We start from the raw sequence: 161,515 nt of genomic DNA, 5'->3' as shown, positions 1-161,515 counted from the left end.
ACCAACTCCTCCACGTCATGCTCGTTTTCGTTCACGCCACCTCGCCTCAACTGCACGACCCACGACCGGTGCCGCGGTACCCACGCAGTATCCCCGAACACCGGCCGCGCACCCGGCAGCGACCGCGCCGCGCGCACGCCCCTCACCCACCACCACCGACGAGGCCGCCGGCACGACGTGCACGCCCAGCCCCCACCCTGCGCCAGTCCGCGGCGCCGGTCCGGCCACCGCATCTGTCATCAAAGCTGTTGCCGCGCAACATATTCAGGTGAAAACCGGAATCCGTACAGCCATGCTTGCGCGGCGGGCCCGGCGCGAGACGAGTAGGCATCGCATCCTCTCCCAATTTCAAGACTGTCTTGAAACTGTCGTATCGACGATATAGGCTCGGCCCCACTCCTTCAAGACAGTCTTGAAGATCGCGGGGTTTCCCCCTTCACTTCCCCCAGGAGCCGTCATGAACCATCCGGCACCCATCGCCCTCCAGGCCACACCCGCCACCGGCACCGCCCGCGCCCGCGGAGTGCTCCGCAAGGGCGAAAAACCCTACCTGCATTACGAATTCGGCGCTGACCACACCGGCACCATGGCCCTGACGCTGACCACCGCGCCCGCCAGCAACGACCAACCCGTGCGCATCAGCCTCGACGACACCGTGCTCACCGAACCCACCCCCGCACGCTCCTGTGCCTGCCCCGAGACCGCTGAAACGGTCCTCGACGGCGTGCACGTGCGCCACCTCGACCTCATCGCCTGCGCCGGACCCCGCACCTACGCCTGGAACACCCACGGAACCCTCACCACCGGCAACCTCGCCGCCTACGCCCGCGAATGGGAACAACGAGTCACCGACAACGACCACGGCGTCGACACCGCCGCCGTGCTGCACACCATCACCGGCACCCTCGTCGACCGCTACCGCGTCCACATCACCTACCTGCGCCACGACCCCGGCCTCGGCCTCGTCTTCGAACTGTCCACCGGCGACGAACGAGTCATCGCCACCATTGACGCCCACACCTGACAACCAGCCCACCAAACCCCCTGCCGCACACCAACACTCCCCGAACAGGAACACCCTGATGAACGACCGCGCCCTCACCACCCTGTCCGCCCTCACCGACACCGACACCGACACCGACACCGACACCCTGCCCCCCTGAGCCCGAGTCGTCATCACACTCGCCGTCCTCGCCTTCCTCGCCTTCCTCTTCCGCTGACACCCCACCGACACCAACCAGCCCGGACACACCACCCGGGCTCCCCCGGCCTTCCGGACCACCACAGATCGGAGAACCACCATGGCCGACCCTTGCACCGATGAGGCCGTGAACCTCGAAATCGTGGCCCGGATGCCGTGGCTGGCCGAGCCGGAATCGATGTGGTCCATCACCGGCACCTACGGCCGCGGCGCTGGCACCTTCCACGACTGCCTGGCCATGGTGGCGCCCTTCGACACCACCGACGGGCACCGGGCCTTCGTCCTGATCCACCCCGACGAGCACGCCGATCCGGACTGCCCGGGCCGGCTCATCGCACCCAATCAGATCTCTCACGCTCGCCGCCTGCTGCTCGTCGACGCCGACGACCCGCGAACAGCCCACTTCGCCGACGAGCAACACCTGCTCGACCACACCCGCGACCGACCCGCGCGCTGACCAGCCACACCGGCCGGAGCACACCCGACCTCTCGGACTAGCAAACCCATTGCCACACACCATGTCCCAACATCGAACACCGTCAGGAAGAAGACCCCGATGAACCGTCCTCACGCGTTCACCCTCACCCTCGCCCCCGTACGCCCCTGCACCATCGACACCACCGCGCTGGCCGCGTGGGCAGCCACCGAGGTGCCCTACTACCAGATCCTCGACCCCGACCCCGATTCCCTCGACGACGATCTGCCCGGACTCCTCCACGACGCCATCGCGCGCGGTGTGTTCATCCACGACCCCGCGCTCGACATGGAACTGCACACCGACCTCTTTGACGATCCCGGCTACATCATCACCGTGCGCAACCACCACGACCCCGCACCCCGGACCGGGATCAGCAGCCAGCACACACCCCTGATCCCCGCCGACGCGCAGCTGTCCCTCGCCGACGCCATCGGCCACTACCTGCGCCACATCCGCGACACCACCAACACCCTGCTCGGCCACCCCACCGAGCCCGAGCCCGAGGCCCCGCTCGTGACCGTGGATCCCGACGCGCCTCTGCCCCCGCTCACAGCCCTCGAACGCGGCGACGTGCCCCTCGAGACCGAATTCGGCAACCACCCCACCATCAGCCTGCTCCTCGAACAGCACGACGCCTTCGACGACTACTTCGAATGGGCCAGCGAACGCATCGAAGTCCTCACCGCAGTGACCACCGCCCTGACCAGCCACCGCGACACCCTCACCCCCGCCACACCCGAACACACCGAACTCGACACCCTGCTCACCGAACTCACCACCCTCACCGCCGACCTCGACGTGAACGACGAGGACGCCACCATCGACGCCATCGACCAAGCCCGCGCACGACTCGAACGCCACCTCCACCACGCCATCACCGCCGCCCGCCGATAACCCCCGCGCGACCCCGTGGCCGCCCCCCCGGGCGGCCACGGCCACGCCACCACCGCCGAACCGGACACCTGCCGAGTCGCGCTGGAACACAACCACATCCACCGGCACCCACACACCCGGTCGGCATCACCACCACAGCCAGCCCCACCCGATGCCACCCTCACCCCACCAGGCCCCCACCCGCGAAGGAGCAGATTCCCGTGACCCACGGCGCCGAGATCAACTTCCGACCCCCCACCAGCCGCCGAGACATGATCAGAAACGCGATCATCGGCGCCCGCCACCAGCACAAAGACCGCTTCACCGCCGTCGACAGATACCTCTCCGACCCCCGAGACCACGAAGTCACCGTCGAACGCATCGACAGCGACAGCGAGCTGTGGCGCGACACCGCCACCGGCCGACACTGGACCCTCACCCCCCACAACCAACTCCAACCCGCCCTCGAACCGACAGACATGGGCGAACGACTCCAGGACCGGACCGAAGCACACGACAACGAACTGCCCGACGAGCCCGTCGACGACGCACTCACCGCAGCCACCACCGGCCACCACCACACCGACAACGACAACGACAACACCTACAACCCCCACCGCGCGCAACTCGCCCAATGGCACGACGACCAACTCGACGCCGCCGACCACGACCCCAACCCCTTCGACGGCACCTACTCCGAAATCTGACACCACGCCTTTTCTTCGCGCCACCGAACGCCGAAACCACCTGCCCCGCACGGAGCCCGACCCACCAGGGGACCGAACGAGGCATACACGGCCTGCCGTCACGAATACCTTGGGGCACAACATGTCCAACACATCAAGTTCGCACAGCCACAGAGGGGACACCGAGACCATGAACGAGATCGAACCGCTACAGCAGGTAGAAGTACTGACCGACCCGGCGCGAGTCTGGATCATCGCGCGCGAGGAATACGCAGACCGCGAACCGATCGCGGTAGTACAAGGCACCAAAGACGACGCCGAACGCTACACCGACCACTACAACGCCACCCACCCCTGGCACACACCCAGCGACAAAGCCCACGTCTGGACCGACACCGAACTCATCACACCAACAACCCAGTAATAACAACCCCTCCCACACCGAAACCCCGCCGGCACAGCACGGCACGATCAACCCCACGGCCCCGCGCGAGGTTCGTTCACCGCGGTGGACCGTGACGCGGATCGCGTCACGCCGAGCACTACACACCCGCTCTCCGCGTCACCGGCCAAGGCGCGCGCCCACCAACCCACAGCACCTCGGTGCCCGGCGGCGCGGCGTAGGCCGGTTACACCAGCGAATCCTGTTGTGCGCGCGGCCCGTAGTGGATCTCGAAGATGTTCTGCTCCTCATCCACCGAGACCGAATGGCTCTCGACATAGTCGCGCCAGCCATCGGGCCAGCGCGTGGTCACCGCCGACCAGCGCAGTCCTTCGAGCGGGACTCCCTCCAGGTCAACCTCACGCAGATCGGCGCCGATGAAATCGTTCAACATCCGCTCGAAACCGGCCAGGTCTGCGGCGATCGCGGCCAACGCCTGGGTGACACGGCCGATGGGATCAGACGCCGAAGCGAGATCCGCCTGCTCACCTGCCATGAACTCCAGCACGTATACGCGCATGGTAGCGATCCACTGCGCACCGAACGCACCGGCACCGCGAGTGTCATCAACCCACCTCATAATGGCGTCGACCCCACGGGAAACGCTGCCAGCCGGAACACGGTGCGAAGGCGTGGACAAAGCTTCCGCGAGGGCCCCAAGGATCTGGTCTCTGCTCGGTCCGGTGTCGGTGTCGGTGTCGGTGTCGAACCATCTCGCGATGGCTTCGGCCGTACGGGGATCGGGACCATTTCGGTCCTCGGCACCGACGTCGTGCTGCTCGTCCTCGGCGGCCTCGGGTGACTGATTCTCGGGCTCGCCAGTGAGAGCCACATCGACAGTCCATCCCTCGTCGTCGCGGGCTGGCAGCACGAAAGTGAAGTCGCCACTGCGGATCTCGGTCGGGCGCGGCAACGCTTGAGCCTGCGGGAAGAGTGCGTTGAACTCGTCGTGGAACTCCTCCAACCGCCGATCGCGCAGCGCGCGTGACACCTGCAGATCGAGCTGGGACCCCTGTTGGTCGAATTCCGTGCTGAGCCGCAGGGCCATTCGCGCCGCCGCACCCAGTTTGTGCGCATATTCGGCGCGGATGCGCAGCCGGTCCGGCACCGGCACGTTCGCCAGATCGTCCACGGCCCGCTGCGCCGACCCCGGGTCGGTGGCCGGTGAGGCGGATTTGGGTGCGTTGGGCAGGATCGCGGCCAGCCCGGCCTCGACATCGAAGCGCGCGCCCACACCATCGAGCAGGCGAGTGTGGCGGTCGGGCAGCTGCACCTCCCGCAGCCCCGCCTCCAAGTCGAGTCGTTCGGCAAGGCCGTGCAGGAAATCGGTGTGCTGCCCGGCCAGCCACCGGCCCATCACCGTGAAGTCATGAGGATTTGTCATCGCGCACCTCCATCCAGCTCAGTTGCCAGGGCACGGCGGGCTTTGCGCAGGTTCGAACGCACAGTCGCCGGATTGAGCCGCAACAGCTCGGCGATCTCGACGCTGCTGTAGCCCTCCATCGTCCACACCATCACCTGACGTTGACGCGGCGGCAGCGCCCGCAGCAGCCGGTAGTAGTGGTTGTTCTCGATCCACTCATCGATGCCGGAGTCCGCGGCCAACACCGCCGAGCGCTCACCGAACTCCGCGATCAAGTCTTCCTCGATCGCCGCCATACGCCGCGCCAGCGCCCGGCTGGCGGTGACCCGCGCCCACGCCATCGGCTTGGTGACCACAGACCACGATCGCCACAGCTTGATCATCACCTCCTGCGTGATCTCCGCGGCATCGGCCGGCCGGGCGCCCTGCAGGACCAGGAACCCGATCAAACGGGGAGCGGACTCGCGATAGAACGCGGCGAAAGCCACCTCCTGCTCGACTACCGAGGGCGAAAGCTGCCCTGGCACACGCACTTCGGCGTCGATCTGGTCAGGTTCGTCCATGTCGTCCCCGATTCCTCGTCGGTGCCGCTATCCCGGGTGGCGGCCCCACCGACACCTGGGTGTGCACGCCACCGGGGCCGTGTTGTGAATCAACGGTGCTGCCGCGCGGCAGAACCCGGGCCAGCTCAACGACCTCCCGGCGGTGCTCGGCCCGCTCGACCGCCCTCCACCGTAGCCGTAGCCACGACGCCAGCACCGCCAACACATTGCCTCCCACACCTGCGGCCACAACAGCCAGCACTGCATCACTCATGCCAGGTAGAGCCACACCGACACCCAAACGTGCACCCACCCCCCCCCCCACAAATTCCGTTTCAGGTGGCGCCCCACGCCCAGCGCAACCCCACTACAACCCAGCCCACCACCCGAGACCCAAGACCGCGCTACACAGCGACCACCACTACCCACCGGCCCCGCGCCGGCCCGATCAGGTGACGCCCCACACCTGGCGCAGATACGTGTTGGCCTGCTCGAGCAACGCACCGACCACGGCACCACTGCCCGGCGCCAACCGGGCACCCGTCGAGGCCAACCGCACCCCCACCTCGGCCAACTCGGTGTCGGTCAGCATCATCCGGCCGGACCCGCCGAGCAGAAACGCCTGCGCGGTGCTCAGCGCCACCCGACCATCGCCATGCACCACCAGCACCGCCCGGCCCGGGGTCTTCTGCCCCGCCAGCAGCAACGCCACCACATGCACCGCCGTCAAACGCGGGACACGCGAAACCACCGTGTTCGCCATGAGCTATCACCGCTTCCCGACTCGAAGTGCGCCACACCATATTCCACCGCCCGCTCCGCCCACCGCCGAGAAAAGCGCACCCCACGTCCCGGCAGGGCATCACCAACACCCGGCCGCGCCCGTGCCGACAACCATCACGAACACCAACCCCACTCCGGGCCGGTCCGACCACACCAGCACGGCAGCGCAGCAAAACTGTTGGGCTACAACATGACTCGTACTCGAAACAACACGCCGCGACGCGACGCCCGGCCCAGCACCCACGAAACAGACTCCGGCGCAACGTCCGCCGCCGACCACAACACCGTCCAGTAGCAAGTAAGCGCGTAACCCACTGCCACACAACAACTTCCATGGAACACCCGGCGCAAGACAGTCACCGCGCCACCCGAAATTTCTGTCCCGATTGCCTCCCCTGCCCCGGATTGCATGTTAGCATCATAACATGCTAACAATCGTTGGCAGCGGGAACACCAGACACCCGCACCCGCCGAAAGGGCAACTGTCATGTTCTGGCGACTCTTCAGCCTGTTCCGTAAGTCGTTTTCGTCGTTCGAGCCAGGTTCCGGTGGCGGCCAACTGCTGACCGAGGCCGACCTGATGGGAACCGAAACTGAGCCTCGCCCACTGCGTTACATGCCCGACTACCCGTGCACGGTCTGCAATGCGTTCCCGTCACAGGGAACCATCCACTTCCGCAACCCGGACACCCACTACGAGCTGTGGGTGTATCGCCTCCAGTGCCCTGCCGGACACCACTGGCAAGTCAAGACCGACGGCGGGTAACCCGCCCGACATAACTCATCGGCCGCCGTCGCCACACAGGTACCCACCGCATTGGCACCACCTGTGCCGGACGGCCAGCCCCGGAACGACCATCGATCGACGCACGATCACCGAAACACGGAGAACTAAATGCCCTGGCTGTTAATCATTTCCGCGATACTGGCGATGATCGCTACCACGCTGCACCTGGCATCGCGTCGGCTGCGAAAACTCCCCAACTCCGATAAGGAAGATCGCAGCGACGCGGGAACCTCCCGCACCCTGAGCATGGGCGCGGGCATTCTCGCGCTGATCCTCCTCGTCCTGTCGTGTGTGACCATCGTGTCCACTCGAAACGTGGGTATTGTCACCAGTTACGGCAAGCCGGTCGGAACCCGCGCCAACGGATTGCAGCCGAAATGGCCGTGGCAGAAAGTCTCCGAACTCAACGGCACAATCCGCACCGACAACCAGATCGGCGGATGGAAGGACGCCCGCTGCGACGGCTCGACGGCAGTGCGGTTGGCGAACAACTCCACCGCGTGCGCTGACAACACCATCCGATGGCGGATCGTCCCGACCGCCGGTGACGCCTTGTTCCGGGATTACCAGAACGACAACAACATTCGCGACTCCCTAGTGACGCGAGAGTTGAACGCCACCCTGAACGCGGTGTTCGCCTCCTACAACCCGCTAGACCCGAAGTCGGTGGGTGGACCGAACCTTACCGAGCTGTCCGAGCAGGTCACCACACGCCTGCGGGACAAGATTCACGACCAAATCGAAGTGCAGAACGTGATCATCTCGATCATTCATTTCGATCAGCAAACCCAGGAGAAGATCAACGCCTTCCAGGCACAGATCGCCAACACCCGGATCGCGGAGGAGTCCCAGCGCACCGCCGACGCACAAGCCGAAGCCAACCGGCGACTGGCGGCGTCGGTGTCGAATGACCCGAACGTACTCGTGGCCCGCTGCCTGGACCTCATCGCATCCAGCAAGCCGATACCGCTCGGATTCCAATGCTGGCCCGGTAGCGGCCTTCCCGTCACAATCCCGGCGCGGTGAACACCTGAGCACAACAGCCCAACACCAAATACCAACTCCTTCAGGAGAACCCGCATGACCGACAACCCCCGCAACAACGTTCCCGAGATCGGCACCCACCCCAGCTTTGCGTTTCCCGCCGAGTACACCCTGCGACGCTCCACCTTCGACGCCCTCACCCAGACCCTCACCGCCCACTTCCCCGACAGCCCCGACACCAACCAACCCAGCCGCACCTACCCCGACTACCGAAACATCGCCACCGAGGACGGTCCCGCAACCTGTTTCGCTATCCGCTGCGCCCATCACTGGGTCGCTTACGCAACCTTCGCCACCGCAGCAGCCATCTTGGCCGACGAGATCCCCACAACCCCCACCCTGGCCGACCTCGACACGGCGATGCTCGAACTCACAGCACGCCAATACCTCTGGATCAACGGCAACAGCAACGTCATCCTCTACTGGCCCACCATCACCGTCGCCCCCCGATAGGTACCCGGCGTCGCGCCCTGTCCAGCCGAGACCTGCGCAGACCAGCATGCCGACAACACATCAGCCACGAACTATTCAATTCCCCAAGAGTTCACAATGACCACCTTCATCGACAACAAAACAGCGGAGACGGAAGATCCAACCTTTGGCCCCATGCGGGGAGCAACGCCGTGACCGACTGGACTCCCAATGAACTCGACCTTCTTCGTCTGCTCAGCCGCGACATAGGGCACTGCATCGCCGACCCCGACCATGGCATCGCACACCTGCGTGACAGCCACGGAAGCGGCGGCGGTAGCGGGTTCGGCTACCGGTACACCCGAACCTCGATCGAGGGACTCTGGCACGAATGGATCCCCATCGCCTGGGCGCCCGCCGGTGATCGCCGAGGGCAGGGACAGCCGATCCACTGGCGTAAGGGGGCACTGCTGCGTTCAGCCTCCATCAGCTATCCCCGGCTACACCGATGGTGCACTGCGCTACCCGCCAATGTGCGCGAACAGGCAATCGCCCACTGGCGCACCGCACCCCACAACACCCGCAACCTGCCCGCACTGGACAACCTCGCCAGCACTCTGCTGCATCACCACCGCCTAAGTGGCCCGACCCAGCCCGCCCTGTTCGACATCGAGGAACACACCTATGCCTGACCGGCCGACAGAACCCCAACCCACCCGCTCGCCCACTGTCTCAAAACCCGAACAACCCCGCACCCTCGCCGCGCTGCCAGCCCAGATCCGTCATTTGCTCGCCCTGGCCCGCCGGGCCGTGCGAAGACCACCCAGGCCGCAGGAGTTCCTCCAGCTCTCCCGTCCTGACGGCACGCCACCGCTGCTGGTGCCGATGCCACCCGGCGGCTATTACACATTCGACACCACTGACCCCGACACCATGTGGCTCATTGTCTTCCACCAAACGGGCCGTGAGTACTCGCGGATCCGCCTTTCCCTCATATCGAAACCGTCAGCAGCACAGCCACTTCCAGTTGACGAGGCGGCGAAATCCAACCCTCCGCAACACACGTGAAATCGCCATCACGACAACACGAGATACAGGACAACACCATGTCCCCAGACCCGGAATACATCCTCACCATCGTCCCCACCCAACAGGGCTACGCGAAGTACCCGAACTGGCGCTTGGGGGGATCAGTCGCCGTGAAGGACAGCGACGATCTGCAACGCCGGAAGGCCGCGGCCGACAAGTGCATCACCACCGGTGACATCTCCTCCTACACCATCAAAAAGTATCGCGACCTCGAAGAACAACAACTCACCGAACGCTTGCGCCAACTCGCCCTTCAAGCTGAAACGACAGCGGACACAAGCTGTCGCCCGTGAGCTTTGAACGACCCACTGAACCGACCCACAACACCCGCCCACCAGCCACCGCACTCCCCTGGGTCCCGGCTACAGCGCCACGGTGAGAGGAACCACTGATGAACATCACCCCAGACCGTCACCGTTCCCTCGACTGGCTCACCGACCCCCTCACCGAAATCGCCTACCTGCGGCGTGCACTCACTCTGATCGGCACCGACTGTCCGGTCTTCACTGGTACATACACCTGCACCGACCCCATCTGGGGGCGCAGCCCGTATGCCCGCTACGCCGCCGACCAGTGGTGCGAACACTGCATCGCGCGCACCGCCCTCACCGGCACCGGGTTCCCCCTCCGTGGCACCAGCGGCGTCGAAGAAATCAACAACAATGACATCATCGACGTCACCCACCCCACCGCCGCACTACTTCCATCGCCCGACTCGCCTTCGCCGCCAACGCCGGAACACGATGTCGAACGGAGCCCTGCCTCCTTGGAAACGCCCATGACCGAACCCGCCACCGTCTACATCGCCGAAGCAATCTGGTTCGGCGAAGACCCGGTCGGCGGACGCAACCGCCTCGCGGTATGCAGTAGCCTCGACGTCGCGCTGCATGCCCTGCGCACCCATCCCATCTACGGCGACCCCAGTCTGAGGGCCACCGAAACAACCAGCGCCCTGGGCACCCTTCCACATACCCGCACCTGGGCAGTACACCGACCCGACGCCGAACCCGACGACGACGGCGTCCTCTGGATCACCGCCGAAGCCATCACCAGCACGAAGATTGCTGCTGAAGAACAGACGTAGGCATCCTTCGGTGCCGAGGCGGCGTTCTCGTCAGCGCACACCGACGATGAACATGCGGGGCCCTCATGCCGGACCCGCACCGATGTCTTCCCCGCCAGTTTCGACCGCACCGACATCGACCGCAAAAGCTGCGGCAGGTTCGGAGAGTCGCACCCCGCTCGCGCCATGACGCGCGCGCGTTTTCCCGGCGCCGAGCACCGCCGCCCTAAGCTCACCGGCGTCGAGCACCTCCTGCACCAACGCACGCTGTTCGGGCGTGGCAGCGAACGCCATTCCTCCTCCAGTTCCGGAGCCATCGAAACCGTTTGAATCTGGCAGGGGCGCAGCATGTTTGGCTATCACCGAGGCAAGGCTGCGGAGACGTCGCGCGTCCCAGACCAGGTTCGGTGTCGGCCGGTCCGCCGTGGCGTCGACGCCGTGGCGGTGGCCGTTTCGGTGCTCGGCCAGCTCGGTCATGACGGTGGCGCGCTGATCGAGTGCCTCAGCGACAGCGCTGATGGCCGCGCGCATCTTGTCAGTGGTGTCGGCTACCACCGCGGTGTCGAGGAGCTCAGCGGCCGACAGCTCGCAACGTTGCAGGATGTGGCGCACGCCGGCAAGGCTCTTGGCCGTGGGGACGAACATGCGATGGGCCTGGGCCAGGTCATAATTCGGGTTCTCGGGCTCCCAGCTGCGCCCGGCGTCGTAGCTGCGTTGAGGACCGTCGAGGCGATGCCGCAACATCATCGTGCTGCGATAGCGGTCGACGTGGTGGAGCCCGTATCGCAGTGCACCGGCCAAGTCCGGCCGGGAGGTGGTCCTCCAGCTCGCGTAGCGGCCAGCCCAGTCATACACCTCGAAGTGGCCGTAGCGGTGCCCGATGTGGAGCTCTCGACCGGCGAACACCAGGGTGTGCGTGCGGGGCGGGCTCTCGACGTAGCTGACGTCGGCGGGGATCTGCACACCGGCGACCTCACGCGTCCCGAGTGCGGTTGTGGGTGTGATGTCCGGGCGATCACCGACGGTGGCGGCGCGGCGATCGAGCTCTCGATCAAGCGGCAGAGGTGTCGGATCGCGGGCCACCTGGTCGAAAGAGGTGATGCCCCAGGGTGTTTCCCGGTAGATGGTGGTCTGCTGGTAGGCGGGCGCGACACCGAGGTCTGGGGTCTCGATCATCACTCGCAGGTGCGGGTCGATGGCCGCCACCGCGGCCGTGCGGAGCAGTTCACACAACGCCGCGGGTTCGGTCCGCATCCAGTCGGCAGTGTCTCGGGACTGAGAGACGTAGAAGTCCACAATCTTGCAGATCGCGAGCGGATGCCAGCGCGCATCGACCAGGGTCGGTGTGTATTCCGGTGTCACGATCGGAGTCCTGGGATCGATCAGGTCGCCGTGATCGGCCGGGTCGGCCGATCGGCGGTTCTGCCTCCACAGCATCGAACCGACCAGCCGTGCCGAACCCGGATCGAGAAGATCGTGTTGTATCGCCGCGTTGATGATCGCGTCGATCTGGGTATTGGTGACCAGAAGCGACGACACCGTGGACTCCTTCCATGTCGAGGACGTCCTTTGAACCATCCTGACTGACCTCGTACCGACCCCGTTTGCGACCCCAAGTGCGCCGGCGATCGCGGCTCCAGGCACTGCCCCGTGAGGCTACGGCCGAGCAGCGTTGCGGTGACCGCGAAGGCACACCGCCCGTGTGCCCGCCGAACCACGAACTGCCCGTACCCATACATCGGTCCGGTTCCGCAGGACACCCAGGATGAGCTGGCTGAACCGTCACGAGTAGGTGGTGAGTCTGCCAGGATGACTACGTGAGCACTGAGTCAGCAACGGTTCTCGCGATCGAGTGGAAGGACTATGGTCCTTTCGTTCAAGGGGCTGCGGTGGTAATCGCGTCTTTCGTCGGAGCGACCATTGCTGGCCATTACTTGACGCGAAATTCTCAGAAGACGCCGTACGAGCATCTTGAAATGCTGGCGAAAGCGCGAGCTGAGTGGCCAGATGACCTTGACGGTCGCGATGCGTTGGATCGGTCCATAGCCCATGCATTGGCGCAGATCAGGGTCATAGAGGGCGATACCGCCTACCCCCTCCCTACCAAGGCGGCACGCGAAGCTGACCAGCGAGTCGCGAGCCAGCGACGCAGCGATGCCTGGCGAGACGTACGTCGGGGGATTGGCCTTGTAGTGTCGATGTCGGCCTGCATGGCCTGGATTTGGTGGACCGAAGCCTCCGATCCAGCGGCACACGTGATGTTCCCTTACGTCGTGGTTGACGGCTGGCTATTCATTGGAGGGCTTTGGTTTTTTGTCACGGGGACTTCTACACTCCTCGGCATGCGCGGCGGTCAGCCTAGCCGGACCGTTCAGAAGGACTCCAGCACATAGCAAGTCTGAGCTGACGGCTCCTCGGGCTCGTCCTTGGATCGGGTTTCCGCTATGTCTGGCCCTACATCGTTTGATCCCGTACGCTTGCAAGCGCTCATCCTCCCTGTGAGGGTTCGCAACGAACTGAACTTCAGATGAGTCTGGGGATCGACAAGTTGCCTCATTGCCCCTTCGAGGGGACATGATCACGAAACCCCCGGAATCTCCGGGGGTTTCGTCGCATCCGGGCAAAGGCGGCTCCTGAACCATGCACACCCACCCAGCTCTACCCGAACGTGGCCTGCGCGGCGATCTCTGCGCGGCGGTAGTCGATGGCTGGCTCCAGGATGATCATCAGGACAACCGAATCCCTGACTCTCCCCGCCATTCAGAGGTGAATCGCATTGAGCGGCGTCATTTTTACTACCCGGAACCGCACTTCGTCCGTGCACGGCAGCGAGCGGGCATATGGGTTGCATCTCGCGATCAAGCTGACTGTCGCGGTACTGGATCTCGACAGTCGCGAAGGCGTTCAGCGCGCCCGGGAGTTTCTTCCGGTGGAGGCGTTTATGCAGTTCCCTGGGGACACCGGGCCCGCCGCCGCCTTCAAGCGCTGGGCGTCGGCCGGCTCCTTCATAGACGACAGCTACTTGACGATCGGCGACACACAGGAGCCGATCGGTGAGGTCGTCCTCAACACCGGGATCGCCGTAGGCAGCGACGCGGTGGCCCTGCTGACCCGTCTCCATGGCTCCGCCGAGGACGGCCTGTATGTCGCCGCTGCCGATCAGCAGTGGCTGGCACACATCATCACCGAAGGTCGACGCGCCAACATCCTGCGACAGGGCAAAGGCTGGGAATCCGTCGTCGCTCACCTATCCGAAGACCCCGGCAGTGACGTCCTGATCACCAGCTCCCACACGGATGTGCCAAGAATCCAGCTCCGCGCCACCGGCGCAGCGCACGAAGAAACCACTGGTGACGAATGGGATCGGATCACGGACGAGTGGAAAGCCCGCCCTGAGACTGAGCGTTGGGATCAGAGCATCGACGCGATCCGAAACGAACGGAACCCCGACGGCCGATGGTGGCTGACCCTGGCACCGGACACCTTCCACAAACCTGCCTACCGGAAGGGACTCTCGATGTTCGACGCTGTGCTCCCGGCGCCTGAACCTGCGACGGCCCCAGGCCTTCGCTGACCGCGTTGATGACCTAGGCCAAGTCCCCGAATCCCGAACTGTGACGTCGGTTGTCCGCCAATCCTGGTGGCGTGGCGCCCCTTACGCCGGTTGCCGCGGCCACGACGACCTCGCGGTCGTCGCGCGTTTCCGGACCGTCCAGTCCCCCACGATGCGTGATGGCGGACTCCTGCCTTCCAAACAAGAGTCCGCCGATCGTCCCTGTGCTCGACCGCATGCCAATGCCGCGAGTCCGGGAGCAGGAAAGGCCCGCCGCGGAGGGCAGCCTCTCCGTACTCCACTAAAGCACGGTAGCCGCGTGTCTCAAAGCGGGGTGAGACACGAAACACTAAACACCGCTCTACCTTTGCCGATACGCGCTTGCTGGGCCGCGTGAGACAGACCGGCGGTAGGTAGCTGTCTCAATGAGACAGTGCAGGCGCGAATCAACGAAACAGCAAACTCGAAAACTCTTGGGACAGAAGTTGTCATCTACCGTCGAGTAACCCTCGATGGTTCCTGGTCCTTTAAGTCGGCAGATGCCACGATATGAAGCGCTTTGCACGTCCCGTGCAGGGCCGGGCCGACATACACAACACCTTCCACTCGCGTGTAGTCCGGTCCGTGACTCGTACACAAACCGACCGCATGCCCCCGATGAGTCCTCGCTCCGAGCGCCTGAGCGATCGGTGCCTGGGCTCGTCTTCGCAGACGCCGTGTCTGCTCGAAGAAGGAGTCCCGTTGTGGACCAGTCCAATACGCCAGGAATCCCCGGCACTGGCGTGCATCTCCCTGCATCGCCTGCCGCGATCTCGACCCCCGTCCCGCGGAATAACCTTGTGCTTCTGGCGACGCTATCGCTGGGGCTGACACTTCCTGCGCTGTTCTTCGCCGGTGTCCTCATCGTCCTCGGCGCGGTGGACCCGAAGCTCGGGGCCGCGATCACTGTGGCTCTGGTAGCCGCAGTCAATGCGGTGGTGCTCAGCTTCTTCAGAGGCCGGACGAACTCTAGGCGGCTGCGAAAGGCGTTGGCCTGTCTCATCTATCCAGAGCGCTTTGACGTGCCGTGACAATGGTGCCGGACGGACCGGAGGCTCGGGTGCCTGTCTTGGAGGCGGGCACCCGGGTCGAGTTCGTGATCCTGCTGAGCAGCATCGCGAAGTGGTCGGGCCGCAACGGCGGGCAGATCGCTCAGCGGTCGGGTCTGCCGCGGGCGACGGCGTACCGGATGATGAAACCAACGAACAAGTCGTGGCCCCGCACGGCGCAAACGGTTCAGCAATTCTGCCGCGGCTGCCTGCTTCCTCCTCCGCAGATAGAACAGATGGTGCGCCTTTGGGCACGGCTCAACGACACCACGGCCACCGACGCGGAAGTCGTTGAGGCCGAGCTGGTCGAGGACGACCCGGACCAGGAGACACCGGCGGCCGCCTCAGACAGAAGCAGTGCTCCTGCGCCTAGCGGGATCGATAATCGCGGCGGATTGGTAATCGGCCAGGTCGCAGGCAACCTCAACATCACTGTCGGCAGCGATGCTGACGGCTCAACGTCCGGCATCTTCATCGGACCGGGCACCGAATCGTTCGATCCAAACCATATTCGGTCTCCGAAGGAGCTCGGCACCCAACTGAAGGCGCTATTCCCGAACAAATCGTATTCTCAGATCGCGGCATTTGTAGGGATCCCTCGTGGCACCCTCGGTAGGTGGTTCTCCGGACACTTTGTGCCACCGGCAGACAGCTCAGATTTCGACAAACTCCTCACATCCGCAGGCTTGCCCAAACGTGCCCGGGAGAAGTGGAAGAAGGCCGCGGCGCTCGTGCGGACTCTTCCGCCGACTGACCCGCCCGATGCGGTCGACCGGATCCGGAATTGGCAACCGTACCCCGGCTTGTCGCCGTTCAGCGAGAATGAGGTCGAGGACTTCTACGGCCGCGAATTCCTGATCTACGAACTCGTCCAGAGGGTCGAAGACAGCCTGGCCGGCACTGATTCTCCCGTTACCCTCGCCTTCGGCGAAGCCGGATCGGGAAAGTCGTCGTTGCTACGTGCCGGGCTGCTTCCACATTTTCCTGGCGCTGTCCTGCTCACCCCTGCCCACGAACCGGCCGTGGCGCTGAGCAGGCGTTTGGACGTGCTAGGCGATGCCCCGACGCAGGTGCTGATCGTCGATCAGTGCGAAGAACTGTGGACTCTGCAACGGCGTCATGAGAGCGCCGGACAAAGAGAACGCTTTTTGGACCGGCTATCAGCGTGGGTCAGCGCACCGGGGCGAGCGGTGGTGATCGCAATACGCAGTGATCACCTCGGCCTCGCTGTCGAAGAACCCTTGCTGCGCAAGGCCGTGGAGCGCTCACAACTGCTGATACCGCCGATGAGCCGCGATCAACTAGCGGAGGTCATTACTGGACCAGCGCAACGTCGCGGCGTCATGGTCGAGCCAGCGGTGACTGACACACTCCTCGACGAGCTGGCTCTGATCGAATCAACCAGCAGGCTATCGCTGCTCTCATATGCGCTGCAGCAGACATGGACAAGGTTGCCCCTCAACCAGCTCGTCCTGACCAGCGAGCACTACGAAGCAGTCGGCGGCATCCAGAGCGAGATAGAACATGCATGCGAGGCCATGTACGCCGAGCTTGCCGTGAGCGGACAACGCGCCGCCCGCAGGATCATGACCGCCGGGATCTTGGTGAGCGAAAGTGCGCCGCCCACCAGGCAACACGTCGCGCGCGGCGATCTGGTGTGGCCCGACATACACGCCGTCGAGGTCAACGTGGTGCTCCACCAGTTGCAGAAGCACCGGCTAGTCACAATCGACAAGCACAACACCGTGATGATCGTCAACGATGTTCTGCTGACCAGTTGGCCACGCTTGCGCGACTGGATCACCGACAGAACTGTGTCGGTCTTGCGCCTCCATCAACTGGCTATTGACGCCAGCACGTGGACCGAGCACGACCGCGATCCGTCCTACCTGATGAGCGACGGACGCACCGACGAGTACGTGCACTGGGCCTCGCACAACGACGCGGGCATCCAGCCGGGCCCCCTGGAACAGCAATTCCTCGACGCCAACGTCACATACCACCGAGCCCAACAGCAGAAAGCCAGAGACCAGCTTCAAAAGCTCCGTCAGTCCCGCCGGCGCCTGCGACGATTCTTAGTCGTCACCGTCGTTCTGCTCATACTGTTGTCCAGTGCGACAGCGTGGGCGGTACACAACCGCACTGTGGCCCTCAACGCTGAGAGGATGGCCGCCTCGCGGCAAGCCGCACTTCAAGCAGAACGAATGCGTGCCCAGGATCCCGCATTGGCCCAACAACTGGCACTGGCCGGGTACCGCATCAGCCCGACCACAGAAGCACGGTCCGCGTTGTTGGACTCGACAGCCATTCCAACGCCGATCCGCACGCCAACTGTGCCCGGACAGATCACCTCCGCAGCCAGCAGTGACGGAACGTTGCTGGCAGTCGCAAACACCGATGGCAACATTCGGCTCTATGGAGCTGACAAACCCGGTCAGCCACCGCTCGCCACCATCCCAGTGCTTTCGGCGACTTCCATCGCTTTCCGTCCCCACACGCGCCAACTCGCAGTCAGCAACAAGAATGGAATTCAGCTCTGGGATGTCACCGACACCGCTCACCCGCGTCAGCTGGCCACGCCGCCAGGCCCAACCACAAAAGCACCCGACCTGGCATGGTCACCCGGGGGCGAGGAATTGGCCGCCGCAGGCGCGGGCGGAGCCCTCCGCTGGACGGTGTCCGCCGACGGGACATCGAGTACCTCCATCTCCACCTTGCCGACCTCGAAAGCAGAGGGCGCGACATTGGCTGCTACCGCGGTCGCCTACAGCCCCGATGGCAGCCTGATCGCCACCGCAAGCCAGGACGCCACGGTCCTGATCTGGGACCGACGCATCGGCAACACCGATCCGGTAGCGCAGGTAACGATGGCGAACCCCAGTTCTACGGTGCAGGACCTGGCATTTGACAACAGTTCGTCCAAACTCGCCGTCGCCACCAAAAACGCAGAGGCCTTCATCCTCGACATCTCCAACAGCGCTGCTCCACGAATCACTCAGCGCGCCAGTGGGTTCAACAGTTACGTCAACTCGGTAGCTTTCAACGGCGATGGCACCATTCTGGCGGCAGGCAGTTCCGACAACACCGTCCGGCTCTTCGATGTCGGCGCCGACGCACCGGCTAGGCAAGTATTGCCCCACGCTTCGATCGTCACGTCCGTCCACTTCGTCGGTGCACAACTCATCACGACCGCAATGGACGGCTTCGTTCGGACCTGGCCGCTGCCCAGCCCCGTCACGTCGACGCTTGGGGCGCGCATTCTCACGCTGTCCGCAAACACCGACGCCACAGCCATGGTCGTAGGCGCGGTTCGCTCCTCCCAAGACTCCACACCAGACGCACTGCAGCAATTCGATATCAGCGACCCTAAGCATCCGCGCAACCGAGGCAAACCCCTGCCATTCGATCCGCCGGATCGGTCCTCCGGTGCAGCCACAATCTCCCCGGACGGACGCACTGCCGCCGCCGGAACCAAATCCGGCCTCTACATTTGGGACATTACCGACCCCACCGCTCCGCGCCGAGAGAGCCCGACCGTCGCTGGGTCCTCTGGCCCGGGTGTTGTAGCGCTTGTATTCACCCCCGACAGCCGCTATATCCTTGCTGGCCGTGGCGGTGACGGGTACGGAATCGCTGTGGTCGACCGCACCGACCCCGATCGACCCAAGGTCGCAGCACACATCGACGCCGGCAATCGCGTACAAATGCTCTCGATCAGCGCAGACGGCAGGTATCTCGCAGTCGGCACGGCCACCGCCGTGCGTTTGTACGACATCTCCAGCGGGCCACAGAACGCCAGGCTCGTCGGCGAGGACACCAGCTTCCAGAGCAACGTCAGCGCCGTCCGTTTCGCCAATGACGATCTGCTTGCCGCAGGGAGCGCGGACAACACCGTACGTCTCTACCGTGCCAGCGGGACCGGACTGCGCGAGCTGGCACACATCGTCGGAGCCACTGGACAGATCCAGTCACTGTCTTTCGATCCCGGTGCCACACAACTAGCCGCGGGCACCGGCGACAGCATCTGGGTCTGGGATGTCAGCAACCCGACCCAACCTGCCACTGCCGCAACGCTGTCGGCGTATGGAGGACGCGTCAACGACGTTGTTTACGGACCTCGCGGATCTAGTCTCATAGCTGGCGGTGACGACTCGACACTGCGTACCTGGAGCACCGACGCCGACGCCGTCGCCGACGACCTCTGCACGCGCCCCGCTGCTCTCATCACCAATGACGAATGGAAACGCTACCTACCTGGTATCGCCAACCGAGCTCTCTGCAGCTGACTATCGCCACCGCGGGCCGACTGGCGTCACGGCGGGAGCCCAGTCTTGGCATGCAGCCAGAACCGTTGCAGGTCCGCGGGGTTCACCGCGGCTTCTGCACTGAAACGGTCGCGGTTACGCACTAGAGGTGGATGCGCTGGTTACAGATGTACGACAGATGCGGCGTGCAGGCATCCGCGGGTGTCGAGGACGATGTTGCACGTGTGTAGCAGCCATGCTGTGCCGCTGTCGTGCTGCTGGAGCAGCACGCCGAGATCGTAGTGGGTTGCCGGGTTGGGCAGCGCTGCGCGTGGGATGGTATGCCCGTCGACGCTCCATTCGCTGATGTGGCGGTCGTGGTATTCGACGGTGGCGTTCCCGTTGCGGAGAAGTCGGGCGATCGGGATCGCTGGTGATTCGCGCATGTCGGCGACTTCTGGTTTGTAGGTAATGCCGAAGAGCAGGATGCGTGCGCCGTTGAGTGGCAATCGTTGGGTGTTGAGGAGTTCTTGGGCACGGTGCACGACGTAGGCGGGCATGTGGTTGTTGATCTCTTGGGCCAGTTCGACCAGCCGCATCGGGTACCCGAGTTCGGTTCTGACGCTGGCGCTGAGGTAGGTGGGATCGACGGGGATGCAGTGCCCGCCGACGCCTGGTCCGGGGGTAAACGGTTGGAAGCCGAATGGTTTGGTGGCCGCGAGTTCGATGACCTTCCAGACGTTAATGCCGAGGTCGTGGCAGATGATGGACAGTTCGTTGACCAGTGCGATGTTGACGTGGCGGTAGGTGTTCTCCAGGAGTTTCGCCATTTCGGCCTCGCGGGGGTTCTGGGCGATGACGAGGTCGTCGACGAAGGTGCAGTAGAACGCCATGGCGTGGGTGCTGCAGGTGCGGGTGACGCCGGCGATGACTTTGGGGGTGTTTCTGAGGCTGTATTTCGGGTTGCCGGGATCGATTCGTTCGGGTGAATAGGCCACGGCGACATCGGTTCCGATCGCCAGACCGGATTCGGCGAGGATCGGGCTGAGGAGCTGTTCGGTGGTGCCTGGATAGGTTGTTGACTCGAGTATCACCAGTGTGCCGGGGTGGAGGTGGTCGCGGACCGTGCGTGCGGCGGCCTCGAGTGCGGTGAGGTCGGGCAGACCTTTGCGCAGTGGTGTGGGGACGCAGAGGACTATCACCTGTGCTTTATCCAGTTCGGCGGGGTCGTCGGTGGCGCGGAAGCCTCGCTCGTGCAGGTTCGTGAGGTCGGCGGGGGTGATCGTGTCGGTAGGTGGGACTCCGCGGTTGATTGCTTCGATGCGGGCGGTGTCGATGTCGAGGCCGATCACGTGATGGCCCGCCAGGGCGGCTTCATGGCATAAGCGCAGCCCCACGTAGCCGACGCCGACGACAACGACGGTGAAGCCGAACTCTGTTGTGCGATCTAGTGTTTGGGATAATTCCATGATTGGTGCCTCGTTTACGCGCGGTGTCTGGACGTGCGCCAGCGACATCCCGGTGTCGGGACGTGCGGGGTTGGGATGCTGGTTGCTCTAGTGGGCGTTGCTGCCAGGCCAGTGCGCGGAGATCTGTGCGCGCAGCAGGACCGGGTCGCCGGTGAAGTGGAACGCGCTCCCACCCCATGCGCGGAAGACTTCGCAGGTATCAGCGCAGTCGTCGATGAGCACGGCGTTGCGTGGTTGGAGCCCGTAGCGGGTCAGGGTCGGCCCGAAGAAGAGTTCAGGAGACTCCTTTTTGAGCGACCCGACCTCGGAGGAGACGATCAGTTCGTCGATGCGTAACTCGCCGGTGAGGACCTTGGGGGCGGCCTGGAGGAAGCAGCCCATATTGTCGCTGGCGACCGCGAGGAACGCGCGTGGACGCAGTTCACACACGATGCTCGACATTGCCGGGTCGATCTGGGCGTTTCGGCAGTCCCGCAACAGCTCTCGCAGGAGATAGTCGTCGCGATAGCGGGCGGGCAACCGCACGTTGAGGGTGGCGATGACCTCGGCGTCGGAGACCAGCCCACGCATCCATTCCTGGACGTAACCCTTTCGGCCGCAGAACAACTCTTCGAGGGCGTCGCGCATCTGAGCGGACAGGGGATGGTTGGTGTTGCCGACGATGCTGTCCCAGAACTGTGCTGTGCTGAGGGTGTTGAACCAGTCCAGGAAGACGAACACATCGAAGTACGGAAGGACGAACTGGTCCGACCGAGGCTGTGTCATGTCGACTCCCGGGTCCGTTGCTGGATCGGTGGTGTTCTGGTGGTGATGTCGTGCAGTAGGCGGGCGAGTCCGCGTAACCCGCCGAGCCAGTAGCTGGTGGCCGCGAACGGGTAAGCGGTGAGTCCGCGCAGGATGGTGTCCCGGTTCGGGTGGGACTCGGACGCGATCTCGAGAGTCTGCAGGCTCGCCAGAACCCGAAGGAGCGGACCGTAGAGTCCGAGTAGAAGTCCGCCGGCGGCCAGGAGCCGGTGCCGAGGTGGCAGCGCGGCTAGCACAATCCACCGCAACGGCAGTCCCAGTGCCCACTTCATGCCGTCGAAGAGCCCTTGGGCGGCGAATCGGGTGCCGCGCCGGTCGGTGAGGTATTCCGGGCCACACAAGGGGCCGCGGACCCAGGTGCTGCGTTGGCGTTGCAGCTCGCGGGCGGTGGCGGGGGCGTCGCCGCATTCCAGTGTCGAGAACGCTTCGATGTGGCCGCCACTGGTGCGGATCGCGACGCCGAGGGCGGCGTCTTCGAGGCCGTAGCGGGGTCGGGGCAGTCCGCCGAGGCGCTGGTAGTAGCGCCTCGAGATCAGCAGGCCGTGGCCGACGGCGTGCTGGTACCAGGCATCGGCGATGGGTGCGGGTATCCATCGGATGCGTCTGCTGCCCGCGAGCAGCCGGAACAATTCGACTTCGAAGGTCCAGCGGGTCTGGAAGAACGCTTCACCAGTAGCCAGCCAGCTCAGCTCGGCCAGGTTGCCGAAGAACACCGCCGACTGCTGGGCGCAGTCAACCTCGTCGGTGGCGTATTCGATGATCTCCGAGCAGGCTACGGGCTGGAGGCGTGAGTCGGCGTTGGCGATATAGAAGTAGTCCACCTCGGTTCGGGCCAAATGATCCAGCGCCCAGCCGAGTTGTTCGCCGTAGGTTCGGTTGAATTCTGGGTAGTGGCGCAGTTCGGCCCGGCCCTCGGCTGTCAACCGTGCCAGCACGGGGTCGGCTCCGAGTGTGTTCCAGGTGTGCGGGGCCGTGGGTGCTTCGATGTGTTCGCGTTCTGTGGTGACTACACACAGCCGCAGTTGCGGGTGCTGATCGAGCAGTTTGCACCAGTGCGCGATGCACGCCAGACCTCGATCCGCTTCGTGGAGCATCGGCACCACGACAACGATAGTCGGGTCGGTGTCGCTGTCGGGGGGAACGTGGGGACGCGCGCGCCGACGCGCCGCCATCGCGGTGAGTGTGGTGATGGTGGTGTGTGCGCTGTAGGTGCTCCAGCCGCCGGCGATCCAGGCGGCGGTGACGGCCAGGTCAGCGAGAAGGTCAGTTCGGGATCGTGTCATGGAAGAACTCCTCAACGGTGCGGACAACGGTGGGCAGATCGCGAGTGCTGTCGACGACGAAGACCGTGCTGGTGCAGCGAGTGAGGACTTGGTTGTAGGCGTCGATGAGGTTGGACAGGAAACCCCGACCGCGCAGACGCTCATCGATGGTGGTCGCGAGCCGGTGGTGGCGTGCGAGCGCGGTGTCGAGGTCGAGGGCGAAGTACACGATGGTGTCGGGGATCGGCTTCTCGCACTCCAGGCCCTCGGCGCTGTTCTCGCCGCTGTTCCAGACCGTGGCGGCGAAGCTGCGGTGCAGTGCGGTGCGGTAGGCGGCGATGGAAACAAAGCATCGGTCCAAGACCACGACCGGCCCGCGGGCATGGTGGGCTTGTTTCCAGCGCAGGTCGTCCATGTCGCGATACATCTGGACGCGGCGGTGTTGGTCGGCAAGGGAATTCGACAGCGCAGCCATCTGCGCCCGCTCCGGTGCGGTGAGAAGTTCGTGATAGTCGGCGATCACCGAAATCGAGGGATTCGCGCGGTGGAGTGCGGCGGCCGCGGAGGACTTGCCGGTGAAGGGCAGACCCTCGAGGGCGACTACGGATGGTTCGGGCATGGTGGGGACTCCACTTCGCTGAGGATTCGCGCAAGTAGCAGGTCGGGGGTGTCGGTCGAGGTGATCAGCAGGCGCGGGCGTAGCAATTGCCCGACGTCGAGGTCGAAATCGGTGGTCGAGAGGTGATCGAAGAGCCGCAGTCGGTCGTTGAGGGCGAGAGTTGTTGCGTTGTAGCAGCCGTAAGGCAGCACAAACTCGCGACCGGCGCCGAAAAGGTCTGTGCGCTCGGCGGTTTCGACCAGTTGGTAGAGCACTTCGTTTTCGGTCAGCGGTGCGCTGGTGGTGGCCGGAGGCCCGTATCGGCCGCCGGGCGGGGTTGGCAGGCGGGTTCCGCGGGCGTCGTAGTCGGCCAAGCGCCGGTGGGTGTAGCCGTGGGCGGCGATGCGCACGCCCTTGCTACGTGCCTGGTCGAGGTCGGCGAGTTGGCCATGGGGTGGGCGGCCCAGTGAGCTGATCGGCACGGCGACGACAACTTCGGCGAAGTGGCTCAGGTCCGCGGAGCCGAGCACCAGGTCATAAAAGGAGCGGTAGTTGTCATCGAAGTAAAGCCGGGTGTGCCGTGCCAGCCCGCGTTCAACGAAGCAGTCGATGATCGCGTGCAGCGCGTCGAGGGTCGAATCGAATCGTGACCACAGTTCGCTGGCGGGGCCCGGCTTCACATCGTGGAGCACCAGGTTGATCACCGCTCCGATGTCATTCAGGTGCGCACCGAGGCGTCGTGTGGAGTCGGCGGTGATCATGGGGCGAGCAATTCTGTGAAGAACTTGCGGTGCGCCACCGCGAGCAGCCGGTTGCGGTCGGTTTGATGATGGTGGGCTGGGTTGGCCTCCACATGCACCGCAGCCGATTTCACCTGCGGGATGACCGGAATCCCGCTGGCCACCAATCGAGCAACCAGGCTGGTCTCGGTAAACCCATAGGCGGCAAAGGATTCCGCGAAACCGCCGAGGTCCTGCGCGGCGGCCGTCGGTACGGCAAAACAGCCACCCAGCACCATGTTCGGCAGGCACCACGGACCCTGCATGCCGCTCCACCGGCGGAAAAAGCCCGTGTCGGCGACCAGACGGAAGCGACGGCCGGCATAGATCCAATCGCTGGCGGTCAGGACCCACGAAGGCTGAAAGCGGCAGGCCCATCGCCAGTCGGTGTGCACGCTGGCGTCGGTGAGGACCCGGTCCAGATCGGCATCAGGGTCGGTGCGCAAGGTGGAAAACAGCCCAGCCACGACGGCCGGACGCGGCCGCAGATCCGCGCCTCCAGCGTCCCACAGCTCGACCGTCCGCAGAACCAGATCCTCGGGCACGAGGACATCGGAATCAACGAAGAGGGTCACATCGAATCCCGTCGATGCGCCCAAGCCGACGTTGCGGGCCACCGATCGGCCACGGTTCTGCGGTAGTCGGATCAGCTGCAGTTCCGGAATCATGCTGAGGGGAAACGGATTTGCGACCGAGCCGTCATCGACAACAACCAGTTGCGTGCGCGGCGCGTGCGGGTGAGCGCGGCGATAGCGGCCCAGCCCGTGCGCCAGGCGCGCAGCGCACTCGATGGCCAGCGCACCGGTCTCGTAGTACGGGACGACACACGACACCGACAGCGGGGGCAGCCTCAGCGCCGTCGCGGTCGGGTCGGTGCCGTAATCGTTGTCGTGATTGAACAACGCTGAGCGCAGTGATCGCCGAGCTGGCGGCAACGAAATCGACTGGCTCGCAATCGGAACGGGCATGGCCTCGGCCGGTTCACTGTCGGCGCTTCCCCGACGTGGGACGTTTTGTGCGTGGGCCGGATCCGTCGCCATTTCCGACGCCTGAATGCCTGTTCCCATCGCAGTCCTCCGAAACCTTGACTGGTGCAACGCAATACAGTCATCGTCGCGCACTTCAGCCGAGACAACCAGCGCACACAAAGTCCGTAGTTTGTTGACCAACCTGCGTAATCGATCAATAGATCGTCGTAACAGCCAGCTCCGCGCCGCGCCCGTGCTCCCCAGCGGCTGATGGTCCGAGGAATCTCGTCGGAGAGCTCCCAATGACCCGGTGCACTCCCCTAACCTGGAAGGACAGCTAGAACGGGGGTGGGCCGGTGGCACGAGGTAGGCGCATCGACACAGCTGGCTCAGGTGGCGAATCACCTCTGCGGCAAGCACGTCGGAAGAAGGGTGCCACCCTCGAAAAGGTCTGCGCGGATTTGGCCGCCCTCAGCGACGACGGCTGTGCTGTGACTCCCAGCATGCTCTCGGAGTGGGAACTCGGAAAACACTCCACCAGCGACAAATACCGGCGCAGGCTCGCTGAGTACTACGCCTGCCCCGCCGAGGAACTGTTCGCCCACCAGGACCGCGCCTTCGGCGAGCCGCGGCTGATGGTCGAATACCGCGCCTTGCACCAAGCCATGCTCGAGGTGGTCACCGGCGCCCAGCGCTACCTGGTCGTGGTCGGCTCCCGATCCCGCGACCGCGGCTACCTCGACGCCATCGAAGCCACCCTTACCGAACACCCCGACCTGGTGCACTACCGCATCCTGTTCGGGCCACCACGACACCGCATACTGCTCGAACACCTGCTGCGCCTGATCGACCTGCGAGACCCAGAGGACCGCAGCCGCGGATTCAAGACTCTGCACATCACCCTGATCGACCACATCACCAATCCGGATCTGCCCGAACGCTTCTTCTGCGCCAACGAACACGCCGCCGTCGTCCCCGTGCCATCACTGAACTCGGCGGAAAATTTCGACTCCGGTGTAGTCCTGGGACAAGTTGCCGGCACCCGCTACATCGACCACGTCCGCCAGCTCTACGCCGCTGGTCGTAGGGTCGAGACACGCACGCAGCTCCAAGCGTTGCTGCCATGAACCCACACCAGCCACGGGGACGGAGGCGCACCATCACCCCAGAGGACGTACGGGCGGCCGCCAAACACGACCACGACTCGGTGCTCGCGCTCACCCGCGCGCTCGTTGCCATCCCCAGCCGCGGCGGCATCGATCCCTACATTCCGATCCTCGAGGCCGTCTCGGACTGGCTTCACGAGCATGGATTGGAGGCGTTGCCGGTGCGCGATGCTCGCGGTCTGGCGCTAGGGCTGGCGTGCGAGATCCGGGGCGGCCGCCCGGGACCGCGATGGGTTCTCAACGCCTGCCTGGATACCGCGGGGTTCGACAACCTCACCGCCTGGACCTACCCGCCCACCGATCCCGTCATCGACGATGGGTGGCTCTACGGACGTGGCAGCTCCGATTCCAAATCCGGCGCCGCGATCTTCTGCCACCTCGCCGCCCGTCTGAACCAGATCCGCGACCAGCTCGCCGGGCGACTGGTGCTGCTGTTCGACGTCGACGAGCACACCGGCCAATTCGGTGGCGCCCGAGCTTACTTCGAACATCCAGAAATACGAGACGACGTCGCCGGGGTCATGATCGGCTACCCAGGACACAGCAAAATAGTCATCGGCGGCCGCGGCGTGCATCGCGTACGGCTCCACGTCCACGGCGTCACCTCCCACGCCGGCGGCAGCACCAGCACGCCCAACGCGATCGATAAGGCCACCGAGCTCATCGCATTGCTGCGCACCGCCGAACTGCCCGCGCCCGCCGACCCGGCGTTCCCGCTGCCCGCCAAACTCACCATCACCGCCATCACCGGCGGCGAGGGTTACTCGCTGACCCCCGGCATCTGCTACGTCAACGTCGATATCCGAACCACTCCTGACGTCGACAACACGGCCGCAGCGCAACTGCTGCGCCGTGCTGTCGCCACCGTCGATAACGCCTGGCCCGCAACGGCACCCACCTACACCGAAGAGGTGACCCAGTGGTCGCCGTTTCGGCTCGACCGGAATGCGCCGCTGGCGGCGGCCTTGTTCGATGCCGCCGAATCCCTGGGCGTGTCGGTCACACCGAAGATCGCTGGACCCAGCAACATCGCCAATTTCCTGGCCGGACTAGGCATCCCGGCCACCGCAGGTTTCGGGGTCAGCTATGAAGCCATGCACGGCATCGATGAACGCATCCGCATCGACACCCTTCCTACCGTGCAAGCGGTCTACCACGCCGCGGTCCTCAACTTGCTGTGCGCCCCTTCCTAGAATGCTGGCTTCAACCCCTACGCGAATCGCTTCCGCCACTAACACAGACCTTTACTTCCGAGTTTTTTACTCGTAAGTTGGGTCCATGGTGACGCCCATACCCGTCCTGTGCGCAGGCGCGAGCTCAACCACGCTTGCACGAACTGAGCCCGGATTGCGAGACGGGTAGCAATGAACAACGACAACAATTCTGGACTTGAGCCGGAGGCCGGTTCCATTGGCGACATCTTGTGGCCGATCGAAAAGATCGCCGCGTATTGGGGCGTTACAGAGAACCGCGCCCGCGCGCTTCTCGCCGACCGCGGCATCAACCGCGTCAGCGGCTGGCCCGCAGACCAGGTGCAGCAGGTCATTCGCCGCCAAGGCACGCGCACCGATCTCGGCAAAAGCAGCGAGTCCACGCCGAGGATTGCCCTGGCACCACATCACATTGCGGCGCTGGATTGTCTGGCCGACGGCCAGCCCTGGACCGCGACGCGCCTAGCGGTCACAATCGATCCCCGGAAGGACAGTGAAGCCGCGATCAAGGCTGGGCGCACGCTCATGTCTGCAACCTGTGATGTGTTGCACCGTCTCAAATATGTCGTCCCATGCGGTGAGGGATGGACCATCACCCCCACCGGCCGCGGCTGCTACAGCCGATACGTCGAGAATTGGCGATAGCGGTCACTGCGGCGGCGGAGCCGGTCAACCGCGTGCCGGGGTTGCGTTCGGCGGCGGGGATCAGGGTTCTGCCCCATTGTCCTTCGCGCCCAGCTCACCGACAGGGATGACGAGTTCGGCGCCGGCGGCCGCCGAGATGGGGTTGCGAGGCTTCGAGCTGGCAAGCACTGCGTCGGCCACGGCATCGACGATGGCGGAGAGCTCGACACGATCGACACGATCGACACGATCGGTGTCTCTATTCTCGTCGACGTAAGTCAAGAACGTATCGATCCTGCTCAGCAACGCTTGCATCGTCGATTCGGCGAGATCCAATGCGATGTCGCGCCCGTCGCGTTTGCTGATCTTCAGAGTCGCCGACCTCGGGCCGGTCTGGTCCAGGTCAATGGTATTGCCGTAGGTGCAGGTCAGGGTCAAAGCGGGCGGGCTGGGATGTAGCAGTAGCGTCGTCAGCTGGTCACGCAACGACCGCGCCTGCACCTCCGACAGATGCGGGTCCGGCCCAGGGATGTCGTCGCCGACGAACAACCCGACCGCGTCAATCTCTGCCGACGGCGATTGCTGAACTCTCATTGAAACGCCGTTGGTGTCGATGACTTCGGTGCCGAAGACCGCGAACCCGCGCTGGGTGTAGCTGATGGGGACCGGATGCGGGTTAACGGCAGTGGACACATGTGCCCGTGTGGGCTCTGCGACTTCTGCGAACAGACTTGTCAGCGCGACGTGGTCGATGGCTGGGTCTGGGAAGAGATGGAGGTGAGTGTTACCTGCAGGCTGTTTCATGGCAATCCGGGTCTGGTCGATGGAGAGCACCTCGTCGACTGCCAAGCCGTTCAGCAGTGTGGTGCTGTGGCCGGTGAAGATGAGTTGGGCGTTGCGGGTGTTGGCCTCGGCGCTGTTGAACAACACCGCGACCTCGGCGAGCAGGGCGGGGTGCAACCTGATGTCGAGATCGTCGACCAGCAGGACGCCACCGGATTGCAGCGCACCGACAATCGGCCCGCACAGCTCGAACCATGCTCGGGTGGCGGGCGATTCGTCATCCACATCGATCGACCGCTCGATGCCGAGCTGGCGGTGGTGGAGTCGAATGCGCCCATCGTGGCCGACATCGACATCGGTCACGCCCAACCCTGCCGCGGTCAGCATCCCGATGACCTGGTCGTGGTAGGGGCTATGAGGCGTGCGGATGAGCAGCTCGGTAGTCCGCATCCCGTGTTCGGGGTCGGGGTCGGGGTTCAGGATCGTCAGTTGCCCGGCGAACCAGTCGGCGAGCAACCGCAGGTGTGGTTCGCCGGCCGCGGCACCGGCGCTGAGGAACAGGGCATTGGATCGGGTGGCCGCGATCAGGTCCTGCACATCGTCGAGGACACCGTGAGTCGGGAACCGGTGGTGATCGGGGCGGTTATAGTCTCGGTCGAACCATATTTCGCGTGCCCCTTCCGGATAGCTGTGTAGCCACTCGGCGGTGACCGCACGGTCGGACAGTCGAAATCCGTAGGTGTAGCGGGTTTGCTCAGGTCCGAGCATCACCTCGACCTCGAACAACGACGGAACTGTGTCGACGCCACCGTGATCGAAGGTGAACGGATGTCTGGGCACATGGCCGGGATGTGCACTCCATACGGTCGCTGACTGCTGCACGGCTTGGCGGGCGAATCGCACGGCGTCGACGAGCGAGGACTTACCAGAACCGGCGTCGCCGAAAATTCCCATGGCAGGCAAGACTTCGATGTCTCGATCGGCAGCGTGCAATTGTGTCGGGCGGGCGTACTCGCCGCCGACATCACCGATCAGCGACAGCATTTGTTCGTCCTGGATGCTGCCGTGGTTGGCAACACGGAAGCGCAGCAACATGATTCACCTCGTCGACGGGAAGCACCGCTGGTCCGGATATCGATGTTCGGCGGCGCAACGTGTGCAGCGACGGTAAGGGCCCAGGTGCGGCCACGGCGTTGCAAACACACCCGGAGTGTGGCCACGAGGCGACGTGCCCGGGCCAAATGGTGGCCAGGCCCAACCGTTCCGGCACACATGCTGGCCGATCAGTCGCCTTCTTGCACCCTGCGGACGAGCCGACACACACGGCACTTGGGATCGTCGGCTGCGGCGATCCCGCCGCTGCGCGAGCCATTCGATATACCACACCAACCGAGCGTGACCATATTGTCGGGCAACGGGATTGAACTCAGGCGGAGATCGAAAGCTGATCACTTTGAGCACCAATAGCTTTCAGTCACGGCGGTGACCGCGACGCAGCACCGTAGTCCCCCTCCACGTTCATTCGACGCAGGCACCTGGCGGGCGTGGTTCTCACACACCAGCCGTGGGTTAGCTCGACTGATGGCCCCGATCCCGGTGTTACGTTCGCGCCGCTCACCACGGCTTTCGGAGGTTAGAAACCATATGACACGACGCAACGGGGCGATTGTGCACGCGGGCGATCCGCATCCGGTGCTGACCGCTGATCGTCTCCGTTCCTGGACAGACCGGCTCGCAGCGGGGTTTCGAACGGTCGGGATCGGACCAGGTGATGTGATAGTCGCCGATCTGCCCAACTCCCCGGCCTTCGTCGTCACCTTGCATGCGGCATGGGCCACGGGGGCTGCGTTCGCGCCGATGAATCCGCTTCTCACCCCACGGGAGAAACGAAATATCATCGACCTCGTTCAGCCGAGGGCGATCTTGACCTCCGCCGAGCTGGCCCCCGACGAAGCTGCGGTGCCATGGCCGGACCCACTGAGCGGACCGCCGGAGATCGGTCGCTCCTGCGTGCGCTCGGTGGTGCCGGGCTCGGCGGCCGACACCAGCGACCGCCTGGTGTTGTTTACCTCCGGCAGTACAGGCAAACCGAAAGCGGTCGCCCTGACCGAAGCCAACGTCAGCGCCGGAATCGACTCTGTCGCAGATCATTTCGCACTGACCGAGGACGACCGGACAGTGGCGATGTTGCCGTGGTCGCATGGGCACGGATTGTTCGCGAGCCTGCTGGCGCCCCTGCACACCGGCGGCACGGTGGTGTTGCCGACCCCTCAGCAGATCCAGCAACCGCATCAGATTATGGCCGCTGCCGAGCCGACCTGGTTGACACTGGTGCCCCCGCAGTTGGAACTCATCACCGGCGCCCTCGAACGCTCGAACGAGACCGTGCCGCGTATGAGGTTCCTGCGCACCGCGAGTTCACCGTTGCCTCGCGCGCTGGCCGAGCGCGCCGAGCGCCTGTTCCGATGCTGTGCTGTCCAAGCCCTCGGTATGACCGAGACCAGCCATCAAGCCGCGGCCGATACACCGACCTGGGATCGGCGTCTGGGCACCGTCGGCGGACCGACCGGCGGCATGCAAGTCCGGTTCAGCGGAGAGGACCTGCTCGGCGGTAGCGAACTGGAAGTGCGCGGGCCCGGGTTGTTCCGCTGCTACCTCGGCGATACGGAAGCGACGGCGGCCGCGATGACCGCCGACGGGTGGTTCCGCACAGGCGATATCGCCACCATCGAAGACAGCCGGATACGACTCGTCACGCGGTTGAGCGAGATAGTGAACCGGGGCGGCTACAAGATCGCTCCCGCCGAAGTCGAAACCGTCTTGAGCCAGCACCCCGATGTCGTCGGCGCGCTGGTCACCGGAATCGACCATCCGACGCTGGGCCAGGAACTCGTCGCGGTCGTCGTGGTACGTGACGGCACAACCGCGGGCTCGCGGGATCTGATCCGGTATTGCCGCCCCAGCCTGGCCGGGCACAAGGTGCCCGGCCAGATCAAACTGGTCCAGGCACTTCCACAGTTGCCCAACGGAAAACCCAGCAGACGCTTAGCCGCGGAACTGTTCAAGGCGACAGCGTGACCGGCCACGCTTGCCAGGTCACCGAGGTGCTGCGCGAGATCTGGGATGACACCCTGGGCTGCGACGTCGGCGACGGCGACACTGTGCAGGCACTAGGCGGCACGTCGCTGCACGCGCTGCAAATCATGGCCCGCATCGAGACCGCTCTGGGCGTCGCGGTGCCGGCTGCGGAGGTGTTCGAGCGCGAATTCGCCGCATTGGCTGACGAGCTCGCGCGAAGCGCGGAATCAATCCGGCAGGAGGAAGACGGCATCGCGGTCCTCGGCCGCGAGATCGCGCCCTTGTCTGCCGCACAGCGAAGACTGTGGATGGCCCATCAAATCGACCCTGGCACTGCTGATTACAACGTCGGATACGCGTTCCGTCTTGCCGGTCCACTTGACGTCGAGATCTTCAATCGTGCCCTCGACCACCTGATCGCCCGCCACCGGCTCCTGCGCGTAGTCATCATCGACGACCACGGTGAGCCCACGCAGCGCGTGCAGCCCGCGCGCCCGGCGCGGCTGGTACCGGAACCGACACCTGCGGCGGCGCTGGAAGCGATTGTCCGGGAGGAGGTTCGACGGCCTTTCGACCTTACACACGGCCCGCTGTGGCGAGCTCGGCTTCTCGCCGCGGCTGACGGCACACACGTCCTCGTGACAACCTTCCATCACGTGGTGACCGATCACCAGACGAGCCAGTTGCTACTCAGTGAGCTCGCCGACCTCTACAACCGTCTGACCTCCGGTGCAGTGGCGCACGAAATCCCTGATGGCCCTGACTATCTCGACTATGCCGCCTGGGAGAACACCCAGGCGCAGGCGGATGTGCAGCGGCACGCCGAGGCGCTCGAGTTCTGGACCGCAGCGCTGGACGGCGCGACGGTCCGGCCGTTCGACCTCTCCCCTGCTGCAGGGCCCGCCGGGGACACCGCCCGCGTGCGAGTCGACATGCGCGCCGACCTCATGGCAGGGCTGGCGGCGCTGGGGGCGCGATGCGAGGCCAGCCTGTTCATGGTGACGCTCGCCGCGTGGGAGGTGTTGTTGTTTCGGATGTCGGGCCAGCGGGCCGGTGCGGTGACCGTTCCGGTGTCCGGGCGGACGCGGCCGGAGTTGCTGAATATGGCAGGCCCGCTTCTCAATCCGTTGCCGTACCCGGCTGAGGTCGACCCCGCGCTGCGGTTCGTCGATCTGGTCGGACGGCTCCGCGACACCGCCTGGGGCGTGGTCTGTCACGACCTGCCCGTCGACGAACTCATCGCGGCCCTGCCCGTGGGCCACGCCGGCGCGGGGCAGAGCCTCGAGGCTGTCAAGTTCACCGTCGAGGACGGCGACCCCCGCACGGCGCTGCACTTCGATGGCCTCGAGGTGACCGCGCTCGACATCGAAACCGGCATCGGCCGTTTCGATTTGGGTGTCGAGATCACTCGCCTCGCCCATCCCGAACGACTGGTGATTACGCTCACCTGGCGGCACGGCCGCTACAGCCATTCCTATGCCACGGGGCTGCTCTACCGCTATCTGGCGCTGTTGTCGGCCGTGGTCGAGCGGCCCGAGCAGCACGTCGCGGAATTCGACGTGATCGGCCCTCTCGAACGGCCCTGGCTGCTCGGTCTCGGCCGCGGCGCTCCCGTGGGCGAGATCGAGCTGGTGCCGCAGCTGGTCTCTTGCCGGGCCCAGGCCACTCCGGATCACCTCGCTGTCATCGATGACCAGCACCGGATCAGCTGTCGCGACGCCGACCAGGTCGCCGGTCGGCTGGCTGGCTGGCTGCGTGAGGTCGGGGTGACCCGTGGAGGCCGTGTAGCTCTGATGCTTCCGCCCTCGGCGTGGTATCCCCTGGCGGTGGCGGGTGTCTGGCGCTGTGCCGCCGCCAGCGTTCCGCTGGATCCATCATGGCCGGAGGACCGACTGCGCTGGGTGCTGGACGACAGCCGCGCCACTGCCCTCGTGCGCCTGGGCGCCGGCCCGCTGTCGTTCTGGGACGGACCGCAGATCAGCATGGACGCCCTGCCGAGCACCTCGGCTGAGGCGCTACCGCTGTCGGGGCTGGACCCCGCCTATGCCATCTACACCTCCGGCACCACCGGCAGACCCAAAGGTGTTGTCGTCGAACATCGGTCACTGGCCAACATCGTCGACTGGCACCGTCGGCGCTTCAGCATCAGCCCGTCTGACCAGGTTTCGCAGATCTTCGCCAACACTTTCGACCCATCGGTATTGGATACCTGGTCCGCGCTCGCCGCGGGCGCCACATTGCATGTGGCCTCCGATGATCACCGCCACGACGCGGCCCTGCTGTGCAGCTGGCTGCGCGAGCAGCACATCACCGTCGCCGCGCTGCCCACCGGGCTGGCTGAGGCACTGCTGGCGCTGCCCGATGCCCACGAGCTGGCGCTGCGCTCGATGCTTGTCGGTGGCGATCGATTGCATTGGAACGCAACCGATTCGGTGAGCTTTGAAGTCGTCAACGTTTACGGGCCGACCGAAGCCACGATCTGGGCCACCAGCGCCACCGTCGAACCCCGCACCGACCACCGTCCGCCACCGATAGGGCGACCGATCGACGCCTTATCGACCTACATCCTCGACGAACGGATGCGGTTGGCCCCCGCCGGCGCGGTCGGTGAGTTGTATATCGCGGGCACCGGGGTGGCACTGGGCTACCAAGGACGGCCCGGGCTCACTGCCGAACGTTTCCTGCCTGACCCCTTCGCGCCTGGGCGCATGTACCGCACCGGGGACCTCGCGCGTTGGCTCCCCGACGGCAGCATCGAATTCCTGGGCCGTGGCGACGACCAAGTCAAGATCCGCGGACACCGCATCGAACTCCAGGAGATCGAAGCGCTGCTGCTCGCGCACCCCGCCGTGTCGCAAGCGGTCGCGACGGTACGCGACCAGCGACTGATCGCTTACGTAGTCGCTGAAGAGGTCTCGGATCTGAGCGGTTACCTGCATGCGCGCCTGCCCTCGTACCTGACACCGGACGCCGTCGTCGGAATCGATGCGGTCCCCTTGACGCCAAACGGCAAGATCGACCGGAAGAGCCTGCCCGAACCTCCGCCCGCTCGCACCGAGTCCGTCGCGCCGCGCACTCCGCTCGAGCATGCGCTGTGCGCGATCTGGTCGGAGTTGCTGCCGGTCGACGAAATCGGTGTGGGAGACAACTTTTTCGAGCTCGGCGGGCATTCCTTGTTGGCCATCCGCGCTGCCGTGGCCGTGCGTGCCCGCCTCGGCTGCGATCTGTCGGTGCACACCCTGCTCGCCAACCCCACCATCGAGGACTTGGCGCGCCGACTCGGGGACGCGCCCGCGCCGGTGATCCAATCCGTTTCCTAGAAAGAGGAGCCTCATGAATGCACCGGCCACCGTTCGCCTGCGCGAGCTGCTCAACGCGCCAGGGATGGTGCTGGCCCCCGGCGTCGGCAATGGCTTCAGCGCTCAAATCGCCAGGGACGTAGGGGCTTCGATGCTGTGGGCGAGCGGGCTATGCGCTGCGGCAAACATCGGGTTGCCCGACATCGGACTGGCCACGATGACCGAAATGGTCCACAGCGCCGCAACTCTGGTCGAGGCGGTCCCCGAAATCCCGATCCTGGCCGATGCCGACAACGGCTACGGGGAATCGGTCAACGTTCGACGCACAGTACGCGCGTTCGAGCAGGCAGGTGTCGCCGGAATCCAACTTGAGGACCAGGTTTCGCCGAAACGGTGCGGATACCTCGAAGGTAAGAAGCTCATCACCAAACACGCGATGCAAGGCAAGCTCAGCGCCGCGCGGGAAGCGTGCTCGGATCCGGATTTCGTGTTGCTCGGCCGCACCGACGCGCGGGCGGTGCATGGGCTCGATGACGCGATAGACCGCGCCGACGCCTATCTCGAGGCCGGTGCGGACCTGATCATCATCGAGGCACCCCGATCGTTGGAGGAGTTGAAGGAAATCAGCCAGCACTTCAGGGACAGGCCCGGCAAGCTGGTGTTCAACCGTGTGGTCAGCGGCCTTCTGCGCTGGCCGGACACCGCCGTCCTCGAAGGTCTGGGCGCCACGTTGCTGCTGGACTCCACGGCGGTCCTGGCCGCCGCCGCCCATGGCACGCAGATGATGCTGCGACACCTGATCGAAGGCGGCGATCCAGCAACGTTCCAGGCGCAGTACAGCTTTCGAGAACTCACCGATCTCACCGGCTTGCCACAGGCCCAGCGGTGGGAACAGCGATTCGACGACTACACCGAGGTCGCGGTAGCCCGGTGACCGAGCAGGCCCTCGCCCCGGCCGTCCCCGCGGCGGTGGCCGACACCGGCCCGCACCGATACCGATTCGTCGCCCTGGGCATCGGTGTAGGAGCCCAGGCCAGCTTCACCGCGTTGGCCCAAGGCCTACCCGCGGTAGGGCCCGGATTGCAGCAGCAGTGGCATCTGAGCCTTCCGCAAACCGGGGCGTTGCTGACCGCAGTGTCGCTCGGCGCGGCGACGAGCATGCTCGGTTGGGGGTTGATCGTCGACTGGATCGGCGAACGCACCGTGCTCACCGCTGGACTCACTGCCGCGGCGGTAGCCACGGCCTGTGCCGCTTTCGCCAGCAGCTATCCCGTGCTGCTGGGTTTGTTGATCTTGGCTGGGGTATGCGGTGGTTGCTGCAGTTCAGCGACCGGACGCGCTGTCATGCGATGGTTCACCCGCGACCAGCGCGGCCTGGCTCTCGGGATCCGCCAGACCGCACCAACTCTCGGTGCCGCCGCGGGTGCGGCGATGCTGCCGCCGGTCGCCGCCGCCTACGGGATGCGAGCGGCATTGCTCGTGCTCGCGGCCGGGATGCTGAGCGGAGCGGCACTGAGCGCGACGGGGTTGCGCACGCCATCGGCCACGACCTCGCCGACGAGTGCCGGCGGGCTCACGGTGCTGACCAACCGGCACATCTGGCGTATCACCGGCGCCGCCATGTGCGCGGTCACCGCACAAACGACCCTCGTGGTCTACTCCGTGGCCTACCTCGTGGGAGAACGGCAGGTAGATCTGCACCACGCGGCCATCGTGCTCACCGTGGGCCAGCTCGCAGGCGCGGCCGCCCGCGTCGGTGCGGGCCGCTGGTCGGATCGGGTGCACTCGCGCACCACACCGATACGGCAGCTGACCCTCGTCACCACCGTGGGGCTGGTGATGCTGGCGATCGCGATGAGCGGACCAGCGATCACGATCTACGCCATAGGCATCGTTGTCTTCGTGACCGCCTCGAGCTCCTACGGCTTGTTCGTCACCAGTGCCGTCGAGATCGCTGGCGCCGAGCGCGCTGGCTCGGCCACCGGCATGCTCAACTCCTTCATGTACGGCGCGGGGGCCATCGTTCCGATCGGCATCGGCATGATCTGCGCCTCGAGCTGGCGCCTGGGACTGCTGGCCCTGGCGGCAATCAGCGGCGTCGGATGGTTGCTGAGCGGGCCGCTACCGGCGAGAGAAAACTGCGGATGGACAGCCACCACAACACCCCGGCACTCCGTTTACCAGGCAAAACGAAACGAGGCTGCCAATATGCGCGATGACTAGACATGGCAAACTTAACTGGCCCCGCCGAAGACGGCGAACCACCCACCCCACCACCTGACCCGCCCCCACCACAACAGCGCCCACCCACGGACAAGACCTGGAAGACCACCGAGTTCGTCCGCGACGGCAACGGCGATGGCTCCGAGCCGACCATCAAGAAATCGAAGTAACCAGCGGTGAGTGAGCAAGGCAAGACCTACTCGGCATTCATCGACAACGAACTGAGAGCCGAGTATCAGCGACGCGCGGCATACGACGCCCGCGCCCAGTCGTTGGTGACCAGCTCGGGTGTGCTGGCGGCCCTGCTCAGCGGAGCCGTAGCAGTGATCAAAACAACCGCAGCTCCGCAGATCTCTTTGCCGGTGACCCTTTCCGTAGGGGCCACGTTGTTGATTCTCATCGCAGCCGCCGGCTGCGGAGCGGTCGCTGGTTGGAACAAGCAATACGTCGTACTCGACGGCCAGGCACTCAAGAAGTTCGGCGCTGATAAGTGGGAAGACCACGAGGTCGACGCTCGCAACGATGTCCTGGACGCAATGTCAGACACGCTGATCAGCCTGCGGAACGGTACAAACTTCAAAGCCGACTGGGCGGCCTACGGCCTGATTGTGCAAGTGGCCGCGATACTTTCGCTGGGAGTGGTCGTCGTGCTCCTTGCAATCTCCTCGCTATAGATTCAGGTGAGCACACGGTTCGTTCGTCCTGTCGCCCACGATGTTTCGCCTCAGCGTTCGACTCACGGCATGTCCGCCAGGCCTTGCTGTTGCCCTGAACAGACATCCAACCGCGCCCCTTGCCACTTGTCGGCGTCAGTGCGGAAAGTCGCCGATGATGCCGTCTTTGGTGGCTTCTCGTAGCAAATCAACACGCGTGCGGACCGGACGGCCCACCTCGGCGTAGCGGCGGCGGATCCGGCTCAGGTAGTCGTTGACCGTGTGCTCGGACATGCCGAGCTTGTGCGCCACCATCGCCGCGGTCTCGCCGTTCGCATAGTGCTCCAGCACCTCTCGTTGCCGCGGCGGCAGATCGATGTCGGTCAATGCCTGGTCGCTGTCGAGGGCCGAGGCCCACGCCATCGTCGGCGCCTGCCTGCCGGAGGCAGCCGCGCGGATCATCGCGGTAGTGCGTTCGACCGGGTCACTCTTCAACGCGACGCCGAGCACACCGGCCCGGGCGGCCGAACGGATCAGGTCGCGCCAATCGCCGGAGGTATACACCACACACGGAATATCCATGTCGCGCAACAACTCCACGTTCCCGCGCGGGGCGGAGCCATCCGCCAGGCGCAGGCCAACAACGGCCAGGTCGAGATCGGTCGCCTGCTCCAATAGCTGCGGCACTGTCTGCGCGATGGCCACGACCGACAGATCGGGTTGATCGGACAGAATCGCGGCCAGGCCGATCGCGGTTGCCTGGTGTTGCTGGACGATGCCGATCCGGCGAACTGTGCCCGCCGCCGCGTGCGGGCTGGGCAGGTCGGTCACGGCTACTCCCGCCATGGTGAGCAGTCGACGGATCGATGATTCTGGTTCATCGGCGGTGCCGGTGAGCGTGGCTTTGAGATCGGCCCACCCGGCGTCGGTGTCGCTACTGTGACCGGTGGCGGAGAGGTGTTCGCCGAGTTGGTTGAACGCGGCGCGCAGCAACTCATCGTGGTCCGCGGGCTCAGGCTGCGGGAGCGGGGGCGTGGTGTCGGTCATTGGGTCTTCTCTCCTCGCTCGGCGACCGGACTGTCGGTCGATCCAGTCGGGGGTCCGTCCGTCGTCCGGATCTCTCGATCGGTGCCGGCGGCGATGAGCTTGTGGCGGATGGCCTGTCGTTTGTTGCGGATCGTGGTCGCGGTGGTGGCCAGTACCGCGGCGATCTCGGGTGCTGTCAGGTCCATTCCCCAGGACATGAATGCCGTCGGATACTCCGTGATCGGGTCGAGCACGGTCGACGCGGCCTTCCAGAACCGTTCGATCATTATGGCGCTGAGCAGAGCTTCGACGCCGTCGTCGATTTCGACGTCGGCGGCGTCGGGGACCAGCTGCACGGGGCCCGCGCCGCGGCGCCAGTAATCCTTGGCCAGGTTGGTCGCAGTCGCTTTCAGGATCGCACCGACGACCGGCGGTGCCATCCCCCGCAGCTTGAGGCCATACTTTTCGATGACAGCCAGAAATGCTTCTTTGGTCCAGTCCTCGGCATGGCGACCATCGCCACCCGCAGCGGCCAGCAGATACCGATATAGGCGCTGGTGGTGTGCGCGGTAAACCACTTCGAGTAGGTCGGCTTGCGCCAGTGTCAACCGACGGCGCGGCTTCTGCTTCCTCACCGACCTGCCGCCCAGCGGACATTCGGTTTCTGCAAGCGCTGCGCTACCGCTTTAGCCATCGGTGTTCCGGTCCGCGCCGCAGCAGTCACCAGACGCTGTGCCACGCTCAAAGTGCTCCGAACAACAGGACGATGCGTCATCGACCTCACCAGATCCTGCCTCTAGTGGATCGGTCACCTCGACGATATGGGCGTAACCGCGACCGAGACGCCGGAATTCAGTAACTACCCGCACATCACGGCCCTGCGCGCCGACGATGATCATGCGGGTGTAGCGGTACTGCTGGCAGCGGTGAATCACCCCGACCACGCCGAGCCACACCGCGCCCGCCGCGCCCAACCACACCACCCACGGCGGCATCTGGGACAGCGCAACAGCTGCCGCCGGTGAGAAAGTCATCATGAGCCCAAAACGCCTGGGGCTCCGACATTGTCATTCTTCGCAGGTCAGAGCTGCGTGGAGCGGTAGTCGGTCGTCGCCGTGCGCCGGTGTCGACCCAGCGGGACACGGTCAGCGTCGCACTGCTCGCTGCTCTGCTGGCGCCGCGCTGCGGTCACCACCTCGCGGCCCGCACGTATCCGGCCGGTGTGAATCTGGGTTCAGCCTAAGTGGTTTGGCGGCAGCGGGAGATTTCTGCCTGCCGACGAAACGGTCCCCGGCCGACACCGGGGACCGCTTACCCTGATTCGCACAGACCCGTTGGCATCAGGCGCGCAGCCGATTAGGAGTTGGCTCGCCGGACAGTGATGACCGCTGTCGCTACACCCGCCGCCGCGACGAAAACCTGAGCCGCAGCTGCCCAATCGGCGAGGAACCCGACAGGGATCGACACGAGCAGGCAGATCGTCACCCCCATGAGGAATGGCTTCCACCACGGGGTTTCAGATGCGGGAGGGGTGCTCTGAGGGGTTTGGGGCTCTATGCTCATAGGAAGCTCCTTCTGTACAGGAGTGAACGATGCTTGGCCCCCTGCCTCAATCAGGGGGCCAAGCTCTTCCGAAACCTCTGAACCTCTGCGGCATTCACCGTCGGCGCCAGTTGCTTCGCATCAGATTATGCAGCGTGTATGAGCGCACCTTTACAAGCTGACGACCCCGGGCGCAGACTTTACAAATGAAAATCGTGGAAATCCGGTTGCGCAGAGCTGGAATCAACTGAAAACGTGGCGACCGGTATTTCTTTTCCTCATCATTTGCCCGACGGTCCGCACCGTGAACTGATGGTCCGACTGCACGGGGTTTACAGCCGGGCCGACGTCCCGCCGCTGCGTCGCCTCGAAGAAGAGCTCAAGGGCTCCGGTATCTCCTATAGTCACACCACGATTCGAGCCGCTCTCAAGGGTGAGCGAATCCCCCGGGGCGGCGGGGTGCTGGTCCATCTCTACGAGCTGCTCTGCACTCGATCCGGGGAGGAAATCGATGACACAGCCCGCGACGAGTTCGACACCCTGATCCGCGCTGCCCTCCGAGAGCAATCCGCGAATGATCGTGGCCGAGCGGTTTCCGCCGCCGAGGTACCTGTCGTGACCGACGCTGTGTTGGACCCCAACTCGGCCGCCGCTGCGTCGACTGCCGAAGTCGCACCTCACTCACAGAGTGCCAACACGTCCGAGCCCACGGCGGTGACGATCACCGAATTCGAACTCTCGGCCCACCAGCAGGAACCTGATGCCGCAGAAGGCGAGTCCATCGACAGCCGTCATCTCGGGTCGGCCGGTGCGGCGGCGCTCACCCCGGTAGTGGCCACAGCCCAGACTCGTAAACAGTTCGCCGAAGCGCTCACCGGGTTGCGGGCGGCCCGAAAGATCAGTCTGCGCGGGTTGGCGCACCTCGTCGGCATGCCAATGGGGACCTTGGCCAGTTGGTTCGGAGGTAGCTCCCTGCCCGGCGAAGAGGTGGGCTTTCGCTGTGTCCTTGGTGAACTCGGCGTAAGGGACCTAGCCCAACAGGAAATCTGGCTTGCCGCGCTCGACCGGGTGCGCGGAATTCCAAGCAGCGCGATGGCCGCCGCCAACGTGCCGCCTTATCGCGGACTCGAGGCGTTCGACACCGACGACGCTGCCTTCTTCTTCGGCCGTGCCGATGTCGTCGAGCAACTCGTGGCCCAGGTGGAATCGCAGTTCCACGCTGACTCGCCCCGGATCGTGTTCGTCGTCGGCGTCTCAGGTGCCGGCAAGTCCAGTGTGCTCAATGCCGGTTTGATACCTCAACTCTCGCAGCGAGGACGGAGGCACATCACGCTGAATGGAGCACCTCTGCCGCAATTGCTGTCCGCCCTCGCCGATCTCCCTGCAACCCCGCGCACGGACGTGGTCATCATCGATCAGTTCGAAGAAGTTTGGACCCTCGGCGGTCACAGCGCTGACCTGCCGCGCCTGTTCGAACTCATCACATCCCCCGGCCAGGACGGCCCCGTCTACGTCATCAGCCTGCGCGCCGACTTCTACGCCCACGCCGTAGCACGACCCGAACTCGAAGGGGTGCTGGAGAAGCCCACCGTCGTCGTCGGCCCGATGACACGCGACGACCTGCGCGCGGCTATCGTCGAACCAGCGCGCGCCGCCGGCATGACCATCGAAGATAGCTTGGTCACCGTTCTGATCAACGAATCCGAAGACGGTGGAGCCGGTGCATTGCCGCTGCTCTCGCACGCGCTGCAACAGACGTGGCAGAACAGCTCACGGGCACATCTATCGCTGTCCGCGTACTTCGAAACCGGCGGAATCGCCCAGGCCATCAATCAAACCGCCGAAGCGGTATATCTCTCGCTGACCGATACCGACAAGCAGCTGGCCCGGCGGGTTTTCCTGCGACTGGTCGTGGTCACCGAACAAGGCTCCGCCCGGCGTCGGGTCGCCACCGAGGAGCTAGACGGCCCCCGTGCCACAGAGACTTTCGGCGTGCTAAAGAAGTTTGCGGCCCACCGCCTCATCACCCTCGGCCAGGGCACCGTGGAGATCACCCACGAAGCCCTGCTGACCGGATGGCCCAGACTTCCCGGATGGATCGAGGACAACCGCGTAGCGCTGCTTGCCCACCACCGCCTCAGCGCGGACGCATCGTCCTGGGCCGACGCAGGGAGATGGCCCGAATACCTTTGGCGCGCAAACCGATTAGCGGCGGCTTGGGAATGGATCATCGCCAACGATGCCCAAGAGTCTCTCAACAGTGTTGAACGCGAGTTCATCGATGAAAGTCAGCGACATGTGTCGCGGGCAAGACGTCGAGAGCGCATCCGCCGCAATGTGCTCGGTGTCGGCGCGGCGGCGCTGATCCCCGCGATCATTGTCGCTGTAGTCAGTTCGATGGCTAACCCGCTGTTCTGGGCTGTCACGGTCCTGGCTGGAATTATCATCTTGGTGGCCGCTCTCGAGTAGGTGACAGCTTAGCCGCGCTGACCTCTTTCAGACCGGGCCAGCGATCCGGTGCCGTTTCAGTATTGAAGAACGCTAGCGGTGAATTGCGCTGCGGCAGTGATGGTGTCGCCATAGGCGACGTGGGCAAACGGCTGACTCCCGCCGACCTGGCAGACCGGATCACCGTGGGTGCACCAGCTGCCGGTCTGCCACGGGCCGGGCAGTCCCGCTTGGCCGACCAGCCGAAGTGGGTCACCGAACAGCAGGACAGTTGAGATTCGAGGGGCGAGATATGTTGGTAGACGCACGGTTCCGGGGATTGCGCCGGCGAGGTCATTGCCGAGTGCAGCGTGGACCACGGCCGCGCCCTGGGAGTATCCGGCGACCACGAACCGCTGCTCGGGGCACGCGGTGGACATCTCGATAAGGTGCCGGACTAGATCTGCGCTGCCCCGGCCGACAGACATAGGGTCGAGCAGCTCAGCTGGGTAGGCCACCGGGTAGGTCGTCACGGGCATCTCTAGTACACCGCGAAGTGCGACTGTCAGTGGATCGCCGATCGCGGCACCGAGATAGCCCGGCTCCCGCGTCCCGCGCGCGACGATGAGTTCGATTCCGTTGGTGCAGGTCGGCTCCGCGACCGCGGCAGGCGTTACGCCGCTCACGCCGAGTGCACCGAGCATCAGCACTGTGAGCAGGGCGCAGGTGGTTCCCCGGATCATCGATCGTGTCGATGGGGCAGCGCGAAATCGGCAGGCGCGCAATGAACTCAGCATGGCTGTCATGCTGTCGGTGCCGTCGCCGCGTGGGCTGACCGTTCGCACGCGCGGTGGAAGATCGCACGCATTGTGCAAGAGCGACCGAGACGCCGGACACAACGATGTCCACACCGCCGAACGCGTAAACCCTACTGCCCCAGCGGCCGTCTTCGTTGTGGACCACCGCCCGTAGCGCCCCATGCCACGATGGCGGTATGGCCGATAACCCGCAAACCCGACTCACCGCCGCGCAGCTCCGCGCCGAGCTGATCCGAGCGATGAGAGCCCAGCCGTCGTCCGCGGAGTCCGATGATCCAGCGAGTAGCCCTGGTGACGCCCAAGCAGATCAGCCACAGCGTGGGGCTACCGACATCCAGAACTGACCTGCCGGCCCGCTCTCCGCGCGACAGCGGCACACCCTCCTTGCTGACCCGAAGCGCGCCCTGCTTACCTCCACTCCACGCCACACCGGGCGTGGGTTATCCGGTGGCACAGGCGATTCGGGCCCGCAGCATGAAGGTGCCCTTGTTCCGGGATGGCCTTCCCCAGGAGCTCGTGAGGGCAGACGGGAAGGGGCCGCCACTGTGGCAGAACGCCGACGTGACTCCGATACTGCGCTGGGCCGGATGGTGGCCGCGACCGTGGCCAACTTGGACGCCCTCAACGATCAATCCGCCGCCAACCTGGCCGAGGTCGGCCTGTACACAGCCACGAAGGCGCTGGCCCGGGGCACCCCGGTCGAAGCGGTCGACTTCTCTGCTCTCGATGACATCCCGTCCTCGGAGGCTCCGATGGTGGCGAATCTGATCCAGACCACTGCCACCTGGACGATGTGGGAGACCCGTCGCGTCGTCTACGCGGTGCACCCGCAGCTGGCCGGTGAATTGGCCGCGGTCAACTGGGACACGTTGCCTGCCGGGATCATTGACCGTTTGCCTCACGACAATCCGCTGACCGTGTTCGCCGAACCGGTCACCTGCACCGCGCCCGGCGGTGGAGACGCTGTCGCGCTCGGATTCCTGCTGACCGGGGTCGACACCGTCAGCAACCGCTACTGCGACGTCCACGACCCCGCCCGAACCCACCTGTACTGGTCGCTGTACCTCGACCAACCCGACACAGTTTCGGTGGTGGCGTTGTCCATGCCCACCACCGCGGGTTCCACCTTGCGTGTGGATGACGTCGCCGCGCGCGCCGCGACCAATATGCGCGTCGCCGATCTCGGCGATCCCGACCGCAAGTTCGGACGTACCCCCGCCCAGATCCAGCAAGCGCTGACCCCGATGATCCCGATCATGAGGTTGGCGGTGGCCTCGACCGTCTACTTGTGCAGTCGTGAACCCGACACCGCTGTAGCGGCCACCGGAATCCGCCGCCGCGTCCGGACCCGCGGAGAAGTGGTGGGCACCCGGCGGCGCGAGAAACCCGCAACCGTGGTCGAAGTCGGTTGGCGCCTCGGGCCTCCACTGCCGTCCCCACGCCGCGTCACGACCGAAACCGGGGAGCACACAACAGCTTCGGAGCAATCCGCGTCTGGCGCGCAGAAGGCACCGCATAGTCGGCGCGCGCACCCGCACCTGTACTGGACCGGGCCCGGCCGCACAATTCCGGTGGTCAAGCGGATCGCCCGTATCGATGTCAACGCCCATCTGGGTGCTCCGAAAGCCGCCACGATCGTGCCGGTGCGCTCGACTCACCCCAGCGCGACCGGGGACCCGACGACCGACATGCATGACGCGCTGGCTGCCGCGTCGGCCCCCCACCAACACAAATCCGCTGTGGCGGGCAGGCCCGTCCCTATGACCTCCGGCGTCGCCACCGACCGGCCCACAGCGGACCTAGAGCAGTCGACGGCGAACCTCGCGGCCGGTGCGGAAGCGAGCTGACAGCGTGTGCGGCCCCACTGCTGGGCTGATGGACAGCGCGGCCAAGTGTCCAACGACGTGTCCCACCGTGCCGACGCTAGACGCGTCGAGTGAGGCCGATCACAACCCGCGATCGCGGTGAACTGGGGACTTCCTCACCGAGGTGTCCAGTTGGGCAGTTGGACACCCGAAACCCATCGAGTAGGACGCCTACAGTCGTTGCCAGGCAACATGTCGGTGGTTGCCTGACTCCCCTCCTGGAACGCATGGCGTGCAGTCGAGACAAGGGGAACATCGGTGGACACGGGCCGGTTGGCGTCGGACCCCCACCACACGGTCGCCTCACCAGGGTGGCCTCGCGGGCCTCGGGTCGTTCAGATCGGGAACGACCCGGGGCACCTCGGCCCTGCGGCAAGCCGACACCGCCGCAGTGCGCGCATAGCTGGATTACAGCCCGGCAACGGCGGCGTAGTCGCTGCCGACCGCTGCTTCCGCCCTGTGCGGCACACATCCCGGCTCAGCACCACCGGCGGTGTCGACGCCTGGTGCGACGATCCGCACGCCGCTGCGCAACGCGACCGCGGCCGCCTCGCTGGGCTGGGCATGCCCGTGCGGTATCGGCTTTCCCGCCTGATCTGAGCTCTGTTGGGACGGTCCGCCGGATTCGATGGCGGGCGCGTCCAGCATGTTCGCCAGCCCCATCTCGACCAATCGCTCTCGCAACCCGGCGCCGAGGCCGAAACGCGATCCGGTGTCGATCCCCTCGGCTTGCGTCCGCAGTACCGCGGCAACGAATTCCGCATCCGTGTCACAGATTGTCGTTTCGAGGTAAGCCCCGTCCAATCGCAGGATTGTCCGGTCGGTGGGGTTGCACCACAGGCCGAAACTCCAGTCCTCGCGCCCGGCCACCACCATCTGGGCGTAGCCACGTGACAACGATGCCCGTCCCATGTCGAGCAGGTCACGGTCGATCCAGCCGACCGGTAAACGCGAACGCGTCTCCATCCCCGACCAACTCCATCCTGTACAACCGCGTGTCCAGAAACGCCCCCGGCGCGAGACGCGCAGCGGGGTGCCTTGTTCCGAACACCAAACCATGGCCGCCCTCGCCCGCGCCGGCACAACGCACACCCGGTGTGACATCAGCTGCCGTTCACGGCGCGTCGAGTGGTGGGTGCAGCAGGCACTTCCCGAACCGTACTGCCGCACAGGAAATCTCGGTACCGACAGTGGCTATCGGCTGCACGCCCAGCTCGTCACCTCCACATCCGGGCGTCCCGAGGTGGCCTACGATCCCCAGGTGATGCGATCAGCATGGATCAAATGGGCTCGAGGTCTCGAACATCAGCGGGACTTGGCTCGTGAGATGCGGGTGTTCACCCAGAGCAGTTCCTATGAGTACGTTCGCTTCGACAACGGCGACAACGCCTCGGATCCGCTGGTCAAGATGTACTGGAAACTCAAAGTCACCCAGCCGTTTCCGGAGCGGTGGAGTGTCCTGATCGGCGACGTTCTCACCAACCTCCGCGCGGCGCTGGACCACACCTTCTGGGCGGCAGCCCTCGCAGCGACCGGTGTGCCGGAGTACCCCCACCGTGTCACCTTCCCGCTCGATAGCGAGGCAAAAAAGTTTCGGGGCAGGAAGGATCTGAAATCTCTGGTGACACCGCAATTCTGGGAGTTGGTAGAGGACGTCCAGCCCTTAAACACCGATCCGCCGCGGCGCGCACCGCTGGAATCGCTGCGATGGCTGTCCAACGTGGACAAACACCGTGCCGTTCACGTTGTCGGGCGGATGGCCTTCGATGCGGGACCTATCATTCTGGATCCTGACGGGAAGTACGAGATCCTGGAGCAGGAACGAGTTACCGGCGAGGTCGCCGATACGTCGGTTGTGGCACGTCTGAAGATGAAGCGGCCGAACAAGCCTGGAAGTCTCAACGTGTACCCGACTTTCCAGTATTCGCCATCGCTGCAGGTCAGCGAGGACCCTGCGGAGTTCGTCCCGCTGCACGTGGCGATGGATGCCATGTCCGAGGCTGTCCTGCACGTACTGGTGGCATCCACGTCCCTTCTCGGAGAACAGCTTCCGGGGGCAGACACTCTAGAGGTCGGTATGGGCCACGAGGCGGTCGCCGCAGAGTACGCCGGAGTAGTCGCGCGATTCCACAGACTGGACGGAACAGTCGATCACGTGGCGCTGCCGAAGGACGAGCTGGAGAAATAGCGTCCTGGCTAGTCCTCTAGTGCGGCGACATCACTCCCCGGATGCTTCTGCAGCCCTGGGTCCGGTGCCAGCAACTGATTTCGGCGAACCGGGAACCGTGAGCGGAGTCGGTGCGTCCTACTGAATAAGGGCTCGCCAACACCGCGGTGGGCCCGGCGCGACGGGCGCCGTCCAATCCCCTGACGCCCGAGTTCGCGCGGACCGACCGGTGCCGCCGGGACCTTCCTCCTCGACGGCGCCGGTCGCCGACGCCACGGACCAGAGAATTGGCTGTTGACCTGGGGATCTTGATACATCAGGCGGGTACAGCGTTTACGTTTCATGATGATGCCAGCCTGGAGCTCCCTGCCGTGGGGCTTCCCCTCGCTATGGTTTGTCCTACCGGTTGGGCTAGGTGGGCTCTGGTTGAGCATCCTCGGCTGTGTGTGGCGCTACCAAGCCCATATCCAGACGCGCATGATCCTGCGCGACGCACCTCATGGCAGTCGCGTCGTGTACATCACCCGTCGCCGAACCGTAGGGTCGGCCTGCATCGTTGACGTAGGTTCGGCGCCGCGTCGGACCCCCCGGGCACCGACCGCACCACCAGCCACTGAAATGCAGGTGATATGAGGGGTCGTCGCTCTCCGTCGGCAGATCGTGCGCAGTTCGAAATCCTCTACAGACGGGAATATCTGTCTGTTCAACGGTATTTGCTCTACGCCGTACGCGGAAGGATCCAGCACGCCGAGGACCTCACCCACGAGGTCTTTTTGCGGGTGTGGCGTACCTACGGTGCGAAAGCCGAGCAGATGAAAACCGCCGAGCTGCAACAGCTGTTGATCACCGCTGCCAAGCACTGTGTGATCGACGCGTGGCGCCGGGACAGCAAGCTGGTCTTTTGGCAGGCATACCTCGACACCGACGTCCCTGTCGATCCTGCGCCGGAGTGCGGTGCCGACCCCCTCGACACCGTCGTCGACGCCGACGTGATGCAGCGGTTCTTCGAGTTGGCGTCGACCAGGCTGACCGACGGCGAGTGGCGAGTTACTTTCTTGGGCTGTGGTATCGGGCATTCGGACGCCGAAATCGCCCACGAACTCGAAACGACGGTGAAAACAGTACGAACGCTTCGGTGGTCCGCACGCAAGAAACTCAAAGCGTGCGCGAGCCGTGACGGGTACGAAATCGTCTTCGGCGACACCGACCAACAGAGTTCGTCGACCCCCGGCATAGGAGAGGTGACGGTATGACCGATAACCGAGACCGACACAACACGGTCGAAGTAGTCACCGCCGGCCAGGCTTTCGAGAACCTGCGCCTGCACATCGCCGAGCACGCCGGTGAGCCAGACGTCGAGGCGGGGTGGGCGCGACTGTGCCAGGCAATGGACGAGGAACGTCCTACCGCCCGGTGGCGCCGCTCAGCGGCCTGGCTGTCATGGATGCGAGTCGCGAAGGTATCGGTGGTGTCGGGATTGATAGCCGCCAGCGTGGTGCTGGCCGCCACAGGCGGGTGGTGGCCTGCTCCGCTCGGTGTACTGATGTTTCTCGTCCTCGCAGACATCTGGCGGCAGCAAGAAGTCCGGTGGGAAGCCGAAGAACACGAGAAAAGGGAGCGCCGGTACCAAAAAGAGCTCGTGATCCGGCGGGCAGCCCGCGCCGCTAGGCGGGACGAACTCGACCAAGCACGACGTGCACGACACGATTTCGAGTTCCTGACAGTTGTCGTCATGCCTGCGGGCTGCCCGGTTGGTCACAGCGAGGGTGCGGCTGCCGACTTCACCGGCATGGATCTCAGCACTGTCGTTCTGTCGAAGCTCAATCTGATCGGTGCCAAGCTGTCGGGAACCATCCTGGACGGAACCAGCTTGCGCGGGGCGAACCTGTACGGGGCAGACCTTTCCGGCGCCGCACTGTTCAGGGCCGATCTGGCACGAGCGGACCTGACCGACGCAATCCTCGTCGGCGCCGATCTGACCGGGGCCGACCTCGGCGGTGCGCGGTTGGCCGGTGCGAACCTCTCCCGCGCCCGCATGACTGGCACGGTGTTGTCCAACGCCGTCCTGCAAGGTGCGAACATCACCGAGGCGGACCTCTCAGGTGCCATCTTGTCCGCTGCGGAATTGTCCGATACGGATTTGTCGGGTGCAGTGCTGGCAGGTGCGTACCTGTGCGGGGCGCACCTGCACAGTGCGAACCTCTCCGAGGCGTCAATGCCGGGAGCGAACCTGCGCAACGCCTATTTGTACCGGGCGAACCTTTCCAGGGCGGACTTGTCTGGGGCGAATTTGACTCACGCCGTACTGACCCACGCGGTACTGATCGACACCGACTTGTCCGGTGCGGATCTGTCGGCTCCGAGCGACCTACAGGACGTCACCTGGTCAGAAAAGACACTGTGGGGCAGGTATCGCAGCGAGGTGCAACGAAAGTCGATCCCGATCGGGCGCGGTCGCTACAAACTGAACCCGCAGGGCGGTACCACCCGCGACACCGTCCTGATGCCGAGTGTTCCGGTGTGACGCAGAGACGGCTATCGGCGGGGCCGACGACGACGAGACATGAGGGCGAGTTCGCGCCGTCAGACCGCTCGTGTAGTTCGGTGGTGGGCTCCGCTAATTGCCTGTGTTGTCTACGATTTCAGCGGTCGCGGCGTTCGTCTTGACCGAGTTGATTCCTTTTACCGCACCGGCTTTGGAGGCGTAGCCTTGGCTGGCGCATATCACTTCGCCGTTAGCGGCTACGAGGTGGAACCGGGTCTGTCCAGCCTTGTCGGTGAACAGCTCGAATTTGGCGGCCATCGCGTGTGCACCTTCCCTGACTCGAACTAGAAGCCTTGGACAACTACAGACTAGCCAAAAACACTCATTGTGGATGCATAGGCCGTCCACAGTCACGGAGATTTTCTTCGTAATCCTGGCTTCAGAGCTGGTAGACAGTCCGTGCGCCAGCGTGTCACACACCCGGGCGAACACGTTCAAAAGGACTTGCTGGAGGTACGCTGTGTGTTGTGTCAATTCCGGCACCGATGCTCGCCACCGCTGGTCCACCACCAGAGGATGACCAGCTGTGGGCGCGGGAAATGAAGTGGGACGGCGCGCGTGCGATCATTGCTCTAAGCGGATCGTCCTGCACGATTTATAGTCGCAACAAGCGCCAGCTTACAGCGTCGTTTCCCGAACTGGTGACAGCGCTTTCGGACTTGGCAGACGGACGTGAACTCTTGCTCGACGGTGAGATAGTGGCGCCTGACTCAGATGGTGTGCCACGATTCGGTCTGTTGCAACGGCGCTTACACGCTCGGCCGATTCCGCAACTGGTGCAAACGATTCCGGCCCAATTCTATGCTTTCGATGTTCTGCGCTCGGAAGGCGTTGATCTGACGAGCCGACCTTACCTCGAACGCCGCGCCGCGTTGCAGTCTCTGGGGTTGGCAAGCCGCTCGGTAGTGACGCCTCCGCATTGGCTTTCCATGCCTGCGCAAACACTGCTGGATGTCGCGGCCGAGCACCATATCGAAGGAATCGTCAGCAAACGCGTTGACAGCGCCTACATTTCGGGCAGGTCGCACTACTGGCTTAAACACCCCATCCGCAAAACGACGGATGCGGTCATCGTGGGATATCTTTCCCACCACGGAAGAAACGATTTCTTTCGATCCTTGATTCTGGCCGGGCACTCCCCCGACGGCTCGCTCACCTACGTCGGATGCGTTGGCAGCGGCGGATCGAGGGCCCTTCGCCGCATGGTGCAATCCCGGCTCCACGAAATCGCCATCCCGACATCGCCATTGGATGTGGCACCACCGGATGCTATTGCGCAGCACGCTCATTGGGTTGCGCCGAAATATGTGGCCGAAGTGACCTATCGCGAGTGGACAAATACCCTGCGGCACAGCGCTTTTCGGGGCCTACGCCTCGATATCGATCCAAGCCAGGTCGGCCTCCCCACCCCGTGAACGACGGCCACTCCATTGTGCGCCAGTCCGAGATCGGCGGCAGCTCAGCGGACCATACTGCGGAAATAGGATGCTGACATGATCGCATGTTAGCAACGCTGGATGAGCTTGCGTTGGGTAAGGCGGCGGCATCGTCTCCACTGGCGTGGACGCCCGGTTTTGAGCAACCCCCGCGGTATGCCTGGGAGACCACCCTCGGACACCCCCCACGTCTATCGACACCGAAGAGTGCGGTGCTCGGTGCCGGCCTTGCGCGTACACCGGCGGAAGACCATGTAGCCACGTCCATCTCGTGCCCTCCGGATCCGGCGCATCATTGGGTGCCAGGCGGCCTACCAACGGACAACATCCAGCCAGCGGTGGCAGACCGTTATCCAGACGACGGGTGCCGGTCGCACGCCGCACAGGCCGATGCGCTACAGACAACGAATCCAGTCGACCCGCTGGCCACCACGTGCGGCTGCCCCGCAGACGGCACAGCCCAGCAGTGGCAGTACCGGTCGCTAGGCGGGTTCCTGCGCGACTTCCTGGCTCACGCCTACGCCCGCCAAGTCACCGACAAGAGCGATACAGCGTGGTGCCCGGAGCCGTGGCGACACCGCGAGGGGTTCGAACGCCTTGGCACGCTGTGGCAAACCTACGAACACGCCATGCGAAACCCGGACCCCAAGGCGCTGAACGACTGGTGGCTCTTTTGCGCCGACCCCCACATGCGCGTCTTGCTCGATCCCGCAGGACCGTTCAAATTCTGCAGCGTCCGCTACGGGCACAAGGAGATGCTCCAGGCGCTACCGATGGACTTCGCCAAGGCGCCCGAGCTGTTCCTCGAGGTAGCTGCCCCGGTGTCCGCCGCATCAGACGCGGCGGCGTGAGTAAGGAAACGTCAAATTATGGCTGGTGAACACGACCCCGCGAATTGCAACAGCGCTGAGTGGGTGCGCAGGTTGATCGAGAGGGCGAACAAGACTTTGGAGGAGGCGCGACACCTCGGCGCTGAGATCAGGCGCGAGCAGCTGGAAGAGGCGCAGCGCAGCCTTGATCTCCAGCGAAACCCGATTGTGGGGGTTCTGCTCGACCACGAGCGCGGCACACTGGAGGTCGTTCGCCAACACGGACGTGACTGATCGCAAACGGGTGAAACGACAGCCCCGAATTCCCCCAGGTACCTCACCCCACGACGCTCAGGGCAGGGTATCGATGATCACGCGGTCGTCGAAGGTGCGCAGCAGATCTCCGCGGTGGGTCACGCATTGGAACCCCCGGCGGACCGCTTCGTGAACGACGTGGCGAGCAGCCAGCTCCGTCTCGATGTCAGCTTCGCTGCGGCTGGTCAGGCTCGCGGCTAGGGCTGCTGCGGCCTGACGATCGAGGTTGGCGATAACGGTGTGTGGCAGATTCAGCAGAACTTCGAGGATGTCGAGGCGTTGCTCGGGGATAACCCCCTGTGCCACGGTCAGCGCGGTCGTCGGGACCACGATGGTGTTGCCGATGCGCACGGTCGCCCACGCGGTGGCTTGGACATAGGGAAGTTGAAACGCCCACGCTTTCAACGCGGAGTAGTCGAAGACCACTCCGCTGAGTGCATCGCTCACGCGGCGCCGGCGTGGTGGCTATCGGCGTCCTCGTCGGGCAAGGGTGGATGGCCTTGGCGGGCCAGGGCGGCGTTGATCAGATCCACTGGTGGTCGCCCTCCGGACACCGCCTCGATGGCGGCAAGCGACTCCTTCTGAGCTGCGTCCAGGCTCGCCTGGACCGACACCGCGACGAAACCCGGAATGTCGGAGATGCGACCGGCGGCACGAAGTTTCTCCAGGCTCTCGGCGACCTCCTCCGGCACCTGGATGCTGACCTCACGCGTGTCGTCCATGCTGTTCAGGGTAACCCGGCCCGGCGTGTAAGGAAATCCGTGCGGGACTATCGGAGCCTTGCGGGGTCGGGGCGGCGGACCGAGCCGGTAGTCGGCCCTCCGGTGCCGCCACCGGGCGCGCCCGTTATGGCATCGACGTCACAGGCCCTCAGCTGGGCGGGTGAGCTCGAGGATGCCGTTGATGAGTACGTCGGGAGTAATTCCATACCGACACGCCAGTTCCCGAACCTGGGTGATGGTGGCTACCCCTCGCCCCGACTCCCAATCGTCGATCAGCGTCTCGCTGAACCCGGTGACCGCGGGCGCTTCTTCGAGGGGCACTCTGGCGGCGATCCGAATGTGGCGAAGCGTGTCACCAGCAATGCGGCGCGCGGCCAGCTGTTCTTCGGTCGCGGGATCATCCGCAGCGCCACAGTGCCCGAAGACCTCGCCCCATGTCGCGTCCCTGGGGTCGTCGGTCGAGGGAGCGGAGTTGTCCTCACCGTGCTGCGCGCCTGGCATAGCTGCGATCCTGGTTGTTCTGCCCTGCCGACGCCAGTCGGTGCCGGGGTCAGGTGCTCGGCCACGGCGGCGCCCGTATCTGGTGAACTGTCGCTGGGTTCATGATCAAGCTCCACGTGTCGAACGCGCATTCGAGCGTTGCGGGTTTTTGACACACGCTCGAGATAGGGTTCGGAGGTGGTTTCAAAGCGTCCGCGGGTGTTGCTGGTAGCTGGTGGAGTGTCGGTGTTCGAAGTCGTTTCGGTCGAAGGCGACTACGCGATCGTCGAGTCGATCGATAAGGACGCGCCGGGCTGTTATCAGTTCCCGGCTCCTGTTGCCACGCTCGTTCCCATCGATCCCGAGTAGTTCGACCGTCGACTCGGTGCGGCCTACTGCGCCCGCTTGCGCCGTACTCGCGATCCTCTACCTGGAGATGGTCGGCCTAAGTGCGCATCGCGCCGCGCCGGGTCAGCGCAGAGGGCTCATGCCCTGAATCTCGTTGCGTTCCAGTGTTTTCCATAGTTTTGCAGGTTCCTCCAATGTTGAGGCAAGACGGTGACGGCGGCATCGACTGCCCCTACGATCAGACCTCATGACCGGCAGCCCCCTCGCGATGACCAGCTCTGAACCGACCCGGAGTTTCATCCTCACCGATGGGCAGCTGGTCTTCATCCAGTACGTGATCGAACGCGGTTTCCTGGAATTCCTGGAGTATGCGAGGAATTCGAAGAGCCCGCCGGGCGACTTGGAACGCGTGCAGGTCGATGGGTTCTTGGATTTGTGCGAGATCTTCGGGGTAGAGGTACCGAACCATTGGGCCGGTGAGGCGCGCGGCGGACGTTGAGATCAGCGGTGTCGGGCCTTGTGGCACACACTGTGCGTCCACCAGGCGTCCGATCTGGGTCCGCGTCGTGTGGCTTCGTCGGTTCCAATAGGCGGGAGCCGAAGACTGTGGCTCACCAATATGCGACGCCTCGCGGTCGACGGACACGGACGACGCGGACCTCGTCGCCGCCTGCCACGGCGGCATCGGCGTCGCCCGGTTGTGCGGATCGAACACGGAAGGCCCATCGCGTGACCCTCACGACCGCAATCTCCGCTCCCCCATCACGGATCCTTCGATCGGCATCGGCGCCTGGTCCGGCCGGTGCAGGGCTGCGTCAGTTCATCTTCGGCGACACCTACCGCACCCAGTGCCGCGTGCGCGATGTCTTGTTCGGTATGGATGAGCCACCGAGCCTGGGTGGTTCCGACGCGGCTGAAGCGCACTACGGCTATGAGCAGCTGGGCCGGATCGGTGCCGCGCTCGGCGGGTCGTGGATCGACATCACCTCCGATCCAGAACTGCTGGCCGCGGTTTATGACTGGACGATGGTCCGATATCCGCGTGCGGCACAGTTTCTGAGCCATTCGGCGTTGGGCATTCAGTCCATCCTGACGCTGGGCAACGCCAGCCCCTACCAGCAGCAGTGCCTGAGCGATCTCGACACCTGTGATGCTGTCGGTGTCTTCGCGTCCACCGAAATAGCGCATGGCACCAACGTTTTGGATCTGGGCACGGTCGCAGTGTGGCATCGCGAAGGGCGCTACCTGAGCGTGCACACACCCGATGAGGGCAGCGTGAAGCTGATGCCTAATTTGGCGGACCCCCGGGTGCAGAAGCATGTGGTGGTCCTGGCCAGGTTGGTTGTCGATGGCGTGGACGAAGGTGTCTTTCCTATCCTGGTCTGTTTGCGCGGCCGCGATGGGCTCGCTGCCGGAGTCGAGGTCGGCACACTGCCGACGAGCCGGCACTCCGCTCCGCTTGATCACGCCGCGTTCTATTTCGATGATCTTCGGGTGCCGGCCGATGCGCTGCTGGGTGGGGACTGGGCCTACTTCGATGATTCAGGGTCGTTCGTATGCGAGCTGGATCGCCGGGGTGCCCGGTTCAAACGCTCGGCGTCGGCGTTGTCGGTTGGGCGGGTTTCCTGCGCCGGTGGCGCGGCGGCCGCCGCCCGCGCCGGCTGGGTACTGGCCTTGCGCTATGCCCGCCAGCGCGACATCGACGGCGTCGCGCTGGCCGACCGTGATGAAGCGCAACGCAAACTTGTCTCCGCGGCGGCGCGCTTGACGGCGACGACTGCGCTGGTCAACTACGCCCGCGCTCAATTCGCTGTTTCTGCGCCTGACCCGGCCACCGAGGCACTCGTGATGGCGATCAAACCCCTTGCCTCCGACACCGCCTACCAGGTGCTCACCGACGTCGGCACCTTGTGTGGCGCGCAGGCAGCACTCGGAGACAATATGTTCGGTGACTGGCTGGCGTGTATCGCCGGTATCTGGATCGCTGAGGGTGCCAACGATGCGCTGCGGTGCGCGGTTGGTCGGCAACCGCAGCTGGTTGCGAGCGGGCGCGCGGCGGTGCACATGGATCTGTCCCGCGTGCAGATCCTTGATACCGCACAGCATTTGTCGAAGTGGCACACGCTTTTGCAGACCCGGGAGCGTGTTGTCGTCGACGCGGTGAGGGCCGGTGCGGGTATCGGCAGCACGAGCATCGGCCCCGATTCCACCGCCATCGACACCTACAAGGTGATCAGCGAACGTCTCGCCGCAGACGCGATGGTCGCCGCGGCCGCCCGGCTGCGCGACCCGGCCAGCCGAGCGGTCGCTGAAGAGCTTGCCGCGGTGTACATCCTGGAGCGCATCGACGCCGACGCCGCGTGGTTCCTGGCCCACGGTGGCCTTACCGCCAGCGACGATCTCCGCAGCGAACTGGCTGCCCGGTATACCGGGCTCGTTCCACATTTGGACACGATCGCTGACGCCTTCGATGTCCCCGCGCTACCGGCCACGATCGACAGCGACTACCAGCGCCGCCGTATCGCCGCGCTCGGCTGGCAGGGCCGGTGGTAGGACCGCGAAAGACTAAGTGGTGGTGGCATTGTCGATGACGTCGCGGACGTCGCTGGCATCGATGAGCTGTCGCGCACCGACCAACCGCGAGATGTGCATCAACGCCGAGTCGTGGACTTGCTGTGCGGGGTGCCGAGTGGCGTTGGACGCCACAGCATCCCGTACCACCCAGGGGACGAATCCGTGTTCGAAGGCGTCGAGTGCGCTCTTGAGGACGCAGGCGTCGGTTGCGATTCCGCAGATGATCAGATCCGTGGCGCCGAACTGTTTGATCAAGGCCAAGCCGTCGGCGGTCAGCGCTGTGTAGACCGTCTTGTCGAGGGTGTGGGCATGGGCACCGGTGGTGAGCGGGATCAACTCGGGGACGATGTCGGTCTCCGGAGGTCCGTAGAGCGCGTGCCATCCGATCAAGGTCTCCCACGGCGAACCGGGGTAGTTGAAGTACCGGGTGAAGATCGTCGGACGGGCGATGCTCGCCCATCGTGTAGCCAGGTCGGCAATGACCGGGACTGCCGGCGCGGAGTGCTCGTTGACGAACCCGCGCTGTGCGTCGACGACCAGAAGAACGGTGGTGGCTGGGTTGAAGGTCACGAGCCTGCTTCCTTGAGGGCTTCCATTGCCAAGCTCAATTTCCCCGGCAATCCACTCGAGGACACGATCGCTTCGCGCATCTGCTGATGTTGGCCGGTTTCTTGCGGGCGGGGGGTGAGTAGCAGCGATCGGGCGCCGCGCAGAAATCCGTAGCCGTAGTTCGGGCAGGTCTGTAGCGGGTGTCCGCTTTCGATCTGATCGTTGAGGTGTGCGGTGTAGGACCAGATGGCTTGCAGACCGATCTCGAAGTTGACGAGGTCTTCTTCGGGCAGTGCCCGCAACGGGTCGTGGGGGTGGTAGGCGACTCCTGACCAGCTCGCCCAGGCGCTGGAAACTCCCGGTGTTCCGAACTCTTTCATGTCGGTGGGTTGATATCCGGCGGCGAGTAGTTCCTGCTCGGCGCGTTCGCCGGTGACCTGGGCGGCGGCGGTGTCGGTCATGTCGCGGTCGACCAATACCCGCGGTGCGCAGATCAGGCGCAGCCCGGCGTCGAGGGTGGCACCGACCCATGGCGCTGCGTATACCCAGTACAGGCTGAGCACGTAGGTGGCGTGGACCTCGGAGCTGGTGAGTTCACTCAGGTAGGTACTCGCCCATGCGAGGTTGGTCTCGTAGGACTGGTAGCGCCACAGGGCGAGGGTGGTGATGTTGGGGACATCGAGGTCTTGGACCAGGTGGATGATCACTGTCCCCCACGGCCACACCGTGAGGGTGCCCTGGTCGGCCTCGGTGTCCACCGGCGCAGTCCAGCAGGAGGTCTTGCCGAGATAGCCGACGACGTGTTCCATGCCGAGTTCGCGGCTGAGGCGTTCTGCTGAGGCGTGGCTGATCTGCGCGGCGATGAACTTGTGTGAACGGATTCCGAGACGAGCACCTGTCAAAGGCGCCAGTGCGCCGACGGCGATCAGGACATCGCCGGGAGGTGTCGTGTTGTTCTCCCAGGAGATGACATGGCCTGCCTTGATGGGTCGGGCCAGCAGCGTACTGAGTGCCTCAGCGAACGCGGTTGGCGATAGCCCGGCCGACGATCGGGCGAGTGCGACCCGGTTCCTCGCCAGTGCGGCGTAGTCGGGGTGGTAGCTCGACCGGCGGGTGTGTAGATCGGTGACGTTCCCGGGCCCCGGGGGCAGGCGGTGCACGCTCAACGCGCCTCCTCGATCCTGTTACCGGATACCGGGATGGGATAGGCCAGCCCTAAGTTGGCGTATACGTCCATCATCTGGGCTTCGACTGCCTCGAGGCGTCCTTCGAGCACCGCGATGCGCTGGCGTAGCTGGGCGGTCTCGTCGTCGACGGGTTCGCGTTCCGGTACAGCGCACACGAATGACCCGCGGCCCTGCAAGGTTTCGATCAGGCCTTGCTCCCTGAGTTCGTCCAGGGCGCGATCCACGGTGCCCAGCGCTACGTTCCAGTCCTTCATCAGCGATGCCTTGGTGGGGATCTGGCTGCCGGGGCCGAAGCGGCCGTCGGCGATCCGGGTGCGGAGATCCTCGGCGATCTGCAGGTACCGGTAGCTGGGCCGTCCGGGTTGGGTGCTCACGAGAATAAGAGTAGTTCTCCATGAGTCACCTATGTCAACTGCTCAACCATTGACTCAACTAGGTGACTCTGATTGACTCACTTCAGTGAAGTGTTCTCGTTTCGAGAGCGATGAGGTAATTCAGGGAAAGGAGCAGCGATGGAGCCGCTGCTACACCGATTGATGCCGAATCGGTGGTGGGGTCCACGGCCCCAGACACTCGCCTTCGCGCCGCCCGAGGACCTCGTACCCACTGTGCAGGTCGACCAGTTCCGCATCTCGAGCGACCAATCACCGCATTTCGCACGGTATGTCGGCTGCGACAGATGGGCGGTGGACTTCCTGCCCGGCCGCCCGCTGACCGAGGCTCAAGCAATCGCGGCGATGCGCATCGCGGCTGCGCCTGACCGGCCTGAGGTCAGCCAGTGGGCACAGGCGATAGGCCTGACGTCGGCTGAGGCACTTGGACTTGCCGCTGGTGGTCTACCGACGGCGGGATCGCGATGATCCAGCGCTCAGCGAAGAACCTCCCATAGCGTCACGAACCACGAGGAGAAGACGATGAGTAAGGAAACCGACCTATCGGTGTTGCCCTCCTGGCGAGAACTGCTGCCCGTGTTCTGGGGCACTGATTCCGCCGGGCCAGCCGATCATCCGCTGACCCAGATGGCACGGAACCTGGACCAGTTGCATTGCAACTCAAAGACCGACTCCGGCAAGCGGCACGCGCGCCTCATCGCAGAAGTCGACGAATGGGTCAGTACACATGCCCCGGCCGCTGTAGGCGTCGGCACAGTCCTTTCCGACATCACCAAAGCCGGTGTGCGCGTACGGCATCTGCTGGAGGCCACCTGCCCCCACTCCGATATCGACCTGACTCGGTTGGCTCGTTCCTGGGACAATTTGGCCTACATGGTCGAAAATGCCCGCGAGGATGAGCAACCCACGCGCCGCGACCGACGCCTCGCACTCACCGCGGCTCCCCTCGCGAGTTAGTCCACCACCTCGACAACACTGGATACCGCTGTGAGGCAGGGCCCGTCGAGCAAATCCGCTCGACGGGCCCTGCCTCACACCATGCCCAGGTCGGCACTCAACCGTTCGCCAGTCGGCCGTCGGGCTGACCATTCACCAGCGAGGTGCACGTCAGCGCGTCGCCGGGATCCTTCGGGTCACCGTGATTCCATATGTCCATGTCCCTCGACTACCAAGAGAAACAAAGAGTTAGTGCTCAGGAATTTCTCACGACAGCCATGGGAGATTCTGCGCCACAGATCCAGATGAGAGACGACGGAAGCCTGTTCGTCGAGTACGAAGATGTATCCCTGGAAACAACCGTCGTCAACAGCGACGACATCAGCACCATGTATTGCGTCGGCACATCGGGGGTCCGCCTCTACTTTCTCGGCCATCGGACGGTCCCCGACGCGGTCATAGTTCAACGAAAGCCCGCTGGTGAGCGCGCTTGGACTTTTTCGCGATGGTCCGACGGCGTACTGGACCTGGTGACGACAGATCTCGAACGATCGTTCTACGGGCCCGGCCGCAGCGACGAAGAGCTCGACGAAGATCTGTTGCGCAGGTTGTGGTACACCCCAGCTGTTACCGACGCCGAACTCTCCCGGCGCCTCGGCCGCCCCGTGCGTTCAGTTGGCAGGTGGGCATACCACCTAGACCTGCCTCGGCCACGAGAGATCGCCCAGCAGTTGCGATGCAATCCAGAAATTACCGCGCAGCTCTGGAACGACTCCACACTGACCAGCACGGAGATCGCCCGGCGCTTGGAGATCTCCGGTGCCGACCTTTCCCGCGCAGTGAAGCGGCTGAAACTGCCTGCTCGGAAGCCAGCACCCAAAACTGAGGTCGACGGCTTTGTCGTGGCGGAAGCGTAGAACGGCCACAGGGGGCTTGTGGCACGCATTCGTCGCTCCGAGAAGTTCACGATCGGGTCAATACTCTTCGTATGCTCATCCCCGACAGTCTCGGCTCTGAACTTTCGATTGCACGCCGTTTCCACGCGGTTATGTCTGCGGGTGAGGTGTCAGTCGCGCACAGTTTCCGCGCGAGTTTGGGTACGGTCCGGCCGCGTGCCGGGCCGTATGCCAGCGCTTGAACAGCACCGCCACGGCGGCGGCAACCTCGATACCGACAAGCGCGTACACCAGTCGTCGCTCGAACGTCGTCATGATCATCTGCTCCTGTTCGGTACACGGGGACGGTTGCGATCGCTGCGCCGAGCGTGAATATGCGAGCCCCCGATCGTCAGGATGGGCGGCGTCGACGACGCTGTAGACCGATCATGGTGTAGGCGGGTCCTACTTCTGAATCAGTCGCCTGTGGGTCAACGTCGGGGTCGGTCTTGGCCTTCCGCTAGGCGGTCCAGCATCCGGGCGGGTCTCACGACATTCGGACACGGCCTCTCGATCACGGTCCATGGTCATGGTCCACCGCCTGCGGGTGGGATTTGCCGTCGGCGCGTCGGCGAATCGCTGCGACGCTGCGTTCTGCCGGAATCTGTTGCGGCCACAACGCTCTGATCCCTATTCCGACCATGAGCACCAAGGCCGATAGGGCGCAGATCGTCGTGGCGGTCTCCGGCATCGTCACCCGCCCGGATACTGGACGTGGCCAGCGACGGTCTCGAGTGGACTGACGATGCTGCAGACGTTGGTGATCGCCAGGCGCTTGTCGACCGGAAGTTGATCGTTGTCGGCGATGATGACCGCGGCGGCCTTGTGGGAGTGGATCTTTTCGAGCAGCCACAGCGTCGGGCCCGGCTCGATTTCCTCGCCGGGGGTGTATATCTCGGCGAGTCGGTAGCCGGCACCGGCGGCCAGCTCGCGGATGATCTGTTCGTCTCGGTCGGGGTCCGCTGATTTGTCGGACCGCAGATAGCCGATCGCCGTTGCTTGACCAGTGCTCGTCATGCCACCCTTCCGTCGTCGATGGTGGGCAACCCCCGACCAGGACGACTACCACCGGTCAAGGGCGCCACCTCGGACGCTAAGAACAGCTGGCTGAACGAGGCAAGGTTTTTTCTCGAGATTTCTCGATCTGCCTCCATTCGTATCCATTGAGCAGCAGCATCAGAGCGGACTTCTAGAATTTCTCGAACAGGAGGAAGGTCATGGTGTTACGACTGCTCGGTGGGCCGACCGGCAACGAAGGCTCCCCGCGTCTGTGGATCGATGACGACCGCAGCATGTACTGCGCCCAGGGATTGAAGGTTCCAGGCGAACCGAACCAGGTAGAGATCCCGCACATGCTGCTCACCTGGCTCGTGCCCGACACCCACCTGGGTGCGACGCTCACCGATACCGGACTCGGCACGTTCACTCTCGCGGGTGTCCCCGTGGTCGACGCTGAGCGGCAGGCGATCATTCAAACGCCGGCGCACGAGATCTGTGTCGAGGTTCCGGCGGCCGCGACGAATCGGAGGTGGTGACGGCATGCTCTACCTGCCTCCGGGTACGACTCCTGTCCTGCTGGAGATGGCGACCCAGCGGGCATTTCATCTCGAGGTCGAAGACGACCACGCCGTGGCGAATGAAGATGAGCCGATGCGGCGGTGGCGCGCCGGGCTCCCACCGCTGGCCCCGGACAACTATCCGCCGGACTGGAAACGCTGGGCCGATCTCTGTGTTGCCACCACCGCTCGCGGCATCGCAATGCAGCGTGTCCGGGTGGTCACCGAGCCACACACCGACTACATCCGGTTCCTGCATGCCGTCACTGGTGGGCACAACGTCGCGCACGGTGAGGATGTCCGGTGGTTGCCGCGCCATCACACCGACCCCACCGAGCTGACAGCCGACGAGTGGTGGCTCCTCGATGACAATGTGCTCGCGTGGACGCTGTTCGATCCGCAGGGTGACTTCGCCGGGTTCGCGGTCACCCATGATCAGGTCGAGGTCGCTCGCGCTGTCACGATCCGTGACACATTGTGGTCGAAGGCAATTCAGCACGATGAGTACACATCGGAATCGCGATAGATGACCGGTGTCGAGCAGGCACGTGTGGTCCTGGGGACGCGTCTCCGGGACCTGCGCAAGGCGGCGGGACTATCGGGGGTACAGCTGGCTGCGCGTGCCGGATGGGTACCGTCCAAAATCTCGAAAATCGAGCGCGGTCAACAGACTCCCACCGCCGAGGACCTCACCGTCTGGTGCGAGATCACCGAGGCCACCCTTGTGCTGCCCGACCTGCTCGCCACCCTCACCAACATCGAATCCATGTGGGCTGAATGGAAGCGGATCGCCGCGACCGGCCACAGCCGCCGACAGCACCGCAGTATCGAGCTCGAAGCAGGCACACGCACGATACGGAACTGGTGTCAGCTGATCGTGCCTGGACTGCTGCAGACCGAGGAATACGCGCGCGCTGTGCTGTCGACCTGCATCGAATTCCTGGGCACCGCAGACGATCTCGATGAAGCCGTCGCCGCACGGATGCAGCGCCAACGCGTTCTGTACCACGGCACACGCCGGATCACCATCCTGCTGGCCGAGCAGGCGCTCTACACGACCGTCGGCGGCACCGCGGTGATGGCCGGACAGCTCCGCCACCTCCTCGACGCGTTGGCCCTGCCGCGGCTGTCGCTGGGCATCGTGCCCCGGGACTTCCCGTTCATCTACACCACGACCTCGTTCGCAGCCTTCGATCACCGGCTGGTGATGGTGGAGACCATCAGCGCCGAGCTGACCATCACCAGTCCGTCAGAACTTTCCTATTACGAGAAGGCATGGGCGGCTCTACATCGCCACGCCGCCTACGGCGAACAGGCGAGAGCTCTGATTGCTGGTGCACTGCAGCACCACCAGGATGTCGACTGACCTGACGGCACAAGCGCCGGACCGCATGGTGGAGGAGCCGTGTCCTTAGAAGCTGTCTTTGAACTCCGCCCTGGTTTGACCGTGTGCGGTCGTAGGCTTCGAGAGGTGGTGGACCAGCAGCCAGCCGAAAGAGTTTTTGCGCGGCGCAGCTGTTGCAGCTTCCGGGGAGGCATTGCCCCGCGACTATCCGCCGTTTCAAAACTGCGTTCTGGTCTTCGGTCGCCGGGCGCGGGCCGGAGTGGTGGGCCATATTCGTGACCAGTTGCGCCGCCGGATCCGGGCGACCATGGGGTCGGTTACCGGGTGCTGTCGCTGTGGTGATCGACTCGCAGAGCGTGGGTTGTTGAAAGAAACATTCAGTTGGTTGTTGAACGTGCGGCGCAACGCCCGCGACTACGAGCCCATCTCACCTGGGCGGCAACAACGCTCATGACGAGGAGGTTGACCCGGGGCCCCGTTCGCCCGCGGCCGGGAGGCCGCCGTGCTCGAGGGCGATCCCAGCGATCCCCTGTGCCACGCGTGAGTGATGAGCCCGGCATTGGGTGCCCGGACATGACGATCCGTGCCGAGGCATCACACCCGTTGCAGTCCAACAAATTCGATCACTCCAAGTCAGTGTCGGGATGCGGTGACGGGAACCAACTGCCGTCGTTGGTGGAATGAGAGGAACCATGCAGGGCGCACACCGTCACCTGCACCGCCGTTGATGGGTAGGGTGAAGTGGACGGGGCATGGGAGGCGAATATGACGCTCTACTCGTCACGCAGGACCATCACCAGCGATCTCACCACCGAATGGGCGCGCCGAGTCGGCGGTCCCTCGATTCTGGTGACATTCCCCATTCCGTTGAGTTTAGTTTCCCAGTTGGATTTCTTTGTTCCCCTGCCAGTTTGGTGGGAGTTGAGCTGGATGCCGGGACGCCCGTTGACCTACGCGATGGCGCATTCGGCGATGGAACTCACTGAGCTGCTCGTCGGAGATCTTGCCGAGATCGACATGCACCCGTCCGGACGTGCCCTTGCGCTGGCGGAGGAGCTGGGGCTGTCGCTGCCGAGCGTGCAGGCAACCTTGATTGCCCGCACGCTCGAAAAGCATGGACCGCAAGAAGGCAGGCCCCGGCCGGGCCCCCGCCGCCTCCACGACTTCCACAAGTTCCGCGACACCCGGGAGAACAGTGGTGGCGACCGTGGCGGCCACGACCCTGCCGCCATTTTTCGCGGCGACGACCTGTCGACGGAGGAGCGGGGCAGCTACCTGATGAGGTGGATGGCTCGCAGCACCGACGACACCCTCGGTGGCGACGACACCAACACGACAAAGGAGATCCCAGCCCACCAACCCGATCCGGGTACTGACGACCAGGACGACGACAGCGCAAAAGACGTCAACATCCCTCATATCGTCGTCGGAAACGACAGCACTTCCGCTGTGCAAGTCGGCGTGGAGGGGATCCGCACTGCGCGGGTTGACGAGACCGCTGGCCGTACGGCCAGCGGCCCCGCGACATCGGACCCACCTGCCCCACCCGATCCGCCCGCCAGCGCAGCCCCCGAGGACCGTTACGTGGCTTCGGTGGCCGCGTTCACCCCGGATCCGCGGCCACCTCGTTCACGCCTGCCACGTCGCCGGTGGTGGGGCGCGTTCCTCGATGGTGTCGCCGACGCTTTCGTGCTCATTCCGGCCGCTCCGCATACGTCCGAGGAGCCCGCATCCGATCGCATCGAACGCCGGCTCCGTGAAGCGGTCGCCCTCATGGAATCTTCACCTCCCTCCGGACACCAGCACACACAAGGGACGGATCCGTGAGCGCGCAGCAAGACGAGGAACCCACCCCCACCCCGCCGGTATCGCGGGCGATGTCACGGTGGGCGGACTTTCTGGCGTCGATCGATGTCGAGAAATGGGAGACCGTCCACCCTGGTGCGGTGGAACGCCTCTTCGACGTCGTCGAGAAGGCTGAACGTCATGACCAACGCATGGCGTGGGCCGAATTCGCCATGCGCGGAGTCGGTGTCGTATCGAGCGTGGCCGTCGTCGCGGTCCTCTCAGCCACCGCCAAATACTTCATCGACCACGGCGCCCCCACCCAAGGTGCCAGCATCCTCGGCGGCGGCGCAGCACTAATCGTCACCGCGCTCGTCACCCGGCACCGAGGCCAGCCGTAGCACAACTTCAATGCTCAGCTGCTACCTCGACACCATCCGCATCGCCGATGTCCGCCCTCTTTCTTCTCTGGGTTCCCATGGTCTCGCGCGCGGGCAGTGCCTCCGCGCGTGCGCGAGGCATTTTTCAAGGGAATGAAGTGGCTCGCCGGTTGCAGCTCAGTCTGTCGGTGACACTAGGTCGACGTCGATCACGCTGGCTCGTTCGGGTCGATGGTCGCGTCTATTGACCAGGATCGGGTGTAGCCAGCGCACCTCCGGGGTTTGCGCGCTGCGCGGCCCGGTCCAATAGGTGTGCCAGTGCGCGCGGCGCAGGTGCGAACGGACCCGGGCCCCGGTTGTTCCGCCGTGTTCGTCATGTTCGGCGCCGTGGCGAGCGGTGTGCAAGGCGGGTCCAACGTCGAATCCGAGGTCGATGATGGTGCGCGGCTCCTGACGGCGGCCCTTGCGGCCGCGCCGACCGGCGTCGGACTCGTGGTTACGGGCATCGCGTCGGTCACTGCACAGATACAGCAGCAGGCTTAGTGCGAGGTTGTGCACCTGGCGCTGCTCGTCACGGCTGATCTGCCCGAACTGGTCGTACTCGGCGTGACGGTCCAGCAGTGCGTCGATGCTGTAGGTACCAGACATCGGCACGAACACCGTGGCCTCGTCGTGGCTGGGGTGGCCACCTACGTAATGAATCTTGCTGGCCAGCAACACATACAACTGAGCGGCACGAGGATCCGCGGTCGAGCACACAGTTTCGTTGGCGGTGAGAGCGGCGATCTGCATCCCGACGAACATCGGCGGTTCGACCGCCGGCAGCCCATCGCGGGCTACCGGGGCGGGCAGTGGTGTGGGGAACACCACGAACGGATCCGGGTGGGGCAAGCGCGCGAACACCTCGCACGGCACCTCGGCGCGGGTGTCGGTATCGATCAGGCACTCGGCCAAGCCTGGGTGCACCCGGTAGACCACGCGGTGCTGGCGCCATAGCCGTACCGCGGCGGCGGTCTGAATGCTCAGGATGCTCAGGTTGACGAACTGCGCGCCGCGGAATGCTTCCATCTGCGCCATGAGAACTTTCCCGCGCCGGTGCCCCGGATCGGTGTCGTCCTCGGAAGCGTCTTGCAAATCGCGCAGCATCGCCGAGAACTCGGGATGGCTGCGCCCGATGTTCAGCGTCTCGATGGTGTCCTTGGCGTACTGCTCGGCCACCTGCACGGCCTGCTTGGCCGAGAGCACCTTCTTCATATTCCACAGTGTCGCACCGGCATACGACACAATGCCTGTGCTGGGCTGGCGGAGCCTGCTCGACACCAACGCCCGTGCCGAGGTGTCGTGTGAGGTTCGATCCTGGCCGGAAACCGCCCCGGCACTGCCAGGGGCTGCGGTGATCGAAGTCCGCGTATCGGTCAGCGGCGGGCGAAATCCCCAACGACTCCTCAACCAGTTCGACTGTCCACGCCTGGGCATCACACGGTTCCACGCTTGCGTCGAATCCTCATTTGGTGAAGGTGATCACCTTGTCCTTCACGACGAGCGGTACGTCGTCGGGGCCTTTGACGTATTCGGGGATCCACACGGCGCGTGGAGTTTTAAAACGCTCGAGTTTCAGGTGGCGCCAGTGGCCACGGACCATCCACCGATGGGACCAGTCCAGTGGCACACCAACTGCATCGCTGGGTGGCCGGTGCCTTGACTTCAGGTCGACCGTCAGCAAGGTCGAGGGCATATCTGCTTTGTCCAGACGCCGCCGCAGCGGGCGCGGCACGGCGGGGTGCGCGTGTCGGCCAGCGGCGCGTCCATCAGCGACCAGGTCGCGCGGACGTAGCGGCTCAGCACTACCGACCGGTCGTTGAGGACGCCGGCGTCGCGGCTGGTTTGGTAGCTGGTGGGGTGGCCGGTCGCCAGGAAGATCGGTTCGCCGAAGCCGCCCAGTGGTCCGAAGACGCTGGCGGGCAGGTCGGGTTCGGTCGGCGAGAGCCAGGACACTGTGATCCCGTCGTCGACCTGGCCTAGCAGGGTGCGGGTGGCCGGACGCCAGGTGAATCCTTGCAGTGCGTGCAGGTGCTCGCACTTGGAGTCGTTGCATCGCAGGCGCACCAGTCGCTCCATGATCAGGAACCCGTGCGGGGCGGGTGCTTCGGCGACGACAAAGTCGTCGTCGGGCATTGTGGCCTGAGCGGTGTCGACGATCGTCACCATGTCGGTGGACATCCAGAAGTTGTGCGCTTGCCGCAGGCTGTCCAGATCGACCGCAGGCCCGGACTCGATACCTTGATCGCTGGCGCCGCCGTTGTCGGCGAAGATCTCGGCCGCGACAGGCCCGGCCAGATGCTGCGCGTAGCCTTCCTTCCAGCGCAGAACCTCCAATGGCGGAAGGGCAGCAACGGAGCGGTCGAGCATATCCATCAGGCTAGTGGTCTAAGCGTCCGCTCGTTGGTGGCCTCGACCGGGCCAATCGATCCGGTGAATCGGCGAATCGCCGGAGTGCCGCCCCGTGGTGGAGCGGCATCGGCCGTTTGCAGGCACAACCCGACCTAGCTGAACGAGTCGAACCGTGGTTGGGGCGTGGCGAAGTAGAAGCGAGCACCGAGACCGTCGTCCGGGCTCATGTAAACCTGAGACCGGAACCACGGCAAGGCTTTGCGCGGATGAAGCCGATGCAGAATGCTGGCGTAAGCATGAATGACCCGATGCGCGGGACGGTTGTCGAGTTCGCGGTAGTTCAGGCAATCCACGAACGGGAACGGCAGGCTCTGCTGTAGCACGCACACCCCGGCCTCGGCCCACTGCAATGCCCCGGACAGGACCGCGCGATCCTCCTCGGTCAGTGCGATATCCGGATCGTCGTGGAGGGTGCCGGCGATCCCGTAGGCGATCTCGGTGTAGGCGTCCAGGCAACGTGGATGAACCATCTCCCCTGCGATGTCACGGCAGCCAGTGGTGTATTCCTCGTGCTCCTGATCGGATTCCTCGCCGTCCGGCAGCCATACCCGTTCCATCCGCCACTCAGGACGCTTCCCCAGCTTCTTGACCTCCCGTTCAGGCGCGGTCAATGGGCCACAGTCAGGGTCGGAGTAGAACTCGTCGGGATCGAAGCTCCACTGTGTACGCCATGCGGCGAGCGGCCTGTCCAGCTGCGTCAATGCGTCCTGGACCACAACCCCCGTCGGCGCCAGCCACGGCATCGTCCCCCTGGGCACCTCGTACTTCGTCACCGCGCCAGTATCATCGTCAACCACGCTGCGGCAGAGCGAAATCCAACCGATCTGCCCACTACATCGCACTGACATCGAAGCGGGAAGCAGTCACTGACATTTTGGCGGGAAGTCACACGATGGCCCGGCGGACCGCGTGGCGGATCTGCTCGATGAACAAGTGGTGGAGCAGTTTCGGTTGCGAGCTAGTTGGGAGTACCGCAATGCGACGACACCGACTACCGGGAAGTTCACGGCCCCAAGACTTCGCGCGTATCGAACCATTCGCAATTCGGCGTTGAACCAGCGGCCCGGCGAATCCCTCCCCCTCTACGCTATCGCCGCCCATAGCGGCAGCAGCGCCATTGCCGCGAGGGAGGTTTTGACGACGATGGATGCGGCGAGATCTGGTTCGACGTCGTATTGCTGGGCGAAGATGAACAGGTTCTGCGGTGCGGGCATCGCCGCGATCAGCACCAGATAGCTCAGCCACGGGCCCTGAATGGCGAAGACGTAGCGGCAGACCAGCAACGCCAGCAACGGGAACACCGCGACCTTGAATCCGATGAGCCAGTATTCGTCGCCGCTGGCGCCGCGCCAGCGCAGTCCGCTTCCGCCGAGGTGAAGGCCGAGGGCGAACAGCGCCACGGGTGAGGCGGCATCACCGGTGAACGACAGCGAATCCAATGCCCAGCCCGGCACAGGAACATTGGCGAGGTTGGCTGCGATGCCGCCGTAGCAGGCCAGCACGACCGGGGTGGTCAGGGCCGCCCCGACGCCGCGCCGGATCCGGACACCGACTGTCTGCCCGGGAACGTCCGGGGCGCCTGCGGATTCCATGATCGCGATGACCACCACGGTCAGCACACAGACCTGCAGCAGCAGGACCGGGAAGATCGGTGCCGCGTCCCCGAACAACAGGATGAACACCGGTATGGCGACGTAGGCGGTGTTGACCTGGCAGGCGGCCATGATCCGCAGTGCGGTCCCCCGCGTGCTCGACGCGGACACGAAGCGTGCCACCGTCGCCACGATCGTCATCGCCAGGACCGCGGTGGTGATGTAGGCGGCGATCGCGACAGGATCGAACAGATGCCCCAGGTCGCTGGAATACAGTTTGCCCAGCAGATAGGCCGGGATGGCGAAGCGGAACGCGAACTCGGAGAACACTTTCGAGCTCTCCGAGCCGATGACCTTGCGGCGGGCGAACACTACCCCCACCCCGAACGCCAGCACCACCGGCGCCAGCTTCTGAGCAGTCCCGATGACCTCGCTCACCGTGCGCGCCCGGCGCGGCGCACCGCGGGCCGGCCCGTCACAGCGTCAGTCCCCGCACGCTCAGCCACGTCTCCAGTATCAGGATCGACCACAGCAGCTGCGCGTCCTGGTCGTTCGGGGCATCGCTGTGGCGGGCGAACGATTCCTTCACCATCAGCGGATCGAACAGGTCCTTGCAGCGGTGAGCGGCGAGGACGACGTCGCCGACCATTTCATGCAGCGGCTGTCCCGGTCGCATCATCGCGGTGATCGGCAGCGTGAACGGCTGTTTGGGCCGGTCGATGATCGACTGCGGGAGGACACCGCGGCCCAAATCGGTGACGGGCGCCTTCCCGCGCCCGTCACCGATTTTGGCCGACGCCGGGAGCTGGTGGGCGAAGGCCATGATGGCCGGTTGCAGAAACGGCATCCGCGCTTCGACCGCCCACGCCATGCTCAAGGTATCGACCCGGCGCAGGATGTAGTCGGGGAAGCGATGGTGTTGATCGAAGCGCAGCAGCGCCTCGAGGTTGCCCTCGGCGCTGGCCGCGCGTCCGGCGGCGAGTTGGTCGCCCACCTGATCGGTGAAAAACCCGCCAGCTGCCTGCAATTCGCGCCTGTATGCGTCGCTGTAGAGATGCGCGAGGATCGCCCCGGGTGCGACCGCCAGCGTTGATTGGTAAGCCCGATGCCAGGCGGGGCTGGTGTCGGCGGCCGCGGTCAAGAATCGGCGGTAGCCGGCGAACAGTTCATCGGCGCCGTCGCCGGTGATGGCGCATTTGAATCCGGCGGCATGTACCGCCTGAAACAGGGCGTAGGTCGACAGGCTGTGCGGTGCGTTGTTGGGTTGATCGAGATGTTCGACGAAACCCACGATCAGCTCCGGGAATTCACGCGGGTCGAGCTCGACCTGGTGGTGGCGGGTGCCGCAGTGCGCGGCGACGGTGGCGGCGTGATGGCGCTCATCGCCAGGCCAATCCCCGCGATAGGAGATGTTGAACGTGTCGACCGGTCCGAGTTCGGCAGCCAGCGCGGTCAGCAGGCTCGAGTCCAGCCCGCCGCTGGTGATCGCGCATACCGGCACGTCGGCAGCGGTCATCCTGGCCATCTCATCACGCAACAGCTCGCCCAGGGGTGCGGCCGGTTCCCGGCCCAGGGTCAACACCCCGTTTTCGCTCAGTCGCGCCGCCAGGTCGATGCTGCGCTGCACCACCCCACCCGAGCTGCTGAACTCGACCACCCCTCCTGGGGGCAGACTGCGCACTCCGGGGAAGATCGTCGTCGGCCCCCATACCGCTTTTCCGCCGAAGTAGCGGTCCACCGCGCACCGGTCGACCTGGTCGGGGAATCCTGGAAACTGTTGTAGCGCACGCAGTTCCGAGGCGAAACACAGTTGGTCTCCGTGCACGAAGTAGTAGAGGGTCTTCATCGCGGCGTGGTCGGCGAACAGCTTGAGCACCGGTTCGTGGGCTCGGCTGTCGACGATGGCGATGGCGTACATGCCCTCGAGGTGCTGCACGAACTGCTCGCCGTAGCACTCGTACAGCGGCAAAAGGACGTCGCCGTCGCAGGTTCCTTCGAACCGGTAGCCGCGGCGAGACAGCTTGCGCCGCAACCACTTGTGGTTGTAGATCTCGCCGTTGAATACCGCCATCAACGACGGGCCCAACCGGTAGGGCTGCTGGCCGTGCTCGATCCCCTGCACAGCCAATCGGTTGCTGCCCAGCGCCCACCGGTGATCGCTATGCAGGGTCTGCGCGTCAGGCCCGCCGTGGCGTTGCGCGGAACCAACGGCGGTGAGCGCGGCCTCGGGCAGCGGGGACCCGCCGAGGTAGCCGTGGATGCGGCACATCAGATCACCTTCGCCATCGCGGCCGCCGGCGCGGCCTGCGGCGCGCTGGGATAGTGGCGGGCCATGGTCTCGGCCACGATCTTGATCTGGTCGAGCATGTCCTCGACCTGCGCCGGTGTCGGGTTCACTCCATGGCCGGGCAGCGCACTGTTGCCCGTCTTGAGGTACACCGGTGAGGCGACGCGCGCGAAGTCCGGTGCGTCCAGGGTCCGGATGAAGTTGCCCGACGTCGCGGGATTGTCGACGTGAATATCCAGTGGCACGGTCACCGCCTGGCGCAGACCGGCCAGCATCGGCACGGTCAGATCCCGCACCGGGTTGATGCTGTTGGCGCCGTGTTGTTCCATCAGCCGCACTGAGGCCGGGTTGCCGTGCCCGCAATGCGCCGAGACCTTCAGATGCAGTTCGGCGGGCAGCTTGCCCTGCCTGCGCAGGGCATTGAGGGTGGCCAGCAGTCCCTCGTCGTAGACGACGAGGCCGCGCACACCCAACTCGATGCCGCGCAGGATGTCGGCGATCGCCTGCACCAGTTTCTCCCCTCCGCGCAGCCGATACCCGATTCGCGAGCCCTCCGGGGTACGGGCGGTCGCGCTGATGTCGGTGGTGGCGCGAGGCCCCACCGACATCAAGATCTCCACCCCGTGGTCGCGGCCCAGTGCCACATACCGCCTGATTTCGGCATCGGTGTGGCGGCACATGCCCTTGGTCTCGGTGATCCGATCGATCCGGACTCCGCGCAGCGCGGCTCCGATCAACAGCATCTCCGCGGCATCGGCGCAGTTGACCGTCGGCACCTCGATGCGCCAGCGGCCACCATCGGGGAACCTCAGCGCCGATTCGTCGAGTCCGGCATCTGAATCGCCATCGGGCAGCCCCACCGCCGTCAGCAGCTCCCGCGCCTCACCGAAAAATCGCATAGTCTTTCCTCTCAATCCGACGAAATCTGTTGTTCAACAAACGGTTTCGTGCCCATACCAGGGACGTGACCGGTCTCTCTGTGTGCCGACCGATACAGTCCGGCGTCGACCTGGGGTGCGGTGATGGTGGTCAGGGTTTGCGGCCTAATCCGCCGTAGGCGGGCAGTTCCTGCAAGCGGCCGACGAGAGGGTCCGGGGCACGCCATTGGTTTATCGGGACCAACCCCGGGTCCAGCAGCTCCAAGCACTCGAACGCGGCGAGGATCTGCGTGCGGGAACGCGGAACATACGGCGCCGCACCGGTTTCGGCGTATTCGTGCCACAACGCCAGGAAGTTGTGGTCACAGTCGGTGCCGTCCCACACCGCCAGATAGCTACCTGAGACCAGCTCATCCATCACCGTGCCGACGATCCGCAGCATCTCGACGTGGCTGGCGGCGTGTCCGAGCACACCCATGAACAGCACAGCGATCGGTTCGTTGAAGTTCAGCACATCGCGGGCGCCGGCGAGGATCTGTTCAGGATGATGGAAATCTGCGTCGCAACACACGGTCGCCCCCTTAGAGGTCGTGCTGGACAGCAACGCCCTGGCGTGTGCGAGCACCATCGGATCGTTGTCGACCCAGATGATCTTGGACTCCGGTCGCAGACGCTGGGCGACCTCGTGGGTGTTGTCCGAGCTCGGCAGACCCGCGCCGATGTCGATGAACTGGTGCACGCCAGCCTCGCCAGCGAGGTAGCTGACCACGCGAATCAGAAACTCCCGTGACTGCACCGCGATGGTTTCGATGTAGGGGTAGATGAGCCGACTGTGCTCACCAACGGTCCGGTCGATCTCGTAGTTGTCCTTGCCTCCTCTCCAGAAGTCCCACATCCGCGCCGACTGCGGAATATCGGTCCGGATCACCGGCAGTGTCTCCACATCGGTCATTGCAGGTCCTGCGCATCGCCATCGGTCATCACCAGCTCCCCGCCCACCACAGCCGATCACTCGATGCGGTGATCACCGCGTCGAGATCCAGCAGCTGCCACGAACACCAACCCATGTGGCGCGCGGCGAGCAGCACCGAGGCGACTGCGGCGGTAATCGGCACGCGCGGGTCGTCGCCGCCGGGAGTCAGGTACAAGCTGTGCAAGCGCGGGTCCGCCGCGCAGGTGCGTACGAGGTCTTCGTGCGCGCCATCGATGTCGGCGGCGGTATCGAGCAGCTGCGGACGCAATCCAGCCACGCGCAAGAACCGGAGGGGCCACCGCTGAGCCAGCCCACTGAGCGACGGCAGCCGATCTGGCGCGGCTGCAGCCGCACGGAGGACTTTGAGCTGGGCTTCGAGTCCGTGACCAGTAATGACGTCGGCGTGCGGTTCCCACTGGGCCAGGCGCGCTTCGAGCAGTCCGACGGTGTCGGTGTCGAGCTTGCCGGTGTTGCTGATCCGCTCGTAGCCGATGGTGTACCTGGGCAGGCCTTCCAGGTCACGGGGTTGGTGACGCTGGAAGCGGGCGAAGGCCAGGCTGACCACGCCGCCGGTGCTGGCGATCGAGACCACGATCGGCTGATCGGGATCCCAGCGCACGCCGTGAAACGGCGCGCTGGGGTCGGTCAAATTCGTTGTTCGCATGGGTTCGCCCCCGGTTCGTGGGTTTGGCCAGCGGCAGCTGGGCCGGGATCTGCTTGGTAAAGCAGGGTTTTCATGTCATCGCTCAGTTGGTTGTCGACGCGCACCCAGCTGGCGAGGTGGTGTCGTCGCAGCTCGTCAGCAAAGACGTAAGCGACGGATCGCTCAGCCCGGTAGTGCGGGATCTGGAGTCCGTCGACTCCGAATCGGGTGTCTCCGACTCGGCGGCGGTCGGTCCGGTCACCGGTGCCGGGGACGCACCAGCCAGGGCAGGCGCACGGTCTGGGCTGTCGGGCACGTCCTCAAGCAGCTTCGGTGCGACGCAATCCCACGGCAGCGGTTCTGCGCCGCGCAGAACACGAGCGAGGTTGGCAACGATCACGTCCGCGGCGGCGGTGTTGGCATCGTGGGTGCGCCCGGCGATGCCGGGCAGATGTATCGCGTTGTCTCGCCCCACAATCGGATCGGTGGGCTGTCCCGGCTCGGCGTAGCAGTCGGTCGCCCAGAACAGATCGTCATCGAGCACGCGCCGGCGCAATGCGGGCACATCCACGCCGCCGGTGCCGGTGCCGGTGATCGTCACCACCACCACTCCGCCCCGCAGCTGGTCGATCAGCACCTGAGTCAGTTTCGGTGTCGCGGGATCACCGGCCACCACGACGATGTCGGCCACCGAGGCAACCTGCTCGGCCGAAATGCGTTGCGCGCCAACCTCTGCGATCAGGCCATCGTCGGCGAGAGGTTCTACCACCGATACCTGCGCGCCGTAGGCCCGGCACAACTCGGCGACCTTCTGGCCGACCAGGTCCAGCCCGAAGATGACCACAGTCTTGCCGCGCACCGTCCCATTGACGTAGCGGCTGTGGTCTGCCGATGCCCAATGCTGTGGAGGCCATGTGTATTGGCGGGAGATCATCGAGGTATGCCACTGCGGCAGCCACCGCAGCGCGCACACCATCAGCGCCATCACCAGTTCCGCTTGCGAGGTGCTGCGGCCCCGGATCGAGCCGTCGACGAACGGGATGCCCCGCTCGGCCAGCTCCCCGGCGACTGCGAGCCCGTCGCGGCCGGTCATTCCCGCCACGACCACCAGGCCGGCACACGCGGCGATGTCTTCGGGGTCGGGCTCGACGTCGAGGACCACCAGCGCGGGTATCTCACTGATCCCGGGCAGATCACGTAACCGCTGCCCGGCCCGCAGGGTGATCCACCGCGCCCTCAGATCGTGTGCGCGCAGACCATCGCGCAGCCGCTCTGCGAAGTACGGCCATTTCACGGCCAGCCAGCCGCTATTGACGACCAGCACTTGCGGGACCTCGGGCACCGATGGCACCTCCATGCGTGTGATGTCTCCTCTGAAGAGCCGAGCCATGTTGCCCAGCAACGTGTTTGACGAACCGGCGCCGGACCGGTGTCCGGTCAGCACGACCCGGCCGGTGGTTCCGGATCGCGACCGCTGACCCTGGCGTCCTGTCGCGGGACGGCATCGGGCTGCTCATCCGACAACGGGCCCGGCAACGCCCAGTCCAAGGTGATTAGCGAACCTGGCGACATTGGGTTGTAGACGGCCCGCAGAGTCTCGAAGCTGCGCTCGAAATCCGGCAGACGCTTCGGCTTACCGGTGCGCAACGTCGCATGTATCCAGCTCATGAACCGTGGATAGTCGGCACCGACCGACAGCTTCGCGGTATAGCCGGGGCCCAGAGACATCCGGGCGTCCGCAGCGAGATGGAATTGCCGATCCAGCAATGACACGAACCCCAACCCCAGCACGACCGACAGCGCCAGCGGATCGTGCATCATCGTCGCTGGATGGAACCCCGAAAACCATTGCTGCATATGGGCGATCAGCAACTGCGCCCACGGTTTGTCCGAGGCGGCCAGCAGCTGATAGATCGGACTGCCCTCATCGATCTCGGTCGCGCCGTTGAACGTGTGATCCGACAGCACCAGCGTCAGATTCTCAGCGCGAGGAACCACCTGGTGGACCGCGGCGGCGTCGAGCCGGAAGTTGTGTTCGGCGCGGTAGGGATTGCGATAGTTGATCGCACCGCCCATCTGCGTGATGTGCAGCCGATGCGCCAGTCCCATCGAGTACGCATTGTTGGCGTCGCGGGTGAGCAGATAGGCCAGATCGGTCATCGGTCCGATACCGAGCCAGCGCACCGGTTCGGCTGATGCCGACGAGTCGAACCCGCACACGTTGGCCACCGCGATATACGGGTCCACCCACCAGATGGGAGTATCGGCGGGCGTCAATCCCGCTGCCGCCCAGTACTTGCTACCGGCCCGCCCTCTGCCTGCTGCGACGAGTACGTCGTCGCGGCCCAGAAGATTGAGCAGGTATCGCGCGAACTTGGCACGGCGGAGATCGCGGAACTCGTCAGTAGTGAGCACCAGCTTCAGCCGGGGTTCGGTCACCGCCGCGAGCGCCAGCGTGAACGCGTCATCGGGGTCGCCGCCTGCGTCGGTGCTGATGATGAGTCTGCTCTCCTCGAGAGCACAGCCAGCGCTGTTCATGACCGCCTCGCTGTGGGCGGGTGAGCGGCTACCTCGATCGTGATATCGGCGACGAGGTCGAAGTCGGCGCGGCTAGCTATGTCTGGCTCGACGAGCCATTCGCGCCTCGCATCTTCAGGCCCCGGCAGGGTGATAGTTGCCCCGCGCACTGTTCTGATGGCGTGACGGAATAGCCTGGCTTGCCGGCGTAGTGAGACCTTGGCCTGGTCGTCGTCTTCTTTGCCTTCGACGACGTCGACGTTGTCCTGCTTGAACATCGCGACCGTGCGGTGGTCCTCCGGTGGCGCGGGGAGGGTAAGGAACGTCAGGTAGCCGGTGTCGATGTTCCGGATGATCGGCGTCGTGGTCGTGAGCTTCTCGCGCACAAGATCTCCTAGCGCGCATGGCATTTGGATACCGTCGACTCTCCCGGCTGGAACGAGGATCGAGCCGTGGCTGTCAACGAAGGCTCTCTGCAGTCCTGGGTACGTGCAGTAGCGCGCACAGCACTCTTCAGCGGTTTCGGTCAGAACGGGCATGGCTTCCTCACAAGGCGTGAATGGGCAAAGATGGGTTCGGCCGCGATCGTCACGGCGGGTCACCTGCGGGTAATCGACGCTGTCGGGCGGTGACAGCGGCGACGAGGTCGCCGTACTCGAGCTCAACCTCGGCCAGCGCCGTCCAGGCGCGATGGGTGACCTCGCTGCCCGGGTCGGCAGTCATGAGCGAATGCAATGCCAACTCCGCAGCGCAGGCGACGCGGTCGATCACCGTGCCGAGACTGATGTGATGCAGCGGTGCTGACTCCGGCGCGACGACATTGCGCGACACCCATCGATTGATGTCGGCGATGATCTCCGTGCGGGCGCTCGCGATAACCCCCGCCAGCTCAGGTCGCGCTCGACGGCGCCGATACAACCCGAGCAGGTCACGGCCGTACACGCACAACGGCAGCCCACACGCTGGCCCGGCGCTGTACAGCGCGACCAGTAAATCGTCTTTGGATGGCAACATGATCGGCGCGACCGCACCGCGCGGTGGATCGGCGCGGTCAGGGTCGGCGGGCCCGTAGCCCACCATAAACAACGCCCTCTCCAAACCGACCACGGCGGCCATCCCCGGCCCCTACCGCGCCAGGTCGCTGGGATCGGTGTTCGCGCCACACAGCACGACACACACGGTCTCGTCGGGTTGACGGGGCAGATATCGGCCGCTGAGCCAGAGCGCCGCCAAAGCCGTGGCGCCGCCGTGTTCGACGACTATCCGCCGGTGATCCCACAACGCGCGCCGCGCCAACGTGATCTCGTGATCGGTGACCAATAGCGGGGTCACGTCATAGTTTTGCGCGGCGTACAGCGCCATCTCCGAAATACGCCGCACACCAGGGGAATCGGCGGCGACGGAGTCCACGTCCACATCCACGACCGCGCCAGCGTCTAGCGCGGCGTAAAGCGCCCGCGAGCTCTCCGGCTCGACCGCGACGGTGTGCACCCCGTGATGCTCAGCGGCGGTGGCGACTCCAGCGAACAGCGCGCCACCGCCGACGGCGACCACCACCGTGTTCAGCTGCGGCAGCTGCCCTCGGATCTCGTCCAGCAGCGTGCCCGCACCGCCCGCGATCAGCGGATGGTCGTAGGGGTGGGCCTTGAGCGCGCCGGTCGAGGCGGCGAAGGCCTCGCACGCCGCGACAGCATTGGCGTCCTCGTCCCCCACGGGTTCCACATGAGCGCCGAGTGCTGCCAGCCGATCGACTGTGACCTGAGGGGCGGTGCACGGCAGAAACACCTTGGCGGGCACACCGTGCACGCGGGCCGCCCACGCGAACGCCAAACCCGCGTTACCGCCGGATGCGATCGTCACCCCGGCATCGGGGAGTGAACCGTCCTGCTTGTGGGCGCGCAAAAAGTTCAGTGCGCCACGGGCATTGACACTGCCCGTGTGCTGCATGTACTCCAACGCCAGCCACACCTGGCCAGACTCGCTGCCAGTAATCGCACGGGCATCCATCGGCGCCAACGTGACCGGACGCACCCTCCGACCGATTCGCCGCGACGCCTCCTCCACGTCACCGTAGGTCAGCTTTGATCCATCCGATTCCATTGCGCTCCTTGAGGTTTCAGAAGCACCAGATGAGGTGCCAGGTCCTAATCGTGCCGAGGAACAACGCAGACAAGCTCAAAGGCCCGCGTGCCGCACACCCGCTGCGGAGGTAGGCGAGGCCGAGGAGCCTCGATCTGCCGAGTTTCGTTGTAAGAGTGGCGAACTGGCCGACATACACCTCCTCGCCGGTGCGACCGTCGAGCTCCCATAACGCTCATCGAGGGGTGTGCCCGAACCGATCAGAGAATGGTCAGGGGCCGGACCGAACGCGCGAATCGCTTTGGACACCCAATTCTGGCTATAGTCGGCCAGACGCAAGCTCAAGAACCCCGCGGCGGCCGCCGCGCAGTCAGCATCCGTGAAATCTTCCGTAACTGAAAAGGCAGTTGGGGTGCCAATAACGAGAAACAGCAGGTGACACTCACTGCGCGACGTAGCATTGCCTCGTGCAGTGCGGAGGCGGGTTGAGTTCATTGCTGATCACCTCTGCCTTCGTTCGGTGGTCGTACCCGGCGCCGATGGCTTTCGCTAGCGACTGGCAGATTGTTGCTAGTCGGTGTGCCGATAAGGGGAAGATATCGGCCCGGCGCCGGGGTGCTTCGAGCGTTGCGCACGTTCCAAACGAAGTGAACACACAGAGCTCACACGGACTCACACGAGACCACATGAATCCCACACAAAGACACATGCCAGACACGGGGAAACTCCATGGAAATTGATCGGTGGACTGGAGTCGAGGTAAAGATTCTGCGCGAGTACGGCCTCAACTGGACACAGAAGACCTTCGCGGACCGCACCGGGTGGCACATCAACACCATCTCCAAATGGGAACGACGCGGCGGCACCATTACGCTTAAAGGTGTCTGCGCTCAGTCGATGGATAAACTCCTCGACAACCTTGATTCCCTCCATCGGCAACGATTCGAGAACGCGCTCTTTCAAGCTGTGCGACTGTCAAACCCACTCCACTCGGCCGACTCGCCACATGCCGTCTGCCCCTCCACGAATGGCACCGGCTTACTCTCTGAGCTCGATACCCTGCGGCTTGCTGTCGATCAGACGTTGTCCAAATGCACAGTCGCTCCAGCGCGAGTCGACCTGATCGAAGAGCGGATAGCAGAACGCGTTCGCGCCTACACGACCATCCCGCCGGGCGCTGCTTTGGCAGCTATCGCGCCGGATCTGCTCGAAGTCCAGGCCATCGCCGCTGAACGGCAAACCGCGGCCATCCAATCCCAGCTCTCCGAAGCCTCAGCCGTACTGAGCCTGTTGACTGCGGATGCTCTGATGAAGCTAGGTGAGATCGAACGCGCCAACTACTGGTACAGCACTGCGCGCCTTGCGGCTGACGACAGCCCAAACCTCAAACTTCAGGCCAGCGTGCGTGCTCAGCACGCGATGCTGCCCTACTACTACGGCCACACTGAGAAGACTGTTGCGCTCGCAAGATCGGCCCAAGATCTACTGCCCAACGTCGCCTGTGACGCGACCGCCCTTGCCGCAGCCGCCGAGGCACGAGCTCTGGCCAGATTGGGTGATGACCGCGGTGCCGAAACGGCAATGACCAGAGCCCAGCGGCTCACCGAGGCTCTCGACGAAACCAGCGACGAGGCGTTCAGATTCAATACCAAGCGACTGCTGCTGTATCTGTCTGGAACACTGACCTATATGGGGCGCATCGCACGTGCTCGCCGCGTTCAGGACGAGGCGCTACAGCTGTACCGGTCGAACCCTTCGGTTGTGATCGATCCGGCGCTGATCCAGTTGGATGCAGCTGTTGGGTACGCGATGGAAGGATCTGCCGACGACGGCTGCCAGCTGGCGGTCACAGTGGTCGACTCGCTGCCTCCAGGCCACCGGACACGGCTCGTGGTTGCCCGCGCGACCGACGTGCTCGATGCGTTACCCGCGAAAAGTCGACAGATCACCGCCGCCAGCTCGCTGCGCGAGCTCGTCGAGGCAGAGATGGACTTTCAATGACACGCCAGGACTGCGGACCTGCACGTCTCACCGAATCAACGTTCACACCGGAACGGACTCGCGCCGTCCTCGAAGCAGGGTGTCACGCCGCTGGTTTCGATCCCAGCGGCTCAGCGATACTGCGCCACCACACCAACGCCGTCTACTTACTCGCCAACGCACCCATCGTGGTCAAAATCGGCCGCCCGAACCGCGACGGCCACCTAGATGTAGTCGGCCTCGTTCGCTGGCTTGAGCAGCAATCAGTTCCCACGGTGTCCCTTGTAGACACTTCTCAACCACTTGAGATCGCAGGTTGCCCGGTCACTTTCTGGCGACATCTGGATCAAAACGGAATAGTCAGCGCGGCCGAACTCGCCGCTCCACTCGCCCGACTACATCGAGTCTTTGAACCGCCGCCGGCTCCGCTGCCGAACCAGCAGATCAAATACACCTTCGACGCCATCACCAGAGCGATCGACACCAGCCCGATCCTGTCGCCCGCAGTTCGTGCACTTCTTCACTCGCACAAAGAGGCTCTGGCCGCGCAGACGACCGACGTGCAATTTATGTTGCCGCCGTGTCTGATTCACGGCGACGCACACCATCGAAATGCGCTATGGGACCGCGGAGCCAAGCGAGCAGTGCTATGTGATTGGGAGAACGCCGCAGTCGGGCCGCCCGAGTGGGATTTGGTCACTATCGAAGTCCACTGCCGCCGCTTCGGCCATCCAATCGAGGAGTATCAGCAGTTCGCTAATACTTACGGACTCGACATCCGCGATTGGTCCGGCTACTCCTGGCTCCGGGACCTCCGAGAGCTACGCATGATCACCACCAATGCACGAAAGTCATCCCCCGGATCGTTCACCGCTGCGGAGGTTTTGAAGCGCATCGAAGCACTCAGCGTGAATGCGCCGATCACTTGGAATATCCTTTAGCAAACCGGCACAACGGAGGAGACCGCGTCGCAGTGCACACTGCGAACCCATCGATTCACGCGGGCGACGCCTCCAAATAGCACCAACTGCGCGGCAGCGATACTCAAATACGCCACGCCTCAGCTTGATTCGCGAACGTCCACGACAGGCAGCCGACCTCTGAGCCGATTCGTAGAACGAGTGCGGGTGCTAACCGGGGCGAGCCCTGCCTGGGGGCTTGCCGCAGCGGTAGTCGCGTACCTCAGTGCCTGGCGGCGGACGTCTGGCCTGAGACATCCGCCTGTTGAACCCGCTGCCCTCACGGTCATCGGCGCGCTCAGCGCGCAGCGTGCAGGCCACCGTTACCAGCGCGACCACAATCAGCACTGCACATGCTGCGGCCAGGAACACCACCAGCTCGCCGGTCACTTCACGCCACCGCCCCGGATTCATGGTGCCTTCGATGTTGTCCGGCGTCGATCTGCGTGATCAGCGCGGTCCAGTGGTTGGCGTGCCGCGCCGATAGCTCTCCGTCCTGGTGCACGGCGGACGCGATGGGGTCGGTCGCGGTGAGTCGGCAGTGGTCGGCGTCGACGACCGCTGCAGCAATGGCATCGACTGCGCGGCCGGCAGATTCCGGGGGTGGCGTCGACCGCGTGGCGCAGATGTACATCACCCATGCATCGAGTGCTGCGATCAGTTCGTCTCGGCGGCAGTCTATTTCGGCTATACGGCGGGGCTCGATGCGTCGCGTGTGATGCAACAGCGCGAAGGCACGCGCCAGCTGTAGGACAAAGCCGGGCTCTACTGTCTCGCCACGGACTGCGGCAATGATGCGATGCCAGTCGGGAAGACGGGGCAGCGCGTACTTGTCGGCGGACAGTGCGCCGAGAGCCCGCGGTTGCGGCTCAGTGAGTGCCATCCCGCACCTCTTCGGTGTGTCGGTGGTTCCCGTGGAGTGGTTCACGCCCGCGCCAGCGGGCTAAAGTGAACTATGACACATACAGTGAAGTGTCATAGGACAGTTGCGAGAAAGCAGGTGACTTTCTTGTCCACCCCCGCGCCTAGAGTGCTATCGGGTACTCCAGCCGGAATGCCCAGGTCGCTGGCGGATAGACCGCTTCGTCGAACTGGAACGCACGGTCGTTGTGGTCGTAGGCGGTGAGCCAGTAGACCAGCGCCGACGCTTGATCGCCCAACCCGAGCGCTTCGCGCTCGTGCACGCTCGCGTCGCGCGCACATACTTGATCGCGGGCATACGCCGATCGGATGCCGAGTACACCAGCCAGGTACCGCGCGGTCCCGCCGAGCAGTCGTTCCGCCTCCAACAGGCGCGGTGCCGATTCGGCCAGCGCGGCGTCGAACCACGACGTCGACAGCTCGAGCGGCCCGCTACTGCCCTCGATCACCCGTTGACGCTGAATGGCGGCGGACCCCGGGCTCAGTCTCAACGCTGCCGCCACATGTTCTGGCGCATCGACGATCCCGACGAACGGGAACCGGACCGACTCCGTGTCGGAATACATGGTGCCCAGGGCGGCTGCGCGTTCGAACCGCTCGCGCGCCCGCGGCGCAGATTGCCGTGCAAGCACGTAGGTGCCGCTTCCGCGCCTCGGTTCGACCAGGCCCTGCTGGCGTAACGCGCCGAGCGCTTTGCTCGCCGTCGGCCGAGACACGCGCCATTCCTCAGCGAGTGCGCGTACCGAGGGCACTTCGGCGCCGGGAGCCAGGTCGCCTCGCACGATCTGGTCGCGGAGGTGAGCAACGATCTGCAAGTACTTCGGCAGTACCTCTTGGATTTCGGGCAACTGCTCCTCCGGGTGTCCTATGCCACTAGACGGAGGGTACACTCGGCCACTCGATGACCAGCACAGCTATCGCGATCGCCGCAGGTGGAGGCGGCGACGTCGTCGCGGCGTCGGTGCTCGCGCAGCGGCTTCGTCACCGGTTCGACGTCGTCGCCATCATGAGCTATTCCTGGGATCGGCTGATCGTCGATCCGACTCCCGGACCACGCGGTCTTGGCGACTTCGACGGCCTGACCAGTCATCACGAACTCGTTGCGCAGGTGACCGTGTCGACGGTCCTGCGCGGGCCCGGCCGGTCGACGCTGCCGCCGCTCGCGCACTACGTGGGGTGCCCGCTACTGCTGATGGACCCCGTCGGCGGTGTCGCCGGTCTGGCAGCGCAGTTCGGTGCCGCATCCCGGGTTTTCGGCGCGCAAACGCTGCTCGTTGTCGACGTCGGTGGCGACATCCTTGCCGAGGGCACTGAAGCTGGCTTGCGCAGCCCGCTGGCCGACTCGATGAGCTTGGCGGCGGCGGTGCGATCGGGACTCGGGTTGCATCTGCTCGTCGCCGGGCTGGGGCTCGACGGAGAGCTGACACCCCCGGAACTGACGTCACTTCTCCAGCGCCACGGAGCGACCGAGGTCGCCGAACTCGGTGCCGCTGACGTGACGCGGTTCGCCGAGGTCTGGAACTGGCACCCGTCCGAGGCCAGCGGCCTGCTGTGCGTCGCCGCCGACGGCTGGCGCGGCCGGGTGGAGACCCAGCGTGACGCACTCATCGACATCACCGACGACGCCACGATCGTCTACGAGGTGGATGCATACGGTGTTGCCGCAAACTCCCTGGCCGCCAACCTCATCGCCACCACCTCGCTGGCTGATGCCGAGCAGCGGGTCCGAACCCGCCGCGGCTACAGCGATATCGATATTGAACGTGATCGAGTACCCGCACTAGCAAGGCACGATGAATGGACACCGGCCGCCGACACGGTCGGTGCCATAGATCGCTATGCGTACGCCGCGGCGAACCGCGGCGTCAACGCCCTGACGATTCGGCGCGTCCTCGAGCTGGCGGGCGCCAGCGGCGCGGGCGCTGCTACACGGTTGCGCGAGTTACTCAAATGCGAACGGCCCCATAACATGCGCCCGCCTCTGTACCTCGCCTGACCAGTCGCCCTGGACGACTGCGTCGAATGCCTAGCCCGATACAAAGTCTCACCAGGCGAGCTACGACTGGACGTGGCTGGCGTGGCGGGTTATGTGCTCGGGTGGGCGTGGGCGATGTCGGTGTGGCCGAGGACTTGCAATGCCGAGGGCACAGCGTCGTCCTGCGGTGCTAGTTCACGGTAGACAGCGGCGATGTTGGCCAGGACGCGGTCGGCTCCGGCCCAGTGTTCGGTTGGTGCGTGAGTGAAGGTGGCCGCGGCGTGGTCAGCCGGGTCTCCGGCGCGCCAGCTGTCCGTGGCGTGATCGCGAATACGCTCGAGGTAGTCGCGGAAAAGGATGAGACCGGCTGCGGAGACGACGGGGCCGTGACCGGGAACGATGACTGCGGGGTCGAGATCGAGCATGGTGGTACAGGCATCGATCCATCGCTGGATAGGTCCGCTGTGGATGACCGGGTGGTTATCGGCGAATAAGAGGTCACCGGCGTAGATGACGCGGGCGTCGGGCACGTGGACCAGGACGTCGCCGACGGTGTGTGCGGGCCCCATTTCCAGCAGCTGGACCGTGCGGCGCCCGACTTGCAGTTGCAGTTCCTGGTCGAATCCTCGGGTGGCCGGCGTCGGCTCGGTGTCGGTGAAGTCGAAGTTCGCGCAGATGCCGTCGAGGAAGTCGCGTACTCCGGGCGCCGCAGTCGGCAATTCTGGGTCGCATATCAGGTTCCACCAGTGATCCTGTTGCATGTGGGCGATCGCGGCATGAGAAGCGACGATCTCGGCCTCGTCGGCGAAAAGCTGATTGCCGAACCAATGATCGACGTCGCCGTGGCTGTTGACGACGGTACCGATCGTGATGTCAGGGAGTGCGTCAGTGATGCTCTGTTTGATCTTCTGCGCCTCGCGTAGGGCGAAACCTGTGTCGACGAGTAGCGCCTGGCCTTGGTCGACGACCAGGCCTGAATTGCTTTGGCACCAGGTGCCCGTGGGATGGAGGTATGCGTAGCTACCCGTGCCGACGGGATGCAAGCCGTGGGTGAAAGGAACGGTGCTCATAGGACTTCCCGAACTAGATGTGATGGTACGGATTGAGTGGCTCGGGGTTGGTGGGGTTAGAGCCCGACGTGAGTTCGCCGTGCGGCCAGCGCGCCGGTGGGTGTTTCCGCGCCCGACAGGCGAAACGCAGAGAGGTCAGCGTCGTGAGCAGTGCCGTCGTTAGGTCGATGGCGTGCAGCGGTGATCGGTGTGGTGAGCCGGTAGCCACATCCGAGGGCGCTGGTGCGGTTGAGGAGTTCGGGACAGGTCAGGGGTTCAGCTCGTCGTCGATGAGCTTGGGTGAGCGTGGCGGGCTCGCCAAGATTTCGTACGGTCGCGGTGGATAGTTGTTGAACCAGCTGCACAAGGTCCAGTGAGTGATCTTGTTGGTGTTGACGACGTCGCGGACGCTGATCCTGTTGGTGGCGAAATGCGATTTCGGTGGCGTCTTTTCCCACATGCGCTCGAATTCTGGAGCCACCGCCGAGCAGGCATTTTGAATTTCTTCTAATCGGGCCCGCGCTATGCCGCGCGACCAGAGCCGCATCATGTAGGTCGCGCGCCACGCGACCATATCCCAGTCGACAAATACGACACGCGAGCGCCAGTCGGTAAAAAGCAATTCGATCATGTTCGCTGGGCGGGGTGAATCTTCCGGCGCTGGCGCGAACATCGGATATACCCGCAACCACGCATCGTTGGCACGGATGATCTCGTACTCGGGCAGTTTTCGGTAGATAGCTGGGAATCCCATGTTGTCGAGGACGTCTTTGTCTTCCTCGCTCAGTTCCGGGGGCCATGTCCCTACCGAGATTTTCACGCCGCTCGACGCGAGCGACATCAGTTTGCGGGACCGCCAATCGTCGGCTTGGAACACGCGGCAGAGCTTTTCGATATTCTTGATTGCCGGAGTGCGCGACCCTTCCTCCCATTTGGAGTACGCCGAGAGCGAGACTCCGAGTGCCACGGCTGCTTCTTCTTGTTTCAAGCCGATTTCGGTCCGTAGTTCTTGAATTATCGAGCCCAGGACCAGCGCAAGTGGTTCCGCCGCCTCTGATTCGGGCCCGATTGGTCCCCCGCTCACCCATACCCTCCTCATTTACCTGGACGCGCGCGTCGAGACCGCCGGTGCCTCCCAGTCGACCGGAAGCCTCGAGTTCCAGTGATACGTCCATGAACCTGCGCCCCAGCTGTTGCTGCACCTCCCCGCAGTTTCCGGGTCGGAGTTTCCTAAGGTCTTACCGATCCGCAGCACCATTTGTCAACAGAGCTATTTTCACACTTGATGTGTGAGTGCGATGTTGTAGCGTCAATTTCCGGAGCAATACGCACTCCCGCCACCGGACGCGGGCGGGCGGAAACATCGCAGATGGATCGGGATTTCGAGGGCACACATGGGGGTCGTACGCCGGACACACCGAGGACGAGCTGCACTGCCCAGGTATCGCGAAATGCACGTGCATCTGATAGTGCATCTACTTACCTGTGCCGGAATGCGTGCTGACATCCGGACCTTCGCAAACCGAAGGATCGCAGGCTGTGTCCGCCAGCCGCCGCCGGGCAACCCAACCAGCGAACTATTGGCATCCTGGGCAACGGGCGATTCAATCTGGCCACAATTCGGTGGGATTGTGCAACCCATCGCATTGTGCTCCAATAACGAAGCCGGGGGAACAACGGGAAATCTGGGCCGTCGCCTGAATGCGATCCCAGAGACTCAACCAGTTCAAGCCTGGCTACTGTCATAGCAACCTCGCCTAGATGGATCTGAGCGGCCCATGGAACATGCGCGATCACACCGTCACAGACAAGCTGGCAATCCTCCAGCATTCCTCTCGTCGCCGTCGGCGACACCATGCCCCCGGCCAGAGGAGTTCTAGATGCATACCTCAGCGCGTTCCCACGTCTGCAGCATGGGCATCCAGTGGTGCACCTGCTGCGTACCGTCCCCCGATCCTGCCGATCGCCCCCATCTGCACTGCGATCTGCGCATCGAGTTCCCCCTTGCCCAGCTACCCCAGCCACTGATCATCCAGCGCTCGTGCCGGGTGTACGGCAGCGGACTGCACGTCACCACCATCGATCTGCTGCGCAGCACCGGCGGCGATGGGTTCGAGCTCACTCCGTGCGAAGCCCGGCAGCTCGCCGAGTTGTTCAGCGACCCCGCCGAGCATTACGCCCAGCAGCGCCTGTTCCCCATCTCCGAGGACCTCACACGCCCCCTTGTGTTGTACTGCCGTTTCGCGGCTGGTGACGATCCCCGGTCGTACACCTTGCATCTCGCCCAGCACGAGGCCGGTGATCACTTTCAGCTCACTCCTAGCGAATCACAGCGTCTGGGGAAGTTGCTGAAGGGTCTCGCCGATGACGAATCGTGATCTCAAGGCCGATTTCTGGTCCACACACGTAACCGCATCGTGACCTGTCCTACTTGGGTCACCGCCGATCGGTGAATGTCCCGAGTTGTCCTGGTAGGCACATCTTTTGGCATTCCGTCCCATGATCGGATGTCATCGTGCCGGTCGCCGAGGATCGTGTAAGAGTGTTCCCATGTCCGATCTTGCGCGGATCCTCCACTTCCCTGCTGTGATCACCACGGTCGCCGACCCCGAGACAGATGCGCTGCATCGGAAGCTGTCTGGGGCGGAGCTGCGCCGTCGACGCGTCGAACGCGGTTTGACCGAAGAAGACGTCGCGGCGCATCTGGATTGCACGTCTGCGTTGGTGCGCGACGTCGAGCGCGGCCAGCACGTCGTGGGGCTCGATTGGGTTATCGAGCTGACCGGTGTACTGGGCATCGACCCGCGCGAGCATTTCGAGCGGGTGTCTCGGCAGGTCGAGCGCAGAATGAATTCGGCGGGTGGATGCACTCGGGCCCTCCGGTGCTCTACCGCTGCGTCGGGCATCGAAGAAGAAGCCGACGGCACGCACGGGTAGCACAGCCCTGTCCCTGTGTCCGCCGTTTCCCGCGGGCTGCTTCATCTGTCCTGCAAGCACACCCGACTTCACGAGTCTCGACGACCGTGAGACGCCGTCCAACGATATGTCAGCAAACTGCCGAAGCGGCAACCTGGACGCTATCGGGCCAAAACACCGCCGACCCTAGCGGCCATTAATCGGGTAAACATTCGCCGCCGCCGCATGCCCGAAATAGCCGTAAGCTCAGCCCAGGGCGCGCTAGTTCTATGCGCCAGATGAGCGAAAGATGGTGACAGGCAATGAAGTTGGCGACCTATTTGCATGAAAATTCCCCCGGATGGGGGGTTGTCAATCGCGGGCGGATTACTCCCGTCCGGGTGACTACCGAGGCCGGTGAGGTCATCGATTCGATGGATGCCTACCTGCGGCATTTGCCGGACAGCAACACACTGGTAAAAGACTTCGCCGCCACTCAGGACGCGGGCCTGGCATTGGAGGAGGTGACTTTGTTGGCCCCCGTTCCCAGACCAGCGGCATTGCTCGACTGCGCCGTCTCGCCCCGCCACATCCGCCAAGCCAGCGAGACGCTGATTCGGCGATCGCTCCCGTGGCCGCTGCGGCCGGCGTCTACAGCGGTCGGGGTCGCGATCAGGTATCTGTTTTCGCTGCAAGGCGATACGTTGCGCTATTACAAAGGCCGAGTATCCAGCGTGGTCGGTGATGGCGCGGTGATCCCATGGCCCCGCTGGATCTCGTACCTGGACGTCGAGCCAGAGCTGGCCGTCGTCGTCGGCGATGTACCTCGTGGGGCTTCGCGCACGCAGGCGGCGGAGTGCATCGCCGGGTACACGGTGTTCAACGACGTGTCAGGCCGCGATTTGCAGCTATCGGAGATGTTCGGGTTCGGCTTGTCGGCCTCCAAAGACATGGATGCTGGCAACGTGCTCGGCCCGTGGCTGGTCACGCCCGACCAGGTCGGAGATGCCCGAACGCTGGCCGTCGATGTCAAGTTCGCCGACGGGCGGCACTGGCAGGGCAGCACTACCGAGTACGTCATGGACCCCGTCGACGTGATCGTCGAGCTGGCCGCACGCCAGAGCCTGGCGGCGGGCACAGTGATCGGCATGGGAACTGTTCCCGACACCTGCGGTCTGGACCGCGACGAGTGGGTGAGCCCCGGGTCGGTAGAGATCACGATCGAGCACGTCGGCACACTGCGGCAAATCATCGACGCGCCAACGCATTTGGACCCCACTCGGTGGACGCCCCGACCGTCGATCATCGCCAACAGCAACGGGGATTTCAGCAGGACGTGATCACAGCCGGTGATCGGTGCGGCGAAGTACCGCATCTCTGAGCGCAACCGCTGTCAGAGTCGAGCGGATACGGCGATGCCGCCAGTGACAATCCGGGCGCGGACATGCCCGGCCGTGGCACGCAGCGATCGTCCACGCCCCCGATGCGGGCTTTTACGGGTATCAGTCGGCGCCGGGAGGGGATGTAGTTGAGCCAGTGGCCATGATGGTCGGCAACGGAGTCACCGCCGTACAGGGTGTCGCGGATGGCAGAAGGATTGTCAGGTCGGCGCTGCTCGGACTGGAGTCCGTCGCTGGCTCTTGCTGCGGCCGTAAGCGACCGAGTCTCTTCGCACCGCAGGTGAGCGGGCCCATGGGCGACGGTGGCATGCCGCGGTGCCGCGCGACCGGAGTCGTTGGTGGTCGGTGGCACCACCGGATACCGGGGGCCGCGCAGCGCGATGATCGACATGACCAGGATCATCGTGCCCAGCGCGCCGTAGAGAAGGGCGGCGATGGTTGCGTGGCTCACCGCTTCTCCCCCGCTGGTGCGCTGGCGATGGTGGAGTCGTTCGATCGGGTTCGGGCGTCCAGTCGTGGTGTGGCGCTGTGAGGCATCCATTCGAGTTCGCCGACAAACACATCACTGGCGGCGATCAGGTCGGGTCGCCGGGTTCTCAATCGGGCGACGATTTGTTCATCGAGGACGTCGAGGGTGGTCGCGCTGTCGGGGTCCAGGTCGATGTCGAAGCGAAGCGAGCTCATCTGTGCAAACTCGGTGCTGTATTGCTCGCGGTCGGGATGGGCGGCAATGAATGCTGGGCTCAGACGCCAGCTTTCGAAGTCGGCGATCGAGACCCATAGGGTTATCGAAGCGAACAGGCAATGCCGGTAGTCGCCAGCGAGGCGGCGGAGGTAGAACCCTCGTGCGCGTGTGCCGGTGAGGGTGGCGCGCGTATCGGCGAACGAGGCGCTGATCCATGGCGCGAAATCGGCGGGGGCGCTGATGCAGTTGACGACGGCGAGAGTCGGGTCGGGAGAAGCTGGGGTGCCCAGAGCCGACGTGGTCGTCAGACAAGCGTCGGGGCGACGGTGCATGGGGTCTTCTTTCGTTAAGGCGTGCGGATGTTTTCGAGTGCGGTGTCGTTGGTCGGGGCCGGGTCGATGCCGAGCCGATCCAGCGGCGGGCACGGTTGCTGTACGAATCCGGGCCGCAGTTCAGGGCGGTCGTCGTCGTAGCGGTGAAGAGTCGGCACAGCGGATGCGGAGTGTCGACTGGTTCGGGACGCGCTGGCGGTGCGCCACTGGCCCGCTGGCGCGTGCCCGTCTGCGGTGTCGCGCACCGCCGATCTCACGCCGGGACGGCCGGCGATACGCACTCCGGCGGCGGAAAAGCTATGCAGGACCGCAGTGGTCAGTTCAGCGGCGGCACGCTCACACCGCACGGTCTCCTCGACGTGGGTGTCGAGTCCCAGTGCCGCGGCGACGACGCCCAGTTGGTTGTATCGGCGGGTGTCACCGAGGATCCGCACACCGATTTCGTCTCCGGTGTGCCACCCGCTCCACGGTGCGACCGGATAGGTGAGTCCGCCGATCTCGAGAGACATTTCGCTGACCGTGGGCACCGCGTGCCAACGCAGTCCGAGTTCATCAATTGCCGGGTGCCGGGGGTGCGTTATCGGGATCTGGTGAACGGTTTCTGGAGGTAGTGCGAACCATTCCAGCTGCCGCTCGGGGGTCTGGATCAATAGCGGCAGCACGTCGAATCGGGTACTGGAGCCCTGCCAACCCAGGCGTTGGAGGGTCCGGGTGAGGCCCACGTTTGCTTGGTCGCCAACGATGTTGTCGTCGTTGCGGTATCCGGCGTAGCTGATCAGTTGTGGGTTCAGGATGCGGAACCCTCGTCCGTCCGGGTCGAGCGGCGGCCCGACAGTGACCAGGGGACGCAGGCGGCCGCTGTTGTAGGCACGGTGGAGATGTTGGAAGCACGCGCCTGCGATCTCGGCGGCGCTCGCACAATGTCGTGCGTCGACGGTTTGCGCCGCACGCCAGAACGCGCGGCCCGCGCATCGACTGTTGTTGCGCCAGGCCCATTGCGCACCCGCGACGAGTTCGTCAAGGGTGTGGCGATAGGTGCCGTCGTGTTCGAGTGCGTCGAGGGCGGCACAGCGGCGGGCATCGGGTGCACCGAGCTGATAGAAGAAGACGTCGGCCTCGTAGAGCCGTCGACCGAGAGGCGCGCCCGAGGCTGAGCCGACCGGAGCGTACGTTTGCGCGGGTGGGCTGGCGTCCGCGTGCCGGTGGTGCGACTGGATGGTGTTCACCGCTGAGCCCCCTAATCGATTGACACAAAATGCCCGGCGCATAATTTCCAACCGGCAGAGCGATGCAATGTTCCAACACCCCGCGAATATGCCAGCGCTAGTTTTGCCGTATTGCATGCAGTCGGTGATCGCGTTTTGCCGCTACCGAACTGTATTCAATCTTTCTGGCGTGGGAGAAGATTGTCAACGGAATTCATCGCACTTATGGTGCAAATTCGCCTTACCCGCCTGACACAGTTGGTGCCATCCGCCGGGTCGGCTCACACATCGTGTGCCGATCGCGGAGAAATCTGCACTATATGTGCTGGTAGAAACTTTCACTGGGGATGCTCGCACTGTTTGTGCTAGTTGAGGTCTCTACCCGCACAGTCTGTGTCAGCGCCGCTCGACGGCCGCACCTCATGTACCGAACTTGGCGCCGAACACCATCGATATCGCCGAAATCGTTGACCGATATCCCCATCGCCTGGAATATGAAGGCCACACGATTCACATGATCGCTGGTGGAATCAATTCCCTCGGGCACAGCACTGGAATACCACTGCTAGGGACTTGTTAACCATCTGATTTGGGGAGACGAATGGACACCGTTGATTTCGCCTGGTCGGGCATACACAGGCGGGAATGTCGTTCGGGGGCTGCATGCCGGGGCCGCCGCGTGGGACACCGGCCTGATGCTGAACCCCGACGGCCGATAGGCACGGCCAGCCGCAGTGATCGGGGACCGATCCCCCACCAGGAAGGTTGTTTCCGTTGATCACGCGCACGCCAGCCGTACCGGCTCGACAAGTCAACATCCCGACACCGGCGGCGACCCGATTGCCGACCAGGCTCGCGACCGGGCTACCGCATTGGAAGTGGCGGCACGACCCGGCCCAGTGGGCCAATCCCCGTGCGGCACAGCCGCGTGACCCTCAGTCGAGCACTCGGGTCGATAGGAGCAAGACATGACAATTCAAGACGTTGGCCTGGCTAGTTCCGGGACGAGAGCCGTCAGCGCGATGGCGGTTCAACCCCGGCGAACGCCGGTCCGGCGCCTGGGCGAGCGGTACACCCCGATCGGGCACATTCTGCAGCGATACCGCGAGGAGGTTGGGCTTTCGCAGGAGGCGCTGGCCGAGCGTGCAGGGTTGTCGACCTCGTTGGTGTCGAAGATCGAATCGGGTGCACGGTCGGTCAGCTCGCAAACTATTTCCCTGCTCGCGCCGGTGCTCGAGTTGAACGACGCCACACGGGAGCGGTTGGTCTGGCTGACGGATCCAGAGCTGCGGCGCATCAAGGCTCCGCGTCCAGTACCGCGCACCCCGACCCCGCGTGAAACCGTTGTATTGCAGGCCAATCCGAACCCTGCGGCCTACCTCGAACCTGGAACGGGTGTGGTGGTCGCCGCCAATACGGCGTTCACCAGTACGTTTCTCGGACTGCGGATCGGCGACAGCGTTATCGAGTGGCAACTGCTGAGCCCTTGGGCGCGCGGCGTGCTGGCCGACTGGTATCTCGAAACACATTTGCGGGTGCGTTCCTGCCGTGAGGCGTTGACCGGATTCGTTCCCAACTCCTACATCGACGCCATGAAGACCCGGCTCCGGCAGGCGCAGGAGTTCGAGGATATGTGGCACAACCGGGTCGACGTCGACTACGCCGGCCGCAGTGTCCTTCGGCTGCGCCATCCCTCCGACGATCCCGATGACGTGCGCCGGATGTATGTCTTGGTGTCCTCCGACGACAGCCCATGGCGTCACCTGCAGCTCGTCCCGACCCAGGCTGACACTCTCGGCACGTCGTCCGACGACCCATCGATTACCGTGTTGACCGCCGAAAGCGCTCGGCGGCGCCCTGTTCCGGCCTGCATCCCGATGCGGGCGAGCAGCTGATGACACGGGCTGGAAGACCTGCCGACTCCTCCCGACCGGAGGTGGGGCTGTGAAATGGATTCGTCCGGACGAGGACTGGAAGCCCGCCCGCGGAATCGAAGCGGGCTATGTGTTGCTGGCGACGGCCAGCGCCTATCAGATCACCCCGGTCTGGGTGCGCCAGTACGTCGCGCGGATCGTTCCCTTACCGCTCGAACAGGTTTGCTTCGTCGCCGGCAACGACGATCTGTGGATGCTGCCCGAAGGTTCAGTGGTGACAGGGTTTTCCGTGCCGCTGCCAGACAGGCATCTGCTGCGCGAGGAGACGCCTCATGTCGAGGCTGAACTGTCGGCCGAGATGCGCGGCTTCTTGACTGGTTTGGTAGTACGCGGTGCGGTGGTCGTGGCCAGTTTCCAGGGGGCCATGGCAGACCTGTGCCGCGACCGTCTGTTGACGGCGTCCATCGACAACCCCGCGCGATGGCTGGTTCGGGCAACATCGACCGGCAATCGGCACATCACGATGACAGTTGACGGCCGCCCTGATGGCGGAGTGAAGGTCGAACAGGCCGTCGTTTGGCTCGGCGCCCGCCACCACCCAGACAACGAGCGCAGACTCGACCTGCCAGCCACGGCAGGTCGGCACGAGTTGCTCGACGCCGATCAGCTTGCCGAGATCGTGTTGCGATCCGTGAGTGAGATTTCAGTCAGCGCTCGCCACGAAGAATGTTGGTGACCGGCGGGATAGCGAGGGGAACGGTGCCGCCCGACAGCAGTGAGGTGACGTGCAGGAGAGACCCGTATGACCAGTGCTGGAATCACCCCAGCCGCAACCCCTGAGCGCGGGGCCCTTACTCCTCTTTCCGCCGGTAGCGGGTCGCTGCGGATCGCTCGGCTATGTCGGCGGCTCGGGCCAACTGGCGGACACTGACGCCGTTTTCGCGTGCGGCGGCCGCGGCGGCAAGTTCGACAGCGTCAACCACCATCGCGAGCCTGCGCGCGCCGGAGACTATGGCCAGTGCGAACACGCCGGGGGCGGCTTCGGGCATCACTTTGTCGGTCTCGCTCAGAGGTGCGACAGGGTCTGCGAGGTATTTGGCGACCGATGCGGTTGCGCGGGTGGCGAGATCGTCGACGTTCCATGGCTCGTTCACGCCGTAGTAGAGGCCATCTAGACCTGCGAGTCGAATTATTTCTGCGATTGGGTCAGGCCCGGCCATTACAGATACTCCCATCATGAGGGGTGCCTCATGAGGATATCATCATATCGAATTCAGCCTAGCAGTCGATACGGCCTCATCGAGCTGACCTCGTCGCTGCGAAACCGGCTACCGCCAGGCCGACGCAATTCGCGGGACTACTGATGGCATCGCGTATGGGAATGTCGTGAGTTCTCCTGGGAGCGAAGACATCAGTGGGCCAGCAGCAGCTGGCGCAGCGCGCCGTGCGCGGGCTGCCCGAGGCTAGCTCTATGCTTTCGCGTTATGTCCTTTCCGATAGCTTCGAGCGATCCGGTCCTGCGCACCGCGACGTGGACTGGCGATGACGGCGTCACCCATTTCGAGTGGACCGACGAGGACGGCATGCGCTGCGCCGAGGCAAGCATGGTGCGGAACGCTCCCGCGCCGGGACCGTGGCCCGGCACCGTCGCCGACCCCGGCACGCCCAGCTGGGAGACCTGGCGGACCAAGCTCGCCCGACGCTGATTCGCAGCTGCTTAGTCAGATCCTCACCACCACAACCACATCCGATGCGATTCGCGACGCTCCGGGGTTCAAAACACCTTCTGAGCGTCGCAACAACCTACGGCCGCGCTATAGCTCAGAGGCCAGTGCTCAGCGTCGTTGTCGCCGCGGGCTCCGGGGCCGGTGTGACACGCGTGATGTCAGCAGGAGCGATCGGGTGCGATGACGTACGGCCATGACCGGCTGCGGCTGCGGCCAGACTGGTGACGGCCGCGTCTTCAGTGGCCGGGTGCGTGAAAGCCGTTTCGGCAGTGGGAGTCTCAGGCTCGGGCGCTGGGACGGACATGTCGTGATCGGTGTCGAGGGCGTGGCGTGCTGGGCCTGTGGTGTCGGTGGTGTGTTCGGCGATGCCTTGGCGAGTCAGGGCCCAGACGATGTCGGCGACATCGGTGGTTTCGTCGACTACTTGCCCGTCCAGGACTGCGTCGAGGACTTTTTGTTTGGCTTGCAGCATTTCCCACATGGCGTCGTCGACGGTGCCTGGGACGACGGTGACTTGGTAGGTGACGGGTTGGGTTTGGCCGATGCGGTGTAGCCGTTTGGCCATCTGGATGAGTTCGCCTGGGGTCCAGGGAAGTTCGGCTTGGATGCCGTTGCGGGCGGCGGTGAGGGTGTGTCCGCAACCGCCGGCGCCGACCGCGACCGAGATGGCGGGCGCTAGGTCGATTGGCTGGGTCTGGAAGGCGTGTTTGTCGTGTTCTTTTTCCTGGACCGTTTGCCCGCCTTGGATTTTCAAGCCACCGAACCGTTCGGCGTAGCTGGCGACGACGTGGCGGTGGTGGGCGGCGATCATGACCTTCTGCCCTGCCTGGATCTGCTGGCGGGCCCAGGCTGTGACTGCGGGCATCTTGGCGCGGCCCAGGATCTCGCGCAGGGTGTTCAACCGCACCAGGTGCTCGGCGGATTCGGCGCGCATCCGCTTTTCCACCGCGGCGCTGAGTGGGTCCTCACCGAGTTCTTCGGCCAGTTCGACCGCGCGCTGGGTGAGGAAGGCGATCAGATCTTCTTCGGCGGCAGCGTATTCGGTCATCGCGGCGGCGTCGAGCTGGGCGGGGTCGAGCAGCATGGGGGTCATCTCGAATGGCGGCAAGTCCAGCACTTCGTCGGTCCGGCGCAGATATATTCCCCACGCTCGCAGCCGGTGATGGAGTTCGGGCAGATTCGATGCTCCGTTGTAGTCCAGGCCGTGCCCGCCCGAGCGGCGCTTGGGATCGCAGTAGCGGCGCAGGAAGTCCCAGTATTCGCCGAAAAGGTGCTGGGCTGTGGCGCGTTCTCCGGGTGGAGCGAGATGGCCGAGGATGATCAGTTGCTGGGCGAGCTCGCGCGGGCGGTTGACCATCGGGGTGCCGGTCAGATCCAGCACCAATCCATCGTTGCTGGCGACGGTGGCGCCGAGGGCGGCCAACGCCCGTGAACGCGCGGCGGTGGGTTCTTTGGCCATGTGGCCTTCATCGAAGATCACTGCCTCGGGCCCGAATTCGGTGGTGAGGTGCTCGACCCACAAGAACGTGTCGGGTTTGTTGCCGTCCTTGTCGGCGGGCGGTCGAGACGACAGGGCGGTGTAGCCGATGACGACGATGTCGGTGCCTGCGGGGATCGCGGTGGGGGTCATGCCCTCGGCGAGGAACACCTGCCGCCCGGGCAACGCGCGCGCGATTTCGGTGCGCCAGTTCTCGGTCAGGTCCGGCTTGCACACGATCACTGCGGGGAACCCCTGGGCACGGGCGACGGTGGCCAGGGAGGTCAGGGTCTTACCCAGGCCCATCATGTCGGCGTTGATGGCGCGGCGGTTGCGGTGCAGGTGCGCGACGCCAGCGTGCTGGTGCGGCATCAACGCCATGGTCTCCGACAACCCGGGCACGCTTACTGGTTCGCCGGCGGCGGCGACCGAGGACACCAGGTTGTCGGCTTGGGTGCGGGCTTGCTCGGTGAGCACGGCGCGTACGTCATCGGAGAGGCGCAGCCCGTGGCGGGTGTAGATGTCGAGTTGCTGGGCGGGTTCGATGTGGGTGCCGATACTGAGCTCGCGGTCGGTGTCGAAGCTGGTGCTGCCCAGCAGCCCGATGAGCTCATCGGCGACCCGTACGCGCAGGGCTGGTGGGCAAACGAGGACGATGCGGCCTTCTCGCAGGAGTACCTGGTCGGCGGTGTCGTGGGCGAGGATTTGGGTGGTCAGCGCGTTGTGGGCGTCGGGGTCGAGCTTGAGCTGGTGCTTGGTCAGGACCTCGCGCACCCGATGTGGATCGATGTTGTGGTCCAGAGGCAGGCAGTGCGCGTACAGGCCGTCATTCCAGGTGCGGCCGCCGTTGAGGATGCGTAAGTCCTCGTTGAGCTGTTCGGAGAACTCGGCGCGGATCACCAACCGGTCTCCCGCGAGGGTGACCGCGACCGGCGTGTACTGGTCGGGGTCGGCGGCGACTTGGTCCCCCAGCGCCCGGATCGCGGGGTCGACGTCGATGCCGTAGGTGTCGGCCAGGGCGATGACCTGTGGCAGGGACGTCAGCGGGAATTCGTTGGTCTGGGTGTCGAAGTTGTAGTCGCGCCCGGGGATTCGTTTGGCCGCGGCGACGAGTTCGGGGTTGTAGCGGCGGAAGCCGAGGAGCACCTTCTCGTCGACGATTTGTAGGTAGGTGCCGGTGGTGGCGCGCTGGCGGGCGCGGTGGGCTTGGCCATCCTCGCGGACGGTGGAGCGTGCGGCCCAGTACTGCTCGCGGCTGGCCTCGATCGGCTCGCTCAGCAGATCAGCGGGGGTGAGCCCGCCGAGCTGACGGTGGTAGCTGGTGAGCAGCCCGGCGGCGGTGACCGCGTGGTGGGTGTCCCACGAGTCGAGGCTGAGCCCTGCCAGGTAGTGCCCGATCGCTACGTCGGCGCCGCTGAAGCCGATGTCGTCGCGTTTGACCGCGCCGTCGCATACTCCGGCGAGCGTCTCGAGGGCCCAGTGCAGCCCGGACCATGGGTGCACGTCATGGCCTAGTTCCGGTGGGCCTGATGAGGTTTCGGCCGCGAGGTCAGCACTGTCGTTGTCGTTGTCGTGCGGTTCTTCGTGCGGTACGGGCGGGTCACTGACCGCCGGGGGTGTGCGCGGCGCTGAGGCGTGGGGGGTGTCGGTGTGCGCAGGTTCGGCGTGGTCGCCATCAGGCAGCGTCGGCTCGGTGGCGGGTGCGGCCGGGTCGCTGTCGGGCTCGATGTCGTCGGAGGCGTTGGTGTCGTTGACCGCTGTCCAGGCGCGGGCCTGGATGTCGTGTTCGGCGGCGATGGCTTCGCGTAGCCGGGTGATGTGTGCGCGGAGGTCGTCGAGTTCTTCGCGGGTCTCGTCGGAGAGGTTCTCGCCCTGGGTCGTGGCGAGATCGGCGAGGTTGGCTTCGCGTTCGTTGGCGACGACGAGTTTGCCGAGCAGGTCTTCTTCGGTTTCCTTCGAGCGGGCCAGTGGCCGGTAGGGGTTGTGCTCACGGGACTGGACGCGACCAGCCAGATCGTCGGTTTTGGCCGACAAGCGGGCGATGGCGGCGTCGAGTTCGGCGGTGTCGACGTCGAGACTGCTCAAGAGCCGCTCGAGGGCCATCACCATGGTGCGGCCGTTGGGCATCGTTCTGCGCCGCTCCCATTCCGGTCGCCGGTCCGCGGAGCTGTCGCGGCGGCTCGGGTCGGCCCATCCGAAGTCCAGCCAGAGATAGCGCCCCGTTATCCCGACCTCGGCTCGGTAGGGCAGTCCACCGAGCACGCCGAGTTCGATACTGTCGCCGGGGTTCGCCGTGGCGCTGAACTGCTTGAGTCGCACCGCCAACGCGGTTCCGGCGTCGTCGCGTTTGGCGTAGGTGCGGCCATCGACGGTCATGACGAACTTGTCGGCCTTGGTTGGGACTCGTTTGGTGAGCGCGTCGTGCATGAGCTGGCTGGCCGGGACCGCGGCGGCGAGGAAGCTTTGGCTGTAATGCAGTTCGCTGTCACGCAGGTCTTGCTCGTTGTCCCAGCCGCGGGCCAGCCCTTGCAGGCGGGCACGTTCGGCGGTGGCTTCTGCCAGCTGCACGATCGCCGGGTCGCCGGAGGCCAGTGCGGTCAGCACCGCGAAATTGACTGCCTCGGCGCCGATGTCGTCGAGCTCGCGGACGTCGAACCCGCGTTTCTGCAGTTGGTCGATGAAGCGTGCTTTGCGGGCGAGGGTGTTGAGCCGGAACTCGTCGAAGGTGCGTTCGGTGACGTAGTACAGAGTCCGGACCGCGTCGAGGGTGCCGGGGATCTCGGGCCGGTTGAGGTTGCCCTGGCGTTCGATGCGGCCTTCCCGTTGGGCCATGTCGGCGGGCCGCCACGGGTAGGACAGATGATGCAACGCGACGGCACGGTCCTGCACGTTGACCCCGGTGCCCATCATCTCGGTGCTGCCGATCAGCACCGAGACATGCCCGGCCCGGCAGTCGGCGAACAGTGCTTCTTTGCGCGCGTCGGTGTTGGCCTCGTGGATGAACCGGACCTTCTCGCTCGGGATCCCCTGTTCGGCAAGCCGTTCGCGGATGTCGTCGTAGAGGTCGCAGGCGTAGCGGGCTTGTGAACCTGGCGTTCCCTCATCGAGGAAGACCAACTGCAGCCCACCGGGCAGGGGTTGGGGGGTGAAGTCTTCCTCGGAGACCGGGTAAACAATGTCTTTGGTCTGGGCGTAGATCTCGGCGACTTTGTCGACCAGGGCCGGGACCTTGCTGCCGTCCTCGATATCGCCGCCGACCAGGCGCATGTCCAAGCTGGCCCGCAGGCCCTCGCCGAGGGCTTTGAGGACGCCGCCGGCGTCATTGATCCATTTCTGCTTGGGCAGAGCTTTGATGAATTCTCGTTGCGCGGCGCTGGCGGGAATGATGATTTTCTCCCCCCGCTGGCCGTCCTCGCCGTGCACGATCGGCGGGGTGGGTAGCTGGAGGTCTTCGGCGGTTTGGACGTCGGCGAATGTCCAGTAGGCCGCCATCAGCTCCGGCACGTTGAAGAACCGCGCCAGGCGGGCTTTCATCTTGTAGCCCTCACCCTTGGCGTCGGGTTCGAGGGAGGAGACGACTTCACCGAAGATCCCGACCCAGTTGTCGAAGACCTCGATGCCCATCTGTTCGAGCAGCTCCGGCGCCAGGTAGCGCATCATCACATACGCCTCGGTGACCGAGTTGGCGATCGGCGTGGCGGTGGCGAAAGTGGCGTAGCGGCCGGTGACGCTGGTGGCGCGCAGATAGTCGATGAGCATGTGCATCTTGGTGGCCTTGTTGGCGCCTTCGATGCTCGCCGACGGGATCCCGGAGATGGTCCGCAAGTTCTTGAAGTTGTGGGCTTCGTCGAGAAACAGATAGTCCACCCCGGTGTCTTCGAGGCACACCCCGGGATTGGTGGTCTTGTCGAGCTGTTCTTTGAGCAGCGCTTCAGCGTTCTCGAGGGTCGACTCGATCTGTTTGACCGTCATCGACTCCATGCCCGCGTCCTTGGCGAGGTCGAGCTGGTGGCGAAGGAATCCCAGTTCCCGGCGCATGTAGTTTTCCTGGGTTTCCTTGCGCAGCGGCACCCGGGTGAACGCCTCGTGGGTCAAGATCACCGCATCCCACTCGCCTCCGGCGATGCGGGCCATGAACTTCGGTGCGCGTTTTTCACCGAGATCGCTGGCGTTGATCGCCAGCAGTTTCGCGTTCGGGTACAGGGTGCGGAAGTCGGCGGTCCACTGCTTGAGCATGTGGTTGGGCACGACGATGCATGGTTTGCTGGCCATGCCGGTGCGCCGTAGTTCCATCGCCGCGGCGACGATGGTCGCGGTTTTTCCTGCGCCGACGACGTGGGCGAGCAGGGTTTGCCCGCACAGGATGCGCCGGATCGCCGCGTTCTGGTGATCGCGCATCACCCATCCGGGTAGGAGTCCCGGCAGGGTCAGGGCGCTGGTGTCGTGTTCGGTCGCGACGAGATTGTTGAGGGTGTCGTTGTAGATGCGGGCCAGCCGTTTGGCTCGGGCGGGGTCCGCCCACACCCATTCCTCGAACGCGCGCGCGAGTTTGCGGGCCTTTTCCTGGGCGGCGTCGGTGGCTTGCCGGTCGACGTAGACACGGTTGTTCTCTTTGTGGGTGACCTTGATCGTGGATTCGGTCTTGGTCAGCAGTGCGGCGAACAGCTCTTGGGCGCTGCGATCGCGGGTTCCCCATTCGCGGCGGGCGAGGTCACCGGAGTTGGCGCCGAGGACTTCCCAGATGACACCGCCGGCGTGTTTGACCGTCGCCTCCTCGAATCCGAGGTGGTGCAGGAACGCCTCGAACTCCTGCACCGGTATCCAGGGCGCTCCGACCTTGGCAGTGATCTCCGACGGGTACAGGTCGCGTGGTTGGACTTTCTCCAGCGCGTCGGCGTTCGCCTGGAAGGTCTGATCAGCTTCGGCGGCCGCGATAGCCTGGGTGAGCTTGGTGCGGACGTTGCCCGACAGGTACAGGTGGCGTGGAATCCACTCATCGGGGTCTTCGGGGTTGCGGAACGCCAGCCCGGCCTCCTCCACCTGGGCGACGGCTTGCAGGCGAGACACACCCAGCAGCGCGGCGACCCGGCCCATGTCCAGACGGCCGCCGCCCTGGTCGAGCGCGATCGCCACGGCGGTGTCGACGGTGTCGGCGTGGGTGGGTGACTGGCGGGGTTCGAGAACGCGGGCGTGGAGGACCTTCTGTTCGATACCTTTGCGGGCGCGGACATCCCAGCGTTCGAGCCCGAACAACAACGCGGCGTCGGGATCGTCGTCGATGTAGCTGAACGCGGTCCGCGACTTCCACTCATCGGGAACCTTCTTGATTCCCTGCTCTTTAGCGCGGGCACGTTCCTCGGGTGGAGTGAAGATCCGGTTCTGGCCAGGTTTGCTCAGCGGCGGGTTCGCGCTGCGGTAGCGCCGCCACGACTCCCGCAGCCGGTCGCGCATCCGCGTCAACTGCGCGGTGTCCCCGGCGACGTCGGTGGCGCCTTCGACCGCGTACAGCTGTTTGGTCAACAGCTTGAGTTCGATCAGCTGCACCAGCCGGTCCCGTTGGGTGGGGTGCACCTCGACCGGCACCGGCTCGCCGTCTTCGATGATGGTCGGGTTGCCGTCGCCGTCGAGATTCAGAGCACCCTCGGGCAGGTACTCCTCATCGAGCACCGGCACCTCGAACACCGGCTCCGGTTCGCGTTCGCTGATCCGGGCGGCCGCGGCAGCGACGTGCTCACCGAGGTCCTCGGAGGCGGGCAACCGTACCGACAGTTTCGGCCCGAATTGGCTTCCAACGGTGCACAGCTCGCCTGCCACCTGCTCGGGGTGGGCCAGGAAGTAGCGGTTCACGTCGACCGGATGCTCACTCCCGGGGAGCACTTGCGGCTGGGTGTAGAGCCAGGAGTCGTCGCCCGCCGGGACCTCGTCTTCGCCGCGGCGGCGCAGAACAATGATGTCGGTGACCACGTCGGTGCCGGCGGTGGCCGCATGGGCGCGCGCGGGCAACCGAACGGCGCCGACCAGATCAGCGAGACCGTGCAACTGTTCGCGGAAACTGGGATCGACGTTGTCGAGGGTGTAGCGGGAGGTGATCACCGCCAGGTACCCACCGGGTTTGAGGGCGTGGATCGACTTCCAGACCGCGTATTTGTGGATCAGAAGGTCGCGGTCGCGGTTGTAGACCCGGTCGTAGGGTTTGATGCGCTCGTCGAACGGCACGTTGCCGATGACCAGGTCGTAGGTCGGTTTGCTGACCGGAATGTCTTCTAAGGCTTTGTTTTTGATGGTGGCGTCGGGATAGAGGTAGGCGGCGATCGCCGCGGAGATCGGTTCGACTTCGATGCCGTCGATCTGAATCGGATCGGTGGTGTCGGTGGGCGCCAGGCCGATGAAATTGCCGCTGCCGCAACCCGGTTCGAGCACCTTTCCACCGTCGAACCCGAGGGCCCGCACCGTGTCCCACATGATCTGTACCAGCGTCAGGTCGGTGTAGTACGCGGTGGTGGTGTTGCGGGCTGCAGCCGCCCATTCGCTCTCGGACAGCAACGTCCGGATTTCGTGGCGCTCGTCATCGAGCTTGTGCCACTTCGCCAGCGCTGAAGCCTCACCGGCCGCAGGTTCGGCGGCAAAGACCCGCGGCAACGCTCCCCAGCCCGACCACTGCGCCAGCACCTGCTGCTGCTCGGCCGTCGCCGGAGCACCACCGGTTTGCAGTGCCCGCAGGGTACGCAAGGCTGCGATATTCGCCCGCGCCCGCGCCACCTCCCCCAGCGGTTTGCGCTCTTCGCGCCCGCGCGGGCGGAACCGGGCTAGATCTCCCGGTGCTCGGTGCCCGGCTCCTTGTCCTGCGGGCGCACCATCTCGTCGAACACCGTCTCTGCGGCTTGCATCTTCACCATCGACCGCTGTTCCTCGGGCACCCCGGCCATCATCTGGTCGACCAATGTCCCGATCCGCACCAGCATCCGATTGTCCAGACCGCGGAAGAACTCTCCCGGATTCGCCAGCTCCGCTAACGCTCGGGGCCGGTAGGTCTCCCAGAACTCCTGTGCGCGCCGGCCGTGCGGGCTCAACTGCGCCATCACCGCTCCCTTCACTCTTGCCGCGATCATCCTCTCCCGCCGACTCCTCGATCGCCGCGGCTTCCGGATTATCCCCGGCCACAACTCCGTTCGTCTGCGCGACGGTGGCGTGCGGCGGCCAATCCAGATCTCCGCTGGCCATGAAGCGGCGGATCTGGTCAGCGGTGAGGGCCTGCCCGTCGACGAGGTAGGTGATCCGCCCGCCGCGCTCGTTGTCGTACCCGGTGTCGAATTCCCGCCCGTTCTCGGCGGCCCACGCGCGCAGCCGGGTAGCCAGCGACTGTCGTGTCGATCCGGACGCGGCGACATCGGGTTGCGTGACCTCGGTGATATCGCGGGCTTGGTCGCTGTTGACCGGATCCGGCTGGGGTTCAACGGTCGATGATTCGGCGTCCTGGGCGGATTCGGAGTTCGTCTTCACGCCCGGGCTCGGTTGCCGGACAGGCGCGGCGGTGTCCGGTGCGCGATCGTGGTCGGTGTTTGCGTCGGGCCGGGGATCGGTTGGCGGTTCGATGGGGTAGGTCGGTGCCATCGGCAGCCCGGTCCAGACCTGGTCGACTATGCGCGCGATCAGTTCGGGCAGACGGTTGTCGTATCGGTTGTAGAACTGCTGAACGAGATCGACCACGCTGTGGTCGCCGTGCTTTGTGGCATCCTCGTGCCGCTGGTACAGATAGTCGTGGACGAACTCGCCGACGATCTTGTCGCTGAATTCGGCGAAACGGATGCGGCCGTTGGTCGCGGCGACTTGAGCCAGCCACGGGTTACGCATTGCTGCGCTGATGGTTTGGGCGTCCAGTTCTTCACTGGTCGCTGCCGACGGGATCGCGAGAGCGCTCCCGGCATCGGCACCGGCCTGCCGGGGTTGCCGCGGCTGCTCGGCGGTGGCTTGATCTAGGACGTCGGCGCCGCCGGTGGCGCTGGCGTGTGCAGCCGGGTCGGGCGCGAGGCGGCCGCCCGTATCAGGCGCGGTGCTGTCGGCGGCCGTGGTCGGGTCCCTGTCAGCACGGATGACTGATGTGTCCGGTGCCGGGTCCGATTGCTGGTCAACGGTTTCCAGCAACAGCGCCATCACATCGGCGTGTGTGACGCCGGGGCCGGGCAGCAGACCGCGGGGGGAGCAGGTGGAGCGGTTCGGGGTGAAGACGAACGGGCCGTACACCCCGCCCAGGTCCCACCGCAGTGCCAGCCGTTGCTCAGTGGCGGCATCGCCTCTCGACAACGTGATCCGCAGGAGCTTCTCGCGACCGTTGAGGGTCGTGAAGGCGTGCTCGGCGCGCCAGCCAGCCTCGGCAGCGACGGTGAGGGTCTCGACGGCATCGGCGGGCAGATGCTGAGGCGCTTCCCAGCGCGCATACTCCTCGGCGGCGTCGTAGGCCCATCCCCGCAGGACGCCCATGACCTCAGCGGCCGTCGCTACCGTGCCGATCTCAACGTTTTCGCCGCCGTTGGCCAGTTCATCGTCGGTGGCGTGCGCGATCAGCTCATACCCGTGCGCGGGTTCCTCGGACATGCGCACCGTGAACGGGCGATCACCGAGTTTGACGCCGAGCTCATAGAAGACGCTGCCCTCGTCGTCGAGATCGGAGGCGATCCACGGGGCGAACACCTCGAACGCCGGGTTGAACGCATCTTCTGCCAGCGGCACGATCTCGGTCGCGTATTGCTGGTAGGCGGCTTGAGCAGCGAGTGCGAGATGATCGGCGGTGGTGAGCCTCAGCTGCGCCTCCGCGGCGGCGATATCGAGGAGCTGGTAGGCGATCATCGGCGCGAAAACCTGATAGAGCGTGCCGTGACCGGTGGCCTCGAGCTGGGCCAGCAGGTTGTTCTCGCCATCGAGCGCGGCATGGATGAGCTGGCTGCGCACGCCAAGTTTCAACGGAGGTTCAGCACTGGGGGCGGGCAGCCCCTCGCCGGCGTCCAGGCCCGCGGCGGGGTTGAGCGGGGATTGCGAGGGGTCGCTGGTGTTCTCAGCCTCGTCGAGCAACTCTCGAAGGTGCTCGTAGCTGTCGAACCGGTCATCGCCTTGCCAGAGCGGGTCGGTCAGCTCAGCAGCGGTGAGCAGCTCGCGGGCTTGCGTGAAGTCCAGTCCAGCAGCGGCGCTCAGCGCATTGTGACGATGCTGGGCGGCATCGCTTGCCCGCTGGTGCTGACGCTGTGTGGCCTGCTGGATGCCGCCGAGGTGGCGGGCGTGCACACCCAAGTAGGTGTGCACGGCTTGCCAGACCGGCTCGCGGCCGTGTCGCGCGATCAGCGGTGCCAGCTCGCGCTCGCTTGTCAGGTCGGCAGAGGGTGTGCCGTTGGTGTGGAACCAGTGGTAGCGGTCCTGCACGACGCAGCGCAGCACCGCTAACTCCAGGTCGGTGAAGCGCGCCGCCGCATCCAGATCCGAGATCACCAGGCGCCACTGCTCGGTGTCCACGCGTGGACTCCAGCCTGGTCGTTGCCTGACGCGGCCACCCGCGAGGTGAGTCAGCAGTGTCGCGATGTCGTGGTCGTAGCCGGTGGCCTCGGAGTTGGCGGGCAGAGGCGCCGGGAGTTGCCCGAGATGGTGATGGGTCCACGAATCCGCTTGCCCAGCAGGCAGTTCCGTGGGGTGGTATCCGCGGTGCCGCAGCAGGGTGCGCATGCGGTCCGGGGTGATCGCACGCAGCGCCGCGGCGACCTCACCGCTGGGTCGGCCGCCTGGTCGCCAGTCGGCCAGGATCTCCAACTCGGCGGCGGGTGGAGCCGCTGGGAGGTCAGCGTGCTCGAGCCGTGGTTGGGCTGATGGGCCGGTCGCTGCCGGGTCCAGGTCGTTCCCGCCACCGCCTGCACCGGGTCTCCGGGCGGCCGGTGTCGCGGTGCCCGCCGTCGCGTCTGGTGCGACCGCGATTGTGGCGGCGGGTTGCGACCCGGGGCCCTCGCGGACGGTGAGGGTTGCGATATCGCGGCGTACGACCTTCAGGCGCGGCGAGAATCCGGTGTTGTCGGTATGGCCGCGCCGTGAGGAGGTGTTGTCGTAGGCCCATTCGTTGTCGCTGTATCGCCAGATCAGCGAGTAGTAGCGGGCCCCCTCGCTGGTGTCGGCGTACACGGTGACGGTGCAGCTGCTGCGGTCGGCGGTGACGGCTGGACCGAATACCTGCCAGCCTGCTTGCCGGGCCGCTGCCGCGATCGCTGCGGCGGCGGGGGCGGGATCGCGGGGGTGGGGTGCAGGCTGGGTGGCGGTGGTGTTGTAGAGGTCTGCTTCGACCTGGTGGAGTTGGCGTGCTTTGGTGGGTTGACCGGCACTGGACAGTTGCGGCGAATACAGCCAGGTGCCGTCGAGGTGGCGCCAGATCAGTTCCAGGTGTCGGGGTCCGCGGTCGGTGTCGGCGTCGAGCACGACCCGGCACAAACTGTGATCGCCGCGCAGTAGGTCTGGGCCTGTCACTGCCCAGCCCTTGGCGTCGGCGACCGCTGCCACACGAACGGCATCGGCGGCCATGTCGCCCAGATTCGGGTACTGCACAACGTAATCCACCGCTCGGGGCGGGAAGATGTCGCCGTGCCCATGCCAGGTTTCGTCGATGTAGCAGGAGATTCGGTCCGGCCGGAAGCGGAACCCGCTATCGGCGGTTTCCCACGGCAGCAGAATGCGCCAGTGTGGGTTGACATCGGTGCGCTGCAACGTCAGCCAGAAGGTCGACTCTGTCGACGGGCTCCAGTTGTGGTCTACCGACCACCCGAACTCCCTGGCCGAGGAGATCCAGGATTCGGCGGCCGGCGGAATGGCCGTGTGTCGCGCTATTTCCTCGTGGGCTTCCAGCTCTGCTTGGTTGTGGAGGTATCTGCGGATCGCCGTCCACACGTCGGTGACCGCGGCATCTGAGGCAACGTCGGAAAGTAGTTCGTCGCCGCCGGTGGGATCGAGAACGCGCACCTGGAAGCGACCGTCGCCGGTCAGGTCCAGGCGGAATCGGCGGTGCGCGGCTTGTAGTTCGAGGTGGCCTCGTCCGGATGCGTCGAGCTCGCAGCTGCGCACCGATTCGTGCATCGAGTAGGCACGGACCATCGCGGTGGTGGCGGCCTCGGGCGGGGAGGATGCGTGCTCAGCCCAGACCGCTGCCGCGACCTGCCGCGTCAGGTAGGCGATCAGTTCGTCGTTGTCGAAGTCGTTGGCTTCGCGGGCCAGGGCGCGCTCGTCGCGGTCGCGGATGCTCCAGTAACCGCTGGCCAGGGCATCGATGAGCGCGAAGTTTTCGTCGGCCGCCAAGAATGCCGCGAATCCTCGATACAGCGCGGGGTCGCCCGCGGCGGCCAGGCGCGGCAGACGCGACTCGACTTGAGCCGCCTCCCGCGCGTGGTCGGTGAGCAGATGCCGCACGACGCGGTCGGCCAGTTCACGGTCGAACCCTGCCGGTGCGACGGTGTCGCGGTGCGGCGGTCCTGGGTCGGGGCTTGGTGCCAGTAGTTGATGCGGGATACCGGCCAGGCCCGTGCCGTCAGCGCTGTCGAGTGCCGCGCCTATCTGCTGGCGCAGCATCTCGGCGGTCATCCCGACGCCGGCCCGATACTGTCGGCCCAGAACGACATCGAGGTCGAAGCCGCGGTTTTCCGCGGCGATCATGACCGCTGCCAAACCAGCCCAGCCGGGCGAACCGATCAGCTCTGCTGCGGCGTCAGCGCCGAGGGCGAATGCCAGTTGAGCTTCGGTGTCTTCGGCGGTGTCGAATTCGTGCGCTATCCCCGCGGTGGCGAGCCAGGCTACGACCTGCGCGGTGTGCTGGTCTGGGTAGGTGCCGTCCGGGCCGGGAAGATGCGCTGGGATCAGGGACGCAGCGAACTCGCGCAGCGCGTCGGCTTCGCTACCGGTGAGCGCGTCGGTGCCGAGCAACGATTCCAGGTGCTCCCACGGCGCGCGGTAGTCGCCATCAGCGCGGGTGGTGGCGTGCATGACCGCGTGAACCGCGACGAGCAACTCATGGACGCGATGGTCGGGCAGGGTGCCGAACGCCAGCTTCCACTGCTGGATGAGGGGGGCGAGTTCCTCGCGCAGGGTCCCGAACAGCTCCAGCCGCGCGATCTCGGAAACGTTGTACGCGTGGTGATGCTGAAGATGACCGGCTTGCCTGACCGCCTTGCGGTCGGCGGAGTCGACGGGAGCGATCTGGGCATCGATGAGCGCTAATTCGGCTTCGCGCCACAGGATTTCGGTCACGTCGCCGCCGAGCAGGGCGGCCGGGGCGAGTCCGTCGGCGAGGACCATGGTCTCGTGAGCGTGGTCGGCATACGCGCGCAACTGCTCGATGGTCGTGTTCGTATCGGCCCCGCCGGGAACGGCGTCCGCAGCGGGTGCACGGATCTGAGCGAACACGACGGCCGGTAGCAGGCCACGGTCGGCGGATAGGTCGGTGTCGTGTGAGAACCGGCTGCGGGCGTGCGCGGCGAGGTACACGGGGCGTCGCCAGTCAGAGGGCACTCGCCACGGCATTTCGAATTGCCGGACTTCCCCGTCTCGAACCTGGCTCACCAGGAGCAGATGCTCGAAATCACCTGTAGGAGCTTGCCTTTGGGTGTGCTGGACGTCCCAGGCGTACGCGCGGGCAGCGGCGGCCAGCGGTGACCACGCCGGGATGTGGGGCTCTCTCGGATCGGCGGGGTCGAGGGCTTCGACGGCATCGATGACCGGTGCGCTGGTGTTGTCGGTGGTCTGCGGACGGTGTTCTCGATAGGTGCGGGCGAATCCACGCAGATAGGCGGTGAGCGCTACGTCTTTGCCTGCGGCTTTGGCGGTATGGATCTGGCCGTGGCCGAGCCGGTCGAGTTCGTCGGCGAGTGCGACCAACGCTTCCATCTGCTGATCGAGGTCGCTGTGGGTTTGTCCGTAGGCGTCCAAGAATTCCTGGCTCAACTCCGCCATCTGCCGTGCCTGGGCCTCGATACCACCGCCGCGTGCCCACTCGGTTGTGGTCAAAGCGGTACGAGCGAAGTTCAGGGCCGCCCGATCAGCGACGTCCTCGCTCGTACGCTCAGCGGCACGCAACAACCGCGCCAGGTTCGCCTTGGTCGCAGTGGACGCGGTGGACGCCGCAGGGATCTGCCACCGATCACCGCTGCGTCCCTGCCGCGGCTGAGGATCGGCGCTGACCACCTCGGATGCGGGTAGGTCGGCGAGGTTCGCGACCCGGGCAATAAGGGCGTCGACATTGACGTCGGGTAACGCCAGCGCGGTCAGCGCCGAGTGTAGGTCCGGGACTGGACTGCCGCCGTCGCGTGCCATCGCGGCGGCCTGATCGATGGCGTCGGCGAGGATTTGAGTGTCGGTTTCGTCCAGCCGCGCCCACAGCGGGCCGAGCACTTCATCGAGAACTTCGCGCACGGCGATGCCGCGTGCGAAGGCGGCGCGGGCGGTTTCAGCGGTGTCCAGTTCGTGACGCAACATCGCCTCGTCACCAGGGTTGGTGATCAGGGCCAGCTCGCAGGTGATGCGCTTGGCGACGGCGGCCCAATAGCTGTGGTGGCAGGCTTCGCGCTCCCCCGCTATGGTGAGGTCGTCGGCAAACCGGGCAGCGTTGACGCTCAGCTCCCGCGCGAGAGCCTCCCACAGCCGCGGATACTTCGGGCCGTAGCGGGAAGTTGATGCGACAGTGTCGATTTCGACCAGATCGGCGATTGCTGCAGAGACCTCACCGACCGTGCCGGCTGGCGGCGTGAGTGCGGTACTGGCAGTGGCGAGTGCTTCGAGTTGAGACCTCGTGAGGGCCACTGGTTCGACGCCATCAGGTAGCGGCTGACCCCAGCGACTCAGTTGGATCGAGTCGTCGGCGATCTGGATCGAGCATTGCTCCCACGACGGCCGCCACGGCAGCAGTGTTTTCGGCATCGAGGACGACAGCTGTGAATCCAGCAGCGTGCTGACCGCAGACGGGTTGCCGAGCAATGGGCGCAGCCGAGTCGCACCAGGTGTGGTGCTGGCAAGTGCGTAGAGCAGGAGTCGTTGATCGTCGGACAGGGTCTCGGCGGTAGATAACACCGCTGCGCTGTATGCCGGCGAGGCGTCAGCGTCGTCGAATCGGTCGGCATGGCCAAGCGGGGAATCCGGTTCCGTCCGGGCGCCGACATCCTCGCGAGGCCCGGTATCGGCGTCAACGTCACGACCGGATGCCTCGGTCGATTCCGTCACTGTGACAGCGGAGGTGGTGTCGGTGTCGAAGATGGGGTCGATGGGGTGCGCAGGGATCGTGTCAACGTCGAGCAGAGACAGGATCAGTGTCTCGATCTGTTCGAGCTGTGTCGGCAGCGGGCCATCGAGGGTGACCGAGGCAGCGAACGCCTGGAGGTCGCCGCGTGTGACGACGACCGGAGCGACAGCGGGCGGCAGTTCACCGAATTTGGTGAGGCGCAGTTCGCCGTCGATGATTTTGACCGTGCAGCCCGTCCACTCTGGTCGCAGCTTCCGGACGTGATACGGAATCCCTGCAAGCAACGACGACTCGAGTAGATCGGTCGTCGCGTCGGAATTGTCGATGACAGCGGCGAGTTTTCCTGCCTTGGTCGTTGCTGCGACCACGGCGAGCACCAGTCGCTGATCCGCCGACAACACCGCGCCGACGCCGGGAGACCGCGACACCTCACCGGTGGCGCCCACCGTGGTTGCTGGTGATTCATCTGTGGCAGTGATGGATTCGAGTCCGGTGGGCTGATCGGAACTGGTATTCGTGGCGGTGGACTCGTATTCGTCCGGCGCCGCGAGCTCGACGGTCGGCGCATCTCCCGACGTTGCCGCTTCGTGGCCGTAGGAACGTGGGGCGGTCGCTGTCTGCGCGAGGCTGGGTTGAGTCTCGTTCGTGACAGGTGGGGTGGTGCGCAGGATCGACGCGAGAGTGGACAGGTCGCTGAGTTCGGTGACCGAGGGTGTGGGCTGACCCGCGATCCTGGCCACCGACAGCTTGTAGGGAACCTTGGTGCTGCGGGTGACGGTGAGGATGAAATCGCGGCCATCGGTTTCGAGGTGAACTTCCGCGAGCACGGATTTCACTCGGTTGGCCACGACGTCGGTGACCCGCCCGCTAGCCGGGTTCGCCCAGAACTGCAGGGTCGAGGGATAGTCCGGGCTGGCCCGCCATCGGGGGCGGGTCAGCATATGGCGTCGGTGCGCGTGAGCCCATACATCCAGGACGATGCGGGTGGCTATCTGTTCGATGTGCGTGCGGTCGCCACGAGTGAGCCGCTCGGCATTGGCGCGTGCCGCGGGCCCCAAGGGGGCTGTCGGCAACAGATTGGCCAAGGCGTCAGGGACCACCTGATCGGCGGCGATGCCTCCCGCGAATTGCAGGTAGAGGTCGATCCGGTGCACATCGGCCAACACGAGCAGGGGGTGCCCCTCGGCGAGCCCGGCAACGATCGCAGCGCTCAGTTCCGCGGTCCCGTCGGGGTCGGGAAGTGTTGGCGCGGAGACGGTTTGGGCAAGGCCAGCGCGGCGGTCGTCGAACATCGCGGCTGCGGCGGTCGGGTCCGTGGCACTGGCCCGCAGTACTCTGCGGACCTCCTCGAGATCGACTACGACGTGTGGATCGGCACCGTAGCTGTGGCCGTGGGATCGGAAGGGGTTGAAGACCCAGTCTCCGGTGTCCTGGTGGCGATTCCACAGCAGCGAGTAGCCCGGTTCATTGGGCAACCCGAAGAGTTTGAACGATAGGTCGAACTTGGTGGCGGTGTTGAACAGCGCTGGCGACACTCGGTGACCAGCCGCTTCGACCAGCCGACGCATCTCGATCGCTTCAGCAGGCACTGCGGCGTCCACGGCGGAGGGGTCTGCATCTTGGATGGTTGGCTCGGCAGTCGGGTGGTGTCCGAGCTCCGGTGGGGTCGCGTTCGCCGTAGTCGGCGTGCTGACAGGTTCCCGGTCGGACATAGGACCCGAATGCGGGGCCGTTGAGGTGCGCGAGGTGGCGTGGTCCTCGGCGAGCGCACGGAACAACGACCCTTGTTGTTCCTGCTGTTCCGGGGTGGGCGCCGATGCTGGTTGGGGTGGGGTTTGCTGGTGCGGGTCGCGGTGCTGGGGAACCTGATCCGTAAGTCCGTGGTGGGAGAATCGTTGGTAGCTGGCGGCGGCGGTGGTAGCGTCATCCAACTCGTCGAACGCGGCCAGCAGCGCCCACCTGTCGGTTTCAGGGCAGTGCGCGGCCAGAGCAGCTCGTAGTTGCGCCCGCCCCTGCTCGGCGTAGGTGCCCTGCTCGATGGCATGGGCTGCGCGGATGGTGGCGTCGACGGTATGCCGAGCGTGCTCGGGCTCAACCACGGCGTCGACTTCGGCCAGGATCTCGCCGATGCGGCGCTCGGCGCTGGCTCGGGCACCCGGGGCTATCAGCGCGTGGGCCTCGATTTCGGCGGTGCGGGCCAGGTGGGCGCGGATGATCGGCATGATCTGTTCGGCGTGTTCGACGCTGGCGATTCGTGCGATGGTGTCGCGTTCCCAGGCACTGTCATCGCCGCGCGGCGCGTGCTCGGTCCATCGGGGCAGCACGTTCCCTACGGCGGCTTTGGCGGTGTAGATCCGGTACTTCTCCCCCGCCGCGCGCGGCACCCGGAAGATGTACATTCGTTCACCGGCGGTGATGTTGTGGTTGGCGTGGAATCCGCTGTAGTAGCGATCATGACGCTCGTATGCCGGGACCAGCGCGAGCGCGTCACGCAAGGTTCCGTCCGGTGCCGCGATTCCGGTGGTGCGGTCTCGCTTGTGAGTGAGATCGCTTGGAAGCGCGCCGCTTTGGCTGCCATCGAGCTGGCCAGGGGCCGTCTCTCGAGCGGCAGGATCGGAGAGCTCCGGATCGGGCGCGGAGAATGTGTCGGTCGTACTGCTGTGTGAGTCGGCCGGTATCGTGGGTTCCTCGACCCGTGAGAGGACCTGCTCGCCGGTAGTGGAATCGTGCTCAGCGCGGGTCTGCTCATAGGTCAGGCCCGTGGTCGTTGTCGGTTCGGCGTGGGATCCGGTGGTGGGTGGGGTGATCTCGTTGACACCGAGGATGGTGTCGAGGAGTTGGTGGGAGGTTGCGTGCGCGGATCCTTGGTGGGCCAGGTGGATTCGCACCAGTGGTGGCAGTGACTCGGCTAGGGCGGTGAGGGCCTTGCGGGTGACTCGTGTCTTCTCTGCACTTTGGGGCAGTTCTGACCACGATGAGGTGACAATGAGCGTGCCGCCTCGGGCGGCTTCGTATCGCAGGCCTGCCCAGTCGGGCCGTAGTCGCACTATCGGGTCCGGCAGGGGGCCGCTGGTCAAGGACTCGAACAGTGATTTCGTGCGCGATTCGGCGTAGGTGCCCAGCAGGTCCGCGGCCCGCTCGGCCCCGAACGAGAGCAATAGCAGCCGTTGATTGCCTGAAAGCTGCTGTGTGACAGCCGATGTGGCGGTACGGATCAGTTGTGCCGCATAATCGGCGACTGCGAGGCTGATCTGGTGCCGTAGATCCTCACGCGCGGTGATCTCGCCTGCAGCAGCGCGCAGTTCGGGATCGGCGTGGAGCTCGCTGAGTTCGCTTAGCACCGCCTGGAGTTTGTCGTCGATGTGTGCTGCGGCATTGCGTCGAAACTGATCGTGTTCGGCGGCAGGCAGACTGAACAACTGCGGGTCGCTCAGCGCTCGATTGACCAGCACATCGAGCACCAGTGCTGTGCGGGGTGTGGCCGGGTCGAGCAGGGCCCTCCATACCGGTTCGAAGCGCCACGCCGGCGCCTGCCGCTCGCCGACAATGCGGGGCGAGATCGAGGGCGATACCTCGAACAGCGCGTCCGGTTCGGAGGGTGGAGCCTCGATGCCTCCGGCTATGCCGGGTGAAGGGGCTGCCGTCGTTGTCGTTGGTGTCGGCTCGGACTTGTGGTCGTCCTCGGCGGCGATCAGGCTGCGATAGTGCTCAGCGGCGATGTCGGGGTCCACAGCGGCTGGTTGCACGCTGGTCAGGTACATGGCCGCGATCTCGTCGGCCCGGCCCTGTGGTTCGTCGTCGTCTTCCATCACCAGCGTGGCGGTCAGCCACCCGGACCGGTCGTGATATCCGCAGACGATCCCGAAACGACCGGTGGCGATCGCGAGGACACGGTCCCCGACCGCAGGACGGCCTTGCCTCAGCTGCGCGAACGCGCGCGGTCGGGCGCTGAATGCCACAGACAGCAGCGGCGATCTCGGCTGGGCGTGCACGAGATCGCCGTAGGCGATCAGACGCTCGGCCATCACTGCCTCGACCCGGGCGACCGGTCGCGCGAACCGGTCTCCATAGGTGTACACGGGTGTGCCGGTGACCCCCGCGTCCACGGCGATGCGATTGTCCCTCGCCGCGTACAGGACCGCGGCCTCGTCGGTGATGACCGGCAAGGCGTTGAGGTCGTAGGTTGGCCCCTGCAGGGCGAGCTGGGCGAACATCGCCTCGGTTTCGGCGAGTTCGGCGAGCAGCCGCGCCTCGCTCATGTGCCGCCGGAGCCGGGGCTGGGCCAGGTCGGTCTGGAGGCGCTGCCTGCGCGCGTCGAGATAGTGGCGACCACGTTCGAGCAGCGACCGGACCGGGCTGTCGTACCGTTCTGGTTCGGTCAACCGTCCGCGTGCTTCCCGCTCCGCACGCAGCAGATCGTCCAGCTCTTCCGGTGTGGGACCGGCGACGGTAACCGCTGTGCTGTCGCTGCTCAACTGCCGGCTGTCGCGATCAGGATACTTTGCAAGCCAACGGGTTTGGGCTACGACGCGGCCTAGATCGGCCGCAAGGAGTTTGTCCGAGCACAGTGCGGCGAGGGCTGCGTGGCGCGTCGAGTCACCGGATTCAGCGGCGGCTTGCGATGCGGCGGACAGGGTTTGGCGCACCACGTATTCGCTGCGGCGGGCCATGATGTCGGCGAACAGCGACGGCGGATAGTCCAGCAACTCCCCCAGCAGTGGATCCTGCATCGCGGCGGCTGTGGCCGCGTCGATCACCGCGTCGAGTCCGGCGGTGGATGCGGGCGGTTCGCACGGTGTCAACCACTGGGAGACCGACCGGAGCGGGACCTGCCCGCGGTCGAGGAAGCCACTGTTGGAATGCCACACCGACCACGACCGGTCCTCGCGGTAGACGAAGCCGACGCCGGCCCGGTCCTGCACCCAGGGCAGCAGGTAGTCACGAAACCCGGAGGTCGGTGTGCCACGGAGCCGCAGCTCCCACCGGATTCCCTCGTCGTCGTACTCCTGGGTGATGGCGACCCGCCAGCCCGCCTCGAGCGCCTGCTGTACGGCCGCGGCCATGCCCGGCATCTGCTCGGCTTCGGCTGGCAGGCGCGGGGCTGAGTGGTCGACCACGGGGCGCCACAGATGACCGTACTCGAACTCCTCGGCCGCGACCTCAGCTGTTGCATCCGCCAAATGCTCGAGATCTGTTGCAGCAGAATCGGTTCGGTCGGAGCAGCGCTCATTGCTGATGGCGGCGCGGTGCGCGTCGTGCAGGGTATCCAGGCCCGCGAGCAGTTCCCACCTGTCGGCTTCGGGTGTGCCGCGTGACAGTTCGTGGCGCAGGACGGTGTCGCGTAGTCGCGGGTAGGTGCCCGCCTCGATGGCGGAGAGTGCGGTGTCGATGACCTTGCGGGTGCGGGCCGGTTGCACCATGGTGTGGGTGGCGATCGCGGCCACGATCGAATCGATGTGGTCTCGAGCGATGTCGACGGCGTCGCGCTGGTGCAGGGTGTGCGCGTGGTGTTCGGCGATCGGTGCCAGGTGGGCGCGGATGATAACCATGACGTCGCCGAGGTTCTCGGCGGTGCCGATCTGGGTCGCGGGCTGCCGGGTGGTCCAGTCGTCGCCGGGCAGGACGCGCTCGGTGGTCCGGGTCAGCAGCCGCACGACCGGAGCGGCGGCAGTGAGTACGTCGTAGGGCTGGCCTGGCTGCTGTGGTGAGCGCACGAGATACATCCGTGCACCGACGGTCAGGTGGTGATCGTTGCCCGCCTGGCCTTCGTAGCGCTCGACCCCGTCGATCAGCCCCAGCCCGTGTTCGACCTCAATCTCGGCCGCCACGGAGAGGTTCGGGCCGGCCAGGTCTCGGCGGGCGTTGTCGATCGCGACGGCGAGGTCCTCGGCGCCGACCCATGATTGCGGGTTGTCGAGATCGATCCAGCGAGGTGCGTCCGGGTCGATATGGCGCAGGTAGCGAGCGCGGTGATCGGTCAGCACGATGTGCTGGGCGGCGGGATCACCGACCACGATGTCGTGTAATCGCTCGCACACGTCGCCGCCGATCAACGCGGTGCCAGGTGCGGGCGGGTTATCGGCGTACTCGCGCTGGAGCTGGCGCAGCACCGGCTTCACGGCGTGCTCGATGAGCACGTCGCGCGCGCGGAGACCGGTCGCGGTGACCTCGGCCGCTAAATCGGTTGCGGCGGTGGGTAATTGATCCAAGACGGCGTCCACAGCCGCGTGAGTCAAGGCCGAGTCCAGAGCCCCGTCCATCTCCCCCATGATCGTGGTCCGCATCAACTCGGCGTCGCGGGCGACGACGTGGATCAGTTCGTGCTCGCGCAGCAGCGGACTCGCCCAGCCGGCCAGCGCGGTGCGTGCTGCATCGACGCGAGCGTGGACCGCAGTGACCTCAGGGGTGAGCAGGTCGCGGCGCTCGGCCGTGATCAGGACCGCGCCCAACGCCGCGCGGTAGTCGAGCCCCCAGTAGTCGCGCCACAGCAGGTTCGACGCCCTCGTGCAAACTGCCCAATTGCCATGGTGCCACTCGACTTCGAGGTGGTCGCTGGTGTTGATCCGCCAGGCGTAGGGGCGTTGTTCGGTCCACAGTGGATCGGCGGCGGTACGCGCGAGCGCCGGGTAGATGGTGTGGCAGATATCAGCAGTCAGCCAGTCCCGCGCGGTCGGATCGACGGGGTCGGCGAGCAGCCCGGTGTGCTGACTCAACGCGGTGGACACTGTGCGGGCGATGACCTCGTCGAGTACACGACCGCGGGCCACCCGGTTCGCGCCGTTACTCAGGTTGGGGTCACGGAAATTGCGGACGGTGAAGATCGGATCGTCGGCCAGCTCGCTGATCACCTGATCCCGCCACGCGTGCAAGGCTGCACTGTCCCGGAACGGGTGCCTCGGCGGTAGCGGCGGCGTGTAGGCGTCCTCGGCCACCGTCATGGCGGCGTGCCTGTCGCGGTCGGCGCGAATCCGGGCAACGAGTTCGCGGTAGCCGGGCTCGGCGACCGGATCCCAGAGCGGATCGGTGAGCTCGGCCTTCCGCAAAGCGGTGAGCGCCCCCGCGTGGTCGCCGGTGGCCCACGACTGCAAGGCCTGAGTCCGGTGCTGTGCGGCCTGCTCGGACCACTGCTCGAGCTGCTGGGCCGCCGGGTTCGGCTCCTCCGGTGAACTGTCAGGGTCGGCGGTGAGCAGAGCACGGTAGTGTTCGCCCAGCTCGGCGGCGACCTGGGAGACTTGGTTGCTGCCGTATTTGTCTTGGAGGTAGCTGACGCGTCGGCCGATGAGCGGTCCGCCCGGGTGTCTGCGTCGCAGTACTCCCCAGCCGATGACCGCACGGTCGATATCGGACACCCCCAGGTAGGGGACGGTTTGGTGCGCAAGGGTTTGCGCGGACGGCTCCTGGCTGCGGGTTTGGCGGGGTCGAGGGATCGCGCCGATCTCGAGGACTTCGTATATCAGCGTTTGCACGTCCTTGGCCGGAAGCTGATAGCTCTGGGCTAATCGGCTGCGCACCAGTGGATCCAGGCTCTGGGCGAACCGGTCGAATTCCGGGTCGCTGATCCGCACCTGAGGATCGGGCATCGGTCCGACGATCGGCCACAGCGCCAGCGCCACTTCCGTGCCGGCGTAGTCGGTGTGCATGTAGCTGTTCTTCCAGGCAGGCCGATGCCGGATGGCTCGCGTCGGGACGGGCCCGGAGGTGGTATCGATACGCCGGAGCCCCTTCTCGTCGGCGACCAATGCGTCCGCGACCTCGCCTGGCTTGCACGCGAACAGCAGCAGCCGCTGGTCGTCGGAAAATCCGTTGCGTGCCAGCAGGTGCGCCACCGCGTCGGCCGAAGCAGAGGTGGAACCGGGTTCGACATCGTCGCTGGTGCGGGCCAGTGCGGTCGACCCGACCGCAGGCACCGGAGGTTGCCGCTCGGCCTGGGACTCGAGTGGCGAGAGGACCTGGTTGGGTTCGGCGACCTGCTCGCCGGTGGGTGTCGCGGCGACCTGCACGGTGACCATTGGTTCCCGCTGTGAATCAGTGGCGGAATCGTAGAGTTCGTTCGCCGCAGCGGGGGTGAGGACGTCGGGATCGAGCGTGGTCAAGAACACCGGATCGAGCTGCTCGCTCACACCTTGCGGCACGCCTTCCTGCTCGAAGACCACCGCGGCGCGAAGGCGTCGCGTCGGCAATTCCTGGTAGCCGCACAGGATGCCGACCCTGCCGGACAGATCGTGCAGCACCCGGTCGCCGACGTTCGGGCCTTTGCCGCCGAAGGTCTCGAGCCACTCGCGCTCGCCTTCCCCTTCGCCGGACAGCGCGAGCGTCCCGGCGGCGCTGCGCAGTACCGCGCCCTCCTCGATGAGCTCGGTGATCGTGGCAGGGTCGATGACCACCCGCTGCGTTCCGGACTGTCGCCGGTAGGCGTAGACGGCGGTCCGGTCAGCCTCGATGGTGATGTCGAGCAGGTCATGGGCGATCGCACACAGCGCGGTGAAGCGGTGCCCGACGGTGTGCTGCTGCCCGGGCTGGCGCAGCCAGCCCACGGCATCATCCGGCTGCCCGGTTTGTGCAGGGCTCGGGCGCAGGAAACCCGCCGAGACAGCATTGTTGATCAGCCCCTGGTCGCTGGCGGCCTGCCAGATGTGTACGACGCGGCTGACCCCGGCGTCTTGGCTGGTCGGGTCCTCGATGTGCAGGGCAAACCTGTTGCGGCCCGTGCGAGGTATGGGGACATATCGGCGCAGGGTGAGGTTGTATTCCCGGGCCGCCACGTAGCCGGGCAATCCCCGCACCACGCCGGTGGGCGCCTCCGCAGTGTCCTCGACAGCGTCTATCGCTGCTTGTGTGTCCACGATCGTTTCGGCACTGTCGGCGGCAACCGGGGGCGGGGGCACTGAGGCCTCAGCTGCCAGCGGCGGCGCGCCGATGGCTGTCCGGTACATCTCGGCGGCTCGCTCGGCGCTCACGGCAGCGGGCTGCAGGATCACCAGATCGGTCGGTTCGACGTCGTCGCTCCAGGCACGGTCACCCCCGCCGTGCTCCCAGATCACCTCAGCCCAGCGCAAGGTCTCGTCGAGTTCGTTGTATCCGCAGACGACACCGCCGGCGCCGGTGACGATGTTGAGGACGCGGTCTCCGACTTCGGGTTCCGCGCGAGTCACGCGCCCGAGCGCGCGCAGGCGATCTTCTCCCGCCGGGGTGCACCACATCTGCTCTCCCCCAGCCTCGTTGGGGGAGCTGGTGTGCAGCAGGTGTGCGTTGTGGAGCGCGGAAACGGTGCTCGAGCTGAGCTGGATCGGTTCCACCGGGCCGGGCGCGGTGAGGCGGAATCTGGCGGCAATCGGGTTGGTGCGCGCCACAGTGATCAGCCGATGGTGAGCAGCGCTGAGGATCGCGAGTTCGTCAGCAACTTCGGTGGCCGATTGCGTGTCGGCGGACCGGATAGTGATCGCGGCGGAGTCGTCGTTGGTGACGTCGCCGGAGTCGAGCGCATGGCTGAGCTGTGTTCTCCGCTCCTCTGTTCCTTCCACTGGTGGAGGGGTGAGGACGACCTGGATTTGCAGAAGGTCACCGAGTAACTGCCGACGCGGCGTGGTGTCGCCGTAGTGGTCGAGCGCGTGGCGCTGAGCGGGGGTGAGTGAGTGGGCAAGAGCAGCGAACTCGGCGCGGGTTATCACCGCGACCGCAGTCGAACCGGGAGCGGCGGCATAGTCGCCGCTGGGGCAGAGTTCGATGATTCCGCCGCGGATGTGGAACCGCAGATCCGTTGCGGCCCAGTGCGGGCGTGTGCTGGCGATCGTGGCCTGAGCGACGGGCCCGAAGGCTTGTCCGGGCGGGTCGAACAGCAACGGCAAGTAATAGCCGGGGTCGGCCAGCGCGTTGGTGATCCGCCAGTCCAGTGGCCACTGCTGGGCCACCAGCCACAGCACCAGCCGCTGGTCGGGCGTCAGTTCCGGTGCCGGACCGGTGGGGTCGGTCGACGTCGATGGTGGAACCTCACGGCCCCCGACCGATTCGATCATTCGCCGCACTTGGCTCAGCGGGAGCCCACCTGTAGCGCCGGAGATCGAGGTGTGGGTGCGGCTGATGCGGCTGCGGCGCGACGCCTGCGGGTTGTACACCGGTACGCCGTCTTCGAGGTCCCACACCAGCCGCAGGTAGTGGCGGTCGCCGGTCTCGGTGTCGTGGTGACGGAAGGTGTATGTCGCAAGGTGGCCGGGGTCGTCGACTCGATCGAAGCGCCACCCGCACTCGACGGCGTAATGCGTGGGCGCGTTTACCGGCGCGCTGGGACCGTGGGTGGCGCGGCGGGGATCGGCCGGGGCTATTCCTTCGGGAGGGAAGTGCTCGTCGAGGATTCGGCACAGGTTGTCGACGCGCGGATCTGCGGCTGTGGTGTGTGCGGCGGCGGCGAGGAGCCGTCGCGCCTGTCCCGGGTTGCCGTCGAGGAGCGACTCGCGTGCCTGCTCATACAGTCGGGTGGTGGTGGCCTGCCTGGCTTCGGCGCGGACGGCGACGGCTGCTTCGCGCTGACTGTGGGTGCCGGTGAGGAGTTCGTCTCGGCGCGAGGCGATCTCGGCGGCCACAGCTTGGAAGACTGGATGGTCACCCACGCGGCTTCGCAGCTCACGCAGGTGTCCTTCCGCGATGTAACGCGGCGCGCCCTGTTCGCCCATGAGCCAGGCGTAGGTATTCGCGTGATCCTCTACCACACAGTGGATTTCGACCATGTCCGCTGCTGTGAGTTCGCCGTCGAACCAGATTTGCCGGGCGATGGCGGCGCTCAGGTTGTCCACGAGCGGGCGATGCTCGACGACGGCGGCCGCCGCTCGACGCCGGGACTCGTCGAGTCCGGCGCTCTCGCGTTCGAGCGCCGCGTCGAGTGCGGTGGTGATCGGTCCCGTGACTCGATCGCGGTAGGTGTCGTAGGGTTCGCCGCTGGGGCGGCGGGTCGGCGCCGACGCCAGCGCCTCGGTGGTGATCGCGTCGAGGATCTCGGCGGCGGCCTCGGGTAGCCTCGCGGCGGGGGTGTCTACCAGCCGGGCGACAGTGTCCAGATCAGCCGATCCGGTTGTTGCCGAACAGTTCTCGCTGTCGATGTCCCACCGGTCGCCGTGACGCAGCCAGCGCAGCGTTACTTCCTCGAGGCGGGCACCCTGCTGGCCGGACAATCGGAGTTCGAATACCAGATCGGCCAAACCCGATTCGTTCGCCGCTTCGGCGGCGGGCAGCACCCGGGTGCTTGCTGTCCAGCCGTTGACGCGGGCCCGGTCGGCCAGGGCGCTCGCGGCGATCAACGGCGAGGGGATTTGGGCGGGCGGTGGGTAGAGCAACGCCCGCCACACCTGCGGATAGGCGAAGCCCGCGCGGACCGCCGGATCGGTGACCGGCGCAGTGCTCTCGGGAGACGTTGCAGCCTCGACCAGCTCGTTGCTCGCCTCGCCGCCAGAAGAGGCCGCTGGCTGCGGGGGCGCCCCGGCGGTCAGTCCACTGGCCGGCTCGGTGACCACGCTGGGTTCGGGATCGTTGCCCGGTGCCTGCGAGGTCGGGGTTGGTCGTGTCCAGTCGGTGAGCAGTTCTTCGACGATGCTGCCGTCAGAGTTGAACAGGGCCAGCGCGGTTGACTGTTCACGCAGGGTGTCCAAGAGCCGGGTGACTTCGGTCAGGGGCAGCCCGGGGTGCACTTCGTCGTCGACGACGAACCCCGATCGCCACCGGTCGTAGTTGTAGTGCTGAGTGCCTGGGTCGAGCAGCCAGGTCAACCGCAGGGTGCGGGCCGGCTCGTCCTGGCTGGTCAGGGTCAGCACGTAGGGGAACAAGTCCTCTGGGTGGCGGACGTGGTTGGCGGTCCATCCCAGTGCGAGCGCGGCCCTGGCGGTGTCCAATGCCGCCCGTGGGGGCTGGAGCTCCGGTTCGTCGACGATGGTCACATCGGTGCCGTCGGCGTCACGATCGAGGGGGCGGCCGGTACGCGCGGGCATGGCGAGGGGTTCGAGGTGGCCGATCAGATAGGTGATCTCCCCCAACGGAACTCTGCTCGGCCGCCCGTCCGGGCCGATCAACTCCGAGTCGTCTTTTTGGTAGACGAACTTGGTCCCAAACCTCTTCCAGTACAGGTCAGCGCTGTAGGGGCCCTCGCTGGTGTGCACGGACAAGCTCAGTCGATAGGTGTTGCCGTCCCCGTAGCGGCTATCGGCGTAGCGAGAGTCCTCGTCGAGGACACTCCAGCCCGCTCTGGCCTCAGCGGCGGCGGCGAGGTTGGCGCCGCTGCGCGGCGGCGGCAACCGCTCACCGCGCGGGCCGGGCGCATCGCCTCCGGGGGCAGGCTCAGATGTGGTCTCAGCAGGCTCGCGCCTCACGTCCGCCGGTGCGGGCACTGGATCAGGTCCCCGGCCGGACTCATCCGCAGGGTGCGCGGCTGCGGTGGGCTGCTCGGCGGTGATCGCATCAACCGGCACGGAATTACTGCGCTCAGATATGACCGTGGGCGTGGTGAGGTCGGCGGCCGGATCCCGGTGTTCTGGCTGCGTGTCCGCGACGTCGGGCGGCGCAGTCGCCCCAGTCTCGGCCGCGAGCTCTCCAGTGCCGGCGTCGTCCGACGTCAAATGTTCGGGGGCGTGCTCGGTGATCTCGGTATCACGATCGGTGCTGGCGTGATCTCGGTCCGCTGTCGAGTCGTCGAGGACTTCCTGACGGATCACCTCAGCGGCGACGGTATCGCCGCAGAGCGAGATAGCCTCGGCAACAACAGTTTCCGGACCGTCGCCTGCGGTCTGCTCGCGCGAATCCGGGTCTATGGCCGCGCGTCTCAGCGCGGCGTAGTCCAGGCTGGTCGCCGTGTCGAGAACGTCCAGCGCGCCCTGCATGACGACCTGCTGCTCAGCGTCCGGCAGCTCCGACAGCTCCTCGGCGGCGTCGATGACCGTTTGCACGTCCTGCGCGGGTGCGGCCAGTCCCGCGTCGGCGGCGATCGAGTCAACCAGCTCGCCGACCAACCGGCGATACGGTCCTTGTGCGGGCCCGCGCCGATTCCACACTTGTTCGGCGGCCTCACGCGCCACCCACCGGTAGGCGTCGAGATCGTCGAGCACCGCCCGCAGCACCCGGCGCACCTGCGGGTCGCTGGTGCCGTCGTCAGGCGAGCCGTTGTCCGGGTGCTCGCGCAGACGTGTAGCGATCGCGGCCTCCGCAACCGGGACGGCCTGACCGAAAAACCTGTCGCGATCATCGGCGACCGCCACCAGGTCCACCATGGCCGCATCGGCGCTCACCGCGGCGACCACGGCAGCCAGCAACTCGGACCGAACCAGCTCATCAGCGACCGGTGCGCTGGAATCTGTCTCTACCGACTCCTCCGCGACCGTCAACAGCGCAGTGCCAGCCACAGGCCGCGGCGCGGCCCGGCCGCTCAGCCACTGCCGGAAAGTCGCCTCATCGGAAACGACGTCGACCACATCGCCGATCACCGCCCCGCTGACGTCGAGGAGTTCCACGACTTCACCGGCAGCCAGTGCGGCCGCCACGCGCTCGATCCGGGCCAGCTTCCGCGGTTGCAGGCGCGGATTCGTGCGGGCAGCGATCACGACACGATCAACCTGCCGACGCAGGCCCGCACGGTCGGCGCTGTCGTCTCGGCACAGGTCGCCGGCCTGCCGCAACGCTGATTCGACTCCCCCCGTCAGCCGCAACCGCGCATCCGAAACGGCATGCGCATCTGCGACGACCACCGGGAACAGATCCGGCGCATCATCGAAACCACGGCTCGCCGCCGGCACGTCGGTGTCCGCGACGATGTTGATCGGGGAGCCGCCACCGCCGGTCATAGCGACAGGTGCGCCGCGGTGAACCAACTTGGCGCGCAGCATGTTCCGCTGGGTCCGGCTGTCCGGGGTGAGCGGCGCAGAACTCGGCGCAGCCGCCATCTGCAGCACTGCTTTGTAGTTGATGTGCTCGGGTGCCACCCCGGCATCGCGGAGACGGTCTTCGAGATCCTGCATGTGGCGGTGCAGGCTGCTCCACCGGTTGCGCTGCACCTCCAGCTCGGCGTCGAGGTTCCGGGCCAGCAGTGCGTGGCCGTTCTCGCGGATCCGATCCAGATCTCGGACAGTCGTTGACCACCGGTAAATCAGGTTGTTGAGTTCAGAGTCCTGTTCAGCGCCCGGAAAGCGTGATCGATCTGTGCTTCCAGTTCCACCGCCAGCGGATCCGCCGCCGTCTTGGGTGTCGGCTGACCGTCCTCGAGGCGCTGGGCGATCAACGCGGTCGCCAGGATCTGCCAGTCCAGCTGGGCCACCCTCCCCCACACCCGCACCGCGATCTGCGCGGCCAACGGATTGTCGGCCACCAGACAACGGCGCCACCGCTGCGGATCCGCCCACCACGCCGCCGAAGTCAACTCCCGGCTCGGCGTCTGCTTCATGAGTTCTCCCTGCCGCCGCGACCCGCTCGCCGTCGTCCAGTGCTGGCTGTCGCGGCTCTCGATCCCCCTCGGCGATCCGCGGGCGCGGTTCGGCATCGGACACGGATCACTCCCCTTCGAACACCCAGGGGCTGTGACGCCAATCTCAGGACGTCACAGCACGTCAGTGCTCGACCGTATCCACGCAATTCCGCCGAAAAGGCGGCCAACCCACAGCCGGTGTGCCACCAGCAGAAGCGAATCGACGTGCTGAACTACCGCGGCCGCGGCGCGCCTCCCCGGACGCCCGAGGGGGCTACGAGGCGCCCTGGCCCATACCCAACTTCAGCAGCGAGAATCCGACCATCAAGACCAGCGCGATCGGGAGGAACAACACCGCAACGCCGACAACGAGCCCACGCCAGACACTGCCTGCACGCACACCCGCAACCACCCCCGCCAGCACTGCAGCTGGCAGCAACAAATAGGTCACCCACACTGCGGCCACCCCCTTTCGCTGATCCTGGATCTGTTGGGTCGCAAACGATCTCGAACACAGTAGAACACAAGCCTCAGACAACTCGGAACCGCAATTCCTGGCCGCTAATCGCGCACACACGCGCCGCATACGATCGCTGCGTGACTAAAAGCACGCTACTTCGGCGGTGGAAGTGGTTCCCGACGCCCGAGATATGCAGGGAGGGAAACACAACCCTCGATAGACCCCCACTCACATTGGGGCGGAGGATCGCCGCGGGCCAGGGGCATCTGGTGCAGCGAGAACGCAGAACTTCAGAAAGAGGGCAGACCGTGTCGGTCCGTGCTCTTTCGCGATCCAGCGGTCGGGTGGAGATGCCGCGGGACCACCGGCTAGGGCGGGACCGTGGCTATGCGGAGGCTGTGGGCGTGTACTGCGATTGATCACCGCGCCAAGCCGGATGCGTGTTCGTCTGGCCGCCTCAGGTGGATAATTGCCAGGTCATGGCTGCTCACGTAACCCTGCACCCCTTGCAACCTGCCGACGGGCTGGCGATCTCGGCGTGGTTCGCGAGCCAGGAGGCCGACCATCGGGTCGGAAGCTGGCGTCCGGGCGACTGCTCGAAAGTGATGCCGGTCGGCGCCGGGCGTTGTATGGAATGGGCGGGACGCAATCACCTCGGCGAGTGTGTTGTCTACCTCGCAGCGGCCAGCGTGCCGCCGATAGCGGACGAGTTCATCGCCGGGGGAATCCAATCGGTCGAGGGACGAGATGCGGTAGCGATCAAGTACTTGGTGCCACAGCATCTTCAAGGCCTCGGATATGCCACGGCTGCGCTCCGTGCAGCTGCCACTGTTCTGACGTGGCACGATACCGACCTGTTTTGCCACATCGCATCCGACCACTCCGCGAGCCAGGCAGTGGCAGTCGCGGCAGGATTCGAGTTCGTCGGTGCGACACGGTATCGGGCGAGGAAGAATCACCCGAGGTACATGTGGCACTACCGTTTACAGCGATGATCGCCCCGCGGCACCGCGCCGCGGTCGCAGGACTAGTAACTTCAGCCGACCACAGCAATCGGCTTGCCGCGCGAGAAGGCTCACCCCTTCATCGCGTCCTGTGTCGAATCCGGCAGGGGTGGAAAGTAGACCCCCTCCCACTTGAGGTGCTCCTCAATAGCCGGGTAGGCCAAGACATCTGCCCCTTGGTGAGCTTGCTGCGCGGAGTACTCCCAAACAGGGCGTCCTGCGGCGATTCCGCCGGGTGACGGAACAGGCACCCATTCGATACGCCGCGGTGTGCACAGGCTGAGGATGTACTGCTCGGCTTCACGTGTCTGGTATCGGCCGCACGATCCGTCGACCGGATCCGTGATCTCCCACCAAGCCACCTCGGAGCGGTGACGCTGAGCAGGCGGCCACCGGCTGGGCCCGGTTGGCTCCGGGGCGAACTCCAGGCACCATTCACCGACCAGTCCACGCTGCTCAAGCGCCTCAAGCGCGTCCCCGATGTGGTGCTGGCGGACAGAACGATAACCGAAACGCCCCGATGGTTTTGGCATGGAGGCACAGTATGCGCACCGACCCGAGCGTCAGCAGATTCCCTGAACCGCCCGGCGGTTCGGCACAACTCGATGATTAGAGCTGGTTCTCCAGTCGACTACGCGGTTTCCGGTCTGCGCGGTCCAGCTTCTTACCACCGAGCTCGGCGCCGGCAGTCCTGGCCGTCAGCAATCAAGGGGACCACACCATTGGCCCGGAGGTCCAGATCTTGACGCACATCACCTGGGCCCGAGACCCGAGCCATGGGAGCGACTGGCCAACGATCTCGGTGTCGGTGTGGTGCTCGATCCCTGCAGGGGGATACAGCAGTGTGACCGCATTCCGCGAGCGGCGGACCCTCCCCTAGTTGAGACAGTCGAGAATCGCTGTAAGACCGGATTGCTATAGCCATAGTTTTGGCGTCGCTGATCGAATTCTTCCTTCATCGATCGTGCCCTTAGCTCAAGATGGTTGACCTTCGCCCGCCGGATGGAGCGAACCGGTTAGCTCCGTAGCACATTGGCCCGAATAACGCCCATGCAGCTGACTACCGCCATTTAGGACACGGTCCTTCACCACGTTTCGTCACTGTGACGCCAAAATCGGGACATTCTCAGGCGGGTTCGTCACCAAGCCCTCATGCACCCATGAATGCTGTGGCCGACGCGTCGGCGAATGCATCGGCGCGTTGCGCAGCACGTCCACGTCATCGCCGTTCATTAAATCTACCGTGCAATGGCCGCGGGCATAAGCTCAGAAGTTCGTACACGACCTTACGCGGCCAGAGGCAAAGAAATATATTGGTCGATGCTGGCCCGTAGAGCGTCGACAATGATGAGCCGACCTAACCGCGCCGCCTCGCGACAGATTCGTCTGACAATACATCGGAGACCTCGTCTCTGTATCCGACCGTAGGCTTACGTACAGATTGTGCTCGCAGTTCGGCGAGCCATTGGCGAGACAATTGACCGCGTTGGAAATCGGCTTGTATGTACACTCACCACTCGGCTTGAAAACCAGAATATTATGCGCTTGATGCGTAGCAAGGTTTGCATGAAAACCGTCTCGCGAACAGCCTGAGCAATGACTGAATCGGGTTGCATGGCAGCAGTGCGAAAGACCTGTCGCCAAACTGCTACACAGCTGCGGCTGGTGGTGCGTAGCACTACCTATCAGGTAATTTGTGGGCACACCGTGAAGCACGCTCACGGATACGGTTAACGGGGACCATACCAGGGTTCCTCCCACGCAGTGGTCCGGCAAACGCGCACACTTATATATGGGCTCAGTAACAGCAGCATGCATAGCAAGCTGAGCTGATATACCTCGACAACACCATTTGCCAAAGCTCACGAAAGAATAGGTCAATTTGCCTATTGAACAATCTTTCGCAGTACCTTCATATGTACTCATATATACACGCCTACGGGAATCGACATCGCCATGACTTGGTCGATCTTCGCCGCTGCTGCCGAAGCAGTGTGTGCTCAAGCCTATGTGGTTACTCATCGGTCGGCTGGTCGGCCTACTTACGGACGAATCAACCAGATAAGCTGTGTACCTACTGACGGCACCACCTTCGGACACACCACGGAGATGACCTCGCGATCTATCACCGGGTCTATATGCCGGTATTTGCGGTGGTATATACGCTTGTAGGTCTTGACCTGCGTAGATCGGAACGTTTAGCTGCGACTTCGTGCGCGGCTTCGCGCAGCAATCAGACATCGCATCGACGCAGCCATCCCCCGGAGCACCACCCGGAACGCCCTCAGCGACCTTGACGGACAGGTGATCGGAGTCGCGCGTTGATTGACCGCCTGGTGCGCGATGTGCGCTACGATCCATCCTGCCGTCCGACACCTTTCGGCCTTTCTTGAATCTCGCAGGTAGAGACGAATATTGGAGCTCAGGCAATGATAGTTCACAACTCGCAGGTCAGCCGCACAGGCCGACAGCAACGCCTCAGCGCGCCGCCCGCGTGCGAACAACGAACCTGACACGGAAGAGACATCGGAAGAAGTCATGGGACATCCACTGAGCGGAGTCGCTCCGACGATCAATTGGTCGGCGCTGGGTAACGTCATAGTCGTCGCGAACTGGAAGGGCGGAGTAGGCAAGACAGCAACCGCCGTCAATCTTGCGGCAAGGCAGGCCTCCAAAGCAGCCGTCCACGACGACGCCGTCGGTACGGATAGTGGCCGACCAAAGCGAGTCCTTCTGGTCGACCTCAACGGACAAGGCACCGCATCGCTATTGCTCGGAATCAAGGGCAAAGCTGGCGTCGATGACGATGGGCTCGGCCTGTTCCAAGCAATTGTCACCCACACAGATCTCAAGCCTGCTCGCTCGGTTGGGGGACGCGCAGACCTCGACCTGCTGCCTGGCGGCACCTACGTCTCCATGATTACGGACGCAATCGGCAGTCGAATGAAGTCCGCCGGCGGCGCAGCATCGGTGATTCTCAGCCTCGCCGAGCGGCTGCAGCACTTGGCGCCCCACTACGACGTCGTCATCATCGATACTCCACCGGAGAACGAAACTCTCCTCTTGATTGCTCTCGGTGTCGCACGTTTCGTGCTGGTTCCGATCAAGACTGACGACTCGACGCGACTTGGACTGCTCCAGCTGGCCAGCTACATACGGGTGGCAATGGAGCACAACCCATTCATCATGCTCCTTGGAGTGTTCGTCTTCGGCTCCGGTCACAGCAGCAAAGCCATCCGGGCCGAGATCGGGCGCGACGTGGCACGAGATCTCGGCGATGCCACCTTAGTGCTGAAGTCCTTCATCAGATTCTCAGAAGGAGTGGCAGCAGACAGCAGCCGGTACGGCCGAGTAGCCGAGGAGTTGTCGCGGGAGATCGAGAACAACCCGTCCTGGGTGAAGCGGCGCAGGGGAGAAGCGAAGGATTCGATAGTCGTCTCCGGCGCGTCTAAAGGTGTGGCCGAGGATTACGACGGCCTTGGCGACGAGGTGTTCGCCCTTGCGGAGAAGAAGCGAGCAGAGCTAGTTGAGAAAGGATTGTGGCCATGAGCTCTCCCCTGACGAGGCAGAACCTGGATACCTCCGGTAGCGCAGGACTTGGTGACCTGTTCGATCCGGCGAAGAGAGCCGAGTACATCAAGAACCTCAGCCAGGGCGAGACTGCTGACAGCGATGTCGCGACCGACACTGAGACCGAGGAGTTCGACGAGGACGACGAATCAACACCTGAGACTGCAGTTGAACCCCAGAAGCCGCAGAGTCGAACGCAACGAGCGAAGAGGCCCGGCGCATCAGCTGTGTACGTCGACAGTGATGTTGAGGCACGACTGAAGAAGTACGGGAAGGACAACGAACTGAGCAATCTCCAGATAATTCTGGAGGCAGTTGGTGCAAAGGTCGACGTTCTCCAGGAAGTCGTGGAAGCACGCCGAATCGTCACTCGGCCGGTGTCAGACCTGTTCGATCCAGATCCGAATGCAGTTCGGTTCCGCGGTGGAGGACAGATCCCGATCACATACCGTCCGACGCCTGCGCAGGCAGCGAAGCTCGACGAGTTCGGTTCGAACCTCGGGTTTCAGACACGTTCGACATGGCTAGCACCCGTGCTTGACGCGTATCTACCCAAACTGAGGAAGAAGCGTTCGACTGGGGGGTGACCCGATCTGCCGGATACAGCCATGCCACCACCCCGCATGGACGGGGGCGTGGCTGTGTCCGGTCGCTCCGATCGCCACATTGATCGAAGGCCACCATGCCCAACCGATGACTCCAGCGCTTAGGCGTGTCTCGGCGGTGGTTTCAAGAGTGATCTGCAACATGCAAAACTGCTGCGCTGCAATCACTTTGACCAGGAAGCTCTCGTGCCTTCGACATTGCGTCGGACAAGACGAACCGCTCGATTCACCCGTCGGTACGCCCTGCCAAAGGCTACGGTCGTCACCTGGGTGTCGTGTCCCAGTTTAGGCGCCGAGCCAATGACGTTCAGGCCAGCCACAACGAAACCAACGCTACGAAATGACGCTACGGAATTCATGGTGCTCAGATTCAGCGGCAGGGGAGCGTCGTCACGCTGCTGCAGCCGCTGCGGGTGTAGCTTGCCTCTTCGAGCAAGTCGAGCAACTGTGTTAGCCCGCCAGTGACCCACCCGGCGCAGAGATCAGCAGCACGGGACTTGTAAGCGTCGCCCTGGGTCTCCGCGAGGCCCAATCGCGGCACACCCGACAATCAAACTCGACGATCCGACGTAGACGCTGTAGCCCTGCTCGACGCGGCGCCCCTCTCGTCGTTTCCGGGACTGTTACGCTCCAATCGAGGGCGGAACGATTAGGCTGGATTCCACTGCCCGCCAGCCCTTGGGGAGTACGTGCGGCCTGCTCGGCGTCAGGACCAGGCCGGCTGTGGTGAGTTCGACGTTGGCGTCTCGGTAAACCGACAAGACGCGGGCTAGCTTTTTCTCGTATGCCTTGCGGGCCTTGTAGCGGGCTTCCTTGGTTTCAAGCTTGCGCATCAGCCCAAGGCGTTCGTTGAGATCGTCGAGCGAGATGGTGATGCGGCGCTTGAGGGTGGCCATCGTGTAGGTGAGGAAGATGTACAGGTCGATTGCTGTGGCGTCGTCGCCGAACACATGTAGCGCGTTCCAGTCCAGTGGTAGTGCACGCTGGAGGATCTCGTCATAGAAGTCGCCGGAAAGCTGGACCACCGCGCGGCTGGTGCCTTTGCTGTCCTTGCCCCAGAGGACGGCTTGATTGGCGACGGTCAGGTTCTTGATGATGGTGGCGGGTTCACCGTCCGGGCCCGGCCGGTCGATGCGCACAGTGATTGCGGCATTGAATAGTTGCTCGGTTTGAACACGTAGCCGGGTCAGGCTGCCGGTGGGGCCAGCGGATGCGGCCGATCCGGGCTGCAGCGTCCGAAGGAAGTCGGTAATGCCGTCGCCCATGACCAGCTCGCGTGACTTGGTTCGGCGGGCTTCTCCGATGATCCAGATCATCGACTTGCGGGCGAGTACGCCACTCGGGTAGCCCAAGCTCTTGGATTTGCCGGTCTTTGGGTCGTCGACGTAGCCGGGCCGGATCGTGAGGAGGGTGTCGCCGTTGCGGCGCTCGTACACCGGGATGTTCCCGGGGTTCCGGACGGGCAGGCACGTTTGAGCGAGGAGCGGCGTTGTCCACGCCAGTTCCTGATCGTCGGCTTCCCTTGCTGCCTCTATGAGATCGGCGGCAGCCAGCAATGCCAGCTCATCGCGTTTGGGTCGCGCCATGCCGATCACTATGCCTCAGTGGGGTGGAGATGACGCGAACGAACACACCCCTTCGAATAAGAAGGGTCACCGATGTTGTCGAGTGTCCTTGCGTGCAGGTCAGGGCCGTGTTCTTGAGTCGCCGCGGGTGACCCTGCTGATTCGCTAGGCCCCGCATAGGTCAGGTCACCGCTGCCTATCTGGTCCTGACCTGGTTGTTTGTCGCGGCCATGGTGAATCGACGGCAGTGGTGGTGACCCTTCTTATTCGCTGTCCAGGGTGCCATGAGCACTGATGCCCGTGGGACGAAACATGGCTCTGAGCAGCGGATATTACTCAAGGTGACCTATCTAATTCGTTGGAGCGTCGGACCCTCAGCCGGTGGTGACCCATCTAATTCGCCGGGCGCCAGCCCTGGCCGACTGTGGTGACCTATCTAATTCGTTGCGGCGGGCGCGCGGACGGCAACGTGCACGGCGTGCACGAACTGGACAGACCTGGTGACCCTTCTAATTCGCGGTGACCCATCTAATTCGCTCAGGTCAGGGTCCCGGTGACCCATCTAATTCGCATCCCAAGTTATACACAATCTGTGGATAACTCGGGCGCTGGGGAAGGTTATCCACAAATTAATAGGGTCACCGTCTCAAACTCATTTTCCCAGGACCGGACGAATTACAAGGGTCACCAGCTCGAATTAATGAGGTCACCGTGACACGACAAAAAGGCAGGTCAAAGCACATTTTTTGGACCCCCATATAGTTCTTTCTTGTAAAAGAGATTTCCTGTAGTAGGCTCGCCTCGGCTGTGGAAATTACAGGTGTGCAATTCTTGGCCCTCCCAACCACAGCATCGAGCCGGCCAGCCCTACAGGTCTTTCACTCTGGATTCGCTGTGTCCAAGGCATCGTCTGCAGCAGGTCAAACGGTTACCCCGAACCCTCCGGCCTGTCCGCTCGGATGCATACGGGTAGACCCGTCGACCTACGGTGAGGATGATCGCGCGGTAGTTGCCCAGGATGGCTGTAGCCAGCAGGTAGTCCCCGCTCGCCGACCCTTGGTCGCAGTGAACCGCCGGTGGCACTGCGGAATCTGTGTCGAGGTCCCTGGCTCATTGCGCCGCTTTACTGATCGACTTTTTCGATGCCTGCCGACATCTTGTGGTGGATAAGCATTCCGATGCCGACCAGCACCGGCGCAACCGTGTGTACTGCGGTTCGCCCCCAGTGCCTTCCACGCTGTGGTCGTCCGTGTCTTAAATACCGCCGGCAAGTCGGGTAGGGGCCTCTTCTTCGACAAGCCAGCGGAGAAGTGGCCGTCCGCCGTCTGTGGGCTCCTCTGGTGATTGAGGGGCTGGAGTGGGCAGCTTCTTCGCCAAGTGGGGCTTCTTGCGGTCCATCTCGGTGCGCCAACGCCGGTAGCGTGCGAACCCCGGGCCCTTAGCGACATCTGTCGCTGCACTTTCTGCACGCTGACGCTGGGCCTCAGCACGGTTGGCCGCGGATCGTGCGCGGGCGACGGCCGCTGGCTCCGGGGGAACCTGTTGCGACCAGTCCAGGTTGCTCAGCAACGTACGAAGGAATGCCGCAGGTTGGTGGATCTGGTTGGGCCAGGCCAATCCGCGATCCTTGTTGTGCTGGTCCAGGCGCTTTTTGATAGCTTGCCCAGTCCAAATGGTGGTGTCGATTCCTGCTGCGACGATGGCGTCGACGACTGCGCCGATGTGGTTGCCGGGCACCCGGATCCACTGGTCGAAACCCAGTCGCCGCCAAGCGCCGCTGTCGAGGCCGATGCAGCAGCCAACGAGCTCGGCGGCGGTGAGTTGGGCGTGCAGTGGGCGTGGCAGGAGGTCCAAAGCGGCGTTCCTACTTGAGTTCATTCCGCGCCGAGTGTGCGCTCGCGCGCGCTTTGGTGAGTTCTTCCGAACTAGAGATGAACTACAAACCCCCCTGGAGGGGGGTAGATCGCCACCGGTGCTGACCTGGGGAATGCGTGATGCGGCTCGGCGGGCTCGCGAACCGGGGCCCATCGAGGCTGAGCGACGGAATGGTGCACGAACGGCAGCCGATTCCCTCGGGGTGGTCAAGTACCACACCGACGCCGCGCGGGCCTGGTAGCCACCGTGGTGGGCTTTCGCGGCCGCGCGCTCCTGTGCTGAGAGGAGGCGTCCTCGTTCGACCTCCACGGCAAGCCCGAGATCGCTCAGGACCCGCCGGGCCCGCGACACCACTCGTTCGCTGACTCCGGCGTTGCGTGCCAGGCGATAGTTGGATGCGGTCACATCCCGGCCGGTGTCGCTGGAAGCGAGCAGCGACATGGCGACGGCGACGGCGATCACCCGCGAGGCTTTCACCTTCTGCGTCGCGAGGAGACGCTGGCCGGTGTCGCTGTCGAGGGCGGCCTTGACCTGATCGTGCCAGATACTGCGGCTCGTCCACGCGGGGATCCGTGCCGCGACCCCGGTATCAACGGGAAGCGCCCACGACCGGCCACGCTGGCCGGCGTTGAGGCGCGCGATTGTTTCGACGTCAGCACCTGTGCTGGTGACAAATTCGTCACAACTCGCCGAAGGCTGATCGTCTTCGGCGTGAGGGTGCTGAGCGCATGCGTTACCCTTGGAGCTGCCCACCACGGCAACACCTTTCTGAGAACGCAACGACCACCCAGGGATCGACCAGTCATCGAACCCAAGGTCTGAGCAGTCGAGGGAATCTCCCTCAGCGCCGAACCCCTTCTGCCAGGAAGAGGGTTCCGTGCTGCTCGAAGCCGCTGCTCGGCCCGTATTGACTTAGGAATTCGGCGCTGTTCAGCGCAGTCGAGAACCACCTCCTCGCGCGGTCGGGAACCAGCCAGGCGAGCGCGTCAGCGATCCGACGTTCGTCGGCGGCGCAGAGCATGGCCACGGCATGGGGAAGGTGAACCACGGCGCCCGGGCTGGCATCGGTGGGGGAGCGCAGCTCACCCCGAACGTGCCAGCGGCAGCCGTAAGCAGGCGAAATCGCCGCGAAATCAGGTCGGACGCGCAGGTAGTCCGGCGCTCGATCGGCGCGCTACCTGGAAGATTCGCCAGTAGATGCTTTACACTCGGATCAGGCATACAGCCTCCCGAGTACGCGAAAGGGACATACAACCTCTTCGATGCTCGTTGGTAGTTGAAGCGAAGGTCCCCATCTGTTTGGACGCGGAGGGGGCCTTTCGCTTGTTCTAGGTCAGGTACCCGTAGGTGCCAGTGGCAACTCCGGTTGGACCGGCAAGTCGGCGCTTCGCTCCTGCTCGCGGGCCAGCCCGCGGTGCAGCAGTTCGATCATGCAAGCGGTGATCGAGGGGAAATCGGCCGGTACGTCCTCGGTGGAGACCAGCGCCATGAACTGGTCACCGAGTGGCTGAGGCAGATCCACTGGGCCGATGTATTTACGGTCGCCGGTGTAGATGACACCGAGTCGGTTCGGGCCCTGGGCGTAGGACTCCAAACCGTTGCGTAGCAGCGTGACCACGCGGGCCTTGAGGGTCGGGTAGTCGGGTGTGCCGACGGGCTCTTTGACCAGCTGCGCCAGCGATCCGGGGATCTTGGCACCGACTGTGCGATAGTCCGGGCCGTCCTCTCTTTCAGGACGTCCTCCCGCGCGTTTCGCTTTCTCCGCCATGCCCCAGATCCTGCCTCGAGGTTTCATAAAACCGTCGGCGGCGCGCCGGAATGGAAGCCGATGAAAGCATCTGGCCGGTCCTGCCGCAGCGAAACCATCGACCGAGGTGCTGCATCGCTCACACACGAGGTGCTGGCGGGCGCCTATCGTGGCTGGTAGGCCCGCTTTAGTGGGTCGGTACATGTTCTCACCTCGTTCCTGGTTTCCAACATCTGATCATCTCTGCCGTGATCCGTCGACTGAACGCGGTGGATACTGCACAACCTGTGTCAGCCGTGGTGTCTTCACTCGGCGGTCACCTGCTGTCGCGTGTGGGTGGAGCCAGCTCGGACAACGGCACGGCATCGAGGTATGGATCTGTGCCTGCAATGAGGTCGTCGGGGGGCAGTTGTGCGGCGGCGCACTGGATCGCATTTCCGTACGCCGCTGACAGGCGGTGGTGGATCAGCAGGGCACCGCCGATCATGCCGGGCGCAACTGAGTGCACGACCGCCTGACCCCACGCTTTGTCGGCGAGGAAGGGGTAGGTGTTGAGCCCGATGGTGATCGCGAGCAGTCCGAGCTCCGCCTGTCCGATACGGTGCGGGCGTATGCCCCATTCCGCGAGTTTGGGTGTGCCGACCATGATCACGACCAGGCAGATCGAGATCATGGCCTCGAGCAGGTAGCTGGTCCAGTACAGCAGGTCCGAGGAGGTGAGGCCTTGGGCGACGATGTTGCGTTGGACGTTGGTGGCCGACCACGCCATGCCGGCGGCGACCACCGAGGCCAAGGCCAGGGTGGTCCCGAACTGGTAGGTGAACAAGCTCGCGATCTGCGCGTGCGGGCTGGTCTTGCGTCGTTGCGCGGCAAGGGCTTTGCGGGCGATCCGCCGCTCCCGGCGCTGGACGGCCCGCAGGCGAATGAGTGCCTTTCGGTCACGGCTCTCGTCCGCGAGCTGCGCGGCGACCGCGATTTTGCGGGCCTTTCGCCGCCGGGCGCGGATCCACTCGGCCACCTCACGCTCGGCTATGATCTCGTCGGCTGACCAGTCGGCGAACAGTGCCGGGTCGGTCTGGATCGGTTGCGCCTCACGGCCACGAGTGGCGAGTTCGACGAGGATGCGCGCCGGAGGTACGTCCTTGTCCTGGGGTGCGCCGGTACCCTGAACGTCGCCGATGTCGGCCGGATCGTGCGGTGAGGCTTCAGCGGGGGGCTGCGGCGCCACGGTGGCTGCGCCGGTGCTGAGCTCGCTGTCAACCACGTCGCCGCTGCTACCGCTCGTGGCCGGTTCGGGCGGCGCGGTATCGCCCTGGATCTGGGTGCGGGGGAGATTGTCGTCGACGTCCCGCTGCGCCGCTGCCGACATCCATGTCGGCTGCTCGGGGGAGTCGCCGAACAGGTGCAGATAGATGTCATCGAGGGTCTGCGCCTGCTTATCCCCGATCGTGGCCGGGATCGGCTGGGCTGTCTCGCGCGCGGTGATCCATTCCCGCCAGAGTTTGGCGTACTGGCCGACGTTGTTCTGGATCGCGGGCTTGTCGAGGGTCTCGTCGTCGGTGAGCTCGCGCAGCCGTTGCACGACCTCGCCACGGTTGAGCTGAGCGGGGTTGCTGCGATCACCCAACAACGCGCACACATAGAAGGTCTTCGCTACTCGGGTCGTGTAAACCTCGCGAAGAGCCTGGCGGTGGACCGCGTCCTGGTCGAGTTCGTCTGGGCCCGACCCCGCCTCGGCGGGGTCGGTGCCGGGCAGGGCAACCTCGGTGTCGGAATCGATGTGCGCCGCCGTCGCTGGCGGTGGATCGGCGTCGCCGGAATGGGCCGATTCGGCCTCGGGAGGCGTCACCGTGGCTTTGTCCCAGTCGGGCTCGTCGCCAGCGTGGGTGTCCTCGAGATCGGGGAAGTCGGCGAGTTCGGTCATCGGTTCGTCTCGTCTCGGTCCGCGAGGTCAGCGGCTGTGTCGTCGATCGGCGCATCGGCGGCGCGCACCGGCAGCGGACGCCTTACCGACGTCGCGGTGCACCGCGGTGCACCTGCATCTCGTGGGGCGACTCCCACGAGGGCAAATGTTAGCATGCGAGCATCATAACATCCGTGGCTGGTGGGGCTGAAGTGAACAGTGGACGCGCCGTCCCGCTCCGATGCCGACGCCCGCACACGATGCCCGGCCAGTTGCGTGCTGCCGCAACCACATTCGCTACCGGCACGAGGGCCGCCACCTGTGGAGCAGTGGGCGGCCGCCGCCGCTGGCGGTTGATCGCCGATCATCGCGGTGCCGGTTGGCCGTCTTCGGCAAGTGCCTCCAGCAGGTAGGGACGGGCTCGGGCGAGGTCTGCCTGCCAGGTGCTCCACGTGTGGGTGCCCGTCGGCGGGAAGTCGTAGACCGCGCCGATTCCGAGACCGTCCAAGCGCTGCTTGAATCGGTGGGTGGACACGGCGGTGACGGCCTCCAAAGCCATGGCACCGACGGTGTCGGCGGCCGCGGAGAGGCTGTCGATGCGATCACCGGGGGAGGGCAGACCCGGGCTCGCGGCGAGGTAGAGCGGCAGCCCGGCCAGCAGCGGCGCCGCGGTGACCGGGTCGAGATGGTCCCAGGCGGGGCTGCCTGGCACGGCCATGCGGTCGGGATCGTGCCCGGCTTGCCAGGTGGCGGCGCGGACGGCTTCGCGCATGTCCGGTGAATGCCAATCCAGAATTCCGGAGAAGGCGGCGGCGGCCCTGAACTGGCTGCGGTGGTGCGCGGCAAGCACCAATGCGGAGCTGGCGCTCATCGACAATCCCACCACCGCATATCGGTCGGGACCGACACCGAAACCGGCCAAAAACCCCGGGAGTTCGTCGGTGAGGAAAGTTTCCCACCGATAGGTCAAGACTCGTCCGTGCTCGGCGGTCGGGCCAGCCCAGTCGGCGTACCAACTTCCCGGACCTCCCGCCGGCATCACGACGGTGAGGTCATCGTCGGCGAACATCGACACGGCGTCGGTGTTGGCGAACCAGCCGTTGACCGCGCCGGCGCGCAAACCGTCGAGCAAATACAGCGCGCCGGGACCACAATGTCGCGCCCACTGCACCTGCACCGGTATCGGACCCATGCCCGAGGGCACGGACAGCGTCTCGATCGTGCCCGCCCGCATCCGGCACTCATCGCCAGGATTCGCCGCCGCCGGGACCACCGTGGGGAACAACAGCGCCGCGACCAGCGCCGTGTACAGCCAGAAAACCCTGGTCCGCCGGTGGCCGAGCCGATCGATCGCCGCTGCTGTCATGATTCGGTTCTCCCCAGGTCGCGAAGTCGATCGCCGTCGCGGCGGCGAGTCACCGCCGAGGCGCCACGGTGAGGCGGCTTCCGCCTGGTTCACGACGCGAGGGCCCGCTACACGGCGCTGACCGGTATTCAATCCGCTCGCCATGGTCGCGACCGCGCCCAGCACACTGCCGGTGTGGCACCAGCGATCCGGGTGCCACGGCGCGCCTGTGGCGTGGATGGCCCGCGGTGGCAGAGCATGCTAACCATGGGAAAGAGGTCACGAACCCCGCGGAAGCGTCCTGCTCACAACGGGCAAGGAACCCATGTCACGATCGGCGGGACGCGGGCGCGCACCCCACAGGAGATGGCGATCGTCGCGCAGGCCTCCGAGGGCGACCGCCAATGGTTCGACGCCAATCCCGGGGCCCGCCACCGCGTGCGCGCTGCGGTGGCGGGCGAGTTCGATGCCGAAATCGATCCCTCCGAGTGCCCGCCGGGGTACCACAGCGTGATCGCGGTGGAACAGATCGCACCGGGCCACAGATTGAAGACCCCCCTGGCCTACGTGCCGATTCTGCCCGGTCACAGCGAGCCGACCGAAGACCAATTCGCGCTCGTGTGGGGCGATTACCTCTACTGGCGCAAGAACAACGGACTGCCCGGGTACCGCGCCGACGAGCTCCGCCAACACCTGCGCGGCGCAACCCCGAGCATCGCCAGCATCACCACGGCGGGATTCGCGATGGTCGACCGGCCCATCCCCGACACCATCCGATTCCGGCCCCCAACGCACCAATAGCCCCTCGACGGCCGCGGCGACAACGCTGTGGCCATCGAGCTCATTGACCCAACATGCGCGAATGACCCACCGGCCGTGTGGATCCCGCCGTCGACCCGAAGCCCGCGTGGATAGGTTGGCCGCGCGGCGGACGAGAGTCGCTGCGGGGAGCCGACACCAACCGGGCAGTCGGCCGTCTTCATCTCCGGAAGAGGTCAACATGGACATTCGCACTGCCATCGCCGCAGCCGGCATCGGTTTGGCCGCTGTCACCATCTCGGCCGCAACGGCATCGGCGGTCGTGCCGATTACCGCCCCCGGCGTGATCGCCGGTGCCGGTTTCAGCCACCCCGAAACCGTCGCCCTGTCCAACAGCCCCGTCCCAAGTGTTCTCGGCATCGGACTCCTGGCTGGCGTCACCGCCGTGCACGTCGATCCGAACTCATCGATCCCCCAGCAGGACGGCCGAGTCAACGCCGACATGGCGACCGTGTTCGCCGACGCCGCCAACTCCCCGAACGGCAAGATCGTGCTCGCCCTGGTCGACCCCGCCCAATGGAACGGAAAATTCATCCTGGTCGCCGAATACCTCTGACCATGCAACCGGTCACAGGCAAGGAAACTGATCAATCCCTTTGGCTGGCAGCGCCTCTCGCGAAGCACCTGACATCGGTGAGCCTTCGATCCGCGCCCGACTTGTCACGCCGGTACAAACCGGTCAGTGAACGATCCAGGCGCGGATCGAAGGCGGGCGTAGAACTTCCGGTCTCCGGGTGTCACGCCAGGAAATCCCAGTACCAATGGGTATGGTCACCGCAACTGGTGCGCCCCATCCTGCCAGCTCCGCAGCCTGTCCAAATGGAACCGGTTGCTCCGCGCCCGTACCGATGCCCTGTGCTGGAAGGATGTGCCACCGTTTGAAAACAATCTCCGCCCGCGAGGCCGGACCTGCGGCAGATCTCGCGTCGGCTGCTCGGATACTGGCCTTCGAACTCGCCAGCCACCACAAAGACCTGAAGAACGTCATCGCCAGCGATATCGACGGCCTGCTCGAGCTGGGCACACATTTCGCCGAAGCCTTAGCCCGCCATTGCGAGCACGACCAGACCCTGATCCTCGAAGACACCACTATCCGGCTGGCATGGCGGACATATCTGTCGGTGCGCCTTGCCCGTGACGCCGACCGGCTCGATCCAGACACTCGGATGCGCATGGATTCCGCACTGGCGCTGGCTGATCGGATGTGGGCGCAGGCCCGGCCGCTCTATCACGCTGAAAGCTGCTTCGCCTCGATCGGCCGGCACCCGTGGTACACCCCCAGTTCTCACAGGCCATGTGGCACTCACGCGTCGCGGGTGCGGCTACGCATCTACGACGGCAACGCAGTCGATCTTGTCGGCCAGCCGGTAGACACTCCTCTGCTGTGCCTGAACCACGCAGCAGAACAGCTGGCCGGGTGGCATCGCGACGGCACGATCCCGCCGACGATCATCGGCGGCACCGCCGCCGACCAACTTGAAATCCACACGCGCGCAGTCCAGATCCGCCACGAGCAGCTCAATACTCTGAAGTGGTGAACCGGGTGCGGTGCGGGTGCAGCGCATGCGGGTCACGGGGGTCTCGAACGCCTGCCACTTCCGCCATTTGCGCGGTCGTCCTTGGTCAGGTCCGGCATCAGGTTCTGGTTCAGGACACGAACATGTCTTTGATGCCGCCTTTGTGCAGCGCAGCAGCGAACGCGTCGTCTAGGTTCTCGGGCAACCGCAGGATCCCGTCAACCTTGTTGTGGGTCGACATATAGTCCGCGTCGTCCGCGTCGGCGAATCGAACGAGAAGATCGACCTCATCCGCAGTGAGTACGTCACCGGTGATCGAGAATGCGGGCTCGATTTCGTTGCTGTACCGCGCTTCTATGAACTCCGCCAGACGCTCGAGCGCAACGCCGTTGCGGTCAATGAGAAGCCAGAAGTTCCAGCGCGCCCCCTCCCATTCGTTGTTCTCGATAAGGCGGCGATAGGTGTTCATCGGTTGTCCCTTTGGATCGATCAGTGCGGACCGCGAGGCGAGCCGACCCTATCGACGCTGATGTACCAGAACCGCCAAGGATCGCCCGCGCTCACGATGGTGCCAGCAGACTCCGACAAGACGGCTGCGGGCGGACAGGAGACAGCGATCCGCGCAAGACGATGACCGCGGCGCCGAACTGTTCGATGATCGCGGGTACCAGGATTGCTGATAGCCGTACGGGTGTCTGGTGTGGATGTCACAGTTCATGGACGGCGGCGTCCGGGAGTTGCGCGGTCTCACTCGGCTCGCTGGCCAGCTCACCCGGCGCGGTCGACGTGGGCGCTCCGTGTGCCGCCCGGACGCGGTTCTCAGCGTCAATCATGTTCTGATGCAGTCGATTACGCCGGTGTCGTTCGGCCATCGCGACAGTGAGTTCATGGGCCGCGTGGGCGGCCCGCTGTTCTGCTCGGGTCCGCAGTTGTTCCTCACGGCCGTCGGCGAGCTGCGCCTCGGCGAGCTCTTGGGCCAACGCGTGCGTATCGGCGGCGCGTGCGAGCAAGGCCGACCATCGGTGCCGGGGTGCACCAGCGGCCGCGGCGGCTGCCACGGCAGCCTCCGCAGCATGCTGGTCGCCGTCTTCGGCCGCGCGTTGGGCGGCGGCGATGGCTGCGACCTGCTTGGCCAGGCGGGCATGGTTGCCGCGTACCTGCTGTTCCAGGGAGGTGGCGGGGTCGGTGAGGACGGGCCAGGTGTGGGCGGCGCTGTGCCGCAGCGACCGGATGAGGGTGTCGAGGTCGTTGTCGGTGCGCATCCGGATGGGGTCGGCGCGCATGTGCTCGGCCAGCTGCTCGTCGACCTCGCCGGCCACCTCGCCGAGCGGCTCGAGATCCATGTGCGGTTCACGATCGGCGGGGACTTCATCAGCGGTGCGGCGGTCGACTTCGGCCAGGGCTTCGGATCGGGAGAGGCCTTCTGCGGCTTCGAGTTCGCTGGCGGCGAGGCTGCGGGCGCGATTGAGGTACGGGGGCAGACGCCGCAGGGCCGCTCGCGCGTCGGTGATCGTTTCGATGGCCAGTTCGTCACCGAGTAGTCGCATGCGGTGCAGGTCGGATTCGTCGACGACGCCCTCGGCGCCTGCGGCCGTGTGGAGTTCACGTTCGGCGGCATCGGCTTCAGCGCGCAACCGATCGGCCCACGCCCGGGCGTCCTCGGCGAGCAGCTTGGTGTGGGTGATCTCGGCGTCGGTGGCGGCGTCGGCCCGTTCGGTCATCGCCTCCCGATATTTGTCGAGCAGCGCGTGGAGTCGGGCGCGCGCACCAGGATTGGCTGTGCTCGCGGTGGCCTTGTCGGAGAGGAACTTCAGGAATTGCTCGTCGGCCTGCTCGGGTTGGCGGCTCAGGGCTTGACGGTAGGTGTCCTCAGCGGTGATGGTCGCGGCGTGGGCCTGTTCCCAATCCTGTTGGGCGTCACGGTAAGCCAGCAGCAGCGGTCGCAGGGCGTCGACGCGTTCGCGGCAGCGTGCCACCAGGGGGGTGATCGCGAGCTGGTGCTCGTGGCGCTCTTCACGGAAGGCGCGCTGCAATTCGCTGACACGGCTCTGGGCGGCGGCCATGTCGGCGCGCACGCGCACCACCCGTTCGAGCGGATCCAGCTCGGGGTAGAGCTGATCGGTGCGGGCCGCCGCGACGTCGATCCCCTCCAGCGAGCCGCCGCCACCGTCATCACCGTCCTCGGCTCCAGGGTCGGCCACGAGATCGGCCGCGAGGTCGACCGGCGACACCGGCCCAGCGCCGGGGAGTCCCTCGCGCAGTGTCGCCGTCCGGGTGCGGGCTCGCCAGTCCGGTGCGTCGGCGGGCAGATCCAGCAGCGCCTGCCGCAGTGCGTCGGCGTAGTCGGCGGCGACGGTGTCCATGCCGGGATGTTCGGGCGGGATCGGCGTCAGCCCTGCTGGTGCGGGGAGGTCCCGCAACGCCCGGAACCGGCTCGGAAAGCGGCTGCTCGCGGGGGTGTCGCTGGTTGCCGTGCGCGTGGCGATCCAGGCATCGGCGCGGGCCCGCAGCAGGGCCGCAGAGTCGTGGGCGTGCAGAACGACGTCGAGGTCGCCGCGGGTGATCGCCGTGACCAGAGTGGCAGTGTCGAGGTCATGGGCGTGGGCCAGGGCGATCGTGTCCACCAGGCGCACCCAACTGCGCGCATCGACCAGGCGCTGCATCACCGGGGCCGGCAGGGCACAGTCGAGCCGATAGCGCGCATGCTCACGTGCCAGCTGCCGGGCATAGAATTCGTAGTCGCGCCGGAGCCGATCGTGGGGATCGACTAAATCGTCGACGCTGCCGGTGCCGGCTGTCGATTCCGGCCCCTCGGTGTCGACCGGCGGCGCGGTCGCGTCGTCCAGATGTGGTGGCACGGGAGCCGGACCGGGCAGCCGTGACCGAAGTTTCTGGGCGTAGTCGGCGAGATCGACATCGACGCCGGGGTGGCGCGCGGGCAGCCAAGCCACCGCGTCGACCCGCCCACCGCCCCCCACCGCGGTCGACGCGGCCAGACCCGGTGCGCCCGGCGCATCAATCAACTGCCCGGAACCTGAACTGACAGCCACAGCGTCTGCCTCGGCCGAGACCGGGACCGGGACCGTGTTGGCGCGGCGGATGGTGATGTGCCTGTTGGCGCGCGCGCACAGCACCGCTGCGGCGTCGCGGGCGGTGAGCAGGGTTTCCCCGCGCTCATCGGCGCCATCGTTGGTGGTGATGTCGTGGATGAGGGCGGCGACATCGAGACCGATCTGCTCGGCGCGGGTGAGGGCATCGGCCAGCGAGTCGAACGCGCCACCGCGGCGGACTTCATGGAACAACACCGCTGGGAGGGCCCGGTCGAGCAATTCGGCGGCCCGCTGGCGGCCCAGCAGCAGACAGGTCTGGGTGTAGATCTCGTGCAACCGCTCGGGATCCTCGAAACGCGCGAGCTCCTCGCGCAGGGTTTCGGTGGCGGAGATGTTGTCGTCTTGGCGGGCCAACACCTGGACGAACACCTCGGCATCGGTCAGGGGTTCCTGCGGGGCCCGTTCGGGGGGTGGCGGGCCCGGCAGCGTGTCGGTGGCGAGATAGAGCCCGTTCCACAGCCGTCCACGAGAAAGCCCGACGTAGGCCAGCGCACGGCCCAAGGTGGTGTTCATCAGCAGGTGGGCGCGGTCGACGGTGAGGCCTTGGGCGCGGTGGACGGTGCACGCATAGCCGAGCTCGACGTCCTCGCGCACATACCAGGCGGGCAGATGAACCCGGCCCCGGCAGTCGAGACCAGTGACGGTCAGCGAGCCATCGGTGTGCACGGTCACGATCTGCCAGCGGTCACCGTTGGTGACCGGGCTGCCATCGCGGCCGCCGCCGAAGACCCGCAGCCGCCGCGCGTTGCGGCGGGTGACCACCAGGTCACCGACATATCCGTGATGACCGTCAGCCAGGCCCGCGAAAGCGCCGGTCGAGTCGACCGTTCCGCGCAGGACATGCGCTTTTTGGGCGGCACCGTTGAGCCGGAACACGTCCTCGATCGTGGCGGCCATCATCAAAGACGACAGCCCGGCGTCCAGATCAGCCAAATGCGCTCTCAGCATCCGCGCGCGCAGATCGGCGTCCAACCCCGAATGCACGCGGTCGTGGTCGCGGTAGAACATCCACGCCGCACCGGTATCGCCGTTGCGGACATGCAAGCTGGCGGCCGCTTCGTCCGGGTCCGCGAAGCGCACCACCGTGTCCAGCTCCGGCGCGCGGGTGTCGGTGGCGATCAATCGCAACGCACCACCGGCTTCCACCGCCGAAAGCTGCCACGGGTCACCCGACCAGCGCACCACCGCGCCCGCCTCGTCGGCGAGGCGCTGCACCGCCACCAGATCGGCCGTACTGGCCATCCCAGCTTCGTCGATGAGGATCATCGCCCCCGCCGGGATCGGTGGCGCCAACCCGTGGCGATGCGCCCACAGCAGCGATGCGACGGTGTCGGCGGGAATTCCGATGTCGCGGGACAGCACTCGCGCGGCGCTCTTTTGCGGGCTCAGCGCGATCACCTCCCGCCCGTCGTCACGCCAGGCCCGCACCACCGCCGCCAGCGCGGTGGTCTTACCCGCACCGGCAGGGCCGATCGCCACGGCCAAACGGGTTCCCGCCCGACACAAATGCTGCACGAACCGCTGCTGCCCGACCGTCAACCGCTGTGGCACACCATTTTTGGTGGCGGCTTGCTCAACGCTGGCGATCGCCGCACTGACCTGTCCGGTCGGCAGGAAATGCGCACTGGACCCGACCGCGGCGTCCTGCAGGGCCGCTTCGCCGGCGAGCACCGCCTCGCTGGTATAGCGGACCGTGGTCGAGGACGGGTGCGTGAACACGCTGTCACCGTTGCGGCGGCGCAACTGGTGCGGCACCGGGTCCGGGTCGACGCTCAATTGCACGCTGTGCCGGTCGCGCACCAATGCCACGACCTGCTCCACCGCGGCGCGATGGGCGGCATCATCGGCAAAAGTGCACAGGGCCAGCCGGTCCTCCACCGCCGCCCGGATATGGGTCTCACACCATGTCGCGCGATAGGTCGCCACCGTTTCGACAACTTCGGCCGCGATGGGCTCGGCGTCGAATACCCTGCGTTGCACCGTATTGCGCGCGTGGATCACCTCCGCGAGCACGGCGTTGGGGTGTCCGGGCTCCAGCAGTGCCAGCACCTGCTCTCGCGCTGCGGAACGGGCGGCCGGTGTCGGGAAACTGATCCGGTGCAGCTGGTCATCGACTGCCGTGACGAGGGCCTGGCGGTCACCGGCGTGCATCGCCGCCTCACCGGCAGCGACGCCGGCCTCGACCGCGACGGAGCGGGGCTGAAACCGCGATCCGGTCGCAGACCGCCCGGCGAGCAGGTCGGCGACGAACTCGCGCCCGGTGCGGTGATCGCCGGTCGACGCCAGCCACTCCGTCGCGCGCACGTCCCATTCGTCGAGCATCTCGGCCAGCGTGCGCGGTGCGGGTTTGCCGCCCCGGGTAGCCAGGGTGGCCTGCTGGCTGAGCTGATATTGGGTGGCCTTGCTCGGCGAGCGGCCGTGGTTGCGGCGGTAGTCGGCGACCAAATCTTCTGTGGCTGCCTCGATCTCCGCACGCCGCGACGAGAACAGCCGGATCAGCTCCTCGGGGATACCCGCCACTTCGAGCACTGGCTTTTTCCCGCGCCCGCGGGAGCGTTCCTCGAACTGGACACCGAGTCGCCGCGTCAGCTTCCCGATCAACGTGGCGTTGTAACGACACGACAGCGACGCGGTAGCGTGAATCAGCCCGCGCGCATCCAGGCAACTCCACTTGCCGTCGACCCCAAGCACTTTCGCTGAAATCACCGCATGTGTATGCAGATCCGGATCCCCGCACCTGTTGTCCCAGTGAACAAACTCGGCCACGGTCCAGCCCTGAGCGTCGATCCGGCGGACCCCGCCCCGCCCGCGGCGGACGATCGCATACTGCTGCTCGGCAAACGCCAGGGTTTCCCGGATCGCCTCACGATCGGCCTGCCAGATCATCTCGCGCACCGCGTCATCACCTAACGCGACCAGCACTTTCGCCACCGACCCGGGGCCGGTGAAGGCGCACTCGTGAGCCGCGACGGATCGACGCGTCGCGCCGCGCTCGCCCGCGAGCGCCTTTTGCACCTCCCGCGCTGTCGGTTCACGTCCGCTCACGGCACTCAGATGTGTGACGGCCGCATCACGACGCAAGCGCGCCCACTCGTGCCGGTCCGGTCCACGCCCATGCGTGCACCGAAACTCCGCGACAAGCCGGTCGTGGCTATCGGTGATCGGAGTCGGCGCACCACCGAAGGCGTAAAACGGTGAACCCAACTGGGTAGCGGCCACCGCCATCTCCGTCGGGATACCCCGATCGGTGGCCTCAGCGACCATCTGATCGGCGTTGGGATGGACCCCGTCCCCGAACAACGCCTTCATCTGCGCAGTCGTCACCACACCGGCCACACCCAGCAACTCCGCGGCACGGCCAGACCACACCCCCGGCGGAGTTCCGGTCACGTGGTAGTAGATCGACAGATCCTGGTGCTTGGAATGGGGGATATCACCAGCGGCGACCGTACGCGTCAAATACCGGTACCCGGCGCCGCTATGGATCACATGCGACGTCATCACCGGCCCGAGCGTATCCAGCACACAGCAACAGCCCAGGCCAACCCAGACACCCAGTGTGACAAAGCAATCCGCCGCGCCGCGCCCTCCGGGCGCCGGGCCAGCGTTGGCCCGCAACGCCGCCATCGCGCCGGTGCTTCGCTCACGCCGTCGCTGTATCCCAGGACGAGCAGTGCACGGCAGGCATATCGTTGCCGGGCATGGCAACTGCAACGATATCGCTCGACGACGCACTGATGGCGCAGGTCCTCGAAGCGGCCGGAGACAACCTTTCGGCCTGGATCGCCAGAGCATGCCGGTCCCTGCTGCTATCGGAGGAGGCGAAGGCTATCCGCGAATGGGAGCTGACGCATCCGGATCAGGCCGCCAAGGACCGCGCCCAGGACGCGACCCAACTGCTGGAATCCGAAGCCGAACGCGAAGTCACCGACCACGCACACACCCTCGCCCACAACCGCAGCCACCACACCGAGCCCACCACCGCGGACTACCTTGCCGCATACCGCCATGTCCGAGAACTGCTCGAACGCGCCGAAGAACAACTACGCCAACGCTGAGCACACCCCATCACATAGGACGCCGGCCGAGTTCTACAACGGACGCCGTCGGTGGGGGCGCGGGCGGAGCCAGCGGCGGCGGGTGATCGGCTTGCGGACGAACGCGGACAGGTGGGCGGGAAGGTGCGCAGCCGCAGCGGTGAGAAAACCGGGATCATCGAACCATTGCCGAGGCAGAGTTCCGATCGGACCTGTGTGGGGATGTCCGATTAGTTGTTCGACCGTGGCCAGAGAGCGGACTGCGGACTGCGGGTCCGCGATGAGGATCGGCCATCTTGTACGTATGTTGACGAAGTTGAAGAAGCTGTCGAGTTCGGGGAAGGCGGCAACGCCGAAGGTATGCAGCAACTGCCGGTAGAGAACGACCGAGTCGTCGTCCAGCGGAGCCGGACGAGTGTCGTACATGCCTTCGTGCATCCGTATCTCCGCGAGAACGCATGGCACCTCGAGAGCCGCTAGCGCAGTCAGCCGATGATTGCCGTTGGTCTCGACGCGGAACAGCCATCCAGTCGGCATGTCCCAGCCTTCGACCTGGATCATGGGCTCATCGAGACTGCCGAACAGCGTGTACAGGCCCTCGGGATCGGCACGCTCTGCGGCGAGGCGCCCGGCGAAATCGGTCAAGCCGTCGACCGGCGCGACACCGGTGCCGGGCCGGCTGCTGTTGTCGTGGATGAACGACGCCGTGCCCGCACGGCTCAGTAGCACCCGGCGCGGGTCGATCCATGCCACCGCCGTCTCCGAGACCGCCGTCCGTGCATCCTTCGGCAGATATGGACGCGGCCGATCGGCGAACGCGGCAACCCGCTCGCGCAGCACACTCGTTGGCGGCGGCTCGATTCCGCGCAGATGATCAATCAGCAGCTGGAGACCGCCAGTGAACCCGTCCTCGGCAACGATCGGCACCGCTCCGTCCCTGGCTAGCCCCCGCGAAGCCTCCGCGCCGGAGTCAGTGTCACCAGCGCGGCGATACAACGAATCGGCGGTGATCTCCGTCCGTCGCCACCACGGAACGTCATCCCCTATTGTGAGGCACCACCTTTCGGGCACTGCGCGGGCTTCGAGCGCTGAACCTGCGGCAGCCGTGACCGGCACCGCAAGCACCCTTCGCCCCAGACGCTCGAACTCACCTTCGGCAGGATCGCCGCCAGGTTGATCGTGGCACCGAATGCAGCATGACGAGCCGCATCTGGCACACATTTCGTGATCAGGTCTGGCGTTGCGGCGGCTTCGGTTCGGAAAGCGGTGAGGTCATGACGGCGACGGCACCTCGGCGTTCTCCTCGGGCAGGTGAGAAATCCACGCTTCGACAAGGTCGGCCGCTTGCTGGAGTTCCTCCGCAACGACGCGTGCTTCTTCTCGCGTGCGGATCTGGCCGCACTGCCCGACCATCTCTGCCTCGATCCGAGGGGTTTCAGGAGTTCCATCGGCACTGGTACCGCACACCAGGTTCGCCATGAACTCGATCCAGCCCTTATCCAGGTATCGAGGGATGGAGGTACCTGCCGTGGCACTCTCATGAAGGACCTCACGGCCGTTATCGATGACGTGCGTTCCTGTGCACCAATCCGGACATGTGTATGCAGGGATCGGCGAGGTCTGAGGGGCTGTGGTCACGGGGTCAGATTATTGCGACCAGTACCCGGCATCGCAGGTAAGCGCGCCCGGACAGCCGACCGGAAAACGCCGTCACCGGCGGCCAGTGCCGGTTACCAAATATTGGTATCGTGGTGGCATGGCTAAGAACACGTCGGTCAGCCTGAGCGATCACCATCTAGGGTTCATCGAGGCTGAGGTCAGTTCCGGTCGATACGGGTCGGCCAGCGAGGTAATCCGCTCGGCCTTGCGGCTGCTCGAGGATCGCGAGACCAAGTTGCGTGCGCTGCGCGAGGCTCTGATCGAGGCCGAGAACAGCGGGCCGAGTCTGCCATTCGACGGGGAGGCATTCCTCGCCCGCAAGCGGGCGGAGTCATTTCAGGATGAATAACGGTGGGACGCAGTCTCTTTCAGTAATTGGACGCGGGCACCGTTGAGGGGGCGGCCTCCCCGAGCGATCTCTGCGCTGGGCTCGCGCACGCCTGACGCTAGAACGTATCCGAACCAGAGCTCCAACCGGCAGGATCGACCGTTCGCCATGGCACAGACGCGAACTGTGCGACCACTGCGTGCGGCTGGGCGATGACGCCGGCGCGTTCCCGTAGCCACCGGTGGTACTGCTCAGGCTCGAGGGCGGCCGGTTCGAGAGCGAGAAGACGATCACGCGTCTGCGGCGTCACGCCGGCCAGATAGATGTCGGTGAGTGCGGTGCGTAGTTCCGACCAGATTTCGTGCTGCCGACTCCGATAGAGCTCGAACTGCGGGGTGAGTCGCTCGGTGAGCTGTTTCACCTGGTCGGTAACGGTGATGCCGCGTATCTCGGCGCGCATGATGTCTAGCCAGGATTCGAAGACTTGTCCCTCGGGAAAGTGCGTGGTGTCGGGGCAAAGCTGTTGCGCGGCAGCCAGATCAGTGACTGCCACATCGACGGCTCGATCGCCTTCCACGGTGCTGGGTAGCACGGGTGCCGTCGACAGCGGGATTGTTCGCAATCGCACGATTACGTGAGGGTCGATCGCGAGCGAGATCGAGCCGGGGGCCTCGTGAGTGTTGACGTAGCGGACCGCCCGGGCGCCACGAGCCGTCAGCGCCGATATCGGCACATCGCCGAACCAGCCAGCCATTTCGGGGTGGATGCCAACTTCCAGATCGGTCGGCCGGAGCCGGATCTGGACCTGGTGGAGCCAGTATTGGTGGGCCGGTGAGTCCTGGTTCTTCATGCGCCGGAACATGTTCTCGACAGCGGCAGCGTAGGTGCCCAAATGCAGGGCCAACGACGACTTTGCCTTGATCGCCTCTGCATGCTCGTGCGCCGGCAGGAGTGACTGCTTGAGCTGTGCTGCGATGTCGCCGCGGTATCTTGGCGACGGCCAATCTTCGTAGGAACTGCTGTGATACCACCAGTGGTTGTCCACCTGGTCGTCCTGGCAGTCGACATCGCTGAGGTCGCGCAGGGTGGGGTGCACCTCGGAAATAACGATCGTCGCGCCACACTCGCACCGGGGATATGGCTCGTCGCCCTGGCACTGCCGATCGTAGGCGGCTGCCGATACCTCGACGCGTTGTCCGCACTCGCAGTCGAACCAATACGCGAAGTCGAAGGCGAAGCTGGCTGGATGCTCTTCCAGCGGGTCGGAGATCACCCGCGCAGTGTACGAACTGCGACCGACCAACCCGCGGTTCGCAGCGAAGGACGTCCCTGCTGGATCCCACAGCGTCTATTACCGGCTCACCCCCGGCGGCCGTCGGCGAGGGCATGCGCATCCTGCATCAGCGCATGGACGCCCCGCCGCCACCTCTGAAACCTCCACCTGGCGCGAAACAGGCGATGCATGTCGGTGCCTGCGCCCACACTGACCTGACATTCCACGTGCAGCAGGGGAGCATCAACATGGCTGGAACAGCAGAGTTTTCATTTCAGGACGCGCGCCGGCGCAGCAACGAGGCGCGGACCGCGTTCGTCCGCAAGTTCGCCGCGGGCCTGCCCTCGACGACGGTGCTCGCACTCACCAGCCTCAGCGTCTACGCGGCGTTCGCGAACTTCGGGATCGGGTGGGCGCAGGCGGCGGGTGCGTCGAACTGGGAAGCGGCGGTGTGGCCGATCGCCGTCACCGCCGTCACCACGCAGGCCTTGTTCTGCTACGTCCGGTTCGCTCCCAATTGGCATGCGGGCTGGACGCGCTGGCTGTTCTCAAGCATCGCTGCGGCCGGCATGGCGCTCGCCGCCCTGGGTAATGGCCTGCGCCTGGATGGCTCGTCGGCCGAGCTCGGGCCGGTGGCGTCGATCTCCGTCCTCGCTGTGCCTGGGTTCTGCATGATTCTGTCGGTGTGGATGGCCGGTGCCTTCCTCTTCGCGATCGACCCGGTGATGCCCGAGTCCCCCTTCCACGCTGCGCTGGCCGCACGCGCTGCGGACAACGAGACCAACGAGCAGGTGTAGCGGGCACGGTGGTTTGTCGCCCATGGGCGACAAACCACCGTCCGGAAAACCGTCGGGACGACTCGCCATCGAGAGCGACAAACCCGAGTGAGGCCAGCGCGGTCCTGGAAACTTGAGCGCCGTGAGCACCCCCATCCCCACGCCGCGCTTCGAGCCCATCCTCGACCTGGACGAGTACGCCTTCGTCTTCGCCCAGAAGGGGTTCGGCGGAATGCCGCTGCTCTGGATGGACCCGCAAGTGAACCCCTACTCCGTCACCACCGCCTTGCGGCTGCTCGCCGATCAGATCGACCGGGCTGCGGACGAAGAGGGCATCTACACCGCGGCCGATCGGAAGCGAGGACGCGGATACGTATCCGAGGTCTGCCGGGTGAGGGAGGGTCGCGCAGATGGCAACCGCTGACGATGAGGCCCGTGCCCGGCGCCACGACCCGCACACCTTCGAGGTGCTCGGGCGAGTTGCGGCCCTGCTCTTCGATACCCCGGGCCCGCTGGCCGAATGCCTCTCACCCCGCCTGTATCCCACTCTGACCGGCAGCGGCTACGTGCTGTCCTGGCATGGCGTCGCACCCACCGTGGACGACGTCGCCGACTATCTGAGCACCGCCGCGGCCGACGACGAGATGACCACGGTCCTGCGGCCCGGCGACGTGCGGTTCAAGCCGGGTCACTACTGCACCGTCGCCGAGGTACGAGGGGTGCAGTTCCACCTCCGCCCCGATCCGGTGATCCGACCCGATGCCTACGCCGCGATGGGCGAATACTGGCGCACCGGCAAGCTGCCGTTTCCGGCTGCCGCCGCTCGCCAGTAGATCGGGCCCGCCGGATTCGCCTACCCCGTACCTGCCCAAATACGTCCCTACTCGTGTATGGGCATGTCCTCCTCCGGCAGATGAGGAATCCAGTCTTCAAAAAGGTCAGCCGCTTCCTGTAGCTGCTTCGCGACCCTGCGCGCTTCTCCTCGCGTGCGGATCTGGCCACACTGCCCGATCATCTCTGCATCGATCCGAGGGGTCTGCGGGCTTCCGTCGACATCGATGTTGCACACCAAGGAACGCCATGAACTCGATCCAGCCCTTGTCCAGGTACCGGGGAATGGAGGTGGCTGCCATGTCACTCATGTGGAGGACGTCCTCACGGCAGTTTCCGATCGTGTGGGAGTCGGTGCACCAATCCGGACACGTATATGTGGGGATCGGCGAGCCCTGAGTGGTTGTGGTCACGGGGTCCGATTATCACGACGAGTGAGGGCCATCGTGGGTAGGCGTGGCCGGGCAGCCTTCCGGAAACGACCGTTGACGAGTGAGGCCTAGCGGCTTGCGAATGCCCAGCCAAGAGGTCGGCGCGCTCTTCTTCGGTGAGGTTTATGATCGCCAGATAGGGCGCTCGTCCGATGTTTCAGACGGGAAGCAGCTCCCGGATGAGCTTCCAGCGCAGCGGGATCACGCCCTCGGTCCGGAAGACACGCAGCAGCGACACCGCCGCATGGTGGGGAGCCGGACTGATCGGAATGCCCGCCGCGGCTACCTGCCACGGCAGCGGATGCCGCGGGCCGGGCAGTGCCATCGCCCGCATCCCGAGGGCGCGGGCGTCCATCAGGCCCTCGGCGGAATTGAGCAGCGCCACCACGTTTCCCGCTGCCATGCCCAGCGATTCGAGAGCGATTTCCAGTAGGTCGGCGGGATCGCCGACGACGATGCTGGACACCGGGTCGAACAGGTCGGGCAGCTGATCGGTCAGCGCAGCGACGTAGCCGGCGGGCGCGGTGGTGACGATCACCACCGGAACATAACCGGCGAGGACTCGCACCAGCGCGTCCGCGTCGTCGATCGCCCGGACTTCCCGTACATCGTCGATGGCATGGCCGGTGCCTCGCCACGGGGGCGCGGATTCGATGATCCCGTCGAGATCCATGACGACCGCAGCGATCATGCCGATCTCCTCACCTCAAATCAGGACAAATCACTAATCAGCCTATGTGAGGAACGCACAGCGAGGGGTGCGTATCCGCCGCGGCGAATATCCTCCGGGGCCAGCGGGAACCCCTGGCGAAGCAGGCAACTGCGCGCGTGCCGCGAACCCCGATCGGGCCGAGTCACTACGCGGATCACGGTCGGCGGCGGACTGGATCCGGGCGGCGCTGTCCTGGGTCATTCGCTCACTGTCCGTCATGCACGGACAGTAACCGCGCCGGCCGCCGCCGAGTCGCAAGGAAAGGCGAGCACGGCCGCCGCCGGTGTCGTAGAGCCGTTCGGAAACGACCGAATGCCTCCCGACTCGCCGGGACCCTTATACAGAGATACAACCTCGACCCTATGTTCTACCGCCGAGTTACACCGCGCCAGGCCCGTGTGCTTGCAACGATAAGAGGGTGACGATCAACGAGATTGCGCAACCTGCATCGGTTGTGGGCCCTGTACGGTACGAACTCTTCGTTCCGATCCCGGACGAATGGGCAGGGCCCAGCGACGATGTCGCATTCACGGTCAACGGACTCACCCTTCCTCGCGTGGACGACGACTTGACCTTCGAGGGCAAGGGCGTGCTGATGGTCAAGGTCAAGAAGATCGACCACTCGTTCTTCTCCGATAAGAACCGCTCTCCCCGCCGCACGATCACCGTCAGCACTGCTCCGTTCAACGTCTCGCGCGAGACCCTGCTGAGGCTGCGCGATACCGCCGAGCTCGAACAATGGATAGCCCAGTTCTCGATGCTTGAGATGTTCGAGGACTGAGGGGAGGGCACGCCTTGCCAGGCAGGCCTCTGAAACGCGAGACCTTCCTCCGTTCGTAAAACGACGCCAGCCGAACGCGAACACCTTCCGCTCACTGCCGGACGATCAGGCAGGTCGCGGTGTTCGGAAACTCGTTCGTTTTGCAGCTCAGCGACCTCGCGGTGACTGTCGCGAGCTGGACAGGCCTGGCGGGCCGACATGGATGTGTCCGGGCTCTGACAGATCCGCGCCGATGTCGAGAATTGACGCATGACCGTCAGTGAGCCGCCGAGGATCGAGCAGTTCATCGTCGCCCGTCTCACCGACGACGAACAGGATCCCGCTCGCGAGCGCTACGTCGCGGCGCTGCGGACCGCGGTCATCTCCGTGCTGGAGTACGAGGGTGAGCTCACCCATCTGTTCGGCGAGACGCCGGACACCGAGCGGTCACGGCTGGAGTACATCCCGACCCTGCGCGCCATCGCCGAAATCTGGGCAGATCACCCCGATTACCAGCCGGAGTGGGCCGCTCCGAAACCTCGATTCTGACCGCCGATAAGCAGGTCGAATCGGTGGCCAAGTAACCAGCCCCTACTGCCAATGGGGGTTGGCCCGGCGTGTCGCGCCGTGTCGCGCCGTGTCGCGCCGTGTCGCGCTCAGAGCGGGCCAAAAGTCCCATTGGCAATGAGTTCTCCGCAGATCGCGAACGGAATACGTTCACTCTCGTGACTGCAAAACCGCTGTTCAGCGACGTGGAGAACCACGTCCCTAGCGTGACCGGCGACGATAACGCCGCCTCCGCCGACATTGTTTCCACTCACCCTGCCCCGACGCCTCGACCGCCGCGCCGGTGCCACGACCGGATCGGAGTGGACCTGCTGGTGCTGACACTGCTGCTAATAACCGTGGTCATCCTGGTCGGTTACTTCCACGCCAACGGATACGCCGTGGCTGCCGCAGGAGCGTTCGTTGGGGGCGGCGTGGCTGTGTGGCGGAAGCTTCGCCAACGATGAGGCCCAGACAGGCGAGTGCTGCGCTCTGGTGTCAGCGGGCGCCGCTACTGTGGGTAGCTAAACCCGGAGTGCACCAGGGGGATTGGTGACCAGAGAGCAGCCCACATGGCAGGACATCGCCGCCGACATCCGCCGGCGCATCGCGACCGGTGAGCTCGGCCCGGGTGCCCTCCTACCGCCACGGCAGAAGCTGGCGGACAACTATGGGGTGTCCGCGGCCCCAGCTAATCGAGCGATCCTGCAGCTCATCCATGAAGGAGTGCTGACGTCGGATCCCAACGCGCCGCGGCGCGGGGTGTGGGTACGCGGTCCGGGTGCCACCAGGACTGAGGTGTCGGGGCTTGTGCGATACAAGATGTGGATCCCGATCCCCGTCAACAGCGAGAGCGACGTAAGCAACAGCGTCACCTTCGCGGTCTATGGGTCGGTGGTTCCTCGCATCGGCGAACACGTACGTTTCGACACCGCCCCCATCGGACTGAAAGTGACCGTCGTCGACGTGGGGCACTGGTTCTGCTCCGACGAAGTTGCCGATGAGCTCGAACTCCATGATGTGCTCGTGGAGGGTCGGCTCGAAAACAGCCACTTCGACAACGCCGTCCGGCTGCTGGATCCGATGGCCTTACGCGAGTGGATCGCCCGGTTCTCGCATCTGGAATACATCGAGGACCCTTCCGTGCATCCGGAGTAGGTGTGTGCCAACATCCGGTATTGCGCTGGGCGCGCGTTCGATCAGGCAGACGTGGGCCCGGCAATCGAGGTCTTGGAAACGCCCGCCTTCTGCCGCGACCCGTCATCGCTGAGCATCGACGCACCGTTGCACCCACCCAAAGTGGTGACAGAAACGGTGATCAGGTGACAGCCGATGTTGATCAGCCACAAAGATCGCGAAGGTAGCCAATCGATAGCCGACTCGGCTAATATCGAACTCATGTTCGATAACGGACCGGGGATGGTGCCGCCGTGATCCGCGTCGATCACGCCCAGTTGGCGGGGCTGTCGCGGTCACAGGCAGCATCGCTGGTGCGGCGTCGGATCGCCGAGGAGTCATCACCGGATCCTTTGCCGCCCAAGGTCGCTCTACCGACGATTGAGCCGCTGGCGGCGATGATTCCCGGCGGGCTGTGGCGAGGTGCGTTGGTGGACTACCGAGGGGCGACGCAGCCGTTGCTGGGCATAGTGGCTGCGGCCTCGGCGGCGGGGCTGTGGGCGGGGATGGTGAACCCGAGCGGACGCCGCGACGTGCAAGCTTCCCTGCTGGCTGTCCACGAAATGGCAGGCGACCTTGCCCGCGTCCCGGTGGTGACGGCCCCCGATGAGGAGCTGGTCCCGACTATTCGAGCCCTGCTCGATGGAATGCATTTGGTGGTGGCCGGACTGGGGCAGGCATCCGTCGCACCCGGCATGGCGCGCATCCTGGCCACGCAGGCGCGTAAGCGTCAGTGCACTCTCGTGCTCGCCGGCGGTCGCCGCCGCTGTGAGGGTGCAGACATCCGGCTGGCGGCACGAGTCAGCGGCGCCGAAGGTCTGAGTCTCGGCCGGGGCCGGTTGAAAAGCTTGCGCTACAACGTGATCGCGAGCGTCGACGGGAAGACGGTGCACGGGGAGATCCAGGCCTCGTCACGGGCGGGCCGACTCGAATGGGCTGACGTCACCCCAGAAGCGCGTACGCATGTCGTGCCACTGCGTACAGGTACATCATGACCCGTCCGGGATGGGGCGCCGCCGGAGACTACCGGCCAGTGCGCCTGGTGCAGCCCCCGGTGCGGGTCCTGGTCTGGCCGAGTCGCATTTGGCCGCCGAGCCGCCTGAGATTCGGGCAATCGCGCCCGCTCTGGCAGCGGTCGGCCGGACTTCAATTGTCGGAGAACACCGTTGGGGAGTTGACCGAAGTCATCGTGACGCAAGCGGGAGATCTGTTGTGTCGCATAGTATTTGCCGTGAGGATCGATCGCGAGCCACACGTTGAGTGCATGCTCCTCCCGATTTCGGAGCTGTGGGAGCCTCTCGATGCCCACGATGTGCAGCGGTTACGTTTGCTGGTTGAGCAGCTAGGTGTGCGGTGGTGAGTGTGCGCCCCACCCCGGGGGGTCACCGATCGAATCCATCCCATCGGTCACGTTCGAGATGTTCGAAGGTGTTGCCGACCAGGCCGGTGAAGGCGTTGCGCGTCGGAGGCGCCGCGTCCAAGACCGTCGGGTGCGCGAGGGCATAGCGTTCGCGCACGATCGCAGCATCTGCGATAGTGCGGGCCCGGTGCACGCGGTCGTGTGCGTCGACGCTCAGTGCGTGGGCGCGATCGCTGAGTTTGGTCAGTTCGTAACGTTGTAGGTCGTCGTTCACCTGGGTTCGCAACTCGTAGTCGAGTTGCTTGATGATCTTGCCGATCCGTTCGATCTGATCGGTGGTGGCGTCGCGGTCGAGCCTCGTGAGCTCGTCGATGGCATCGCCGAATCGTTCTTCCAGGCTGCGCATTTCGCCGCTCCTCTCGCTGTGTGTCGACCCAGGGTACGGCGGCGGACCGACATCACAGCGTCCTTGTGCGCGATCGATGGTGGCCGGGCGTTGTTGAACAGGTGCCATCTCCGGAAAGGACGCCGGCTGCTGATGTAGGCAAAGGAGCCCGGGCGCACACCGCCCGCCGCGCAGAACAGCCCCCCGATACCTCATCGACCAGGACGTGCCTCCGGGGTGGTCCAGGACCCAGTCGTGTACCTTCCTTCTTCCGACCGGCATTCTCGAACGTGACCCACGGTGAATAGCGGCGCCTGTTTGCAAGTTCGCCTCTGGGTCGTCTATCGGTCGTATCGGATGCCGCTGAGGGCCATTATCGGATAACAGTTATTCGCCCTTGTGCATCGCCGCCATTCGGCAGGTTTTCACTCGAGTAAATCTAA

129 protein-coding genes are annotated in these 161,515 nt (G+C 65.1%); 68 read left to right on the top strand and 61 right to left on the bottom strand.

Going from position 1 to position 161,515, the window contains the following annotated elements:
• Positions 1–457: 457 nt before the first annotated feature.
• From IBX18_RS39965 to IBX18_RS39940, 6 genes are all read left to right on the top strand, one after another.
• Complete coding sequence (locus IBX18_RS39965; RefSeq protein ID WP_194838613.1) at positions 458–1,024, top strand: hypothetical protein; 567 nt, start codon at positions 458–460, stop codon at positions 1,022–1,024.
• Positions 1,008–1,163, top strand: coding sequence for a hypothetical protein (locus tag IBX18_RS39960; protein WP_194838612.1), 156 nt, complete (start codon positions 1,008–1,010; stop codon positions 1,161–1,163). Before IBX18_RS39965 ends, IBX18_RS39960 begins: the two co-directional genes overlap by 17 nt.
• 138 nt (positions 1,164–1,301) lie before the next feature.
• Positions 1,302–1,658 (top strand): hypothetical protein, encoded by a 357-nt coding sequence (locus IBX18_RS39955; protein WP_194838611.1) that lies wholly within the window; start codon positions 1,302–1,304, stop codon positions 1,656–1,658.
• Between the two features lie 99 nt (positions 1,659–1,757).
• The gene (locus tag IBX18_RS39950) at positions 1,758–2,573 is read left to right on the top strand and encodes a hypothetical protein (RefSeq protein ID WP_194838610.1); all 816 of its coding nucleotides are present in this window, start codon (positions 1,758–1,760) and stop codon (positions 2,571–2,573) included.
• A gap of 200 nt (positions 2,574–2,773) precedes the next feature.
• Entirely contained in the window at positions 2,774–3,259 is a 486-nt protein-coding gene (locus IBX18_RS39945) for a hypothetical protein (RefSeq protein WP_194838609.1), read from the top strand.
• A 169-nt stretch (positions 3,260–3,428) separates the two neighbouring features.
• Positions 3,429–3,662, top strand: a complete 234-nt coding sequence (locus tag IBX18_RS39940; RefSeq protein ID WP_194838608.1) for a hypothetical protein — start codon at positions 3,429–3,431, stop codon at positions 3,660–3,662.
• A gap of 205 nt (positions 3,663–3,867) precedes the next feature.
• Here the strand turns inward: IBX18_RS39940 and IBX18_RS39935 are convergent, their stop codons facing one another.
• From IBX18_RS39935 to IBX18_RS39925, 3 genes are all read right to left on the bottom strand, one after another.
• A complete protein-coding gene (locus tag IBX18_RS39935; protein ID WP_194838607.1) occupies positions 3,868–5,064 on the bottom strand; it encodes a hypothetical protein in 1,197 nt (398 codons plus the stop codon).
• Positions 5,061–5,606 (bottom strand): RNA polymerase sigma factor, encoded by a 546-nt coding sequence (locus tag IBX18_RS39930; RefSeq protein ID WP_194838606.1) that lies wholly within the window; start codon positions 5,604–5,606, stop codon positions 5,061–5,063. Before IBX18_RS39930 ends, IBX18_RS39935 begins: the two co-directional genes overlap by 4 nt.
• Positions 5,607–6,033: 427 nt before the next feature.
• Positions 6,034–6,348, bottom strand: coding sequence for a hypothetical protein (locus IBX18_RS39925; RefSeq protein ID WP_194838605.1), 315 nt, complete (start codon positions 6,346–6,348; stop codon positions 6,034–6,036).
• Positions 6,349–6,855: 507 nt separating this feature from the next.
• Here IBX18_RS39925 and IBX18_RS39920 point away from each other — a divergent pair.
• The 6 genes from IBX18_RS39920 (at position 6,856) to IBX18_RS39895 (ending at position 10,783) form a co-directional block, all read left to right on the top strand.
• Complete coding sequence (locus tag IBX18_RS39920; RefSeq protein ID WP_194838604.1) at positions 6,856–7,134, top strand: hypothetical protein; 279 nt, start codon at positions 6,856–6,858, stop codon at positions 7,132–7,134.
• Between the two features lie 129 nt (positions 7,135–7,263).
• Complete coding sequence (locus IBX18_RS39915) at positions 7,264–8,181, top strand: SPFH domain-containing protein (protein ID WP_194838603.1); 918 nt, start codon at positions 7,264–7,266, stop codon at positions 8,179–8,181.
• Between the two features lie 54 nt (positions 8,182–8,235).
• Entirely contained in the window at positions 8,236–8,652 is a 417-nt protein-coding gene (locus tag IBX18_RS39910; protein WP_194838602.1) for a hypothetical protein, read from the top strand.
• A gap of 170 nt (positions 8,653–8,822) precedes the next feature.
• Complete coding sequence (locus IBX18_RS39905) at positions 8,823–9,302, top strand: hypothetical protein (protein WP_194838601.1); 480 nt, start codon at positions 8,823–8,825, stop codon at positions 9,300–9,302.
• Between the two features lie 414 nt (positions 9,303–9,716).
• Positions 9,717–9,992: a hypothetical protein gene (locus IBX18_RS39900; protein ID WP_194838600.1), complete on the top strand. Its 276-nt coding sequence runs from the start codon at positions 9,717–9,719 to the stop codon at positions 9,990–9,992.
• A gap of 98 nt (positions 9,993–10,090) precedes the next feature.
• Complete coding sequence (locus IBX18_RS39895) at positions 10,091–10,783, top strand: hypothetical protein (RefSeq protein WP_194838599.1); 693 nt, start codon at positions 10,091–10,093, stop codon at positions 10,781–10,783.
• Positions 10,784–10,846: 63 nt separating this feature from the next.
• Here IBX18_RS39895 and IBX18_RS39890 read toward each other — a convergent pair whose 3' ends face one another.
• A complete protein-coding gene (locus tag IBX18_RS39890; protein WP_194838598.1) occupies positions 10,847–12,301 on the bottom strand; it encodes a hypothetical protein in 1,455 nt (484 codons plus the stop codon).
• 278 nt (positions 12,302–12,579) lie between these two features.
• Here IBX18_RS39890 and IBX18_RS39885 point away from each other — a divergent pair, with 278 nt between their 5' ends.
• The 4 genes from IBX18_RS39885 (at position 12,580) to IBX18_RS39870 (ending at position 19,689) form a co-directional block, all read left to right on the top strand.
• Complete coding sequence (locus tag IBX18_RS39885) at positions 12,580–13,155, top strand: hypothetical protein (RefSeq protein WP_194838597.1); 576 nt, start codon at positions 12,580–12,582, stop codon at positions 13,153–13,155.
• 383 nt (positions 13,156–13,538) lie between these two features.
• A complete protein-coding gene (locus IBX18_RS39880; RefSeq protein WP_194838596.1) occupies positions 13,539–14,336 on the top strand; it encodes a hypothetical protein in 798 nt (265 codons plus the stop codon).
• 722 nt (positions 14,337–15,058) lie between these two features.
• A complete protein-coding gene (locus IBX18_RS39875; RefSeq protein ID WP_194838595.1) occupies positions 15,059–15,385 on the top strand; it encodes a hypothetical protein in 327 nt (108 codons plus the stop codon).
• Between the two features lie 29 nt (positions 15,386–15,414).
• Positions 15,415–19,689, top strand: coding sequence for a hypothetical protein (locus IBX18_RS39870; RefSeq protein ID WP_194838594.1), 4,275 nt, complete (start codon positions 15,415–15,417; stop codon positions 19,687–19,689).
• Between the two features lie 140 nt (positions 19,690–19,829).
• Here the strand turns inward: IBX18_RS39870 and IBX18_RS39865 are convergent, their stop codons facing one another.
• From IBX18_RS39865 to IBX18_RS39840, 6 genes are all read right to left on the bottom strand, one after another.
• Complete coding sequence (locus tag IBX18_RS39865; protein WP_194838593.1) at positions 19,830–21,116, bottom strand: nucleotide sugar dehydrogenase; 1,287 nt, start codon at positions 21,114–21,116, stop codon at positions 19,830–19,832.
• 87 nt (positions 21,117–21,203) lie between these two features.
• Positions 21,204–21,881, bottom strand: coding sequence for a hypothetical protein (locus tag IBX18_RS39860; RefSeq protein ID WP_194838592.1), 678 nt, complete (start codon positions 21,879–21,881; stop codon positions 21,204–21,206).
• A complete protein-coding gene (locus IBX18_RS39855) occupies positions 21,878–23,203 on the bottom strand; it encodes a glycosyltransferase family 2 protein (RefSeq protein WP_194838591.1) in 1,326 nt (441 codons plus the stop codon). The genes IBX18_RS39860 and IBX18_RS39855 overlap by 4 nt, the downstream gene beginning before the upstream one ends.
• The gene (locus IBX18_RS39850) at positions 23,184–23,801 is read right to left on the bottom strand and encodes an AAA family ATPase (protein WP_194838590.1); all 618 of its coding nucleotides are present in this window, start codon (positions 23,799–23,801) and stop codon (positions 23,184–23,186) included. The genes IBX18_RS39855 and IBX18_RS39850 overlap by 20 nt, the downstream gene beginning before the upstream one ends.
• Positions 23,783–24,541, bottom strand: coding sequence for a hypothetical protein (locus tag IBX18_RS39845; protein WP_194838589.1), 759 nt, complete (start codon positions 24,539–24,541; stop codon positions 23,783–23,785). The genes IBX18_RS39850 and IBX18_RS39845 overlap by 19 nt, the downstream gene beginning before the upstream one ends.
• Positions 24,538–25,626, bottom strand: a complete 1,089-nt coding sequence (locus IBX18_RS39840) for a glycosyltransferase family 2 protein (RefSeq protein WP_194838588.1) — start codon at positions 25,624–25,626, stop codon at positions 24,538–24,540. The genes IBX18_RS39845 and IBX18_RS39840 overlap by 4 nt, the downstream gene beginning before the upstream one ends.
• 392 nt (positions 25,627–26,018) lie before the next feature.
• Between IBX18_RS39840 and IBX18_RS39835 the strand changes: the two genes are divergently transcribed.
• The 3 genes from IBX18_RS39835 (at position 26,019) to IBX18_RS39825 (ending at position 28,549) form a co-directional block, all read left to right on the top strand.
• The gene (locus IBX18_RS39835) at positions 26,019–26,654 is read left to right on the top strand and encodes an XRE family transcriptional regulator (RefSeq protein WP_194838623.1); all 636 of its coding nucleotides are present in this window, start codon (positions 26,019–26,021) and stop codon (positions 26,652–26,654) included.
• Positions 26,651–27,886 (top strand): M20 family metallopeptidase, encoded by a 1,236-nt coding sequence (locus IBX18_RS39830; protein WP_194838587.1) that lies wholly within the window; start codon positions 26,651–26,653, stop codon positions 27,884–27,886. The genes IBX18_RS39835 and IBX18_RS39830 overlap by 4 nt, the downstream gene beginning before the upstream one ends.
• 171 nt (positions 27,887–28,057) lie before the next feature.
• Entirely contained in the window at positions 28,058–28,549 is a 492-nt protein-coding gene (locus IBX18_RS39825) for a hypothetical protein (RefSeq protein ID WP_194838586.1), read from the top strand.
• Between the two features lie 60 nt (positions 28,550–28,609).
• Here the strand turns inward: IBX18_RS39825 and IBX18_RS39820 are convergent, their stop codons facing one another.
• Positions 28,610–30,406, bottom strand: a complete 1,797-nt coding sequence (locus tag IBX18_RS39820; RefSeq protein ID WP_194838585.1) for an ATP/GTP-binding protein — start codon at positions 30,404–30,406, stop codon at positions 28,610–28,612.
• 486 nt (positions 30,407–30,892) lie between these two features.
• Here IBX18_RS39820 and IBX18_RS39815 point away from each other — a divergent pair, with 486 nt between their 5' ends.
• The 6 genes from IBX18_RS39815 to IBX18_RS39790 are packed head-to-tail and all read left to right on the top strand — an operon-like array spanning position 30,893 to position 38,585.
• Positions 30,893–32,389 (top strand): class I adenylate-forming enzyme family protein, encoded by a 1,497-nt coding sequence (locus IBX18_RS39815; protein ID WP_194838584.1) that lies wholly within the window; start codon positions 30,893–30,895, stop codon positions 32,387–32,389.
• Positions 32,386–35,709 carry a non-ribosomal peptide synthetase gene (locus tag IBX18_RS39810; RefSeq protein WP_194838583.1) on the top strand — a complete coding sequence of 1,108 codons (3,324 nt, stop codon included), beginning with the start codon at positions 32,386–32,388 and terminating at the stop codon, positions 35,707–35,709. The genes IBX18_RS39815 and IBX18_RS39810 overlap by 4 nt, the downstream gene beginning before the upstream one ends.
• A 13-nt stretch (positions 35,710–35,722) precedes the next feature.
• A complete protein-coding gene (locus IBX18_RS39805; protein ID WP_194838582.1) occupies positions 35,723–36,622 on the top strand; it encodes an oxaloacetate decarboxylase in 900 nt (299 codons plus the stop codon).
• Positions 36,619–37,911 carry an MFS transporter gene (locus IBX18_RS39800; RefSeq protein WP_194838581.1) on the top strand — a complete coding sequence of 431 codons (1,293 nt, stop codon included), beginning with the start codon at positions 36,619–36,621 and terminating at the stop codon, positions 37,909–37,911. Before IBX18_RS39805 ends, IBX18_RS39800 begins: the two co-directional genes overlap by 4 nt.
• A 2-nt stretch (positions 37,912–37,913) precedes the next feature.
• Positions 37,914–38,081, top strand: a complete 168-nt coding sequence (locus IBX18_RS39795) for a hypothetical protein (RefSeq protein ID WP_194838580.1) — start codon at positions 37,914–37,916, stop codon at positions 38,079–38,081.
• Between the two features lie 6 nt (positions 38,082–38,087).
• Positions 38,088–38,585, top strand: a complete 498-nt coding sequence (locus IBX18_RS39790; protein WP_194838579.1) for a hypothetical protein — start codon at positions 38,088–38,090, stop codon at positions 38,583–38,585.
• A gap of 135 nt (positions 38,586–38,720) precedes the next feature.
• Here the strand turns inward: IBX18_RS39790 and IBX18_RS39785 are convergent, their stop codons facing one another.
• Genes IBX18_RS39785 through IBX18_RS39775 form a run of 3 tightly spaced genes read right to left on the bottom strand, consistent with a single transcriptional unit; the run spans position 38,721 to position 40,585 of the window.
• Positions 38,721–39,611, bottom strand: a complete 891-nt coding sequence (locus IBX18_RS39785) for a response regulator transcription factor (protein WP_228542515.1) — start codon at positions 39,609–39,611, stop codon at positions 38,721–38,723.
• A complete protein-coding gene (locus IBX18_RS39780; protein WP_194838578.1) occupies positions 39,608–40,225 on the bottom strand; it encodes an RNA polymerase sigma factor in 618 nt (205 codons plus the stop codon). Before IBX18_RS39780 ends, IBX18_RS39785 begins: the two co-directional genes overlap by 4 nt.
• A 51-nt stretch (positions 40,226–40,276) precedes the next feature.
• On the bottom strand, positions 40,277–40,585 hold the full coding sequence (locus IBX18_RS39775; RefSeq protein ID WP_194838577.1) for a hypothetical protein: 309 nt from the start codon (positions 40,583–40,585) through the stop codon (positions 40,277–40,279).
• A gap of 802 nt (positions 40,586–41,387) precedes the next feature.
• Here IBX18_RS39775 and IBX18_RS39770 point away from each other — a divergent pair.
• Entirely contained in the window at positions 41,388–43,601 is a 2,214-nt protein-coding gene (locus IBX18_RS39770; protein ID WP_194838576.1) for an ATP-binding protein, read from the top strand.
• A gap of 56 nt (positions 43,602–43,657) precedes the next feature.
• On the opposite strand, the gene IBX18_RS39765 is transcribed toward IBX18_RS39770, so the two are convergent.
• Positions 43,658–44,302 (bottom strand): cutinase family protein, encoded by a 645-nt coding sequence (locus IBX18_RS39765; RefSeq protein ID WP_228542514.1) that lies wholly within the window; start codon positions 44,300–44,302, stop codon positions 43,658–43,660.
• 620 nt (positions 44,303–44,922) lie between these two features.
• On the opposite strand from IBX18_RS39765, the gene IBX18_RS39760 reads away from it, so the two are divergent.
• Positions 44,923–46,224: a hypothetical protein gene (locus IBX18_RS39760; RefSeq protein WP_194838575.1), complete on the top strand. Its 1,302-nt coding sequence runs from the start codon at positions 44,923–44,925 to the stop codon at positions 46,222–46,224.
• A 426-nt stretch (positions 46,225–46,650) separates the two neighbouring features.
• Here IBX18_RS39760 and IBX18_RS39755 read toward each other — a convergent pair whose 3' ends face one another.
• Positions 46,651–47,208, bottom strand: coding sequence for a hypothetical protein (locus IBX18_RS39755; RefSeq protein WP_194838574.1), 558 nt, complete (start codon positions 47,206–47,208; stop codon positions 46,651–46,653).
• Positions 47,209–47,299: 91 nt separating this feature from the next.
• On the opposite strand from IBX18_RS39755, the gene IBX18_RS39750 reads away from it, so the two are divergent.
• The 3 genes from IBX18_RS39750 (at position 47,300) to IBX18_RS39740 (ending at position 50,933) form a co-directional block, all read left to right on the top strand.
• Positions 47,300–48,430 (top strand): hypothetical protein, encoded by a 1,131-nt coding sequence (locus IBX18_RS39750; protein ID WP_194838573.1) that lies wholly within the window; start codon positions 47,300–47,302, stop codon positions 48,428–48,430.
• Positions 48,431–49,122: 692 nt separating this feature from the next.
• Entirely contained in the window at positions 49,123–49,662 is a 540-nt protein-coding gene (locus IBX18_RS39745; protein ID WP_194838572.1) for an RNA polymerase sigma factor, read from the top strand.
• A complete protein-coding gene (locus tag IBX18_RS39740; protein WP_194838571.1) occupies positions 49,659–50,933 on the top strand; it encodes a pentapeptide repeat-containing protein in 1,275 nt (424 codons plus the stop codon). Before IBX18_RS39745 ends, IBX18_RS39740 begins: the two co-directional genes overlap by 4 nt.
• Before the next feature lie 93 nt (positions 50,934–51,026).
• On the opposite strand, the gene IBX18_RS39735 is transcribed toward IBX18_RS39740, so the two are convergent.
• Positions 51,027–51,212 (bottom strand): DUF1508 domain-containing protein, encoded by a 186-nt coding sequence (locus IBX18_RS39735; RefSeq protein WP_194838570.1) that lies wholly within the window; start codon positions 51,210–51,212, stop codon positions 51,027–51,029.
• A 209-nt stretch (positions 51,213–51,421) separates the two neighbouring features.
• Here IBX18_RS39735 and ligD point away from each other — a divergent pair, with 209 nt between their 5' ends.
• The 3 genes from ligD to IBX18_RS39720 all read left to right on the top strand — a co-directional run bounded on the left by ligD (position 51,422) and on the right by IBX18_RS39720 (position 53,493).
• Positions 51,422–52,369, top strand: a complete 948-nt coding sequence (gene ligD / locus IBX18_RS39730) for a non-homologous end-joining DNA ligase (protein ID WP_306796608.1) — start codon at positions 51,422–51,424, stop codon at positions 52,367–52,369.
• Positions 52,370–52,728: 359 nt separating this feature from the next.
• The gene (locus IBX18_RS39725; protein WP_306796607.1) at positions 52,729–53,241 is read left to right on the top strand and encodes a DUF4913 domain-containing protein; all 513 of its coding nucleotides are present in this window, start codon (positions 52,729–52,731) and stop codon (positions 53,239–53,241) included.
• A gap of 18 nt (positions 53,242–53,259) precedes the next feature.
• Positions 53,260–53,493, top strand: coding sequence for a hypothetical protein (locus tag IBX18_RS39720; RefSeq protein ID WP_194838568.1), 234 nt, complete (start codon positions 53,260–53,262; stop codon positions 53,491–53,493).
• A 57-nt stretch (positions 53,494–53,550) separates the two neighbouring features.
• Here the strand turns inward: IBX18_RS39720 and IBX18_RS39715 are convergent, their stop codons facing one another.
• From IBX18_RS39715 to IBX18_RS39705, 3 genes are all read right to left on the bottom strand, one after another.
• Positions 53,551–53,961: a hypothetical protein gene (locus tag IBX18_RS39715; protein ID WP_194838567.1), complete on the bottom strand. Its 411-nt coding sequence runs from the start codon at positions 53,959–53,961 to the stop codon at positions 53,551–53,553.
• Positions 53,958–54,236 (bottom strand): hypothetical protein, encoded by a 279-nt coding sequence (locus tag IBX18_RS39710; RefSeq protein WP_194838566.1) that lies wholly within the window; start codon positions 54,234–54,236, stop codon positions 53,958–53,960. Before IBX18_RS39710 ends, IBX18_RS39715 begins: the two co-directional genes overlap by 4 nt.
• 138 nt (positions 54,237–54,374) lie before the next feature.
• A complete protein-coding gene (locus IBX18_RS39705) occupies positions 54,375–54,737 on the bottom strand; it encodes a helix-turn-helix domain-containing protein (protein WP_194838565.1) in 363 nt (120 codons plus the stop codon).
• A 177-nt stretch (positions 54,738–54,914) separates the two neighbouring features.
• Between IBX18_RS39705 and IBX18_RS39700 the strand changes: the two genes are divergently transcribed.
• The 3 genes from IBX18_RS39700 to IBX18_RS39690 all read left to right on the top strand — a co-directional run bounded on the left by IBX18_RS39700 (position 54,915) and on the right by IBX18_RS39690 (position 57,617).
• Positions 54,915–55,085 carry a hypothetical protein gene (locus tag IBX18_RS39700; protein WP_194838564.1) on the top strand — a complete coding sequence of 57 codons (171 nt, stop codon included), beginning with the start codon at positions 54,915–54,917 and terminating at the stop codon, positions 55,083–55,085.
• Between the two features lie 226 nt (positions 55,086–55,311).
• The gene (locus IBX18_RS39695; protein ID WP_194838563.1) at positions 55,312–55,563 is read left to right on the top strand and encodes a hypothetical protein; all 252 of its coding nucleotides are present in this window, start codon (positions 55,312–55,314) and stop codon (positions 55,561–55,563) included.
• Between the two features lie 377 nt (positions 55,564–55,940).
• Entirely contained in the window at positions 55,941–57,617 is a 1,677-nt protein-coding gene (locus tag IBX18_RS39690; protein ID WP_194838562.1) for an acyl-CoA dehydrogenase family protein, read from the top strand.
• Between the two features lie 12 nt (positions 57,618–57,629).
• On the opposite strand, the gene IBX18_RS42650 is transcribed toward IBX18_RS39690, so the two are convergent.
• Genes IBX18_RS42650 through IBX18_RS39680 form a run of 3 tightly spaced genes read right to left on the bottom strand, consistent with a single transcriptional unit; the run spans position 57,630 to position 59,748 of the window.
• Complete coding sequence (locus IBX18_RS42650; protein WP_306796605.1) at positions 57,630–58,208, bottom strand: isochorismatase family cysteine hydrolase; 579 nt, start codon at positions 58,206–58,208, stop codon at positions 57,630–57,632.
• Positions 58,205–59,353, bottom strand: coding sequence for a hypothetical protein (locus tag IBX18_RS42645; protein ID WP_228542512.1), 1,149 nt, complete (start codon positions 59,351–59,353; stop codon positions 58,205–58,207). Before IBX18_RS42645 ends, IBX18_RS42650 begins: the two co-directional genes overlap by 4 nt.
• Positions 59,350–59,748 (bottom strand): GntR family transcriptional regulator, encoded by a 399-nt coding sequence (locus IBX18_RS39680; protein ID WP_194838561.1) that lies wholly within the window; start codon positions 59,746–59,748, stop codon positions 59,350–59,352. The genes IBX18_RS42645 and IBX18_RS39680 overlap by 4 nt, the downstream gene beginning before the upstream one ends.
• Positions 59,749–60,288: 540 nt before the next feature.
• On the opposite strand from IBX18_RS39680, the gene IBX18_RS39675 reads away from it, so the two are divergent.
• On the top strand, positions 60,289–60,723 hold the full coding sequence (locus IBX18_RS39675) for a hypothetical protein (RefSeq protein WP_194838560.1): 435 nt from the start codon (positions 60,289–60,291) through the stop codon (positions 60,721–60,723).
• A gap of 197 nt (positions 60,724–60,920) precedes the next feature.
• The gene (locus tag IBX18_RS39670; RefSeq protein WP_194838559.1) at positions 60,921–61,619 is read left to right on the top strand and encodes a hypothetical protein; all 699 of its coding nucleotides are present in this window, start codon (positions 60,921–60,923) and stop codon (positions 61,617–61,619) included.
• 711 nt (positions 61,620–62,330) lie between these two features.
• Here IBX18_RS39670 and IBX18_RS39665 read toward each other — a convergent pair.
• The gene (locus tag IBX18_RS39665) at positions 62,331–62,654 is read right to left on the bottom strand and encodes a recombinase family protein (RefSeq protein WP_194838558.1); all 324 of its coding nucleotides are present in this window, start codon (positions 62,652–62,654) and stop codon (positions 62,331–62,333) included.
• A 200-nt stretch (positions 62,655–62,854) separates the two neighbouring features.
• Between IBX18_RS39665 and IBX18_RS39660 the strand changes: the two genes are divergently transcribed.
• The 5 genes from IBX18_RS39660 to IBX18_RS39640 all read left to right on the top strand — a co-directional run bounded on the left by IBX18_RS39660 (position 62,855) and on the right by IBX18_RS39640 (position 66,724).
• Positions 62,855–63,172, top strand: coding sequence for a hypothetical protein (locus tag IBX18_RS39660; protein WP_194838557.1), 318 nt, complete (start codon positions 62,855–62,857; stop codon positions 63,170–63,172).
• 4 nt (positions 63,173–63,176) lie between these two features.
• A complete protein-coding gene (locus IBX18_RS39655) occupies positions 63,177–63,719 on the top strand; it encodes a DUF6879 family protein (RefSeq protein ID WP_194838556.1) in 543 nt (180 codons plus the stop codon).
• Positions 63,720–64,559, top strand: coding sequence for a helix-turn-helix transcriptional regulator (locus tag IBX18_RS39650; RefSeq protein WP_194838555.1), 840 nt, complete (start codon positions 63,720–63,722; stop codon positions 64,557–64,559).
• 744 nt (positions 64,560–65,303) lie between these two features.
• The gene (locus IBX18_RS39645; protein WP_194838554.1) at positions 65,304–66,365 is read left to right on the top strand and encodes a hypothetical protein; all 1,062 of its coding nucleotides are present in this window, start codon (positions 65,304–65,306) and stop codon (positions 66,363–66,365) included.
• Positions 66,362–66,724, top strand: coding sequence for a hypothetical protein (locus tag IBX18_RS39640; RefSeq protein WP_194838553.1), 363 nt, complete (start codon positions 66,362–66,364; stop codon positions 66,722–66,724). Before IBX18_RS39645 ends, IBX18_RS39640 begins: the two co-directional genes overlap by 4 nt.
• A 156-nt stretch (positions 66,725–66,880) precedes the next feature.
• Here IBX18_RS39640 and IBX18_RS39635 read toward each other — a convergent pair whose 3' ends face one another.
• From IBX18_RS39635 to IBX18_RS39570, 14 genes are all read right to left on the bottom strand, one after another.
• Entirely contained in the window at positions 66,881–67,957 is a 1,077-nt protein-coding gene (locus tag IBX18_RS39635) for a hypothetical protein (RefSeq protein WP_194838552.1), read from the bottom strand.
• Positions 67,958–68,207: 250 nt separating this feature from the next.
• Complete coding sequence (locus tag IBX18_RS39630; protein WP_194838551.1) at positions 68,208–68,345, bottom strand: hypothetical protein; 138 nt, start codon at positions 68,343–68,345, stop codon at positions 68,208–68,210.
• A 74-nt stretch (positions 68,346–68,419) separates the two neighbouring features.
• Positions 68,420–69,112: a hypothetical protein gene (locus IBX18_RS39625; protein WP_194838550.1), complete on the bottom strand. Its 693-nt coding sequence runs from the start codon at positions 69,110–69,112 to the stop codon at positions 68,420–68,422.
• Positions 69,113–69,246: 134 nt separating this feature from the next.
• Positions 69,247–69,927: a hypothetical protein gene (locus IBX18_RS39620; RefSeq protein ID WP_194838549.1), complete on the bottom strand. Its 681-nt coding sequence runs from the start codon at positions 69,925–69,927 to the stop codon at positions 69,247–69,249.
• Between the two features lie 309 nt (positions 69,928–70,236).
• On the bottom strand, positions 70,237–71,184 hold the full coding sequence (locus IBX18_RS39615; RefSeq protein WP_194838548.1) for an AEC family transporter: 948 nt from the start codon (positions 71,182–71,184) through the stop codon (positions 70,237–70,239).
• A 37-nt stretch (positions 71,185–71,221) separates the two neighbouring features.
• Positions 71,222–73,015, bottom strand: a complete 1,794-nt coding sequence (asnB, locus tag IBX18_RS39610; protein WP_194838547.1) for an asparagine synthase (glutamine-hydrolyzing) — start codon at positions 73,013–73,015, stop codon at positions 71,222–71,224.
• Positions 73,015–73,932 (bottom strand): U32 family peptidase, encoded by a 918-nt coding sequence (locus IBX18_RS39605; RefSeq protein WP_228542511.1) that lies wholly within the window; start codon positions 73,930–73,932, stop codon positions 73,015–73,017. The genes asnB and IBX18_RS39605 overlap by 1 nt, the downstream gene beginning before the upstream one ends.
• 130 nt (positions 73,933–74,062) lie before the next feature.
• Positions 74,063–74,863 (bottom strand): SAM-dependent methyltransferase, encoded by an 801-nt coding sequence (locus tag IBX18_RS39600; protein ID WP_194838546.1) that lies wholly within the window; start codon positions 74,861–74,863, stop codon positions 74,063–74,065.
• A gap of 28 nt (positions 74,864–74,891) precedes the next feature.
• Positions 74,892–75,548, bottom strand: a complete 657-nt coding sequence (locus tag IBX18_RS39595; protein ID WP_194838545.1) for a hypothetical protein — start codon at positions 75,546–75,548, stop codon at positions 74,892–74,894.
• Positions 75,549–75,630: 82 nt separating this feature from the next.
• The gene (locus IBX18_RS39590) at positions 75,631–76,884 is read right to left on the bottom strand and encodes an NAD(P)-dependent oxidoreductase (RefSeq protein ID WP_194838544.1); all 1,254 of its coding nucleotides are present in this window, start codon (positions 76,882–76,884) and stop codon (positions 75,631–75,633) included.
• Positions 76,885–76,964: 80 nt separating this feature from the next.
• Positions 76,965–78,065 (bottom strand): nucleoside hydrolase, encoded by a 1,101-nt coding sequence (locus IBX18_RS39585; RefSeq protein WP_194838543.1) that lies wholly within the window; start codon positions 78,063–78,065, stop codon positions 76,965–76,967.
• Positions 78,062–78,430, bottom strand: coding sequence for a hypothetical protein (locus IBX18_RS39580; protein WP_228542510.1), 369 nt, complete (start codon positions 78,428–78,430; stop codon positions 78,062–78,064). Before IBX18_RS39580 ends, IBX18_RS39585 begins: the two co-directional genes overlap by 4 nt.
• 202 nt (positions 78,431–78,632) lie before the next feature.
• Positions 78,633–79,124 carry a hypothetical protein gene (locus tag IBX18_RS39575; protein ID WP_194838541.1) on the bottom strand — a complete coding sequence of 164 codons (492 nt, stop codon included), beginning with the start codon at positions 79,122–79,124 and terminating at the stop codon, positions 78,633–78,635.
• A gap of 45 nt (positions 79,125–79,169) precedes the next feature.
• Positions 79,170–80,144, bottom strand: coding sequence for a serine/threonine dehydratase (locus IBX18_RS39570; RefSeq protein WP_194838540.1), 975 nt, complete (start codon positions 80,142–80,144; stop codon positions 79,170–79,172).
• 708 nt (positions 80,145–80,852) lie between these two features.
• On the opposite strand from IBX18_RS39570, the gene IBX18_RS39565 reads away from it, so the two are divergent.
• Positions 80,853–82,124 carry a helix-turn-helix domain-containing protein gene (locus IBX18_RS39565; RefSeq protein WP_194838539.1) on the top strand — a complete coding sequence of 424 codons (1,272 nt, stop codon included), beginning with the start codon at positions 80,853–80,855 and terminating at the stop codon, positions 82,122–82,124.
• Positions 82,121–83,044 carry a phosphotransferase family protein gene (locus IBX18_RS39560; protein WP_194838538.1) on the top strand — a complete coding sequence of 308 codons (924 nt, stop codon included), beginning with the start codon at positions 82,121–82,123 and terminating at the stop codon, positions 83,042–83,044. Before IBX18_RS39565 ends, IBX18_RS39560 begins: the two co-directional genes overlap by 4 nt.
• Before the next feature lie 409 nt (positions 83,045–83,453).
• Here IBX18_RS39560 and IBX18_RS39555 read toward each other — a convergent pair whose 3' ends face one another.
• Together IBX18_RS39555 and IBX18_RS39550 are read right to left on the bottom strand one after the other, a co-directional pair.
• Positions 83,454–83,945: a hypothetical protein gene (locus tag IBX18_RS39555; RefSeq protein WP_194838537.1), complete on the bottom strand. Its 492-nt coding sequence runs from the start codon at positions 83,943–83,945 to the stop codon at positions 83,454–83,456.
• A 142-nt stretch (positions 83,946–84,087) separates the two neighbouring features.
• A complete protein-coding gene (locus IBX18_RS39550) occupies positions 84,088–84,831 on the bottom strand; it encodes a GntR family transcriptional regulator (protein WP_194838536.1) in 744 nt (247 codons plus the stop codon).
• Between the two features lie 53 nt (positions 84,832–84,884).
• Between IBX18_RS39550 and IBX18_RS39545 the strand changes: the two genes are divergently transcribed.
• Positions 84,885–85,979, top strand: a complete 1,095-nt coding sequence (locus IBX18_RS39545) for a DUF1152 domain-containing protein (RefSeq protein ID WP_194838535.1) — start codon at positions 84,885–84,887, stop codon at positions 85,977–85,979.
• A gap of 89 nt (positions 85,980–86,068) precedes the next feature.
• Here the strand turns inward: IBX18_RS39545 and IBX18_RS39540 are convergent, their stop codons facing one another.
• Both IBX18_RS39540 and IBX18_RS39535 read right to left on the bottom strand, forming a co-directional pair.
• Positions 86,069–87,028, bottom strand: a complete 960-nt coding sequence (locus IBX18_RS39540) for an MBL fold metallo-hydrolase (RefSeq protein ID WP_194838534.1) — start codon at positions 87,026–87,028, stop codon at positions 86,069–86,071.
• Positions 87,029–87,275: 247 nt separating this feature from the next.
• Entirely contained in the window at positions 87,276–88,091 is an 816-nt protein-coding gene (locus tag IBX18_RS39535) for a helix-turn-helix domain-containing protein (protein ID WP_194838533.1), read from the bottom strand.
• Positions 88,092–88,887: 796 nt separating this feature from the next.
• Between IBX18_RS39535 and IBX18_RS39530 the strand changes: the two genes are divergently transcribed.
• From IBX18_RS39530 to IBX18_RS39520, 3 genes are all read left to right on the top strand, one after another.
• Entirely contained in the window at positions 88,888–89,385 is a 498-nt protein-coding gene (locus IBX18_RS39530) for a hypothetical protein (RefSeq protein WP_194838532.1), read from the top strand.
• 208 nt (positions 89,386–89,593) lie between these two features.
• Positions 89,594–89,944 (top strand): helix-turn-helix domain-containing protein, encoded by a 351-nt coding sequence (locus IBX18_RS39525; RefSeq protein WP_194838531.1) that lies wholly within the window; start codon positions 89,594–89,596, stop codon positions 89,942–89,944.
• A 281-nt stretch (positions 89,945–90,225) separates the two neighbouring features.
• Positions 90,226–91,242 (top strand): fumarylacetoacetate hydrolase family protein, encoded by a 1,017-nt coding sequence (locus tag IBX18_RS39520; protein ID WP_194838530.1) that lies wholly within the window; start codon positions 90,226–90,228, stop codon positions 91,240–91,242.
• Positions 91,243–91,749: 507 nt separating this feature from the next.
• Here IBX18_RS39520 and IBX18_RS39515 read toward each other — a convergent pair.
• A complete protein-coding gene (locus IBX18_RS39515) occupies positions 91,750–92,319 on the bottom strand; it encodes a hypothetical protein (RefSeq protein WP_194838529.1) in 570 nt (189 codons plus the stop codon).
• 14 nt (positions 92,320–92,333) lie between these two features.
• Complete coding sequence (locus IBX18_RS39510; RefSeq protein WP_194838528.1) at positions 92,334–93,545, bottom strand: nitric oxide synthase oxygenase; 1,212 nt, start codon at positions 93,543–93,545, stop codon at positions 92,334–92,336.
• Positions 93,546–94,492: 947 nt separating this feature from the next.
• Between IBX18_RS39510 and IBX18_RS39505 the strand changes: the two genes are divergently transcribed.
• Positions 94,493–95,419 carry a helix-turn-helix domain-containing protein gene (locus IBX18_RS39505; RefSeq protein ID WP_194838527.1) on the top strand — a complete coding sequence of 309 codons (927 nt, stop codon included), beginning with the start codon at positions 94,493–94,495 and terminating at the stop codon, positions 95,417–95,419.
• 49 nt (positions 95,420–95,468) lie between these two features.
• On the top strand, positions 95,469–96,134 hold the full coding sequence (locus IBX18_RS39500) for a hypothetical protein (RefSeq protein WP_194838526.1): 666 nt from the start codon (positions 95,469–95,471) through the stop codon (positions 96,132–96,134).
• A 115-nt stretch (positions 96,135–96,249) separates the two neighbouring features.
• On the opposite strand, the gene IBX18_RS39495 is transcribed toward IBX18_RS39500, so the two are convergent.
• On the bottom strand, positions 96,250–96,618 hold the full coding sequence (locus tag IBX18_RS39495; RefSeq protein ID WP_194838525.1) for a hypothetical protein: 369 nt from the start codon (positions 96,616–96,618) through the stop codon (positions 96,250–96,252).
• 264 nt (positions 96,619–96,882) lie between these two features.
• Here IBX18_RS39495 and IBX18_RS39490 point away from each other — a divergent pair, with 264 nt between their 5' ends.
• Positions 96,883–97,104, top strand: coding sequence for a hypothetical protein (locus IBX18_RS39490; RefSeq protein WP_194838524.1), 222 nt, complete (start codon positions 96,883–96,885; stop codon positions 97,102–97,104).
• A gap of 115 nt (positions 97,105–97,219) precedes the next feature.
• Here the strand turns inward: IBX18_RS39490 and IBX18_RS39485 are convergent, their stop codons facing one another.
• The 3 genes from IBX18_RS39485 to IBX18_RS42950 all read right to left on the bottom strand — a co-directional run bounded on the left by IBX18_RS39485 (position 97,220) and on the right by IBX18_RS42950 (position 127,678).
• Complete coding sequence (locus IBX18_RS39485) at positions 97,220–126,835, bottom strand: SNF2-related protein (RefSeq protein WP_194838523.1); 29,616 nt, start codon at positions 126,833–126,835, stop codon at positions 97,220–97,222.
• A gap of 128 nt (positions 126,836–126,963) precedes the next feature.
• Positions 126,964–127,257, bottom strand: a complete 294-nt coding sequence (locus tag IBX18_RS39480) for a hypothetical protein (protein WP_194838522.1) — start codon at positions 127,255–127,257, stop codon at positions 126,964–126,966.
• Between the two features lie 295 nt (positions 127,258–127,552).
• The gene (locus IBX18_RS42950; protein WP_255528293.1) at positions 127,553–127,678 is read right to left on the bottom strand and encodes a hypothetical protein; all 126 of its coding nucleotides are present in this window, start codon (positions 127,676–127,678) and stop codon (positions 127,553–127,555) included.
• Positions 127,679–128,217: 539 nt separating this feature from the next.
• On the opposite strand from IBX18_RS42950, the gene IBX18_RS39475 reads away from it, so the two are divergent.
• The 3 genes from IBX18_RS39475 (at position 128,218) to IBX18_RS39465 (ending at position 132,899) form a co-directional block, all read left to right on the top strand.
• Positions 128,218–128,733 carry a GNAT family N-acetyltransferase gene (locus tag IBX18_RS39475; protein ID WP_194838521.1) on the top strand — a complete coding sequence of 172 codons (516 nt, stop codon included), beginning with the start codon at positions 128,218–128,220 and terminating at the stop codon, positions 128,731–128,733.
• Positions 128,734–131,280: 2,547 nt separating this feature from the next.
• Positions 131,281–132,291 carry a ParA family protein gene (locus tag IBX18_RS39470; RefSeq protein WP_194838520.1) on the top strand — a complete coding sequence of 337 codons (1,011 nt, stop codon included), beginning with the start codon at positions 131,281–131,283 and terminating at the stop codon, positions 132,289–132,291.
• Entirely contained in the window at positions 132,288–132,899 is a 612-nt protein-coding gene (locus IBX18_RS39465) for a hypothetical protein (RefSeq protein WP_194838519.1), read from the top strand. Before IBX18_RS39470 ends, IBX18_RS39465 begins: the two co-directional genes overlap by 4 nt.
• Positions 132,900–133,540: 641 nt before the next feature.
• Here the strand turns inward: IBX18_RS39465 and IBX18_RS39460 are convergent.
• The 5 genes from IBX18_RS39460 to IBX18_RS39440 all read right to left on the bottom strand — a co-directional run bounded on the left by IBX18_RS39460 (position 133,541) and on the right by IBX18_RS39440 (position 141,373).
• Positions 133,541–134,503, bottom strand: coding sequence for a replication protein RepA (locus tag IBX18_RS39460; RefSeq protein WP_194838518.1), 963 nt, complete (start codon positions 134,501–134,503; stop codon positions 133,541–133,543).
• Between the two features lie 1,233 nt (positions 134,504–135,736).
• Positions 135,737–137,110: a hypothetical protein gene (locus tag IBX18_RS39455; RefSeq protein WP_194838517.1), complete on the bottom strand. Its 1,374-nt coding sequence runs from the start codon at positions 137,108–137,110 to the stop codon at positions 135,737–135,739.
• 580 nt (positions 137,111–137,690) lie between these two features.
• Positions 137,691–138,125 (bottom strand): hypothetical protein, encoded by a 435-nt coding sequence (locus IBX18_RS39450; protein ID WP_194838516.1) that lies wholly within the window; start codon positions 138,123–138,125, stop codon positions 137,691–137,693.
• 295 nt (positions 138,126–138,420) lie between these two features.
• Positions 138,421–140,028: a hypothetical protein gene (locus IBX18_RS39445; RefSeq protein WP_194838515.1), complete on the bottom strand. Its 1,608-nt coding sequence runs from the start codon at positions 140,026–140,028 to the stop codon at positions 138,421–138,423.
• A 343-nt stretch (positions 140,029–140,371) separates the two neighbouring features.
• Entirely contained in the window at positions 140,372–141,373 is a 1,002-nt protein-coding gene (locus tag IBX18_RS39440) for an alpha/beta hydrolase family protein (protein WP_194838514.1), read from the bottom strand.
• Positions 141,374–141,619: 246 nt separating this feature from the next.
• Between IBX18_RS39440 and IBX18_RS39435 the strand changes: the two genes are divergently transcribed.
• From IBX18_RS39435 to IBX18_RS39425, 3 genes are all read left to right on the top strand, one after another.
• Complete coding sequence (locus IBX18_RS39435) at positions 141,620–142,153, top strand: hypothetical protein (protein WP_228542506.1); 534 nt, start codon at positions 141,620–141,622, stop codon at positions 142,151–142,153.
• A gap of 199 nt (positions 142,154–142,352) precedes the next feature.
• On the top strand, positions 142,353–142,727 hold the full coding sequence (locus IBX18_RS39430) for a hypothetical protein (protein WP_194838512.1): 375 nt from the start codon (positions 142,353–142,355) through the stop codon (positions 142,725–142,727).
• 310 nt (positions 142,728–143,037) lie between these two features.
• Entirely contained in the window at positions 143,038–143,709 is a 672-nt protein-coding gene (locus tag IBX18_RS39425) for a hypothetical protein (protein WP_194838511.1), read from the top strand.
• A gap of 109 nt (positions 143,710–143,818) precedes the next feature.
• Here IBX18_RS39425 and IBX18_RS39420 read toward each other — a convergent pair whose 3' ends face one another.
• Both IBX18_RS39420 and mobF read right to left on the bottom strand, forming a co-directional pair.
• Positions 143,819–144,157 (bottom strand): hypothetical protein, encoded by a 339-nt coding sequence (locus IBX18_RS39420; protein WP_194838510.1) that lies wholly within the window; start codon positions 144,155–144,157, stop codon positions 143,819–143,821.
• A gap of 238 nt (positions 144,158–144,395) precedes the next feature.
• Complete coding sequence (gene mobF, locus IBX18_RS39415; protein WP_228542519.1) at positions 144,396–150,299, bottom strand: MobF family relaxase; 5,904 nt, start codon at positions 150,297–150,299, stop codon at positions 144,396–144,398.
• Between the two features lie 200 nt (positions 150,300–150,499).
• On the opposite strand from mobF, the gene IBX18_RS39410 reads away from it, so the two are divergent.
• Positions 150,500–150,856: a hypothetical protein gene (locus tag IBX18_RS39410; protein ID WP_194838508.1), complete on the top strand. Its 357-nt coding sequence runs from the start codon at positions 150,500–150,502 to the stop codon at positions 150,854–150,856.
• 33 nt (positions 150,857–150,889) lie between these two features.
• Here the strand turns inward: IBX18_RS39410 and IBX18_RS39405 are convergent, their stop codons facing one another.
• Positions 150,890–151,762 (bottom strand): hypothetical protein, encoded by an 873-nt coding sequence (locus tag IBX18_RS39405; protein ID WP_194838507.1) that lies wholly within the window; start codon positions 151,760–151,762, stop codon positions 150,890–150,892.
• A 345-nt stretch (positions 151,763–152,107) separates the two neighbouring features.
• Entirely contained in the window at positions 152,108–152,473 is a 366-nt protein-coding gene (locus tag IBX18_RS39400) for a hypothetical protein (RefSeq protein ID WP_194838506.1), read from the bottom strand.
• 118 nt (positions 152,474–152,591) lie between these two features.
• Between IBX18_RS39400 and IBX18_RS39395 the strand changes: the two genes are divergently transcribed.
• Positions 152,592–152,843 (top strand): type II toxin-antitoxin system ParD family antitoxin, encoded by a 252-nt coding sequence (locus IBX18_RS39395; RefSeq protein ID WP_194838505.1) that lies wholly within the window; start codon positions 152,592–152,594, stop codon positions 152,841–152,843.
• Between the two features lie 97 nt (positions 152,844–152,940).
• On the opposite strand, the gene IBX18_RS39390 is transcribed toward IBX18_RS39395, so the two are convergent.
• Positions 152,941–154,095: a hypothetical protein gene (locus IBX18_RS39390; protein ID WP_194838504.1), complete on the bottom strand. Its 1,155-nt coding sequence runs from the start codon at positions 154,093–154,095 to the stop codon at positions 152,941–152,943.
• A 113-nt stretch (positions 154,096–154,208) separates the two neighbouring features.
• Between IBX18_RS39390 and IBX18_RS39385 the strand changes: the two genes are divergently transcribed.
• The 3 genes from IBX18_RS39385 to IBX18_RS39375 all read left to right on the top strand — a co-directional run bounded on the left by IBX18_RS39385 (position 154,209) and on the right by IBX18_RS39375 (position 155,704).
• Complete coding sequence (locus tag IBX18_RS39385; RefSeq protein ID WP_194838503.1) at positions 154,209–154,892, top strand: hypothetical protein; 684 nt, start codon at positions 154,209–154,211, stop codon at positions 154,890–154,892.
• Positions 154,893–155,013: 121 nt separating this feature from the next.
• Positions 155,014–155,295: a hypothetical protein gene (locus IBX18_RS39380; protein ID WP_194838502.1), complete on the top strand. Its 282-nt coding sequence runs from the start codon at positions 155,014–155,016 to the stop codon at positions 155,293–155,295.
• On the top strand, positions 155,282–155,704 hold the full coding sequence (locus IBX18_RS39375) for a hypothetical protein (RefSeq protein ID WP_194838501.1): 423 nt from the start codon (positions 155,282–155,284) through the stop codon (positions 155,702–155,704). The genes IBX18_RS39380 and IBX18_RS39375 overlap by 14 nt, the downstream gene beginning before the upstream one ends.
• A gap of 105 nt (positions 155,705–155,809) precedes the next feature.
• On the opposite strand, the gene IBX18_RS43560 is transcribed toward IBX18_RS39375, so the two are convergent.
• A complete protein-coding gene (locus IBX18_RS43560; RefSeq protein WP_373889271.1) occupies positions 155,810–156,115 on the bottom strand; it encodes a hypothetical protein in 306 nt (101 codons plus the stop codon).
• A 175-nt stretch (positions 156,116–156,290) separates the two neighbouring features.
• On the bottom strand, positions 156,291–156,824 hold the full coding sequence (locus IBX18_RS39370; protein WP_194838500.1) for a hypothetical protein: 534 nt from the start codon (positions 156,822–156,824) through the stop codon (positions 156,291–156,293).
• Between the two features lie 439 nt (positions 156,825–157,263).
• Here IBX18_RS39370 and IBX18_RS39365 point away from each other — a divergent pair, with 439 nt between their 5' ends.
• From IBX18_RS39365 to IBX18_RS39345, 5 genes are all read left to right on the top strand, one after another.
• Complete coding sequence (locus tag IBX18_RS39365) at positions 157,264–157,626, top strand: hypothetical protein (protein WP_194838499.1); 363 nt, start codon at positions 157,264–157,266, stop codon at positions 157,624–157,626.
• Positions 157,627–157,875: 249 nt separating this feature from the next.
• Positions 157,876–158,154 carry a DUF6221 family protein gene (locus IBX18_RS39360; RefSeq protein WP_194838498.1) on the top strand — a complete coding sequence of 93 codons (279 nt, stop codon included), beginning with the start codon at positions 157,876–157,878 and terminating at the stop codon, positions 158,152–158,154.
• 176 nt (positions 158,155–158,330) lie between these two features.
• Positions 158,331–158,618: a hypothetical protein gene (locus tag IBX18_RS39355; RefSeq protein ID WP_194838497.1), complete on the top strand. Its 288-nt coding sequence runs from the start codon at positions 158,331–158,333 to the stop codon at positions 158,616–158,618.
• 85 nt (positions 158,619–158,703) lie between these two features.
• Entirely contained in the window at positions 158,704–159,309 is a 606-nt protein-coding gene (locus IBX18_RS39350; RefSeq protein ID WP_306796602.1) for a winged helix-turn-helix domain-containing protein, read from the top strand.
• A 272-nt stretch (positions 159,310–159,581) separates the two neighbouring features.
• A complete protein-coding gene (locus tag IBX18_RS39345; RefSeq protein ID WP_194838495.1) occupies positions 159,582–160,322 on the top strand; it encodes a hypothetical protein in 741 nt (246 codons plus the stop codon).
• 387 nt (positions 160,323–160,709) lie between these two features.
• On the opposite strand, the gene IBX18_RS39340 is transcribed toward IBX18_RS39345, so the two are convergent.
• Positions 160,710–161,093, bottom strand: coding sequence for a hypothetical protein (locus tag IBX18_RS39340; RefSeq protein ID WP_194838494.1), 384 nt, complete (start codon positions 161,091–161,093; stop codon positions 160,710–160,712).
• Positions 161,094–161,515 lie beyond the last annotated feature (422 nt).

It is taken from the genome of Nocardia sp. XZ_19_369, assembly GCF_015355715.1.
GTDB lineage: Bacteria > Actinomycetota > Actinomycetes > Mycobacteriales > Mycobacteriaceae > Nocardia.
This window is presented reverse-complemented; position numbering and strand designations above follow the sequence as displayed.

Bases quoted from the DNA above. Each gene is read 5' to 3' on its own strand.
- IBX18_RS39925 (WP_194838605.1), bottom strand. From the start codon at position 6,348: ATGGCGAACACGGTGGTTTCGCGTGTCCCGCGTTTGACGGCGGTGCAT.
- IBX18_RS39935 (WP_194838607.1), bottom strand. From the start codon at position 5,064: ATGACAAATCCTCATGACTTCACGGTGATGGGCCGGTGGCTGGCCGGG.
- IBX18_RS39420 (WP_194838510.1), bottom strand. From the start codon at position 144,157: ATGAACACCTATCGCCGCCTTATCGAGAACAACGAATGGGAGGGGGCG.
- IBX18_RS39445 (WP_194838515.1), bottom strand. From the start codon at position 140,028: ATGACCGAACTCGCCGACTTCCCCGATCTCGAGGACACCCACGCTGGC.
- IBX18_RS39940 (WP_194838608.1), top strand. From the start codon at position 3,429: ATGAACGAGATCGAACCGCTACAGCAGGTAGAAGTACTGACCGACCCG.
- IBX18_RS39920 (WP_194838604.1), top strand. From the start codon at position 6,856: ATGTTCTGGCGACTCTTCAGCCTGTTCCGTAAGTCGTTTTCGTCGTTC.
- IBX18_RS39395 (WP_194838505.1), top strand. From the start codon at position 152,592: ATGGCTAAGAACACGTCGGTCAGCCTGAGCGATCACCATCTAGGGTTC.
- IBX18_RS39930 (WP_194838606.1), bottom strand. From the start codon at position 5,606: ATGGACGAACCTGACCAGATCGACGCCGAAGTGCGTGTGCCAGGGCAG.
- IBX18_RS39370 (WP_194838500.1), bottom strand. From the start codon at position 156,824: ATGATCGCTGCGGTCGTCATGGATCTCGACGGGATCATCGAATCCGCG.
- IBX18_RS39865 (WP_194838593.1), bottom strand. From the start codon at position 21,116: ATGGAATTATCCCAAACACTAGATCGCACAACAGAGTTCGGCTTCACC.
- IBX18_RS39705 (WP_194838565.1), bottom strand. From the start codon at position 54,737: ATGCCAGGCGCGCAGCACGGTGAGGACAACTCCGCTCCCTCGACCGAC.
- IBX18_RS39900 (WP_194838600.1), top strand. From the start codon at position 9,717: ATGTCCCCAGACCCGGAATACATCCTCACCATCGTCCCCACCCAACAG.
- IBX18_RS39460 (WP_194838518.1), bottom strand. From the start codon at position 134,503: ATGGCGCGACCCAAACGCGATGAGCTGGCATTGCTGGCTGCCGCCGAT.
- IBX18_RS39750 (WP_194838573.1), top strand. From the start codon at position 47,300: ATGGCCGCCCTCGCCCGCGCCGGCACAACGCACACCCGGTGTGACATC.
- IBX18_RS39340 (WP_194838494.1), bottom strand. From the start codon at position 161,093: ATGCGCAGCCTGGAAGAACGATTCGGCGATGCCATCGACGAGCTCACG.
- IBX18_RS39385 (WP_194838503.1), top strand. From the start codon at position 154,209: ATGCGCATCCTGCATCAGCGCATGGACGCCCCGCCGCCACCTCTGAAA.
- IBX18_RS39480 (WP_194838522.1), bottom strand. From the start codon at position 127,257: ATGAAGCAGACGCCGAGCCGGGAGTTGACTTCGGCGGCGTGGTGGGCG.
- IBX18_RS39375 (WP_194838501.1), top strand. From the start codon at position 155,282: ATGGCAACCGCTGACGATGAGGCCCGTGCCCGGCGCCACGACCCGCAC.
- IBX18_RS39635 (WP_194838552.1), bottom strand. From the start codon at position 67,957: ATGAAGAAGGTGCTCTCGGCCAAGCAGGCCGTGCAGGTGGCCGAGCAG.
- IBX18_RS39595 (WP_194838545.1), bottom strand. From the start codon at position 75,548: ATGCGAACAACGAATTTGACCGACCCCAGCGCGCCGTTTCACGGCGTG.
- IBX18_RS39470 (WP_194838520.1), top strand. From the start codon at position 131,281: ATGGGACATCCACTGAGCGGAGTCGCTCCGACGATCAATTGGTCGGCG.
- IBX18_RS39505 (WP_194838527.1), top strand. From the start codon at position 94,493: ATGACAATTCAAGACGTTGGCCTGGCTAGTTCCGGGACGAGAGCCGTC.
- IBX18_RS39720 (WP_194838568.1), top strand. From the start codon at position 53,260: ATGGCTGGTGAACACGACCCCGCGAATTGCAACAGCGCTGAGTGGGTG.
- IBX18_RS39665 (WP_194838558.1), bottom strand. From the start codon at position 62,654: ATGACGAGCACTGGTCAAGCAACGGCGATCGGCTATCTGCGGTCCGAC.
- IBX18_RS39765 (WP_228542514.1), bottom strand. From the start codon at position 44,302: ATGATCCGGGGAACCACCTGCGCCCTGCTCACAGTGCTGATGCTCGGT.
- IBX18_RS39425 (WP_194838511.1), top strand. From the start codon at position 143,038: ATGTGCCACCGTTTGAAAACAATCTCCGCCCGCGAGGCCGGACCTGCG.
- IBX18_RS39440 (WP_194838514.1), bottom strand. From the start codon at position 141,373: ATGACAGCAGCGGCGATCGATCGGCTCGGCCACCGGCGGACCAGGGTT.
- IBX18_RS39660 (WP_194838557.1), top strand. From the start codon at position 62,855: ATGGTGTTACGACTGCTCGGTGGGCCGACCGGCAACGAAGGCTCCCCG.
- IBX18_RS39840 (WP_194838588.1), bottom strand. From the start codon at position 25,626: ATGGGAACAGGCATTCAGGCGTCGGAAATGGCGACGGATCCGGCCCAC.
- IBX18_RS39590 (WP_194838544.1), bottom strand. From the start codon at position 76,884: ATGGAGGTGCCATCGGTGCCCGAGGTCCCGCAAGTGCTGGTCGTCAAT.
- IBX18_RS39410 (WP_194838508.1), top strand. From the start codon at position 150,500: ATGGCAACTGCAACGATATCGCTCGACGACGCACTGATGGCGCAGGTC.
- IBX18_RS39845 (WP_194838589.1), bottom strand. From the start codon at position 24,541: ATGATCACCGCCGACTCCACACGACGCCTCGGTGCGCACCTGAATGAC.
- IBX18_RS39530 (WP_194838532.1), top strand. From the start codon at position 88,888: ATGCATACCTCAGCGCGTTCCCACGTCTGCAGCATGGGCATCCAGTGG.
- IBX18_RS39585 (WP_194838543.1), bottom strand. From the start codon at position 78,065: ATGAACAGCGCTGGCTGTGCTCTCGAGGAGAGCAGACTCATCATCAGC.
- IBX18_RS39520 (WP_194838530.1), top strand. From the start codon at position 90,226: ATGAAGTTGGCGACCTATTTGCATGAAAATTCCCCCGGATGGGGGGTT.
- IBX18_RS39485 (WP_194838523.1), bottom strand. From the start codon at position 126,835: ATGCAGGATCTCGAAGACCGTCTCCGCGATGCCGGGGTGGCACCCGAG.
- IBX18_RS39805 (WP_194838582.1), top strand. From the start codon at position 35,723: ATGAATGCACCGGCCACCGTTCGCCTGCGCGAGCTGCTCAACGCGCCA.
- mobF (WP_228542519.1), bottom strand. From the start codon at position 150,299: ATGACGTCGCATGTGATCCATAGCGGCGCCGGGTACCGGTATTTGACG.
- IBX18_RS39855 (WP_194838591.1), bottom strand. From the start codon at position 23,203: ATGACACGATCCCGAACTGACCTTCTCGCTGACCTGGCCGTCACCGCC.
- IBX18_RS39950 (WP_194838610.1), top strand. From the start codon at position 1,758: ATGAACCGTCCTCACGCGTTCACCCTCACCCTCGCCCCCGTACGCCCC.
- IBX18_RS39695 (WP_194838563.1), top strand. From the start codon at position 55,312: ATGACCGGCAGCCCCCTCGCGATGACCAGCTCTGAACCGACCCGGAGT.
- IBX18_RS39895 (WP_194838599.1), top strand. From the start codon at position 10,091: ATGAACATCACCCCAGACCGTCACCGTTCCCTCGACTGGCTCACCGAC.
- IBX18_RS39450 (WP_194838516.1), bottom strand. From the start codon at position 138,125: ATGGCGGAGAAAGCGAAACGCGCGGGAGGACGTCCTGAAAGAGAGGAC.
- IBX18_RS39815 (WP_194838584.1), top strand. From the start codon at position 30,893: ATGGCCCCGATCCCGGTGTTACGTTCGCGCCGCTCACCACGGCTTTCG.
- IBX18_RS39795 (WP_194838580.1), top strand. From the start codon at position 37,914: ATGGCAAACTTAACTGGCCCCGCCGAAGACGGCGAACCACCCACCCCA.
- IBX18_RS39645 (WP_194838554.1), top strand. From the start codon at position 65,304: ATGACGCTCTACTCGTCACGCAGGACCATCACCAGCGATCTCACCACC.
- IBX18_RS39555 (WP_194838537.1), bottom strand. From the start codon at position 83,945: ATGGCACTCACTGAGCCGCAACCGCGGGCTCTCGGCGCACTGTCCGCC.
- IBX18_RS39495 (WP_194838525.1), bottom strand. From the start codon at position 96,618: ATGGCCGGGCCTGACCCAATCGCAGAAATAATTCGACTCGCAGGTCTA.
- IBX18_RS39490 (WP_194838524.1), top strand. From the start codon at position 96,883: ATGTCCTTTCCGATAGCTTCGAGCGATCCGGTCCTGCGCACCGCGACG.
- IBX18_RS39735 (WP_194838570.1), bottom strand. From the start codon at position 51,212: ATGGCCGCCAAATTCGAGCTGTTCACCGACAAGGCTGGACAGACCCGG.
- IBX18_RS39560 (WP_194838538.1), top strand. From the start codon at position 82,121: ATGACACGCCAGGACTGCGGACCTGCACGTCTCACCGAATCAACGTTC.
- IBX18_RS39830 (WP_194838587.1), top strand. From the start codon at position 26,651: ATGAACCCACACCAGCCACGGGGACGGAGGCGCACCATCACCCCAGAG.
- IBX18_RS39515 (WP_194838529.1), bottom strand. From the start codon at position 92,319: ATGCACCGTCGCCCCGACGCTTGTCTGACGACCACGTCGGCTCTGGGC.
- IBX18_RS39570 (WP_194838540.1), bottom strand. From the start codon at position 80,144: ATGGAATCGGATGGATCAAAGCTGACCTACGGTGACGTGGAGGAGGCG.
- IBX18_RS39910 (WP_194838602.1), top strand. From the start codon at position 8,236: ATGACCGACAACCCCCGCAACAACGTTCCCGAGATCGGCACCCACCCC.
- IBX18_RS39675 (WP_194838560.1), top strand. From the start codon at position 60,289: ATGAGTAAGGAAACCGACCTATCGGTGTTGCCCTCCTGGCGAGAACTG.
- IBX18_RS39625 (WP_194838550.1), bottom strand. From the start codon at position 69,112: ATGCTCGACCGCTCCGTTGCTGCCCTTCCGCCATTGGAGGTTCTGCGC.
- IBX18_RS39785 (WP_228542515.1), bottom strand. From the start codon at position 39,611: ATGACCGACACCACGCCCCCGCTCCCGCAGCCTGAGCCCGCGGACCAC.
- IBX18_RS39850 (WP_194838590.1), bottom strand. From the start codon at position 23,801: ATGCCCGAACCATCCGTAGTCGCCCTCGAGGGTCTGCCCTTCACCGGC.
- IBX18_RS39650 (WP_194838555.1), top strand. From the start codon at position 63,720: ATGACCGGTGTCGAGCAGGCACGTGTGGTCCTGGGGACGCGTCTCCGG.
- IBX18_RS39710 (WP_194838566.1), bottom strand. From the start codon at position 54,236: ATGGACGACACGCGTGAGGTCAGCATCCAGGTGCCGGAGGAGGTCGCC.
- IBX18_RS39360 (WP_194838498.1), top strand. From the start codon at position 157,876: ATGACCGTCAGTGAGCCGCCGAGGATCGAGCAGTTCATCGTCGCCCGT.
- IBX18_RS39670 (WP_194838559.1), top strand. From the start codon at position 60,921: ATGTCCCTCGACTACCAAGAGAAACAAAGAGTTAGTGCTCAGGAATTT.
- IBX18_RS39690 (WP_194838562.1), top strand. From the start codon at position 55,941: ATGGATGAGCCACCGAGCCTGGGTGGTTCCGACGCGGCTGAAGCGCAC.
- IBX18_RS39600 (WP_194838546.1), bottom strand. From the start codon at position 74,863: ATGACCGATGTGGAGACACTGCCGGTGATCCGGACCGATATTCCGCAG.
- IBX18_RS39955 (WP_194838611.1), top strand. From the start codon at position 1,302: ATGGCCGACCCTTGCACCGATGAGGCCGTGAACCTCGAAATCGTGGCC.
- IBX18_RS39630 (WP_194838551.1), bottom strand. From the start codon at position 68,345: ATGGTCCGTGGCCACTGGCGCCACCTGAAACTCGAGCGTTTTAAAACT.
- IBX18_RS39860 (WP_194838592.1), bottom strand. From the start codon at position 21,881: ATGACACAGCCTCGGTCGGACCAGTTCGTCCTTCCGTACTTCGATGTG.
- IBX18_RS39545 (WP_194838535.1), top strand. From the start codon at position 84,885: ATGACCAGCACAGCTATCGCGATCGCCGCAGGTGGAGGCGGCGACGTC.
- IBX18_RS39605 (WP_228542511.1), bottom strand. From the start codon at position 73,932: ATGCGATTTTTCGGTGAGGCGCGGGAGCTGCTGACGGCGGTGGGGCTG.
- IBX18_RS39740 (WP_194838571.1), top strand. From the start codon at position 49,659: ATGACCGATAACCGAGACCGACACAACACGGTCGAAGTAGTCACCGCC.
- IBX18_RS39430 (WP_194838512.1), top strand. From the start codon at position 142,353: ATGGACATTCGCACTGCCATCGCCGCAGCCGGCATCGGTTTGGCCGCT.
- IBX18_RS39655 (WP_194838556.1), top strand. From the start codon at position 63,177: ATGCTCTACCTGCCTCCGGGTACGACTCCTGTCCTGCTGGAGATGGCG.
- IBX18_RS39820 (WP_194838585.1), bottom strand. From the start codon at position 30,406: ATGTTGCTGCGCTTCCGTGTTGCCAACCACGGCAGCATCCAGGACGAA.
- IBX18_RS39825 (WP_194838586.1), top strand. From the start codon at position 28,058: ATGAACAACGACAACAATTCTGGACTTGAGCCGGAGGCCGGTTCCATT.
- IBX18_RS39475 (WP_194838521.1), top strand. From the start codon at position 128,218: ATGGCTGCTCACGTAACCCTGCACCCCTTGCAACCTGCCGACGGGCTG.
- IBX18_RS39755 (WP_194838574.1), bottom strand. From the start codon at position 47,208: ATGGAGACGCGTTCGCGTTTACCGGTCGGCTGGATCGACCGTGACCTG.
- asnB (WP_194838547.1), bottom strand. From the start codon at position 73,015: ATGTGCCGCATCCACGGCTACCTCGGCGGGTCCCCGCTGCCCGAGGCC.
- IBX18_RS39965 (WP_194838613.1), top strand. From the start codon at position 458: ATGAACCATCCGGCACCCATCGCCCTCCAGGCCACACCCGCCACCGGC.
- IBX18_RS39775 (WP_194838577.1), bottom strand. From the start codon at position 40,585: ATGCCGCCGTGGGTGGTGTGGTTGGGCGCGGCGGGCGCGGTGTGGCTC.
- IBX18_RS39565 (WP_194838539.1), top strand. From the start codon at position 80,853: ATGGAAATTGATCGGTGGACTGGAGTCGAGGTAAAGATTCTGCGCGAG.
- IBX18_RS39540 (WP_194838534.1), bottom strand. From the start codon at position 87,028: ATGAGCACCGTTCCTTTCACCCACGGCTTGCATCCCGTCGGCACGGGT.
- IBX18_RS39915 (WP_194838603.1), top strand. From the start codon at position 7,264: ATGCCCTGGCTGTTAATCATTTCCGCGATACTGGCGATGATCGCTACC.
- IBX18_RS39465 (WP_194838519.1), top strand. From the start codon at position 132,288: ATGAGCTCTCCCCTGACGAGGCAGAACCTGGATACCTCCGGTAGCGCA.
- IBX18_RS39435 (WP_228542506.1), top strand. From the start codon at position 141,620: ATGGGAAAGAGGTCACGAACCCCGCGGAAGCGTCCTGCTCACAACGGG.
- IBX18_RS39575 (WP_194838541.1), bottom strand. From the start codon at position 79,124: ATGGTGGGCTACGGGCCCGCCGACCCTGACCGCGCCGATCCACCGCGC.